201 protein-coding genes, 2 tRNA genes, 2 other RNA genes and 4 pseudogenes (2 of these 209 only partly in view) are annotated in these 230686 nt (G+C 41.9%); 24 read left to right on the top strand and 185 right to left on the bottom strand.

Features of this window, described 5'->3' with window-relative positions; translation table 11 throughout:
• From H8S51_RS07485 to H8S51_RS07210, 57 genes are all read right to left on the bottom strand, one after another.
• Window positions 1-346 carry the start of an ABC transporter ATP-binding protein gene (locus H8S51_RS07485; protein WP_186899472.1) on the bottom strand. It extends 1406 nt beyond the left edge of the window, so the window shows 346 of its 1752 coding nt (coding positions 1-346); it begins with the start codon at window positions 344-346; its stop codon lies off the left edge, out of view.
• Complete coding sequence (locus tag H8S51_RS07480; RefSeq protein ID WP_186899473.1) at window positions 346-2139, bottom strand: ABC transporter ATP-binding protein; 1794 nt, start codon at window positions 2137-2139, stop codon at window positions 346-348. Before H8S51_RS07480 ends, H8S51_RS07485 begins: the two co-directional genes overlap by 1 nt.
• Window positions 2140-2222: 83 nt before the next feature.
• Window positions 2223-3095, bottom strand: a complete 873-nt coding sequence (locus H8S51_RS07475; protein ID WP_241070950.1) for a hypothetical protein — start codon at window positions 3093-3095, stop codon at window positions 2223-2225.
• 113 nt (window positions 3096-3208) lie between these two features.
• Window positions 3209-4234 (bottom strand): helix-turn-helix domain-containing protein, encoded by a 1026-nt coding sequence (locus H8S51_RS07470; protein WP_186899474.1) that lies wholly within the window; start codon window positions 4232-4234, stop codon window positions 3209-3211.
• A 257-nt stretch (window positions 4235-4491) separates the two neighbouring features.
• Complete coding sequence (locus tag H8S51_RS07465; protein ID WP_117918582.1) at window positions 4492-5133, bottom strand: helix-turn-helix domain-containing protein; 642 nt, start codon at window positions 5131-5133, stop codon at window positions 4492-4494.
• A complete protein-coding gene (locus H8S51_RS07460; protein ID WP_117918584.1) occupies window positions 5108-5788 on the bottom strand; it encodes a DUF3990 domain-containing protein in 681 nt (226 codons plus the stop codon). The genes H8S51_RS07465 and H8S51_RS07460 overlap by 26 nt, the downstream gene beginning before the upstream one ends.
• 130 nt (window positions 5789-5918) lie before the next feature.
• Complete coding sequence (locus H8S51_RS07455) at window positions 5919-7622, bottom strand: ABC-ATPase domain-containing protein (protein WP_186899475.1); 1704 nt, start codon at window positions 7620-7622, stop codon at window positions 5919-5921.
• 12 nt (window positions 7623-7634) lie between these two features.
• Window positions 7635-8897, bottom strand: a complete 1263-nt coding sequence (locus H8S51_RS07450; protein WP_118209081.1) for a Wadjet anti-phage system protein JetD domain-containing protein — start codon at window positions 8895-8897, stop codon at window positions 7635-7637.
• Window positions 8898-8903: 6 nt separating this feature from the next.
• Window positions 8904-12260 (bottom strand): ATP-binding protein, encoded by a 3357-nt coding sequence (locus tag H8S51_RS07445; RefSeq protein WP_118590918.1) that lies wholly within the window; start codon window positions 12258-12260, stop codon window positions 8904-8906.
• Entirely contained in the window at window positions 12235-12987 is a 753-nt protein-coding gene (locus tag H8S51_RS07440) for a DUF4194 domain-containing protein (RefSeq protein WP_117918592.1), read from the bottom strand. Before H8S51_RS07440 ends, H8S51_RS07445 begins: the two co-directional genes overlap by 26 nt.
• A complete protein-coding gene (locus tag H8S51_RS07435) occupies window positions 12987-14450 on the bottom strand; it encodes a Wadjet anti-phage system protein JetA family protein (protein ID WP_186899476.1) in 1464 nt (487 codons plus the stop codon). Before H8S51_RS07435 ends, H8S51_RS07440 begins: the two co-directional genes overlap by 1 nt.
• A gap of 111 nt (window positions 14451-14561) precedes the next feature.
• On the bottom strand, window positions 14562-16013 hold the full coding sequence (locus H8S51_RS07430; protein ID WP_186899477.1) for a nicotinate phosphoribosyltransferase: 1452 nt from the start codon (window positions 16011-16013) through the stop codon (window positions 14562-14564).
• 43 nt (window positions 16014-16056) lie between these two features.
• Window positions 16057-17544, bottom strand: a complete 1488-nt coding sequence (locus H8S51_RS07425; protein WP_186899478.1) for an AAA family ATPase — start codon at window positions 17542-17544, stop codon at window positions 16057-16059.
• A gap of 145 nt (window positions 17545-17689) precedes the next feature.
• The gene (locus H8S51_RS18105) at window positions 17690-17818 is read right to left on the bottom strand and encodes a hypothetical protein (protein WP_256451912.1); all 129 of its coding nucleotides are present in this window, start codon (window positions 17816-17818) and stop codon (window positions 17690-17692) included.
• The gene (locus tag H8S51_RS07420; RefSeq protein ID WP_241070949.1) at window positions 17808-19160 is read right to left on the bottom strand and encodes a glycoside hydrolase family 5 protein; all 1353 of its coding nucleotides are present in this window, start codon (window positions 19158-19160) and stop codon (window positions 17808-17810) included. The genes H8S51_RS18105 and H8S51_RS07420 overlap by 11 nt, the downstream gene beginning before the upstream one ends.
• Window positions 19161-19183: 23 nt before the next feature.
• Window positions 19184-20206 (bottom strand): glycoside hydrolase family 130 protein, encoded by a 1023-nt coding sequence (locus tag H8S51_RS07415; RefSeq protein WP_186899480.1) that lies wholly within the window; start codon window positions 20204-20206, stop codon window positions 19184-19186.
• 205 nt (window positions 20207-20411) lie between these two features.
• A complete protein-coding gene (locus H8S51_RS07410; protein ID WP_117918604.1) occupies window positions 20412-21425 on the bottom strand; it encodes a LacI family DNA-binding transcriptional regulator in 1014 nt (337 codons plus the stop codon).
• 22 nt (window positions 21426-21447) lie between these two features.
• Complete coding sequence (locus H8S51_RS07405) at window positions 21448-22092, bottom strand: YesL family protein (protein ID WP_147350137.1); 645 nt, start codon at window positions 22090-22092, stop codon at window positions 21448-21450.
• A 419-nt stretch (window positions 22093-22511) separates the two neighbouring features.
• Entirely contained in the window at window positions 22512-23999 is a 1488-nt protein-coding gene (locus H8S51_RS07400; protein ID WP_186899481.1) for an extracellular solute-binding protein, read from the bottom strand.
• Window positions 24000-24050: 51 nt separating this feature from the next.
• Window positions 24051-25019, bottom strand: a complete 969-nt coding sequence (locus H8S51_RS07395) for a carbohydrate ABC transporter permease (RefSeq protein ID WP_117918610.1) — start codon at window positions 25017-25019, stop codon at window positions 24051-24053.
• A gap of 15 nt (window positions 25020-25034) precedes the next feature.
• Window positions 25035-25943 (bottom strand): carbohydrate ABC transporter permease, encoded by a 909-nt coding sequence (locus H8S51_RS07390; protein ID WP_117918612.1) that lies wholly within the window; start codon window positions 25941-25943, stop codon window positions 25035-25037.
• Entirely contained in the window at window positions 25943-28507 is a 2565-nt protein-coding gene (locus H8S51_RS07385) for a DUF5696 domain-containing protein (RefSeq protein ID WP_118590926.1), read from the bottom strand. Before H8S51_RS07385 ends, H8S51_RS07390 begins: the two co-directional genes overlap by 1 nt.
• Window positions 28508-28534: 27 nt before the next feature.
• Window positions 28535-29155 carry a Yip1 family protein gene (locus H8S51_RS07380; protein ID WP_117918616.1) on the bottom strand — a complete coding sequence of 207 codons (621 nt, stop codon included), beginning with the start codon at window positions 29153-29155 and terminating at the stop codon, window positions 28535-28537.
• A complete protein-coding gene (locus H8S51_RS07375) occupies window positions 29148-30626 on the bottom strand; it encodes an NHL repeat-containing protein (protein WP_117918618.1) in 1479 nt (492 codons plus the stop codon). Before H8S51_RS07375 ends, H8S51_RS07380 begins: the two co-directional genes overlap by 8 nt.
• A 15-nt stretch (window positions 30627-30641) precedes the next feature.
• Window positions 30642-31547, bottom strand: coding sequence for a carbohydrate ABC transporter permease (locus tag H8S51_RS07370; RefSeq protein WP_186899482.1), 906 nt, complete (start codon window positions 31545-31547; stop codon window positions 30642-30644).
• A complete protein-coding gene (locus H8S51_RS07365) occupies window positions 31540-32472 on the bottom strand; it encodes a carbohydrate ABC transporter permease (RefSeq protein ID WP_241070948.1) in 933 nt (310 codons plus the stop codon). The genes H8S51_RS07370 and H8S51_RS07365 overlap by 8 nt, the downstream gene beginning before the upstream one ends.
• A 32-nt stretch (window positions 32473-32504) precedes the next feature.
• A complete protein-coding gene (locus H8S51_RS07360; protein WP_186899483.1) occupies window positions 32505-35474 on the bottom strand; it encodes an extracellular solute-binding protein in 2970 nt (989 codons plus the stop codon).
• Between the two features lie 611 nt (window positions 35475-36085).
• Window positions 36086-36514 (bottom strand): hypothetical protein, encoded by a 429-nt coding sequence (locus H8S51_RS07355; protein WP_118590932.1) that lies wholly within the window; start codon window positions 36512-36514, stop codon window positions 36086-36088.
• Window positions 36504-37823 carry a vWA domain-containing protein gene (locus H8S51_RS07350; RefSeq protein WP_186899484.1) on the bottom strand — a complete coding sequence of 440 codons (1320 nt, stop codon included), beginning with the start codon at window positions 37821-37823 and terminating at the stop codon, window positions 36504-36506. The genes H8S51_RS07355 and H8S51_RS07350 overlap by 11 nt, the downstream gene beginning before the upstream one ends.
• A gap of 53 nt (window positions 37824-37876) precedes the next feature.
• Window positions 37877-38896: a leucine-rich repeat domain-containing protein gene (locus H8S51_RS07345; RefSeq protein ID WP_186899485.1), complete on the bottom strand. Its 1020-nt coding sequence runs from the start codon at window positions 38894-38896 to the stop codon at window positions 37877-37879.
• A gap of 8 nt (window positions 38897-38904) precedes the next feature.
• Complete coding sequence (locus tag H8S51_RS07340) at window positions 38905-39873, bottom strand: GTP-binding protein (RefSeq protein ID WP_186899486.1); 969 nt, start codon at window positions 39871-39873, stop codon at window positions 38905-38907.
• Between the two features lie 135 nt (window positions 39874-40008).
• Window positions 40009-41331, bottom strand: coding sequence for a M14 family metallopeptidase (locus H8S51_RS07335; RefSeq protein WP_186899487.1), 1323 nt, complete (start codon window positions 41329-41331; stop codon window positions 40009-40011).
• A gap of 63 nt (window positions 41332-41394) precedes the next feature.
• The gene (locus H8S51_RS07330) at window positions 41395-43554 is read right to left on the bottom strand and encodes an alpha/beta hydrolase family protein (RefSeq protein ID WP_186899488.1); all 2160 of its coding nucleotides are present in this window, start codon (window positions 43552-43554) and stop codon (window positions 41395-41397) included.
• 3 nt (window positions 43555-43557) lie between these two features.
• Window positions 43558-45480 (bottom strand): GGDEF domain-containing protein, encoded by a 1923-nt coding sequence (locus H8S51_RS07325; RefSeq protein ID WP_186899489.1) that lies wholly within the window; start codon window positions 45478-45480, stop codon window positions 43558-43560.
• A gap of 105 nt (window positions 45481-45585) precedes the next feature.
• A complete protein-coding gene (efp, locus tag H8S51_RS07320; protein WP_015560810.1) occupies window positions 45586-46143 on the bottom strand; it encodes an elongation factor P in 558 nt (185 codons plus the stop codon).
• 126 nt (window positions 46144-46269) lie between these two features.
• Window positions 46270-46716: a ribose 5-phosphate isomerase B gene (gene rpiB / locus H8S51_RS07315; protein ID WP_117918637.1), complete on the bottom strand. Its 447-nt coding sequence runs from the start codon at window positions 46714-46716 to the stop codon at window positions 46270-46272.
• An 82-nt stretch (window positions 46717-46798) separates the two neighbouring features.
• On the bottom strand, window positions 46799-47317 hold the full coding sequence (locus H8S51_RS07310; RefSeq protein WP_117918639.1) for a YqeG family HAD IIIA-type phosphatase: 519 nt from the start codon (window positions 47315-47317) through the stop codon (window positions 46799-46801).
• A gap of 174 nt (window positions 47318-47491) precedes the next feature.
• Window positions 47492-47866: a hypothetical protein gene (locus H8S51_RS07305; protein WP_186899490.1), complete on the bottom strand. Its 375-nt coding sequence runs from the start codon at window positions 47864-47866 to the stop codon at window positions 47492-47494.
• Between the two features lie 89 nt (window positions 47867-47955).
• Window positions 47956-48408: a transcriptional regulator NrdR gene (gene nrdR / locus H8S51_RS07300; RefSeq protein WP_006858655.1), complete on the bottom strand. Its 453-nt coding sequence runs from the start codon at window positions 48406-48408 to the stop codon at window positions 47956-47958.
• Between the two features lie 178 nt (window positions 48409-48586).
• On the bottom strand, window positions 48587-48847 hold the full coding sequence (locus tag H8S51_RS07295; RefSeq protein WP_117918643.1) for a YlmC/YmxH family sporulation protein: 261 nt from the start codon (window positions 48845-48847) through the stop codon (window positions 48587-48589).
• Between the two features lie 64 nt (window positions 48848-48911).
• Window positions 48912-50012, bottom strand: coding sequence for a redox-regulated ATPase YchF (gene ychF / locus H8S51_RS07290; RefSeq protein WP_117918645.1), 1101 nt, complete (start codon window positions 50010-50012; stop codon window positions 48912-48914).
• Between the two features lie 222 nt (window positions 50013-50234).
• Window positions 50235-51455: a hypothetical protein gene (locus H8S51_RS07285; RefSeq protein WP_186899491.1), complete on the bottom strand. Its 1221-nt coding sequence runs from the start codon at window positions 51453-51455 to the stop codon at window positions 50235-50237.
• A 135-nt stretch (window positions 51456-51590) separates the two neighbouring features.
• Window positions 51591-52679, bottom strand: a complete 1089-nt coding sequence (locus H8S51_RS07280) for an HD domain-containing phosphohydrolase (protein WP_117918649.1) — start codon at window positions 52677-52679, stop codon at window positions 51591-51593.
• The gene (locus H8S51_RS07275; RefSeq protein WP_118209105.1) at window positions 52669-53367 is read right to left on the bottom strand and encodes a FapA family protein; all 699 of its coding nucleotides are present in this window, start codon (window positions 53365-53367) and stop codon (window positions 52669-52671) included. Before H8S51_RS07275 ends, H8S51_RS07280 begins: the two co-directional genes overlap by 11 nt.
• Window positions 53368-53493: 126 nt before the next feature.
• Window positions 53494-53853, bottom strand: a complete 360-nt coding sequence (locus H8S51_RS07270) for an Hpt domain-containing protein (protein ID WP_118590951.1) — start codon at window positions 53851-53853, stop codon at window positions 53494-53496.
• 137 nt (window positions 53854-53990) lie between these two features.
• Window positions 53991-54665 carry a thiamine diphosphokinase gene (locus H8S51_RS07265; protein ID WP_186899492.1) on the bottom strand — a complete coding sequence of 225 codons (675 nt, stop codon included), beginning with the start codon at window positions 54663-54665 and terminating at the stop codon, window positions 53991-53993.
• A 14-nt stretch (window positions 54666-54679) separates the two neighbouring features.
• Window positions 54680-55333, bottom strand: coding sequence for a ribulose-phosphate 3-epimerase (rpe, locus tag H8S51_RS07260; protein ID WP_117918655.1), 654 nt, complete (start codon window positions 55331-55333; stop codon window positions 54680-54682).
• A 27-nt stretch (window positions 55334-55360) separates the two neighbouring features.
• Entirely contained in the window at window positions 55361-56239 is an 879-nt protein-coding gene (gene rsgA / locus H8S51_RS07255) for a ribosome small subunit-dependent GTPase A (protein ID WP_186899493.1), read from the bottom strand.
• An 8-nt stretch (window positions 56240-56247) separates the two neighbouring features.
• On the bottom strand, window positions 56248-58356 hold the full coding sequence (gene pknB / locus H8S51_RS07250) for a Stk1 family PASTA domain-containing Ser/Thr kinase (protein ID WP_186899494.1): 2109 nt from the start codon (window positions 58354-58356) through the stop codon (window positions 56248-56250).
• A complete protein-coding gene (locus H8S51_RS07245) occupies window positions 58350-59096 on the bottom strand; it encodes a Stp1/IreP family PP2C-type Ser/Thr phosphatase (protein ID WP_117918661.1) in 747 nt (248 codons plus the stop codon). Before H8S51_RS07245 ends, pknB begins: the two co-directional genes overlap by 7 nt.
• Window positions 59097-59108: 12 nt before the next feature.
• Complete coding sequence (gene rlmN, locus H8S51_RS07240; protein ID WP_186899495.1) at window positions 59109-60158, bottom strand: 23S rRNA (adenine(2503)-C(2))-methyltransferase RlmN; 1050 nt, start codon at window positions 60156-60158, stop codon at window positions 59109-59111.
• 31 nt (window positions 60159-60189) lie between these two features.
• Complete coding sequence (rsmB, locus tag H8S51_RS07235) at window positions 60190-61548, bottom strand: 16S rRNA (cytosine(967)-C(5))-methyltransferase RsmB (protein ID WP_186899496.1); 1359 nt, start codon at window positions 61546-61548, stop codon at window positions 60190-60192.
• Window positions 61541-62251, bottom strand: coding sequence for a zinc metallopeptidase (locus H8S51_RS07230; protein ID WP_186899497.1), 711 nt, complete (start codon window positions 62249-62251; stop codon window positions 61541-61543). The genes rsmB and H8S51_RS07230 overlap by 8 nt, the downstream gene beginning before the upstream one ends.
• 19 nt (window positions 62252-62270) lie before the next feature.
• Complete coding sequence (gene fmt, locus H8S51_RS07225) at window positions 62271-63206, bottom strand: methionyl-tRNA formyltransferase (protein WP_117918669.1); 936 nt, start codon at window positions 63204-63206, stop codon at window positions 62271-62273.
• A 3-nt stretch (window positions 63207-63209) separates the two neighbouring features.
• Window positions 63210-63686 carry a peptide deformylase gene (gene def / locus H8S51_RS07220; RefSeq protein ID WP_186899498.1) on the bottom strand — a complete coding sequence of 159 codons (477 nt, stop codon included), beginning with the start codon at window positions 63684-63686 and terminating at the stop codon, window positions 63210-63212.
• Window positions 63687-63710: 24 nt separating this feature from the next.
• Window positions 63711-65954, bottom strand: a complete 2244-nt coding sequence (priA, locus tag H8S51_RS07215) for a replication restart helicase PriA (protein WP_186899499.1) — start codon at window positions 65952-65954, stop codon at window positions 63711-63713.
• A 1-nt stretch (window position 65955) separates the two neighbouring features.
• Complete coding sequence (locus H8S51_RS07210) at window positions 65956-67524, bottom strand: UDP-N-acetylmuramoyl-L-alanyl-D-glutamate--2,6-diaminopimelate ligase (protein ID WP_117918675.1); 1569 nt, start codon at window positions 67522-67524, stop codon at window positions 65956-65958.
• A gap of 149 nt (window positions 67525-67673) precedes the next feature.
• Here H8S51_RS07210 and H8S51_RS07205 point away from each other — a divergent pair, with 149 nt between their 5' ends.
• The 3 genes from H8S51_RS07205 to H8S51_RS07195 all read left to right on the top strand — a co-directional run bounded on the left by H8S51_RS07205 (window position 67674) and on the right by H8S51_RS07195 (window position 69605).
• Complete coding sequence (locus tag H8S51_RS07205; RefSeq protein ID WP_117918676.1) at window positions 67674-68078, top strand: putative ABC transporter permease; 405 nt, start codon at window positions 67674-67676, stop codon at window positions 68076-68078.
• A gap of 157 nt (window positions 68079-68235) precedes the next feature.
• Window positions 68236-69156 carry an aspartate carbamoyltransferase gene (pyrB, locus tag H8S51_RS07200; protein WP_117918678.1) on the top strand — a complete coding sequence of 307 codons (921 nt, stop codon included), beginning with the start codon at window positions 68236-68238 and terminating at the stop codon, window positions 69154-69156.
• 11 nt (window positions 69157-69167) lie between these two features.
• Window positions 69168-69605, top strand: coding sequence for an aspartate carbamoyltransferase regulatory subunit (locus tag H8S51_RS07195; RefSeq protein ID WP_186899500.1), 438 nt, complete (start codon window positions 69168-69170; stop codon window positions 69603-69605).
• Window positions 69606-69689: 84 nt separating this feature from the next.
• Here the strand turns inward: H8S51_RS07195 and H8S51_RS07190 are convergent, their stop codons facing one another.
• The 16 genes from H8S51_RS07190 to H8S51_RS07115 form a co-directional block, all read right to left on the bottom strand.
• Complete coding sequence (locus H8S51_RS07190) at window positions 69690-70322, bottom strand: DnaJ domain-containing protein (protein ID WP_117918681.1); 633 nt, start codon at window positions 70320-70322, stop codon at window positions 69690-69692.
• Between the two features lie 13 nt (window positions 70323-70335).
• A complete protein-coding gene (locus H8S51_RS07185; RefSeq protein WP_186899501.1) occupies window positions 70336-71199 on the bottom strand; it encodes a DUF5685 family protein in 864 nt (287 codons plus the stop codon).
• A 17-nt stretch (window positions 71200-71216) separates the two neighbouring features.
• A complete protein-coding gene (locus H8S51_RS07180) occupies window positions 71217-71612 on the bottom strand; it encodes a hypothetical protein (protein ID WP_117918685.1) in 396 nt (131 codons plus the stop codon).
• Window positions 71613-71797: 185 nt separating this feature from the next.
• Window positions 71798-72157: RNase P RNA component class A (gene rnpB, locus H8S51_RS07175), an RNA gene on the bottom strand.
• An 89-nt stretch (window positions 72158-72246) separates the two neighbouring features.
• On the bottom strand, window positions 72247-73917 hold the full coding sequence (locus H8S51_RS07170; protein ID WP_186899502.1) for a nucleoside kinase: 1671 nt from the start codon (window positions 73915-73917) through the stop codon (window positions 72247-72249).
• A gap of 78 nt (window positions 73918-73995) precedes the next feature.
• On the bottom strand, window positions 73996-74769 hold the full coding sequence (locus tag H8S51_RS07165) for a tRNA (adenine(22)-N(1))-methyltransferase (RefSeq protein ID WP_186899503.1): 774 nt from the start codon (window positions 74767-74769) through the stop codon (window positions 73996-73998).
• A gap of 1 nt (window position 74770) precedes the next feature.
• Complete coding sequence (gene rpoD / locus H8S51_RS07160; RefSeq protein ID WP_186899504.1) at window positions 74771-75964, bottom strand: RNA polymerase sigma factor RpoD; 1194 nt, start codon at window positions 75962-75964, stop codon at window positions 74771-74773.
• 37 nt (window positions 75965-76001) lie between these two features.
• The gene (gene dnaG, locus H8S51_RS07155; RefSeq protein ID WP_118209118.1) at window positions 76002-77834 is read right to left on the bottom strand and encodes a DNA primase; all 1833 of its coding nucleotides are present in this window, start codon (window positions 77832-77834) and stop codon (window positions 76002-76004) included.
• A 97-nt stretch (window positions 77835-77931) separates the two neighbouring features.
• Window positions 77932-78945, bottom strand: a complete 1014-nt coding sequence (locus H8S51_RS07150) for a deoxyguanosinetriphosphate triphosphohydrolase (protein WP_117918695.1) — start codon at window positions 78943-78945, stop codon at window positions 77932-77934.
• A gap of 131 nt (window positions 78946-79076) precedes the next feature.
• On the bottom strand, window positions 79077-80057 hold the full coding sequence (locus H8S51_RS07145) for a nucleotidyltransferase family protein (RefSeq protein WP_186899505.1): 981 nt from the start codon (window positions 80055-80057) through the stop codon (window positions 79077-79079).
• Between the two features lie 116 nt (window positions 80058-80173).
• Window positions 80174-80683: a fibronectin type III domain-containing protein gene (locus tag H8S51_RS07140; RefSeq protein WP_118209120.1), complete on the bottom strand. Its 510-nt coding sequence runs from the start codon at window positions 80681-80683 to the stop codon at window positions 80174-80176.
• A 266-nt stretch (window positions 80684-80949) separates the two neighbouring features.
• Window positions 80950-81033: transfer RNA gene (locus tag H8S51_RS07135), tRNA-Leu, on the bottom strand.
• Window positions 81034-81060: 27 nt separating this feature from the next.
• Window positions 81061-81145: transfer RNA gene (locus tag H8S51_RS07130), tRNA-Leu, on the bottom strand.
• 144 nt (window positions 81146-81289) lie between these two features.
• A complete protein-coding gene (locus H8S51_RS07125) occupies window positions 81290-83941 on the bottom strand; it encodes a sensor domain-containing phosphodiesterase (RefSeq protein ID WP_186899506.1) in 2652 nt (883 codons plus the stop codon).
• 5 nt (window positions 83942-83946) lie between these two features.
• Window positions 83947-85443 (bottom strand): methyltransferase, encoded by a 1497-nt coding sequence (locus tag H8S51_RS07120; RefSeq protein WP_186899507.1) that lies wholly within the window; start codon window positions 85441-85443, stop codon window positions 83947-83949.
• Window positions 85444-85476: 33 nt separating this feature from the next.
• Complete coding sequence (locus tag H8S51_RS07115; protein ID WP_186899508.1) at window positions 85477-86232, bottom strand: peptidoglycan recognition protein family protein; 756 nt, start codon at window positions 86230-86232, stop codon at window positions 85477-85479.
• Between the two features lie 283 nt (window positions 86233-86515).
• Here H8S51_RS07115 and H8S51_RS07110 point away from each other — a divergent pair, with 283 nt between their 5' ends.
• Window positions 86516-86647: a thioredoxin gene (locus H8S51_RS07110; RefSeq protein ID WP_117918705.1), complete on the top strand. Its 132-nt coding sequence runs from the start codon at window positions 86516-86518 to the stop codon at window positions 86645-86647.
• Between the two features lie 65 nt (window positions 86648-86712).
• Here H8S51_RS07110 and fliB (H8S51_RS07105) read toward each other — a convergent pair whose 3' ends face one another.
• The 11 genes from fliB (H8S51_RS07105) to H8S51_RS07055 all read right to left on the bottom strand — a co-directional run bounded on the left by fliB (H8S51_RS07105) (window position 86713) and on the right by H8S51_RS07055 (window position 95821).
• Complete coding sequence (gene fliB, locus H8S51_RS07105; RefSeq protein WP_186899509.1) at window positions 86713-87786, bottom strand: flagellin lysine-N-methylase; 1074 nt, start codon at window positions 87784-87786, stop codon at window positions 86713-86715.
• A 28-nt stretch (window positions 87787-87814) separates the two neighbouring features.
• Window positions 87815-88063 (bottom strand): phospho-N-acetylmuramoyl-pentapeptide-transferase, encoded by a 249-nt coding sequence (locus H8S51_RS07100; protein ID WP_117918709.1) that lies wholly within the window; start codon window positions 88061-88063, stop codon window positions 87815-87817.
• Between the two features lie 17 nt (window positions 88064-88080).
• Window positions 88081-88599: an anaerobic ribonucleoside-triphosphate reductase activating protein gene (gene nrdG / locus H8S51_RS07095; RefSeq protein WP_117918711.1), complete on the bottom strand. Its 519-nt coding sequence runs from the start codon at window positions 88597-88599 to the stop codon at window positions 88081-88083.
• Between the two features lie 3 nt (window positions 88600-88602).
• Window positions 88603-89706: a GntR family transcriptional regulator gene (locus tag H8S51_RS07090; RefSeq protein ID WP_118209127.1), complete on the bottom strand. Its 1104-nt coding sequence runs from the start codon at window positions 89704-89706 to the stop codon at window positions 88603-88605.
• 23 nt (window positions 89707-89729) lie between these two features.
• Window positions 89730-90380: a ribonuclease H1 domain-containing protein gene (locus H8S51_RS07085; RefSeq protein WP_186899510.1), complete on the bottom strand. Its 651-nt coding sequence runs from the start codon at window positions 90378-90380 to the stop codon at window positions 89730-89732.
• 63 nt (window positions 90381-90443) lie between these two features.
• Window positions 90444-91214: a YdcF family protein gene (locus H8S51_RS07080; protein WP_006858825.1), complete on the bottom strand. Its 771-nt coding sequence runs from the start codon at window positions 91212-91214 to the stop codon at window positions 90444-90446.
• Between the two features lie 11 nt (window positions 91215-91225).
• Window positions 91226-91576, bottom strand: coding sequence for a hypothetical protein (locus H8S51_RS07075; protein ID WP_117918717.1), 351 nt, complete (start codon window positions 91574-91576; stop codon window positions 91226-91228).
• Window positions 91577-91589: 13 nt separating this feature from the next.
• Window positions 91590-92297, bottom strand: coding sequence for a ZIP family metal transporter (locus tag H8S51_RS07070; RefSeq protein ID WP_117918798.1), 708 nt, complete (start codon window positions 92295-92297; stop codon window positions 91590-91592).
• Window positions 92298-92375: 78 nt separating this feature from the next.
• On the bottom strand, window positions 92376-92765 hold the full coding sequence (locus H8S51_RS07065; RefSeq protein WP_117918719.1) for a thioesterase family protein: 390 nt from the start codon (window positions 92763-92765) through the stop codon (window positions 92376-92378).
• Window positions 92766-92876: 111 nt separating this feature from the next.
• Complete coding sequence (gene nrdD, locus H8S51_RS07060; protein ID WP_118488603.1) at window positions 92877-95066, bottom strand: anaerobic ribonucleoside-triphosphate reductase; 2190 nt, start codon at window positions 95064-95066, stop codon at window positions 92877-92879.
• Between the two features lie 275 nt (window positions 95067-95341).
• Window positions 95342-95821 carry a MarR family winged helix-turn-helix transcriptional regulator gene (locus H8S51_RS07055; RefSeq protein ID WP_241070947.1) on the bottom strand — a complete coding sequence of 160 codons (480 nt, stop codon included), beginning with the start codon at window positions 95819-95821 and terminating at the stop codon, window positions 95342-95344.
• Between the two features lie 124 nt (window positions 95822-95945).
• Between H8S51_RS07055 and H8S51_RS07050 the strand changes: the two genes are divergently transcribed.
• Together H8S51_RS07050 and H8S51_RS07045 are read left to right on the top strand one after the other, a co-directional pair.
• On the top strand, window positions 95946-97694 hold the full coding sequence (locus H8S51_RS07050) for an ABC transporter ATP-binding protein (protein WP_186899511.1): 1749 nt from the start codon (window positions 95946-95948) through the stop codon (window positions 97692-97694).
• Entirely contained in the window at window positions 97694-99622 is a 1929-nt protein-coding gene (locus H8S51_RS07045) for an ABC transporter ATP-binding protein (RefSeq protein WP_186899512.1), read from the top strand. Before H8S51_RS07050 ends, H8S51_RS07045 begins: the two co-directional genes overlap by 1 nt.
• A gap of 125 nt (window positions 99623-99747) precedes the next feature.
• Here the strand turns inward: H8S51_RS07045 and H8S51_RS07040 are convergent, their stop codons facing one another.
• The 8 genes and pseudogenes from H8S51_RS07040 to H8S51_RS07010 form a co-directional block, all read right to left on the bottom strand.
• Window positions 99748-100260 carry an HD domain-containing protein gene (locus H8S51_RS07040; protein WP_330414587.1) on the bottom strand — a complete coding sequence of 171 codons (513 nt, stop codon included), beginning with the start codon at window positions 100258-100260 and terminating at the stop codon, window positions 99748-99750.
• A gap of 363 nt (window positions 100261-100623) precedes the next feature.
• The gene (ltrA, locus tag H8S51_RS07035) at window positions 100624-101907 is read right to left on the bottom strand and encodes a group II intron reverse transcriptase/maturase (RefSeq protein ID WP_241070946.1); all 1284 of its coding nucleotides are present in this window, start codon (window positions 101905-101907) and stop codon (window positions 100624-100626) included.
• 551 nt (window positions 101908-102458) lie between these two features.
• On the bottom strand, window positions 102459-103889 hold the full coding sequence (gene gatB / locus H8S51_RS07030) for an Asp-tRNA(Asn)/Glu-tRNA(Gln) amidotransferase subunit GatB (protein ID WP_186900631.1): 1431 nt from the start codon (window positions 103887-103889) through the stop codon (window positions 102459-102461).
• A gap of 21 nt (window positions 103890-103910) precedes the next feature.
• Window positions 103911-105368, bottom strand: a complete 1458-nt coding sequence (gatA, locus tag H8S51_RS07025) for an Asp-tRNA(Asn)/Glu-tRNA(Gln) amidotransferase subunit GatA (RefSeq protein WP_117918800.1) — start codon at window positions 105366-105368, stop codon at window positions 103911-103913.
• 13 nt (window positions 105369-105381) lie between these two features.
• Entirely contained in the window at window positions 105382-105699 is a 318-nt protein-coding gene (gene gatC, locus H8S51_RS18410) for an Asp-tRNA(Asn)/Glu-tRNA(Gln) amidotransferase subunit GatC (RefSeq protein WP_334302678.1), read from the bottom strand.
• Between the two features lie 150 nt (window positions 105700-105849).
• Window positions 105850-106299: pseudogene (locus H8S51_RS18405) on the bottom strand (GNAT family N-acetyltransferase); the annotation flags it as partial.
• Window positions 106300-106421: 122 nt separating this feature from the next.
• The gene (gene aspS, locus H8S51_RS07015) at window positions 106422-107753 is read right to left on the bottom strand and encodes an aspartate--tRNA(Asn) ligase (protein ID WP_186900629.1); all 1332 of its coding nucleotides are present in this window, start codon (window positions 107751-107753) and stop codon (window positions 106422-106424) included.
• 535 nt (window positions 107754-108288) lie between these two features.
• Window positions 108289-110178: an Ig-like domain-containing protein gene (locus tag H8S51_RS07010; RefSeq protein ID WP_241070945.1), complete on the bottom strand. Its 1890-nt coding sequence runs from the start codon at window positions 110176-110178 to the stop codon at window positions 108289-108291.
• A gap of 52 nt (window positions 110179-110230) precedes the next feature.
• On the opposite strand from H8S51_RS07010, the gene H8S51_RS07005 reads away from it, so the two are divergent.
• On the top strand, window positions 110231-110572 hold the full coding sequence (locus H8S51_RS07005) for a transposase (protein ID WP_006855988.1): 342 nt from the start codon (window positions 110231-110233) through the stop codon (window positions 110570-110572).
• A complete protein-coding gene (locus H8S51_RS07000) occupies window positions 110569-111477 on the top strand; it encodes an IS3 family transposase (RefSeq protein ID WP_117922402.1) in 909 nt (302 codons plus the stop codon). The genes H8S51_RS07005 and H8S51_RS07000 overlap by 4 nt, the downstream gene beginning before the upstream one ends.
• A 26-nt stretch (window positions 111478-111503) precedes the next feature.
• On the opposite strand, the gene H8S51_RS06995 is transcribed toward H8S51_RS07000, so the two are convergent.
• From H8S51_RS06995 to H8S51_RS06935, 13 genes and pseudogenes are all read right to left on the bottom strand, one after another.
• Window positions 111504-115250, bottom strand: coding sequence for an alpha-amylase family glycosyl hydrolase (locus tag H8S51_RS06995; protein ID WP_241070944.1), 3747 nt, complete (start codon window positions 115248-115250; stop codon window positions 111504-111506).
• 402 nt (window positions 115251-115652) lie between these two features.
• A complete protein-coding gene (locus tag H8S51_RS06990; RefSeq protein WP_241070943.1) occupies window positions 115653-116159 on the bottom strand; it encodes a low molecular weight protein-tyrosine-phosphatase in 507 nt (168 codons plus the stop codon).
• 331 nt (window positions 116160-116490) lie between these two features.
• Window positions 116491-117267 carry an IS21-like element helper ATPase IstB gene (gene istB / locus H8S51_RS06985; RefSeq protein WP_015520015.1) on the bottom strand — a complete coding sequence of 259 codons (777 nt, stop codon included), beginning with the start codon at window positions 117265-117267 and terminating at the stop codon, window positions 116491-116493.
• Entirely contained in the window at window positions 117264-118820 is a 1557-nt protein-coding gene (istA, locus tag H8S51_RS06980) for an IS21 family transposase (protein ID WP_118375804.1), read from the bottom strand. The genes istB and istA overlap by 4 nt, the downstream gene beginning before the upstream one ends.
• A gap of 91 nt (window positions 118821-118911) precedes the next feature.
• Window positions 118912-119532, bottom strand: coding sequence for a hypothetical protein (locus tag H8S51_RS06975; protein ID WP_186900571.1), 621 nt, complete (start codon window positions 119530-119532; stop codon window positions 118912-118914).
• Window positions 119533-119731: 199 nt separating this feature from the next.
• The gene (locus tag H8S51_RS06970) at window positions 119732-121021 is read right to left on the bottom strand and encodes a hypothetical protein (protein WP_118443621.1); all 1290 of its coding nucleotides are present in this window, start codon (window positions 121019-121021) and stop codon (window positions 119732-119734) included.
• A gap of 111 nt (window positions 121022-121132) precedes the next feature.
• On the bottom strand, window positions 121133-122416 hold the full coding sequence (locus tag H8S51_RS06965) for a site-specific integrase (protein WP_186900570.1): 1284 nt from the start codon (window positions 122414-122416) through the stop codon (window positions 121133-121135).
• Window positions 122416-122625 carry an excisionase gene (locus H8S51_RS06960; RefSeq protein ID WP_129974455.1) on the bottom strand — a complete coding sequence of 70 codons (210 nt, stop codon included), beginning with the start codon at window positions 122623-122625 and terminating at the stop codon, window positions 122416-122418. Before H8S51_RS06960 ends, H8S51_RS06965 begins: the two co-directional genes overlap by 1 nt.
• A gap of 110 nt (window positions 122626-122735) precedes the next feature.
• Window positions 122736-122960: an excisionase gene (locus H8S51_RS06955; protein ID WP_015541248.1), complete on the bottom strand. Its 225-nt coding sequence runs from the start codon at window positions 122958-122960 to the stop codon at window positions 122736-122738.
• Between the two features lie 50 nt (window positions 122961-123010).
• Window positions 123011-123889, bottom strand: a pseudogene (locus tag H8S51_RS06950) (phage major capsid protein).
• A gap of 60 nt (window positions 123890-123949) precedes the next feature.
• Window positions 123950-124189: a hypothetical protein gene (locus H8S51_RS06945; RefSeq protein ID WP_186900569.1), complete on the bottom strand. Its 240-nt coding sequence runs from the start codon at window positions 124187-124189 to the stop codon at window positions 123950-123952.
• A gap of 17 nt (window positions 124190-124206) precedes the next feature.
• Window positions 124207-126516, bottom strand: coding sequence for a phage/plasmid primase, P4 family (locus H8S51_RS06940; RefSeq protein WP_186900568.1), 2310 nt, complete (start codon window positions 126514-126516; stop codon window positions 124207-124209).
• A 36-nt stretch (window positions 126517-126552) separates the two neighbouring features.
• Window positions 126553-126729, bottom strand: a complete 177-nt coding sequence (locus tag H8S51_RS06935; RefSeq protein ID WP_015541244.1) for an excisionase family DNA-binding protein — start codon at window positions 126727-126729, stop codon at window positions 126553-126555.
• Window positions 126730-126871: 142 nt separating this feature from the next.
• Here H8S51_RS06935 and H8S51_RS06930 point away from each other — a divergent pair, with 142 nt between their 5' ends.
• Window positions 126872-127750: a hypothetical protein gene (locus tag H8S51_RS06930; protein ID WP_186900567.1), complete on the top strand. Its 879-nt coding sequence runs from the start codon at window positions 126872-126874 to the stop codon at window positions 127748-127750.
• Window positions 127751-127914: 164 nt separating this feature from the next.
• Here the strand turns inward: H8S51_RS06930 and H8S51_RS06925 are convergent, their stop codons facing one another.
• From H8S51_RS06925 to H8S51_RS06880, 10 genes are all read right to left on the bottom strand, one after another.
• On the bottom strand, window positions 127915-128580 hold the full coding sequence (locus tag H8S51_RS06925) for a hypothetical protein (protein WP_186900566.1): 666 nt from the start codon (window positions 128578-128580) through the stop codon (window positions 127915-127917).
• 531 nt (window positions 128581-129111) lie between these two features.
• On the bottom strand, window positions 129112-129504 hold the full coding sequence (locus H8S51_RS06920) for a TIR domain-containing protein (RefSeq protein ID WP_186900565.1): 393 nt from the start codon (window positions 129502-129504) through the stop codon (window positions 129112-129114).
• 16 nt (window positions 129505-129520) lie between these two features.
• Window positions 129521-129949, bottom strand: a complete 429-nt coding sequence (locus tag H8S51_RS06915) for a RipA family octameric membrane protein (protein WP_186900564.1) — start codon at window positions 129947-129949, stop codon at window positions 129521-129523.
• 44 nt (window positions 129950-129993) lie between these two features.
• Window positions 129994-131217, bottom strand: a complete 1224-nt coding sequence (locus H8S51_RS06910; protein WP_186900563.1) for a DNA-methyltransferase — start codon at window positions 131215-131217, stop codon at window positions 129994-129996.
• Window positions 131218-131221: 4 nt separating this feature from the next.
• A complete protein-coding gene (locus tag H8S51_RS06905; protein ID WP_186900562.1) occupies window positions 131222-131836 on the bottom strand; it encodes an ApaLI family restriction endonuclease in 615 nt (204 codons plus the stop codon).
• Window positions 131837-131880: 44 nt separating this feature from the next.
• Window positions 131881-132087: a helix-turn-helix domain-containing protein gene (locus H8S51_RS06900; RefSeq protein ID WP_118213253.1), complete on the bottom strand. Its 207-nt coding sequence runs from the start codon at window positions 132085-132087 to the stop codon at window positions 131881-131883.
• A gap of 854 nt (window positions 132088-132941) precedes the next feature.
• Window positions 132942-134156, bottom strand: a complete 1215-nt coding sequence (locus tag H8S51_RS06895; RefSeq protein ID WP_186900561.1) for a site-specific integrase — start codon at window positions 134154-134156, stop codon at window positions 132942-132944.
• A gap of 107 nt (window positions 134157-134263) precedes the next feature.
• A complete protein-coding gene (locus H8S51_RS06890) occupies window positions 134264-134461 on the bottom strand; it encodes an excisionase (RefSeq protein ID WP_118489410.1) in 198 nt (65 codons plus the stop codon).
• A gap of 478 nt (window positions 134462-134939) precedes the next feature.
• Window positions 134940-135188 carry a helix-turn-helix domain-containing protein gene (locus tag H8S51_RS06885; RefSeq protein ID WP_117831456.1) on the bottom strand — a complete coding sequence of 83 codons (249 nt, stop codon included), beginning with the start codon at window positions 135186-135188 and terminating at the stop codon, window positions 134940-134942.
• Window positions 135172-135612, bottom strand: a complete 441-nt coding sequence (locus H8S51_RS06880) for a sigma-70 family RNA polymerase sigma factor (RefSeq protein WP_186867622.1) — start codon at window positions 135610-135612, stop codon at window positions 135172-135174. The genes H8S51_RS06885 and H8S51_RS06880 overlap by 17 nt, the downstream gene beginning before the upstream one ends.
• 526 nt (window positions 135613-136138) lie before the next feature.
• Here H8S51_RS06880 and H8S51_RS06875 point away from each other — a divergent pair.
• On the top strand, window positions 136139-136372 hold the full coding sequence (locus H8S51_RS06875; protein WP_330361019.1) for a helix-turn-helix transcriptional regulator: 234 nt from the start codon (window positions 136139-136141) through the stop codon (window positions 136370-136372).
• Window positions 136373-136584: 212 nt separating this feature from the next.
• On the opposite strand, the gene H8S51_RS06870 is transcribed toward H8S51_RS06875, so the two are convergent.
• Window positions 136585-136920: a hypothetical protein gene (locus tag H8S51_RS06870; protein ID WP_186900560.1), complete on the bottom strand. Its 336-nt coding sequence runs from the start codon at window positions 136918-136920 to the stop codon at window positions 136585-136587.
• Window positions 136921-137090: 170 nt separating this feature from the next.
• Here H8S51_RS06870 and H8S51_RS06865 point away from each other — a divergent pair, with 170 nt between their 5' ends.
• Window positions 137091-137348 (top strand): helix-turn-helix domain-containing protein, encoded by a 258-nt coding sequence (locus tag H8S51_RS06865; RefSeq protein WP_186900559.1) that lies wholly within the window; start codon window positions 137091-137093, stop codon window positions 137346-137348.
• Between the two features lie 20 nt (window positions 137349-137368).
• On the opposite strand, the gene H8S51_RS06860 is transcribed toward H8S51_RS06865, so the two are convergent.
• Window positions 137369-137800, bottom strand: a complete 432-nt coding sequence (locus H8S51_RS06860; protein WP_002593578.1) for a winged helix-turn-helix domain-containing protein — start codon at window positions 137798-137800, stop codon at window positions 137369-137371.
• 150 nt (window positions 137801-137950) lie between these two features.
• On the opposite strand from H8S51_RS06860, the gene H8S51_RS06855 reads away from it, so the two are divergent.
• Both H8S51_RS06855 and H8S51_RS06850 read left to right on the top strand, forming a co-directional pair.
• A complete protein-coding gene (locus H8S51_RS06855) occupies window positions 137951-138337 on the top strand; it encodes a BlaI/MecI/CopY family transcriptional regulator (protein ID WP_186900558.1) in 387 nt (128 codons plus the stop codon).
• Window position 138338: 1 nt separating this feature from the next.
• Window positions 138339-140138, top strand: coding sequence for a BlaR1 family beta-lactam sensor/signal transducer (locus H8S51_RS06850; protein ID WP_186900557.1), 1800 nt, complete (start codon window positions 138339-138341; stop codon window positions 140136-140138).
• A gap of 93 nt (window positions 140139-140231) precedes the next feature.
• Here H8S51_RS06850 and H8S51_RS06845 read toward each other — a convergent pair whose 3' ends face one another.
• From H8S51_RS06845 to H8S51_RS06815, 7 genes are all read right to left on the bottom strand, one after another.
• Complete coding sequence (locus tag H8S51_RS06845) at window positions 140232-141272, bottom strand: WD40/YVTN/BNR-like repeat-containing protein (protein WP_186900556.1); 1041 nt, start codon at window positions 141270-141272, stop codon at window positions 140232-140234.
• A 16-nt stretch (window positions 141273-141288) separates the two neighbouring features.
• Window positions 141289-141738: a hypothetical protein gene (locus H8S51_RS06840; RefSeq protein ID WP_186900555.1), complete on the bottom strand. Its 450-nt coding sequence runs from the start codon at window positions 141736-141738 to the stop codon at window positions 141289-141291.
• A 41-nt stretch (window positions 141739-141779) separates the two neighbouring features.
• On the bottom strand, window positions 141780-143030 hold the full coding sequence (locus H8S51_RS06835) for a DUF6070 family protein (protein ID WP_186900554.1): 1251 nt from the start codon (window positions 143028-143030) through the stop codon (window positions 141780-141782).
• Between the two features lie 27 nt (window positions 143031-143057).
• Window positions 143058-144329 carry a DUF6070 family protein gene (locus H8S51_RS06830; RefSeq protein ID WP_186900553.1) on the bottom strand — a complete coding sequence of 424 codons (1272 nt, stop codon included), beginning with the start codon at window positions 144327-144329 and terminating at the stop codon, window positions 143058-143060.
• Entirely contained in the window at window positions 144329-145552 is a 1224-nt protein-coding gene (locus H8S51_RS06825) for a DUF6070 family protein (protein WP_186900552.1), read from the bottom strand. The genes H8S51_RS06830 and H8S51_RS06825 overlap by 1 nt, the downstream gene beginning before the upstream one ends.
• Window positions 145500-147533 (bottom strand): penicillin-binding transpeptidase domain-containing protein, encoded by a 2034-nt coding sequence (locus H8S51_RS06820; protein ID WP_241070941.1) that lies wholly within the window; start codon window positions 147531-147533, stop codon window positions 145500-145502. Before H8S51_RS06820 ends, H8S51_RS06825 begins: the two co-directional genes overlap by 53 nt.
• Before the next feature lie 155 nt (window positions 147534-147688).
• Entirely contained in the window at window positions 147689-148201 is a 513-nt protein-coding gene (locus H8S51_RS06815; RefSeq protein WP_186900551.1) for a hypothetical protein, read from the bottom strand.
• 428 nt (window positions 148202-148629) lie between these two features.
• Between H8S51_RS06815 and H8S51_RS06810 the strand changes: the two genes are divergently transcribed.
• The 3 genes from H8S51_RS06810 to H8S51_RS06800 all read left to right on the top strand — a co-directional run bounded on the left by H8S51_RS06810 (window position 148630) and on the right by H8S51_RS06800 (window position 151342).
• Window positions 148630-148971, top strand: coding sequence for a plasmid mobilization protein (locus H8S51_RS06810; protein WP_117831461.1), 342 nt, complete (start codon window positions 148630-148632; stop codon window positions 148969-148971).
• Window positions 148920-150290 (top strand): relaxase/mobilization nuclease domain-containing protein, encoded by a 1371-nt coding sequence (locus tag H8S51_RS06805; protein WP_186900550.1) that lies wholly within the window; start codon window positions 148920-148922, stop codon window positions 150288-150290. The genes H8S51_RS06810 and H8S51_RS06805 overlap by 52 nt, the downstream gene beginning before the upstream one ends.
• A 62-nt stretch (window positions 150291-150352) precedes the next feature.
• The gene (locus tag H8S51_RS06800) at window positions 150353-151342 is read left to right on the top strand and encodes an Abi family protein (protein WP_117831463.1); all 990 of its coding nucleotides are present in this window, start codon (window positions 150353-150355) and stop codon (window positions 151340-151342) included.
• Between the two features lie 156 nt (window positions 151343-151498).
• Here H8S51_RS06800 and H8S51_RS06795 read toward each other — a convergent pair whose 3' ends face one another.
• Together H8S51_RS06795 and H8S51_RS06790 are read right to left on the bottom strand one after the other, a co-directional pair.
• Window positions 151499-151705, bottom strand: coding sequence for a transposon-transfer assisting family protein (locus tag H8S51_RS06795; protein ID WP_117831464.1), 207 nt, complete (start codon window positions 151703-151705; stop codon window positions 151499-151501).
• A gap of 4 nt (window positions 151706-151709) precedes the next feature.
• A complete protein-coding gene (locus tag H8S51_RS06790; RefSeq protein ID WP_186900549.1) occupies window positions 151710-155765 on the bottom strand; it encodes a YodL domain-containing protein in 4056 nt (1351 codons plus the stop codon).
• A 367-nt stretch (window positions 155766-156132) separates the two neighbouring features.
• Between H8S51_RS06790 and H8S51_RS06785 the strand changes: the two genes are divergently transcribed.
• Complete coding sequence (locus tag H8S51_RS06785) at window positions 156133-157317, top strand: IS630 family transposase (protein WP_241070825.1); 1185 nt, start codon at window positions 156133-156135, stop codon at window positions 157315-157317.
• Window positions 157318-157335: 18 nt separating this feature from the next.
• Window positions 157336-157458 (top strand): annotated as a pseudogene (locus H8S51_RS06780) (IS3 family transposase); the annotation flags it as partial.
• Here H8S51_RS06780 and tnpA read toward each other — a convergent pair.
• From tnpA to H8S51_RS06750, 6 genes and pseudogenes are all read right to left on the bottom strand, one after another.
• A complete protein-coding gene (tnpA, locus tag H8S51_RS06775; RefSeq protein ID WP_408639570.1) occupies window positions 157441-157629 on the bottom strand; it encodes an IS200/IS605 family transposase in 189 nt (62 codons plus the stop codon). The pseudogene H8S51_RS06780 and the gene tnpA overlap by 18 nt on opposite strands.
• Window positions 157630-157759: 130 nt before the next feature.
• Window positions 157760-157969: pseudogene (locus H8S51_RS18400) on the bottom strand (major tail protein); the annotation flags it as partial.
• Window positions 157970-158015: 46 nt separating this feature from the next.
• Window positions 158016-158426, bottom strand: a complete 411-nt coding sequence (locus tag H8S51_RS06765; RefSeq protein WP_186898925.1) for a peptide deformylase — start codon at window positions 158424-158426, stop codon at window positions 158016-158018.
• On the bottom strand, window positions 158426-158767 hold the full coding sequence (locus tag H8S51_RS06760) for an arsenate reductase family protein (RefSeq protein WP_117922196.1): 342 nt from the start codon (window positions 158765-158767) through the stop codon (window positions 158426-158428). The genes H8S51_RS06765 and H8S51_RS06760 overlap by 1 nt, the downstream gene beginning before the upstream one ends.
• 2 nt (window positions 158768-158769) lie before the next feature.
• Window positions 158770-158988, bottom strand: coding sequence for an aspartate dehydrogenase (locus H8S51_RS06755; protein ID WP_186898926.1), 219 nt, complete (start codon window positions 158986-158988; stop codon window positions 158770-158772).
• 1 nt (window position 158989) lies between these two features.
• Entirely contained in the window at window positions 158990-159448 is a 459-nt protein-coding gene (locus H8S51_RS06750) for a YaiI/YqxD family protein (protein ID WP_186898927.1), read from the bottom strand.
• A gap of 460 nt (window positions 159449-159908) precedes the next feature.
• On the opposite strand from H8S51_RS06750, the gene H8S51_RS06745 reads away from it, so the two are divergent.
• A complete protein-coding gene (locus H8S51_RS06745; protein WP_186899081.1) occupies window positions 159909-160208 on the top strand; it encodes a hypothetical protein in 300 nt (99 codons plus the stop codon).
• Window positions 160209-160311: 103 nt separating this feature from the next.
• On the opposite strand, the gene H8S51_RS06740 is transcribed toward H8S51_RS06745, so the two are convergent.
• From H8S51_RS06740 to H8S51_RS06645, 20 genes are all read right to left on the bottom strand, one after another.
• Entirely contained in the window at window positions 160312-160749 is a 438-nt protein-coding gene (locus H8S51_RS06740) for a cupin domain-containing protein (protein WP_186898928.1), read from the bottom strand.
• A 105-nt stretch (window positions 160750-160854) separates the two neighbouring features.
• Complete coding sequence (locus H8S51_RS06735) at window positions 160855-161169, bottom strand: YbjQ family protein (protein ID WP_117922200.1); 315 nt, start codon at window positions 161167-161169, stop codon at window positions 160855-160857.
• A complete protein-coding gene (locus H8S51_RS06730) occupies window positions 161150-161383 on the bottom strand; it encodes a hypothetical protein (protein ID WP_117922201.1) in 234 nt (77 codons plus the stop codon). Before H8S51_RS06730 ends, H8S51_RS06735 begins: the two co-directional genes overlap by 20 nt.
• 59 nt (window positions 161384-161442) lie before the next feature.
• Window positions 161443-162711, bottom strand: a complete 1269-nt coding sequence (gene fliB / locus H8S51_RS06725; protein ID WP_186898929.1) for a flagellin lysine-N-methylase — start codon at window positions 162709-162711, stop codon at window positions 161443-161445.
• A gap of 91 nt (window positions 162712-162802) precedes the next feature.
• Window positions 162803-164359, bottom strand: a complete 1557-nt coding sequence (locus H8S51_RS06720) for an ABC-F family ATP-binding cassette domain-containing protein (RefSeq protein WP_186898930.1) — start codon at window positions 164357-164359, stop codon at window positions 162803-162805.
• A gap of 61 nt (window positions 164360-164420) precedes the next feature.
• Window positions 164421-165770, bottom strand: coding sequence for an MATE family efflux transporter (locus H8S51_RS06715; protein WP_186898931.1), 1350 nt, complete (start codon window positions 165768-165770; stop codon window positions 164421-164423).
• 18 nt (window positions 165771-165788) lie between these two features.
• Window positions 165789-166778, bottom strand: coding sequence for a peptidylprolyl isomerase (locus tag H8S51_RS06710; RefSeq protein ID WP_117922205.1), 990 nt, complete (start codon window positions 166776-166778; stop codon window positions 165789-165791).
• Between the two features lie 26 nt (window positions 166779-166804).
• Window positions 166805-168205 carry an NAD(P)/FAD-dependent oxidoreductase gene (locus H8S51_RS06705; protein ID WP_117922206.1) on the bottom strand — a complete coding sequence of 467 codons (1401 nt, stop codon included), beginning with the start codon at window positions 168203-168205 and terminating at the stop codon, window positions 166805-166807.
• 100 nt (window positions 168206-168305) lie between these two features.
• On the bottom strand, window positions 168306-168563 hold the full coding sequence (locus H8S51_RS06700; RefSeq protein WP_118210459.1) for a glyoxalase: 258 nt from the start codon (window positions 168561-168563) through the stop codon (window positions 168306-168308).
• 42 nt (window positions 168564-168605) lie between these two features.
• Entirely contained in the window at window positions 168606-169232 is a 627-nt protein-coding gene (locus H8S51_RS06695) for a Maf family protein (RefSeq protein WP_117922208.1), read from the bottom strand.
• 67 nt (window positions 169233-169299) lie between these two features.
• Window positions 169300-172968 (bottom strand): helicase-exonuclease AddAB subunit AddA, encoded by a 3669-nt coding sequence (gene addA, locus H8S51_RS06690; RefSeq protein WP_186898932.1) that lies wholly within the window; start codon window positions 172966-172968, stop codon window positions 169300-169302.
• A gap of 1 nt (window position 172969) precedes the next feature.
• Window positions 172970-176542, bottom strand: coding sequence for a PD-(D/E)XK nuclease family protein (locus H8S51_RS06685; protein WP_186898933.1), 3573 nt, complete (start codon window positions 176540-176542; stop codon window positions 172970-172972).
• Window positions 176543-176632: 90 nt separating this feature from the next.
• Window positions 176633-176848, bottom strand: coding sequence for a hypothetical protein (locus H8S51_RS06680; RefSeq protein ID WP_186898934.1), 216 nt, complete (start codon window positions 176846-176848; stop codon window positions 176633-176635).
• A gap of 137 nt (window positions 176849-176985) precedes the next feature.
• A complete protein-coding gene (locus H8S51_RS06675) occupies window positions 176986-178029 on the bottom strand; it encodes an aldose epimerase family protein (protein ID WP_186898935.1) in 1044 nt (347 codons plus the stop codon).
• A 44-nt stretch (window positions 178030-178073) separates the two neighbouring features.
• A complete protein-coding gene (locus tag H8S51_RS06670; protein WP_117922218.1) occupies window positions 178074-178769 on the bottom strand; it encodes an L-ribulose-5-phosphate 4-epimerase in 696 nt (231 codons plus the stop codon).
• Window positions 178763-179710, bottom strand: a complete 948-nt coding sequence (locus tag H8S51_RS06665; RefSeq protein WP_117922219.1) for a transketolase family protein — start codon at window positions 179708-179710, stop codon at window positions 178763-178765. Before H8S51_RS06665 ends, H8S51_RS06670 begins: the two co-directional genes overlap by 7 nt.
• Window positions 179698-180537 (bottom strand): transketolase, encoded by an 840-nt coding sequence (locus H8S51_RS06660; protein ID WP_186898936.1) that lies wholly within the window; start codon window positions 180535-180537, stop codon window positions 179698-179700. The genes H8S51_RS06665 and H8S51_RS06660 overlap by 13 nt, the downstream gene beginning before the upstream one ends.
• Window positions 180538-180867: 330 nt before the next feature.
• Window positions 180868-181521, bottom strand: coding sequence for a fructose-6-phosphate aldolase (gene fsa / locus H8S51_RS06655; protein WP_006858099.1), 654 nt, complete (start codon window positions 181519-181521; stop codon window positions 180868-180870).
• A gap of 186 nt (window positions 181522-181707) precedes the next feature.
• Window positions 181708-183204 (bottom strand): L-arabinose isomerase, encoded by a 1497-nt coding sequence (gene araA / locus H8S51_RS06650; protein WP_186898937.1) that lies wholly within the window; start codon window positions 183202-183204, stop codon window positions 181708-181710.
• A gap of 26 nt (window positions 183205-183230) precedes the next feature.
• On the bottom strand, window positions 183231-184832 hold the full coding sequence (locus tag H8S51_RS06645; RefSeq protein ID WP_186898938.1) for a xylulokinase: 1602 nt from the start codon (window positions 184830-184832) through the stop codon (window positions 183231-183233).
• A gap of 247 nt (window positions 184833-185079) precedes the next feature.
• Between H8S51_RS06645 and H8S51_RS06640 the strand changes: the two genes are divergently transcribed.
• The gene (locus H8S51_RS06640; RefSeq protein ID WP_117922223.1) at window positions 185080-185649 is read left to right on the top strand and encodes a TetR/AcrR family transcriptional regulator C-terminal domain-containing protein; all 570 of its coding nucleotides are present in this window, start codon (window positions 185080-185082) and stop codon (window positions 185647-185649) included.
• A gap of 139 nt (window positions 185650-185788) precedes the next feature.
• Here H8S51_RS06640 and fucO read toward each other — a convergent pair whose 3' ends face one another.
• The 9 genes from fucO to gap all read right to left on the bottom strand — a co-directional run bounded on the left by fucO (window position 185789) and on the right by gap (window position 197432).
• Complete coding sequence (fucO, locus tag H8S51_RS06635) at window positions 185789-186934, bottom strand: lactaldehyde reductase (protein ID WP_118210448.1); 1146 nt, start codon at window positions 186932-186934, stop codon at window positions 185789-185791.
• Between the two features lie 154 nt (window positions 186935-187088).
• On the bottom strand, window positions 187089-188540 hold the full coding sequence (gene purB / locus H8S51_RS06630; protein WP_118210447.1) for an adenylosuccinate lyase: 1452 nt from the start codon (window positions 188538-188540) through the stop codon (window positions 187089-187091).
• Window positions 188541-188565: 25 nt separating this feature from the next.
• The gene (purF, locus tag H8S51_RS06625; RefSeq protein ID WP_117922226.1) at window positions 188566-190029 is read right to left on the bottom strand and encodes an amidophosphoribosyltransferase; all 1464 of its coding nucleotides are present in this window, start codon (window positions 190027-190029) and stop codon (window positions 188566-188568) included.
• A gap of 131 nt (window positions 190030-190160) precedes the next feature.
• Window positions 190161-191039, bottom strand: a complete 879-nt coding sequence (locus H8S51_RS06620; RefSeq protein ID WP_241070940.1) for a phosphoribosylaminoimidazolesuccinocarboxamide synthase — start codon at window positions 191037-191039, stop codon at window positions 190161-190163.
• A gap of 367 nt (window positions 191040-191406) precedes the next feature.
• Entirely contained in the window at window positions 191407-192948 is a 1542-nt protein-coding gene (gene gpmI, locus H8S51_RS06615; protein ID WP_186898940.1) for a 2,3-bisphosphoglycerate-independent phosphoglycerate mutase, read from the bottom strand.
• A 93-nt stretch (window positions 192949-193041) separates the two neighbouring features.
• Window positions 193042-194052 (bottom strand): SGNH/GDSL hydrolase family protein, encoded by a 1011-nt coding sequence (locus H8S51_RS06610; RefSeq protein ID WP_117922229.1) that lies wholly within the window; start codon window positions 194050-194052, stop codon window positions 193042-193044.
• 88 nt (window positions 194053-194140) lie between these two features.
• Complete coding sequence (gene tpiA / locus H8S51_RS06605) at window positions 194141-194890, bottom strand: triose-phosphate isomerase (protein WP_186898941.1); 750 nt, start codon at window positions 194888-194890, stop codon at window positions 194141-194143.
• 201 nt (window positions 194891-195091) lie between these two features.
• Window positions 195092-196315 carry a phosphoglycerate kinase gene (locus tag H8S51_RS06600; protein WP_006858105.1) on the bottom strand — a complete coding sequence of 408 codons (1224 nt, stop codon included), beginning with the start codon at window positions 196313-196315 and terminating at the stop codon, window positions 195092-195094.
• Between the two features lie 100 nt (window positions 196316-196415).
• Window positions 196416-197432, bottom strand: coding sequence for a type I glyceraldehyde-3-phosphate dehydrogenase (gap, locus tag H8S51_RS06595; RefSeq protein WP_015521575.1), 1017 nt, complete (start codon window positions 197430-197432; stop codon window positions 196416-196418).
• Between the two features lie 1282 nt (window positions 197433-198714).
• Between gap and H8S51_RS06590 the strand changes: the two genes are divergently transcribed.
• A complete protein-coding gene (locus H8S51_RS06590) occupies window positions 198715-199518 on the top strand; it encodes a histidinol-phosphatase HisJ family protein (protein WP_186898942.1) in 804 nt (267 codons plus the stop codon).
• A gap of 89 nt (window positions 199519-199607) precedes the next feature.
• Here H8S51_RS06590 and H8S51_RS06585 read toward each other — a convergent pair whose 3' ends face one another.
• The 8 genes from H8S51_RS06585 to H8S51_RS06560 all read right to left on the bottom strand — a co-directional run bounded on the left by H8S51_RS06585 (window position 199608) and on the right by H8S51_RS06560 (window position 208803).
• Entirely contained in the window at window positions 199608-200708 is a 1101-nt protein-coding gene (locus tag H8S51_RS06585; RefSeq protein ID WP_186898943.1) for a DHHW family protein, read from the bottom strand.
• Between the two features lie 8 nt (window positions 200709-200716).
• The gene (locus H8S51_RS06580) at window positions 200717-202117 is read right to left on the bottom strand and encodes an MBOAT family O-acyltransferase (protein ID WP_186898944.1); all 1401 of its coding nucleotides are present in this window, start codon (window positions 202115-202117) and stop codon (window positions 200717-200719) included.
• Complete coding sequence (locus H8S51_RS06575) at window positions 202118-202693, bottom strand: bacteriocin transport accessory protein (protein ID WP_186898945.1); 576 nt, start codon at window positions 202691-202693, stop codon at window positions 202118-202120. It abuts the gene before it with no gap.
• Between the two features lie 97 nt (window positions 202694-202790).
• Window positions 202791-202973: a PD-(D/E)XK nuclease domain-containing protein gene (locus H8S51_RS18230; protein ID WP_330646776.1), complete on the bottom strand. Its 183-nt coding sequence runs from the start codon at window positions 202971-202973 to the stop codon at window positions 202791-202793.
• Window positions 202958-203359 (bottom strand): PD-(D/E)XK nuclease domain-containing protein, encoded by a 402-nt coding sequence (locus H8S51_RS18225; protein ID WP_330646775.1) that lies wholly within the window; start codon window positions 203357-203359, stop codon window positions 202958-202960. Before H8S51_RS18225 ends, H8S51_RS18230 begins: the two co-directional genes overlap by 16 nt.
• Window positions 203356-203643, bottom strand: coding sequence for a P-loop NTPase family protein (locus H8S51_RS18220; protein ID WP_330646774.1), 288 nt, complete (start codon window positions 203641-203643; stop codon window positions 203356-203358). The genes H8S51_RS18225 and H8S51_RS18220 overlap by 4 nt, the downstream gene beginning before the upstream one ends.
• A gap of 136 nt (window positions 203644-203779) precedes the next feature.
• Entirely contained in the window at window positions 203780-204526 is a 747-nt protein-coding gene (locus H8S51_RS06565) for a Fic family protein (RefSeq protein WP_186898946.1), read from the bottom strand.
• Between the two features lie 473 nt (window positions 204527-204999).
• Window positions 205000-208803 (bottom strand): phosphoribosylformylglycinamidine synthase, encoded by a 3804-nt coding sequence (locus H8S51_RS06560; protein WP_186898947.1) that lies wholly within the window; start codon window positions 208801-208803, stop codon window positions 205000-205002.
• Between the two features lie 233 nt (window positions 208804-209036).
• On the opposite strand from H8S51_RS06560, the gene H8S51_RS06555 reads away from it, so the two are divergent.
• A complete protein-coding gene (locus H8S51_RS06555) occupies window positions 209037-209921 on the top strand; it encodes a LysR family transcriptional regulator (RefSeq protein ID WP_117921289.1) in 885 nt (294 codons plus the stop codon).
• A 7-nt stretch (window positions 209922-209928) separates the two neighbouring features.
• Here the strand turns inward: H8S51_RS06555 and H8S51_RS06550 are convergent, their stop codons facing one another.
• The 6 genes from H8S51_RS06550 to xylB form a co-directional block, all read right to left on the bottom strand.
• On the bottom strand, window positions 209929-212382 hold the full coding sequence (locus H8S51_RS06550) for an ATP-dependent DNA helicase (protein ID WP_186899072.1): 2454 nt from the start codon (window positions 212380-212382) through the stop codon (window positions 209929-209931).
• A 121-nt stretch (window positions 212383-212503) separates the two neighbouring features.
• Complete coding sequence (locus H8S51_RS06545; RefSeq protein ID WP_117921290.1) at window positions 212504-212731, bottom strand: HPr family phosphocarrier protein; 228 nt, start codon at window positions 212729-212731, stop codon at window positions 212504-212506.
• 311 nt (window positions 212732-213042) lie between these two features.
• The gene (locus H8S51_RS06540) at window positions 213043-214383 is read right to left on the bottom strand and encodes a C40 family peptidase (protein ID WP_118210636.1); all 1341 of its coding nucleotides are present in this window, start codon (window positions 214381-214383) and stop codon (window positions 213043-213045) included.
• 218 nt (window positions 214384-214601) lie between these two features.
• Window positions 214602-216086: an L-fucose/L-arabinose isomerase family protein gene (locus H8S51_RS06535; RefSeq protein WP_118210658.1), complete on the bottom strand. Its 1485-nt coding sequence runs from the start codon at window positions 216084-216086 to the stop codon at window positions 214602-214604.
• A 49-nt stretch (window positions 216087-216135) separates the two neighbouring features.
• Window positions 216136-216756, bottom strand: a complete 621-nt coding sequence (locus H8S51_RS06530) for a DUF4867 family protein (protein WP_118210637.1) — start codon at window positions 216754-216756, stop codon at window positions 216136-216138.
• 62 nt (window positions 216757-216818) lie between these two features.
• Window positions 216819-218288 (bottom strand): xylulokinase, encoded by a 1470-nt coding sequence (gene xylB / locus H8S51_RS06525; protein WP_118210638.1) that lies wholly within the window; start codon window positions 218286-218288, stop codon window positions 216819-216821.
• A 299-nt stretch (window positions 218289-218587) separates the two neighbouring features.
• On the opposite strand from xylB, the gene H8S51_RS06520 reads away from it, so the two are divergent.
• Entirely contained in the window at window positions 218588-219607 is a 1020-nt protein-coding gene (locus H8S51_RS06520; RefSeq protein ID WP_118210639.1) for a LacI family DNA-binding transcriptional regulator, read from the top strand.
• A gap of 72 nt (window positions 219608-219679) precedes the next feature.
• A complete protein-coding gene (locus H8S51_RS18500) occupies window positions 219680-219814 on the top strand; it encodes a DUF6774 domain-containing protein (protein WP_408639578.1) in 135 nt (44 codons plus the stop codon).
• Here the strand turns inward: H8S51_RS18500 and ssrA are convergent.
• The 10 genes from ssrA to H8S51_RS06470 form a co-directional block, all read right to left on the bottom strand.
• Window positions 219803-220165, bottom strand: a transfer-messenger RNA (tmRNA) gene (gene ssrA, locus H8S51_RS06515). The genes H8S51_RS18500 and ssrA overlap by 12 nt on opposite strands.
• 92 nt (window positions 220166-220257) lie before the next feature.
• The gene (gene smpB / locus H8S51_RS06510; protein ID WP_117921295.1) at window positions 220258-220725 is read right to left on the bottom strand and encodes an SsrA-binding protein SmpB; all 468 of its coding nucleotides are present in this window, start codon (window positions 220723-220725) and stop codon (window positions 220258-220260) included.
• 74 nt (window positions 220726-220799) lie between these two features.
• Window positions 220800-222950, bottom strand: coding sequence for a ribonuclease R (rnr, locus tag H8S51_RS06505; RefSeq protein WP_186898948.1), 2151 nt, complete (start codon window positions 222948-222950; stop codon window positions 220800-220802).
• Window positions 222951-223018: 68 nt separating this feature from the next.
• A complete protein-coding gene (secG, locus tag H8S51_RS06500; RefSeq protein ID WP_117921297.1) occupies window positions 223019-223258 on the bottom strand; it encodes a preprotein translocase subunit SecG in 240 nt (79 codons plus the stop codon).
• 69 nt (window positions 223259-223327) lie between these two features.
• Window positions 223328-224656: a phosphopyruvate hydratase gene (gene eno, locus H8S51_RS06495; protein WP_186898949.1), complete on the bottom strand. Its 1329-nt coding sequence runs from the start codon at window positions 224654-224656 to the stop codon at window positions 223328-223330.
• Between the two features lie 66 nt (window positions 224657-224722).
• Window positions 224723-226285, bottom strand: coding sequence for an ATP-binding protein (locus H8S51_RS06490; protein WP_186898950.1), 1563 nt, complete (start codon window positions 226283-226285; stop codon window positions 224723-224725).
• A gap of 162 nt (window positions 226286-226447) precedes the next feature.
• The gene (locus H8S51_RS06485; protein ID WP_241070939.1) at window positions 226448-227356 is read right to left on the bottom strand and encodes a GDSL-type esterase/lipase family protein; all 909 of its coding nucleotides are present in this window, start codon (window positions 227354-227356) and stop codon (window positions 226448-226450) included.
• 14 nt (window positions 227357-227370) lie between these two features.
• Entirely contained in the window at window positions 227371-228720 is a 1350-nt protein-coding gene (locus tag H8S51_RS06480) for an MBOAT family O-acyltransferase (protein ID WP_241070938.1), read from the bottom strand.
• Window positions 228721-228807: 87 nt separating this feature from the next.
• Window positions 228808-230115 (bottom strand): bifunctional folylpolyglutamate synthase/dihydrofolate synthase, encoded by a 1308-nt coding sequence (locus H8S51_RS06475; RefSeq protein ID WP_118209708.1) that lies wholly within the window; start codon window positions 230113-230115, stop codon window positions 228808-228810.
• A gap of 20 nt (window positions 230116-230135) precedes the next feature.
• Window positions 230136-230686 carry the 3' portion of a DegV family protein gene (locus H8S51_RS06470; RefSeq protein WP_186898952.1) on the bottom strand. The gene runs 289 nt beyond the window's last position, so the window shows 551 of its 840 coding nt (coding positions 290-840); the start codon falls outside the window, past its right edge; its stop codon occupies window positions 230136-230138.

Here is a 230686-nt window from a genome sequence, read left to right as displayed (position 1 = left end):
GCTCATGGAAAAACCGAAGCGGCATCGTCCTTAACTTTTCCGCGATTGAAATCCTGCGGCGTTCACTCTCCTGATAGGTTCCCATATAGGTCAGTGTATACTGCAGATAATGCATCACAAATATGACTGCTAAAATGACGATTCCGATCACCGTGTACAGTAAAATATTTCCACCCTGCCCGCTGTCCCAGGACAATGCTATAAGGAAAGAATCAAGCACACATGCAAGCAGTGCAACCGGAAGCATCAGGCTGACATAAGCCAGAACTGAATAAAGGATTCCTTTACACAGGTCTTTTGCGCCCTGCTTACTCAATGCATATTTGTTTTGAAAATATTTTGTCATTATTTCGTCTCCTTTCCGACTTTCCAATGAACCGAGGTCTGATAATCGTTCCACATGGACGCATATCTGCCGCCTGCAGCCAGCAGTGAATCATGTGTGCCGCGCTCAATGATTTTTCCTCCATCAAACACTAAAATCAGATCCGCATTCTGTATCGTCGAGAGACGGTGTGCGATCATGAGAACCGTTTTTTCTGCTGTCAGTTTTTCAAAAGCAAGCTGTATCTGATGCTCGTTCTCCGCATCTGCAAAGGCAGTCGCCTCATCCAAGACGATGATCGGAGCGTCCTTTAAAATCGCTCTCGCTAATGCGATTCTCTGATTTTCTCCACCGGATAAATAAGTGCCGCCATTTCCCACAACCGTATCAATCCCGTCCGACAGACGGTCAATGATCTCTCTGCACTGGGCAGCTTCCACGGCACACATCACTTCTTCGCGTGTTGCCTCCGGTCTTGCAGCGCGGATATTTTCAAGCAGAGTATCCCCAAATAGTTTTGTGTTCTGGAATACAAACGCGATCTGGTTCATCAGGGTTTTCTTATCCATCTGTCTGACATCAACGCCTCCTACACAGACACTTCCATCCGTCACATCATAAAACCGTGGGATCAGTTTTGCTGCCGTAGATTTACCACTGCCTGATACACCCACAAGCGCAACCGTCTTTCCTTCTGGGATTTCAAATGTGATCTGGTCGAGTGCTTTTTCTTTTGTTTCTGCGTAACAGAATGACACATTTTCAAATGCTACAGAAGCATCTTTCGGCTGCATTGGGTTGGAGGGCTCCGCTAACGGCTGTTCTTTTAACACTTCCTCAATACGTATCACTGCACTTTTTGCAGCCATCAACTGCTCACTGGCAAACATGACACGGTTCATCATCGTTGTGCAGACCGGCGTGAACAGACTGTAAAACAGGAAATCCAAAATAACGTCCTGATATGCAGCCTGACCGCTTACTCCCGTCATAATCATACACGCAACCGGAATCAGCAGGATAAATGTGCCATTTAATGCAACCTGAAAACCGGTCAGAGGGATACGGCATTTTAACGCATACCCGGAAGCATATTTTTCGTACTCCCCGATCGCTGCATGGAAATTTTTAAAGGAATAGACCGTCTGCTGGAACACTTTTACAACCGGGATTCCACGGATATATTCGACGGCTTCCTTATTCATGGTTTCAAGTGCTGTCATGTAACCTTCCATAAAGTTTGCATTGTCGCCACCCATCATCTGCTTTAAAAAGAAAAGACTGATGGCAAGCGGAACCATGCAGCAAAGACCTAACCGCCAGTCAAAAACAAAGATCAGCACGAACACTGCGACCGGCATCACCACTGCCCCGGTAATATCAGGAAGCTGATGTGCCAGAAAATTCTCAGTCAGTCCTGCATTGTCATCAATCACTTTCCTTAGGCGTCCACTGGCATTTGCACTAAAATATCCTAACGGCAGTGTGACGATATGATGCATAGCTGCCTTTTTCATATTTGTTGCAGTGCGGAATGCCGCCAGATGCGAACAGCACAGTGCAATAAAATAAAGTAAAATACTTAAGACCGAAAAACAAACTGCCCACCACGCATAAGTACTGCTATGGAAAGCAAGACTGATATCTCCTTCCATCATCGCATTTAACATGTCACGGACAACAAACCATATACAGACAAACGGGATCATGGACAACACCGTACTCAGTCCCGCAAAGATCATACCTGCGATTGTCAGCCAGTGGCGGTTTCCGGCATATTGAAACATTCTGGATATCTCAGAATTCTTTTTCATGAAAAAATATCCTCCTTATCTAAAAACTGGCAGGAATCCGACACTTTCCTGATTCCTGCCGAAAATGATTCTGCCGTGTTTCTTTACTCAGACAAATTTTCTGTACAGAATAACTGAATGCAGTTCTCGATCATCGTCTGATCATAATCCGTTGAAATACCGGAAGCAAGCCAGTAAGCATAATCTCCGGCATCATACTGACCTAATGCATCCAGATCGCTGCCATAACGTAACTCAATATGATAGGTCGTATCGGAAGTATCCGGCGCGATGCAAAAATAAGTAAACTCTCCGGAATCAGCATCATCGCTCTCATACTCGTACAGACCACGGATCTTTTCCATGCCTACATAGTGATAGGTATGTGCAAACAATTCTTTTCCGTCTTTATCATAACCCTTGATCATCGAAGAATCACCGTCAAATTCCAATGTGTCTACACCCTGTGTGAAAGAACAGTCATAAACTCCATTGCCATCCGTATAGGCTTCCACAGCTTTCTCACCATAAATCTCTCCACTAACCATAGATGCCAGCTTTTCATACGCTGCCTTAGCATTTTCCTCACCAACGAGCTCGCCACAGTTGTCAATCCAGAGTTTTTCATACTCATCTGAAAGGATCACCGGCCAGAGTTCCTGATATGTACCCGTCAGGTCAACAAGAAGCTGCTCTGCTGTTTGACTGTCATCCGCTGTCTCCGTCGCATCTGCAACTTCTTCTGCTGCCGTACTCTCTGATACCTCTGTGTTTTCTGTTGCTATGCTCTCTGATTCCATTGTGCTTTCTGTTGCTGCACTCTCTGATTCCGCTACACTCGCCGAAGTTCCGGCTGCCTCTGTACTCGCATCACCAGTGTCCGCATTTGCCCCGTTACCGGAATTTCCGCATCCGGCTGCCATGGAAAATGCCAATGTTGCTGCCAAAAACAGGTTCATAATTTTTTTCTTTTTCATGATAGATCCTCCTCAAACTGAAAATGCTGCAGTTAGTATTTTCTAACTGCAGCACTCATTCTAAAGGATTCAATTTTGATTTACAATTACTGAACGGTCTTTTTTCTATCCATTCAGACTTTTTTCCGATACTCCCTCGGCGGCATCCCATACTCCGCGCAAAAGGCAGATGTAAACTTATTCGGATTCAGATAACCGATCTGCGCAGCAATCTCCCCCACCGTGAGGCTGCTCTCTTTTAACAGCCGCTCCGCCACCTGCAGGCGGTACCGTTTCATGTAGGCATAGACAGAATCTCCGTAAACGCCCCGGAAACATTTTTTCATGACCGTCGGCGAAATTTCAAACCGCCCGGAAAGCACGTCGATCGTATAATGTTCACTGAAATGTGCCGTGAGAAAAGCATGGATCTGTTTGATCACTTCGATCTGGGTCTCAGAAAAATGTACATGCTCTTCCCTGTCCTCCATGGGGTTTAATTCTGTCAGCACCAAAAGCAGCTCTAAAACTTTTACCCGGATATAACCATGCCGGATTTTTTCAGGGACCGTATACAACTCTGAAAAAATATGTTCTATGGTTGAATTTGCCCGAATGATCGTAAAATCACGCATCCTGGAAAGTTCCCTGATCCGCTCTAAATCTACTGCCAGAAGCTCCAACACATTTTTCATCTCATCTGTGATCATGGAAAAATCAATGGTAACGGTAATACCGTGGTAATGGCTGGTCGGGAATTCCGACTGGTGCGAATTGTCCTGCAGGGAACAAAAAGACAGATCTCCGGCAGACATATAGCAATACTGATGCTCTCCAAACAGACACTCACTCCGTCCCTCCCTGCAATAGTTGATCTCCATCACATCAGAAGCAGGTTCCTGCTGTTTGTTGCAGTACGCCATGTGCATGTCATTGTAGACTAACTCCATGCCGGGAAACACCCGGTACAGCGTGATATCTCCCGTACCACTCTCATTTTCAAGATGAAAACAACTGCTGCTTCCATCGTCTTCGCTCTTTTCATGCACCGAAGCTCCATATAAACCGATGCTGGTAAATCCGTCTGCGGCTGGTGAAATGTCAGACTTGTCCTTATCCTGCTGTAATATATTTTTTGCAAGTTCGTAGGGATTGTTCATCCGAACCTCCTTTGCAGCTTTCGTTTGCCATTAAATAACTGTTTCCAATGCTTTTATTTACAGACTTCCATATGTTCTAAGTATCAGACACATTCAGAACAGATCCAGCATATTATCCAGATATATTTCTTCCCTGACCTTTAACTGATACTCAGGTTTTGTCATATAATAGAGCAGGAACTCTAAGATCAGGGCGCTGCCAAGTCCCCTGCCTTCAATTTTGTTCTCATTTTTTTATACTTCTTAATAGAATCCATTTATATCTCTAACAGTGCCTCATCCCTGCAGCCTAATACCCGTGCCAGCCGGAATACATCGATGGCTTTCGTATGGTTGATATCTCTTTGTCTCTGCTCAAAAAGCTGTATCTGTCTGATAGAAACGCCTGATAATTCTGCCAGTTCGCTCTGCGAAAGCCCTGATGCTTTTCTGAGCCTTTTCAAATTTGTATCAACATAATATTCTTTCCACAATTCATTCAACCGTTCAACAAAATGCATAATATCCATCTCATGATATACCTCATACATATCACATATCTGGCTTGGTTTTATCACATTGTTAATCCTTGCAAATGTTCTGACGGTATACCACTGATAATATGCAAGAGCCCACCCTGTCCAATATTCCGGTGACTTATCTATAAACATCTGATCTTCCTGCTGTAAATATGGAAGACCAACGCTTACCACAACTTCCTTAACTATTTCGCAGCCTGTCTTTCCCGCAATATAGGTTGGATTTCCCTCCTGAAACTGCCGTGAAACATCTGACACCAGAAACATGCTGTAATATTCATCTATGTCCATGTCACATGTATTAACGGCAAAGTCAAACATATCCCCTAATATTCTCTGTGCCAGATTAATATAATCATCTGGATAGGCGCGCATCTCCATTTTCCATGCCCTCCCTCATAATGTCAATGATATACAGCTCATGATACGTAGCATCGGCTCTTTTTCTGACCCTGTATTCTTTCTTTGCCTCCCGTTCTCTTTCTCTCTTTTTAGAATAATAGATCTCACAGGAAACATTTTCTTTATCTATAAATTTGATCTGTCGAAATGCTTTTTCACTCTTGAGGACAATTTGTTCCCCTAATTTTCCAAGTCTCATGGCCTCTGATAATTTTTCCAACGAAATCGTACCCGCCACAAAATCCTGTGCAAAAGAAAAATAGGAATCATCTGCCCGGTATCCCCTGATCACATCATACGCTGATATATCAATCAGAAAATGTTTTTTTACATATTCTTTTGCTTCTTCCGCTATCGTTCCATTTTGCCAATAGGTTCTGTTATCCGCAAGAATCGCAAGCCAGTTTAAAATATTGTATTTTGGGTCATTCAAATTGAGTACATTCAGTCCCGACATATCAAATTCATAGATATTCACATATCCGTCATGATTTTTCGCACATGCCCACTCTCTGGCTAATTCTATATCTTCCGTGCAATAAAATCCTCTGCCGTAGTCGTTATTACGCATGCCTTTTCCATATTCCGGAACTTCTATAATGTTTTCTGAACCATGATATAATCTTAATTTCATGTGAGCACCCTCCAGACCTGTATTCCTCAACGGCTTGTATATAATTATATCGCTATTGCGATACTTTTTCAAGCATGGCTACCTTCAGACCAGTTTCCCTCAATGGTTTGTATATCATGACTGCCTACAGCTACAGTCCCAGCTTCCGGTACCGGTTCACGCACGCAAACACTTCCTGCTTTCTTGGCATTGCAAGTCCGCACGGCAGATAACTGCTCTCGCAGACTGCTGCGATCCCCCTCTTCTGCAAAACATCCCAAAGCGCATCGACCGCCTGTGTCAGTGTATGTTTCCCATCAAAAAAGTGGATCTGCATATATTTTAACATATATCCAAGTGATGCAAGCTGTTCCGTATCCATAAGCTGTTCCACATAGCGGACGTCTATGACTTCCCGGCTGATGGAAATAGAATCCTTTCCCATCGTTCTCATCTTTAAGCGGTTGTCCTCACGAAACATCCGGTCCGGCTTTATTTTTCTGTCAAAATCAGGCTGCTTTGACGGAGCAATGTCCTGTTTTGGAAGCGGGAACTCTGCCGCTGCCTGCTTTGCTGACTCTGTGATCTCAAACGGCTCGTAACGGTTCATCTGGATGATGCAGTCTGCCTTGTGAAAATAAGAACCGGAGCTTCCGGCAACCAGAACCGTCGAGATACCGTATGTTTGATACAGTTCCTCTACCCGGTCAATAAAAGGCACGATCGGCTCTGCATCACGGTTGACCACACGCTGCATCAGCTCGTCACGGATCATAAAGTTCGTTGCACTGGTATCCTCGTCGATCAGAAATGCTTTTGTGCCCGCCTCCATCGCCTCGATTACATTCGCCGCCTGCGACGTGCTTCCGCTGGCATCTTCCGTATAAAAGGATACCGTATCTTTCCCATTCGGCAGGTCATGGATAAACATGGAAATATCCACGTCACGGATGCTTCTTCCATCCTCGGCACGGATTTTCATCGCTGTATCGTCCGTGATGACATACTCCCTGCCATCCCCTGCAATGTGGTTATAGACACCTGTCTCAAGCGCTTTTAACAGTGTTGATTTTCCATGGTAACCACCGCCTACGATCAGCGTGATGCCCTTCTTTATTCCCATTCCGGTCAGTTTTCCGTGGTGTGGCAGCGTCAGCGTGACGGAGAGACTTTCCGGTGACTGAAAACGCACTGCATCCTTCATCGGTCTGCCGGAAACACCGGACTCCCGCGGCAGAATCGCACCGTCTGCCACAAATGCACAAAGTCCCATCGGATCTAACTGCTCCCTGATATATTCCTGATCCTCGGCGAGATCTGCGGCTGTCTCCACCGCTTCTTTTTTCAGTGAACGATAATATAGAGAACCTTTCACACACTCCGGCAGAAAATCAAAGAAAATCTTTTCGAGTTCTCTGGAATTGACCGTTCTTCCATTTGCCGGGAACCCAATCTCCATGCGCAGCACAATATCGCCGTTTTTTACATCCATCTGACAGGCACTGCGCTCTAACACTTCCTGTCCCGGACGGCTGACCGCCATAAGACCGCTCTTTCCGGAACCTTTCGCTTTAAAGGAAACTTTCTCGACCTGGCGCGCAAACTGGCGCAGCAGATAATCCTGCACAGCGATTCTTCTGCAGTCTTTCTGATAAAGATGTTCCGGGAATCCCGCCTGTTTTCCACGGACATGGATGCTTACCTTCGATGGTGCTGCAAACGGATCTCCCTGCACATGGTCAATGGAAAGCACATATCCAGGAAACTCATAAGTCCCCCTTGTGTCCTTATATGCCGGATAACCTTTATGGTCGATACGCTGTAATAAATTTTTTAACTCTGCTGCTGTCTGCATAATTCCCTCCTGCTAAAAAAGCATACTTTCCTGCTCTATCGTACAACCGGTTTTTAAAATATAATCCTTAAGTTCTTTTAATTCTGCCGGAACTTCTGTGTCCCTTACTTTTTGCAAATATTTTTCATCCCGTTTTTCCCCATATTCCTGATATTTGAAAAACGTCTCCCCATCCATTGCAAGCGGTTTCACATCCGGAAAAATTTTCTCTTTTATATTCATAAATATACGGATTCCGCCATAATCTAAGTCACTGGTATGAAAATACTCTGCCCCCTGCTCTCCCAGACACTCCCTGAGATTTTTCAGGAAAAGCCTCTCTTTCGGTGAGAAAAAACCGTGCGAATAGACAAGCAGCGTTCCCTCTTCATATGACATTTCCATAAAATTGGCTTTATTTTCAACCGTTACAATTTTTCGAATCGTCTGCTCAGGCAATAGTTTTGCATATTTTAATGTCTCTGCATTTAAAATCGTACCATAGGCAAACAGGGCGGTATCAATTTTGTTTCCTGCAAGCTCAAACTGCAGCGGACCTTTGACAGAAAGTTCCTGATGGTATGTCTCAATCCCAATTTCCGATAATACTTCGTCATTTCCCATAACTTCTTCGTCAGCATCCACATCCGGGCAAAATTTTCTCGCATCCGAAATAATTTTATCCTGGACTGCTCTCTGAAATGATTTTGAATTTTTCAGGTATTTTTTACTGAATATCCGTCTTGAAACCGGTTCCTCTATCTCATTTAATCCGGCTAACGTGTTAAAATAAATTTCCTTTGTTTCTTCATCTTTGCATATTTTCGGAATTTTTTCACGTTCCAGGTCATTTTCCAGCTCCCCAATACATTGATCGATCCATGGTTTCCAGGTCTGCTGGCGCCCTCTTAATTTCTGTAACTCCTGACGAAGTTTCAAAAATGGTTCAAAATAGCGCTCATATTTTGGCACCCGCCCATCCATTTCATAAAATCTCGGAATATCAGACAAACGATATACGATCTGCTCTAGTTCACTTCCCCTTGTGTACCATCCACTTATCTTCTGCCCTTTTCCATCCTGTAACAGATGACGTGCCTGCAACTCTAAAACCTGCCTGTTCAGCTCTGTTTTTCCGATTTCATCATACAGCGCCTGAACGATTCTGATAGAACGTTTCCCATCATTTTGCCCCTGATTAGGATATTTTCTCCAATCAGTATCGCCATGTTCATAATCATCAAGGATCACCTGAACGATACTGGTTCTTGTCTCTTTTTCCTTCTCCTTCTTCAACCGCTCTTACTCCTCCTCCACAACCAATTGTGAAAAATCCTTTTTCTCAAACTCCTGAATCGAAATGCTCTTCTTATTCGGATTCGCATAAACGAATGTCTTATCTACATTTTCAATGTAATTCTGGATCTTATCGTTCGTTGCACTGATGATCGCCTGAAAACCAAGTCCGCGGATCAGTTCGATACAGCTCGCCACTTTCTCTGCATCCATCTTGGAAAATGCCTCATCTAAAACAACAAGACGGATTGTCGGACGTCTTGTCAGTCTTGCAGACAGATTGATATGGTATGCCTGCGCAAAACTTGCGAGTAGTGCAATGTAAAGCGGGTTCTGTCCCTCACCACCGGAATTTTTCTTGATCATCTTACTAAGACCAATGACAAGACGTTCGTCACCTTCCACGATCTGTTCCATCTCAAATGAAAGATACGTACGGTAATCTGCATACTTCACCATGTTCTGTTTTGCCTCATCAAGTTCCTGCTGCGTGGCATTTTCCGGCGGAATAAAGATATGGATCAGATCACTCATCAACATACCATATTTATTTTCATGCTCCATCGAAAACAGATTCATCTGATGCTCCATTGGCGATGCAAGTGAGGACGGATCGATATCTAAGTCCTCATCCATAAACATATCATAAAATGCGCCGTCGGCTCCCTTATTTCTCGTGATCTTAAACTGATAGCGGTCTTTACCAAAATTCAGGTTGCGGATGATACGGTTTAATTCATCCCTGCGCACATAGGCTTCTTTGATAGCGCTGCGGATCTTGTATACAAAATCCTCCTTAAAATGCTCCACTGCTGCCTTTGCCTGCTCAGCCGCTTTTTTCTGGTATTCTTCCAGTTCATTGCAGGAAAGCTCTGACAGCAGGCTGTCATAATCGTCATTATTCTCTGCGCTCGCTGAGAAATCACGTTTTGGATGATTCTGAAGATAATTCATACGTACATCCACCAGTTTATTTTTCTGTACATCACACTGACCGGACACCTGTTCCATTTCTTCCTGTGTCGATGCTTTCAGGCTGTCATATTTTTTATTTTTCTGCCCGGCAATATAAACCTCAAATGCCTCTTCTTCCGCAGCGGAACCGCGAAGCTCTCTTTTTTTCGTAAGAAGTTCCTCATTTTTTGTAATGAAATCACTGCTGTCTTTTTCAATGGCATCTTCTTTTTTCCGGATCTGGTATTTTAAGTCATCGATCTTATCTTCCAGATCTTTTTGTTTTTCGTGAATCTCTTCTGCCTGTTTCTTTAAGATCTCAACCGTACCGGCACCGATCTCTGCCATTTTCTTTTCTGTTTTTGCCTTTTGTTTTTCCTTTTCTTTCTTCTCCGAAAGATCTGATATCAGGTTCTGGTATTCCTCGACCGTATCATTTAAAAATTCCTGGGCAAGAATATTTTTCGCCTCTGTCTCACGCTCTCTGTATTCTGCTCTGTCCTGCTCTAATTTCTCCAGGCTGGCTGCAAGTTCCTTCTGGCGCTGTTTCTTACTCTTTTCACCAATATATACATGTTTCTTATAATTGTCCGGATTTAAACGGCGTAACTGATAACTCTGGTATAATAAACAGTCTGCCGTCACACCGATCTTGCACTGGCGCAGTTCGTCCACCGAAGTACACTTGATGACATTTCCGAGTAAGAAGTCCACAAATGCCCTCACATATGGCTCTTTTGCTTCTACTTCTTCTGCAAGCGCATTGTCTTTTACGCGCCAATCCTCCTGCATCAGTTTTTCCGTATCCACTAAAGATACACGGAAGAAACGCTTCTCGTCGAGTGTTTCGTATACTTCCATCGCCTGTTTGACATAGGCAGGCTCCACGATCAGCGCAAGTTTGTTCCAGGAAAGATAACCCTCGATCGCATTACGCCATGTTTCATCTTTAATATCAATGAGATCTGCAAAAATACGGACCTGGATATTTTTTCCGGTCTGTTCAGAAAGTTTTCTTGCAATTTCGGATCTCGCAAGTTCTAACTCTCTCGGATATGCTTTTTTACCAAGTTTTAACTCTGTGAGTTCTTTCTCTAACACATCCGCTTCTTTATTCATGGAACGGATCTCCGAGGAAGCCTCCTGCCTGTCCTTTTCTGCCTCTTTCTGCACTTCGACCAGACTTCGTTTCAAACGTTCGATCTCCTCTCCGGTGATCGTGCCTTCTTTGAACTTCTCGATATCCCATAGAATCTGATTCGAAACGATATCTACATCTTCCCAGCCGTTTAATCTTGCACAGATACCGTCCCATTTATTTTTACTTCGCTCCAGAAGGCTTAGGTTTTCTTCCAAACTCTTTAACTGCTCTTCTAATCTTGCATAACCGGTTCCGGCGATCTGCTCATTGATCTCGCCGTATTCTTTTTCATAATTTTCTTTTACCTGAAGCAATTCTGTAAGACTTTCATTCTGCAGTACGACATCCTTTTTCCAGTTTTCCACACGCTGCTGCATTTCCTCTATGGTCTGCTCTAACTGTAAGATCGTCAGTTTGTCCATCCGGTAACGGCAGTTTAACAGTTCTTTTTTCTTCTCCTCCATCACCTGATACTGTGCACTGATCTGCTTTAATTCTTCGATTTCCTGCATCGTGGCTTCGATCTTACGGCACATTCTGCCATAAAGCATCGCCCCCTCCTGCATGTCCTCGATATGGATGTCCTGCTCCATACAGATATATTCTTTTACAAAATCCTCTAACCGGATATTCATTTTAAATGGGATCGCACGCTTAAACAGGCGCGGGAATTTTTCCATATCCAGTCCGCCTAAATAGACATCATAAAGGTTTCTGCGGAATCTCTCATTATTAGAAGTATAAAACATCTCATCTTTGGGAAAATTCTGCTGTAAATAGCTGCGCACTTCACTGATCGTCATTGCGCGGCTCTCTGTCCGGTAATCCCCCGGGATCAGCTCGCCCTTATGCCAGAAAAACAGCCTGTTTATCTCATTGGTAGCGGTCTCCACATCAAACACAACACCGATACATTCTTTTTCTTTTGTGATCGTCTGTTCCATCTCAAGAACGATCGTCGTGGAAAAGTTTTTGTTTCGCTTATACTCTGCCTGATTATTCTCACCAATGTTGATCATGCCGCGCAGATACTCGATCAGGCTTCGGTCAGAATCATCTGCCGCTGCCTTGTTGAAAAATCCACGTCCATCCGTGTTCGCATAAAGCACGATCTGCATCGCATCGATTACGGTGGACTTTCCACTGCCGGAATGTCCGGTAAAAAAATTGATGCTCTCGTTTAACCCTAACACCTTACGGTCAATATAATGCCAGTTATTGAGGCAGATTCTGGTAAAAACTTTATATGCCTGATTCATCTGTTCCATCTTCTGTCTCTCCTTCCTCATCCACATTCATTTCTTCTGGTTCAAGATCACTTTCTTCATCCGTCATATCATTTTCTGAAAGTGCTTCCTCACTGTTCCACTCCAGATTCTCCTGACCGGCTACCTCATCACTTTTTACCTCATCAGAAAAACTGCCGAGCAGCCCGTTTACATCCTCCCGCATCAGCACTAAATTGATGCACGGATAGATCATGATCCTCGTATTTTCAAGCTGTTCTTCGAACACATCCAGAAATTCTACCATCTGATATTTCTTTAAAATAGCAAATGCTTTTTTTATCTCAGTCATGGAGGACGGACCTTTGATCAGACGGAACTCTCCTGCTTTTCCATTCAGTTCTCCAAACGTCGTTATAACATTGACACTGGAGGAAACTGCCGCCATCTTTTCGTCGTAGATCAGTTTTAAAAGCAGCAGGTAAATCGTTGCAAGTTTCGGCAGTTTCTCCCCGATTCCGTCTGTTCCCTCCAGATAAATGATTCCAAGCTCTGTATCCTGGCTGAGTTTTATCCCTGCAACCGCAAAATACTCCGTCAGAAATTCCAAATGCCTGTCGCAAAAATCATACATGCGATCCGGCATCATGCGTCCGTATTTTTTATCATATTTTCGTTCCGGCAGAAATGTCTGGGAGAGCAATGTTCTTATCACTTCCTGCATCCGCTCCACATCCTGCGTATTTAACTCTTCGTAACCTTCAAACATTAATTCTGTTCACTTTCTATTGATTTTTGCTTTGTGCTAAAAGTCATTTTCGGATAACAATAATTGCCATTCTGAATCTGACTATTCTCCACCTGTACCCGGTATCTGCTGTTTTTGCGCATACTGATATCATAGGCAAGGATCAGCTTTTCAAATGACTCATCATCCGCTATATCCATATGTTCTGTTTCTAAAATACCATCTGTCATCTTCTCTTCGATGAACTCTTCGATCTGTTTTGCCGTATAACGGTGTTCAATCTTGTTTAAGCGCAGTACATCTTCCCTGGAAAGCTCTGCATCTTCCTCTTCTTCCTGCAGATCATCCTCAAATTTTCTGCGGCGTCTTCTCTTATAAAGAGGATTATCACTCAAAACATCAAAAGATGACAGATTCATGTGCCCCGCCACTTCTTTTAACATCTCACTCTGTTCACTTTCCGTCTCAGCCGCTCCAAGTCTGTTCAAAAGCAGGATCAGCATACCGTGACGCTCTGTCTCATCACTGAGCAGATAATTTAACCGGCTCACAGTTGCACGGATATACTTGCTGTGTTCTTTGTCCATGTTTGAGATCCGGTGTTCAATGTCATCAAATCCACGCTCGATCTGGTCGATCAGATCCAACACATCTTCCTGTCTGTTTCTTCTCGCATGTAAAAATGGCAGATCCTCTTCTGACCGCTGCGTTTCAAGTACAGAAGACCTGCTTCCCGCATTTTTCTGCTCCATGCGCTGTTTCTGCCGGATGCGCTCCACCCAGACGTCATCCTCCCGCATTTCCTTTAACCAGCGTTTAATGTCCATTTTATAAATATAAAAATTGTCACTCGTCTTTAAAATGTGGTATTTGCGTCTGACAACTTCCTCCACATAGCCCTCTAAATGCTCCTTTAACAGTTCGTCATAAGACTGTTTGTTCAAAAGGCGTTCAAAAAATTTATCCATGTTGTGCAGCATATCCTGCAGTGCCTTATTCAGTTTTCTGGTATTGACAAGTGCTGTCTTTAACATGGCAAGATTCATGCGGTGGTCATTCTTAAAAGAAAAAAGAGTCGCATAAACATTCTGGATATAAAGATCCGTGTCATCTAACGGTTCGTCCGCTAATTTTTCAAATGCCTCGATCATCACTGCCGCATAATCCGGTATGACGATATTGGTAGTCATTGCCTCATAATCTTCAATTTTTCTAAGCCATTTTGCGCGTACCAGCCAGTTTAGGATTCGTCCCGGCAATGCAGTTTCTACATCTTCCTCTGTCTCATTATCCTCTCTCATAAAGGCATAACGACGAGAGGAGCACATGTCACTTAAAATCTGGACACATGCTTCTCTGCTTAAAAAGTAATTGTTGTACTGGTATTCGTCATTGATGGTCAGAAGTGCTTCTATATAGATGTCCCGGTTTACGGACCGGAACAGGCCCCAGAAAGATGCTGGGATGTCGTATATCAATTTCACGTTATTCTTTCCTTACTATCATTTCTTACAATCTCATGATACACTGCTTATCTGTATCTGCACACGTCTTATTTTTGCACAATGCATGCAGCATATCCGTCTGCACACACTTTATCTGGTGCGTGATTCATGCAGCATATCCATCTTCATCTCGTAATATGCCGGGCTCATATCCAGATAATGTTCATGTGGATTTTCAAAACGCTGTTCTTCTTCCCACACTTCGGTATTAAGCTGTTTTTCCACATAAGCTCTGATATCTTCTAAGGTTTCCGGCTCCACGATACGTTTTCCTGCCTTTACGACCTGCTGCTGAAGTTTTTTCGCTGTGCAGTTTTCAAAAGAACGGTTTTTCCATGGTTTTTCCGGATCCGCATAGCGGTATGGCACAGACATATCAACTTTCTCTCCTGCCTTTGTGATCAGATCTGCAACGGAATGTCCTGCTTCATCATAGATACGGTACACATCTTTGAGTCCCGGATTTGTGATCTTCTCCACATTTTCTGAGATCTTGATACGCGGAGCAAATGTACCGTTTTCCTCCACTGCCGAAATCTTATATACGGCACCAAAGACAGGATCTGATTTTGCAGTAATCAGACGTTCACCGACACCAAAACTGTCGATCTTTCCGCCCTGCTGTAAAATGGATGTGATCGTATACTCATCTAAGCTGTTTGAAACAACGATCTTGCAATCCTCTAATCCCACATCATCTAACATCTTACGGATTTTTTTGGAAAGGTATGCAAGGTCACCGCTGTCGATACGGATTCCCTTTAATCTTTTTCCCATCGGCTCTAAAACTTCTTTTGCCACACGGATCGCATTCGGGATACCGGAACCGATGACATCATAAGTATCCACTAAAAGCACTGTCCCATCCGGATAATTCTCTGCATAATGTTTAAATGCCTCAAATTCATCCTTATAATACATCACCCAGCTATGTGCCATGGTCCCGCTGACCGGAATATCAAACATCTGACCGGCAAGCACAGTTGCCGTTCCGACAGCGCCTCCGATATAAGCAGCTCTGGCGCCATAAACTGCAGCATCCATATTATGGGCACGGCGTGCACCAAAATCAGAAACTGCACGTCCCTCTGCCGCACTCACGATACGTCTTGTTTTTGTTGCGATCAGCGACTGATGATTGACCTGTGCAAGCAGTGCTGTCTCAATAAGCTGTGCATCGATTAACGGTGCAACTACCGTAATGACCGGCTCATTCGGGTACATGATCGTTCCTTCCCGGAACGCATAAATATCACCGCTGAATTTAAAATCTTTCAGATAAGTGAGAAAATCTTCGGTAAAAATGTGAAGTGAACGGAAATATGCAATGTCCTCCTCATCAAAATGAAGATTTTCAATGTACTCCAAAATCTGCTCTAATCCTGCAAAGATCGCAAATCCACCGCCGTCCGGATTACTGCGGTAAAATACATCAAATGCAACTCTCGTATCCTTGTCCTGATCGTTAAAATAACCATTTGCCATCGTCATTTCATACAGATCCATCATCATTGTAAGATTTCTTGTTTCACTCTGTTTCATCATAATCCTCCATGCCTGCACCTTGCTGCGCAGGGTGTATTTCCTATCGTTTCAATTCCGATAACAGTTCTCTTTTCCGTTTTCCGATCAGAAGCTGTTCATTATATGTCATATACCGATCACAGGTATGCTCCGCCAAAAACATTGCCGCTTCCGATGACAAGGTCAGTTCTGTCACAAACACAACCATCTCCTCACCATCCTCAAACGCCTGTTCCATAAAATCAAATGCATGCTCTAACGCATCCGATGCATCCTGCTCTGATTCCTCTAATGTCTCTCTTTGGATATCAAATCCTGTCTTCGCCTGCGCAAAACTTTCCTTTGCATCCAGACCTTTATCCGGCATATTTTCTTTCCAGAGAGCAAATATCTGTTCCCATCCGGCTGCCTGTGCCTTCGTACAAAGCTCCGCCTGTTTTTCTGCTTCTACCATTGCCATTTTCTCCTCAAGCAATGCCTGATAACATTCTGCCGGTGCTTCGCCCTCTTTCAGATGTCTTTGATATTCTTTTAAAAATTCATACCAGTTATCCGTGATCTTTTTCTTTTCCTGCACTTTTACAAAAAATGCAGACAGACCATCCAGCAAAAGATTGACCACACTCAGTCTCTCATCGAATGCTGCCGCGTAAATCCTTGCAAATGACTCCGGTCTTATCCTGCCCGCAAGGATATCTGTGATTCCATAGTCATCCCGGTACTTGCGGTACAGTTCAAAATATGCCGCTGCATCTTCCGCCACATCCCCATGATGGATAAACTCACGGATGACACCCTCATCCACCGGCAGATCCATCTCCTCATAAACCTGCATCAGATTGCTCAGATCTTCCCAGCCACGTGCTGTCACAAAGCGGATACCATCCACATCTGCCTCCACGCGGTAAAAATTTTTCTGTCTGAGTTCCAGATAACTTAAAATGGCATTGTGGAGATGTTTTGCCCTCGCATATTCTTTCCACACCTTATAATCAGCCTCAATATTCAGATACCGCACACGGTCTAAGGTGACCATATCAAAATCGCGGACTGACTTGTTGTATTCCGGCGGGTTTCCGGCTGCAACGATCAGCCAGCCTTCCGGGATCGCCTGGTTGCCAAACGTCTTACACTGTAAAAACTGCAGCATCGTCGGCGCCAATGTCTCTGAGACACAGTTAATCTCATCAATAAACAGGATTCCCTCTTTCTGCCCAGTTTTCTTCATCTTGCGGTAAATACTTGCAATGATCTCACTCATGGTATATTCCGTAACAGAATATGTCTTTCCTTCAAAAGACTCCTCTTTTATCATCGGAAGTCCGACTGCACTCTGTCTCGTATGATGAGTGATCGTATATGCGACCAGTCCGATCTTACACTCTGCGGCGATCTGTTCCATGATCTGCGTCTTTCCAATGCCGGGCGGTCCCATCAGAAGGATCGGACGCTGTCTGATTGCAGGGATACGGTACTCTCCCTGTGCGTCTTTCGCAAGATACGCCATCACCGTATGCTTAATTTCTTCTTTTGCCTGTTTTATATTCATTTTCGAAATCTCGTTCCTTTATTTGTTCGCCTACTATCTTAATACATTTTTGTTGTTTTTCCAATCATTTTTGGATTTTATTTCAAAAAAAGACAGGCAAACACAATCTTTACGATTTGCCTGCCTGCTTTTTCATACTATACCCTTATCTTCCTTCGAGATTCTTAAGAATCACATCCATATCATACTCCGGTGCCATCTGCAACCCAACTTTTAACGATGCTCTTACATCGAGAACATTTCTGTTCCTAATCAGCAACACCTTATTCAGCATACTTCATCATTGCATCCACGATCTCCGGGTACCTCCAGGTAACTGTCTTACGGTCAAGCAGTCCAAATAACTCTCCGTCCCCTGTGAATGCATTATTATCCCACCAGTTGCAGCTCATGCCGTAAGCGCGTGCTGCAGCAACATAGTATGCAGTACAATCTACACGGCTCTGCAGGTTTCCGTTTTTGTCACGGGAACCGAACTCTCCGATCATAACCGGTATCTCATTACTGATGTATTTTGCATACAGTTTTTCCATCATCTGATCGATATCATTGGTACTTGTCTTGTCGGAAGCATCAAAATAATCTGTGCTCTCATTTTCCGCTGCAGCCTGCAGTGCAAAATGATATGGAATATAAGCATGCACAGAAACAATGATCTTCCCATCATTTCCGGCAGTATCTGACGGCAATACAAACTTGTCATTTAAGACTCCGTCCGCCGACGCATCATAACCCGGCACCATCAGATAGCGTGTAGCATTATTGCCTCCGGTTTTCCGCACAACATCCACAAAGTTCTGGTTCCATTCATTGATACATTCTACTGCCTCCACACATTCCGCAGCATTCATATCCAGCCACCACTCATGATCAGTATCTTTCAGCCGCGGCTCGTTGATGCTCTCAAAGATCACATGATCATCATAACCTCCAAAGCGGTCGGCAAGCTGCTCCCAGATAGATGTCATGTAGGAAAGAGACTGTTCTAAATGCTCTTTATCCGGATAACAGTATTCGAGATCCGTATCATGATGGATATTTAAGATCACATACATATCGTTATCTATCGCATAATCTAAAACTTCCTGCACACGGTCAAGCCATGCCGCACTGATCGTATATTGATCTCCGGATACATGATTATGCCATGATACCGGCAGACGCAGCGTCTGAAATCCTGCTGCTTTCACTGCATCGATCATCTCTTTTGTTGTCTTTTCACCGCACCATGACCACTCAATACTAAGTTCATCCTCTTTCTGCGCATTTGTAATTGCATCAAATGTATTACCGAGATTCCAGCCGACTTTCATATTCCGCACAAATGCCATTCCGTCTGTATCCGGTATCTCCTTCGGTTCGATCACAACTTCTGGTATTGTCACCCCAGCATCCTCCGTTTCTGTCTCTGAATTATCCTGTTCTGCCGCCACATCTTCTGTTGACGCGTCTTTCACTTCTGTATCTTCTGCGTTTTCATTCTTTTCTGCCGCAACATCAGCAGCACTTCCGGTCTCTGTTACTTTATCCGCCGGATCTCCTGTTCCACAGCCGCTAAGCAGCATACATCCTGCCACGCACAAGGCGGCTAACTTTCCCAATTTATTTAACTTCATAACAATCTCCATTTCAGAGGAACTTATCTTCTTCCGATCTCCGTATCGGATTCCCCTGTTACACTGTGTTCCTTGATATATGTTACAATCTCGTCTGCTGTTGTAAATGCAAGACCGACATAACTGTCCGCAGCACCGTAGTAAATTGCAATTCTTCCGGTTGCAAAGTCGTGGATCGTTGCACATGGGAAGCAGACATTCGGAACAAATCCGCGTTCCTCATACCATTCTTCCGGTGTCAACAGGAAATCCGTACAGCGGTATTTTACGATAGATGGATTTTCTTTATCTAAGATTGCTCCGCCGATCGAGTATACATATCCGTTACAGGTTCCACTGACACCATGATAAAACAGCAGCCAGCTATCTTCCAATTCGATCGGTGCTGCTCCGCCGCCGATCTTTAAAGACTCCCACCATTCATTGCCGCGTCCCATCACATGACGGTGTTTTCCCCAGTAAGTAAGATCTTTGCTCTCACTGATAAAGATATCACCAAACGGTGTATGTCCGCTGTCGGACGGTCTTGACAACATCAGGAAATTTCCATTTACCTTACGCGGGAACAGCACTGCATTCCGGTTAAATGGCAGAAATGGATTTTCAATCCTGGTAAATGTCTTAAAGTCCTTTGTCTTAGCCATTCCGATCGCTGCACCATAAAAATCGCCACACCAGATAATATAATAGGTATCTTCTACTTTTACCAGCCGCGGATCATATGCATATACCGGCATAAAATCGTTTCCGTCTTCATCGACAAAGCGTACTTTATCTTTCTCAAAATCCCAGTGAATACCATCTTCACTTCTTCCTAAATAAACATATGGTATTCCATTTGTCTGCTCCCCGCGGAACACACCGATGAACTTTCCTTCATACGGTATGACAGCACTGTTAAAAATCCTTGCCACCCCTTCTACCGGATTTCTTCCAATGATCGGATTCTCCTTATAACGCCATACCGGCGCGTTCACGATTTTCTCCGGTCTCTCCTGCCACGGCATGTTTGGCACTGCCGGACTGATCATTTTTACATTTCCCATCTTGCTCCTCCATTCTGCACAGACTTTCATTTTATATTTTTATTTTGTCTCTAAAACCTGTGCGATCCTTCTCCATTTTTATTCATAGCGGCATCTGTTTTCTGCCGTTTCTGATTCATTTCATTTATACCCCTGTCAACCGCTTTTTACGGTATCTCTGACTGATTTACGGCTCTGTCGCCGATTAACAGTCATTTCGAAACCGTTACGGCTCCGCCACTCTTCCGGTTGATTCCCGGATCACGATATGACCACTTACCACACGTCTCACAAATGTTTCTCTTTTTTCATTGAGGCGTTCTAATAAAAGTTCTACTCCCTCAGATGCCATCATAGCGATATCCACATCCACAGTCGTGAGTCCCGACGCATTACGCCGGATGAACGGATAATTATCAAAACCTGTGACCGAAATATCCTCCGGCACACGATACCCCATCTTTTCTAACTTTTCGATCAATATACATGCTATCTCATCATTATTGCAGACAAATGCCGTCGGCATATCTTCCGGCAGAACCAGTTCTTTAAATAACCGATCTGCTCCCCTGTCCTCTATCAGATAGTCCTCCCTGTAAGGGATGTTGTAATGATGTAATGCCCTTCTGTATCCCAAATACCGGTCCATGATACTCGTGGTAGCATCAATAGAACCAACATAGGCTATTTTTTTATGTCCAAGTCCAATCAGATACTCTGTCATCTTGTATTCTGCACTGATATTGTCCATACTGACGGAATCCGTCTCCATGGAAAGATCATAGAAATCCATATAGATCATCGGTAGATTAGTCTGTCTGAGTTTTTCCAGATACGATTCATCCAGCTCCCCCATTAAGATCATCCCGTCTAACCGGTTGTCGTCCACGATCTGTGGCAGGATCATCATTTCCTGCATCCGCGTATCAGCCAGTTCAAGCATTGTCGCATAATCATAATTGGTCAGACATTTTGCAACACACTGATACATTTTCACATAAAAAGCATTGCTCGTATCATCTGTATAATAGGAAGGGATAATTACACCAACATTATAATTTTTCCCCTCTTTCAATCCTTTTGCCCCAAGGTTATAACGATATCCAAGCCTGTCGGCTTCTTTTTTTATTTTTTCACGAAGTTCCTCACTGACTCCAGCTTTTCCCGTGAGTGCCTTCGATACGGAAACGATGCTTATTCCCAGCTTTTCCGCAATATCACGCATAGTCACGTTTGCCATCTGAATTCCTCCTAAAAACCGCTTACCGGTAATACCATTTTTCTTCGTCTTCTTTTGTTTCCGGTTTTGCCATATATTTTCTCAAAATCCTCTCCATAAGGAAACTTCCCACATAACAGCATACACCCGGCATAACAAAGATCATCGGAACCGGGATCAATAATGCAGACACTATGCCGGCTGTTACGATCAGTAAAAGTAAAATAGTCGTCGGAAGATGTTTAAAGACCATAAACAATGCTAGTTTAAAGCACGAAAATGCATCCATCGTAAATCTCGACAACACCGGGAACAGATAAAGCACGATCCCTGCGATCACAAACGCAAGTAACAGATATACCATTTCAAGCGCCCCTGCCATGATCGATATCTGCTTTACCGTATAACTGTGATCAAGCCACAACACTGCCGCTAACACAAGAAAGATAACTGTCAGCAGTATCCCCGTTTTTAAATTCTGCCGGTAAGAACGGATAAACTCTTTTGAAACATATCCTTCCTCACACCGCACAGCTTTTACCATTGCATAATACATTGCGATCGTCGATGTTCCGATCGTAACAACCGGAATGCATCCGATCAGCCATAAGACCGACACCAGAAGTATATTTCCAATCTTATTCGTTACCTTAAAAAACTTCGTCTCCGGCCCAAACATACTATTCATACTTTCTGTCCCCTTCCCTGAAAAAAATTCTGCAAGATAAATATCGGTCAGATATTTGTTTTGCACAATTCTTTTCGCCGGAATATTTCAATTCCGATCCGGATTACAAATGGTTAGTTATACCACGCAGCGTTTGGCAGATTGATAAAGGCACAGATTATTTTGTGACTTTGGAAGAAAATTAGAAAATCTTAGTATACCTGTCAACATACAGTGTTGTGCTGCCACGGAAGGCAGCGCAAGTCTTAATGTGCCATGGAAGGCACATTTAAGACGTACACGTCACTCTGCCATAAACTATATCAGGTATACTTAGTTTTTCTTATTCTCGTACATTGGAACAAAATCAGCAGTGACTTTATCAATCTGCCAATCACTCAACATGGCATACCATTTGTCATCCGAATCAGAATCACATATTACTGAATCTTTAATGTATCAATCTCATCCTGTAAGATCTGTTTGTTAGACTCAATCGCCTGTGATACTGTGCTGTCGCCATTTACAACATCACCGTAAAATACTTTGCTGACTGCTCCTTCAGAGTCAATGCTGTTCCAGAGATCACTGTTTGCAAGTGCACCGAGTTTGTTTGCAAGTGCAACCTGATCCTCATCTACGAAACCGGACTCAAACCACTCAGGATCATCACGGTAAGAAATATCATCATGGTACCAGTTCATCATTTCCTCGAATACACAGTAAACAGAAGTTGCATCCTCAACACCAACCGGGATCATGTAGTTGTTTGTGATCATAGCAGGTGTCATGCTTCCATCTCCGCTTGGTCCAACCGGTGCCGGGCAGATTCTCATATCAAAATCATGATTGTCGATCTCCTGGATTAAGATCCATGGCTGTGCAAATGCGAAAGCTACTTTTCCGGAAGAGAAAGCTAAAAGATCGTTGTTCCAGTCATCCTGATAAGGTCTTGCAGATTTATCTACATTGTATAACTGATCGATAAAGTTGAATGCCTCAACTGTCTTAGGATCACTTAAACCTTCTGTGTCGGAATCTGCGATCGTAGCATTGTTCGATGCGCAGAAGCCCTGAACTGTCAGTGTCCATGCGCTGCCGTATCCATATACATCCATGTTGCCGTCACCGTCAGTATCCTGTGTACATGCTTTTGCGTATTCTGCGAATTTATCCCAGGTCCACTCTCCTTTTTCTGCGAGGGATTCCGGAGCCTCTAAACCTAAGGAATCGATCATGGCTGCATTGTATGTCATATACATTGCGCCGGATGGGATCGTGGTTGATTCATGGAATAAATAATCATCATTACCAAGCAGGTTCTGTTTTGTAAATACGGTTCCGTCTGTCATGATATCAGAATCAGCCGGTGCATAATCAGAAATTTTCTGTACATATCCGTTTGCAACCGGTGAGATACCAAACTGAAGATCTGTCAGATAGATATCGCAGTCCGGTGTACCTGCTGTGACAGAGGTATTGATACTGTCGATGATTCCATCCCAGCCAAGATTTACCCATTCGATCTTGCAGTTCCATTTTTCCTCTACGGCACGGACTGCATCCAATTTCATCTGCATGGTCTCCTCATTTGTCCAGGAGCCGCCTGCTGCCTCAATATCATCCAGAGACTGATAATTGCTGTCCCAGTATTCATCCCACCAGAGACCGATCTTTATGGTTCTTCCTCCTAAATCCTTTGCCTCATAACCGCTGTCAGCCACTGCTGCATCAGAGCCTTCCTCAGTATCTGCTGCTGTTTCGCTCTCTGCACTGTTCGTTTCTTCCTTCGCGCCAGCATCTGCTGCGTTACTTCCTGCATCTGCCCCCGTGTTAGCAGTATTTCCGCCGCATGCTGTAAGTGATGCTGCAAGTGCACCTGCCAAAAGTACTGAAACCACCTTGTTTCCAACTGTTTTCCTTCTCATGTGAAAACCTCCTTCTTATAAATAAAAATATATGTTTCCGAAGTTACCATGCTAGCCAACGATACCGCTGCGGCTGGCTCCCTCGATAAAACGCTTCTGTAATAAAATGTAAATAATGACGATCGGTATTACCATTAACACGATTCCGGCATACAGATAAAGCTGTGATACCGCTGTATCTTTGATCTGATCGATAAACTCGATCGATGCCCTTAAAGTAGAAATTCTCATACTCATTAAAAGTTTTGAGTTGATGGAAAATAATTTTGCATAAAATGTATCATTGTACTGCCATACCAGTGAGAAAATGCTGACAGTCAGTACAGACGGCATCGCATTGACTAACATGATACGAAAATACGTGTAAAACGATCCTGCACCATCCACAACCGCTGCTTCTTCAATCTCCTTTGGCAGTCCGCGGAAAAACTGGTTAAAAATATAAATATAAAGTCCTGACCGCAGTCCACAGCCTAATGCTGTCATAATATACATCGGGACTTCCGTGCTTAAAAGATTGATGCCATGTCCTGTCACAAGATGTAATATTCCAAAGATATCAAAGTTACGGAACTGTGTGTATAGCGGAAGCATCAATGTATCATTTGGAATGACGATCGTTAAGATCACACAGCCGAACAATACTTTTTTAAACGGAAACTCATATCTTGCAAATCCATACCCTGCCATGGAACAGATCAGAATCTGGATCAGTGTCAGTGAGATCACATATGCAAATGTTGTCGCAAGTGTTCTCGGATACGTCATTCTTGTAAAAGAAGTGATGTAATTCTGCAGCGTACCCTCTGCCGGAAGCAGCATGACGACCGGATTGTAGAGGTCATTTGCCGTAAAAAATGAATTTGCAATGATCGTGATCAGCGGTCCTAATATAATGTAGGAAATACCGATAATGATGACAACTTTAAGCAGCCCGATCAGAAAACCTTTGATCTGTCTTCCTGCTTTTTTTACCTGAATCTCGTCGAGAGGCTGGTCTTTTAAATTTCTGATATTCATATACTCTGCCACCCCCTAATTATAGTAAAATACTTTCTTTGAAATCAGCTTACATACAATGATCAGCAATGTGATGACGATCACGGAGCTAAGTAAACTCATCGCTACACTCACACCCCAGTCAAAGTTGACAAATGCCATATCATATGCTTTTTCCACAACATCACTGTCTACGAAAGAATCAACGATCGTATACACAACATTTGTGATGATAAGAGGAGATACCATCGGGAAAGTTACTTTCCAGAATGTCTCATATCCTGTTGCACCCTCGATCTTTGCAACCTCATATAACGCTCCCGGCACTGACTGCAATGCTGCAATAAAGATGATGATCTGCACACCGGATGCCTGCACGATATCGAAAATCCTTCCGACTGCCGCTGTGATATAGTCGAGCAATGCGACCGGAAATCCAAGATCCATAAACAGGCTCATAAAATAATCTACATTTACGCCCGATGCAACTGCCGCCTCCGCAGATACTGCTGCAACACCGCCGGTAACTGCCTCCCTTGCCATCTCGATCGCATTATTGATCGCTCCGGCATTCATGATGATAGGCAAAAATAAGATTGCACGGACAAGTGTTCTCCCCTTAAACTTTCCATTACAGATCATCGCGATGAACAGACTGAAAAAGATGATCAACGGAACATCAATGATGATATCCCGGATGGAAGTTGCTAAGATCTGGTTGTAAGTCGGGTCCTGAAACAGTGCATATTTGAAATTATCAAGTCCGGTAAACTTTAACGTATATCCACCGGATTCAAGCATCTCCATTTTGCTTAAACTAAACCGCACTGCCTGGATCAGGCTTTTTACATAAAACCATAAAAATCCGATCAGCCACGGTGTGATAAATGCAAAACCTGTCAGGGCACGTTTCTGCAATAACGATAACTTTTTCTTTTTCTTCATTATGCCTTACCTCCCTTTACCTGATAACTCATTGCATCTACAGCCACACCGCCCTCTGTGATACTCTTATCTGTTTTATTAATGTAAATAGAAACGCCGTTGTCATATTCTGTCTTAACAAGACCGCCATCTGTCACTTCGTGATGAACCATTGCTGCTCCCTGCACCTGTTTTAATGCCCCATTGATCGTCTGGTATGCATTTATGGCATCTTCCATCCAGGTCTGATAACAGGTGGAATACTGGTCTGCCGAGGAAGTATATTTCATAATGCTGGAATCTTCCCAGGAAAATGTAAATCTCGGTGCACATCCATACTCGATATAAGTAAGAAGAAGCGCATCATCAATATCTGCATCCCTAAGGTTCAGTGCCTCCCCGGAGTAATCAATACTTCCATGAATGACCATCTGGTAAAATGGGATCTGCTCATCAATGATATAAAACTGGCTGTATTCTACCGGCGCGTCAATGATGTCGGACACATAACCAAATGTGTATGCGTTGCCGCCCTCTTCCATCAGTGTCTTTTCTGTCGCCGCAAGTTTTCCATATTGTGCTTCCACAATCTGTTTCGCTGCCTGTCTGTCGATCAGTTCTGTTCTCTTTTTGTCAGAGGCAAGAACATTGGAAAGATCCCTTAAACAGATACCGCTGATATCGTAATTTGTGATCTTACCTGTAAATTGATCTACATAACGGTTTAAAAACTTCGGTGAGATCATATAATATGCAAGCTCATCATACCATTCTAAGGTACTTGTCTGACGCATTGTCGCCGGGTTTACGGCTCCGAGTTCTACCACATAACCGGAATAATATTTGGATGCCTCAAGCACATCATTAAAACGTTTCGAAGTATAAGGTACTTTCTGGAATGAAACATTTCCATATAAAGCTCCACCGTTTTCCTCTAAAACATCACTTAAATGTTCAAGTTCTTTTTTACTTCCGACTTTCTTAACCAGTTTGATCTTATCTGCCACATCATGATAGATGCCGCCGTTGAACCAGCCTTCGTAATTCATACGGATCTTTGTGATATCCTCGCCGTAAAACTCCTCTAAGATCTTTTCCGCTTCCTCGTAAGTGGTCATCGCAGAGATTCCTGTGTAAGGAACACCCATCACATGTTTTTTCATCTCCACACCGCCAAGAACATCTAAGTACAATGGAATATCTCCGGTTTCGTTTGTCTCCTTTAAGGTACCCTCTTTGATGAGCTGATCCCGGTAACATTTTGCCATACCGGAATAATCTGCCTTATTTCCGGAAAGGAAGGAATAACATACGGTAAGATTTTCATCGTAAATATTATTTTCAAGTACCGGTACGTCTGCCTGGTTTCCGCTGACACCAAACATATTTAAAAGCTCAATCTCTCTGACGCAGAACTCCGGATAAACATAATTGTAACTGTTGAGTTTTCCGGATACATCTGCATTTACGATCGCAAGTGCATCACCACCTGTGATCCTGCCTAAAAATGCGCTGTCACCGTTTTTCATTCCGAATACCGGAATCCTTGCATCCTCCGTATATTCTGTCACAACGTAACTCTGCACAACCGGATCGATTCCATAGATGTTCTGGCTGTATGCAGCATTTTTACATCCATTATTTAAATTGATCAGTGCTCCTGATCCGTCCGGCACAAACATATAACCATCCGCATCCGTTCCCGCTGCCCCGAAGAATGGCAGAACCCTTATTCTTGAAATTACAGCTCCGCCTTTTTCCTCGATCTCTTTTGTCGGAACAGATACGCTAAGTCCATTGTCTGTCAGGCGGTACTCAAGTGGAATGGTAAAGGAAATATTCTCTTTCTCATCCGTCTCTGCCATATCTACTGCATAGTCATCTGCAGTGTATCCTGCCTGTTCGAATAATTTATTTAATTTTCCCATTCCGACTTTTGAGGACTGCGCCTTTTCATTCAGTTTATATACCCCGTCTTTCAGACGGAACTTTGCTTTTACCGTCCTGGCATCTTTCTTATCCAGCTTATCTAACACCAGTGTCTGCAGACGTTCCTCTGTGATCTGTAACGGCACGATTCCGGTTGCCGAATCAAGATCCGCAAGTGTATATGTATAGCGGATACCATTTTCAATGCTCTCTGCTGTGAACTGTCCTTTTTCGATGCTCATATCATAATTGTTCATCGTAGCACTGTTCCTTGCCGCATTGTAATAGGTAAGTGTTAGTGTTGCGCTCAGTTCTGCCGCATTTACCCCGGAAGCGATCGCATCAGAATCACGTCCCACCGGATTGGAATAAGTAATATTACCGGATTCTTTTTCATAAACCGCGATCTCTGTCGTCTCTGTGTTGGTATAAAGTTTTAACGTATCGTTTTCTGCAACTAAGACCATGCCAGGTACACATGTTTTATCATCTTTTGCTGCCTGAAATTCGCTTCCGCTCTCCACTTCATAGGAAGAAAGATACTGTTTGTACGCATCATATCTGAAATAACGGAATACGACATTTGCGATCACACCCACGGCTATGACCGCTGCCCCTGCGGCTACAACCACTTTCCATTTTATTTTCCGTTTCATAGTAAACTCCATTTCTGCCCCCATTTTCTATATACGCAGCATGATCTCGTTATAGAGACTCTCTACAAATGCGACCACCTGACCGATCAGTGAAAATAAAAGCATTACCACAAAAATAATGATCAGCATTGCAATAAAAGTCAGTATCATGGTTGCAAGTGTTTTTCCCAGTGTATAATTATGTACCGTCATGATACCCACCAGCACCAGGAACAAAAACCATGCGATCCCGACTGCTAAGAGCAGATAATAAAATGCTTCTTCATCTTCTGCCACTACCTGTGAAAACAGGATCGCCGGAATAAATGTAAGTATCATTGGAAGCATTGCGTAACCGCACACTGTAACGATATCCTTAAATCTTCCTTCCCCATCCATCAGACAGGTGATCGACCAGTTTCCGACACAGAATAAAAGGAATAAAAGAAATACTGCACAGATCTCAGCAAGGCTGTTGATCTCCATCGGATTCACATGATTGACCACAAACCCCGCATACTGTCTGTTTGCCGAAAAACAGACTGCAAACAGAAAAACAAACAGAATAGAGAGTCCCACGCTTCCTCTGCCACGGTGTCTGATCTCGTAAAAACCATCGGACGGATGCCCCAGTGTATAAAATGCATACTTTACTTTTTCCTTAAACATGAGACGCCCTCCTCTCTTTCCATTTCTTTTTACCTGTCTTATTCCAAAGTATCAAAAGAATAATAAGGATCAGTGCTCCGGTCAGATAACCTGCCAGGTTTTCCTTTAAGATTTCATTCCGGTAACGCTTATATGCGATGGAATAATACTGTCTGTTGTTTCCGGTCTTAAAGCACTCCATTGCTTTTTTGTTTTCCCCTGCGGCAAGGTAACTTTTTCCGATTCCGACATAGGCAAGCTCAAAGTTGGAATCTAATTTTAAAACTTCCTTCCAGCACTCCACAGCACTTACCTCGTCACCGTCGTAACGGAGACCGACCGCCTGATTGATCAGGGAGCCATAATTTGTTGCTCTGTATTTATCCACAAGGTTTTTTGAACCATCTAATACAATGATCTCATCTCCGATCGTATCGATCGCAGTCGGTGTGTCAAAAGTTCCCTCCTGGCTTCCGATACCGCCAAAAACATAGAGAAGATTGCCTTCGTGGTCGTAGGTGAAGATCCTTCCTCTCGTGGAATCAATGATTGAATAGATTCCCTTATCCCTGACCACGACATCAGTGATGCGGGATGCTCCTGAATAGTCGCCGGTAAGCCGCCATGTAAGATCTCCGGATACCCCGGCAGCCCCTTTCTGGATCACATCCTCACCACTTGGATTTAATCGGCGTACAGACTGTTCTCCCTCTGCGTCCACGTTCGTTGCATAAACGAAACCGTCAGAGTCGATCTCCATTCCGGTAAATTCTGTCGGAATAAAAAGCTGCTGTTTGGCACGCTGTGCTTTTGTGGACAGCTTTCTCCAGATGATCTCTGCTGTTGTGATCTGCACATTGATGGTTCCGGTAAAACCGGTAAAGTTTCCCTCTGCATCAAATGCCATGATTCCCTCAAACTGATTCTGTGCTATGACATAAATTCTGTCTGCATAATCAACAGCCACCTTGAGCGGAGAAAACACATAATTTTCTCCAAGGATATCTGACTGTGGATTTTCAATGATCTGGATCAGATTTCCATCTTTATCTAACTCTACCACACGGTAATTTCCGGTATCTGCAACATACAGATATCCGTTTTCTGAAATATAAACTCCATTCGGAGAGGAAAAAGTATCTTCCTTTCCATCATTTAAGAACCCTTCGATCACCGTCTTTAACCGGAAACCGGCATCTGTCACAACGATCCTGTTATTTCCGGTATCTGCGATATAGACATTTCCGTCTGCATCGGTATTTAAGTCCTGCGGACTGGAAAAATTCCCGCACCCGATGGCATCCCCCGTTACCGTGCCATCCGGCACATAAGCTGCCGGTGTGTATTTGATATCTTCGTAATAGTCGTAATTATAAGTTTCATAAGGCACATTCTCTCCGGCATAAACAGCCGTCCCCCCGATATCGGAAAGAAGTACTGCAACTGCTGCTGCCGCCGCAAATATGCACTTTCGCATTCCTTTTTCTGGCATTTTCTTCTCCCCCTGTTAGTCCTTCATACCGGACGTGGTCATCGTCTCGATGACGTTACTCTGGCATATGATAAAGAACGTGATCGGTATTGCAGCAATGATAAGCTGTACTACCGCACCAGCTCCCTGTCTTGCCGGCCCTCCTGCAACGATCTGATACAGTGCATACTGAAGAGGCTTTAACTGCTCACTTCTTAAAAATCCGCTTCCTGTATTTGCCCATAATGTCTGGAACTGGAAGATCGCAAGTGTCAGCCATGCAGGCTTTACATTCGGCATGATAATGGAAAAGAAGATCCGGAACTCTCCGGCTCCGTCAAGTCTTGCCGATTCGATCAGTGAATCCGGGATCTGCTCCATGAACTGTTTCATCAGGTAAAGTCCGAGTCCATATGCAAATGCCGGTAAGATTACCGCTAAATATGTATTGTTGATCCCCAGCCAGGAAATGATCATGTAGTTCGGGATGGCGGTAACATTGTACGAAAACATCAATGATAATACGACTATCGAGAATAAAAATTTCTTTCCCGGAAAATCATGTTTTGCAAGCGGATATGCTGCCAAAGATGCAAACAGCACATGTCCTACGGTTCCAAGTCCTGTAATGATCAGGGTATTTAACACGTATCTGGTAAAAGGCACCCAGGAACTTGACATCAGTACATACAGATCACTGAAGTTATCCAGTGACGGGTTCCGCACAAAGATCTGCGGCGGATAGCGGAATAATTCATCTAACGGTTTTAATGCATTGTTTAAGATCATTACTAACGGCAGTGCCATGAACACACCACAGATTCCCATGATCACAAACAATATCGTGTTTCCCGCCATGGAACGGTTTAACTGTTTCGTGTGTTTTATTTTCCACCGGGATGGTTTTTTATAGTAATCTTTTTTACGCTTCAAACTATTCACCCACCCTTCTGATTGCTTTTTGTACAAGCTGGTTCGTTCCAACCATCAATGCAAACAGGACAGTTGCGATTGCACATGCATAACCCATCTCATAACGGGTACCACTGCCGTAATCGATCAGATGTGTCACGATCGTCGCACCAGAATAATTCACACTCGGATTTCCTGCAAGATTGATGGAAATATCCGCCACTGCAAATGACTGTGTGATCTGCATAACTGCACCAAACATGAGCTGCGGCCGCATGGACGGGATCGTGATATACCACAATTCCTGCCAGCGGTTTTTGATTCCATCCATCGCTCCCGCCTCATAAAGGCTCTTGTCAACGGTCTGTAAACCTGCGATAAAGGTTAAGAATCCGGTTCCAAGACTCAGCCATAGCTGTACGATAATGAGGATCGGCAGTACGTATTTTTCTGTTTTCATCCACTGGATCGGCTCGTAGAGAAATGACCATTTCATCAGCCATCCATTTAAGTAACCGTAACGGTCACCGGAGATAATGATCGACCATACCATAAAGGCGTTGCCTGAAATCGACGGTGCATAAAAGATCAATGTCAGAAATGCTCTTAGTTTTCCTTTAAACTCATTGATGATCCACGCAAACAGGAAACACATGATATAACTTAACGGTCCTGTTACCACCGCAAAAATGATTGTGTTTTTGAATGCTTTCTTAAAAACATCATCATCCAAAAGCAGTTTGATATAATTTCTCCAGCCGACAAAATTCGGTGTCTCTAACATGTTGAAATCGGTAAAACTGATCCCGATCGAGGCAAGTACCGGCAAAACTGTGAATAAGAAGAAAAGAATAAAATACGGTGCGATCATCACATAGGACATTTTGTATTTTTTCATTTCCAGTTTTGTCTGCTGCCACTTACTCCTTTTTTGCATTTTCTTTGTTTCTCCCATCCCAATCTCCATTCCCTTTGTCCGATATACATTTACTGTTTCGTATCGGACGCGGTTTTCATACCAAACTCCTCGCGTTTACTTGTGATCTCAGCATTGATGTATTCGAGATATTCATAAAGTGCTTCTCTTGGCTGCATCCTCTTATCTTCATCTGCAACTACAACTGTATAGAACGCATTGTTTACATTTCGCCATGTAAAATAGCTTCCCGGAACCTGACGGATTCCTTTTACATTTGCAAACTGGGCTTCTAAGGCTTCATAGTCATCCGTCGGCCACGGAAGATTTGCAAATGCCTCGATGTTTGCTGTCGGATAACGCGCTGCCTCACCCATCAGCCCCTCCATCTCTTCGCCATAAGAAGTCTGTATCTCTGAAGAAAGCCACCATTTCATAAACTCCCAGGAAGCTTCCTTATCCTTTGTTCCGCTCATCATCATACATGCAAGTCCTGTGCTTGCAGAGGTATTATTGATGGTTCCGTCTTCCTCTTTTACACCCGGCAGTGCCGTAAATCCCCATAAACCTTTGATATCCGGTGCTGATACTTCAAGTACGTTGTAAGTCGTATAGTCAGCAATGATGATCGGTGATTCTCCGGTACGGAAACGCTGTTCCACAGAAGTCTCACGGTCTAATTTGTAATCTGTATAGAACTCACAGTATGTCTTAAATGCATTGACCGCCTCATCCGAATCTAATGCAGATGCAGTTGCATCTTCATTGTAAAGCTCTCCATCGTGCTGATATAAAAGACTGGTAAAAGTCAGTTCCGTCGGCAGCATGCCAAGCGACATCTGGTTTTTGGAAAGTTCAGATAATACAACCTTCATATCATCCCATGTCTTTGGTATCTCAATTCCAAGTTCATTCAGAATATCTTTCCGGTAGAACATCATCTCAAATGACTGTGTCTCCGGCAGTGCGTATAATGCCCCATCATACATAAACGACTCCACTGCGCTTTCACGGAAGCGTTTTACCACATCCTTATAATCGGAAAACTGTGTCAGATCCACAACTGCACTTCTGAGTCCGTAGTTGACCGGAAGATCATTTGATGATGCAGTCGTTCCGGTGGAAGATGTCGCTACCGTTCCATTCGTGCCATTTGCTACCTGAAGTGCCACATCCGGTCCCTGTCCGGCTAACGTTGCCTGCAGCAATGTATTCATATCTACAAGCTGTACATTGACATTGATATTTGTCTCCGGTGTAAATGTCTCATCGATCAGTGCCTTAATAACATTCGCCTGGTCACGTCCGCTTCCGATCCACACAGTGATCGTCCGGCTGTCCTCGCCCTCCTCTGCAACATTTCCGATTGCATTGTAATCTACGATAAAAGAATAAAATAATTTCTTAAACTCGTGCACGACACTGGCTGCCACGGAACCCTTATCTTCCGTCACTTTCTGGTCCGGTGAAGTAATATAGATGGCATCTAACTGCAGTGGCTGCTGCTGTGCGTTGGTGATCCAGGTTCCAAGTGCACTGACATTTGTTTTAAATGCCTTCACCATTTTCGTGATCTTTTCTGTATCACGCAGGATCTCATTTAGCTGATCCCTCATGGTAATGATGACTGTCTCCTCGCTTCCGGCAACTCCTAATGTATCAAGTGTATCTAACACCTCATCAAGTTCATCACGGATCACTTTCAGTTCTCCCTCCAGCTCCGGCAGACGTTTTTCTATCTGATAATCACGGTACTCATCCGGTGAAACACCAGTAATTCTTATGATCTTGCGGTATTCACTGTTTAACTCCGTCACAATGCTCTGCACATCGCTGATAACTCCGGCGAAATCTCCAAGTACCACCTGCATGCGCAGTGTGTGATGTCCTTTATCCAGATAAAACCGGTATGCATCTCCTGCATGATCAGAGAGCGTTGTCATTTTCCAGGTACTGTCATAAGTAAAACCATAATGGTTTAATTCCTCAAAAGGTACTTCTCCATCGATCATGATCTTACGGGAAACATAGATTCCTTTAACGAAATTCTGTTTAGAATGTAAAGTGATATTGTAAAAACCATTCTCCTCCACATCAAATTCCCATTCGATCCACTGACCTGTCAGTCTCCAGCTGTTACCACCGATGGAGTTATTTTTCAATACTTTTGCACTGTACGGTGTGATCGCCGGTGAGGATTGGTCCTGTACCGGATAGAGCATTCTGGATGATTTCTTTGTCGCATGTTCTGCCTGAATCTCAATGCACTGTCCACTGGTATCGGCTGCTCCGTCCTTTTGCTGCTGCTCATATACCGTCTGATAATCTAAAAGATTTTCTTCATTCTGTAAGCAGATCGAATGAAGGATCATCGGCTCTCTGCGTGAAACGATAGTGATCTCATGTTTTCCTTTTGTAAGGAAAACTGAAAGCGGCTCCGTCACATACCCATCCTGATCATAAAACCGTGAAAAAAGCCATTCCGGTGCCTCCACCTGCGTAGGCTTTAAATCATTTCCCTGATTGTCTTCATCCCAGATATCTGAGGTATTTACCCAGACTCTGGAAAATTCGATCAGTGAAAGTTCCCGGTACGGAAGCTCGCCGTCAACAAAAAAACTTCGCTGGATGGAAGAACCATTTCCATCTACCGGATAATAAGAGATACCAAATTCATACATTCCCTCATCAGCAATGTCTACCTCATAGGTAAGCATCCCACTCTCTCCGGTATAAACAGAAGTTCCTTCCATCCCCTCGTAATCGGTAAGAACTTCCGGCTCCATACCTGCACAGTCAATGTAATCGGCAGCATTGATCTCGTAAGACGTCTCCGGCTTTTTTACATTCTCAAGCCCTTCCTTATATGCTTCATACCCCTGATATTCCGCCGTATAATTGAGGATCTTTTTATAATCCTCATACGTCTTTGCTCTAATCTCTGCATGCAACGTTACATTCTGCCCTGCACAAAGCCCTCCGGATGTAAAAATCATCACTGCTGCCAGTGCACCCGAAACCCCCTGTTTCAAAAATCCCATTCTCACAGCTATCCCCCTCTTATTTATAAAAAATATTTCTAACCCTCCAAGATAACTTTGTTAGCTTTGATAACTTTTTTAGCTTTGATAACTTTACCCGTTTTATCGTTTATCATTTTTAAGTTATCGTTAACTTAATTTTTATTATACAGTTTGCAATATTATGCGTCAATAATTCAAGATATTTTTATGTAATATGCACATTTTTTCACTTCTTTTTTTGTAGAATATATTTCACTAAATTTTCATATTTTGTTTATATTTACTTAATTTTTAATTTTTTAAGTTATTCCCACGCTGCTTTTCAGGCAATATCCACAGAAACTGTTGTGTGGTAAATAAGTACTACTCTATGTATTTTCGCTTATTTTCGTTATATTTTACATGTTGTCTGACAATTAAATTTAAAAAATTTTATGCATTACAACATATAATTTTTAATTTGTTGACACAGAATTTATTATAACAGTTGTCGTTTTTCTCAAATACTGTAATTTCTGGACTTTTTTTGCATGAATTTTCTGCGAAAATACCTTTTTATCAGATTGTAAAATTTCCTGTCACAAAAAAAACATGCAGCTTCTAAAATTATAAAAACCGCATGCTTTTAATTATTTTTTGTGTCTTTCTTCAAGATTCTTGATTTTATCATCCATACAATTTTTCAATCTAAAATTGTCGATCACCCAGACGATCGGTTCGATATCTGTTCCGTCTAAAATTGCAGCTTTTGCATCCGTTATGATATCCCACCACTGCGGTGTCTCATATTCTTCTGTCACAAACTCTGCCAGTGCCGGATGTTCTGACTGAATATAAAGTCCCATCGTTCCTACCGGTTTTGGTCTGTTCATGCTCTCGGAGATTGACGCAAACATCGGATAACACCAGAAATCCGTGCAGTAAGTTCCGGGAATCGTATACTCTTCCCGGATTCCGGTACCGAAGAACAGAACTTTTCTGCCCTCTGCCACCGCATGTTTTAATTTCTCATACTTATTCTCTATGCCGCTTCCTGTTTCACAATTTTCATGGTGCACTGCGTTTTTCTTTAAATTCTTCCAGCTCAAGTCTTAGCCGGATTGCCCAAGGCGGAACCGCCGCATCATCATAGTCCTCCAAAAATAAAAATGCTGTCTGATAGTCCGGTCTTGCTTTCGGATAAGTCCCCCTGCCATCCGTAAAATACAATAAACCGCCAATATTTTTTAACTCCCCACATTCGATCAGGTCATTGACATAGGAAAATACCGGCCGGAAATCCGTACTGCCGCCTCCTGCAACTGTAAACTTCTGCATCAGTGCCGTAATATCACGTTCACTTTTTAATTCAATATCCGACCGGATCTGGTTATCACATTGGATGACACGTATCCTAGACTGCGAAAAAAAACTGTTTTTCTGTGTCAGTATCGAAAATGTCTCCTTTAAAAACTGTTCCACCAGTGTGCCGCTCGTAGAATAGCTGGTATCAATAGCGATCACAAACTCCCGGATCTTTTTGACTTCCCGGCTCTCAAGCGGCTCCATTAACGGCATATTTCCATACAATTTCAATCCATATGTATAATAATTCAGATCAAACTCATCCTGATTTACACCGATTTCCTCGCGCAGCACGGAAAAACGCTGCAAAAAATCCTTATAACTTCTTCTGCTCTTTTCCGCTGTTGCCTGTGCCAGAAATAAATCTTCGCCGTCCGTCGTCTCGCCGCCGCGCATCTCCTGTTCCATCTTCGTCTGCCTTGCGATCTTGTTCCACTGGTTCTGGTTTCTTACCGCCTGTTCCTGCTTTGCCTGTCCGTCCTCTTTTTTCGGCCAATAACAATGGTCATCCGTGTAAAATTCCTTTTGGAGCAGAATCTTTTGTTCCAGCTCTTCGTTCTCGATCATCCGGTATATCACAGCTGCAGAGATCCCCTGTTTCTGCTCTTTTAATCTGTCATACATCTGTTTTCTCGTCCAGCTTAAAATACGTTTTGTACATTCCGCCTGCATCTGGTCGATCGTATATTCCACTGCGATATCACATGCTAAATTCCATGTCCCTCTGTCCCTGCTTCCTCCGATCCACAAATGCGAAAAAATGCAGTGCAGTACCGTATGCAGATATGCACGGTCTAAATACAGCGCATTCTTTTCAAAAATCCCGATCAGCCATTCCGGTGCTACATAAAGATATGCACCGTCTGTTGCAAATGCCCGCAGATTCGGATCAATTTTTAACTGTAACTGCGACAATGCCAGTTTTAAATACCGCAGTTCCATATATAATTCATGCCGTACAAACTCCATGATCTTTGCCGACATCTCTTCCTGCCATTCTGACTCCGTCTGTATATGTGCCACGTTTTTCTCCTCTGATACAATAAACTATATGCCATGCGAAACATGACGCGCTGTTACCATAACTCATCAAATGTATATCGTTCTTTTTTGGGTTCCGTAAAATATTGACTCTTTAGACGCAAAAGCTCCGCCGTTCCTTCTGCCCACTCCATCCGGGAAGCCTGTTCTAATCCTGCCTTCACTGCCCCCTGCGTGATCCAGCCATTTTCACAGAAAAAAGTGATCATTTCCATATTTTTCTGCTCCACAAGTTTCGGTATCATATATGATTCCTGCTCTTTTAAATATTTTACATAGCGTTCTTTGGCCTCCTCTGTAAGACTGACCGGATACCGTAACCGCAGGCTTAATATGTGAAGCAGTGTGCTTTTCTTTTCTTCTGCACATGCTTTTGGAAAAATGAGGTCATACTGACTTAAGTCCGGGATTCCCTCCTTAAAACACTGCCTTGCCCGGAAGCCTTCTCCCTCAATGCTCCGTCCAAAAATATGAGCCGGTGCGATCTCATCATAGCTCTCATAATATTCCGGATAAAATACCGCCGTCTGTCTGCCCTCTCCCGCAAACGTCACTTCCATATCTGCCGAAATCCGGCTTAAGATCTGTTTTGCCCCACTGCCTTCAAAAACATCACAGCGTATCATCAGAAAATGAAACTTTTTACAGTTCATAAAAGCGTCGCTTCCGATCTCCTCAAGATATTTCCCGATCTCAAGTGTTTCTAATGCATTACAATTATAAAATGCATAATTTCCAATTTTATGCACTGTATCCGGCAGTGTCAGTTTTTTTAATCTTTCCCCGCCAAGTTCCACAAGGCGCATGCTCCAGTCCGCACTATCTGCCGGCATTTTCTGCCATGTTTTTTTCTCCGTGTCATAGATACAGACTGTGTGCTCATACTCCGTTTTCAAATGCGCTGACGTAGCAAAACAATAATCGCCAGTTTCCGTCACTGCATATCCCTCTATCGTATCCGGTATGACGGCTTCTTCTGACTCACCAAAAACGCGCAGAATCTTTATGTTTTCCCCATCTTTTTTTTCCCAGTAAAACTGATAATATGTCTGCATATTACTCCTTATTCCTGTATGTGAAAAATATTTTTTTCACCCTGCTTCTCTTCCAGACAACTGCGTATCGCATCCTCCGACAGTTGTTCTCCTATGACGATAATGACTTCCTGTCCCATCCCGATCGGTGAAACCACCAGATTGTTTTTTGTCGCATTCAGCTCAATCCACTGTTCGTTTTCATTTTTCATAAATCCCTTGATACGAAAAACTTTTCCACAGGATTTGTCTAAGAACAGTTTTTTGGTTACTTCCTGTAATCGTTCTTCTGTCATATGCATATTCATAAAGTAGAGAGACTGAAACGTTTCCTCCTGTGTCAAATCCGGTTTGCGGTAATTTTCCATACGGTAGCCACAGGATACGATCTGCCTGAAGTCCTCATCTGTCATCTGCTCCCAGTCTTTAGAAAAGACCTCCTCAAACTGTCTTTTACACCTAATATTTTTCAATGCTCTGTTTAGATGGGAAACTGCTTTTTTCTGTTCCTCTTCGGTTGTTTCCTGTGTCTTACTTAAAACAATACATCCTGCATCTGCCGCCTGTGATGCCAGCAGAAATTCTGCGCTTTCCGGCAGATTTTCTTCCAGATTCGAATCTAAAACTGTGATCACATTTCCGATTTCATACCATCCGTCTAACGGCTCCTCATGCAGTGTGTCAAAAAACTCGTCCACATCATAGATCCCGGAAGGCTCCACGATCACACGGTCATATCCGCACATGCCCATGGATATCAGTTTCGTCTTAAAACGTCTCCTGTGCGTGTCAGCATCACAGCCGCCCGATATCATCTCAAGTTCACAGTTATCTCCCCTTAGATCACCAAGTAGCATCATATCCACATTGACTGCACCGAAATCGTTTTCCAAAATTCCGATATTCTGTCCCTGTGTGATCAGATAAGAAGCATATTTTCTTAAAAAAGTTGTTTTCCCGGAGCCTAAAAATCCGGTGATCAGATCTATTTTCACCATTGCATTCTCCCCTTTTCCATGTAAATCTCTGCTGGCAGCATGCGCAAAACTTTATATGGGGCTGCGAAGTTACAGTTCACAGGGTAATCTGTGAACTGCAACTTTTTCTGCATCTGCCATTCTTTTCTTCTGATTTTACCGCAGCTGCATCATGCCGCCAACTAAAATTCCTTTATTATCGTGATAAATTCTCTCAAACTGTGTCATCGGAAGCGGATTTTCTCCCATGCCAGCCTCGATCGTATAACCTGGTCTGTCATATTCCTTAATAAACCAGTCTTTATATCCGGCATAACCTGACGCACCAGGTGTTTCTTCCACCGCATATCCGCTCACACGCCCGAAGTAGTCTGCGATCTCTTTTGACCTTGCCGGTTCGTAATCCAGATATTTCCAGTAAATAACCTCACCCTGTGTGTGATATGCCAGGATCAGCAGAAAGTCATTTTCTCTTGTCAGCTCATACACTGCTACACTCTCCGGCGCCGTAAGCGGTGCTTCCCCCACATAGTCCCGCGGTGCAGGTTTGTCATACCCCTGCGAAAACTTGATCTGTTTTGCCATCTCCCATCCTGCCGGAAACTGCAGGTTCAGATCCACCCCCTCAATATTTGCCTTCCATCCGTCCGGGAACGGAATTGCAGGATAGTCCTCCGCGATCAGTCTCGCCCTGCGGTAATAAACACCACTGTTTAACAAACCATTGACTAAATCCACACCATCCGGATTCACAAGCGGCACCATGCATAACTGAAATTCATTATATAGCGTACGCGCATCCACCGATTCCTGTCCCATATCCGTCTGTCCATCATTTTCCGCACCGGCAGCAGATGAAAAAACAATGTTTCCACCTGAAGCGTAAGATGCCGCATATTCCTCCGCAAATGCTAACAGCACCGGGGTTGTAATACTCTCATTTGCATGGTAGGATGCACTGTAAAATACCTGTTTTGCACCAGTTCCGATCCAGATGCTCCAGATATCTTTTCCCATCACACTTTTTCCTATGACACCGGCAGATAAAAACGGATAGCGCACTACAAGACCTTCTACGATCCACCTTGTCAGAACCGAAGTATATTTTACCATCTGCGGAACTAGCGGAAATCCAAGTGGAATCGCTAAAATGGCATCGATCACAAGCTCATCCGGATCAATCAGCGGATTCGCAGTAAGAATCGCTTTCTCCGTTGTCCCATATCTGCGCGCCAGTCCAAAAACCGTATCTCCTTTTTTAATCGTATGCATACGGTATCCGGTCAAATAAGGTTTTAAATTTTCCCATACCACACGGTTTACCGTACAATTATCAGTATCCCCGGTAAAATCTTTCAGTGCCTGACAGGTACGCTCCCCGAAAATTCCGTCGATTCTAGCCGGATATCCCGCTCTGGTCAGTGCGAGCTGTAAATATTCCACCCATACGCCGCGGTCCCCCTGTATTAAAAATTGCATGAACTCCCCTTTGTATCATTCTTTCTGCTATTATATGCAGCTTACAGTAAAAATTTTCTTTCCCTACTTCACAAAAGCAATGTTATCTAAATTTATGGCACCATTTTCTATCCTGTCAAATACAAACCGGATACTTTTGATCTGTTCCCGGTTAAATCCATCTTCCGCCACAAACTGATCTGCTGTGATATGCACGGTCTGAAGCTGTCTTTTATATTCACTTTTTCCTGTGAGATACTGGATTTTGGAAAGTTTTACCGGAAATGCCGGATAAAGGATCACAGAATCACTCACAGAACTGACTGCATGATTTCCATGGATATCCGTCAGAACTACAGAAAAATCCATCGGTTCATCATCTGCTTCTTCCCTTAAATCCATCGCGTCAAAACAGATTCCTCCATCTTCCAGCGCCATCTGTCCATCTGACATGATCTCATAATATGCATCATTCGTATCTTTCCATTTCAGCCGCACGGCATGGTTCTCCCTCTTTCCCATCGCCGATTCAGAATCCGCCAATTCTTCCTCCGTCCACATCGTAAAATGTTCTGCAGATATGCTTCCCCCCGGCGCTGTCTCTAAATCAGAATCCTCCTCGTAGTCGGTAATAAACGAAGCATCTGAAGTCTCATATTGCTGCACATAAAGCGTTTTGGGCAGATATGCCGCATACTTTGCATAATCAGTCAGAAAATCCGCATAAGTATTATTTTCTTTTAAACTCTTATCTAAAAAAACAAGCGATGCGATCTTTAAGATTTCCTGCTGATCTTCCGCTGTAATGAAATTTTTTACATTCAGCCACAGCGAAAACGGTCTTCCGATATCATACCCGCCCCATTCCGTATTAAACTGTCCATGATTTGCCCCGGCAATATAGAGTGAAGATGCAATGTAAGCCCCGTCTTTTGAAAAGGAAACATTTTCATACTGCTCATTTCCAAGGAAAACACTGATATCCTGATCATTTGCTCCCTGTAAAACCAGATAATCAACATCTGAGAGTTCCGTCTCATGTCCTGCAGGCAGATACTGGTTGACCGACGGTGCCACTGCAATAAGTGCCTGGATCGAATAATGATAATCAAATGTAAACATCCCATTGCCCGGATATGCATCATACTCATTGAACAGGTAAGCATCTGCGATCATTTCTCCGCCCCTTGAGTGTCCCATCAGTGCAATATGATTTTCATCGATCTTACCGTATACCGGCAGTGACTCATCTTTATTTTTCTTTAAGATTTCCCCGATATTTTCCAGCAGCAGGACGGCACGCGCATCATTTTCCCCGCTTCTCTCGTTTAAGATATTTTCATCCACTGACACAAATACATAGCCGTGCGATGCTAAGTATTCACCGAGATAATCGTATCCCAGATAAGATTCTGCTGTAATGCTGTGGTTGCCATGCGCCATAAACACAACAGGACAGTTTTCTGCCTCCGCAGGATACCAGATTTTTCCCGCAACCGGCGCACCTTTTCTGGTATGCTTCGTAAAAAAATTCCGGTAGATTCTGTGCCACTTCTTCTCTTTTGCCACATATGGACTTAAATCCACAGTGCCGGTTGCCATATCTGTTTCACCATCCGGACCATAAGTCACACAGACCGGTGTATATTCTCCCTGTGCAATGTAATCCACAAACCCATCCACCTCGCCTGCCTGCGTCGCATAAGTGTTATGATTCCGATACTCCAAAATATAATCATCCACAAATCCCTGCCCGAACAGAAATACCAGAAATACACACCAGATAACACATCCTGCCGCAAAGTGGATTCCGCAAAACAGCGTATGATGGCGTTTTACCAGCCACGCCCAGATGAAGCGTCCCGATAAGAGCAGTAAAATATAAATCAATGCAGCAAAAAAAGTGCTGACCATATGTTCATTGCCAACACTTCCATATACACAGCTACAGACGAATATCAAAGCTCCTGCAATCCCATACAGAATATTTCCAATATTCCTATGCCAGATGCGGTCACCGATACGTGAAAGCAGACATACTATGCCCACAAGCAGCATGTCACTTAATATCACGCCACCGGAAAAAAAATATATCCTGTTGCCAAAATACTCGGTTGCCAGTGCACCACAGAAAAAGCCAGTGATCACCAGCACCACTAATTTCATTCCCCATCCGGTATCTTTCAATTCACACCGGCACGCTCTGCCATATTCGAGCAGTCTGCCGCACAAATTTTTTTTCATCTGTCAACTGTCCCTGCTTACTTTTTTCTCCGTTTTCTCTTCATACATCAGCATCTCAGCCCGTTTGACATAGCTTTCCAGCGCATTTTCCTCGCCAGGTTGTGCAACAACAACACCAATACTTGCACTTAAGGCAAACGGTAGCTGCATTTTTTCCCGCAGCGCACTCAGTTCTGCCCTGATCTTATCTGCTAACAGCATGCCGGCTTCCTCATCTTTTGCACTTTCCAGCACAATAAATTCATCGCCGCCCGTCCGCGCTGTGATCGCATCTGCATCGCAGTGTTTTTGCATAGCCTTTGCAATAGAAACAATCGCAAAGTCACCATATTCATGTCCAAAGGTATCGTTAATATATTTCAAACGATCCAGGTCAACAAACATGACTAACACTGGTATCTTCTTCTCTCTCATAATAGAGAAGTAGCTCTCCGACAGCTTCTGATATCCCATACGGTTATAAAGCCCTGTCATGGAATCTTTGATATACAGATCCGATAAAATCTGGTTCATGTATTCTAATTTTTCTTTTTTATGCAGGTTCTCCATCGCATTCGTCAGCGTTTTTACCACCTGGAACAGATACTGTTTTTCCATCAGATAAACAGCATTTTCAATGACCAGATAACCGACTGTACGATTTCTGAAATGCATCGGAAGGAATAAGAAATCCGTGCCACCCGCCTGTGGTTCAAAAAATGGAAAAATACCTTCAATCTCCATCTGGTCTGTATCAATCATCCTGCCATTTTTATATGCAAATTTCACCTGCATACATTTCGGATAGCCTTCTACATGAAAATCTTCTTCATCAAAAAAACGAAGACTCCGGTGTGCTTTTACCTGCTCCTTATACGCATCCATGTGTGAATCAAGGATCAGATACATTGCGTCACATTTCAGGGAAGGAATACACTGTGGGATACAGTACATCATCTCACGGACCGTATTACATTTGAGCAGTTCGTATTCCAGTGAAAATACCTCATCCTCAAACCGGGCAGTTTCAATTCCGTACATGATCTGCCCTTTGAGATAATTTGCCTGATCCGGCACTTTCGCCGCCTTACAGCCGCAACTGTCCCAGAAAATGCCTTCTGTATCCGTATAATAAAACCTTTCTGAATCTTCCCCTTTCCAGATGCGTAAGAATAAATCTGCACATGCAATTCCAACATTTTCCCGGATATGACCGATCGTTGAAATCCTCGGCTCATAATATGCTGCCTTGTCAAAATTATCAAAACCTGTCACACAGAAATCCTCTGGAATCTGATATCCATGTGCCGCTGCCGCCTCACATACACCGACGGCGATATTGTCATTTCCACAGATGATCGCCTCTGGCAGTGCATCATGCGTTTCAAGCAACCTCTCAAAGCCATTTACCCCACACTGATATTCAAAACTCTCGCAATAAAAATCAGATTCCGAATATACAAGCTGTTTTTCATCCATATATGTCTTTAAGGCAGATATTCTTTTTACATTCTCATAATTATCTTCCGATCCCATGACAAACCAGTATTTTTTACATCCGTGTTTCTCATGGAGATGTCCGATCATCATCCGCATTGCTTTTTCATTATTGATCCCGACATAATAAAAATCTTCGATCTCATTTGCAATGGAAATAACCGGTACACCGGACTCTTTTGCCCGCTGTATCACTTCTTCCCGTACCTTCGGATAAGCAATATTATTCAGATCAAGAATAACACCGTCAAATTCGCACAATTCCGGAAGCCGGTAAATATTATATTCCCCGATATTATATTCATTATCGCAGCTCCATCCACCGGAACTGTTAAAGATATACAGACTCACTTCTTCGCCAGTCTGCCTGATTCTCTGAAGAATACCTGCCGGCCATGCAAAAGTAAACCACCTTTTCCAGCCATCCATGATCAGCGCAATTTTCTTCATGATTCTCTCCTGTCCATCTTAATCCTAAAAGCACTATATTAGACGAAAAACCCCGGAAACAAAATGCTTCCGGGGCCTTTTATGCCAAATCAGCACTCGCACCCATTAAACTCTGGATAAGTACTCACCTGTTCTTGTATCAATCTTGATCACATCATCCTGCTCAACGAATAATGGAACAGATACAGTTGCACCAGTCTCAACAACTGCCGGTTTTGTAGCACCTGTTGCTGTATCACCTTTGAAACCTGGCTCTGTGTCAGTAATTCTTAACTCTACGAACAGAGGCGGCTCTACTGCGAATACGCTTCCGTTGTGAGAGCACATTTTTACCATTTCGTTCTCTTTTACGAATTTTAAGGCATCACCGATATCGTCTTTGGATAAAGCGATCTGGTCATATGTCTCAACATCCATGAAGTAGAATAAATCACCATCTGCATACAGATACTGATAATCTTTTCTGTCAATACGTGCCTGTGGGCATTTCTCTGTAGGACGGAATGTTTTCTCAACAACACCGCCACTCTTAATATTTTTTAACTTAGTTCTAACAAACGCTGCACCTTTACCTGGTTTAACGTGCTGGAATTCAATAATCTGGTAAATGTTCCCCTCTAACTCGATGGTAATACCATTTCTGAAATCTCCTGCTGAAATCATGTAACTTCCTCCTTAAACATACGCCCGAGTTTTGGACTCTCTGATTTTTCTATTTTATAATAAATGCCTGTACATTTCAAGTTTTTTTTCGTTTTGCTCCATCAAATTGACAAAAAAGACTTATATTTATGAATTTCGTTCCTCAATCTCATGGATCATATCAATTCTGGTCTGATGTCTTCCACCTAAAAATTCAGCATCTAAATACGCTTTTACAATATCTTTTGCCAGCTCTGTTCCAACGATTCTTGCACCGAATGCAATAATATTCGCATTATTATGCTCTTTTACAAGTCTTGCCGTTGCACAATCCGAGCATACAGCTGCACGCACGCCTTTTACTTTATTTGCTGCGATTGAAATACCGACACCTGTTCCACAGATCAGCACTCCACAGTCTGCCTCGCCTGCCACAACAGCGCGTCCGACTTTTTCTCCATACTCCGGATAGTTGCAGCTATCTGACGTATCTGTTCCAAAATTAATAACCTCATGTCCTAATTCTTTCAGATAGTCCATAATAACAAATTTTAACTCAGTTGCTGCATGATCATTTCCAATAGCGATTTTCATTGTTCTCCTCATTTCCTTTTATTTATTTGCTCTTATAGAAACATTTTATTCCAAACAATAAATTTGCCCAAAAACATGCAATCTATTGTTTTGCTTTGTTTTTCTTTGCCAGATCCCTTCTGTAAAAAAACAGCACGATTTTTTCCAGATAGCGTTTTAACACGATCTGTATCTCTTCTTTCGGATGAATCGGTTTTACCAGAATGGAACGGATACCGGCACGCTTTGCACCGTATACGTCTGTAAAGATCTGATCCCCGACAAAAATGGTATTGCCGGTATCTGTACCTAACTCTTCCATTGCTTTTTTATAATTTGCCGGATTCGGTTTGCCTGCCTTGTAAATATATGAAACGTTCACTGCATCGTTAAACATTTTCACACGTGGCTCTTTATTATTCGATAAAAGCATACACGAAAATCCCAGTTCCTTTAAATGTGCAAACAGGGCACATGCACGCTCATCTGCCGGTGCTCCATGCCGTACCAGTGTATTGTCAATGTCAAATATCACCCCCCGGTACCCTTTCGCATACAATTGATCAAAATCTATCTCATAGGTTGAATCCAGATATTCATCCGGATAGAACTTTTCCATCATATTTTTCCTCTTTTTCATTTTCAGTTAAGTTCATATCTGCCGCATGATACTGCATACATGCTCATTGATATTTTTTATACGAGATACAGTGTACTATACTTTGAAAAAAATATCCAGTAAAAAAGAGAATCGCTCACCTGCAATCCTCTTTTTATCATCATTTATATTCTATAATTATAATGAAAAATTCTCATTCGGACGGATATATAATAATCCGGTCTGGCTCATGCGCTCTCCAACAAAGAACTGATACTGCTGCAATACCTGATCTTTCTTCATTTCAGAAACAGCCTTCTCAACATCGAGACTTGCAATATCACTCGCCATTCCTTTCAACTCATATTCGGCATCCGGCTGATACTGTTTCGCATACTCCGTGGCACCATGATCCGGTTTGTTATCTCTCTCTCTTTCCGTAACCTCCGCCACTCGGGTGTCTTTTACCACCTCATCTATGGTATTCGGTACCGTCTCCTCCAGAATCTGAGTATTCTTTATGGTATTGTAATCATAAAATCCCGCCTGTATGCGGATACCTGAAATATTCATACCACTACCCCATCTATCTGCATCTTCTACTTGATAAAAAATATATCGGTCTGCCTTTGTAAATACTTTAGCACAATTTTAATGTTCTGTTACTTGTCTAACATCTTTTTCAATTCACTCATAAATGTATTCACGTCTTTGAACTCCCGATATACCGAAGCAAATCTCACATAAGCAACTGCCTCAAGATCCTTTAGCTTATCCATCACAAGCTCTCCGATCAGGCTGCTTGGTATTTCCTTCTCTTCACGGTTAAATATCTCCGTCTCAACCTCATCAACTAACTGATTGATCTGATTTACGGAAATCGGTCTCTTATGACATGCACGCAATACACCTGCCTCGATCTTAGAACGGTCATACTGTTCCCTGTTATTGTCCTTTTTAATAACGATAAGTGGTATGGTCTCTACTTTCTCATAAGTCGTGAAACGCTTCCCACATTCATCGCATAACCGTCTGCGGCGAATCGAATTATTATCGTCTGCCGGTCTCGAATCAATAACTCTTGTATTTTCACTGCTGCAAAACGGACACTTCATAAGCTACCTCCTATGCACAGATCCCCATTTATTAAAAGTATATCCATTGTTTTTGTAATTGTCAACATAATTTTCCCTGTCAGATACGCCTGTTTTTGGTCATTTCAACGAAATTTTTCGAAACGTTTTCGTTTTATTTTGACAATAAAATTCCTATATGTCCTATATGTCCTATATTCTATTGTTGTATTTTCTTACGGACTTCCTTTTCTTCTACCTCAACCAGTATGATATCCGGCCCGATCTTTACGATCTTACACCACGGAATGTGCAGTTCAAATTCTCGTCCCACACATCCAAAAAATTTAGCCGGCCCCGGAATGATGATCGTCCGGATACATCCGTCATGTTCATCAAACTCCAGATCACATACATTTCCAAGGCACTTGCAGTCACAGACATTGATCACTTCTTTTTTCTGAAATTCACAAAAACGCATACAGTCTTCCAAACCAGTTCGTTTAGAAAACCATATGCGTCTTTGCATATTTTTAGACTATATTTTATACATTAAAGCGGAATAAGATCACATCCCCATCTTTGACGACATAATCTTTTCCTTCCATGCCCACGATTCCTTTTTCACGTGCTGCGGAAAGGCTTCCATTATCTAAAAGATCCTGATAGTTTACTACTTCTGCCTTGATAAATCCACGTTCAAAATCGGTGTGAATCTTTCCTGCCGCCTGCGGAGCTTTTGTGCCTTTTTTGATCGTCCATGCACGACACTCATCCTCCCCTGCAGTAAGGAAACTGATTAATCCAAGCAGGCTGTAGCTTGCTGCCACAAGCTTATCGAGACCACTTGACTCTACACCAAGATCCTCAAGATATTCTTTCTTTTCATCCTCGTCGAGTTCTGCCAGTTCCTGCTCTATCTGTGCACAGATAACAAATACTTCTGCCCCTTCTTCTTTTGCCATTTCTCTTACTTTGGCAACATGTGGATTTGAAGCTCCGTCATCTGCAAGATCATCTTCAGATACATTTGCAGCATAAATCGTAGGTTTTGCAGTAAGAAGATTATAGCCCTTAAACCAGATCTGTGCATCCTCATCATCAGGCACTTCAAATGTTCTTGCCATTTTACCTTCTTCAAGATGTGCCTTTACTGCCTCTACAAGTTCAAGTTCTTTTGCAAGAGTTTTATCCATTCTCGCCTGTTTTGCAATTTTCGCAATTCTTCTGTCGAGAATCTCTACATCTGAGAAAATAAGTTCCAGATTGATCGTCTCAATATCCCTTGCCGGATCAACCGATCCATCAACATGAATGATATTCGTGTCTTCAAAGCAACGTACTACATGTACGATCGCATCTACTTCACGGATATTGGCAAGAAACTGGTTTCCAAGTCCCTCTCCTTTGCTTGCGCCCTTTACAAGACCCGCAATATCTACAAACTCGATCGTAGCAGGTGTAACTTTCTTTGTGTGATAGAGTTCACCAAGCTTTACGATTCTCTCATCCGGAACGGATACGATTCCGATATTTGGATCAATCGTTGCAAATGGATAGTTTGCGGAGAGTGCTCCCGCCTTTGTGAGTGAATTAAACAATGTAGACTTTCCGACGTTCGGAAGTCCAACGATTCCTAGTTTCATTTTATCTTATACCTGTCCGAAAATCCTTGATTTGTAGGGATTTTCGCCTTTCTATTGTTTTTTACTACACAAATTACTACACAATTTTTAAGGCTTTCTCTGTAATTTGTTATTGTGTTAGGTCTAATACTATCCCCCTTTATATTTTCAATCCAATACTCAAACCATGCTTTGACTGTCATATCACCACAAGCATTGATTCCACCATGTTCATCCTCGAACCTAGCGTCTGCGTACCAATTTACGGCATTCTTGAAGTTTCGGAAAATATCTTTGAACGGACTTTCCTGTACGCTTGCTGACAAATCCCGCTGTATACAATCCGTCTTTTCTTTGGCATATTCCTACGCCAAGCTCTCTTCCTTTTAAATCTTTGCCCGTAAAATCAACACCTTTCTGCTGTGTAAGCACAAAGAGTTTGATACAGTCTAATATTATATCATAAGTCTTGCAATTTTGTAACCACAAAATTTCACTTTGGTTTTTTCCCAACATATTAATAGTGAAAAATAGTAACAAATTAAGCACCTTCAGAAAGATATATCTCTTTTTTAACTCCGGTGCCTCGTTTAATTCTTTCACACTTACCAGCGTCGGCATCTGAAACATATGTATCTGGTAAAGTTTTCCATCTACATATTGTTCAGCGTCATCTAAATCCGAGTGCTCTAATACGTAGTCAAAATACTCTATCATTTTTTCTACATATTCCCTAAGTTCCACTTTTCCTGCAAAATACATGCCCCGCCAGTAATTACAGTAGATCTCGTCCTCCATATCCAGCGGATTTTCGTTTTCCTTTAATACGTTATTATAAAGCTTTTCGATCACATCCTGTGACCGGCAGAACATATCCTCGCTTAAATCTTCCCTCTCATCCGTACCGCAGATCCAGTTGCCGTAAACATCATATTCCAGTTCTTCCTTTAAACCGTCAAGGTCATATTTATCCCCATCTAATGCCCGTACTTTTGGATCATCATAAACAGCGATTGCACGGTCTGTCTGTTCGATCAGACGTTTCTGAAATTCTACACTCTCGTTTTTTTCACCGTGTCCAAAACCAGCACGCATGTTTACCTGAACCACAACATAATTATAATAGGCAAACAGTATCTTTTTTCGGATTTCCCAGTCTTCTATTTCAAAATACCGGTCAAACGCCTCCCGTTCAATCTCAAAGCATGCAATACTTTTCTTTGCATCTTCTACTTCACTGTAACGGCTGTAAAAACCGCCAAGTATATGTGTGGTCAGAAGATACTTTTCCCAGACTCCTGTTTTCTGATAATATTTCTGAACAACCTGCGCCATACCAATACATATCAGCCTGTCACAATACCCTGACGCATTCATTCTGTCCAGCTGCTTATAAAACTCATCCGCAAGTTCATCATTTAATCTGTCTTCATGTTCGATAAAAGGCCTTGAGTGCTGTCTCATTTAAATATGCTTCCCGCTCCAGGTTTTTCGTATACTTTTCAAAAAAATCGGCTATATTGCTACTTGTAATCACGTTTGCACCTCTTAGGTTCTCTCAACAGATCAGTCTGGGAAACGTGTACTATTGTTTCTTAATTATTCCAGTCCGTCTGCAAATTGTTCAAATTTTGTTCTTACATTGCGGAATGTCTGCATCAGTTTCGGTGAAAACCCCCCACATTCTCCATTTACGATCATATGGAATGCATCTTCCTTTGAAAAGGCATCTTTATAACAACGCTCATTGATCAGTGCATCATATACATCTGCTACTGATACCAACTGTGCAGATACCGGTATCTCTTCTCCTTTTAATCCATCCGGATATCCTTTTCCGTCATAACGTTCATGGTGGGATCTTGCGATCTCATAAGTTACCCTCTGTGTGACCGGATCCCAGTCATCTTTCATGGAATCTAAGATCTCACATCCACGCAATGTATGAGATTTCATATACTCAAATTCATCTTTGGTCAGTTTTCCCGGTTTTAATAAAATGCTGTCCGGAATCGCGATTTTTCCAAGGTCATGCAATGCACTCGCTGACACGATCGTATTGATCATATCCGGTGTCAGTTCATACTCCGGATAATTTTTTGCAAAATCCTCTGCAAGTATCCTCGTATAACCTTTTACCCGCTGGATATGTTCTCCACTCTCTAAATTACGGTACTCAACGATCGTACCAAGCATATCGATGATATCCTGGTTGCGCTTTTCAAGCATCTTCGTCTGCTGCTGCAGTTTATCATATGCCTTGCGTAATACGGCTGTCTGATCTGCCACTTTCTCTTCAAGCTGGTTTTTGTATACATACTGATTTACCATATTCTGTACACGTTTCTGTACCAGTGCTGTTTTATATGGTCTGCCGATAAAATCAGAAACACCGTAATCAAAGCATTTTTTCTCGATCTGCATGCTCGTCTCACCGCTGATTACGATAACCGGTATTTTATCTAAGATTTTTTTACTCTGCATATGCTCTAATACTTCAAATCCATCCATGACCGGCATAATAAGGTCAAGAAGCACTGCATTGATATTTCCTTTTTCTTTCTCAATGACCTCTAATGCTTCTTTGCCGTTCTCGGCTTCTAAAACATCATAATCATCTCTTAATATTTCTTTCAGAAGTTCCCTGTTTATATATGCATCATCTACAATGAGAATTTTATATCTCATATCTGCTCCTCCTCGTATATAAAGCTACACGTTCATCTGTTTTTCGGACCGTAACATTTGTAACTTCATCAGAAAACCATCTTGCACCATTTACATCTATCTTTACACCCTGATATATGGTTCCTTTTACGATCAGCTTCGCATGTTTGCTCTTTTCAATCTCTTCATCCAGATACACATCTTTTTTCTGTATCTCTTTCATTTCAAGTTCCTTTGTGTAAATCGTATCTTCAACCTTCAGATACATCGGATTTACATTCCGCTCCTCCGGCATATATCTTTTCTGAAAATTCTGATAAGCACTTCTTAGCAGCGATAATTCTTTTCCTACTGATTTCATCTGCAATACAAGCTGATTTTTATCATTGATATATTTATCTCCCCTGCCGACATAAACCTCGGTACGTAACCTTACTTTATTACCAAGATCATACACCTCTAAGTTCTGCCCCGCCTGTGTAATGCCTCCGACGATCTTTCCCATTTTTCCGGCACTGATATGTCCTCTGTTTCGCGGATTGTTTCCTTTTCGCAGAATGATATTGGTCACTTCAACCTTTCCATTTCCGAGTTCCTTAATTGCCTCCTCATTGATTCCTGAGATGACACCTTTTTCTTTTAACGCTGAAAGTATCTGTTCTCTTGTAAGTACTGCGTTCTCATCGGTTAACAGTATATATGCTTCCATCTCACAGTATACATCAGACTTGAATACTGTTCCACCGGAAGACTCATCTCGATTCCAAGACGGTGCCCCAGTTCAATCTCATGTTTCTGATCCTGCGTAAAAGTAAGTTCTTCTATATTCAGTAATTTACCCCTCCATTGCCATCTTACGAACGACTTCTACAAGTTTGGTGTACTGCTCTTTCACTTTCAAAAACAGGTCATCTGTTTCCTCTACTGTATCTTTTCCCCGCAGCTGTTCAGTCAGATCTGAACTTGCCTGATACAGTTTGTCAAATCCAAGATTCAGGCAAATTCCTTTTATGGTATGTGCCGCCCGAAATGCCTGGTCTGCATTTTTTTCTTTTAAACCATCCTCCAGCATCTGAAAACTCGGGTCATCTAAAAATTTAATCACAAATTTTTTTAAAATTACTTCACTTCCCAGTCTGTCAAGCACTTCCTCATAGTTCTGTCCTAACTGTTCATAACATTCTTTAATTGTCATGTCCATCCTCTTCTCAAAGTACCTTTTACCTATTATATTTATCTTAAGTATTTTTACAGTAAATGTCTACCATTTTTTTAGTACTTTTTTACCAAAAAGACGGAATCTGTCGTAAAATTTACAGATTCCGTCTTTTTTTATATTTCATATGTCATTGCCGCATCATCCCTCGACTCAATGACGATCAATATCCCTTTTTCAAATGTAATTTCTGCCTGCTTTTCTGTAATCTCATTGCTTACTCCAAGCGAACAGAAACCCTTTAAGCAATAATCATCCAGCGGATATTTAAATCCTGTCAGACAAAGATGTTCCACCTTCGCAGTATACGGGATCAGTGAAACATATTTTCCAAACTGCTCCTCTTTCTTTAAAATCATGCCACAGTCTGTCATGCGGATACGGTTATTTGCATCCAGCAGCTCAATTTTAACGCCCGCTTCCAGACCTATGCCCAAAAGCTCAATATTTCCAAGCACATGGTCTAATCTCGAACCGGTTCCACCTAGTACTGTAATGAACTCTGCCCCCATTGAAATCGCAAGGTGAATTGCAGACTCCGTATCGGTATCATCTTTTACCGGATTTAATTTATGCCAGATAATATCATCTTTCTTCTGAAACCACTCCAAAGTCCCGCTGCTCACTGAATCAAAGTCACCGATAATAATCTGGGGAATGATCTCGTTTCTCCGCAGAAATTCCATTCCTGAATCTGCTGCGATCACCGTTTTTTCAGCAACGCCATTTAAAACTGCTTTCGCAAATGCATCCTCAATTTTTCCACCCGATATGATAAAAAAACGTTTCATACATTCTGCTCCCATCATGCATTTATAATATTTAAGAAGCGGATCGTGTTCTCAGTCACATCTCCGGAGAAAACGGCACTGCCGGCAACAATGATGTTTGCTCCTGCATCCATCAATTCCCCAACGTTTGAAAGATTAACGCCTCCATCTACTTCGATATCTGTCTTTAATCCCTGCTCATCTACGATTTTTCTTAATTCACGGACTTTCTCCACTGTATAAGGAATCAGCTTCTGTCCTCCGAATCCCGGATTTACCGTCATAATAAGAACCATATCCACTTTTTCAAGTACACAGGATATTGCTGACACAGGTGTTGCAGGATTTAACGCAACTCCCGCCAAAAGTCCCTTTTCTTTGATTTTTTCTATCGTGCGGTCAAGGTGTCTGCAGCTCTCTGCATGGACAGTGATCAGATCTGCCCCCGCCTCAGCGAACTCATCAATATAACGTCCCGGTTCTTCGATCATCAGATGGACATCAAAAATACGGTCTGTACATCCTCTGATAGAACGGATAACCGGCATTCCAAATGAAATGCTCGGAACAAACATTCCGTCCATAACATCAATATGCACATACTGTGCTCCCGCCTCATCAAGTTCTCGTATCTGTTCTCCAAGCCGGCTGAAATCAGCAGATAATATAGATGGTGATAAACAATTCATTTCTTCCTCCGTAATTTTGTTGTTTATTTAATATTTCCGGACTGACTTTAATTCCTCATACAGCAATTTATAATTTTCATACCGCAGCAGGCTGATGCTTCCTTCTTCTAATCCCTGCTTGACGCCACAGTCCGGCTCACTGATATGATTACATCCCTTAAATCTGCAGTATGGCTCCCATCTGCCAAACTCCGGATAAAATGCTTTTAAATCTTCCTTTTCCATACCCGGAATATAGAGTGTGGAAAAACCGGGAGTATCCATAATATAAGTATCCCCACCGATCGGTATGATTTCAGAATGCCGTGTTGTATGCCTTCCGCGCTCAATCTTACGGCTGACTTCCCCTGTCTGCATTGTGATATTCGGCTGCAGACGGTTCACAAGTGAAGACTTACCAACCCCGGATGGGCCTGCCACCGCTGCTGTTTTCCCTTTCAGAAGTTCTAACAGTCCATCCACACCCTGTTCCTCTTTTGCACTCGCAAAAAGAGTATGATAACCGCATGCTGTATAGATATCTGCAAACGCATGGAGTTCCTCTTCTGTAACCAGATCTGTTTTGTTAAAGCAGATCGCAACCGATACCTTCTGATATTCCATCATAACAAGGAAACGGTCTAACAGATTAAAATTAGGCTGCGGTTTTGCAGCAGCAAAAATGATCAGTGCAAGATCAATATTTGCAACAGCCGGACGTACCAGTTCATTTTCCCGCGTCAGGATCTTTTCAATATTTCCTTTTTTGTTCTCCTCATCCAACACGGCAATCTCAACATTATCCCCAACCAGAGGCTTGATATTCTGATTTCGGAATATGCCTTTTGCCTTACACTCATAAATTCCGGATTCTGCTACATGAATGTAGTAGAATCCGGAAATTCCTTTGATAATCTTTCCCCGCATAAATACTTTTACTCTTCCTGAAACTGTACATCAATGGTCTGATCTTTTAAATCATTACCGTTTAGATCCAGCCAGGTAACTACAATCTTACCGCTGTCCGAAAGGATACCTGTCTTTGATAAAAGCAATCCTCCGGTACCAAAATCTGCAAGTGTCTTTCCATACCAGGTCTGTAAAACATTGCCCTGATCATCATATAAAACAATGTCTGCCCCGGAAATATTAGATGTATCCGACGGTAGCTGCAGACTGACATTCAATTTATAGGTCTTTGTTGTAATCTGCTGTGCCGGCTCCGGTCCAAGACTGACGGTGATCGTGATGGACGCACCCGGATCAGCCTGTGTTCCTACTGCAAGAGACTGTCCGATTACGATTCCGGCATCCGTGTCACTGTATTTTGTCGTTGTTGAAACATTAAACTGTGATAACATTTCCCGCGCCTGTTCTTCAGACTTATAGCTTGTCGATACATCCGGCACTGTAATCTTCTCAGATCCAAGACTGATCTCAAGTGTGATCGTATCGCCTTCTTTTCCCTGTGTGTCTCCATTTGGTGTCTGGGAAATCACATATCCTTCCGCAACAGAAGAACTATAGGACGTTGTCTTTGTAACATTAAATCCCTTTGCCGTTAATGCCGCACTTGCATCTGTTTCACTCTGTCCGACAACATTTGGTATATCGACCGTATTTTTACTGCTGCCGTCAGCAGCTCCGCTGCTTATGATAACCTCGATCGTTGTATTCTTTTCCACAGTCTTTCCATCTGCCGGATCCTGGCTGATGATCTGTCCTTTTTCTACCGTATCTGACGATGCAGTTCCTGCCTGTCTGATACCGAGTCCTGTTCCGTTCAACTCCTGCTTTGCCTGATCCATAGTCTTTCCGGTCAGGGATGGTACTACCACGCCATCCTTGATCTGGGTACTCTGGCTGTCCCCTGTCTGTGTCTCCGTCTTTGTGGTCTCTGTATTCGAAGAAGTATTCTTACCGGATTTCATACCGCCTGCTAACGTAATACACAGATAAATAATAATGATAATGATCACCACACCTGCTGCGATTCCCATGATCGTGATCGCCTTTTCCATCTTCGGATTGATATCGCCATCCTCATCATCAATATCATCATCGTCATCGTCGTCATCATCAATAACCGGTTCCTGAATCTTGATAGACGCAGGATCCACATAAACATTTGCAGTCTGCTTTTTAATCTGGTTTAAATCATCTGCTCCGATCACTCTGGTTTTATCCTGATTTGCAAGTGGAACCATTACAACAAAATCTTCATTCGGGCTGATCAGTGCTTTTCGCAGATCTGCCAAAAGAGCCGTCATGGAAGAATATCTTCTGTCAGGATTCTTCTGTGTACATTTTAAGATGATCTTTTCCATGCTGATCGGAAGATTCGGCGCATAGACACTTGGCGGCACCATTTCTTCCTGAAGATGCTGGATTGCAACTGCAACCGTCGTATCACCATCAAACGGAACCCGTCCTGTCACCATCTCATACATCACGATACCCAGTGAATAGATATCACTCTTGCCATCCACAAATCCATTTCGCGCCTGTTCCGGAGATGAATAATGCACAGATCCCATCACATCTGAACTGATCGTATTAGATGTCGCTGCCCTCGCAATACCAAAATCCGTTACTTTTACCTTTCCCTCTGTAGAGATCATGATATTCTGCGGTTTGATGTCACGATGAACGATGTTTTTATTGTGTGCAGCTTCTATACCTCTGCCCACCTGGATTGCAATACTGACTGCTTCCTTAAAAGAAAGCTGTCCCTTTTTCTCAATGTATGTCTTTAATGTAATTCCTTCCACATATTCCATCACGATATAATGCAGACCATTCTCACTGCCGACATCGTAAATATTTACAATATTCGGGTGTTCTAACCCTGCAGCTGCCTGTGCCTCGGAACGGAATTTCGTTACAAAATTAATATCCTCGGAAAACTCTGCCTTTAATACTTTAATCGCTACAAATCTTCCCAGTGTAAGATCTTTTGCTTTATATACATCTGACATTCCGCCAGCGCCAACTTTACCTAAAATCTCATAGCGGTCTGCTATGTACATACCCTCTGTCAACATTCTTTCACCTCATCAGAAAATGGTTCTATCAATACAACCGTAATATTATCCTTGCCACCATTTCGATTGGCAGTCTCAACTAGCTTTTCTGCTTTCTCAACAATATCCCTCTGTCCCAGCACAATCTGTCTGATCTCATCATCTTCAATCATATTTGTCAGTCCATCGGAACACATCAAAATCTCATCTCCCGGTTTCAGACTGATCTCAAAGAAATCAGCTATTACCTCCGGCAATACACCAACTGCCCGTGTAATGATATTTTTATCCGGATGATCTTTTGCATCTTCTTTTCTCACTTCACCTAAGCGGACCATTTCCTCAACCAGAGAATGATCCCTTGTAATCTGTGTAATATCTTCCTGATTGATCACATACAATCTGCTGTCTCCAACATTTGCGGCATAAAGTGTATTCCCAATCACCGTTGCTGCGACAATCGTTGTTCCCATTCCATTTTTTGCCGGATCTGCCTGTGCCTCTGTCAAAAGCAGACTGTTTGCCATTGAAACAGCACTCTTCATAATTGCCACCGGCTCGTTCTCTACTGATTTACCAATCAATTCAACCAGTTTTTCTACTGTAAATCTGGAAGCATAATCACCTGCAGCGTGACCACCCATTCCATCCGCTACTAAAAAAAGATTCGGCAGATTTCCCACAGCAGTCTCTGATGTAAACATATAATCCTGATTCATTTCCCGTCGCTGCCCGATGTGCGTCATGGAAAACGTCTTCATCTTCTCTACTTCCTACCTTTCTGCATGACTGATATAACGTTTGCGCAATTGTCCGCATGCACCGTCTATATCCCTGCCCATTTCCCTTCTAATTGTAACTTGAATTGCATTTTTTTCAAGCCTATTTTTAAATTTAAGAATTGCTTCATGATCCGGCTGCACATAAGAACGCTCTTTGATCGGATTGACCGGAATCAGGTTTACATGACAATTCATACCGTGGATCAGCTCCACAAGCCTTCTTACGTCCTCCTCGGTATCATTGACACCGCCAACCAGACTATACTCAAATGTAACGCGCCTTCCGGTCTGTTCAAAATAATACCGGCACGCCTCGATCACCTCATGAATCTCATATTTATTGGCAACCGGCATCAGTTCTAACCTCTTCTCCTGTGAAGATGCATGCAGTGAAAGTGCCAGTGTGATCTGCAGCTTTTTATCTGCCAGTTCTCTCATCTTTGGAACAATGCCGCATGTCGAAACTGTCACGTTCCGCTGGCTGATATTCAGACCGTTTTCATCCGTCAGAAGCTCAATAAATTTGAGCAGGTTGTCAAAATTATCCATTGGTTCTCCAGTTCCCATCACAACAACATTAGAAACTCTCTCCCCGGTATCTCTCGTAATCCGGTAGATCTGATCTAACATTTCTGACGGTGTCAGTCCACGCACCAGACCATCTAACGTCGATGCACAGAACCGGCAGCCCATCCGGCAGCCGACCTGGGAGGAAATGCAGACCGAATTGCCATGCTTATAACGCATCAGGACGCTTTCTATCACATTTCCATCATCTAATGCAAACAGATATTTTCTGGTACCGTCTAATTTTGAAATTTGTACTGCCTCCTGCTTTAAACTGACAAAATGACATTCATTTTTTAGTTTTTCCTGAAGGGATTTTGACAAATTTGTCATTTCATCGAAGGATGATGCCTGCTTTTGATGCATCCACTGATACAGCTGTTTTGCACGGAATGCTTTCTCTCCGATGGATTCCATATATGATTTTAATTCTTCCAGATTCATAGACTTGATATCTGTTTTTTCCTGCTGCATAACTTTCTCTTTCCATTCTCTTTTTCAATAACTATGAGATACGTTTTAATTTCGCGTAGAAAAATCCATCTCCCACCTGCGCTCCCGGATAGATCTGTTCCATATCAAGCAGTTCAAATTCCGGATGTTTTCCCAGAAACCATGCAACGTTCTCCTGATTTTCTCCAGGATTGATCGTGCATGTAGAATAAACCATGATCCCATCTTTTCTGACATAGGAACAGACGGTATCTAAAATCCGGCGCTGAAGTTCTTCTAACTCTTCCTGCTGCCTGCGGCTCATTTTATAACGGATGTCAGTCTTTTTCCGCAGCACACCAAGTCCGGAACATGGAAGATCTGCGATCAGTACATCGGCTGTTTCCCTTGCGCTCTCATCTGACACCGTGGCATCCCAGACCTTTGTTGTCATATTTTTCACCTGATAACGGCTGATATTTTCCTCGATCAGTCCCGTCTTGTATTCCGTCAGATCCCGCGCCTCCACGCTTCCTGTGCCGTTTAACATTTCTGCAAGATGTATACTCTTACCTCCCGGAGCTGCACAGACATCGATCACATGTGCACCTTCCCCCGGTGCCGCAGTCTCCGCCACCATCATGGAACTGATATCCTGTACATAAAAAAGTCCCTCTTTAAATGAAGGAAGTGCCATCAGATGATCAAAACCGGAGATCGCAAAGGCATAATTATATGCCTTTGCATAACCAGATCCATCTGCATGCGGCAGTCCTTTATATTGAAGATCCTCTAACGTCTGGACCGTCACACCTTCCGCTTCTAACTGTTCTTTTAACGCTTCCGGTGTGATCTTTGTCACATTTGTGCGGATCGTAAGCGGTGCTTCTCTCGAAAATGCATCCAATATTGCCTTTGTCTGCTCTGATCCATATGCGCTAAGCCACTCTTCCACGATCCACTCCGGCATGGAATAACGGACACTCAAAGCACAAACCGGCTCTTTTTCTTCATCCGGATACTGGATGGAATCATGGTTTCTTGCAATATTTCTGAGCACACCATTCACAAAACCGCTCAATGTAGAAAATCCGCTTTTTCTTGCCAGTTTTACAGCCTCATTACATGCTGCCGAATCCGGCACAGAATCCATATAGCATATCTGATACACACTAAGTCTTAAAATATTGCGGATGACGGGTTTCATTTTTTTTACTTTCACTTTGGAAAACTGGTCGATCACATAATCAAGCTCTATCATGTGCTGGATCGTTCCCTCAACAAGTCTGGTTAAAAAGGCCCTCTCATATTTTTCCATATACTGATATTTTTCAAGTACTGCACGAAGCACCTGATTGCTGTATGCCCCATGCTCCGTCACTTCGACGAGAACATCTAATGCCAGTCTTCTTGTATTTACGGTATCAGTCATCACGATTACGTCCTCCAAACAAAAGAACCAGTCGAAGCAGCTGTAAAATTGCCGCAGCCGCACTTGCAACATAGGTCAGTGCCGCAGCCTTCAATACTTTTCTGGTATAAGGCAGTTCACTGTCAGATAAAATTCCCTGCTCGCCTAAAATCCGAAGTGCCCGGTGTGAAGCATTAAATTCAACCGGAAGCGTTACAAGCTGGAATAACACTGCAAATGAAAAACATAAGATTCCTAGATTGATAAGCATCGCACCTGTTGACCGGTTAAAAAACAACCCGATCAGAATCAGCGGCCATGCCAGTGTTGAACCAATATTGGCAACCGGAACGATCGCTGTACGGAGTGACAATGGCACATAATTTTTCTGATGCTGGATCGCATGTCCACACTCATGCGCTGCAACTCCGATCGCAGCAACGGAATTACTTCCGTACACGGAATCAGACAGATTCAGTGTCTTTTTCGACGGATTATAATGATCTGTCAGACTTCCTGATATATGACAGACTGTCACGTCATAAATTCCGGCAGAATTTAAGATACGCTCCGCTGCCTGTGCTCCTGTCATACCGCTCATGCTGCGGTACTGTGAATATTTATTAAAAGTACTCTTTACTCTTGCAGATGCGATCAGACAGATCACCGCACCAATTAAAACTAAAACATAAGTCGGATCAAAACCATAATAGTAATAAGGCATACTCATTACCTCCATTCACTTAACCACGTGTAAAATAAGTTCCTGCTTCCACCGTATAACCATTTAAAAATGCTTCCGTGGTCATACGTTTCTTTCCTTCTAACTGTACTTCAAGAAGCTCTAGGACACCATTTCCTGTCTGTACCAGAAAACTTCCCTTTTCCGCTTTTATAATGCAGCCCGGAGCAGCTTTGCCTTCATCCGGAAGTACATTCGCTCTCCATATCTTAAGTGTTTTTCCATCCAGTCTTGTATATGCACTCGGCCACGGATTTAAGCCACGGATCAGACATTCAATCTCTTTTGCACTCTTTTTCCATTCAATACTGCCTAATTCTTTGTGGATCTTTGCCGTATGTGTTGCTTTGCTGTTATCCTGCGGTGTATAAACAGCCGTGCCGTTTTCAATCGCTTCTATGGTCTTTACACAGAGTTTCGCTCCAACTTCTGCAAGACGGTCAAATAAACTTCCACCTGTCTCATCCGGCCGTATCTCAACTTTTTCTTCTAAAATGATATCTCCTGTATCAACGCCTTCGTCCATACGCTGTGTGGACACACCGGTATATGGATCGCCATTTATGACTGCCCATTGGATTGGTGCCGCACCACGGTATTTCGGCAGCAATGACGCATGTACATTTACACAGCCGTATTTTGGCATGTCTAACACTGCCTTTGGTATAATCTGCCCAAAAGCCACTACAATCATGATATCTGCATGAAAAGATTTCAGATATTCGATACATGCACTGTCCCTGACGCGCTCCGGCTGATATACCTCTATGCCATGTGCCAGGGCACACTCTTTCACCGGTGTATATTTTAATGCCTTGCTTCTTCCCACCGCTTTATCCGGCTGTGAGACAACCAGTACCACCTCATGACCGGCTTTTATGATCTCTTCTAATGTCCCCACCGAAAAATCCGGTGTTCCCATAAAAATAACTCGCATATATTATTCCTCCGGATCATCATAAGTTACATCATGTAACGGTCCTTCTACGAGTTCCGTGTACATATGTCCGTCAAGATGATCTAACTCATGGCAGATTGCCCGTGCCATAAGCTCTGTTCCCTCGATCTCGTATTCCTCCATATTTTCATCGAACGCACGCGCCTTCACATAATTTGGTCTTGTAACAGTACCGGCTTTCCCCGGAAGACTTAAGCATCCCTCATCCCCGGTCTGCTCACCGGATTTTTCAAGGATGACCGGATTGATCATAACGACCGGTCCTTCTCCGATATCAATGACTACGATTCTCTTTAACACACCAACCTGTGGGCCTGCAAGACCAACTCCGTTTGCCTCATACATGGTATCAAGCATATCGTCGATCAGTTCTTTGATCTTTGGTGTTATCTCTGTAATTTCCCTGCATTTTTTTGTAAGTACAGGATCTCCCTGTATTCTGATTGTTCTAAGTGCCATTTTTTTATCCTCCATTATACTATTTTAAAATCCGTTGATCGGGTTAAAATCAAATCCTACTGCCACATTCTGATACAGACGGTTATCCTTCATAAAACCTTCCAGTTTATCCTTTAAAAGAACAAGTGTCCTGTACTCTTTTGTTTTTACATAGATCACCTTCCGGTAGACATCGGATATTTTTGCAACCGGTGCATCTGACGGTCCGATCGGATAGATTCCCTCGCTGCTTTCTTTCGCCGCCTGACCGATTCTTTCCATCAACGCCATCGCTGCTTCCCCCGCTGCCATTTCATTTTTCGACGCACATAAAATATAAAGCATATTCCATACGGGTGGATATCGCATCAGTTTGCGGTATTCGATCTCCTGACCGTAAAAAGCCTCATAATTCTGTTCTTTTGCTGTCGTAATACTGTAATGCTCCGGGTCATAAGTCTGTATGATAACACTGCCCGGCACATCACCTCTGCCGGCACGTCCTGCCGCCTGCGTCAGAAGCTGAAAAGTCCGTTCAGCCGCACGGTAATCACTGATATGAAGCGAAAGGTCTGCCGCAAGCACACCCACTAACGTAACCCCGGCAAAATCATGTCCCTTTACGATCATCTGTGTACCGATCAGTATATCAGCCTCGTGATTTGCAAACGCTGACAAAATCTGTTCATACCCTTCTTTGCTCCTCGTGGTATCCATATCCATCCGAAGCACACGTGCCTGTGGGAAACGCGCCTTTACCACCTGTTCTATTTTCTGTGTTCCTGCCTTAAAGCCACTGATATACTTAGAGCCGCAGACCGGACACAGATCCGGCTGTGCCGTCGTATATCCACAATAATGACAGACTAAACGTGTCCTATCACCGCTTCCATGCTGACTCAGAGAAACATCGCAATGCGGACATTTTATCACATGACCGCAGGCTCTGCAAGAGACAAAGCCTGCCATGCCACGCCGGTTGATAAAAAGCATCGTCTGTTCTCCCTTTTTCAGACGGTCCTCCATGAGCTCACTCAGACGGTCACTTAAGATTGACCGGTTGCCCCTTCTTAACTCCTCCCGCAGGTCGATGGTCTCGCACAAAGGCATCGGTCGTTTCTGTACTCTGTGTTTTAATTCTAACAGACAGTATTCATTTTTTTCTGCCTTATAATAACTCTCAAGAGATGGTGTAGCAGAACCAAGCACTACGATCGCGTCTGTCATTTCTGCCCTCTGTATCGCAGTTTCCCTCGCATGATATCTTGGCACTGTCTCGCTCTTATAGGAAGCCTCATGCTCCTCATCTATGATAATGATCCCCAGATCGGGGAACGGTGTAAATAACGCTGAACGCGGGCCGATCATCACTGAAATTTCTCCGTTTTTCGCACGTTCAAACTGGTCATACCGCTCTCCCGCCGAAAGTTTTGAATTTATGATCGATACCTGTGCCCCAAAACGGTTGTAAAAACGTCTCACCGTCTGGTAGGTTAACGCAATCTCCGGTATCAGCACGATCGCCTGTTTTCCCTGTGCGAGCACATGTGCGATCAGCTCCATATAAACTTCCGTCTTTCCGCTTCCGGTGACGCCTTTGATCAGATATGTCCTGCGTTCTCCCGCATCATACTCCGCCGTGATCTTTGAAACGATATTCTGCTGTTCCTCATTCAGTTGTTTTCGTTCCCCACCCGTGTCCAGTCCATCAACCGGATTGCGGTATGCTGTCTTACTGACAACTCTTACGATACCTGCTTCCTCCATTGCACGGATTACAGATGCTGAAACTGTCAATTGCTGCGTTGCCGTCTCCCATTCTAACTCCCGCTCATTTAACAGTGCCATAAGAAGTTTTGCCCTTGCCGTCTTATGCTTTCTCTCACATTCCGCCAGCTCATTTTTTGCCTCAACGGGATGCAGCGCAAGTCTTATTGTTCTCTGTTCTTTTGCTTTCTTTTTTTCCTTGACCGGCAGTACTGTCTTTAGGGCATGGTTCATGGTTCCGCCATAATTTTCCCGCATCCAGCCTGCGAGTGCGATCATCTGTGACTCGATCCGGACACCGTCTTTTACGACCGCGAGTATCTCTTTGATCTTATCTTCCTCATACTCACAGACATCTGTCAGTTCTATTACATATCCCTGCATTTTTCTGGAACCAAATGGAACTGAAACTAACATACCGACTGCGATCGTACTCTTTAGCCTCTCCGGCACCCGGTATTGAAACGTTTTATCTAATTTTCCCTGATAAATATCCACAATGATATTTGCATATTCTGCCATTTCAGTTACTATGCCTTTCTCTTTGTCTGTCCCGCTCTGCTGCCTTTTTTATAAGTTCTTTATCCTCCATCGGATAACGTACCCCGCAGATCTCCTGATAGTCCTCATGCCCTTTTCCTGCAAGAACGATAATATCTCCCTCTCTGGCGTGGTCAAATGCGTATGCCACCGCCAACCGCCGGTCTGCGATGCGTATGTATGCCCCTTCCGTACCCTTCATACCGTTCTCAATATCATCTAAGATCAGCTCCGGATCTTCCCATCTTGGGTTGTCGGATGTCAGAATCGTAAAATCTGCAAGCATTCCTGCCGTCTCACCCATTCTGCCTCTTCTTAATTTTGAACGGTTACCCCCGCAGCCGAAGATCACAATAAGCCTCCCCGGTTTAAATTCACGCAATGTCTGCAGCAGGTTGCGCAGACTCATCTCATTGTGCGCATAATCGATCAAAAACACGAATTCGTCTGATATTTTTGCATTTTCGCATCGTCCCGGAACCGTCTGTCTTTGCAGTGCATCTTTTATCACATTCTGCGCTATCTTAAAATGACGCACCACAAGAATGGCTGCAAGTGCATTTGAAACATTAAAAATTCCTGGCATCTGCAGCAGAAATTCTTCATTGCCATCCGTAAAAAAATGGCTGTATAATCTTCCTTCTTTCATGGAAAACGTAATCTTTTCTGCCACAATATCTGCCTTCTGCCCTAAAACTTCCATATGATTTTCTTTTTGCACAGAAAAAGTCTCTGTCTTACAGGTATGACCAAACAGTATTTTTTCTGTATTCCGGTCATCAAGATTGACAATCCCTGACGCACACTGCCTGAGCAGCCTGCTCTTACAATACAGATACTCTGCAAATGATGCGTGTTCTCCCGGTCCGATATGATCCGGTTCAATATTTAAAAATACCCCTATATCAAAAAAAATCCCTGCCACACGCTGCATCTTGATTCCCTGGGAAGATACTTCCATCACGCAGCACACACATCCATTTTTTACCATCTGCGCCAGTTCTTTTTGCAGATCGCTTGATTCCGGCGTCGTATGACCTGCTTTTTTTATATCTTTTCCATTATCCACCCAAATAGTGCCTATCATACCGGTCTTATATCCTGCTTCTTTTAAGATTCCTGCTATAAGAAATGATGTCGTCGTCTTTCCTTTTGTTCCGGTGATCCCGATCATCTTAAGTTTTTTTGCCGGATAGTCATAAAATGCTGCAGAAATCCGGGCAAGCGCCAATCTGGTATCATGTACCCCGATCACAGCCATGCCATAATTGCGTACCAGCTCATGCACACGCACTTTTCCATGCTCTGTATAAATAAAACATTCCCACCGGACATTTACCATACAGTTTTCATCCACTACCACCGCAAATGCACCTGCATTTACCGCATCCATAATATAATCGTGTCCATCCGTATATTGTCCCTTTATACAGACAAACAGGGACCCCCGCTTTACTCTTCCGGAATGATAACAGATATCCGTAATGATAAGGTCGTGGCTCCCCTTCACGCTTTCGTATGAAATATGTTCGAGTAATTGATTCAGCCGCATTCTCTTTCCTTGGAATACACTTGTTTTATTATATGACAGAACGTCTGTTTTTACAAGTTTTCCGCCTTTATTTTAGAAAAATGTTACATATTTTCCAATACCATGCGGCATACTGATATCATGATTTTATATAAAAGGAACACACGAACATGATTACAAAAAACTTCTTTGTCTGCGGACTGACCGGCTGGTGCATGGAAATTCTTTTTACTTCCACAGGCTCTTTTCTGAAACAGGATAAACGTCTGATCGGGCGGACATCCGTATGGATGTTTCCTATTTATGGAACTGCTGCGGTAATCGCACCACTGTACCGGCATATCAAAAATCTGCCGGCTCTCCTTCGTGGCTGTATCTATTCCGTTGGCATTTTTTCATTTGAATATATCAGCGGCACACTTTTAAAACACCATGGCATGTGTCCCTGGGATTACAGCCAGGCAAAAGCGAATATAGGCGGCGTCATCCGGCTTGATTATGCCCCACTGTGGATGGCTGCCGGATTGTTATTTGAACGCATTCTTATTCACTGTAACACTCCAGGCTCCTCCTGATATTTTTATTTTCAATTACTGATATATAGACTTATCTGCCCAAAAATATCTGAAAACGAGCGCATATTTTGTCAATATAACGTAAATTTTTTTCTTCTTGAAATCAGATAATGATTATTATATGATAGAAAAAATGCTGAATATTAGGAGGATTAATATGCGTCATTTAATGAGCCCATTGGACTTCTCCATCGATGAATTAGACAGGCTTTTAGACCTTGCCAATGATATTGAGAAGTACCCGAACAAATATGCACACGCATGTGAAGGCAAAAAATTAGCCACCTGTTTTTACGAACCAAGTACACGAACCCGATTAAGTTTTGAAGCTGCCATGTTAAATCTTGGCGGTTCTGTTTTAGGTTTCGCCAGTGCTGATTCCAGTTCCGCAGCAAAAGGCGAAAGTGTTTCCGATACAATCCGAGTTATCTCCAGTTACGCAGACATCTGTGCAATGCGTCATCCAAAAGAAGGTGCACCTCTTGTAGCTTCCCAAAAATCCAGAATTCCCGTTATCAATGCCGGTGACGGCGGTCATCAGCATCCAACCCAGACATTAGCCGATCTTCTTACCATCCGCTCCTTAAAAGGACGTCTTGACAATATGACGATCGGACTCTGCGGAGACTTAAAATTTGGCCGTACTGTTCACTCTCTGATCAGTGCCCTGATTCGTTATCCAGGCATTAAATTTGTACTGATCTCACCGGAAGAACTGCGTATTCCAAGTTATATCCGTGAAGATGTCCTGCGTGCAAATAATGTTCCATTTACTGAAGTTGAGCGTTTAGAGGATGCCATCCCACAGCTTGATGTACTTTATATGACAAGAGTCCAGAAAGAACGTTTCTTCAACGAGGAAGATTATGTCCGCTTAAAAGATTTCTATATCCTGACCAAAGCAAAAATGGATCTCGCACCGGAAGATATGATCGTTTTACATCCACTCCCACGTGTCAACGAGATCTCCGTAGAGGTAGATGACGATCCGAGAGCTGTTTATTTCAAACAGGCACAATATGCTGTCTATGTCCGTATGGCTCTGATCTTAACGCTGCTTGAAATTAAGGTTGAATAAGGAGGAGAACAATGTTAAATATCAGTGGAATCCATGAGGGCTTTGTCCTTGATCATATTCAGGCAGGTATGAGCCTGCAGATCTATCATGATTTAAAATTAGACCAGCTTGACTGTCCGGTTGCCATTATCAAAAATGCAAAGAGCAGTAAAATGGGTAAAAAGGATATTTTAAAGGTAGAATGTCCAACTGACGCACTCGACTTCGATATATTAGGTTTTATCGATCACAATATCACGGTCAATGTGATCCAGAATGACCAGATCGTATCCAAAAAAGAACTTTGTCTCCCAAAACAGGTCAAAAATGTGATCAAATGTAAAAATCCACGCTGTATCACTTCGATCGAGCAGGAACTGGATCAGATTTTCATTCTGACCGATCCGGAGAAAGAAATATACCGCTGTAAATACTGTGAGGAGAAATACACAAATCCAAACCGTCGTTAATCTAAAAATACTGCCAGATCATCCATTTATCGATCTGGCAGTATTTTTATGTAATCTTCTGTTTGCCAATATAAGCATATTTCTTTAGAACGGCCGCAGACAGCAGCAGTTACAGAGCATATTCAAAAACAGCATACTAAGACACCAGTTGCCTGCACTCGAATACGGTCTGTCGTAATTGCTTCCCATGTTTGTATACCATGTTCCGCCATACTCTAAATGCTGTAAAAACTGACGGTATTCAAAATTGCTCGGTTCCATCTCCACTGCACGTGTGGCATGCTCCTTTGCAATGATATTATTTCCTGCTCCCTGATTTGCCAGGGCACTGTAATAATACCAGCGTGCATTTCTTTCTGAAAAAGGAATCCCATTTAAAACATTAAGTGCTTCCGCATAACAACGGTTAGCTATGTAATTTGCAGCCGCCTGTATTTTGGGATTTTCAGTGCTCTGGTTATAATGATAGCTCTGTCCGCCCCCATATCCATAACCATTTCCTGAATTATATCCATAGCTGCTTCCCTGCTGCTTTTCCTTCATGATCTGGTCATATGCCTGCTGTACTTCTTTGAATTTTTCCTCAGCCTGCGCCTTGTTCGGATTATTGACATTGGCATCCGGATGATATTTACGGCTTAAGGAACGATATGCTTTTTTTATCTCTTCATCAGAGGCACTCCGTGAAACACCAAGCACCTGATATGGATCCATCATACATCAAACCTCATTATTTATGCTCTTTCTTTTTTGCCTTTTCCTGGGTTCTGCGCTTTTTAATCTGCAGATATTCATACTTCGACCATACACCTGAATACAGAATATTACGCAGAATATCTGCATGCAAAAGAATCGGCAGACGTTCAAATGATTTTGCACATTCTGACATCATACTTGTCAAAAGCAGCCGGCACCAGGTATCAAGATCCTGCGCCTGCTCTTTCTGGACAAATGTGAGCGGATTATAACAGTTTTTCTTTTTATCCCTGTCATAATCTTCATACGCATCCATCAGATAGATAAATTTACCCATGTAAAATCCCATTGTGCGGAGTTCTTCTGCCCATTCATCTTCCTTCCAGCAAAACACTTCTGCAACCATCTCTCCGGTCAGACCGGCAACAAGATCAAGATTTGTCTCCCGGTGTTTTTCGGCATCTCCGATCTTTTTCATGTATTCCTCAATGGCACCTACCTGTCTCGGATATTTTGACATGATACGAGTATAATCCTTATTCAGCATTTTTGCAAATGCCTTCTTTGTATAAGCCCTGTCATCCTTCCAGTCATCAATAAGATTATGATATGCCAGAATCAGATTCATATCCGCAGCATATTTTGTAGCCTCGTTGATCCACGCATTCCGCTTCTGTGACGGATGCAGTGCACAGGTAAACTGTGACTTTTCATCCGGCAGTTCATACAGGCCGGTCAGCAGAACGATCAGAAACGTCATATCATATGCAAGCAGCATCTGTCCCTTGGTTCCACAATTTGATTTAAGCTGTCTGCAAAGTCCGCAGTAATATGCCTGATATGCTTTTTTGCCTTCTTCCGTCAGCTCTTTCTGATTGATATTAATATAACCAAACACAAAGCATTTCTCCTTTGTCAGCTTTTTTTGATAAATTCTGTCTTACATTTCGGACAGGTAATGCAGATCTTTCCTCTTCCCTTCGGCACCCGGACTGTCTGTCTGCACTGAGGGCATTTGAAAAAACGGTAAGTACCACGCTGTGCCCAGCGTTTTTTCATATTGTTTTTCTTTACCACTGCCTTGTATTTTGCATTTAGAAATCTCTGGTTCTCCTCATAACGTTTTGACACATTCCGCGAGAGTATTCTGAAATAAGAATAAATTAACAGTGCCAGTCCCAGCCAGTATAAAATATTCACCCGCAAAAATGTAGATACCAAAAGCAGTACCAGCGCAGCTATGATCTGCACTCTTGAAAGATCATCCACCCCATATCTGCCAATCATAAACTGTCGTAATTTTTCTCTCATCTATAACATTCCTTTCCATCCAGATGCCATCACATTTTTATATTTATGTACGGAAAAACGGTACCCATCTGGCACCGTTTTTTGTCCATGACGCTATGGTAAACCCAATACACACAAACGTCAACATTCCTATTGTCTTTTAAGAAACATTTTAGATTTTGGTTATATTTCCATTACTGATATCTGATTTAAGCAGGACGATAAGCCGGGTTATGTCTAAACTGTGGCAAGCCACAGTCGGAATGATCATCTATCTAGGACGACTGTTACCAGCCGCCTCAAGCAACCTACCTAAAGCTGGCGGGCCACGTCAACGCTTTTGTTCGGTCTTGCTTCGGATGGGGTTTACATATGCCCTCTCTGTTACCAGAGAGACGGTAGTCTCTTACACTGCCCTTCCACCCTTACCCGGTATATACCGGGCGGTATATTTCTGTTGCACTATCCTTAGAGTCGCCTCTACCGGACGTTATCCGGCATCCTGCCCTGTGAAGCCCGGACTTTCCTCACCCCGATAAACGGGCCGCGATCATTTGTCCTACTTAAATCCATCATTTGCCAGCCGGCACATTCTGCCAGCAAGGCACCCGATTAACTATACACTTTTTTTCTTATTTGTGCAAGCCTGTTTTTCTTATACATTAAAACACGAACCACCGATAAATTCACGGATGATAGAATTCTGCCCGATTCCATCCGGGGACATCGGAAGAAAATAATCCAAAAACTTCAAAAGACGTTTTGCCTCAAGATATTCCGGACAGTCCTTGTCAATGGCAAACAGCAATGGTTCTGCATATATCTTTAATACTGCCAGTTCATAGATCAGTGCAGAATTGAACATCACATCTGCCCCTTCCTGAAATGGAAAAATGTTCTTTTCCTCCCCACGGCGCACAGAATCCCACATGGCTATCGTTTCTTTTGCTGAAGTTCCTCTGGTTCTTGCATCACGCACGATACGGCGTATCATTCTTCCATCAGTAGTCGGCAGATAGTTATGCTCATCAATATTTAACTGTGTCAGCGCACTGATATAAATCTTAAATTTGCTCTCTACCGGAAGAGAATAGGACAATTTATCATTCAGTCCGTGAATACCCTCGATAACTAACACGTCATCTTTTCCCAGCTGCATGATCTTATCTTTGTATTCTCTTTTTCCTGTTTTAAAATTAAAGATTGGAAGATTCACTGCCTTTCCTGCCAGAAGTTCATTCATATCATGATTGAAAAGCTCCACATCCAGCGATTCAAGGCACTCAAAATCAAGTTCTCCGTTTTCATCACGCGGACACTTATCACGATCCACATAATAATCATCAAGCGGAAATGGATGCGGTTTTAAGCCTTTTGCCGCAAGCTGTATGGACAGGCGGTGTGAAAAAGTCGTTTTTCCAGATGAAGACGGTCCTGCGATCATGATAAACTTCTTGCCCTCTTCCTTTACGATCATTTCCGCAAGTGCGCCGATACGTTCTTCAAACAGTGCCTCCTGCGTCAAGATCATCTCCTGCGTCTTTCCTGCAGAGATTGCATCATTAAGAGCGCCGATCGTATCGATCTGCTGCAGTTTTCCCCAGTCTCTCGAACGTTTTAATGTATAAAACAATTTATCCGAAGGCACAAATTCCGAAACTTTTTTTGCATCTTCCCCAGGGAACAAAAGTACAAATCCATCCTGGTATGCTGTCACATCGTAATATCTTAAATATCCGGTAGACGGCACCATAAATCCATAAAAATAATCCTTATAATGATCCAGCTCGTAAATATTTACCCTGGAACTGCGCCGGTAACGGAACAGCTTCTCTTTATCTTTCATTCCAAGTTCATGGAATAAAGCTACTGCCTCATCCGTATTCATACTGTATTTTTCGATTGGCAGATCTGCCATCACAAGACGATACATCTCTTTTTTCAGTGATCCGATCATCGCCTCCGTGATCTTACAGCTTTCCCCATCTTTCATCAGTTCACAGTAATATCCCTGACCGATAGCATATCTGACATGTACTCCAATATGCTCTTTGCTCCACAGATTCCACACTGCTTTTTGCATCAGCAGTGTGACACTCCTGCGGTAAGCACGTTTTCCGGTCTTATCAGAAGTTGTAAGAAAAGACAGTTCTCCATCTTTTTCTATGGTTTTCTTTAATTCACGCAGTCTGTTATTATACAATGCAAGCACGATATCATCCTCATACCGGTCCTGATATTCCTGCGCTATACTTAAAAAGCTGATTCCTGTCGGATACGTTTTTTCTTCTTCCCCGATTTTTACAATGATCTGTTCTTCTCCCATATGATTCTCCATTCCCGCCCATTTCTTAAGACAGCACAAATCCAGCATGTAAAAAATGTCATTTTCCACAAGGATGGCTTATGCTTTATAATATGCAAGTGCAGCTTCATTATAACCAAGCGATTCTTTTACTTCTCCGATACGTGCAGTTATTTTCTCTGACTCAGGCTGTTTTAAAAGATTATCCAGAATAGTTTCAAACACCTTGTGTTCTTTCTGCAGATACTGATGCAGTATGGGATTTTTTTCCATAAGTAAGTGTCTTCCGTATAAACATTCGACCTTATATCTGCTTTGATCCTGTCTTTCACAGTTCCCAGCATTTTTTAGTGATGCATCTTTTGCTGTTATATCTGTATTTTTATTTTTCCCTGTCTGATAATGCACACGCATCATTGGATAATATTTGCCATCCTCAAATACCATACGCTCTGCATCGATCATGTATCCGTTTTTCGCAAGGTAATCCCTGACACCGGACAGTTCCGATTGTGGCTGAAGTATCAATTCGTCTGCCGCCTGACAGACAGCTTTTCCTTCTTCTAAAATATGCATCACAAGTCCGCCACCCATCCCTGCAACCAGTATGGAGTCTGCCTCGCCCATTTGTAACGCTGCAACTCCATCCGAAAGCCTGGTCTGTATGTATGCATCCATACCATATAAATGAATATGTTCCTTTGCACGTTCCAGTGGTCCCTTATTAATATCCATTGCGATCGCACATCTGATCTTCTTTTGTTCTAACAGATAAATCGGTACATAACCATGGTCTGTTCCCACATCTGCTAATACCACACCTTCACTGACCAATGAAGCCGCCGTTTTTAATCTGTCTGATATCTTTACCATCTTACTCCAGATAATCCTTTAACTTGCGGCTTCTGCTTGGATAACGCAGTTTACGCAGTGCTTTCGCCTCAATCTGACGAATACGTTCACGGGTAACATTAAACTCTTTTCCAACTTCCTCAAGTGTTCTTGCACGTCCATCCTCAAGACCAAAACGAAGTGTAAGCACCTTCTGTTCACGCTCTGTCAGTGTACCAAGCACTTCTTCTAACTGTTCTTTTAGCAGAGTAAATGCTGCCGCATCTGCCGGAACAGGTACATTATCATCCTGGATAAAGTCTCCAAGGTGGCTGTCCTCCTCCTCACCGATCGGGGTCTCTAAGGAAACCGGCTCCTGGGAAATCTTTAAGATTTCACGCACACGCTCTACCGGCATGTTCATCTCTGCTGCGATTTCTTCCGGGGTAGGTTCACGTCCTAACTCCTGCAGTAACTGTCTGCTCACGCGGATAAGTTTGTTGATCGTCTCTACCATGTGTACCGGGATACGGATCGTACGTGCCTGATCTGCAATAGCTCTTGTGATCGCCTGACGAATCCACCATGTTGCATATGTCGAGAACTTATATCCCTTTCGGTAATCAAACTTTTCAACTGCTTTGATCAGACCAAGATTTCCCTCCTGAATCAGGTCAAGGAATAACATACCACGTCCCACATAACGTTTTGCAATGCTGACTACAAGACGTAAGTTTGCCTCTGCAAGACGTTTTTTTGCTTCCTGATCGCCAAGCTCCATACGCTTAGCCAGCTCGATCTCCTCTTCTGCAGAAAGCAGCGGCACTTTACCGATCTCTTTTAAGTACATACGTACCGGATCTTCAATGGATACACCATCCGGAACAGAAAGATCGATCTTTTCTACCTCAATCTCGTCATCATCATCCACTTCAAGCAGAATATCATCATCTGCATCATCATCTGTGATTCTTAAAACATCGATATTGTTTGCCTCAAGGAAATCAAGAATTTTCTCAAATTTATCGGAATCAAGCTGCATATCAGCAAAGAAATCACTGATTTCCTGATACTCCAACATATTCTTTTTCTTTTTTGCAAGGCTTAAAAGTTCTTTTAATTTTTCCTGAAATTTTTCTCTTGCTGCTTCTGTCTCCGCATTATTTACTGCAGATGCATCCGCTTTCTTTCCGGAAACCTTCGTATTTTCGTTGTTTTCTTTCTTTTTTGTTGCCATTTTGTTTCATCCTCTCAGGTTTTCTACTATTTTGTCCTTAATCAATGGAAATATGCACTTTCTCTAATTCTTCAAGTGCCTTCTTATCCGCCACTGACCGTTGCAGCGCCGCCATATCAGTCGGTGCCATGTTCTTCAAGTGATACTCAATGCTGTTTTGTTTTACCCGGATAATGGTTTCTTTTAACGCTTTCTCAAACGTTTCTTTGGAATATCCACCATTTTCTTTGTCTCCTTCTGTCTCTACACCACGGATCGTGGCATGAAAAAGACCTGCGATCTCGCGCTGTTCTTCTTCATTCTGAAACATACTGACAATTTTTGCCGGGTTGACGGTACCGGTATCCCGATACTGTTCATATAATATTTCCGCCGCTTTATGATAAATCTCTTCTGTAAAATCTTCCGGCGAAATATATTTCTCAATCTTAGGAAATAATCCGGTATGCTCGATGAGCCAGGTCAAAAGCAGTTTCTGTGACTGTATCATACCGCTTTCCTTTTTCTTTTCACCGCCCTGGTCACGCCTGACTTCTGCCCGCTCTCTCACAGGTGATGCACCACCCGCTGCCATACCGATCTTTGCCCCATACTGGTTTACCAGCCTGCGCAGATCTTCTATACCGATCATATACTTCTCTGCTACCGCAGCAATATAATTATCACGCTCTAATTTTTCCCCGAACGTACAAAGTTTTTCTGCAACCGCATTATAAAACTTTGTCTTGCTCTCCGGATCATGCATATCATACTGCTGCTCTAAGATACGTATTTCAAACATAAAACTGTTTTCTGCTGTATCGATCCGCTTCTGATATTCCTCTGCACCAAGTGCTTTGATAAATTCGTCCGGATCTTTGTACGGCTTCATATTGATAACTTTCGTGGTGATCCCAACTTCTTTTAAGATCGGGATTGCACGAAGCGCCGCCTTTACACCTGCTCCATCGCTGTCGTAGGTCAGATAAACATTTTTCGTGTAGCGCTTTAACAGATTTGCATGTCCACTCGTAAGTGCCGTTCCCAAAGAAGCAACCGCATTGTCAAACCCTGCCTGATGCAGGGCGATCACATCCATATAACCTTCACAAAGAAGAAGCTGTGGCTTTTTGGTGCTTCTTGCAAAATTTAATCCGTAAAGATTGCGGCTCTTATCAAAGATCTTTGTCTCCGGAGAATTCAGATATTTCGGCTCACCATCCCCCATGACACGTCCACCAAAACCAATAACCTTATTGTGTACATCCATAATCGGGAACATCGCACGGTTCCAGAACTTATCATACCCGCCGCGCCTCTCATCAATGCTGACTAAACCGGATTCTTTTAAAATATCATCTTCGTATCCTTTTTTGCGGAGATACTGGTAAAGATCATCGCTGTACTGGTCGGAATAACCGAGACCGAATTTCTGCATTGTCTCATCTGACAGCTCACGCTTTCTGAAATAGTTAAGCGCACGCGCACCTCTCTCTCCACGCAGCAGCATATAAAAATATTTTGCTGCTTCTTTATTAATTTCAAGCAGTCTTGCGCGCTTGTCCGCTTCCTGCCTCTGTGCACTGGTGTATTCCTGTTTTGGCAGTTCCACACCGGCGCGGTCGGCTAACGCTTCCATCGCCTCACCAAATGTAAAATTTTCATACTCCATCAGAAATGTAAATACATTTCCACCCGCGCCGCATCCGAAACAATAATACATCTGTTTGTTAGGCGACACGGAAAAGGAGCCTGTTTTTTCATTATGAAACGGGCAGAGTCCGAAATAGGTACTGCCCTTTTTTGAAAGACGCACATATTGGGAAATCACATCAACAATGTCATTCCTGGAACGCACTTCTTCTATGATGTCATCAGAATAATACGGCATCTTTTTCTCCTTTCGTTGTTTATATTCATCTTACATCTGCGAAATTCAACTTCAGTTTCCAACATTTGCGATTTCAATGAATTTCGCAATTGTAACTTTAATATCCATCTACCTGCCAAGCCTGTGGCATGAAGTATTCGCTGAATTTTGTGATGGCGTACTGGTCTGTCATGCCGGAGATGTAATCGCAGATGATACGCTGGTCTGTTTCACCGGCATCACGCATGCGCAGATATTTCTCAGGGAGAAGGTCTACATGTTCCATATAATAGAAGAACAACTGCTCGATCATGGCTTTTGCCTTGGTCTCTTCCCCTTTTGCTACCGGATTTTTATAGACATGGCCGAACATAAATTTGCGCAGTTCGATCATAGCCTGCTCTACTTCCTCCGACATAATGATATCGTCTTTTCCAACACTGTTGCTGATGATGTTATGTATCAGTGTATTTAAACGCTGCCTCGTCGAAAATCCCAGTGTTTTCCGAAGTTCTAACGGTATATTCTCCTCTGTCAGTATCTGCGCCCTTATGGCATCGTCAATATCGTGATTGATATAGGCGATCTTATCCGACAGCCGGACGATCTTTCCTTCTAAAGTATGCGGCATCAGACTCGTCTGATGGTTTAAGATGCCATCCCTTACCTCCCAGGTCAGATTCAGTCCCTTACCGTCTTTTTCCAGCTTCTCAACGATCCTTACACTCTGCTCATTGTGATGGAAACCTTCATCGCACAGTCCATTCAGCACAAACTCACCGGCATGCCCAAACGGCGTATGTCCCAGATCATGCCCTAATGCGATCGCCTCGACAAGATCTTCATTGAGCCGCAGTGCTTTCGCGATCGTGCGGGCATTCTGTGATACCTCTAAGGTATGTGAAAGCCTCGTTCTGTAATGATCTCCTTTGGGTGTCAGAAACACCTGTGTTTTATTCTTCAACCGGCGGAATGCCTTACAGTGTAAAATCCGATCTCTGTCGCGCTGGAATACAGGTCTTATATCACACTGTTCTTCCGGATAATCACGTCCTCTTGAATGTATGCTGAGCGTAGCATACGGACTTAAGTTCTCACATTCCATCCGTTCAATATCTTCCCGTATCGACATGTTGTTCCTCCTCTTTGGATAAACCTGCCACACAGTAATTACAATATATATATTCCGCGTTCTTTTTCGATTTCCTTTTTTTATTTTAAATTAATGACAAAATTTTGCCCTCAACTTTGCCCTCTTTTCCATTAATCATTTTGAAAACGAGATAAATGTTCATATGGAAGGATCAGCCTTCCCCGGTAAAGTCCACACCCATCATTGATCAGGCTGTTATCAATTGCCGAAAACATATTCACATCCAGTTTTGCCAATTCAATCTGCTGCAGTTTCATTCCTCTTTCATATGCCTCATCAAAATAAATACATTCCCCCACCGGAACAGCATCACGTCTTGCACGTTCACTCTCCTGCTTCTTCTCATATCCCAGATGATTCGCCGGTCCGATTTCCGCTATATCATCCATCGCTTTTGTCCTAAGCTGCATTTCCATATAACAATGTGCACTGTTGTCAAAAAAAGTAATATGTAACGACCGGTATCCATCCGGTTCTTCATTCACAATATAATCCCTGTAATACGGCCGTACTTCTTCACTGAGCAGTGGAGAATCACTCAGCTTTATACCGCCTGCCGGTTCTGCCGTAAATCCCCGCTCCTCTAAAAATACCTTAAGCACATTTGCGATCTCATATAAATGTCTGATTTCTTCCTGTTCTCTTTCCTTTTCATCTCCCACATGGCATTTAGGCATGGATATGACAATGCGGTATGCGATCAGATCCCTGAAACAGCTCAGCCGTTCCTTTAATTCATCCACCGGAGGATAGGCATGGTTTTTCAGATAATAATTATAAACATGCTCTACGATATATCCGTTGAATTTTGCTTCCGCACGGATCAGTGATTTGATCCTTCCTTTAAAAGTAAAAGAAAGGTAAGGATATTGTTTCGCCATATACTGATAAAATTCCCGTATTTTCTGCGACTGTGCTGTCAAAAAGTCATTATGCTCTAGCAATTCCATGATCTGCATCAGGAAATTACAGTGTAACCGATCCACCTCACTGTCATTTTCCTCTGCCACACGTTTTAAATCTTCTGTATATTTTTTTAAAATCCGAAATACCGTATCCCCGGAATAAAGATAATCATTTAAAGCAATCATTTTTCCATCCTTTGTTTTCCGCCTTCTGTGCCACATTGGTATCTATTATAAATGATTTCCTCCTAAATGCAAATAGCGCGGCAGTTTTTCTGCCGCGCCACTTATACCTTGCTGTCTTATTTTGTGATCTTTACTGATTTCGCCTCACTCCATGAGCCGTTTACTCTGTTGTCATCCTCGTCCACACGATATGCTCTGACACGCACATAATATTTTTTTCCTTTTGTCAGCTTTTTCAGAGTAACCTTTGTTGTCTTTGCGTTTGCCTTTTTGACTTTCACGCCCTTTTTAAACTTCTTGTCCGTGGAATACTGGATCTCATATCCCTTTGCATTGCTTACTTTGTTATATGTAACCTGTGCTTTCTTTCCTTTCACATTGGAAAGTTTGGAAATTTTGGTTTTTTTGACTGTGGTAATCTTTAAGTTTACCACACCCATATTGTTCACACCGGTGTTTTTCAGTTTTGTCGGATCCCAGCTATCTTTATATGCTTCACTGCCTGCAATTTCAATATAGTAAGTACCGCTCTTTAATGTAACCTCTTTGGAACATGCAGAAGAATAATAATTTTCTGCAATATTCATACGCTCTAATACATTATGGTTCGAACGGTATAACGTCACACCTGTGTTGCTGCTGATACATTCTATGGAAGCAGGATCATGGCAAATGCCAGTACCATTCCAAGAACATACGTTTTTATTTTCTTCATATAGCTTTTCTCCTTTTCCTCTTTATTTCTTCAGTGTAAAGAAACATATACAAATTTTTTTTAGCATAATCTTATCGCATATTCTCTATGAAAAAGGTACTATTTTCACGGTTTTAATTTTTTCAAAAAAAAGAAGCATCGAATCCTCAATGCTTCTTTCACCCTAACATATAAAAATGCAGGAGATGGGACTTGAACCCACACGATATTGCTACCACAGGCACCTGAAGCCTGCGCGTCTGCCAATTCCGCCACTCCTGCAAACCCGTCAATCAAAGAAATCTTTGATGCGGAAGATGGGACTTGAACCCACACGTTCGCAATGAACACAAGATCCTTAGTCTTGCTCGTCTGCCAATTCCGACACTTCCGCGTATCAATCACTCTCTCGCGACGACTCATTTATAATAACAGAGAAAAACAAATATGTCAACAGTTTTTTTGATATTTTTTTAATTTTATTTATTTTTTTAATTTTTGGAACTGTTTTGATTATTTAGATATTGAAAGACAGCCCTTACAGGAACTGTCTCTCAAACATCTCTGCCTTCATCGGTTTTCCAAAATAGAATCCCTGAATCAGTTGAACCTTTGATCCCATCAGCGCATCTAACTGTTCTTTTGTCTCCACGCCCTCTACACAGACATTCACATGAATCGCAGTTGCCAGTTCTCCGACCATTTTTACAAATGCGTTGGAGAAATCATCTTTTCCAATATCAATGATAAAACAGCGGTCGATCTTTATGACATCGATCGGCATCTCCCTGATATGATTTAAAGAAGAATAGCCTGTACCAAAATCATCCAGCGCAACACGTACTCCAAGATGTCTGATATCTGCAAGTATCCGTTTCATCCGGCTCATATCATTGACCGCAAGACTCTCTGTTACTTCTAAGGTAAGGTTCTGCGGTGTGATCCTTGTCTCCTCGATCACATGTGCGATCCGCTCTACGATATCGTTCTGTAAAAGCTGTACAACAGAGAGATTAACATTCACTTTGTACTCCGGATGCCCCATATCATTCCAGTATTTACAATGGATACACGCTTCACGCAAAACAAATTCGCCGATCGGGTTGATCAGTCCTAAATATTCCGCAAGCGGGATAAAATCTGTCGGCGGTATCAATCCAAGTTCCCCTGAATTCCAGCGTATCAGTGCTTCTGCACCGGCACATGGATTTCCTTCTTTTGTGATATTTACGATTGGCTGGAAATATACTTCAAATTCGCTGAATGCATTTCTCGTTGCATTGCGCATATTCTTTTCAAGATCAAGCCGCTTGTAAGAGGTAGACTCAACATTGTCATCATAAAACTCTATACGGTTCTTTCCTGCACACTTTGCAGAATAAAGGGCAATATCTGCTTTTTTGATCAGTTCTTCCACCGTGTCCCCATCTGCCGGGAAACGCACAACTCCCATACTCATCGTACAGTAATAATCTGTTCCTTTTAACATCCACGGTTTTGTAAATAACGATTTGATCTCATCTAAGATCTGCTGAAGCATTGCCATATGATGATGTGCCAGTATGATGATAAACTCATCACCGCCCATACGGTAACAGTTATTCTCCACACCGGGAATCCTCTGCAGGCTGCCGGAAATATTCTTAAGTAAAACATCACCATACTGATGTCCAAGTCCGTCATTGATATGCTTAAAATCATCCAGATCAATATAAAGTAATGCTCCCTCTCCACCAAACTCTTTCGTCTGACGGATATACCGTTCCAGATCCTGTTCACAGCGCATTCTGTTATAAAGCCCTGTCAGGAAATCATTGTTTGCCTGACGCTCAATCTTCTGCTGATATAATTTTTTATCTGTCACATCATAAATCGTACATAAAAGAACTTTTCTTCCGTCAACCCAGTTGATCCTTGTACTGTGCAGATCAAACCAGCGGTTTTCTTCTTTTGAGTAAACTTCCCTGAAATAAAGGCTGTCCTCTGACTGTGCTCCCTGTCTTAAACATTCTTCAATGCCGGCACTGTGTATATCTCCACCAAACGCTTTACGGAAACGCTGGTTTGTATACAGGATGGTATTTTCTTTTGTATCCATCACGTAGATTCCGCATCCCACATTTTCAAGAATCGCCTCCAGTGACGCATACGAACTTGCGAGTGAATTTTTCGCGATACGTTTTACCAGGATCGTCTGTATGATCCTTCTGACATCATTGACAAACTTAATCTCTCCACTGTCCCAGATACGTTCTTTTTCATCCTCACAGAAGCAGACATACATCCCTGTTTTCCCACCAACATCGATTGGCAGGAACAGCCCTGCTTTCATTTTCTGTGCATCAAATAGTCTGCGGAACGACTCAGGCATCTTCGAATCTGCAGAGATCATGTATGGTTTTCCATTAAAAAAAGGCAATTCTGCTTTTGGAATGTTCTGTGAAGCATCCATCCGGGACTCTCTTCCCGCAGAATAATACTCACTGATCATATTAACGGTTGCGCCGTCTATATTTTCCCGGAACAAAACCGCAGCAGAAATCTCAAGATACCCGCATGCCTCCTTTAAAATATCCCGGACAATCCCATCAAAACTGTCCTCCGACTCAAGCATACGCACGATCGCTGTCATCGCCTCATTACGTTTTAATTCCGTCTCCATCTGTTCTTCCGACTCGCGGCTCTTTAAAAAAGCCTCCTGTGCTAAAAGTTCCTCTAATTTGACGGCAAACATCTGCTTTGACAATGTTTCCAAAAACTCGATCGACTTATAATAACGCTCCGGCGTTGTTCTCATCATGTAATCCGGTACATTTTCTCCGGCATCTTCCATTATACCGACCACGATCCAGATCGCAGATACCTCTCCGCTTACCTTTACAGCTACCCCGCACATCCGGATTCCATCTGCACCACAGTCCTCTTCAATCACGCTTTCAATCCTGCTGTTTTGCAGCCGTTCTAACAGCCCGGCATGTCTGTCCATGTCGATCACACTGCCCAGATACTCAAGTTCTTCCTTCGAACCATATGTCTTTGTGACTTCCGTGCGGTCTCTGTCAAGACACATCAGATACAGGTTATTCGCATCACAGAAACGGTCCTGCAGATTCTGCATCAGTGATACATCCAACAGTACCTGTTCTGATCTTAAAGGATCATCTTCCTTCTTCCTACTCAAAAGTGCCATTCCCTTTACCCCTTTATTCCAACGATATACAGACTAAAATGACGTTTCTCTGAAATCACAAACTCCTGTATCAACCTGTATTCTGTATGTAAACGAAGTTGTTTCTTTACAATGCCTTCTTCATTTGAATAAAAAATCATCGTTCCGCCCGGTGCTAAGATTTCTTTTGATTTTTCAAAAAATGAAGCATAAAGTGTATCCATCTCACCGCGTGACTGTTTTCCCCTTACCGGCATATTGGTAATGATCTCATCAAACAGATAATCATGTCTAAAATCAAAATAATCTCTATGGATAAAATTGATCTTTTCACCCGCTAAAGAGGCATTTTCCCTTGCTCCTTCAATCGCCGGTCCAAAAATATCGATCCCATACTTTTCCCTTGCCGGTTCTATAATGTCTCTCTCGATGAGCATTGTCCCCACTCCGCAGAATGGATCTAAGATCTGTGCATTTTCTTTGAGATATGGTCTTGCAAGTGCCACAAGCATTGCTGCCAGTGATGGATGAATGGATGCTGCAACTGCATTTTTCCGGTAGGCAAAACGCCGCATCGGGATCGTGTACAGTTTTAAAAATGGTGCAAATCCTCCATCTTTTTTCTTTATCAGACGAATCTCTATTTCATAATCACCCGTTGAATTGGTCAGCCATCTCGCTGATGCACGCTCTAACTGTATTGCAAATTTTTTCGCAAAAGAAGCTCTTTTGTCGTTCTCCATATCTGCCCGGATCTCTACACGAAAACGAAACGGGGTGTCCTGTTTATGACACTCCTTTAAAAAATCACTGATACCGCTCTGCCAGATCGCATCTGCTAACTTTTCTGCCTGCCCCTCATCCTGCTTTAAACGGATCGGAAACAAAAGTTCACGGTAAGTTCTCAGATTTGCCATAGCACGCACATCCTTTGTATACACTGCCACTCCGAGTGGATGTTTTGCCGTTTTTCTCCTGATATCCGCTGGAAGTTCCCCAATTTCCTTCAAGGTTACATCCGTACGTGTATGCCCGGTCAGCAGCAGCATCTCATGTGGATCTTTAAATCCGGTAAATGCGTGACTTTTGTTATCTTCTGCCTTTTCTAACAGCCTGCCAAGTGCACGAACCTCCTCATCAATATGCTTTTTTTCTTCTATTGCCGGAGTATAAGAGAGAAGTTCTTCCATCCTCTCTTTGAGCCGTTCCTGATATGCCGTAATATCCAAATAGGCAAGTGCCTTTAAATACGCGCTTTTTACAAAAAGAGTCTGCTCCCTTTCATATGCCGTAACTAATGCATCTGCAGCACCTGCCAGCCTCAGTTCCCCAAGGATCATCGCTGCATTTTTACGCACCTTAGGATCTTCTTCCTCTAACAGTTCTAACAGTAATCTGCCATCCCCGTTCAGTGACGCAAACTGTTTTCTGACGGTTTCATCTTTCATCCTGTTACGCAATTCTACAAGGTTTTCGCGGAGATTTTCTCTTTTTTGCAATGCTTCGTAATATTTCTCTATCATACTGCTTCCTTCGACATAATTGATACTCTCATTTTACTGTATTTCCTCTGTTTTTGCAATACCGTTGGTCTCTATGTAATCGACAAGATCCGACTTAAACTGCTCCCATGCAGCCTCATTTTCCACATAATATTTCGGACATGCCTTTCCTGTTACATCATAATGTCTTATCACATCATCCGTAGTCAGATCATAACGTCCCATCAGCCATGTCACCAGATGAACCAGCGATCCATAAGTCGCATCCGTAAATTTTCCCGTATCATCCGGAATACAGCACTCTATGGAAATCGTATCGGCATTTCTCTCATTCGAAGCATATGCGATTTCATTGCATGGAATGCATTGGATGATCTCCCCACTGATCCCGATCACAAAATGACTGCTTGCATGCGTTTCCCCTGATTGCGCCAGTCCTTCAAAATAATCACGGTTCTGCTGCGCCGTTGTTCCCGGATTTGCGGTATAATGCACAACAATCCCATTTATTTTTTCAAGTGCCGTTCCCGGTCTTGAGAATTCATTATAATCTAAAAGCTGCACAGAAAAATCCGGCCGGTCCGCAATATATTTCGTTTCCTCCACAATGATCTCATCCTGTGTCTGTATTGTCCTGTGGGATATGCGCCATACACCATATAAAATCACTCCCACAAACATAACTGCCGTAAAGATCATGACACCGCCTGCAAACATCTGCTGTCTTTTCCGTTTCTTCTGTCTTCTTTTTCGTGCCTCGTATCTTCTTTTTTCCGCTTCACGTCTGCGGCCTGCTTCTCCCTGATCCATAGTCTCCCCTTTTTCTTATGTTAGAAATATTTTGTATAATATTTTTATTTTTCCTGTTTCATTTCTGGAAAAATAATCACTTTTTTAAATCTCAAGTAATATTATACAATTTTATTATGTGAAATCTAGTAAAAATACACACTTGTTATTTTCCTGCTTTTGTACAGTTTTTCGTCCGTCTCATCAGTTTTTGTATATATTGCACAATATGTCGAATTGTTTTTTGTTGATTTTCCCGATACATTATGCTATATTATAGAAAACAAATAAGGAGGTGTGTTGTATGACTTATGCAATCGATCCGGCAATGTCTTTCGTTGAAGTTGTTTCTTTCTATGAGAAATATATCGATGAGACAAAAGCCGCCGGGAAAAAGCCTGTATCTTTCCTGCATTTTCTCACAGGCAGATACTAAAAGCCGGTTGATCAGGCCGTCAGCTTATGAAAGCTGTCAGGTGCCCTGTCACCCGGCTTATTTTTTTACATGATCTGTGCAAGCAGACCTTTTACGGAAAATACGTCTTCAAACAAAAATGATTCTCCTAACATTTCTATATTTTCTTCGGAATGCTCTACTTCTTTTGCATAAACTTTCGTTGTTTCAACACGGTCTGAAAGATCAAATTTCTGTCCGTTTTCCATCCAGACCATGACATCCATATCACGCACCATTAAAAAAGATGCAACTGCAAACTGCGCCTTTTCAAGCAGATTGTTATCATAGAATGCCCTCATAAAATAACGGAAAGTATAATATACCATCAGATGTTCATACTGATACTCGTTTTCCTTTTGTGACTCCATAAAAGCACGGTGCGTCTTTTCATAATTTTCTTCATTATAAAAATTCTTCAGCCTATCTTCCATATCAGACCACGCATCACCAATGGATTCAAGCTCCTCATACTGCGAAAGCCGCTGTAAGAATGCCTCGTAAAGGCTGATCTTTTCCGGTTCTTCCGTTTTTGGCGCTGTCTCAAACAGCTCCTTCTGCATCTGACAGCAATAATCGAGATACATTGCGATGCGCTCTGTTATGGAATGAGTGCGATCCTGAAGCAGACCGATCGCATGTGCTCTTACTGCTTCAAGTTTCTCCGCAAGCTCATCATCCCCCTCCTCCCACTCATACTCATCATAATCTTCCGAAAGAATCTGTTCGTCAAATCCGATCGTTTCCGTATCTGAAAAGACGATACGCCCAACTTCCCCGCAGGAAAGACATAATACTTTTTCTCTCGTTTTCGGATACTCCGTCGTAAATCTCGGATATTCCGTACACACCTCTGACAGAGAATCCTCCCCCAAAGTCAGACATACCTCGCAGAGTCCCTTTTCATTCAGAAGCGGACACCATCCCTCTTCATTTAACACAAAACTGCCATCCTCGCTGATCGATGCACGGATTTTCTCTGCCATCGGTCCTTTCAGATCCTTATAATAATCCAGTGTATCCTCATCAATATCAATTTCCCATCCTCTGCAGCAATTATCCGGACATTTATCAGCAATGCACCGGAACTCTTTATAATATGACGGCACTCTAAACACCATTTTCTTTTCGTTCCTCTCTATGTATTTCTCAATCTTCCCTGAAATGACTGCTTAACATATACCCAATGCACCAGACTCCGCCTGCTAATGAAAGATATATAAATCCTTCAATCGCTGCAGCTGCCAGTCGTCCCAAAGACATGCTTCCTGCCATCTGCGCAAGGATCAGTCCCTTTACCGGACCAGTCAGGATCTTATAACCGCCAACATAGCACCAACCCAGAACACCTAATGCATAACTTAATGCAGCAGCAATCATTTTCCATGAAAACTTCATCTTATTCCCCTTTTCCTTTATTCCATCAGTAATATAATTTCCTGGTTTTTTCTCGTTTCAGGCACATTAATGATTCTCTGGTTCGAAGATCCCCTGAAATTTAAGCCAATATCCTTTTTCCCTAAAATAAAAGGTCCATCCACCATAACATCGATCATTGATAAAAAAGGCTCTGATGCCTCACAATATGCCCTTCCGCCCGGCAAAAAATCCTCATACAGATATCCGCTGTACACCCAGATATTTTTATCCGGCAGTTCTTTTTTTATTCTCTGTAAAAGAGGAAGAAGCCCCTGCTGATTTTCCGGTTCCCCCGGATCTCCTCCAAGCAGTGTCAGTCCTGCAATGTAGGACGGTGCAAGCGCCTGCATGATCTCATCTTCCGTATTTTCTGTAAACGGTTTGCCATAGGAAAAATCCCATGTTTCCTGATTAAAGCACTCTTTGCAGTGATGTCTGCATCCGGACACAAACAAAGACACCCTCACACCTGTACCATTCTCAATGGAACAGGGTTTGATCTGCGCATAGTTCATCTTTTATTCCTCCTTTTTCCGGGATATACAGGATTCCCGGATCACCAGCTTTGGTTTCACAAGGATCTGCTTTTCTGACTCCGGGACACTTCCCTCTTTCAGCAGTCCAAGAAGAAGCTCTGCTGCCATTTCACCTAATTTTTCCTGTGGATGAGCCACCGTGGTGAGCGGTACTTTTCCACTTGACGCAAGATAGGAATCATCATATCCTGTCACTGAAACATCATCCGGCACTTTAAGTCCTTCATCCTCTAATGCCCGGATGACCTCTAGTGCAATCTGGTCATTATACGATACCACACTGTCAAAGAAATGCTCACATCTCATCTTAGCCATATGACACACCTGTTCATATGGATGCGTTTTCCGGTCTTCCGTATAAAACCATACCACTTTATCCGGGTCATACGCAATCCCTGCTTCCTGTAAAGCCTGCACATACCCTTTGTGCCGCTGCTGTCCCTGCGTATCATCCGCTTTAAATATCCCTATGATGTGATGGTGCCCCAGTGAGATCAGATATCTTGTAACCAGATATCCTCCAAGGCAGTCATCTAAAAGGATATGGGGCTTTTCTGCAAGCTGCGCATAACTGCCTTGAATAAATACATATGGAATCCGATATTCATCCAGCGTCTGGTATAAATTAATATGTTTGCAGAAGATCTGACTTTTGCTTGGTTCTATGATCAGCCCATCAATTCCCTTCTGCAATAATTCTTCTAAACATTTTGCTTCCATATTTCTGGAATTTCTTGTATTCTTTAAAAGAATACTATATCCATTTTCCGTAAGGACTTTATCAATTCCCTGGATCACTCTCGGAAAAATATAATCAGACAGATATGTCGTGACCACTGCTATATTTTTCGTTTCACCCGTGCGTCTCGCCATCTCCGAACAAAACGTTCCACGTCCATGTTCCGCATAAATATATCCCTCGTTCTGAAGGATCTGCAGAGCTTTCCGTACAGTCTGTCTGCTTACCTGATATGTCCCGGAAAGTTCATTTTCCGATGGCAGTTTTTCTCCCGGCTTTATTTTTCCTGAAACGATCTGTTTTCTTAAGTCCTCCATCAGATCATAATATTTTAACTTTTTATCCATATATCTGCTCCCGGATTCCGGTTTTATATCTCATTCCCCACTGCCTGCTTTGCTAACATATCTGCTTCCTCATTGCCATCGATACCGGAATGTCCTTTTACCTTTACAAAACGAATCACAATCACATTTTTCACCGATGCCACATAATCACGGTATGCTGCTGTCCCTTTTTTATTGCACTTCCACGCACCGGTTGCCCACATTTCGATTCCCATGTAATCATAATAAATCGTTACTTCCGGCAATCCTAATTCGACCGCTTTTCTGATCGCAGCCATACTGCCACAGATTTCCCCTGCGACATTGCGCATCGCTGCCATCTCTGCATCCTTATCACTCCCCTGCAGCACTTCTTTTATGCCATCATGAATCAGAAAGCCACCATATCCGTAGACATGCGTTGCCACATTGTAAGAACCATCCACAAACGCATAGACAGACGGCATCGCCCCATCTTCCTGCTGCATTGTTTTCTTCATTGCATTTTGCATCTTTGGGGCAGCATCTGCTCCGGTATATGTCGCAGCTTTGGCAAAAGCCACTGCTTCTTCTCTTGTTTTAAAACTCTTATATACTGCTCCAGGAAAGCCGTCCACCATCGCTTTACATTCTGCCCAGCTCTGGTACACTCCCGGTTTTCTTCCTTTTTTTACTGCATAATATTTTCCTGGCATCTTTTCCTCTCTCTGACATTCCACTTTTTATTACTGCACTGTTTTTATAAAAATACTTCCACACTAATCCCAATGACGCAATTCATAATATAAAATGCCATACAGTTCCCTCACATAATAGGTGGGAAAATATACAAAAAATGTATGTGCCGGGGTACTGTAACTTTTCATTCCCAGCCTGGCTGCCATCTGATTCGCCCGATATTCATGAAATTCACTGGTAACCAGTGTCACAGTCATATCAAGTCCACGGTCTTTTAAAATTTCTCCGGTATATTTTAAATTTTCTTCCGTCGTTGTAGATCGTTCTTCTAAAATCAAACGATTTTCACTGATTCCCCGTTTTGTCAGCACTTCATACATGCACTGTGCTTCCGTGATATCTTCACCCGGTCCTCTGCCACCGGACAAAATACATACTGCATCTTTATTTACACTCAGATAATCATATGCAGCATCAATACGTTCCTCTAATATTCTGCTTGGTTTTGTACCTTTTACACTGCATCCTAAAACAACAGCTGTCGTATTTTGCGGCGGAGTGTGTAATGCTGAGTGGATCATCAGAAATGTCTCTGCCAACACTGTCATGATCATTATAAGTACAAGGACAAGCAGGAAAACACATATCCAGTGTGTTTTCCTGCCATTCCACAATATCAAAGCTCTCCTGTTCATACGCCCGAAAAAAATTCCATAACATAACAGGAATAACGAGATCAGAATCCCGGTCGCCGTTCCTATATTAAAAATTCCTTTGCATAACAGCGGCGCGAAGAACCAGAATAATAAAATGCCTCCGACCGCTATAATGACCATCTGTACACCGCGCATGAATTTCCTTTCTACATAAGCTCAAGTTTACAGTTTGCACGCATTTTCAACGGACATTCATAAACATTTTCATTTTTTTCTTTTGCAATGTAGGAAAGCGGACATTTTCTGCAGTCCCCTTTTGTAAAATCGCCTGCTACTTCAAACTTAAGTACTGCCGTCATGGTTCCCTTTTTCTGGTTTTCCTTGCGGATGTGATCCCACGCAAGCACCTGTCCGCATCCCGGACATTTATCAGTTCCTACTGTAACTGCCCTCTTACAGGTCGGACAGCCATAGTATGGTTTACCGCTCTGATCCAGTATCTCTACCACATCTGATGGAAATTGTTTGATCAACTGTTCTCTTAAATCGTTCTGCATATTTATTTGCTCCTTATCCTAATGCGACATCTAATATCATCATGATCAGAAATCCTGCTGCAAATCCAATTGTATTAATATTAGAATGTTCTCCTTCTGATGCTTCCGGAAGAAGTTCTTCCACTACCACATAAATCATTGCCCCTGCTGCAAATGCCAGCAGATATGGCAGCATGTGTGTAATAATTCCGGCTAATATGATCGTAATCCCCGCTGCGATCGGCTCTACCACACCGGACGCCACACCATACCAGAATGCCTTTTTCGTACTGCCTCCTTCACTTTTTAACGGAAGCGATATAATGGCGCCTTCCGGGAAATTCTGGATTGCGATCCCTATGGACAGCGAAAATGCTCCCGCTAACGTAATTGTGCTGTTACCTGATAAAAGTCCTGCAAATACGACTCCTACTGCCATTCCCTCCGGTATATTGTGAAGGGTAACAGCCAGTACCAACATGGTTGTTTTTTTTAGGTGGCTTGGCAGACCTTCCGGCTTTTCCTCATTCATATGAAGATGTGGAATGATCTTATCCATCAGCAGCAAAAACAGAATTCCAAATACAAATCCAACTGCTGCAGGCAGGAAAGCAAATCTTCCCATCGTCTCTGACATGTTAATCGATGGTATCAGCAGCGACCACACAGACGCCGCCACCATGACACCGGATGCAAAGCCAAGCAATGCTTTCTGTACCAGACGGTTCAACCCGTTTTTCATAAAGAAAACACATGCTGCCCCTAATGAAGTTCCCAGAAAAGGAACCAGTAAACCAATAACTAAATTCAATGTTCCCTCCTATCTATTTAACTTGGCGTCCGCCTTATTCTGAAATTTTTCCGCCTGTACGATAAAACGCTCATGCGTTCCTTCCCCGATCTTCCCGGTTTCATCCTCTACTTCCACAGAAAATACAAGGCGTCTTTTATCCACTTCCACCAAAGTGGTATTGCAGGTCACCTTCATTCCCACCGGCGATGCGGCAAGATGTTTTACATTAAGGCTCGTTCCCACAGTCACACATCCTTCTTCGAGTTCATCTGCAACACTTTTCCATGCGGTCTCCTCGATCAGCGCAATCATTGCCGGTGTCGCAAATACTGCTAATGTACCGCTTTTCATCACTGCTGCCGTATTTTCTTTCTCTACTATAATTGTATGCTGTCCTTTGATTCCTGCTTCTAACATTTTATCCTCCAAAGTTAAATTATTATTTTAGTGATTTAGTACCATTACAGTTTATCATAAAAAGAACCGCACATCAATGTTGATATACGGTTCTTTTTCGCAATATGAATTTTATAAATGAAGCACTCTCTCTTTAATTTCCTGTGTTCTGCCCTGATTCCAGAACTGTGTTCCAATGTAGCCGCAGGTTCTGCGCGCCACACTCATCTTATTCTGGTCACGATTGCCACAGTTTGGACACTCCCAGACAAGTTTGCCGTCCTTATCATTGACGATCTTGATCTCTCCGGAATAACCGCATTCCATACAGTAATCGCTCTTGGTATTCAGCTCTGCGTACATAATATTGTCATAAATATACTGCATCACTGCAAGTACAGCGTCAAGATTATTCTGCATATTCGGCACTTCCACATAGCTGATCGCACCTCCCGGAGAAAGCTCCTGGAACTGTGACTCAAACTTCAACTTATCGAATGCACTGATTTCCTCTGTCACATGGACATGATAGCTGTTTGTGATGTAGTTCTTATCCGTCACTCCCGGAATAATGCCAAAACGCTTCTGAAGACATTTCGCGAACTTATAAGTCGTTGATTCCAGTGGTGTTCCGTACAGGCTGAAATCGATATTGTGTTTTTCTTTCCATTCCGTACATGCATCATTTAAACGGCGCATTACTTTTAATGCAAACTCTGTTCCTTCCGGCTCGGTGTGGGAAACCCCCTTCATGTATCTGGTACACTCACAAAGTCCGGCATAGCCAAGAGAAATCGTGGAATAACCGTCATATAAAAGTTTATCGATCGTCTCACCTTTTTTCAGACGTGCCAGTGCACCGTTCTGCCAGAGAATCGGTGCCACATCAGAAGGTGTACCGAGCAGTCTCTTATGACGGATAATCAGAGCCCTGTAACAAAGATCTAACCTTTCATCCAAAAGTTCCCAGAATTTATCCATATCTTTTCCGGAAGAGCATGCGACATCCACGAGATTTAAAGTGACAACTCCCTGGTTAAATCTGCCGTAATACTTCTTACCCGGAACGTAATTTTTTGCATTTGCATAATTTTCTTTTGTGCGGTCAACAGTCAGGAAAGATCTGCATCCCATACAGGTATAACAGTTGCCGTCTTTTAATTTCTTCATGATCTTCTCTGAAATATAATCCGGAACCATTCTCTTTGCAGTACATTCTGCTGCAAGTTTTGTCAGATACCAGTATTTCGTACCTTCGCGGATATTATCTGCCTCTAAGACATAGATCAGTTTCGGGAATGCAGGTGTAATGTACACGCCCTGCTCATTTTTCACTCCAAGGATTCTCTGGTGAAGCATTTCCTCGATCACGGCTGCAAGATCATCACGAAGCTGGCCTTCCGGCACCTCATCAAGATACATAAATACTGTAATAAACGGTGCCTGTCCGTTTGTTGTCATCAGGGTGATCACCTGATACTGGATCATCTGTACGCCACGGTTGATCTCTTCTTTTACACGGATCTCAGCAATTTTTTTCACCTTATCCTCTGTCGGTTCAACTCCGATCGCCTCAAGTTCTGCACGAACCTGTTTACGGTATTTTTCACGGCTGACCTGTACGAACGGTGCCAGATGGGAAAGTGAGATACTCTGTCCACCGTACTGGGAACTTGCGATCTGTGCGATTGCCTGTGTTGCGATATTGCATGCTGTAGAGAAACTCTTCGGACGGTCAATCATTGTTTCGCTGATAACAGTTCCGTTCTGAAGCATATCCTCTAAATTGACCAGACAGCAGTTGTGCATATGCTGTGCAAAATAATCCGCATCATGAAAATGAATGATTCCCTGCTCGTGCGCCTCCACGATATCCGGCGGCAGCAAAAATCTCTTTGTGATATCTTTGCTGACCTCTCCTGCCATATAATCTCTCTGCACGCTGTTTACCGTTGGATTTTTATTTGAATTTTCCTGTTTTACTTCCTCATTATTACACTCTAACAAACTTAAGATCTGTTCATCCGTTGAGTTGGATTTGCGCACCAGTTCCTGTTTGTAACGGTATGTAATATAGTTTCGTGCCACATTAAATGCACGCTGATTCATGATCTGGTTCTCTACCATATCCTGAATCTCTTCTACACTTGGAGAACGTTTCATATTTTCACAGGCAATTTCCACATTTTTTGATATCTCATCAATCTGCTTATCTGTCAGCTTCTCATAATCAATAACGCTGTTGTTCGCCCTGCGGATCGCCGCCTCAATTTTTTTAATATCAAAGGTATCCTCCATACCGCTTCTTTTAATAATTTTCATTTCCGATCAAATCCCTTTCTGTTTCTGACTGATGGCTGCCTGCCATACCCAAACGGCCGCATAACCTACGAGTACTTATTATACAATATATTGTGTCTTTGTCAATGTGTTTGGAACATATATATTTTCCCGCTTTTATGATATCCGGGCAGAATCGATCGTTGCAACCCCAGTAAATACGCGGTCTTTATTCACTATTACCAAATTTAAGGTGATTTCTTCGTCATTTTTTTCACTTGTATATCCTGCATCATCAACCACAATATCTAGTGTTTCTATTTTTTCATGCCACCACAGAAAGAATTCTTCGGACAGGCAATATCCACATCCAGATTCAAAAGCATCCGGTCTAAATATTTCTTAAGATCTTTTACCTCTTCATCACTCAGTCCTTTCTCTAAAAGAGCTTCCATTTCACGCATATCCTGCTCTGACCTCTCTACCATAGTACGTGCTTTATCTGTCAGCACCAGTTTCTTCAGCCTCGCATCATGCTCCACCGTCTCACGGCGCACCAGCCCTTTCCGTTCCATGACTGCAAGCATGTTTGATGCGGTTGCCCGCGATACCGAAAATTCCGTTTCAATATCCTTCTGATAGATATCCTTTCCATCATGATCCCGCAAAAATCCAAGCGTCCAGCGCTGCATTCCCGTAAGTGGTTCTTTTTCATTTTCCTGTTTTTTTGCCTCCATCCGCTTATGGATCTGGTTATGGATCAAACGTATTTTATATCCTATCGTATCTGTATGCATGATTTATCTCCTGCTGAAATAATATTATTTTTTACATTGACATTCTTTTTTTTATGCCTTATAACTATATTGTTAGCACACTAACAAATAAAAATCAATTATTTTTTGAAAAGGATGTGATGTTATGTTAAAAACTCTGGGAGCTCAGATCAAAGAATTTAAGAAAGATTCTTTCCTCACTCCTGTTTTCATGATCTTAGAAGTACTCATGGAAACGATCATCCCACTGATGATGGCATCGATCATCGATAACGGCGTGGAAGCCGGGGATATCCACCATATTTACGTCATGGGCGGATGTATGGTCATTGTCGCGTGTGTTTCCCTGTTTGCAGGAACGATGGGTGGAAAATACGGTGCCCGTGCTTCCGCAGGATTCGCCCGCAACTTACGAAAAGCAATGTACGAAAATATACAGACCTTTTCTTTTTCCAACATTGACAAATTCAGCACCGCAGGTCTTGTCACAAGGCTCACCACCGATGTGACGAATCTGCAGAACGCATATCAGATGCTGCTGCGTATGTGCGTGCGCGCACCGATCTCTTTAGTCTGCGCGATGATCATGGCATTTTTCATCAATGCGAAACTCGCATGCGTTTACCTGATCGCTGTTATCGTACTTGGTGTGATCCTTGCCTTTATTACAATACGGGCACATCATTACTTTATGGAAGTATTTCCAAAGTACGATGACTTAAATGCATCGGTACAGGAAAATGTCTCCGCGATCCGTGTAGTCAAAGCCTATGTCCGTGAGGATTATGAAAAGAAGAAGTTCACACAGGCAAGCAAAAATATTTATAACATGTTTGTCAAAGCAGAGGGCGTACTCGCTTTCAACTCCCCTGTCATGCAGATTGCTGTATATAGCTGTATCATCGCATTAAGCTGGCTGGGGGCAAAAATGATCGTTGCAGGTTCTCTTACCACAGGCGAACTGATGAGTCTTCTTACCTATTGTATGAACATCATGATGAGTCTGATGATGCTCTCAATGGTTTTCGTTATGTTAGCCATGAGTATCGCAAGTGCCGAGCGTATCTGTGAGGTTTTAAATGAAAAAAGTGATATCACAAACCCGGAAAATCCGGTTTACGAAGTAGCCGACGGCAGTGTCACATTTGACCATGTAACATTCCGTTATAACAAGACCTCAGATAAACCGATCCTTGATGATATCAATCTTACCATCCACTCCGGTGAGACCATCGGTGTCATCGGCGGTACAGGAAGTTCTAAATCTTCACTCGTCAACCTGATCAGCCGTCTTTATGACGTTTCGGAAGGTACTGTTCTCGTCGGCGGAAAAGATGTACGTTCCTACGATCTTGACACCCTGCGCGATGAGGTCTCCGTAGTATTGCAGAACAACGTGCTTTTCTCCGGAACCATCTATGAAAACCTCCGCTGGGGCGATAAAAATGCGACTGATGAAGAATGTCGCCACGCATGCCATCTTGCCTGCGCAGATGAATTTATCGACCGCTTCCCGGACGGCTACAACACTTACATTGAACAGGGTGGAACCAACGTATCCGGTGGTCAGAAACAGCGTCTGTGTATTGCAAGAGCCCTGTTAAAGAAACCGAAAATACTTATTTTAGATGACAGTACGAGTGCTGTTGATACCGCAACCGATGCAAAGATCCGCAAGGCTTTTGCCGAAGAGATTCCGGACACAACCAAATTCATCATCGCACAGCGAATCTCCTCCGTCCAGAATGCAGATCGCATCATCGTTTTAGATAACGGTGTTGTAAATGGCTTTGGCACACATGAAGAATTATTAGAATCCAATGATATCTACCGCGATGTCTATGAATCACAGACCAGCGGAAGCGGTGATTTCGATGAAGGAGGTGCTGCATAATGGCAGAAAAAAATACCAAACCGGTTCATGGTCCGGGTGGCAGAGGTCCAAAAGGCCCACGTCCGAAAGTTGAAAATCCCGGCAGACTTTTTATGCGTCTGCTCGCTTACATTATGAAAAATTATACAGTTCACTGTATTCTTGTCGTGATCTGTATTTTCATTACCGTACTTGCCAGTGTACAGGGTACCTGGTTTATGCAGACTCTGATCGACAGCTATATTCTGCCGCTCATCGGTCAGGCAGATCCTGATTTTTCCGGTCTGCTCCACGCTATCATGCGCGTTGCCTTTTTTTACCTGATCGGAGCACTCGCTTCTTATATATATACACGTATCATGGTAAATGTTTCACAGGGTACTTTAAAAAACCTGCGTGATGACATGTTTACCCATATGGAAGAACTTCCGATCCGCTACTTTGACACACATTATCACGGAGATATCATGTCCACCTATACGAACGATATCGATACACTCCGTCAGATGATCAGCCAGAGTATGCCACAGTTTTTGAACAGTATCATCACCATCGTGAGTGTATTTGTCAGCATGCTTCTCTTAAATGTTCCGTTGACAATCGTGACACTTCTTATGATCGGTGTCACACTTTTTGCCACAAAAAAGATCGGTGCACTCAGTGCAAAATACTTTATCGCACAGCAGAAAGATATCGCAACGGTCAACGGTTATATCGAAGAGATGATGAATGGTCAGAAAGTCGTCAAGGTCTTTACCCATGAAGAAGAAAGTATCGAAAACTTTAACAGATTGAATGACCAGCTCTTCCACAGTGCAGACAATGCCAATAAATTTGGTAATATTTTAATGCCTGTCAATGCACAGATCGGTAACATCAGCTATGTACTCTGTGCTTTAGTCGGCGGTGTACTCGCCTTAAACGGCATCGGCGGTTTTACACTCGGAAAACTTGCAAGTTTCCTTACCTATAATAAGAGTTTCAGCCAGCCGGTCAACCAGCTTAGTATGCAGCTCAACAATATCGTCATGGCCCTTGCCGGTTCCGAGCGTATCTTTAAGCTGCTTGATGAAGAACCGGAAACAGACGAAGGTTATGTTACACTCGTCCGCGCCAGAAAAGAAAACGGTCAGATCGTCGAATCAAAAGAACGTACCGGTATGTGGGCATGGAAACACACACATCAGGCTGACGGCAGTGTCGATTATATCGAGCTGAAAGGCGATGTTGTCTTTGATGATGTTGATTTCGGTTATAACCCGGATAAGATCGTGCTCCACAATGTAGACCTCTACGCAACACCTGGTCAGAAGATTGCTTTTGTCGGAAGTACCGGTGCCGGAAAGACTACGATCACGAACCTGATCAACCGTTTCTATGATATTCAGGATGGTAAGATCCGCTACGATGGTATCAATATCAATAAGATTAAAAAAGACGATCTGCGTCATTCCCTCGGCATCGTACTTCAGGACACACACCTGTTCACTGCAACCGTAATGGAAAATATCCGCTATGGAAAACTCGATGCCACAGATGAAGAAGTCATTGCAGCCGCAAAACTTGCCAATGCAGATACCTTTATCCACCAGTTGCCGGACGGTTACAACACACTTTTAACCGGTGACGGTGCAAACTTAAGCCAGGGACAGCGTCAGCTGCTCGCCATCGCACGCGCTGCGATCGCAGATCCGCCGGTACTGATCCTCGATGAGGCAACCAGTTCCATTGATACCAGAACAGAAAAGATCGTTCAGGATGGTATGGATAAACTGATGGCAGGACGTACCACTTTCGTGATCGCCCACCGCCTCTCCACAGTCAAGAACAGTGACTGCATTATCGTATTAGAGCAGGGACGCGTCATCGAACGCGGCAACCATGACAAACTCATGGAAGAAAAAGGAAAATATTATCAGCTTTACACAGGAAATCTTGCGGAGGGCTAGAATATATTTTAAATCGTATAGATATTTTTCTTTCTCTGTATTTTCATAAGTGACCTCAAAAAATGGGCATATATAAAGCCAAAAACTTTATATATGCCCATTTTCATCTCTATTTTTATATTACTCTAAACCACTTTTTCTTTCTTCTTCCATGGTAAAATAACTTTCTCCGGCATGCGTCCTTTCACAGTTTCTGCACCGGAACATATCTTATCCGCACAGCACAAGATCCAGCCTTCCATATATTTGGGCGGAACGATATTTAATGGAAACATATGACATTTTATCATATCTTTTTCTATTTCATTCAGATCCGGGATGTCACGCATGGCATTCTCGCACGCCCTTTCTGCATGATGAAATCCATGCCATTTATGTGACGCATCTTTTTCGTGCCAGTCATAAAGAAAATAATCATGCAGTAACGCTCCACGGATCAGCGAGTGGATATCCACAGGTGCGTTCATTTTCAATGCCAGATAATAGCTGAAATATGCAACCGATACGCTGTGGCGAAATACGCTGGTGTCTCCATGCTGTATATAGCGATGAGACTCTAACAGGCGGGACTGCCTGCAGAGTTCCTCTAAGGTGTCATAAAAGTATTTTTCCTGCTCGTCGGATAAATGATAGGTCATTTTGCTCCTTCTTTCCATGCTATTCTATGAAACAGTATCTGGGCGAAACTCTGCTTTAGGCTGTGAACGTTGTGGGAAATTGACAGCTGAAACGAAAGCACGCTCTCGCTGCGTGTCGCTCGTAGCGGATACTAAATGACCAAAATACGGTCACTAAGTACCGACGGCTCCCCAGCACTTTCTTTTTCATCTGTCAATTTTCCACAACATCGCCAGTTCATGAATGAGTTTCGCAATTAACTTAGTATATGCATGCATAAACAAGATTGTCAAGCTATCGATCGAGTAGGAGGGAAATCTGAGTGATTTCCCGACCTCTCACACCACCGTGCGTACCGTTCGGTACACGGCGGTTCAATCAACTTAACAAGTAACACACCTTTCGGTGTAGTAATCTAACATTGAGACTAATCCAAAACGGGTTAGTCTTTCTTTTGTAACGGCTACATTCATGGCACCGCCTTGACAGCAGTGTGCGATTCTCGCACCATTATAAGCCGTTGAGTACGCTAGTTTCTTATATACCCCTAGCTTTATTAAGTTCTTCGCGCGATTCTGTGGAGTTTTCCAATGTTTCCATATACACATGCGCAATCGAAATCTTATGCTTTGGTCGAGCGTGGCACATAACACCTTCATACTACCTATTTTAAAGTAGTTAATCCACCCTCTGATAAGCTGATTAAGTTTCTCAACCTTATAGCTGTTACTAACGCCCCAGCTACGACAAGTGAGTTCTTTCATTCGCCTCTTGAACTTTGCTACTGATTTTGCATGTGGTTTTGCCTTAAATTGGTGTGCTCTTGAATCAAAGTAGAATCCGAAACCCAGATATTTCAATCCTCTTGGTCTATCTACTTTGCTCTTGGTCATGTTAACTTTGAGTCCTAGTTTCTCTTCAATAAAACGAGATATGTTTCTCATTACACGATTGGCAGACATTTCGCTTCCGACCATAATAATACAGTCATCCGCGTATCGTACAAAGTTAAGCCCTCTCTTTTCCATTTCCTTATCAAGTTCATTCAGCATGATATTTGCCAGTAATGGTGAAAGATTTCCTCCTTGTGGTGTTCCCACAATAGAATCCTCATACTCATCATCAATCATGATTCCACTGACAAGATATTTCCTAATGATAGAGATAACATCTCCATCTTTTATAGTTCTGCCTATGATGGTCATAAGCTTGTCATGGTTTACTGTGTCAAAGAACTTTTCCAAGTCAATGTCTACAATCCAGTCGTTGCCCTCGTTCATCATATCAAGTGCTGTCAGGATTGCCTGTTGTGCACATCTGTTCGGTCTGAATCCATAACTATGATCATGGAACTGCTCCTCATAGATTGGTGTTAAGACCTGTGCAATAGCTTGTTGTATAAATCTGTCTGTTACTGTTGGCACTCCCAGGTTTCTGAAACCGCCATCGGGTTTTGGTATCTCCACTCTCCGTACTGGCTGAGGTTTATACTTTCTTGTCCTCAGCTGCTCCTTAATGATTTCGCCGTTCTTTGCAAGATGTTCCTTAAGTTCTGTGCACTTCATTCCGTCCACTCCCTCTGCACCTTTGTTTCGTACGACCTGCAGATATGCTCTGTTGAGGTTATCGCTAGATAATATCTGCTCCATTAGACTACTTGTGTCCATGCGTTCTTTCCTTTCCGTCTCGCTTGATTTGACCATCTTTTACCCGATTGGTTACGGCAGATGTTATCTCTTCTGCAATACGAGACATACTCAAACTTATTGATTGTTCGCCCCTTTGCTCCATCTCTATTACAGAGACTTCTTCACTACTATGGGCTCGGCTGACTTCTCACAGTTCGTTGTTACTAGGCTAATGAAACCCCTGTGAGACCTCCACGCTTAAGGTGCACGCTCTTTCCTCTCATCTATCCGCCACATTTACTCGTACTTCCAGCAACTTTAGGACTTCATCTCTTTTGGCAGACTTATCCGTATTTCCGAGCCTTATATGTGATTTCTGTCCGTCGGACCAAGAGTTTGCTTACAGCTTCCTTCAGATTCCACCTCACGATGGACACCCTTGCTGTTCTGCTATACACTTCCTCGTTGCCTAGGCGTGTTCGGGACTTTCACCCATTAGAGCGCGCCCATGGCGCGCAAACCAAAAATATGAGGACTTTTTTCAGTCCTCATATTTTTATATACATGATGTTGGTATCAAATATAATACCTTACAGTAACTCTTTTAATATCTGGTTCACAAGCGCCGGGTTTGCCTTTCCTTTCATGGCTTTCATGGTCTGTCCGACTAAGAATCCGATTGCCTTTTCTTTGCCGTTATGGTAATCCTCAACCGACTGTGGATTTTCTGCTAATATTTTCTGTACTGTCTCACGGAGTGCACCCTCGTCGTTGACTGTCTTTAAGCCTTTCTCTTCAACATATTTTTCCGGATCAATGTCATCTTTAAAGATCAGTTCGAATACTTCCTTTGCGACCGTGTTTGTAATGGAACCGGAATCGGCAAGATTGATCAGTTTTGCAAGATTGACCGGTGAAAAACGGATATCCTCCGGATCCATGTTATTTTCTTTTAACAGGCGCATCGTCTCCACCATGATCCAGTTGGACACTTTTTTCGGTTTTCCGCAGAGCTCGGTTGCCGCCTCAAACAGATCCGCAAATTTCTTATGTCCAGTAATGATCTCGGCATCATATTTCGGAAGATCAAATTCTTTCTGGTAACGCTCCAATTTCTCCGTGCGAAGCTCCGGCTGGTTTGCCTTTACTTTTGCGATCCACTCGTCGCTGATCACGATCGGGACAAGATCCGGCTCCGGGAAATAACGGTAATCCTGGGCGTCCTCTTTGGAACGCATTTCATGGGAAGATTCCTTATTGTCATCCCAGCGGCGTGTCTCCTGCACGATCTTCTTTCCGGCTTCAAGCAGTTCAATCTGACGTGCACGCTCTCCCTCGATAGCTCTTACAATCGCTTTAAAGGAGTTTAAGTTTTTCATCTCGGTACGGGTTCCAAACTTCTTTGCGCCTGCCTCACGTACAGACAGGTTGACATCGGCACGCATGGAACCTTCATTTAATTTACAGTCGGAAGCGCCAAGATACTGGATGATCATGCGCAGTTTTTCAAGATAAGCAATAACCTCGTCCGCAGAACGCATATCAGGCTCAGATACGATCTCAATCAGCGGCACACCGGAACGGTTGTAATCAACAATGGAGACATCTTCCCACTCATCATGTACAAGTTTTCCGGCATCCTCCTCCATATGGATCTCATGGATACCAATGATCTTCTTTCCGGCTGCCGTCTCGATCTCAACACCGCCGTTTCTGCAGATTGGCAGATATAGCTGGGAAATCTGATAGTTCTGCGGATTATCCGGATAAAAATAGTTCTTACGGTCAAATTTGCAGTACTGGGTGATGCTGCAGTTTGTGGCAATTCCCACTGCCATCGCATATTCCACCACCTGACGGTTTAATACAGGAAGAGAACCCGGCATACCGGTACACACCGGACAGGTATGTGTATTTGGTGCACCGCCGAATGCTGTGGAACAGCCGCAGAAGATTTTTGTTTTTGTTGCTAACTCAACATGGACCTCAAGTCCAATGACAGTTTCATATATTTTACTCATCTCTATTCCTCCATTTTCGGATTATGCAAGCGGGCTGTGCTCATAGGTTCTTGTCTGTTCAAACGCATATGCCGCACGGATGATCTTTTTCTCTTCAAAGCAGTTTCCAATGAGCTGTAACCCGATCGGCAGACCATTTTTATCTTTGCCGCATGGCAGTGAAATACCAGGTAATCCGGCAAGGTTTACAGAAATCGTATAGATATCTCCTAAATACATCTTGATCGGATCACTTAAGGACTGTCCCAGTTTTGGTGCAGTGGTCGGTGCCGCCGGTCCTAAAATGACATCATATTTTTCAAATGCTTTATCAAATGCCTGTTTGATCAATGCCTTGGTGCGGAGTGCTTTCAGATAATATGCGTCGTAATATCCGCTGCTTAACACAAAGGAACCAAGCATGATACGACGTTTTACCTCCGGTCCGAATCCTTCGGAACGTGATTTTTTGTACATATTATGAAGTCCCTCATACTCTTTGGTACGGTAACCATATTTTACACCATCAAATCTTGCAAGGTTCGAACTTGCCTCTGCACAGGCGATGACATAGTAAGCAGGAATCGCATATTCTACCAGACTTAAGTCAAACTCTTCCACGATGGCGCCCTTTTTCTTTAATTCCTCTGCTGCCTGTAAAACTGCTGCTTTTACTTCCGGATCTAAACCCTCCCCGAAATAATCACGCGGAATACCGATCTTCATTCCTGCAACATCATCCACCAGTGCACTGGTAAAATCGTAATCTTCTCTTTTTACAGAAGTGGAATCCTTCGTGTCATAAGAAGCAATCGTCTCTAAAATCGTTGCACAGTCAGTCACATCTTTCGCAACCGGCCCGATCTGATCTAAAGATGAACCATAGGCGATCAGTCCATAACGTGATACCGTTCCATAGGTCGGTTTGATTCCGGTCACACCACAGAAAGAACTCGGCTGACGGATAGAACCGCCAGTATCTGAACCAAGTGCAAAAACACATTCCTCAGCCGCAACTGCTGCACAGGAACCACCCGAAGAACCTCCCGGCACATGCTCTGTGTTCCACGGATTCTTCGTCTCGCCATAAGCAGATGTCTCTGTCGTACTTCCCATGGCAAACTCATCCATATTGGTCTTTCCTAAAATCACTGCCCCCGCCTTTTCCAGATTTAAAACTGCCTCTGCCGTATAGGTCGGGATAAAGTTATATAATATCTTAGAAGAACAGGTGGTAAGCAAGTCTTTCGTACACATATTATCCTTAATGGCAACCGGAACACCTGCAAGCGGTCCAGTCAAAATGCCGTCATCAATCTGTTTTTGTACTTCTTTTGCACGTTTCAGTGCGCCTTCTTTATCTACCGTCACAAAGCTGTTTACGAGTTTTTCTTTTTTCTCGATGGCATCTAATGCCGCCATAACAGCTTCTTCTACTGAGATTTCTTTTGCTTTTATCTTTTTGCCGAGTTCCACGGCAGTCAAACTCATAATGTTCATATGATCCTCCTGATTAATCTCCAATCGTCTTTGGCACTTTAAATCCACCATCTTTCTGTTCCGGTGCATTAAACAGTGTCTCTTTACTGCCGTCCCCGTTTGTCACTACATCTTCCCGGAATACATTGTTTACCGGAAATACATGTGACATAGGTTCCACTCCTGTGGTATCAAGTTCGTTTAATTTATCAATATAGTTGAGCATTTCTTCCATATCTTTCTTGGCATGCTCTTTTTCTTCCTCATTCAGCTCTAATTTTGCAAGGATTCCGACATACTCGATCGTCTCGTCTGAGATTTCGTTTTTGCGTCCGGTCTTAACTGCCGGAATTTCTTCCTCTTCCTCGATTCCCGGTTCTTCAGCTTCTTCCGGTTCTTCTACGATCACAGGTCCAACCACCAGACCATAATAAGCAACATCCCCGGCTCCAGAATTGTTCCACTCAGCCTGAATCGCTGTTCCTTCATATTTAAGACCACACTTTTCCATCACTTTGGCTGAGTACGGATTTCTGGTATCACATCGCGCCGCGATCCTGCGTGCCCCAACTTCGTTAGTCAAGTATTCTACCACTGCCTCTAATGCTTCTGACATGATTCCTTTATTCCAGTAGTCACAGCTTAAACAATAACCGACTTCCATGGACTGCACTTTTTCATTGACAGCTACGACACCAATGCTGCCGATTGCCTCACCGATCTCTTTTAATTCGATACACCATTCATATTTTTCCGTTTTATCGTATGCAGCGATCCAGCCTTTTAAAATGCCTTTCGTCTCTTCTTCACTCTCATGTGCAGGCCACAGCAGATATCTTGTCACTTCCGGATCCGATGCCCAGTTACGGTACATCGGTTCTGCATCGGAAAGTGTAAATCGTCTTAAAACAAGACGTCTTGTTTCGATTGTTTTTGTTCCCAAATGTTTCACGGCTGTTCTCCTTTTTCATTCATATGATCCCTGTTTGCAAAACTCAATTTACATTCAATTTTGAACCTGATATGGATCTAAAATTATTTTGTTTTGGATTCTTTGCATCTGTTCTAACCTGATTACGGCTCTAATCTGCTTAAATCACGAGGGAATAAAGTAGTTTCACGAACATTGTCCTCACCGACTAATTTCATGGTCAGACGCTCTAATCCGATTCCAAGTCCACCATGTGGCGGCATGCCATGTTTAAATACGGATAAGTACTGTTCCATTCCCTCAGACTCCATACCACGTTTTTCAATTTTCTCCATCAGCCTGTTATAATCGTGGATACGCTGTCCGCCGGTCGTGATCTCAAGTCCCTGATATAAGAGGTCAAAACTTAACGTATACGTCGGATCTGCCGGATCATCCATGGCATAAAACGGACGTTTCTTGGATGGGTAATGCGTAACAAATACAAAATCTGCATCATATTCTTCTTTAAAATACTGTCCGATCAGTGCTTCCTCCTCCGGTTCAAGATCGTATGGATTTCTGATCTGACGGTGATATTTTTCCGCTACTTTTTCTTTTGCCTCATCAAACCGCACGGTCGGGATCTTTTCGACGTTCGGCAGTGTGACGCCTAATAACCGAAGTTCCTCTGCATAATCTTTTTTGAGCAGTGCGATCATATACTGCAAAAATCCGGTCTCCATCGCCATGATATCTTCGAATCCATCAATATATCCCATCTCAAAATCAAGGCTGGTGTACTCGTTCAAGTGACGTTTGGTATTATGTTTTTCTGCACGGAATACCGGCGCCGTCTCAAACACCCGGTCAAATACGCCGACCATCATCTGTTTGTAAAACTGAGGACTCTGCTGTAAAACTGCCGGTCTGTGGAAATATTCCAACCGGAACAGGTTTGCCCCGCCCTCTGCACTTTTTGCACCGATCTTTGGTGTATGGATCTCTGTAAACCCCTGACTGTATAAGAAATCACGAAATCCCCGTACCACACCTTCCTGAATACGGAATTTTGCACGCTCCCTGACATTTCGAAGGGCGATCGCACGGTTGTTTAAATTCGCCTCCAAGGAGGTATTTAATTTCCATTTTGAGATTGCAAGCGGCATCGGTGCAGCCGGTTCGGACAATACCTTGATTTTATCCAGACGGATCTCAAATCCGTGTGGTGCACGTTCCTCCGGTTTTACGGTTCCCTCCAACTCAATCGTTGCTGCCTCTTTTAAATCTTTTAAGTCAAACTGTGTTTTTCCTTCTTCGTAAACACACTGGAGCAGTCCTTCTCTCTTTCTTAAGACGATAAATGCAACTTCACCCATATCACGGATGGTATGCACTGCTCCGTTTACTTTTACACTTTTTCCCTCATAGCTGCCGGTCAGTAAATCACCGATCTCTAAGGTTTCCTTTTTGTTTACACCTGTCATGAATTCCATATTCTGTACACTCCTTTAGATATGATAAGGTGCGGGACGGGAACCTTTTTGAAAAACAAAACTCTGTCTTTCAGATTTTCAACAAATAATAGAATGCACGCTCCGCGAACATTCTATTATCATGAATACAAAAAACCCCGGAAAAGCATATGCTTTTCCGGGGCGAAATCTCTTAGTATCCCGCGGTACCACCCGCATTGAAAAATGATGTCGTTCTCATCATCTTTCCGCTCTCTGTGCTTAACGCGCACCCACGTACTGACCTACTTTCGATCCACTGCCGCTGTTTTTAAGATCAACCGCTCGTGCAAATTCCTGTTCAATCAGTCTGCTCCAGAGTGTTCCCTTGACCTTCTCTTTCAAACAGCGCTCTCAGTCGGTGACGCTGCATTCCTGTCGACGCCCAAAGATCAGAGTCTCTTTCATCGCTTTACTGTTTTAACGTTGTAACATTTATACCACATAGATTTCTTCTTTGCAATATTTTTTTGCAACTTTTTTTGTTTTATGCTGCATTTTTATTGATGCACCAACATTATTTTACAGTAATTTTGCAGGTTGCTTTCTTTCCACTTGCAGTTTTTACAGTAATCGTGGCTGTTCCTTTTTTCAGCGCCTTTACTTTACCATTCTTATCAACTGTTGCCACTTTTTTGTTGGAACTCGTCCAGGTAAGTTTATCTGTTGAGGAAGAAGGTGTCATAGTCGCTTTTAAGGTCAGAGTCCTGCCCTTTGCAACAGTCGCCTTGGTTTTGTTTAATTTTACCTTGGTTGCCGGTACTTTTACCGTCACTTTACAGGTTGCTTTCTTTCCACCTGATGTCTTTGCGGTAATCGTTACAGTACCTTTCTTTACAGCCGTTACAACACCATTTTTATCGACTGTAGCTACTTTCTTGTTAGAACTGCTCCATGTCACTTTGTCCGTTGCTTTCTTATCAAGAGTAGCTTTCAGCTGTTTTGTTGCATTTTGCTTTAATGTCAGTTTCTTTGCACTCAGTTTAATACCTGCTGACTTCTTATTACTCTTTACAACGGTCACTTTACAGGTTGCTTTCTTTCCACTTGTTGTTTTAACTGTAATCGTAGCTGTTCCTGTTTTGACTCCTTTGATCTTACCGCTCTTTGTTACTGTCACTACCTTTTTGTTTGATGTAGACCATGTAAGTTTATCTGTCGTTGTCTTCGGAAATACAGATGCTGTCAGTTTTACGGAACTTCCCTTTTTGATACTCATCGCCGGTGTCAGATATACTTTGGTTGCCGGATCTGTAACCGTGATCTTACAGTTTGCCTTTAAACCATTCTTTGTGGTAGCTGTAATTGTAGCGGTTCCTGCTTTCTTTGCAGTTACTTTTCCGTTTGCATCTACTTTTACAACAGAGGATTTGGAAGATTTCCATTTCACGGATTTATCCGTACAATCCTTCGGAGTGACTGTTGCCTTTAAGGTATATGTTTTTCCTTTTTTCAGGCTGAGTTTTGTCTTGTTTAATTTGATCTTCGCTGCCTGTACCTGATCTCCTACAGTTACTTTACATTCTGATGTAAACATTCCGTCTTTTGTTGTCACGGTAATTGTTGCAGTTCCTTTGGCATTTGCAGTTACATTACCATCTTTGTCAACTGAAGCAACTGTTTTGTCAGAAGTCTTGTATTTTACTGCTGTGTTTGTTGCATTCTGCGGTGCTACTACTACATTTCCAGAAATATTTGCTGTTTTACCTTTCTGTAAGGTGATCTCTGTCTTTTTCAGTGAAACTCCTGTTACTTTGACTGCACGTTCTTCTGCCTTAATCTTATATGCAGGATCAAAACCAGGTTTTAAGTTTTCTTCATCCACAGAAACCTGTTTTACATGACCCTTGTCTGTTAAGATCACACCATTGTATGACGGAACAGTTACCGTCACGCTGTCTCCTGCAGCACTGTAACTATTACCTGCGATCACATCTGCAAGTTCTGCTGCATTAATTCCAAGTTCTGCAACATTTACTGTCACAGACTTGTCTGCTGCACTGTTGTTCATCAAAACAAGCATGATATCCGAATCATCACTTCTGACATAGCCTAAAATTTCTTTATCTGTGCCATATACCGGCTCTACGGAGCCTGTTCTCAATGCACTGTAACTGCTTCTTATTGCAGCAAGTTTTGCATACCATTTTACCAGATTCTCATTTCCTTCGCCCCAGATCATCGCACGGCGGTCATCTGGATCATCTGCACCTACCATACCAAGCTCATCACCATAGTAGATCGTCGGTGCACCTGCATAGGTAAACTGCATTAACGCAACTAAATACTGTTTCTGTTTTGCTGCATCTGAAGTATTCTCGTAAGTCGGGAATGCCTCTGCAATTTCTTTCTGTTTTCTATCGTCATCAATACCATCTAAGTGATGTTGTATAAATAAAGTTGACACCTTATTCTCAAGGAATTCATGTATAATAAAAGAGAATAAGGAGGAACTCTCAATGTCACGAACCCAACGTAAATACGACCAGGAATATAAGATCCAGGCTGTCAAACTTGCCAAAGAAATCGGCGGTGCTAAGGCAGCCAAAGAATTAGGTATCCCAGAAGGAACCATCCACACATGGCTGAAAGCAGTTAGAGCAGGCACATTGGATATTGGCGACGGTGCACATACTCCGGAAAGCGCGATGAGTCTTGCTGAGGAGCTTGCCATGCTCCGCAAACGCGTTAAAGATCAGGACAAAGAAATCCGGCGTCTGAAAGAGGAAAATGAATTTCTCGAGGAAGCAAGCGCTTTTTTCGCAGCCAGCCGTCGGAAGTCAGCAAGAACCAAAGAATGATGTTCATTGCCATAAAAACGAAAGACGGCGTGATTAAGGGAAAACTCTCATTCTATTGCCGGATGCTTGGCGTCAGCCGCCAGGGTTTCTACAAATATCTTGCTATTAAAGATCGCCCTTGGAAATATCAGGATCTTGCTGATGCCATGAGAGTGATCCATGCTGAGGATGAATGCAATGATACCTATGGACGTATTCGCATGTACCAAGCACTGCTCCTTAAGAATCCGACGGGAATCAAGATCCCCAGTGAACGAACCGTTTACAGGGTTATGGATGAAATAGGACTTGTCCATCGGCCAAAGCGCAAGCCAAATGGCATTAGCAAGGCTGATCGGGAAGCACGTAAGTCAGATGATCTTCTGAAGAGAGAGTTCAAGGCTGATAAGCCACTTGAAAAATGCGTAACTGATATCACAGAAATCAAGGCAAAAGATGGAAAACTGTATGTTTCAGCCATCTTCGACTGCTTTGATTCCAGCGTTCTGGGACTGGCAATGGAAACAAACATGAAGGCAACTCTGTGTGAGCATACACTGGATAATGCCTATCTGGCGCATCCTGATCTGCGAGGTGCCATTGTGCACTCCGACAGAGGAAGACAATATACCAGTGAAACCTACCGTCAGGCGCTTTCTAAATATGGCATTATACAAAGCATGAACAGTGATGGTGGCAGGTGCCACGATAATGCTCGATGTGAAAGCATGTGGGCCAGAATGAAAAGCGAGCTTCTCTATGACCGCTACAATACGGAAAGCCTGACCACGGATGAGCTGAGAGTTCTTATTTGGAGATATTTCATCAGTTACTGGAACAACAGGAGGATCTGCTCTGCCAACGGTGGGCTTCCTCCTATGATTAAGCGTCAGAGATACTACCAATCTCTGGGCCTGGCTGCATAGGAAATGATATCTTTGAGATAAATGTGTCAACCAATATTGACAATATCAAAGTAAGATAACAAACGTGTTGTATCATGAGAGTCAACAAGGTTCATCATTGCATAAAATGCTTCTTTCGGATAACGCTCTCTCAAACGCTCTAAAGTATTTAATGCATCTGCGGAATTCCCGCCCTTTGCATAAGCGATCGCTGCTCCACGGAACATATAGTTCATAACGGAATCATACATGTCACCCATCAGATATTTTACCGCATCCGTCCAGATTTCTCCGATGATCACGTTATCACTGTCAAGTGCCTTCACGGATTTACGGAAGTGCTGCCAGGTCTCATCCGATACTTCATTGGCAACATCGAGTCTCCATCCGTCCATTCCTTTTGACAGCCAGTACTGTGTTACACTGTTATCTGCGGTCTTACTTGTCTCATTTTTTCCGATTACTTCTTCTGCCCAGGTACCGGTCTGATATTCGGAACCGTTCGTTGCCTTGATGATCGGCATGGAGTCATAACCCCACCATCCATCATAACCATATACTGGTTTTCCGGCACGAAGTCCTACGGAATCACATACTTCATCGTCATTGTCATCTTTTAAAGTTGTATCGGAAAATACATCAAACCATTCTGTATAGTCATAGTTTGTAATTCCATACTCTGCCGTAAAATATTCTTTTGCCTGTTTTTCTGCTTCCTCTTTGGAAATCTTTTTCTCGCTCATGGCATCGTATACATATGCCCAGTAAGGATAAGCTCCGATCGTATCGGTTCCATCTTCCAGATACTCATAGTAACGGTCAAAATAAACAGAATCATCCGATACATGATTGAATACACCATCCAATACAACATGCATATTATTCGCTTCTGCTACGCTGACCAGTTCCTCAAAATCTCCAAGTGTTCCAAGGATCGGATCAATATTTTTATAGTCGCTTGTATCATATCTGTGGCTGGAAATAGATTCAAATACCGGATTTAAGTAGATCACGGTAACACCAAGTGCTTTTAAGTAATCGATCCGTTTGGTGATTCCTTTTAAGTCTCCACCATAAATCTCATTGCTCCAGTTTCCATCTCCCTTGTATGCATAAGTTGGATATGTATCCGGATGTAATGTGACCTGCTCCGGATTCTCCGGCAAAATATACCAGTCATTCATATATTCATACTGCATCGAACCTCTTGCATCCGAAGTGATGGTATCGTTTGTCACATCGCCATTATAGAAACGATCTGGGAAGATCTGGTAGATCACTGCATTTTTCATCCAGTCCGGTGTCTCATAACCTGACTGATATACGATCTGATCATACGGTAACAGGCTTAATAAATCTGTTGCCATACCGGTTCCGTAATATCCGTCATCATCGCCATACATTACCACTGCCGTCTCATTATATACTGCAAAGAAATACTGGTATTCTCCATGTCTGTCATAGCTTGTAATAACAGACCATCTCTGTTTTCCATCTTCCGCACCCGCTGTTTTTTTCATGGAAAGTGTTTTCTTTTCCACACCTTTTACAACCAGTTTGACTGCAGTAACATCATCTCCGGTATCGATGGAGTAGGTAACTTCCTCCCCGGTTGCCACTGCACCATATACTGATTTGTAGGCAGTGTCCTTAGAATCAAATACCAGTTTTTCCGTTGCAACCTCCTTGTCGGAAGCATCTGAATAATAGATGCCGGATTCCGGATCGTAATAGAATGTCACATCTTTCGTGGTATCTACGGTATATGTTTCCATTTCAACCGTCTCATCATCCGATACGATCTTTGTATCGGAATAAGTACCTGCCTCCATATTTTCCACAGTCGCACTGTAAATTCCGGTCAGTCTGCTGTCAGAAAATTTTGTATCCGATGGAATCCCTGTTCCCTGCAATGACAGGCTTGCCCCGAACTTATAATCGATACTGCATTTTGAATAGTGGCTGAAATCTGAATAGTAAATGGTAACATCCTGTGGTTCCGTCACCGTTACTGCAATATTCGATCCACTTGCAGCACCGCCTGCACCATAGCTTTCTCTCCAGTTACCCATCGCAATCTTGTACTCGTAATTTGCCGCCGGAACATTTTTAAATGTATAGGAATATAACCCCTCTCCCATGTATGTCATTATATTTGATGCTGCATCCCAGCTTTTTCCAGGAAATGTACCCGGTACACAGACCATTCTGCCGGTAAATTTATCTCTGGTATAAGAAAGATAAGTATCTTTTCCAACTGTAACACCAGCGGATGTTTCAATGTCTTTTTTTACACCATCTACTTCGATGTAATATACGATGTCCAATGCATCATCTCCAAGGAAAATCGCATCCGTGGTATATGCATTTGCAACACTTTTATCTGCTGTCATGGTAACCGTCTTTAATGCAGAAGTTCCTTTTTCCTCCACCTCTGATTTTTTACCATAAACAACCTTTACTTTATCTTTTACATTTTCTGCAACAGCCGTGAATGTGGTAGTTCCATCTGCATTGTCGACTGCCTGGTCCGATACCTCTTTTGTGGAAGCAAGTGTAATTGTTCCATCTTTATCCATGTACCAGTTCCAGGTGCCGTCTTTCTGGATATAATATACATCGGTTGGCGTTTCTGCTACAAATTTATCCAACAGTTTGTCGTAAGTATTGTCACCTGTTTTTGTATCATCCGCATTATCTGCATCTACAAACTGAAAGCCTCCGAATGTTCCTTTGACAGTGAGTTTGTAAAATCCATTCTCTTCTGCTGTGAAAAGATCTCCTTTAACACCCCATCCTGTAATCGTTTCCTGACCTTTTGTATCAGTGATAGTCAATTTGTCATTCCAGTGCTGCATTGCCGGCTTTGACCATTTCGTTTCCGGTTTGATATGCATGGTAAGGTAAACAAGTTCCGGCTCTTTTAAGGCTTCTGTGCCTGCTGCATCTAAATACCAGCCCCAGTTACCGTCTTTGCAGATGTAATAGAGATCTGTCGGTGTTTCATCTGTGTATGCTTTCATGGTGCTGACAAATCCCTGACCATTTGTATTCTGGGATGGTGTATCATAATCTAAAAACTGAAATCCGGTAAAATTACCCTGTAAAGTTACACTATAGAAATCACCGCCTTTATCCTGCGTTAAAATCTGTCCGACAGCTTCTCCCCAACCGGTAATTTCCTGATCTGTCTTAACTGCACCGGATACGACAGTATTATCATCTCCCCAAAACTGCAGTGCAGGTGTTTTATACTTTGCAGCACTGTTATCAAAATGCAGTGTCAGGTTCATCGATCCTTCTGCAGCTTTTAATTCCTGCTCTGTTTCCGTTTCTTCTGTTTCCTCGGATAATTCAGTCTCATCTTCCGTTGTTTCTGTTACAGGTGCCTCTGTTTCTGCATCTTGGGTCTCTGCTTCTGTTACTGCTGCTTCTGTTACTGCTGCTTCCGCATCCTCTGTTTCTGCATCTTCGTTCTCTGCTTCTGCATCTTGGGTCTCTGTTTCCGGCTCTTTCGTTTCCTGACTCTGACTTGTACCAGTTTCTTCTTGTACCGCGGTATCTGCTTTCGTCTCTGTTTCCCCGGTTTTTTCTGTCACAGCATTTTTTGTTTCTTCCATACGATCTGCATCGCTGGATTCTTCATGTACCGTTTCTTCTGTCCCCGTTTCAAGCTCCGCCGCCGCTGCAGATATGGCTCCCGGCGTCTCTGGTAACGTTACCAGCATACCTAAAATTAAAAGCCAGCTAAGTGATTTCTTAGCGGCCTTCTGTAAAATCTTTTTGTTTCTCATTTTTCAAAGTCCCCCATTTTCGATTTTCGATCATACCCCAGTTTGCCGGATAAGATCATTAACCGGTCTTATACATGTCCCTCTCCCCCTCTTTCAAATTTTCGTATTTTTTCGTACTTCTATATCTTATATTTATTCGTTGATTTATACAAGTTGTTTTCGTATTTTAATTCTATTTTCGTCTGTTTGACCAATTTTGCAAATTGATTTTTATGAATTATTCGGGTATTGACTTCAGGCGAAAATATGCGAAAATATTTTTTCTGTTACTTTTGGGCAATAAAAAACAGTGTCTCCTGTTCTGACCGATTCCACCCTTTCATTGTCAGATTTTGGTCTGACTGACTTTCGTGGCAGATACGGACAGATATCATCGACACTGTCTTTCTCAATATTTTTTTATCAGATCTGCCCTGTTTCTTTCAAGTATGCGAGCAGTCCCTCACAACCGCAAACAACATCCCGGTAGGTCTCGTCAAACCTGCCGGAATACCATGGATCTGAAATGGATTTTCCTTTTCTTTTGGGATCCGTAGCAAAGTCCAAAAGAAGTTTTATCTTGCCATCGACATCCTGTCCCGTGATGCGTATGGTGTTTTTGATGTTGTTTGCATCTGCACAGAGCAGATAGTCATAATACCCGTAATCTTCTTTTGTTACCTGCCGTGCACGTTTTTTTGAAAAATTTGTGTATGCTGTTTTCCCGATCCCATGCTTCCTCAGCTCCGCCTGCGCCGGCGGATAGATCAGGTTGCCGGTGCCGTTCCAGATTTCTTCGGTGCTTGTGGCAGCGGAAGCGATCTCAAATTGGTCGGCTATACCACGCTTTGATACCATATCTTTTAATATAAATTCGGCCATTGGGGAACGGCAGATGTTGCCGTGGCAGATGAAAAGTATTTTTATCATAGCTTTTATTCTCCTTGAATTGCCCTGGAATGCCCTGTTTTGCAAGGGTTTCCGGGAATTTTGTTGTTGTTTGTATTTTTGCTCTGAAATGTGTGATTGTGGCAAATCAGAGCAGAACCATGCAAGTTGTTACTACCTGTTGGTAGTAGAAATAGTAGTAAAAGGAAAAGGCTTACTACTAAGGATTTTTCTTCTTTAACAATGAAATTATCATCCTTCCCCTAGTTTTAGTCAACAAGTGAATATTACGGTGCGGCGGAGCCGCCTGTCCGGTGTGGCGAGAGCCACCTGTCCGGACTAACGGAGCCACTCCGTTCTCTGTAGTGATAAGTTACTTTGCCATTGCAGGATCTAATCCATATACCTCTCGCATAGAGAGATCTTTGGATGGATCAATGCTTTCAATATCGATTTTATATGAGTCATACGTTATACGATCCATAATGGCATCTGCCAGGGTACTTTCACCGCCACAGATTTGTTGGTACCATTCACTTTCGCGGAACTGCGAGCAAAAGATCGTGGATGATTTCTTGCGTCTTTTGTGTATCAGTTCAAAAAGGTTTCTGGCTTCAGCTTCCGTCAGTTTGAGGAGAAGCCACTCGTCAATGATCAGTACTACTGGCTTGGTGTACTTCTTCAGGACAGTTGAAAAAGTTCCGCTGTCTCTGGCAGCCTGTAAGTCCAGTAATAAATCAGGAAGCCGCACATACCGTACTGTGTAGTAGTGTTTGCAGGCCTCCATGCCAAAAGCACAGGCCATATAAGTTTTACCACTTCCGGTGGCACCTGTAATGAAGATGTTCCTGTATTCTGTAATGTATTCGCAAGTTGCCAGACGGCTGATCAGTGCTTTGTTCAGTTTCCGACCGGACTGGTAATCAATTGCTGCAATGCTGGCATCCGGCTGTTCGAACTCAGCCTGCCGGATCAGTCTTTTCAACCGGTTATTTTTGCGATTGCTGTACTCGATATCAACAAGCATACCGAAGCGGTCCTCGAACGGCACTTCCTTCATTGTAGGATCATCCATCTGGATACGGAATGCATCTGCCATAGCGGTCAGGCGCATTTCGATAAGTTTATCGATTGTACTTTGATTTGTCATGATCGTTTACCTCCATAGTATCTGGCACCTCTTGTGATGCCATGTGGCTTTTCAACAGTCTGAGATTCCTTTGATGCATTCGATATGTCATCTGGTGAGTCTTTCATTGCAGCCAATAGATTTTTGATACTTTTATAGCTGGGTTTAGCAGAATAAGAAAGTGCTTTGGCACAGACCTGTTCCAGTTTTTCAGGCGAATATTTCTCTGCCAGTTTTAACAATCCCATACAGCTTCTATAGGATTGTTGTTCAACCCTGCCGGAGGTAAGTATTGCATCGACAACCTTACTTGTGTTAATTCCAATCGAATCTGCCCATTTGCGGAACCTGTCGCCGTTCCATTCCAGATATTTCTGGTGTTCCTGCGGCATATGTTCCGTCACAGTGGAATACTGGCCGCTCCTTCCGTGAAGTCTCCTATGAGAGGCAATTCGATTGTGATTATAAAATATTTCAACCGTTGTATCTGTTATACGCACATCTACCTTATTTTTGATATACTGATAAGGCACGGAGTAGTACATCTTGTCTACTGCGATGTGATAGTTGAACTGGACAGTGGCTTGTTTCCACTCAGCCAGTTCAAAGGGTGTAGCAGGCAACGGAGCCAGTAACGGCATTTCTTCCCCAAGAAATAAACTGAGCCTGCTGCATTCCTTTTTCTGGAATTTACGAGCATTGTAGGCATTCAGTTTTTCCCGGATAGAATCATTTAATTCTGCAAGCGAGAAAAACTGTTCATTACGAAGGGCTGCAGTTATCCAAGTAGATATCTTTCCTACAGATCCTTCTACATTTGGTTTATCCTTGGGTTTCCGGACTCTGGCCGGAATGATGGCAAGATTATAGTGTTCTGCCATCTCATGGTAAGTTGTGTTTAATGACGTGGTATACCAGTCGCTCTTTTCATGATTCACTGCTGTTGTGCAGTTATCGGAGACAAGCATGGGTGTTACACCGCCAAAGAAATCGAACATCTGGACATGAGCTTTAATCCAGTTGCTTGTTTTCTCATTCATGTATGCTTTTACAAAAGCATACTGGCTGTAAGTCAGTACCCCTACAAAGATCCATGCCTCTGTGATCTCTCCGGTGTCCGGATCAAAGATGTGGGCGGGATCACCTGCCCAGTCAACTTCAATCTGTTCACCAGGCTTTCTCGGGATATGCATGGTAGCCCTGCGTTTCTCTTCATCCTTTTGGATGTAGTAGCAGAACTGGGAATACATGAGCGGCTCTTCGTTGCTCATACGGCACTCCTCACAGTATTCTACCCAGAGAAGCTTTTTGTTGACTCCATTTCGCAGAAGTTCTTTGCGAATGTAGTCAAAGTCAGGCATGCGTTTATTTGTTACTGACTTATCCTTTGGGAACATAAGCTCCTCAAGTGCGCTGTCGGTCATGTCAAAATCCAGCGGCCATGAAATATTTATTTCCGCTGCCTTTTTCAAAACCTTGGCGACTGTGTTCCTGGATACACCGCAGCTCTGTGCGATGTTCCGTTCGCTGAATCCTAAGCTCTGCAAGCGTAGGATTTCACGATACTTGGTCATAATTGTGACCTCCTTTACCTGTATTCACACCAATGGTGTGAATACAGGTAAAGGAAATATATGTAATAGAGCGTTTAAATGTGGCTCTGAATTACCGGAATATGTGGCTCTCATTCTCCGGAATGGTGGCTCCCAAAGTCCGGACAGGTGGCTCAGAGAGCTCCGGAATAATCAACAAGCATATTAGTTCGATGATTTCTTCAATATTGTCTATATTTGTAGTCTTTTCTCCAAAACTAATTAGTTCACACGTTTTACTTTTATCTCTTAATATGCTATCCCAATTTTCAAATTCATTTGTTTTAACATCCTCTATTTGCCGCCCCCTAAGATTTGACTTAAAATCTTCCAATACATCTTTAATATACAAATGCTGTGCCGTTTTTATTATATAATCTCTAAAAGTTGGATATAAATCACAAGAGTAATCATCCCAATATTCCTTACAATAACTTAATAAGAAATCCCATTTCTCATTTTTATTATTATGGACAAATTGAAGATGTCGTAAACCTTTCCTATGAGCATTGGGTATCGGTGCAAAATTCCCAATCGTGTATTTAAGTTCTTCCCATTTAAAAAGATTACTCGCACCCACTCTTTTTGCGATGCTTCCTAGTCTATAAAAATCACGTTTTGAAGCTTTAGGATTGTTCATTATATCAAAAGATACTTTTGTTTCATCAATCCTAATTGTAGATAAAAAATGCATTTTACTTTACTTTTATCTATTTCTAGTAATCTCATAAAAATCATTTTAGATAAAATAGAAGTTTCAACCTCATTATTATTTGAAAACTAAAAATCAAATTTATACTTATAATCTTCCTGTTCTATATATTCTTCAACCAATCTTTCCAAGCATCCCAAGATGCATTCTTCATCTATGTAAGATTTTTGCATATCCGCCCCTATATTCGAAAAAAATCACTATTTAAATCTTCACCTGAATATGAATTACTCCATATATGTTGATTTTTTTCATAGGCATCTTTCACCATTGCGAAAGTGCGAATATCTCTATATTCATATCGTTCCGTTAATTCATATAATAATATTCTCGATAAATTTGTAATATTATATACAACTTTATTATAAGAAAACAAAATTGGCTCGTACTCTGGCAAAATTTGTGCTGTATCCGTACCCAAAAATGCTTTCTGTAAAATCATAAGCATTACCAATAACTCTTTCTTATTATATTTTTTTAGTTCAGAATAATTGTGCATAGAAAACTGAGAGTATGTGTATTTTTGTGTACGCTTTAAAATTCTCACAATTCTCTTTAAAACATTTTCTGTGTTACACTTATACTCATCCCAAACCATATACGCAGCTAACACTTTATTATACACCCCTTTATGAACCTTAACATGTCTCTTTTGTTCTGTTACCAAATCCTTTATCGAAATTTGCAGATGTGGAAATATTGCTATATCAAGCATGTGTTTTTTCAAAAAACGTTTCTTGAAAATGCCATATTTCTTAAATGTTGTTACAGAGTCAGCCAAACTTTCAAACTCTGACATATCCAGTTCCATAATTCCTTGATAAGCATTTATGGCTTTTTCCATTTTATAATCGATTTCCTTAATAATGGTTTTTAATTCAGCTTCTATGTATTCTTTACAACTTTCAGCTTCTACTCCGTTGAATTTCTCCGTTAAATACTTCTCTAATTTACTTTTTGCTTCATAGCTCTCACCAAACTTTTTATTATTAATTTCAGCCTTCAAAACTCTTCTAGCAGCCTTTGGAATTGTTTTCAAATAATCATCCGCTGTTTTTTTCACTTCTAGCTGAAATTCATTATCATAATATTCTATATAATAATCTCTTGCCAATTTAGCATAATCCGTATTTTCAAAGTATCTACAAAATGGAATTTCTGAATAAGTCTTACTAAATTCATTTATATGTTCTATTGCATTGTGCAACTCCTTTTCTCGTTCACAATAATAATCTTGCACATAAAAAAACAGTGCAACAAGCGCACTTCCTAATACGCCGGATGTAACAACCTCTATAAAAGATTGCATTTTCACAACGCTTATGTTGGTATAAATATGCAGTATTTCCTCAATTCTATTTCCTACACGAAACAATTCTTCTTCATCTGCAAAGTGAACATATGCTAATACCAAAAGCATAATAATACTTACACTTGTAGCTAATTCTATATTTCGCTTCTTTATCTTCATGTCATTCCCCACTTTCTCTCTTTCAGTCTTTTTATTATATCGTCACCCTCATCATTTTTCCATAGAAAAAACGCCCCAATAAACCCGGAGCGTTTCTACCGTATAGCAATACTACACTATTTTAAACATTTTCTGTGATACAGCTTTTGTATCATTCTTCTTTTCAATCTCTGCCTGTGCTTTTCTGAATTCTTCCATTCGTTTCAATTCTTCCTCAGCATCATCGAATCCGATATGCGTGTACACATTCATTGTAACCGATATATCCGAATGCCCCATGAGGTACTGCAGCGTCTTTGGATTCATTCCCGATTTTGCCATATTCGAGCAATAGGTATGTCGGCATACATGAGGTGTAATATTTGGCATCTGTACTCGGTAAATGTCATTGTATCTGCCGACCATATGATTAAAGCGGTGTTGCCAATGCATTGCAACAAGTGGCATTCCATTATCATCGTAAAACAGGAATCCGCTATATCCATCTATGGCTTTCTCCACTTTAGGTGCATTTCTGTCCTCAATGATTGCCTGAAACATCTGTGCCACATCCTCTGTAATCGGCAATACTCTTGTTCCGGCATCCGTCTTTGTAGTTTCTATGAGGTATCGCATATCCGATGTTCTCTGCAATTGGTGGTCGATATTTACAGTTCTGTTCTCAAGATCAATGTCCTTTAGTGTCAGTCCACAAAATTCCGATATTCGCATTCCCGTATGAAAGAGTATGTACACCACTTCATAGTATTTACAGTACACCACATCGTCATGCACAAACTTTAGAAACTTTCTCATCTGCTCTTTTGTGACTGCCTCTCTTGTAACTGCGTCATTTACCAACACTCCGGCAAGTTGGAATCCAAATGGATTCTTTACCAGAATATCATCATCCACCGCCATCTGAAAAGCTGGTCGCAACACTCCCCGAATGGTATGAATGGAACTGTAGCTTTTCCCATCTTCCTGCTGCAATTTTATAAGGAACAGCTTTGCATCGGAAGTTTTCACACTCCGTATCGTCTTTTTGCCAAATGCTTCCTTCGCAAGCAATCTCTGCACTGTAACATATCCCTGTTTCGTGCTTTGCCTTACTCCGGTCTTTGTTTTCAAATATCGGTCTACAAGTTCACAGACTGTCATCTGTCCGTCCACGATATTTACAAGTAAATCCAAATCTGTGTTTACCTGTTTTTCCAACTCACGAAGGGAAAGGCATGGCTTTTTGCCCTTTGGAAGTTTGTCCGTAGGCTCCAGTTTCCAACTATATACAAAATGTGGTTTTCCATCAATATGATATTTATATTGATATTTTCCGTCTGCTCTTACACTCTCTCCCGGTCTTAATACTCTACGCTTGGAGTCCCGCCTTGTCTGTCCTCTTCCTGCCTTTGCCATTATACCCGCCTCCTTAGTTCTGGATGGTTATGCAGATACCTTTCAAAGGCTACACGAAGAATCAGCTTGCGTTCTCCGTAGTATGCCAGAAAATCTTCTCCATCCGTATTATTCAATAAATCATAAAATTTTCTCCGGCTCAAAACAAAATATTCAATTGCCTCAGAAGGATTCAAAATATCCTTTTCTGCTAAACTTGGTCTTGCCATAAAAGTACTTCCTTTCTGCCAAAAGTGGCTGTTTTCACAGGTTTTCGGGGGCATACTATATATCACTCTGAACGCTGATAATATCAACTACTTTCGGCAGACAAACGGAATTATATCTCCGAAGAAGCACTGATAAATTTTTCAAACTGCGGGCGGATAATCAGATACCTGTTTCCGCTGAATACAGCAAATCTTCCTCTGTTATCTTCTGCCAGTCTACGCATTTTCTTTGTCCCGATATTAAAATACGATGCTGCTTCTTTGATTGTCAGTGTGTACTTTTCACTCACAGGGACAAGTGTATTTTCCGTAGTATCATGTTTTTCTATTGCCATGTGCAATCCTCCTTCCATACGGGCTGCAGTATTTCCACAGCCCCAACTGCTTAGTCTGCTGCCATCTGAAGTACCTTGACTGCATCCTTACGGATCAACTTTCCATCCAGATACTCACATCCCAGATATCCTACCTGTCCACGCATGGCAAACTTTTCTTTCAGTGTGCGGATAGTCAGCGGAAAACGCTGAACGAGCCAGTAATTGCTGAAATCTCCAAATGCGATTACTTTCTGTCCCTTTCCGATAGACGGCATGGAATCAACAATCTGCACAGGTTTTGAGAAAATCGTTTCATCACTTTCTTTCCACAGATAGTTTCCGGCTGAATCTTTGAGGGTACGGAGTGCCAGAGCCGTTTCGTCATTCATAAGCCATGTACCATGTTTACGGTATTTCTTATCCACGGATAGATACAGTTTGATGATTTCATCATAGCTGATAGCAGAATCACTCTCTGCCGTCACACCCGTTTCTGCTCCGTCAGTGGCGTGCAGAATACCTGTCGGCTAATTTTCCCCTGTTCCGTTGATAAACGCCTGTTCCTCGCTTGTGCCAAAACAACGTGCCATTTTCCCAATTACATAATCCTCTATGGCAAAGGACTGGTCAGAAGCGAACTCCAATCCAAGTCTGACAAGCTCGGACAATCGGTATGCCTGTACTTCAAATCTCTGAAAATCGTCCTCGTTATCCATGCCCTCCAGATTGACCATATCGCCCCATTCAGCCTGACCTTCACAGTCAAATGTCCAAAGACGGCTGTCACTTCTGGTCGCATTCACAACGGTTGCCAGCTGACGGACTACACTTTCTTTCTGTAGTATTGCCGTATATTTTTTATTTGATTCTCCGGGCAGATGGTACGCATTTGTCTTGCTTTCACGGTTGTTATAAAGGCTGTCCGTAACTGCCTGTTTTCCTCTCATTTCGTTCCAAAAATCGTTATAATAAGCTGTACTGTTAATCATAATAAACCTCCTGAAAAATTATTTTTGTGTCATATAACCACTCTGTCTGCAATAATCCACTGCTTCAGAATAGGACAGATAAAACATCTCCAATGACCCGTCAACCACACGGTAATAAGGCTGGTCACAGGATTCGCTTGCCATGATAATGACCGGGCATCTGTCCCTTAAATTGATGACATTCACACATCTGTACTTGTCTGTTGAAAAATCCGATGGCTCAAACCGCATCGGTGGTGCTGCTTTCTGTTTTCCCATGTGTATCTCCTTTTTTCTCAGCAGAAGAAATCTCTGCACAAGAGCCGATATCCAGTTAAAAGTGTAGTCTTTTCTCCGCCATCCCTTGGGCGCCTGCGGACTATCGAGCCGATTGTACGGAGTGCCTGATTGAAATTCCGGCTGTTCTCCGCAAAATATCCATTGTCATTGCACCAGTTTCTGTATGCCTGATACACGGCTGAAGTCCTGCATTCCGCATCATTTTCCTTCTCCAGAAATTCCTCTACGAAAAGTTCCATCTTATCGCTGTCATGCTGATAAGACATGGTGGCATCTTTTACTGCTTTGGGTTGTACCAGTCCTTCCTCCCGTAAGAGGGTGTATCCCTCAATCAGCCAGTTTAAAATTGCACTTACTGCCCCCGGCTTGGAAAATTCCGCTTTCAGATTCTGTTCCCGCTCCCATTCCTCAAAATGTCTGTCAAACGGAATGATCACGATGCGCCCACTTGAAAACAGAGTCATATCTGTGATAGCCGGAAGATAATTTGTATTCACATACAACTTGAACTGTGGTTTGAAATCAAAACTATTCTCATTCAGAAATCTGGCATTCAGTGTATCATTTCCCGTCATACTTTTTATCTGTGCTTCATTCAGTACCAAGCCTCTCCTTGGCTCTGAAATATTGGCAAACCGTACTCCGGCAAGCCTTGCAATATCCTCTGTTGGGTTCTGACTGTTGGCAGACGGCTTTGCAGCAATCGTTTCCGGGCGAACGGTCAAGCCGTAATCTCCCATCACATGGAGCGTGCTTTCCATCAGTGTTCCTTTTCCATTTCTGGTGGTTGCACCATAATAGAAAAACATACATTCATAGCGGGTATCACCCGTCAGACCATATCCAAGACTTTTCTGCATGAACCTTGCTTTCTCCATATCCCCACTCATCACTTCTGAAACAAATCTGGTGAAGCGTGGGTTCTCAGCATTGGGATCATAAGCTGCCCCGGCAATCTTGGTCAGCTTGTCCTGTGCTGTATGCGGATGAAATTCTCCGGTCTGCAAATCCAGTGTTCCGTTCTGGCAGTTCAAGTAATAAATGTTGCGATCAAATTCAGACATAGCAATCGGATACAAGCTCTGAGCATCACTGATATAAGTATTGCGATAATTCCGGCTCTGCCATTTTGCAGAATACTCCAGATAATCTTTTCTTCTGCGTTCATCGGTAATCGTCAGTGCATATCTGACCAGACTATCCGCAAGGGATTTTGCAAGCTCCATTGTTTTCAGTCCACCAATGTCTGGAATCCAACGGGTACCGTCATACACATACCACTTTTTTCTCTCCGGCACATATCTTGCGATATCTTTATACACATCCGCAAATAATCTGCCTGAGCCGTTGTCGTTCCACGGGTATCTGCTGTTATCCGACACGTTCAGTTCTAGCAGCTTCTGCAGCATATCATCAAAATCACTCTCTGCTGATGCCCTTGCATACGGTCTGTAGAAATCCAACGCATGTGCTACTGCTTTTTCCAGTGTTAATGCACCGTAGGTTGAACCACTTTGCACACGATCCCACTTGCTCCGCATCAATCCGGATTTTCTAAACAGCCTGTCCATCTGCTCTGTATCACCGCCACACCAGAATGCAAGAATACTTGCAAGTGCCATATCCGCATCACTGTGGGACTTTTCATCCGAGATTTCGCCATTCCATAAAGCTTTGAATTTTTCGCCCTGTCTGGAATCGGATGCCAGACGAACTACCGAATCATCTGAAAGATAACTTCCCGGAACATCATGCGTCCTGTTCTTTTTCTTAGAAATCGGACGAAGCATATACGTTTCCAGTATTGTGCCAAGTTCAGCACTCCGTTCCTCAATACCACGATTCCGGATTACCTTTCCTGTCAGGGTACAGAATTTTCTCGTCACACCTGCTGCATAGATTTCCAGACCAAGTTTCTGATTATTGATGTAATATCTGGCCGTATCATAAGACAGGTAAGAAGCCTTACATACAATGCGGACTCCTCTGCCGGATGGACTGATTTCTGTATAGGAATCCATTTTCTCCACGATGTCCTCTGCCATCTGTGTCAGCCTTCCACCAGACACACAATGGTCAATATCGACCATACAGAAATCATCAAATGCACCCATTCCAATTCCGTCATACCCATCCATTGCACTGACTGCCAATCGAAAATCCGAAAAGGTCTTTTTATCGGCACTGCTCGCTCTTTTGCCATTGATCTGATACGGCACTTTGGTCATGCGTCCATTTCTTTTTTCATATTTCCACAGACAGAACCATCCATCTTTTTTCAACTGCTCTGGAAGTTTCTCGTACATCCTGTGCTCCTCCTTTCCCGTTTTTTCCCCGGTGCATCATTTTTCTGTGGCTCTTGCCGATAACCACACTTTAAATTCGGAAACCGGAATCAATACCCGCTTGCCGACACGGACGATTGGGAAGTCCGCCTCTCTGGTCAGAGCATATGCTTTGCTCAGGCTGATTCCCATCTGCATCGCCATTTCCTGTACACTCATCGTGACTTTATCCATAGCCATCCTCCTCTCTGCATATCAAACATGAATTGCTCTTGTTTTCTATCACAGTATACTTTATAATGTTACCAAAAGCTATTTTCTATTGGTAAGAAGTCGTACTTGAAATAAGTTCTATCGGTAAGAATGGAGGTAGAATATGAACGAAGATTTCAGCTTAGGAAAAATGAGTGCGGATGCAAGACTGACCGCAACTTTCAAATATTATGAAAAAACAGAACAAGATGGAGAAATCATAATAACTGCCTGTCTGGGGGATGGAGATGTGCCACGGCTCAATCGTGGCTATGGCTTGGACGGAAACGCACTCTGGCTTTCCCTGAACAATCTGTATCAGAGCATCCATGGGAAAGATGACAACACAGCTGCCGATGATATCATTTCATGGTGTCAGCAGTACGCACATCCTTACTACGCATCCGGTGTTATTGCTGAATATAAATGGGATATAGATAAAGATGCAGAATATTGGAATGTGTCTACCAATATTCTTGGAAGTTTTACTTTCGCTGTAAAAAAGATGAGAGATGATTTAGAAAAACTGTACCGTGACACTCTTGTTGTCCTTATGTTCAAAAAATGTCTGGAACAGCTTGATGTTTCTGCAGAACTTGCACAGATCACATGGACAAATGAATTTGCAGATTTTAATTCATTTCCTATGCAGAAACATCTCGGTAAAATATCTGCTTACCTGAATGAAATGAGTGGAGTAACCATGAAGCTCGGATTAGATGAGAATGGAGAATTGAAGGTCATGCCAGATTTTCACTCTGTATTTGATGCTGCCCGATTCGCCCTGTCGCAATATGTATCTATCCCTACGGATTATCCGATTGCTTATGCAGACCGGGTTGGTGTTGCCACCTGTGAGTGCTGTGGTCGCCTATTCATCAAGAACGGAAACCGTCAGAAATACTGTGACAATCCAGAATGTAAAAAGGAACGAAACCGCAGAAAATCCCGCACAGCTTATCACAGGAAAATACAGGAAGAAAATGACAACCTCTGGGCGTGACCACGGCTGTTTTCACACTGGGGCAAGATGTGGCAAGTAATATAGGTTATTTTCTATATAGGCTCTATAAGAATAACCTAAATCCTCTGCCACAAGTTGCCCCAACTGATTTTTCATAGAAAAAGGGCATTGGTCCGCACCGACACCCCAGTGTGATTTTATCCTTATTTCTCATAACGAAATGCTGAATTTCCAGTCAGATTTCTAAGCAAAATCTTCCTTGCTGTCTTATATTCTTTCCCAATAAATCCAAGCCTGAGCAGGAAACATCGGAAAGCGTACTTGTCATTGTCTGTTTCGGTCGGCTTTGATGATACCCTTTTTGCATCTCTTGCCATATCACACAGTCTTGAGATAAATTGCGTATAGGCTGCGATCTCATCGACATCCGTTGTGTATGGAAACCATGTGAAATTTATTTTTTCCTTTGTAATGCCAATTTCTGTGCTGTCCGTCCGAAATGCACGTTGAAAAAGTATCTGCTTATTTGCTATGATCTTCTGTAAATTTTCCAATGCCGTATCCGTATAGATTTCTCTCGGAACTGCTATTGTCAGCTTATCCTGCTGCACTGCAACATCTTCGATTACTTCCGCATCGTCTTGAAAGCCATTCTCTCGTAATTGCCGAATTAAGTATTCCACCATTTTCGATTCTGCTCCCTCTGGGATGTGCAGCACGCCCTCTTTGTCCAGCCTATATCCTGCAATATCGTATGCACAGCTTGGCACCCGCTCATAATGCGATGCTGTTCCGAGTATTTTGCCAATCTCCTGCGCCAATTTTGGTCTTTGCTTTGATTCCAGTGTAAATCTGATTTCGTTTCTCATAATATGTACCTGCCTTTCTTTTTTCGGTAGTACATATATCACTCTGACGGCGCAGAATAGCAAGACAATTCGAATTATATTTCTGCCAAAATGTACACAAAAAAACTGTGCTTTTTATGCTGTTTTTTACACGTTTTTTCTGCGTATTTCGGTACTATCCGGCAAAACAAAATCGGCTAAAGAAGCGGTATTCTATGGGAATTTTCATATAATATGGATTCTATGGGTATCCCCCCTGTTTAATTCTGCGAAAATTCGCACGAAGGGGACCATCGGTCTTCAGGCAGAAAGGGTGTAGAGATTTGGATACCCCTGCCTCAGACGTTAGAAATGGTACTTGAGATTTCTCTCTTCATTCCAGATCTACTTATCATAGCAAGACTTTTAGAAACTCTGCCAATTCTTCTCATCCAAAAACAAAATTCACCACTTTGCAGCATCTACCTTTTACTTTATTTTTCACACTACTTTTCAGGCGTGTATATCTCTTAAGAAGATCATTCCGATTTTGCAATGAAGCTTTTCTTACCTCTATCCCCTTATAGCATTAACAATAGAATCAGTATTCCAGCCAACAATCACATCAGCCGCATCTTTTACAGTTTTTGACGTTCTTTCTGCTCCCCACGGTTCAATAGCAATAATCTTCTTATTCATGCTTTTTGCAAGCTCAATTTCAATATTAATCCATTTGCTATATGTAGAATATACGCCGGCCATAATTAATACGCAACTCGCAGGTTGCATTTGCTTTCTAATAGCTTCTTTAAGTTGATATGCATAAGGTGCATTATGTATAGGGGCATTCTTAGGCACCGAGTAATTTTTATAATCAAAATATGGTTTTGCATTTAGCATATTTACAAGTTTTTCATACGCATCCGAGTAAGCCCATGAGTGGCTGATAAATAAATTGTAAGTCATAAAATCATCATCCTTCCTATTTTTTTATTTTTAATACAAGTATCAATACCATCGCAACAGCATATATAACAATAAAAGCATATGGTAAAGCCTTCTCAAGATTTGTACCATCCATATACTTTTTGTTTGCAGTCAGTCCTTTCCACTCTTCATTGAATGGTTTTACTGGGAGTTTATCTTCAATATCATTAATAACTTTGAATTTTTCAGTATTCAAAACCTTATAGTTTCTGATAAAGAGTAGCCATATAACACAAGTAGAAATTCCCGCTACAAGTATAAGAAGCGTCTTCAAATCCCACGTAACTGAAACTGCCGTCACAATAGCTAAATTTAGGGTTATAAATATGTTATTCATGGCATCCCTACGCTGACTTACGGAATTCGCCATTTCAACACAAGTTTGCCACTGTGACAATATTAATTCAATTTCTGTATCTTTCAATATATCACCACCTTAGAATATGTCAGCTATAGCACTTTTAACTTTTAACACACAGCCGTTTTTCTGCATCTATTTTGATTTATTTTCTCTGATAATTTCTTTATTTGCAAATCATAGCGATCAATAATTAATAAATTATTCGGTACATCATTATAATCAAACACATCTATGTAATCACAATGTGTTCTTATTACAACCATATATGAACATTTTTTCTTTTTAGTTGCTTTTAACAATTTACCAACCGTTTCTGATAAAGTCTCATTTTGGCGCTGAATACGTATCGCTACCGTTCCTTCATCAATATGTTCCTTTAAAAAACCATCAATTCCACTATTTCTCTGTACAGGCACAGCTTCAATACTTTTTATAATTGTCATACATTCTTCATCTAAATTCTGATATGCTTTTTTCCCTTTTTGAAGCAAGAAGGAATCCGTTTTTATTATATTCTCCAATCTTTCGAACGTAAGGTCAACTGCATTATTTTTAATATCAAAACCTAAATATTGTCTATTCAATAATTTGCTTGCAACTAAGGTTGTACCTGATCCCATAAAAGGATCTAATACTACATCATTTTCATCAGTAACCAACTTTATGATCTGTTCCAGAAGAATAATTGGCTTTTGTGTTGGATAACCCACTCTTTCTTTTGCCTTTGGGTTTAAATACGGAATCTCCCATACATCAGATAACGGCACACCTTTCTTAGCCTTTCCCATTACAGCATGCCCCTTCTCATCAACCTTGTACTTTGATTTTCCTTTCTCGTCTCTTATACGGTCTTGCAAAATCTGATCAACATTTGTTGTTTCCGAATAATCCGTATACATTGTGTTAAACTTAAAATCTTTAGTTTTACTATAAAAGAAAATGCTCTGATGATTATTCAACAATCCCTTTTTAGAATTTGACCACCTTTTATATGACCATATAATTTCACTTTGAAAATTGGCAACGCCAAAGATTTCATCTAACACTATTTTCAAATAATGCGATGCATTTCTGTCACAGTGAACAAATATACTTCCTGTTTTTTTCAACACTCTTTTACATTCTTGCAGACGCACCTTAATATATTCAATATATTCATTCATGTTTTTCCATGAATCCACAAATGAATACTCAACACCATCTTTATTAGATAAAGTCTGTGTTTCTTGTGTAAAAAAAGGCGGATCCATATAGATTGCATCTATTGTTTCCGATTCTATATGTCCTAACAATTCATAGCAGTCTCCGCAATATGCGTTATTAAATTCCATTTAATCACTTTCCATTTCTTTCTAATATTGATTTTAAATCTATTCCTGTATCATTTTTTAAATACTCCCAAGCTTCTTCTCCAGAATAATACTCACCACCCAAATCATTATACAAGTCTTTTAATCTTGCCTGTATACGAATAGCTTGCTCACGATTAGGTTCAAAAAACATTATTCTAATGGGAACATATCCAGCCTCACGAATAATTCGAACACGTTTGTGTTCTTTTTTTATATGGTCTCCATCTGTAGTAGCATCTTTCCATTTCAACTCAATAGCTCTATTTCCAATCAAACAGTCAATTTCAACTGTTTTAGGACTTTGATCAATTGTATTAGGCAACTTAACTTTCTCTTGTACCTCTGGATGTGCCAATTTAAAACACTTTATTGCAAGTTCCTCTATCAATGAGCCAGCATATTTATATAAAAACCTACCAACATTTTGTTGAAAATCAATTTGGTATCCTTCTGCACTAGTAAAACCTAGTGCATTATATAACATATAATGCTCGTTATTATCCGATTCCATTTCAACTTTTCTTTCCCTAATTTTTCTTTGTAACTCTTCTCTATATCTTAAAATAATCTCTATTAATCTTTCATCTCTGCCATCCATAGTAGCCTCCTTAATTATAATATCATTGTTACTTATAGTCAACATTACATGTTTTCAAAAAATTCTTCAAAAGAAATATCTAGTGCATTCAAAATCTTTTCCAAACTTTTTATAGAAAGATTTCTTTTACCACTTTCAACTCCCGCAACATATGTCCTATCCAACTCTGCTTTAAATGCCAATTTTTCTTGACTAATGCCTTCTATCTTACGAAGTTCCTTAATTCGATTTCCAACTTTATCGGTTATCATACATCTTGTCCTCCTTTTAAAATTTTCTCACAATGTTACTTATAAGTCTACGGACTATGAGTAACATCGCTTGTAAAAGAGTTAAAACAAGAAAAGCCACAATATTGGCAAACATCATACCAATAATTGTGGCTTTTAACATTTATATTTTATTTACATTGAATTCATTATCACTAGATTTTTTTACCAATTGTCTTTGCATAAACCATTAACTTTTCAAAGTATTCAGTGAAAGCCAATGTTATATCCATACAATCTCTACTCAATGTAAGAAAGTAAAAAAGCTGAGCACAAGTCTCAACTTGGTCCCCATGGTCAAAAAACACTGGGCAACTCTGTTGCATTTAGTATATCCAACCCTCAATAAACATGCAATACTTTTTATAAATTTTCCGCATTTCCATCAATAAAAAATCTACTACATTGCCTGCAAGTAGTTCCTTACTACTAAGGAATCCTCCCAACACCTTTGCCTTTATCCCACTTCCAGCCATGAGCCTTAGTAGTCTAAACCGTAGTAATTCCAATACTTTCCGCCATATTATGCCGTACTCTGCCCCAGTCTGCGAAGGTATGCATTATCATAAAACTGGAGTGCCGTGGCAAACAAATAATATTTTTATCATGCCTTAAAAACTCCTTGAAAATACTGATTTTCCTTGATTTTACACCACTTTCTACGATTTGCTGTGATAGATTGTTTTCTTCGTTTTCGTCGCATATCATGGCATAAATTCATATATCTTGTCATCCAAATTTAGTAAAAATCTTAGTAAAACAGCTTAATTTTCTCATTTTACTAAAGACTTTTTCCACTTAGGTTATCTTTTAGTTGTATCAATTTTCTTAATCTTTTAAGCCATCTTAGCATATTTGCCAAGTTCTTCCTTGGCATCCTCTGCTCCCAGATGCGTATATGTATTCAATGTTACCCCAATGTCTGAATGTCCCATAAGATACTGAAACGTTTTAGGATTCATCCCGCTTTTTGCCATATTGCTGCAGTAGGTATGCCTGCAAACATGCGGCGTGATTTTTGGTAACTGCTCTTTATAGATTCGATTATGCTTAGCCAATGCCCACTCAAAATGCTTTTCCCAATGTAAAGCAACTTCCGGCATATCCTTCTTATCTAAAAACAGAAATCCCTTATATCCATCAATCACAGGTTCTTTCTTGGGCTTTTTACGATTTTCAACAATACGCTTAAAACATTCATACACTTCCTCAGTCATAGGAATGATTCTAGTTCCACTTGACGTTTTGGTATCTTCAATAACATACTTCATATCTCTGGTTCTTTGAAGCTGATGATTTACACTGATTTGCTTTTCTTCAAAATCAATATCGGAAAGTGTCAATCCGCAGAACTCTGAAATACGAAGTCCGGTTTTAAAGAGGATAAACATACCATCATAGTATCGTTTATAATGCTCATCATTCTTAATAAATTCCAAGAACTTTCTTTCTTGTTTTCTGGTTATGGCTTCTCTTGTTACACTATCGTTTACAACTACTGTACATAGTTGAAACTCGAACGGATTTTTACGAATCAAATCATCATCTACAGCCATTTGAAAAGCAGGTCTTACCACTCCACGAACTGAATGAATGGTGCTGTATCCCCTACCATCTGCCTGAAGCTTAATCAACCATGCTTTTGCATCTGATAGTTTTACCTTATCAATCCTTAATGCTCCAAATTCCTCTTTCTTAATAATGTTGATAACAAAATTATAATTCGCAGCTGTATTATGGCGAACCCCAGTCTTCTGAGCAATATACTTTTTTACCAACTCAAGAACTGTCAAATTATCACCATAAGGAGTAATACCATCATTTATATCCCTTAATATGACTTTTTCCTTTTCTCTAAGTGACTGACAAGGTCTTCTTCCTACCGGAAGAGGATCTGTCGATTCCAACTTCCAACTGTAAAGAAATTTCTGTTTTCCAAAGCAGTCTGTATAAACAAATGCATATCTTCCATCCGCTCGCTGGCTTTCTCCGTTTCGTAAAATACGTCCTTTTTTATCACGTCTTTTCTGATTGCGATTTCTTTCACTCAAACGTCTTTGCTCCTTTCTACGAAGAAGCCCTAGCACGACAACCATATTATATCATACCAGGGCGGCATTTACCACTTTAAAGCGATAAAGTTTTGTATTTTTCATTTCTACAAGGAAGTGGTTTGATTAAGAAATTCTTCAAATTTATGCCGATTAATCAACGATTTATTCCCAACCTGCACCGTAAAACAATAATCAGTATCAGTATTTTCAGAAATCAGCATCCTTATCTTCTTTTCACCAATTCCAAAATATTGAACTGCTTCGTCAACCGTCAGCATATACTTCTCCCAGATTGGAACCATCTTGCCCTTTACTCTTTCTTCTATATTATTTATTATGAACACCTCCAAATTTTTAAAATAGGCAGCACTTTATCTGCCAATGACAACCCACACCCCATTGCAGGCTCTCATAGGCAGATAAAAAAGCAATACAGGTGGCAGGTCATTACTCTGCCCACATCGGTCTTGCACCGTCATTCAAATTGACCGGACTGCAAATTTCTTTACAATCCGGAAGTATCATTATTACAGATATGCTTCATCGCCCTGTGTTACTGCCACACATTTTGTCAGATTTTTCTCGCTCCATACCTTTGCTTCAATGTAATGTTTCAACATTTCTTCACGTTCACCCTAAAAAGAGCAGGTACATCTTTGCGAACCTACCTAGTGGCTCCACATATCCTCACGTCCTGTATGCAAATCAATATTCAGTTGTCAAGGTACACGCTGCATACGCAGCAATCAGCGAATGGAAAGGGACAATGCTAACCGCCTGTTATGCAACTTCAAAAGCCAATATCTTTGTGATCAGCTTTGTTTCTAATCTGCGACGCAGAGTTTCATCAATGCAGTAATGTACCTGTCCACTTTCGTCATACAGCTTTCTTGTGGACAATTTGATTATGTAACCTTCATAATGTTTTAACACGGCATTGATTGCACTCACATCGCCCTCTGATGCTGCCTTTATAATATGGAAAGGCAACAAATTTTCTTTGTTTCTGGTTTTAGACATCTTTTTCATCTGCTATTCCTTCCATAATCTTTCTCAAAATTTCCAGTGAGCGTGTTCTGTGTTCATGAATGGTACTGCGAACCAGATTCATTTCTCTTGCAATATCTGCATCGCTCATCTCCATGAAATAGGAAAGTAAAATAACATTCCTTTTTCTTTCCGTAAGTTCTTTTAATGCTTCCGCAATCAAAGTATTTTTTACTTCAATATCATAGCCATGCACTTCAAAATGATGATTTTCTGTTCCGTACTCATCCATAGTAAATAATTTGCTCAGCTCCTTTTCTGACAGTTCAGAGAATGTGACTTCGTGTTTTCTGCGATAGTCCATGTGCTTGTAATAATTGACAGCTTCGCCTTTTAATGCCATCTGGCACAAACGGTCAAACTGATGCCTGACGGTCATTTCATCCTTAGAAGAAGGTTGCCCCATACGAGTTCACCTCCTCCCGTTCCGAATGACAAGGCACTTGCCTTTTTCCCTTCCGGTGTATCTCCCAAATGAAACCGGGGAGATGTTCGGGTGGATTGAAAAATTTTTATAGAAATTTTTCTGTATACAAAAAACGTCCTCGCAGGCACACACCCACAGGACGCTGTTCATATCTGATATTAAATTTTCTCCACACTCTACGAGTGCGTATAATGCACTTTCAACTGTAGCATCTGCCGCATTACTTAAAATGCGACCTATTTACCTGCCCTTTCACGCACTAAACGGTACAGTATTTTCCAAATACAAAAATATCCTTTCAACGGTTCAGAATACATAACTCTCCCAAACACATTCAAAGGATAAAAAAGCATGTGAAAAAACCTTTGAACATTGCGTTTTTTTATATGCAATATCCAAAGTTTCTTATTTCATTAAAGTGTACTATATCCCTCTGTTTTAGTGCGTTATTAGTTCATTTCTTTTTCAAATCGTGAACTATACACTATATACGGAGGTGCATGATATGGCTAAATCTAAGAAAATTGATAAAGACATGGGTTTTCGCCTGAAGAAAGCCAGATTAGACCAAAAGCTGACTTATGATGAGTTATCCGAAAAATCCGGTGTCTCATCAAGATATATCAAAGAGATTGAAAATCATGGCAATGTTCCAAGTCTTGAAAAACTCGGACAACTCATTCGTGCTTTACATATCTCTGCCGATCCGTTTTTTTTATCCGGCAGCTCCAACCGATAATCTGGATTACCAAAGACTGTTGGTTTATCTTTCAGAATGTACGGACGATCAGATCACCACTATTCTTGCACTGGTAGAAGCCTATCTTCGTACATATAAAACCCATGAAACAGAATAGCAGAAAGATTTCGATTTTTTCTGGATTATTTCTGAATTATTCTGAAGAAAAACAGGGGGGTCAGCTTCCTGGTAAGCCATCCACCCTGTTTGAACTATTTTTTGATATGCATAAGCACTTCTTTCACTTTGTTTCTTTCCTTTAAAATCCCCAGTCCGTCAAATATCTGCATTACATCTACCATCCCCTGATAGTAGGCTCTTTGTTCTTCTTGAAAATGAGCGTGATTCACTATATCCATATAATTTTCGAAAAATTCTCTGTGCTCTGCAGAAAGCTCAGCCAACACCGTTTCATATTCCCGATTCGCCTTTTTCAATGCTTTATCTGCATTTTCCGATTCGTTTGTGTGAACAGAATACTCTCGTTCTTCTGCTTCGCTTCTAAGTTCCTCCAATACCTCTGCTACTGTTTCAAATACTTCGTTCATTTTGTATCCACCTTTCCATATAAGTATTGCATTTTGCAGTCAGTATTATCAATCCCAAGATTACATCAAATAAATTTATTTTCTTATACTTCATCTTTAGAAGTATATTATCAACATTATTCCGTAAAATCAATCATGTAGCACTTCATCTTTAGAAAGTTGGTATTTGAATGAAGATTTACTGGAATAAAGAAAAAAATTCCAAAAACCTTATTGGACAACGTGTAAAAGAATTACGAACCGAAAAGCACATATCACAAAAAGCATTAGCTGAACAACTCCAGCTTGCCGGATATGAATTTAGTGATTTGACTGTATTACGCATTGAACAAGGGACACGCTTTGTACCGGATTATGAAGTAGTGGCTCTGGCAGAATTTTTTCATGTATCTTGTGAATATCTCTTGGGTATTAAAAATGAAAAATAAGCAGTGATCTGGACTATAACTTACAGACCACTGCTTAAATTTTTATTGAAGCGATACCCTACTCCCCATACAGTCTGTATGTAAATCGGTTTACTTGGATTATCTTCTATTTTTCCACGCAGGTTGCGGATATGGCTCATGACAATATTATAATCACCAAAATATGGCTCTTTCCAAACAATATTATATATTTTCTCCTTGCTAAATACCATTCCAGCATTTTGCGCTAACAGTAAAAGAATTTCAAATTCCGTAAAAGTAAATTCTATTTCTTTGTTTCCTTTTACCGCCAACCGTCTTTCAGCATTTATTGTTAATCCCTGAAATTCTAAGCATTTTTTTATGTTCTTATTTTCACATATTTTCATTTGCTTATTTTCTAATATGCTTAATATCTCGCTAATAACATCATCTTCACTATTTTCAAATGACAACAGCAACATTTTCCCCATAACTTTCCACCTCCTCAAATCTTACTTATGTAATAATTCAATTATTACATAAGTAAGATTTGCAGTCAACTATTTTTCCAAAATTGACATTTCAACAAATACAGAATATACTATTTTTATTACAGGCGTAAGATTTAAGGAGTGATTTACATGAAGAATTTACCACAAATTTCGGAAGCAGAATTTGAAGTTATGAAAATTGTATGGAAATATGCCCCCATTAACACCAATGAAATAACAGAAAAATTACTACAAACAACAAGCTGGAGTCCCAAAACTATCCAAACGCTCATTAAGCGTCTTGTGACCAAGGGTGTTCTCACTTATGAAAAACAAAGTCGTGTTTTTGTTTACACACCGTTAGTAAAAGAGTGTGAATATATTAGTCAAGAAAGTAATTCTTTCTTGAATCGCTACTATAATGGTGACATTACCTCTATGCTATCTGCATACATAGAAAACGATAAACTGTCTGAAACAGAAATTGAAACACTTCGCTCCCTTCTTTCCAAGAGTTCCAAAAAAGGAGGCGATTAACATGGCTAATTTCATGATACGCTTTTTATTATGCAATGTATTTATCAGCGGTATCGTTGGAATTCTTTTGATAGCCAAATGGGTATTCAGAAACAACTTGTCCAGCCGGATGCAGTATAATCTATGGTTGCTGTTACTCGGACTTTTAGCAGTGCCTTTTATCCCCTTCCGTCTAATTAGTTTTCCGCAAATTTTCTCATGGCTCAGTAGCGTAAGAAACTCTTCCGCTTCTCATGCCGATGTTGGTGCAAATAATGTTATGGATACCGGTTTATCTGGTACTACAAATTGGATGAATGACTTTGCCCTTTCTGTAAATAAAGACACGCCATCCGTTACCGGATACATTTTATTAGGTATATGGATTGTGGGAATGCTTGCGATGATGATATTGGTAATCAAATCTTCTCTTCGTTTACGCACAATAAAGAGATCTGCGCTCCCCCTTCAGAACCCAGAGGTTCGCAGACTGTATAACAAATGCTTGAATGAGATGAAAATAACAAGGAATATTCCTGTGTACAGTACCGCTTTTTTGAAATCACCTATTATCGTAGGATTTTTGAAGCCATGTATTTATCTGCCAATTCATTTAATCTCAGATTATCATGAATCTGATATGAGATATATGCTATTGCATGAACTGCAACACTACAGACATAAGGATGCCATTGCCAATTATCTTATGAACTTTGCCGGAGTGCTTTATTGGTTTAACCCCTTTGTCTGGTTTGCGCTAAGAGAAATGCGTAATGACAGAGAAGTTGCCTGTGACACTTCTGTTCTAAAAATGCTTGAAGAGGACGATTATGAGGATTACGGAAATACGCTGATCAACTTTATAGAAAAGGTCTCCTTTTCTCCTTTTCCTTTTGCCGCCAACCTTAGCGGAAACATGAAACAAATGAAGCGGCGCATTATCAACATTGCCTCTTATGAGAAACCAACGTTTTGCAAGAAATTAAAAGGCATGACTGCTTTTATACTGACCACAGTTCTAATAATGGGACTTACACCTTTTATTTCTACATATGCAGCGGACGAAAGTCGCTACCAATGGAAATCTTACTCAGAAAATATTTCATATGTAGATTTTTCTAAATACTTTGGAAAATACGAAGGAAGCTTTGTTTTATACGATCTTAGAAATGATGTCTGGAGCATACATGATATAGAACATGCTACGCTACGAGTTGCGCCGGATTCCACTTACAAGATATATGATGCTTTATTTGGATTGGAAGAAGGTGTCATTACACCAGAAGATTCCTTTATTGCATGGAATGGAGAAAACTATCCGTTTGAAGCATGGAACGCTGATCAGACCTTACAGTCTGCGATGACATCCTCTGTTAACTGGTATTTCCAATCAATAGACGAACAACTTGCATCCACTAACATTTACAACTATATTCAGCAAATCGGATATGGAAATGAAAATGTGAGTGGCGATCTCTCCACTTATTGGCTGGAATCCTCCTTAAAGATTTCCCCAGTGGAGCAAGTTGAACTTTTGATGAAACTGCAAAACAATAGCTTAGGTTTTTCTTCTGAAAATATCAATGCTGTAAAAGACTCCATCTGCCTTTCCTCTTCCAATACTGGAAAATTCTACGGAAAAACAGGAACCGGACGTGTAGGTGGACAAGATGTGAATGGCTGGTTTATCGGCTATATCGAAATCGTAAATAATACATACTTCTTTGCTACTAATATTGGAGCCGATAACAACGCTACCGGAAGTAATGCTGCTGAAATAACCATGTCTATATTATCTGACATGAATATCTGGACACAATAAAGTATCTCCTGTACAGCTAACTTTCTATTATCATGGAAAAAATTGGGTAAAGGCCAATACCACTGAACCTTTACCCAATTTATAATAATACTACTAATTTTGAGTTACCCCTCTATATTTCCATGTGCCTCCACCATCTTCTGATTCAAATACAATTCCATCGTTATCCCCTTTATCTGTTGTAACCATTATTATCAATGTTGTAGCACCTATTTGAGGCATATTTAAATAATCATAATCCTCTACTGTAAATCCATATTCTTTTGCAGATTCTGGTAATTCAGTAACCGTACTCATTGGCAATTTTATCTCACCAAATGATCTTCCTCCATCTTTTGTAATATATAGTGTAGAATGAGACTGAGATGCACCTGCAAGTCCTGCAATTCCAAAATTATCATCCAAAAACATCACCCCTTCAGCAACGCCTGCTTGATTATCAAAAGGATCTTCGTTAATTCGCTCCCAAGTATCACCGCCATCAGCAGTCCGTTCCATAACGTAAAATCTACTTCCAGCAGCCGCATCTACTACCACTAAACGCCATCCATTCTGTTCATCCAAAAAGAAATACATGGTTCCATTACTTTCATCCATTGTCCAGCTTTCTGCTTTTTTCGCTTTATCTACCTGCTCTGTAATATTTTTTTGATTTGATTCTCCCAGATCAATGCTATCAGGCTTCGTGGTATATTCAACAGATGTATCATTTTCTTGCTCTGCAACTTCTGTATCAGGCAACTGTTTCATATCTACCGTACCATCAAAATTCAAAATAATCTGCTCATCAAATTGTTCTTCTCCTGATAGAATCACTTTTACATAGTTCTCATACCATGTAACTATCCAACAATTACTTGTGATACTTCCACCATCATTTCGCAATTCAAAATCGGCTTGAGCTATCTTATCTTTTTCTTCCATAAGAACTAATCTTCCACTTGCCGAACCAAATGGGAATTTTGGTTCTCCAATTGCTTGAAGTACTAATTCGTGTTTTCCATCTGGCGAAACAGATGTATCGCAAGTTGTCTTCTTGTAATTTGCCGTATACGAGATAAAAAATACAAAAACTATAACCCCTACAAGAATTGAACCTATGATACATAGCATAATTTTCAAAAAATTTTTCATAATTATAAGACCCCTTTTATTGAGCTGTCTGCTTCAACACATCCTCAACTGCTTCAAATGCCTTTTTTGCAAAATTAATCTTTGTATCGCATATTAACTCGCCATTGTCAGTTATTTTTACCTCAGCAATGATACGGTCATTATCTTCTACCTGTTCTGTACTACCACCAATTGTCATCCAAATGATTTCCACATTCTCTGGTGTTATTTCTCCTGAAATTCCTACTGAAAATTGCGTCCCTTCAAAAAAAGCTGATTCTGATTCCGCATATACAACTATCTGATTCTCCTGCCTATAAACCTTTATGGAATTATACCCTTCTTCTGAACAAACAAGCAATTCATTGTTATTTACAGGAATCGAAAGCATTTCTCCTTTCTCATTGTCGTTATTCTTAACGATAAGCATTGTGCATCCTAAAAGTATCAACATCACAACTATAATAATTATTATTTTTTTCCTCATGTTTTTTCCTTCCTTATTTTGTATCTATGCTCCTTACTACATTACCCTTTACAAATACGGTATTGATAGGCAGGTATCTCCTCAATTCCATTATTAAGGATTTCATTTCCCAAATATTGAAAGCTACCATCATCAGCAAACTTTACTATAAGTTCATGGGTTATAACCGCATCATCACAAATGACCATATCACAAACCGCTTCAACTGTTAATGAGATTGTCCCATCCTCATTTTCTTTGATATTGACAAGCTCCGGCAGAGACGTTCCAAAGAAAGTAGGCGCATAATTGAGACACCCAAGTCGTGCCCAATAATATGTCTGGTTTTTCTCATCAAATTCTGCATACTCCCGTATTTGCTCTGCTGTTACTGGAAGATATTCCATGATCAAACTCTCAAATTCTTCTTTTGGTATTCCATTTGGATAATCCTCGGCATCAAACGCCTTGTGATATTTCATGGCAAACAGATATTCATACATTCCATTATAATCCAGTTTTTCCATATGGTCAGTATCCCAATTCGAGCATAAAAGATTATTTCCCTGATACCCCAGACCTTGTACACATTTTTCTGACATTTCCCTTTGTTCCTTAGTCATTGGTTTTATTCTTACCAAACAACTTCCATCAACAATCTCGGTAACTTCCGGTGGTTCTGGAACACATAACTCATACCCAAACCATCCTTTCTCTGTATACTTCCACTCTTTTATCCTTGCATAAGATATATAGGACATTCCGTAGGTATCATTGCTGTTCCATGTAGCACATGCACTTATTAAATACATATCTTTTCCATCAAAAATAAATTTATCTCTGCCAATGCCTCCGTCCGAATGTAACTCATAAAGCACTACCGAACCTTCCTTCTCGTCCTGACAGTTTTTAAGAAAAGCTTCAACTCTTTTATAATTTTCCATTGCTGCATATGCTTTCATCGTTGTAACCGGATATCCTTTTTCTTTTATGCGATCCTGCATTTTATAGATTGTCTTATCATCCAGAACTGGATTGACTGCATCCCCTTTATCTGCCAGAATATAAATATCAGAAATAAGCACTAAAACCTTTTTACACTCATCCTCTGCTTCTTTTCTTTCTGTCTCATTTATTGGAAGGTCATAACCTTTTTCCCACTGTTCTGTAATATCTTCTTTGTTGTTCTCATTTTCTTCCGAAAAATCAACCTCTCTACTATCCATCAACTGACTGTCCAATGTCCTACCTCGTCTTATACATCCACATAATAAACAACTGATCAGCACAATGAACCAAATACGCTTTTTCATAAATATCGTCCTTTCCTTCCAGCCACATTAAGGATTCATTCTTGCTATGACTGGCAATTCCAATTCTTTTTGTTCAATAGAATTGGCTAAATATCTAAAAGTTCCATCTTCAAATGGCTGAACCACAATTCGATTTGTAAATGCGCAGTCGGAATTATAATCTGCCCATACTCCATCTACAATCAGAGTAATCGTTCCATCAGAGTTTTCCGTATAATCAACCACTTCTCCAAACGGTGGATATGGGCTGGCAGAAATCATGTCATATTCATAGCTATTACTTTTTACGTTATATTTACAATATTTTCTTAGTTGTTCCGTGGATACCGGGAAATATGTAGTCATTATTTTCTCGTATTCTTCTGCTGGAATCCCCCCATTGTCCGTTTTTAAATTTTTCCCTGTATAAATTCGATAAATATCCTCAAACATGCAAGGCATCAATATATCTTCCACATTGCTGCTATCCCAGTTTACAACCAGCATATTATAATTTACATAACTAAGACCAGCTATATATTTTTCTGTAAGTTCTCTGCATTTTTCTGGAAGTAACTTTACTCTCCAATATTCTCTCAATCCTGCATGCGCAACTGGATTTTCAAACGTATAAATAAAATATCCTTTTTCAGTAAATTTAATTTCTGACAAATCACTTACCGAAGTTCCAAGTATCTCTGGTTCTCCGCCCTCTCTCCATCGAATACCTACATAGTAACTTTGCAACTTTTCATTTCGATAGACAAATGTCTGTGCGCCAAGCAATCCATCAGCTTGAACCACAAATACTGTTATCAATGTATCCTGACCAATAAGATAACTTTTATAGAAATTTTGCAATTTATCATAATTTTGCATCTCTACATTTTCTTTAACGCATACATATCCACTTTTTCCAAGTATTTTTATAACCTGTTCTCCCTGTTCATTTGTAAAACCATCAATTCCAGAAGCATAGGCAGGTACATCATCTATAATTACAATATCCTTATATACCACCTTCACCAGTTCTGCCGCAGTTAGTGCTTCATTTTGGATATTTTTGCTCTCTTCTTCAGACAGTAAACTTTTTGATTGTGGAATAATCCAATACGGCGAATTATCTTCATTTTCCCTCTCGTAATCAGACTCCTCCTGCCAAAACTCTATATCTGATATCTGTACTGGCTTTTCCCATGTTTCCTCTGCTGATGATTTTCTCACGTTCTTCTCAAAAAAGATTCCTACACTTACAATCATCACCAAGAGGATAACAAAAATGATTCCAAACTTTTTTATAAACCATTTTATATCTTCCATTACTGTCCTCCATATATATCATTCCATTCATCTTCGGTTAAGCGTGGCGTATGCCATGTAATGTTGTTATTTTCTTCCTCTGAAACAATGTAATTTGATACATACTGTACTCTACCATCAGATAACAGTCTGACCGTAACATCATGCATATATACATCAGAATCTCCTGCATACGGATATACTACATGAACATTGAGCGTAATCGTTCCATCCGAATGTTCCGTATACCCAACCACCTCGGAATATGGATATTCTGGATACTCTATCTCATAAAATCCTCTTGGTTTATATTCGTATGTTTGAGTTTGATAATCGTAAATAGTTTTTTTCTGCAATTTATCACTGTCGATATTAAAATATTCCATAATTACATTTTCAAACTCTGTTTTAGGAATATGATAAACTGCACCTATGCCTAAGTTATCATCTGCTACATATGGAAATTTTTCATTATGCAACTTTGGATACAACAAATCAAACATGTCATAGAAATTCAGTTCTCCAAAATCATCCTCATTCCAATCCACTAAAAACATATTATTTAACTCATATCCTATTGGCAAAAGATATTTTTCATTTAATTCCCGACACTTTGCATCCAATGGCAGTATACGAAATGCTACATGCTCTTCTGCAGAACTTAATGTTAATACATACAATTCTTCTGAAAAATAAGTTCCAGAAAACATCAGATATCCATCATCGGTATATCTCCAATAATCGGTTTGATATTCACCCTCATCTTCACTTTTCATAATTCCATCTTTATATCCGTAGTAACATCTTTTCACATGAACCACTCCATTTTCTGTCTGTAAATGATAGACTGAAAATCCTCCCAAACTACTCACTTGGATAATTGTCACTTCTGCTTCTTTCTGGTTCTCTACCGAATCACAAAAATCCATCACACTTTGCATTTGTGTCATATCAACTCGATTTTCACAATCAACCGCTGCATATCCACATTCCCCGAATCTTTTTATGACTTTACATACGGTTTCCATATCCGTTAGTTCATTGTTTTTTGCAGCTTCCACATAAATATCTATCGGAATGTTTATAAAATTGTCATCTATTTTTCTCTCATCGACAATTTCAACAGATTCAGAAGCTACTGGTTCTTCTGTATTCCCTTTACATCCCGAAATTTCCATCAAAAATCCTATACTAATTATCAGACAACCACTTTTCAAGAACCTGACTATCTTTTTTGACAACATAACCACTTCCACCTCTTCCCTTTACATCTTCTACCATACTAATAATCATAATAGGACGATCCATATTTTCATCCGTTGTAAAAACAGAAAACCATCCCAATTCCGTTCCTGTTGTATCTTCTTTTGACGCTTTGATTTCTGCAGTTCCTGTTTTTCCAGCCAATGTAATATCCGTTCTGCATGCTGCATAGCCAGTACCATGAGGATTGTTTATGACTTCTTTTGTATCCTCCAAAACCATCTGTGCTGCATCCTTTGTAAATGCCGCTGTGATCCAAACGTTCGGTATCGCATCTTCCTTATATGTAAGATATGGTTTTATCATATTTCCTTCATTGCAAAATGCAGAATATATACAAGCCATATGCAAAGGATTTACAAGAATCTGACCTTGTCCATACCCACTATCAGCCAACTGTATCTCTTTCTCAATTTTATCTGTGTTAGAAAACTGCGATTTCGCCACTTTAATATCAAACGGAAGTTCTTCATTGAATCCCAATTTTGTCAATGAACTTTCCATATCTCCTTCACCAATTTTTAATGCCGCCTTGGCAAAATAAATATTGTCTGAATATATCAAAGCATTTTTTAAAATAACTGGCTCATAGGCATGAAGCGTCGTTACATGATAAGACCCCCATGATGAATCTTTCTGCCAGCTCAAACCTTCATTTCCATAATCCTCGTTAGGATTAATCGCCCCCGTTGTTAATCCAATAGCAGCTATGATTGGCTTAAACGTAGAGCCTGGACACCAGACCTGTCGAAAACGATTATACATAGGTTTGTTCTCATCTTCATTCAGCGCATTCCACTTTTCACTTGACATGCCCCTAATAAAATCGTTGTTATCATATGAAGGTGTACTGACTAAAGCCAATACTTCTCCCGTATACTGATTCATAGCAACTGAACAGCTCTTATCATCTTTAAATTGTTCATATAATTCTTTTTGCAAATTCGAATCTATCGTTAGTTTTATATCTTTTCCATTTTCTACAATCGTGCTTACTATGATTTTTTTCTTATTGCCATTTGAATCAACAATAGTAATAGAACACCCATTCTGTCCCTTTAATTCTTTTTCAAATAATCCTTCCATTCCACTTTTTCCAATCACACTGTTCGATGTATATCCCTCCCCTGCGTGTTCTTCTAAATCTTCTGCTGTAACGTTTTGAACATATCCCACTAAATGTGCAGCAGCCTCCCCCAGTGGGTATTCCCTTACAGTGATATCTAAAATTTTCACACCTGGAATCTCTAATAATTTCTCCTGTCTGTCTTTCTCTGCCAATGTTTCCTGATCTGGCTCAATCGACATCAGTTTTAATTCATTCACCTTTGGAACTGTTTTTAATGGTACAAATGAATCATCTTTTACCCATTTTGCTGCTAATTTTTTTTCTATATCTTCTGTTTTCATTTCCAATAATTCTGCCAACTGGCTGATAGCATCATTCTTATTCTCTAATTCTCCGGGAACTACGTCTATAGAAGAAGCCACTCCCTCGCCTGCAAGCAAGTGACCATTTCGGTCTATAATCTGCCCTCTCTTAGCACTTGTTGAAGACACTTTTACTTTATCTGTGGAATCCAGTTCTGGAAATATCAAAGAATCATTCCATATCAGCTTATATTTGCCTTTTTCCAGTATAAATGATGCCTTATTTTCAAAAGTTACGTTTCCTGCAACAGTATCCATAGATGTTTCATAACAGATCTCTTTTTGTTCTTTATCATAAGATGTGATATGAACTTTCATATTATCTACATCAATTCCCTCATAAATAGCAGAATTACGTTTTACAAAATCTTCCTGACTGATATTCCCAGATATTCCTGCATCAATCATTTCATACATTTGTTCATATTCTCGATTTGAAATATGAGCCATATATGTTTTAAGAACCTTCTCCGGTGATACATCAGGTACACTTTCATACCATACAAAAAAGGCAACCACAGCTGTAATCAAACATTAATTCACGAGCCATATAATGTATATCCTGCTTTTTTTCTTTTTTTTCGTCATAGCATCTCCTTTTCTTACGGTTGTAAGATTTCAATTCAAAAATTTTTCCCATTGTATTTCAAAAATTTGAATCTATAAATTCTATCAAATTTCCTATGTTAATTATAATAATCATCTGGATCACCATATTTCAAAACTGCCTCCTGCAATTCATCATCACTTAACGTTCTCATGATTAACCAGTTTTCTTCATACATATAATGCGGATATCTAAATCTGGTTCTTACAAATGTATTATTCACATATAAAGCGATATGTTCATCATATTGCTCTACTTTTTCATCAAACTTAAAACTATATATCAACCAATTCCATGCGAGAAACAAAACAAGACAAAGAGTACCGGAAACGGTTACTATCGTCATCATCATTTTGACTACACCATGAAAACTCTTTTTAATCCGCCTTCCTAACAGACATGCCACTGTTATCAATGCTACCTGCCAAAACACGCATAACATCAAAGCAATCATAATTGCTCTCTGCGGTATATAACATCTCCCGTCCCCCAGCAGCAATTTCTCAACTAAAAAGAAGATAATTGTAATCATGCCCATCATACCAAGTACAAGTATCAATATATAGTTCCATATTTTTCTCTGTATTTTCATGCCCCTTCCTCCATTCCATTTTAAAATTTGAAATTGATATCACCTCATATCTTACGCGTGTAAGATTTAAACGTCAAGTCTTTATTTACTTTTTCTAAACTAATAAAACATCCGGCACACCCTCCAGGAGTGCCAAAAACAACCTTAGCAAGCACTGCCTGTGTCATGACACAGGCGAAATCCCCCACACTTTCCTATCGTCTGTGTGGTCGAATTTCCATAGGGAAGTATCCCTAACCCTCTCTCGATTTTTCTTCGGTTATTCTTCATTTTACCGTCGAAATGCATTGACCTTTCTTACCGTTTTTGCTACAATTTGCTATGGGTAATTACACCCAAAATTGAATAAAACACGAAACAGACTGTTGTAAAAATCGAACATTTTACAGCAGTTTTTTTGTACCCAAATTTAGAAAGGACATGGCACAATGGCAAACCGAAACCGCACTAATCCGGTGCAATTTTATCTCAGTAATGATGAACAATACATTCTCAATACCAAGTTCAAAGCATCCGGCATGAAAAGCATGTCAGCCTTTTTACGCAAACTGATTTTATATGGATATGTGTATGATGTCGATTACAGTTATCTGCGAAATTATAATACAGAGCTTGGACGAATCAGCTCAAGTCTGAATCAGATTGCAAAGCGGGTAAACAGTACCGGAAACATCTATCAGGACGATATGAATGAAGTAAAGGAGTTGATGAATAAAGTATGGCATACACAAAAATCCATGCTATCAAAGCAACCGTTGATAAAGCAATAGATTACATCTGCAATCCCGACAAAACAGATGAGCAAATCTATGTTTCATCTTATGCGTGTGCGCCAGAAACAGCAGCGATTGACTTTAAGTACACCCTTGACCATTGCAGGGAGAACAGTCCTAACAAAGCCTATCATCTGATACAGGCTTTTGCTCCGGGAGAAGTCAGTTATGAGGAAGCTCACCGCATTGGAAAAGAACTTGCTGACAAAGTTTTAGAAGGGAAATATTCGTATGTTCTCACCACACACATTGATAAAGGACATATTCATAATCACATCATATTTTGTGCTGCTGATAACATCGAGCATAACAAATATCACGACTGCAAACAGTCGTATTACCACATTCGGAAACTAAGTGATGAACTATGCAAAGAGCATAACCTTTCCATCATCATTCCGGGTGGTGAACGTGGTAAAAAATATAAAGAATGGCAGTCTGAGCAGAATGGCTCTACTTGGAAAACCCAGCTTAGAAGAGACATCAATTTTTGCATCAAGTCAGCTTCCACATACGAAGATTTCTTACTTTTAATGAGAGCCAAAGGATATGAAATTAAAGGGGAATCTTTTGAAGAAAGTGCTGCCAAATACATCTCTTTCCGTCCTCTGGATAAAGAACGTTTTGTCCGTGGCAGTATGAAATCGCTTGGTAAGGAATACACAAAGGAACGTATCCGGGAACGCATCGAAATGAAGCGTGAGCGAAAATCTGTCATTCCGAAAAAAGACTACTCTGCCCGCAGGCTCATTGATACCTCGGATGAAAAATTCCAAAGCAGTCCCGGACTCCAGCAATGGGCAACTATCGAGAATTTGAAGATTGCTGCACAAAGCTATAATGAAGTTGGTTCTCTCTCCGATCTGAAGCATCAGATTACTGTGAAAACCGAAGCGGGAAAATCTGCCAAACAGAGCGTTGTGAAACTGGAACACCGCATGAAAGACCCTGCAGAAATCATCAAATATGCCGAGCAGTACAAAACCAACCGCTCCTATCACATCGCCTACAAAAAGTCAAAGAACCCAGACGCATATTTCCGCCGATACGAAAGCCAGCTCATTCTATATGGCGGTGCACGACGTGTACTTGAGCAGACTGGGATAAACTTAAAAGGATTGAATGTTGATAAGCTAAAAGCAGAATATCAGGAACTGATGAAACAGAAAAATGAACTGACTTCCACCTATAAAGATTGTGAAAAAGAGGTTCAATCATTAAACCGAAAACTGGAAAATTTGAGCCAATACATCGGTCAGACACAGCCCGATTTTACCTCAGAACAGTCTAGGAAAAAGAATAATCCCATCTTGTAGCTTGTTAATGTTAAACCCATGTATTATACTTAATTTATTATTACAAATGTTTAGGAGAGACTATGGCAAATACAGATTATAAATCACCCGATGCTTTAATGCGGCATCTTAGGGATAATGGAATTTCCATCTCAGGGAGTTCACAAAAGCAACAACTAATCAATACCGGATATTTTCACGGATATAAAGGATACCGTTTTTTTGTATCTTCCTCTAACAGACTTCCATTCACTTCATATAATGAGATTAACGCAACCATACAATATGATACAAAATTAAAATCTCTTTTATATGGAAAAATGATGTTTATAGAAACTGCTCTAAAAAATATTGCTTTGAACACCATTATGTCAGAAATTGATTCCAGCAGTATCTATGATATGTACGATAAGGCAATCAGCAGCTACAAGAATGCTCCTGCCGGAACTCGTGAGGATATAAAGAAGAAATACCAGAACAACAAACTAAATCTTCAAGGCTCCATACAAAATGCCATTGCTGCTGCATACCGAAAAGAGAATCCGAAAATCACTCATTTTTATAATAATGTCAATTACAATGAAGTTCCTTTATGGGCAATATTTGAAATTCTCACTATGGGCGATTTTGGATATTTGCTTTCATGCCTGACCATTGATATGCGTGAAAAAGTATCCCGTGCAATCGGCATCAATCTATCAAGTGATACTTACCGGGAATTACTTTATAAATATGTATATGCCTTAAAAGATTTAAGAAATGCCATTGCTCACAACGATGTGGTATATGATACCCGTTTCAAAAAAATGGACCCTTCAAGACCAATGAAACAATGCCTGATTTTAGAAATGGGGATGCCATACATAAATTTCAAAACAATCGGCGATTACATCATCCTTATCTGTTACTACTTAAAATTACTGAAAGTCTCTAAAACAGAGATCAAATCATTCATCCGTGAATTTGAAAAGATTACAAGAGAATACGAATCTTCTGTAAACCCGAATGTTTCAGCTATTTCGATTCATCCTGATTTGTTCTCTCGCTTAAACATCTTAAAAAATTCCATATAATGCTTGCATATTTTACCTGCCTATAGTATATTATAGATAGCAATTGGGGTATGTGTTTGCGGACACATACTTGGAGGAGTCGGAGTGATCCGGCTCCTCTTTAATTTTTAATAAAAAAACGGTAGTCAAAAGGTGCACCTAATGACTACCATATTTTTATTCTGCCGCTTCCAACACTAATCCGGCATATTCTTCATCACCTATGCTTTCCAGTTTTCCTGCCACACGCATCGACAATTCTAAAAGTTCATCATCGTCGATATGTTTCATTGCCTTATGAATGCCCTCTATAACCTTTGCCCTGCTGTCACTATGGAAAATACATATCAAATTGGTTTCTTCAACTGTAAATGGATTATTCATATTCTTACATCTCCCTGTGTGTATTCTTTGATTTTTCCTGCTCTTTGGAATCTTTCTTGCCCTGTGCCACTTCCTTCTGCTTAGCTGCCAGACGCTCCTTTAAGGAAGTACGAACCTGCGGCTTTTCCGCCTGTTCTTTCATTTCTTCCTCACGATTGAATTTCTCCACACCATTGTTGAGCCTGTCATCAATCATGTTATAATTCTGCTCCTCCAACTCCTCGATCTTGGCAAGCGGCTTATATTCTGCCAGCTTAGCAATCAGCTCTTTTGCCTGTCTTTCGCTGTCCTCGTCAATTCCCTCATCAATAGATGTCTGCAAAAAAATCTGTAATGGCTTCACATTACCGCTTTTTATATCATTTGCAATCATTTGAACCTGTGCTTCCCTGTCCGGTACCGAGTCTCTATATTCAAAAGTGTCAATATCATAGGATAACTGATCAAGTTCTGCCGCAAGCGTCTGTATCTTCGTTTCTTTTGTCTCCCGGTCATTGACCTCTTTCTCCGGATATGCCGCAATCAGTTTTTTAAGTGCATCCTGCACTGTGGGAGTATCCCGAAGCTCTGGTGTGTAATTCAGAAAATCCACATCTATGCAATTCCCTCTGACAATATCTGCTTCCTCATCTTCCCATTCTTCTGTACCATCAATGTGCATATTTACACCAATAGAAGGAATCCCATGCATACGGGAAGGATCAATGGCATTGTAAAGTTTCATAGCTTCCTCTATCGTTTCAATGCCCTCATGGTATTCACCCATATTGTGAAATTCTCCACACTCAGCAACCGTAAATGTAATATGGACTGTCTCTGGTTCAATTATAGGCTCTTTTTCCAGTTCAGAAAGCACTTTTTCTTCTGATACAAGTGCGTTTTGTTCCTGCACCAATTCTCTCCCCTGCGTGACAAGCTGATTGTTGATCTGTTCCTGCTGTGCCTTCTCCTGCAGATAGGTTTCCACTTCTGGCAGATAAGTCTCCAATGTTCCGGTTCTGCTCTCTGTAATCGGGTTAATATCTACCTGTATGCCTGCAATATAAATGCTGTCCTCATGTAGCATATTGAAAAAGTCATCTTCTCTGGTTGAGCCTGTGTATTCCACAACTACATCCAAATCCGAATTTTCCTGCTCAATACCTCTGCATCGGCTTCCGGATACCACCACATCAACAATCTGTGCATCCAGTCCATACTCGTCTATCTGCGACTGTACATAGGCATATACCGTTTTTTCTATATCGTCCGCACTCTGTCCGTCCAGACTATGAAACAATTCTTCTGTCTTTGCCCGGAAATCTGCAACCACATCCGGATTGTTCTCCTTAAATTCTGCCTGCTTCGCTTCCAAGTCCGCCTGTTCTACTTCCTCCGCTTTTTCTGAAAGCTCCTCATAATCTACAATCTCGACCTCAGAACCCGCATATACTTCTCCCTGCAAATATTCGTCACGATAATACTGCTCTGTAACCGCTGAAAAGCGTGGTTCCTTCAAGTCTGCGATTACCATATCCATTGCTCTTTGAATCGTAATATCCGGATTATCATAAACACCACCATCGAGTAAATGATACTGCTCATTCAGAATGGAGTAATCGTATCCCTCATCACATTCATGCATAAGGATATAGCGGTCTGCGATATGTACCGCAAGCTCTGTCTGTATTTCGTTCTCCTTACCTTCCAATGTCAGCATAAACTTCGGCAGTTCCGTAAATCCAAAAGAATCAACAAAGTGTGCGCTGTTCTCGCCATCCTCATGCAGTACTACAATATCACTGACCGAAAGAGAGTGTGCCTTATAATCTGCCGGGTGATCAATATTGAACTTTGTATAGATTGCTTCCAATGTTTCCGATTGTGTCTGTCCCTGCAATTCTGCAAGTTCTCCCATATACACGAGCTTATAATTCTCCGGTGATACAGCATCAAAATTGTCCTTGATTATTCCCATACGCTTCAGGCTTTCCGTTCCCTCAAAACGAAACTTATCCAGTTTAGGATCATCATTTAACTGATAAATGCCATATTTATCGGTATTTCCATACAAGAGCTGTGCTTCCCTGTTGGAATCACTCTCTGTAATTTCTTCCTGCATCATCTGGAGCTTTCGTTCATTCAGCCAGTCCCCTTTTTCAATACCGCACATCCCGTCATGTTTCTCAATCTGTTTTCTGTCGGATACAGTAGTCTCTGATCCGTCCGTATGCAGAAGATACACAGGCAGATCATGGTCAAATAGTTCTATTGCCCTTTCCTGTGTCAGAGGAAACATTTCATTCCATGTATAGCCATATTCCTGCATTTCGTATATACTGATCATGCTATCCGGAAGTGCGTCGATTTCTGCCTGTGCATCAATCATTGCTAATGCAACATCCTGATTTCCATCCACTTCCTGTGCATATATATGTTCTGCAAGCTCCCTTGTTTTCTCCACATTCCCCAGCTTGTACGCATAATTTACAATCAAATTTCTTTCATCATCGGAAAAAGTTGGCTGTCCATGCTCCAACCGGTTAATGATATGCTCTGCCTGTTGAATGACAGACAATTCCTCTGCATCCGTCAGACCTGCATTAAAATCGTATTCATAATCCCAAAAGTCCGGCATATTTCCATTTAATTCCTTACTACTGGACGCAAGTAACGTGATTTCCGCTCCCTGTTTTTCCATATATGAAAGGTAATTGCCATCCCATTCTTTTTCATCAAGAAAAGCCATATCTTTGAGCATTTTTCTGACATCATCCCTCAACATATTTGTGATTTTCAAAACCTCCCATTCGCTTTCAAAAATTGAAGCGAACTTAACAACCACATCATCGGCATTGATCGGCTCCATTGCCTTATCATAGACCGCCTTTCTCTCCTTCATATCAATCAGCTCATCTGTATCTGTGTTATAACGCACATCCAGATGATACTCTCCGTACTCTCTGGAATCCTGATTGCCGATTTCCGTTGTCCATGCACCCCTGCTTTCCAAATATGCCTGTATGCTCAACTTGTCATCGTCTGTCATTTCTGACAATGCCTGCATCAGTTCCGGTCTGTCCATGCCATATACATCAAGCAGACTGAACTCTGAAAGGTCAGTATTCTGTATGAGGAGAATACTTTCCTTTGTCTGTTCCTGTGATACTTCCCTGTTCCTTTGTAATTCCTGTAATTGTTCCTCTATCCCGGTAATCAACTCCGAAGCTGTCCTCCGTATCGTATCTATGGAAGCTCTCAGTTCCTTGGTATCTCTGCCACTGCTCCATCCGGCAATATATCCAAAGGAATAATCGGAAGTGTCCACTCCAAAATGCTGACATACTGTATAAGCTATGCTCTCAGCTTCCACTTCTTTGGTATTGCGGTCTTTTTTCATCTGCTCATCCTGCTCCACTTCCTTGCTATGCAGCTTGGAGTGAGCCACCTCATGGATCATGGTCTTTAAGGTCTGGCCCTCGCTCATGTTTTCCTGCACCGCAATCCGCTTTGCTTCCCTGTCATAGTAGCCTTTGGAATCTCCGGCTATCTCCTCCAGTTCAATCGGTACTGGTGAAATGGCTTCTACTGCACGAATCATATCCTGATACCCTTCCACATCTGAAAGAAGCTCCTTTGCCGCAAGTTCCGGTATCGGCTTTCCGTCTGTCTGCGCCACATCAAAAACGGATACTGCCCGGAATGCCGGAATTGTTATCTCGACTTCTTCTTTCTGCGGATTTCCGTCCTTATCAAGTAAAAGTTCTTGTGTGACCGGATCAATCTTGTCCCTCTCCTCTTTGATTTTATAGGGTGCTGGGGCAAGGATACGAATACCCTTTTCCCCCTTCTTAACGTGCCTGTCAAAATTCTTCTGCCAAGCCTTGAATCCGGCCACTAACGTAGCGTCTGGCTTTTGCATCGCAATTAACATAGTATTGTTAAAGCTGTAATTATGGAATTTTGACATGGTATTCAGATAAGTCTTGTACTTCTCGCTTTCAAAAAGCTCCTTGATACCCTGCTCTAGCTTCTCCGTTATTTCCTGTACTTTCTGTTTTTCTGTTTTAGATTCTGCCATAGTATTTCCTCCATCTGCTTATTTTTTGCATGACAAAAGGCAGCCATTATTGACTGCCTTTGCATAACTACGATATTCACTTATAAACCTTTATCATTACTGCCCGTATTCGTTTTGATTTCTGCAATGTACTCCTGTCTCCTTTCTGCACCTGTCACTGTAAATGTTTTTACAAATAAAAAAGACAACCAAGATTTTGTTTCTTAATTGCCTGTTTCTATGCTATTAAATTTTTATTGAACCGATAACCAACTCCCCAAACAGTCTGTATATAGCTTGGCTTGCTAGTATAATATTCTTTTAATAACTCGACTATATTCAGAACCTGTGCTATAATGTCCTTATAAAGATTTTGGAGGGCATTTGCATGGGCAAAAGAGCATCATCAATCGAACTCAGCAATGAAGAAAGAGAATATCTGGAACGTCAGACTCGTGCCAGAACAATTCAGGCTCAAACAGTTACAAGAGCGCGCATTCTATTATTACGTGCGGATTCCGTATCAATAGATGCGATTGCTGATAAAGTGGGGATCAACCGCTGCAGCGTCATGCTTTGCCTGAAAAAGTTTAAAGAAGGAGGCATTGAAAATGCACTCTTTGATGCCCCTGGTCGTGGCAGGAATGCAGAGATTACAGACGAAGAAAAAGCCTGGATCATTAACATTGCATGCCAGAAGCCAATTGATTTTGGATATGCTGCTGAAACATGGACGTATGCAAAGCTAACCTCACATATCAATAAAACTGCTGAAGCAGCTGGATACACAAGACTATCCACCATTCATAAAAGTACAGTACATACAATTCTTGACGAGGCAGATATAAAGCCACATAAAATAACTTATTATTGTGAGAACAGGGATCCTAATTTTGATTCCAAAATGCATAATGTCCTGCTTGTGTATAAGCAGCTTGAAATGCAGTTTGATGAATCTGGAAAGCTCATTATATCTGAAGATACACCTATACATGTGCTGTCTTATGATGAAAAGCCAGGAATACAGGCTATTGCAACAACATCAGATGATTTAATGCCGAACGAAAAGCATCCGACCATCAATAGAGATTACGAATATAAACGTTTGGGGACTCTTTCATTATTAGCTGCAATTGATCTTCAAACAGGAGAAGCGATTCCTCTTGTAAGAGACAAGTACAGCAGCACGGAATACATTGAATTTTTGAAGCTGTTAGATGATAAGTATCCAAAGGGAGACAAGCTTCGCATCGTACTCGATAATCTTAAAGTTCATACATCAGAGGCGACCAGAAAATACCTGGCAACTGTACCGGGAAGATTCGAATTTGTATTCACTCCCAAACATGGATCATGGCTCAATATGGTTGAAAGTTTCTTTAGCAAGATGACTCGTCAGATGCTCAGAGGTATCCGTGTTAAATCTAAGGAGGAACTTACTAATCGTATCTACAGATATTTTGTAGAAATAAACGAAGAGCCGATTGTGTTCCATTGGAAATATAATCTCGATGATATTGATGTATCGGAAGAAATCATTGTTGATACACTGTCTGTCAAAAAGTCGAGTTAATTAAAGGATGAAATACTAGAAGAACTGAAGATAAAACTATGGGATTATGTAAACTGGTATAATCATCACCGTATACATTCCTCCCTAGGGTATCAAACGCCTGTACAATATCGGGAAAATAACCTAAAAAAATTTGTCTGAAAAAGTGTTGACAATCCAAATATCCACATCTTTGTATTTACATAACGTGCTTATTATTTCTCTCACATCATTTCTCACTCTTCCATACAAAATTTTCTTTCTGTATTTCGGAATAAATACAATGTGATATTGGCATTTCCATTTTGTGTGTGATAAACTTTTATTGTCCATATGGACCACCTCCTGTGATTAAGTTTGGCTTGCGACACCATTCTTAATATATCACAGGAGGTTTTTTATTGATATCCTCACCGCTTCCAGCTATTCCATTCTCCCCAGCATAGCTGGGGGATTAGACTTTTCATTTACCTCCATTTACAGCTTGTGCTGTCTTCGCAACAGGAACATATACTGCTTTGTACCAATCGCTATAAGTCGCATCCGTAGTGGTATCTCCGGTTCTTGATTTAACAAGGCCATCTTCTCTTAGATCTGCTGTAAGAGATAATATTTCGGTTCCCGGTTCAATCGTATCCTCTTTGGTTTCCGATTCAATAGAAGGACGAGATTCTGCCCATTGAAATATCCTCATGCAACCATAAATAATAGACAGCATTTTATATCACAATACCATTACAATGATCAATCTCATGCTGAATTATCTGTGCCGTCCAGCCGGAATATTTCCCATGCTGCTTTTTAAAGCTCTGATCAAGGTAATCCACCTCAATCTCCTGATATCTGGTGCAAGGACGAGCACCTTCCAGAGACAGGCATCCTTCCTCTGTCTGAAATGCTTCGGATTTCTTTGTGATTACCGGATTAATCATTGCAAATTGAAATGGTCCTGCTGCCACAACAATAATATTCTTCTTAACACCTATCATGTTTGCAGCCATGCCTACGCAATGGTCAAGATTGGCTCTAAGTGTATCAATCAGATCTGTTACCACCTGCTTATCTGCCTCTGTTGCATCCACCGACTTCTGTGCAAGAAACAATGGGTCTTTTACTATTTTCTTTACCATTAGTTCCATCCTTTCCAGATATCCGGCTGATAACCTAATGTCGACTGCTTTCCATTCCTTACTGCCGGAGTTTTAATTACCTGCGGATTCTCAAGCACTTTTTCCAGCTTATCTTCGTCCGTAGTATATTTAATAAGTGCAAGCAAATCCTTGTCTTTGCCATCCCAGTTGATCATATTCTCCAGACCACCATTTACCTGTGCAACAGAGTTAAATTCACCTTTGCTCATTCCTTTTTCTTTCATGTCAATGAACTGATACTTGATGCCACGCTCCTTAAAAAAACGCTCAGCCTTCTTAGTATCATTACATTTCTTAGTGCCAAATATCTGTATATTCATAATCAGTATTCCTTTACTATCTCTTCATCTATTCCATACATAGCCTTAAAACTTTCAAGGTCTGCCGGACTTTTTATCAGCATAACCTCTTCAATCTTACCTGTTTGTATATCCTTAAAACCTGCAACCTGCTCGCCATTACAAATGCTGGCTTTGATTACAGGCTTCTTATTTTCCTTGTCATAAGACTGAACCACACTTTTCTTCTTAAATAGTCTCATCCTACTCACCTTCTCTCGCCTGTGCCATCAGCACAAGCTTCTCAAATGACTGTGCAAATCGTTCATCATCTTCACTTGTCCGCTTCTTCTGTTTCTTAATATGATTCTTGGAAGAACCTCGTCTGGCTTTCTTATTAAGGTGTCTTTCCATAAGCATCCGGTCAATATTCTCATCTGTGTACCATTTGCCAGACTGATGAATTGCATAGGCACCTTTACCAAGAGCCATTGCTGCAACACCATAGTCCTGAGAAACAACAATATCTCCTCTGTGACAAATGCTTATCAGCTTATAGTCAACAGCATCTGCCCCTGCACCAACTACAATCACTTCACTGTAATCGTAATACAGCACGTGATTGGTATCGCACAGCAATGTGGCTGGAATATTATGTTTTTCAGCTATATCTTCTACTATGTCCACTACCGGACATGCATCTGCATCTACAAATATCTGCATATTACCTCAAATCCTATGGTTTGACTTATTGTTTTCGTCACGATAGACAAAAACAACCTGATTACCTTCTAAATACTGCTGGTATTGTTTTGCACACTTGGTGATGATGGCAATAGCCTGTTTCTTAGTCATAAGCATTAAGTTCCTTATATCTAAATGGTATTTTGGCAAATTTAAAAGGAAGGTTCGTCTGCCGTAGCAGATGACACCTTCCTTTAATGACTGATTTTTCTGTTGTCCGCCAACTGATCGGCACCCGAAGTCCGATAAGCAAACTGGTTTTTCCGTTGCCAGCCAACTGTCCGGCACCCGAAGTCCGGAAAGAATTTCGGATTTTATGTGTCAGTCCACATGATAGGCATATAGCCCATCTACTAACTATAGTATACACAGACGAAGCAAATTATGCAACGAGTTTATAAAGATTTAATCAGAAATTTTCTGAAAGAAGGTGAGAACATTGAATATAAAAAAAGTGGATGACAAGCCTATGGTCATTCTCACAAAGGAGAAAGCCAAGATTCATTCTCATGAGCCAAAAGGAACGAGGATAAAGGGCAGTAACATCTATACAGTAGAACGTGGTCCTAAGATTGCTGGAGCAAAAGCAGCAGAAACAACGGGTAAGAAATCATACAGGAAGAGTACAGTCCATCAGGCAATCATTATTTTTCAGATAATCACGCATCATTTTTCCCATTGCTGCTTTTTACGGGCTGTCTTTTCTTCTTGCCATAAAAATAACCTCCAAACTGAGTAATTTTATCTTACATCAGTTTGAAGGTTTACACAAACTTTTGGACGCTCCCGCCGGACGTTTCTTTATCTACGGGCTTATTTTACAGCCCCTTTTTTCTATTATTTTATTTCAGTTTATCGTATACTTCATCAGATACCGGTTCGCACCATTCGTTTTTGCAGTTTTCTCCAGGAACTTCCACTGCAATATGGGAAAACCAGCTATCTTTTTTCGCTCCATGCCAGTGCTTTACCTCTGCAGGAATAGTGATCACCGTACCCGGTGTCAGGCTGACCGGCTCTTTTCCCTCTTCCTGGTACCATCCCTCACCTGCTGTACAGATCAAAAGCTGTCCGCCACCTTTTGCCGCATGATGAATATGCCAGTTATTGCGGCAACCCGGCTCAAACGTAACATTTGCCATAAATACTGCACAGTTCTTTGGATCTGTCAGTGGATTCAGATAAGAATTACCGATAAAATACTGTGCAAATCCTGTATTCTCCGCTCCTGTTCCAAATACGTTCTGTTTTTCAAATTCTTCTTTACTTGTAGTCTTCATAATAAAATTACTCCTTTCCGTCGACGAATTTTATCACTTGCTTCCCCACCGGAAGTACTTATAAATTCTACAACCTGAAGTGGACTACAAGTCAAGAATTTTTTACTAATTTACAAATTTTACAGCCGTACCATATGCAATAACTTCCGCGGCTCCCTGCATAACTGCAGAAGATGCATAGCGGATATTTACAACCGCATCCGCACCAAGACTTTCTGCTTCTTCCACCATACGTTTAGTGGCAAGGGCTCTTGCCTCATTCATCATTTCATTGTATGCCTTTAATTCCCCACCAACTAATGTTTTGAAACTCTGTGTAATATCTTTTCCAATATTCTTGCTCTGGATCGTGCTTCCCTTTACCAGACCGAGCATTTCTAAATTTTTGCCGCTGATATAATCAGTATTTACTAAGATCATCTTCTTCTCCACTCCTTATCTCATTCACACGTTCTACAGTTACCGCAAATGCTACTCCTGCCAATGCCAGCGGAATGATTATCATAAGTATTTTTACTATGACTGCAATATCCGGGATCAGCACAAATGCGGCAGCAATTGCAACGTAATACACGATCAGAATAATCGCAATAATAATCGGAGCTATCATTTTACTGCAATGTTCTTTCTTCATAACTCCAGCCTCCTTTGTGTATTATCTGAATAATACAATAATACATTTAACAGCAGATGTCAACCACAAATCAACGCAAAATATCCCCAGTCCCAGATGATATCCTCAAAGCTGTTTTCCAGATATTCATAAATATCCTCTTCCTCATATCCCATCACGCGGGAAATCACAACGATATACTCACGTAGATTCTCATAAGCAAGAGCTTCCTGTGAAATAGATTTACCATTCGAAAACTTATTTTCCATGCCAAGCAGCCAGTACAAAAAAACTGCATGCCGGATCGTGGCATATTCCATGGCGATCCACTGCACCTGCACGACCATCTCTTCTATATTGCCATCCGGTTTTAAACTGTCCGCATATAATTCCATCAAAAGAAATCGGCGCATCAGAGGCTGGTATTTCAAAAAAAGTACTTCAAACTCCTGCCATTCTTTTACAACCTCCTCCTTGATTCCCTGTTCCGACAACTGTTCTGCAAGCTGTGCCACTGGCTCTAAGTATTTTTCATACAGCCCTTCCCTGCGGTAATTTTCTGCAAGATCAAGGAATAATTCGTTGCGCTCCTCAATGGAATACTGCGGGTTCTGCTCAATGTCATCGATAGTCTTTGAAAGTTCTTCGAGAAATCCATCCGGATACGATTTTACCGCATCATTTACCGGCTCCTTTTCCACCCGTTCGTATAGATCAAGCAGTACATAAAAAATCTTCATCAGATCATGTTCCGGCGTATGTGCATCATCTTCCATCAGCTTCATCAGAAATGCACGTAAGTTCACAAGCGGAGCAAGTTCCCGGTAGGCAGATGCATCCATTTCCCCGGAAAAAGAAATATGATCTCTTTTCCATAACAGATCAACGACCGCCGGACAGGACGGCATCAGGGAATATTCCGTAACATCTTCATTAAATGTATGAAGCTCCCTTGGAAAAATCTGACAAGTCTGTGAAAGTATCTCATCCCCATAGGCAAGGACTAATCTGCACAATTTTTTTTCATTTAAAAACGGACAGTTTTTCTCTTCATTTAACCCTATAACTCTGCTTCCATCCTTTTTTATCACATACTCACTCAGTTGCAGCTTTTTTTCCTTTGTGTTCAGATCCTGTCTTTTCTGCACGCAGCTTTCTCTGTTTCCGCCATTGCTGCAATCAGCCACATTCTGCCTGATCAGGCTTTCCTCATACATCCCGTCCGGTATACATGTATGTTTCCACTTTTTAAAAGTAACATCATCCACCCCGATCTTCCACTCCCTGCAGCATGTAAAGCTGCACTGATCTGCAATACAGGTAAACTCCTTATAATAATCTGGCTGCATTTTCCACATCTCCCTTCTTAAAATATAAAATGCCATTTTCAGAAAGTGTTTTATTGTTATGAATCACCTTCTGAAAACGGCATCTGAATTATTATAAAATCTTTGTCGTCCACTTCGAGCAGTCCCACACTGCATTTACCACATCCTGATAGAAATCAGGTTCATGACAGATCAAAAGTACTGCCCCGCGGTATTCGTTTAAAGCACGTTTTAATTCATCTTTTGCATCCACATCCAGATGGTTTGTCGGCTCGTCTAAAAGCAGGATATTAGTCATGCGGTTCATCAATTTGCACAAACGTACCTTTGCCTGCTCACCACCGCTTAGCACACGCACCTGACTTTCGATATGCTTTGTCGTCAACCCGCATTTTGCCAGTGCTGCACGCACTTCATACTGTGAAAATGCCGGAAATTCCTCCCAGATCTCTTCGATACAGGTATTTTTATTTTCACCCTTGATCTCCTGCTCAAAATAGCCGATCTCTAGATTTTCACCCAGTGTAACTTCCCCGGAAAGTGCCGGAACAAGTCCTAAAATACTGCGCAGCAACGTAGTCTTTCCGATACCGTTTGCACCGACCAATGCGATTTTCTGACCACGTTCCATAGAGATATTAAGCGGCTTTGATAACGGCTCATCGTAACCGATAACAAGATCTTTTGTCTCAAAAATATATTTTCCCGGTGTCCGTCCGAGTTTAAAATCAAACTCAGGCTTCGGACGCTCTGCGGCAAGCTCAATCACGTCCATCTTATCCAGTTTTTTCTGGCGTGACATTGCCATATTTCTCGTAGCCACACGTGCTTTGTTGCGCGCCACAAAATCTTTTAATTCACTGATCTCCTGCTGCTGTTTGCGGTATGCAGCCTCAAGCTGTGATTTTTTAACTGCATAGACTTCCTGAAATTTATCGTAGTTTCCTACATAACGGTCAAGTCTCTGATTTTCCATATGATAAATAATATTTACTACATCATTCAAAAACGGAATATCATGTGAGATCAGGATAAATGCGTTTTCATATTCCTGCAGATAGCGCGTCAGCCACGCAATATGCTCTGCATCCAGATAGTTTGTCGGCTCATCTAAAAGAAGGATATCCGGTTTCTCTAAAAGCAGTTTCGCAAGCAGGACCTTCATACGCTGTCCACCACTTAAATCCGAGACATCATGGTCAAGACCTAATTCCAATAATCCAAGTGCCCTCGCAACTTCTTCCACTTTGCTGTCAATGACATAAAAATCATGCATCGTCAGCATATCCTGGATCACACCAAGTTCCTCCATCATCGCATCCATCTGATCCGGATTGGCACTGCCTAACTGATCGCAGATCTCATTCATACGTTCTTCCTGTTCAAACAGCCATGCAAATGCTGACTTTAAAACACTCTCGATCGTCATTCCCTTCTGCAGCGTGGAATTCTGATCCAGATAACCGGTGCGCACATTTTTTGCCCACTCAACCTTTCCCTCATCCGGCATCAGCTTTCCGGTAACAATATTCATAAATGTGGACTTTCCCTCGCCATTGGCTCCGACCAATCCGATATGTTCCCCCGCAAGCAGACGGAACGAAACATCCTCAAAAATGGCACGGTCTCCAAAGCCATGGGTCAGATGTTCAACATTTAATATACTCATATTTTTCTCCATTTCTATTGTTATAATAATGATGTCAAGGTTCAGAAAACGTCTTTACCACTTACTGTATGTTTACATTCAGCATCTCTTCTGTCTTATGGTATACATGACGGTATGCCGGGAACAAAAATGCATCTGCAAAAATCCATGCGACAGGGCTTGCAAAACATGCTGCCGGGAATCCGAACATCGGCACTAATGCAAATCCGACAAGTGTTCTTGCCACCATCTCGCATACACCTGCAAGGATCGCAAATTTACTGTATCCCATTCCCTGTATCAGGAAACGGACGATATTAACAAATGCGAGTGGAATATAAAATGCGCTGTTGATAAATAAAAACAGGTATACATTCTCAATGACTTCCACCTCAGCACGTTCCACGAAGAACAGCGCAAGATTCCTTCCGGTCAGTGCGAGCACGCCAAATGCAATGACTGCATACCCGATTCCAAGCATGGAACACGCCTTTAATCCCTTTGAGATACGGTCCATTTTCTTTGCACCGACATTCTGTCCGCCATAAGTCGCCATCGTTGATCCCATTGCATCAAACGGACAGCAGAAAAACATACCGATCTTGCTTCCTGCAGTCATGGATGCAACCGCATTAGATCCGAGGGTATTTACCGCACTCTGTAAAATAACACTTCCGATTGCCGTAATCGAATACTGCAGTCCCATCGGCACGCCCATACCACAGAGTGTTTTCATATAAGAACTGTTCCATCTGCGTTCATCCGCATCCGGATGCAGTATCTCAAACTTCTTCCAGCTATAGATCAGGCATCCGATTCCTGATACTGCCTGTGAGATCACTGTTGCAAGCGATGCACCTGCCACACCCAGATGAAGATTTATAATAAAAACAAGGTCCAGTACAATATTCATCACAGATGAGATCACCAAAAACACAACCGGCGTCTTACTGTCTCCCATGGAACGGATGATCGCTGAAATAAGGTTGTACAGATACGTTGCCGGTATTCCCGCAAAAATGATCACAATGTACAGGTATGCCCCATCGATAATGTTGTCCGGTGTACGCATCAACTCTAAGATAGGACGGCAGAATACTACCGTAACTATCGTCATAACAACTGCAAAAACTGCAGATAAATAAACAGCATTGACCATAAATGCACGTAATCCTTTGTAATCACCGGCACCAAATTTATGTGCCAGGGGAATCGCAAAACCATTGCAGACACCCATGCAGAATCCGATGATCAAAAAGTTTAATGATCCGGTAGAACCTACTGCTGCAAGCGCATCCACACCAAGAAATCTTCCGACGATCAGTGTATCTACCAGATTATAAAACTGCTGAAACAGATATCCAAACAAAAGTGGAATGGAGAAACCTAAAATCAGCTTCATCGGAGAACCATTCGTCATATCTTTTGTCATATTTCATCCTCTTTTCCCTTATATTTCCCCACAATGTTTTTCAAAAATCTCAAAGAAACTGTCTGTCTGTATACCATCTGTGGTATCTAATGTGAGCGCATCCCACATATCTTTATTGATACTGGAATCTAAACCTGCCACAAACTGGTTATAAACATCATCAAATGCCTCTTTTTCTCTTTTTTCCACGATATTTGACTTGTTTGCTTCTGTCAGTTCTTCGTTGTATTTATTCAGACATTTGATAAAGTAAAAACCTTTGTCTGTTGCAATCTTAGACGAAGTCTGGCCGTTATCGAGATTAAATGCAACCTCTTCCACCTCTTTTGGAAGCTCATCCCGCGCAACCGTGGTCTGTATGGAAGACAGTTCATTATAATTATTTGCCACAGATGCAAAATCATCCCCACGCTCTAACTTTGCAGCTACATCATTTGCCTTTGTACTGTCCGCAACAAAGATCTGCATGATCTCGATCACACGCGCCTCGTCATCACTTACTTCCTCATTCACACTATTCGTCAGTGAATTGTAGAGTTTTTGGGCTAATGCGTAATGCTGGTAATATTCGCTGATATCACTCTCTGTCACATCAAGGTAAGTGCCTTCCTCCTGGGATAATGATGCATAATACTCTGCTGCAGCCTCTGATATTGCAGAAAGCTCATCCTCTGAAAGTGCAACTTCCCTTGACTGTGCAAGCAGATCCATACTGACCACCTGCGTAAGTTCTTCCATTGTGATCGCTTTTATATACTTTACGAGGGAATCATCCCCAAAATCATGTTTCCAGAGATCCACCCCATACGCTGTTCCGTAGATATTCTGGTAGTTGGTCATATACACCCTTGCTTCTTTTAAACTGCAGACAGTTCCTTCGATCCTGAATACCTGACGGTCATTTAATATATTTGAAACCACAATATTTTTATTGCCAATGCGGCATCCGCTCAATAACAGTGACACACCGCACAGTACAGCCGCAACCCTTGTAAATTTTCTCTTCATCCTGTTTACCCGATTTTATGAAATCCTTACTGTTCCATTAATTTTAAGATACTTCTTGCAACGGAAATTCCGTTTGCGGATGCCTGCTGCAATCCTCTTGTCACAGATGCACCGTCGCCGATCGCACGCAGTCCTTTCACGCTTGTCTCAAAATCAGAGTTGACCACTACCTTATTGGAATAAAATTTCACTTCCACACCGTAAAGCAGTGTCTCATCACTTGCAATACCCGGGGTTACCTTATCAAGAGCCATTAACATTTCCTCAATATCGACCATGATACGATGTGGGAATACTAAAGAAAGATCGCCCGGTACCGCATCTTTTAAAGTCGGGATCAGGTTATTCCTGCAGAGACGTTCCTCTGTTGTTCTTCTTCCTCTCTTGAAATCGCCAAACGTCTGCACTAAGATTTTTCCATCACAGAGCATATTAGAAAGCTGTGCGATCTGTTTTCCATATTCAATCGGTGTCTTAAACGGTTTGGTAAAGTTTTTGGAAACGAGAATCGCAAAGTTGGTATTGTTTGTCTTTAAATCCTTGGACTTATATGCATGACCATTTACCACAGCAAGCCCGTTATCGTAATACTCTGTTGCAACCTCGCCGGATGGATTGGTACAGAATGTACGTACTTTATCATCAAATGTCGGGGTATGGTAAACCAGTTTTGCCTCATAGAGGTTCTGGTTTAAAAACTCCATGACCTCATCACGAACCTCAACACGCACACCAATATCTACCGTACCTACCTTTGTTTCAATACCATGCTGTTCGCAGATATGTGAAAACCAGTCTGCTCCTTCACGTCCAACCGCGGAAATAACCTCTGAAGCTGCATATTCTTCATCTTTTTCAGTAATGATTCCTTTGACCTCATTATCCTCAATGATAATATCCTTGACCATGGTATTAAATTCCATCTCAACACCCTGCTCTAACAGATGCTCCTGCAGTCTGGAATAAATCTTATAGCCCTCTTCTGTTCCAAGATGGCGGATCGGACATTCGATGAGTTTTAAGTTTGCGTTGATCGCTTTTCTGCGGATCTCACGGATCTCTTTTTCTTTGTCCACGCCGTAAACTTTTGTATCTGCACCGAATTTTAAATAAATATCATCGGATTCTTTTAATAATTCTACCGTTTTATCATAACCTAAAATTTCCGGCAGATTTCCGCCTACATCCGGAGAAAGTGACAGTTTACCGTCAGAAAATGCACCGGCACCGGCAAATCCGGTCGTGATGGAACAAGGCTTACAGCCAACGCAGACTTTCGTCTTACGCTTCGGACATTCTCTTCTTTCGATCGGTCTGCCTTTCTCGATCATTAAAATTTTAAGATCCTTTTTTGCATGGATCAGTTCATATGCGCAAAAGATACCGGATGGTCCGGCTCCTATAATAATTACATCGTATTGTTTCATTATTTTTCCTCTCTTACTTTCTTTCTGTCGTTGTTCTTCTGTACTCTTGCATTTAACACCACTGTTCACGTATACTGCGTGGTCAACAGTGCTTTTCCCCTTACGCTTCCACGATCAGGTATCTGCCATCCGGAATTGAAAACACTTCCTCAGCCTCTGCTAAATCTTCATTGCTCATTCCTGCAATGTCAGCACCCTCATCTTCAAAATAAGCACGGACTTCTTTGATATTTTTACAGACAACTGCCATGCAGTCCTCTAAAAACTCTTCTGCTTCTTCCGGCGTTTCTGCAACTTTTTCTTTCAAAAGCTGTAACTGATTTTCCAAAAAATACTGTACTACCACTTCATCGTACATAATGATCCTCCATTTTCATGTGTAAAATTTTTCACTGCCGGCTTACCATGTATATGGGTCAATTCCAAGCCGGTCAAGTTCTCTGTAGATTGCTGCGACCGGAAGTCCTACCACATTATTATAGTCGCCGTCGATTTTGTCAATATAAATTGCAAATTTTCCCTGGATTCCGTATGCTCCAGCCTTATCCGACGGCTCTCCTGTCGCAATATAACGCAAAATTTCACTTTTCTTTAACTCTCTGACAAAAACGTCAGTCTTTTCGTAAAAAATATGTTCCCCTGCCCTGCCTGACTGATCAATAAATACAAAAGCAACGCCGGTATATACCGAATGACTCTTTCCTGACAATAAAGAAAGCATACGGTATGCATCTTCGTCATCTTTTGGTTTTCCTAAAATTTCACTGCCCGCGGCAACAATGGTATCTGCACCGATGACTAAAGTATCCTGCGGCGTCATTAAATTCTGGTGCTCATTACCATACGTTTTCAACATGGATGCAACTTCTCTTGCCTTTCCGGCTGCAAGTTCCATAACAACATCTTTCGGTTCTTTCTTTGTAATGATCTCTTCTCCCTTTGCCGGACAGATCTCGAAGTTAAGGCCGATCTGTTCTAAAAGTTCACGGCGTCTCGGTGACGCGGACGCTAAAATGATCTGTGACATGTTTTTTCTTCCTCGTCTTTCTATAAGTATCTTTTCTGCTTCCCTGACTTTATGCAGAATTTAATTTTCACACCGGGATCACTTTTCCAAGCCGGAAAGAATACAAAAGTCTTTCCTTTACTTTAAGTGGATTCCCCTGATCATCCGTTTCATTTTCATACACGCGGTTTAATGCTTCTCCATACAGTTTTAGCTGTGCCGCATAGCGTTCTGACAGTTCTTTTTCTGTATCTACACGGTCTGTTTTATAATCCAATAGGACAATACCATCTTTTTCGATCCAGAATACATCAATGATTCCCTGGATCAATGTCAGTTCTTCTGATACTTTTTCCAGAACTGTTGTATGTTCTGCAAAACCAAAAGCCTCTAACTGATCATCTGAAAATCCCATGACAAATGGTTTCTCACGATACAGTTTTCCACTTTTTTCCGCTTCACCCATCCGCTTTCCAACACCTGAATTTACAAAGTATTCCACCTGTGGAATACGGATAAGTCCTTTCATTTCCGGTGTGATCTGCTCATTCTCCAACATACCTGCAACCTGTTCTTTCGCAGACATGCCGGATGAAAACTGATAACACTCCATAATGCGGTGCATTGCCGTACCGCGCAGTGCTCCAAGATTGACCTCCTCGCTTTCCTGCTCTATTTTTCTTGCAAATGCAGGCACATATGGCACAACCTTTTCCGATTTAAAAACAGGGACGGACTCTTCTTCTTTTTCAAATGCCTCCCGCATGGCGCGATGCTTTAACTCTGACACGGAATATTTATTTTTCCTGAGTACATCATTTTCATATGCATAATGTCTGTGAAAACGCTCCGAAAACTGCTGCACCTTTTTTTCATCAGCCTGCGCAGCCTTTTCCATACAGGCAGACCGGTTCCAGTCATCTTTGATCTGCATTTTCAATTCTTCCTGCACCAGTTCTGCCGCCGCGATCAGGCGTATCTGATATTTATCCTTATAAGATGCAACTGCGGGTAAGATCCAGTCTAAATAACCTGCCGCACTCTCACGCCCCAGATAGGATAAAAGCTCCTCCGGAAACGCTTTTGCATAAGCGATTGTCTCTTCTGCTTTTTTGAGGCTTCCGGTTATGATCAGTTTTTCTTTCGCCCTTGTAAGTGCCACATAAAGAACACGCAGCTCCTCACCTAAGTTTTCCATATCAATCTGCTTTGCGATCGCACGCTTTGCGATCGTCACGGATTTTACACGTTTTTTTCCATCCATATAGTCTAAACCGATACCAAGTTCCGGGTGTAAGACCAGACGGCTTCTCGTATCCTGCCGGTTAAAATTTTTTCCCATTCCGGCAACAAATACGACCGGAAATTCGAGTCCTTTGCTTTTATGGATACTCATAATGCGCACCACGTTTTCATTTTCTCCGATCAGATCCGCCTCACCGAAATCCACATCATATTTCTGCAGTTCATCAATATAGCGCACAAAATGAAACAGCCCCTTGTAACTGGTATTTTCATAGGCGATTGCCTTTTCCACAAGCATCAGAAGATTGGCACGGCGCCTGTCTCCGGCAGGCATGGCAGTGGCATAATCCCCATACCCTGTCTCTTTTAGCAGCAATTCAATTAATTCATGAATCGGTGTATCCGGCACAAGCCGGCGCAGTTTTTCGTAAGTAGTATAAAACCGGTACAGCTTTTCCTCCGAAGCATCCCGGTTCTGCCCCGGCTGCTCCTCTTCTTCCTGTTTTAAACGCTCACATTCTTCCAAAACACATTCATAAAACCGTACTTCATTGTCTTTCAAACGCAGTTTTGCAAGTTCTTCATCCGAAAGTCCCCCGATCGGTGAACGAAGCACTGCCGTAAGTGGAATATCCTGTCTCGGATTATCTAAAATACGCAGCATGGAAAGTACTGTCTGCACCTCCACAGTGCTGAAATATCCTGTTGAGGAAACCGTATGCGCCGGAATACCCGCATCATTTAACACAGCCGCAAAACGGTCTGCATACCCGCTTAAGCTGCGCAGCAGAATGACCATATCCGAATACTGCACCGGGCGCAGTTCTCCGGTCGCTTTATCGGTCACAAGCTGCGTTTCCATAAGCTCTTTGATCCGCTTTGCGATCATCCTTGCTTCTAACAGCTTCTTATCATCTGCTGCCGAATCCTCTAACAGTTCATCATCCCCGTCTACCAGTAAGATCTCTGGCGTAAACATATCCGGTTCTTCTTTATAAGAAGCTCCCGGATAAAGAGCTGCATCCGCATCATATTCCACATTTCCAAGATCACGCTTCATGATACGGTAAAAAATATCATTGGAAAATTCAAGTACCTCGTTTCTGCTCCGGAAATTTTTATGCAGGTCAATGCGCTGCATCTTTGCATCCGAAAGACTGTAAGTATCATATTTTCCCATAAAAAGTTCCGGTCTTGCCAGACGGAAACGATAGATACTCTGCTTGACATCCCCGACCATAAAAAGGTTGTACTCGCCACGTTCTTCCCTAGAAATTGCCCGCAGGATCGTCTCCTGCACCTCATTGCTGTCCTGATACTCGTCGATCATGATCTCTTTGAAATTATCCCGGAACTCCTCCGCGGTCTTTTTGACCTTTCCGGTCTCTTCATCCACAAATATGTTTAGCGCAAAATGCTCTAAATCATGGAAATCCACCAGATTTTTACGTCGTTTTTCCGCTGTAAATGCCTCATCAAATTCCAATGTCAGACGGACTAATTCAGCCGCCATCGGTGCTGTTTTTTTCATCTGCTCCGCCATGATCTCCGGTGATGTAAAGAAATACTGGCGGTTTATTTTTTTGACCGCATCTTTTCCCATATCACGAAGTTTTTTGACAAGTTCTAATTTTTCTTCATTCCCTTCAAATCCACGGGAAGATGCTAACCTGTCATAAGATAAATTGCGGTAGTTCTGATAAAATGCTGCAAAACTCTCACTCTCTGCAATCTCCTGATATTTTTTCAGGTCACTCTCTAATGCTTTCGCATACATATCAGGTCCGTCATCATCCTGGGTCAGTTCATAACCACGCTTTGCAAGTGCGACAAGATCATTTGTTACCAGTTTTAAATTCTGAAGAAAAGACTGCATAAAGGATGCACTTTCCAAAGATGCCGCATCCTCTGTATCATACCCTTCTGCCGCCGCAAGGAGCCATTTTTTCGGCCACGGATAGCTTCTCGAAAACTCATAAAGCTGTAAGATCATGCCGGAGAGTGCCGCATCATTTCTGCCGGACGCATATCCATCCACAAATGCTAAAAATTCCGGTGTGCTCACCTCATAATTTTTCAACAGAACCTTTGCGAGTACATCCTCTTTTAACAGCTTTAACTCACCTTCATCCCCGATCCTGAAATTCGGTTCAAGATCGATCTCATGAAAATGATTGCGGATCACATACAGACAAAAGCTGTCAATCGTGGTGATCTGGGCATTGTGCAAAAGAGAAAGCTGACGCTGCAGATGCTCATCATCCGGCTGATCTTTTAAGGCATTTTCCAGTGCATTTCCGATTCGCTCGCGCATCTCCGCAGCTGCCGCATTGGTAAATGTCACGATCAAAAGGCGGTCAATATCTACCGGACGCTCTTTGTCTGTAATGATCTTTATGATCCTTTCCACAAGCACTGCTGTCTTGCCTGAGCCTGCTGCCGCGGAAACTAATATATTTCTGTCTCTCAGTTCAATGACCTTTTTCTGGTCATCCGTCCATGTCATTCCCATGTTAATCTTCTACCTCTTCCCGGATATGTGCAAGGATCTCCTCACTGCTGTCAAACTTTTCAAACTGCTGATAGGAAAATCCCGGCATCCGCACATCAAATCCACAGATCGTGTGGTATGGACAATAATCACATCCGCTTCTGTCACCTAACAGATATGGCTTTACTGACACATTTCCTGCAAAGATTTCTTTTCCTACATGCTCGATCTTCTTGCGCACATAGTCAGACATCAGTCCAAATTCATAGGCGCTCGCCGTCTTAGAAGCTGCCTTTAAGGAACCATCTGCCTTTAATGCCACCGGGATCACTGACGATGTGCCTGTAAAATCCGTATCCATCGCGCCGTAAATTTCCGGGTCTTCATTGACCAGACCGCCTACTTTCAACTGTTCTAAGATACTCCGCCTGATCTCCTCTTCAGACTCCCCTCCATCTGAATCCACCATTGGGTCTGTAATGTGATAGTAAAAAATTCCAGCCGGTTCTGTGTCTTTCCCCTTATATATTTTCTTAGTGAGCTCTAATGCCACGTTCATATAGACGACGAGCTGTAGCTGCAGTCCATAATAAAAATTCAACAGTGAAAAACTTGTATTGCCGGATTTATAATCAATGATCTTTACATAAACTTTGTCATCCGTCTCATAAGTATCAATACGGTCGATCCTGCCGCGCAGACGCATTTTCTCATCCTCACCTAATTGAAACTGCACCGCATCTAACCGTTCGGCGCGTGAAAATGATACTTCAAACCCGCTCGGCACAAATTTCCCTTTCCGTACCTGTAACATCAATGCCCATATCGTCCGTTTTGCCGTTGTCTCCATCCGTTTTAACAGATAGCTGTTTCTTGCATCCTCAAACACATCCCCGATCCCGCTTCCTGCGATCGCATCTTCCATACTCTGGGAAAGCAGGGCATCCTGTGCTTCTTGTGGAATATCAAACCACGTATATTCGGACATCTCGATCCCTTTTGCAAAACGCTCTAACACATCATGATAAATATTTCCCATGTCCACGCTTGCAAACTGCTGCAGTTCACGTTCTCTTAATCTAAGACCATAGCTTAGATAATGTGCAAATGCACAGGCTGCAAACTGCTCAAGTCTTGTCACGCTGTTATCTAACGTATTTCCATACAGAGCCTTCGTGACAGCCTTGCTGATCGCATCATCCTGATGCACACCAAACGCTGCATCAAAAAGCTGCAATGCCTTCTCTCTGTCTCCCTCATCCGATAAATACCATGCCAGAAGTGCCGTCCATGCTTCTTCATCTTCCACCGGCTTGTTTAATCCTTCCATCAGAAACGGCAGGGCACTCTCTGCAGTCAGAACGCCCTCTAACGTCTCCTCCTCGGATGGTTCTTCCACCACAAGCTGAGGGAATAATTTTAAGAGTGTTCCGATCAGATAAGAACGGCGCAGTGCTTTTCCATCCGAATTAACACGGCAGAATGTCACATAAAGCCGTTCGGACGGTTTTGTCATGTTTAAGTACAGGTAAAACTTCTGGATAAATACTTTTTCCCTTGCCCCCGGTGCCAGTTCCAGATGATATTCTGCCATCTTCTCACGCTCAAACTGTGAGATAATACCACCCTGATTTCCTGCTTTCGGAACAACTCCGTCATTGACACCGACAAAAAATAAAATCTTTATATGATTTAATCTTGTCCGCTCAATGTCTCCGACCGTTACAGTATCATTTCCCGGCGGGATAATACCAACCTTTGCCGCCTCAAATCCGGCATCTAAGATATCACTGTATTCCCGGATCGTCATCGTCTCATCGCCCAGCAGGGATGTCACTTTATCAAGCAGATCCATCACAATTTTATAGATCTGGTCGTATTCTTTTGCCCTCGCCTGATTCCCATTTTTCTCAAAAAACTCTCCGCGTTCTTTTAGAAGCTGCTCCATGTCAAGATGCCGGATCAGGCTGTATAATGCAAATGTCTGTGTACTGACGGTGTTTTCCTTTCCCCGAAAAGCCATAAGAAGCGGTTTAAAGTTCTCATAAACCGCCTCGCGGATCTCATTTAACCGCTCCATATCTTCTAATGTTCCATCCGGCATCACAAATGTCCATGGCTTGCTCCAGCGGGATGCCCCACGGATTCCGCGCGCAAGCACATAGTTTTCCAGACGGTCGATCTCCTGTTCCGTAAGTCTGTGAATTGTCTGCTCTTTACATTGTGCAGACTTTTCACCGGTTTCTCCATCCAATTCCAGTTCCATGGTTGACAGTTTCCCCTGTGGTATTATTTTTTCAGCAAGACCGCATCTTAAAAACCGGAAAACGCTTTCATACGAAAAATCATATTCGATCATCTCTAAAATTGCACGGATGCACTCAATAAACGGATGAAACAGGATATTTTTTGTCTGATCGATAAAGTATGGAATATGGTACTGTTCAAAGATTTCCGGCACATAATTGCCATATTGCTGCACATCTCCTGTGACCACCGCAATATCACGGTAACGGTACCCCTGCTCCCTTGTCAGGCGCACGATCTCGCAGGCGGCAAATTTTAATTCTTCCCTTGGATTCTTCAGGGATGTGATACGGATATCCGGTGTCTCTTCCAACTGGCTGTCTGTTAATTTTTCATGGTTTTTATTGCTTTTCATTGCTTTTTCCGACACTTTATATCTGTAACTTCCTGCTCCCGGACGGAATAGATTCTGCTCCATGAAATAAAGATCCGGTGCACCGGCATAACGTCTCTTTTCTCCAGTTGGAAGCACGATCGGCTCCTCGACCGGAACTTTACATAATTCTGCCACTTTAAGCAGGGATGCCACCGTTTTTTTACTCATGGCAAAAAGTTCATGCACACCTCTGCACTGATAAAAATCTTCCCTGACATCCATTGTGACAGAGACACTGACCTTCTTTGCCAGTACGAGCAGTTTTTCCATCAGACGGTTCTGGATCGGCGTAAAACCCGTAAACTCGTCTAATACGATCACACTGCCGCAAAGCAGCTTAGACTCTTCTGCCACATCATAGAGAAGCTCTAACACTTCCTCTGCTGTGATATATCTGCCTTTCAAATACTCCGTAAATCCCTGATACATGGTAAGGACATCCTGCATTTTTAAGCGCAGTCCCTCTCCAAGCGGCTCTTTTTCCAGAAATTCTGCTAACGCATCCGGGCGTATATTATACTGCATCAGTTCTGAGATCAGGGATTTTACCTCACCGACATATCCCATCTTATTCATATTTGCACCAAGCACGTTAAGTTCTGCTTTTTTCTGTTCTGCTACCTTGCGCAGGACGAGATTTTTGCCAGTCTCTTCCAGCACGACCACATTTTGTTTTCCAAGGTCGTCAAATACGCGGTATGCCAGTCTCGCAAAGCTGAGCACATCCACGTTCATGATCGCGTGCTGTTTTTGTCTTTCAACCAGTTCCCGCTGTGTCTGCATTGTAAACTGCTCCGGCACTATGATCAAAAACTGCTGCTCTTTATTCTCTTTTGCCTGTTTCAGCACGGAATCATACAGAAAATCTGACTTTCCGCTGCCAGAATTGCCAAATATAAATTGTAGGGACATACATTTTACTCCTGAAAATTCATTCTGTAAAATATTGTATCATACATTAATTCTTTTGAAAAATGTTATCTTTCACCAGCAGATCATGGCTCATGCATCATTGCCTTTCATCATAAACTCTGCCAACGTATTAAATTGCGTATCATCCATGACTTTATCTGCTTCAATGATCTCTTTTAACAGATCCGATGTGGAAATATACTGATTCAGGTATGCTTCCATACGGTGTACCGTAATCTCCGCTGTATATAAATATATTTTCTTTTTTGTTGTCTGTTTAATACTTTTTCTCTTTTGCGATTTCATATATTTCTCAACATTCCCAGTTTTTAAGTTATGTTTATTGTACCATATCGTCAAAACAGTGAAAAGATTCTTATTAAAAATACAAAAATGGTGTCACATTTCAAACTCAGATGTGACACCATTTTATGAAATATTTCTTATTTTACAGAAAAGCAGTACTTTGTCTGTGAATGATATGTTTCTCCTACCTTCAGAACCGGTGTTTTAAAATTTGGTTCATTTACTGCATTTGGGAAATACTGTGTTTCTAAACAGAATGCATGACGTGAATCATAGGATGCACCGCCTTTTCCTGTCTGTTTCCCAATGAAATTTCCAGCATACAACTGGATACCGACACAGTCCGTATAGACATCCATGCAGATACCGGATTCCTCTGATCTTGCGCGGGCTGCAAGCTGCATTGTCCCATCAGCCTTATCTAAGACAAAATTATGGTCATAGCCGCCGACAAACTTAAGCTGTTCAAAGTCTGCGCTGATATCCTGACCGATCTTTTTCATCTTACGGAAATCCATCGGTGTTCCGGCAACCTTTTCCACATCACCGGTCGGGATTGCCTCTCCATCTTTTACCGGAGTATAATAGGAAGCTAAAATTTCAAGTTCCTGATCTTCCATGCTGCCGGAATCATGACCATTCAGATTAAAATAAGCGTGATTTGTAAAGTTTGCAACCGTATTCTGATCCGCAACTGCCTCATATGTGATTGCAAGTGCATTGTCCTCCGTTACTGCATAAGTAACTTTCGCAGTCATATTTCCCGGAAAATCCTGTTCTAAGTCCTTACTCAGATAGGAAAACGTGATCTCATTTTCCTTCTGCTGTTCCACACTCCAGATGACAGCGTTAAAACCGTTTTTTCCACTGTGCAGGTTATTTCCGTTGTCATTTTTTTCAAGCGGATACTCTTTGCCATCTAAAACAACTTTTGCTCCGCCGATACGATTTGCATTACGACCGATCACTGCTCCAAAATAACACGTATGTTCCTGATACTCCTCTGGTGTATCATACCCTAACACTACATCCCGTTTTGCACCGTTTTGATCCGGCACAAGCACAGATATGATCGTTGCCCCAAGATCTGTCACAGAAACTTCCATACCATTTTCATTTTTCAACAGATATTTCGTAACAACTTTTCCTTCTTTTGTCTTTCCAAACTCGACACTGTTCATGCTATTTTAATCCTCATTTCCTGACAGCTTTATTTCTGTCATTTTTAATTCTGACCGTAGTATGCATTTGCGCCATGTTTGCGGTAAAAATGCTTTTCTTTGATACAATCCGGTGCCGGAAGTACTTTCGGATTCAAAAGTTCTGTATTCTTTGCCATCTTCGCAACTTCCTCTAACACAACTGCATTGTGTACTGCCTCTGCCGCATCTTTTCCCCAGGTAAACGGTCCATGATTCTTGCAGAGTACCGCCGGCGTATACATCGGTTTGATGCCTCTTGTCTCAAAGGTCTCGATAATGACTAACCCAGTGTTTTTCTCGTAAGCTTCCTCGATCTCCTCCGGTGTAAGATTTCTTGCGCACGGAATCGGGCCAAAAAAGTAATCTGCGTGCGTGGTTCCATAGAGAGGAATGTCTCTTCCTGCCTGCGCCCATGCCACAGCCTCCGGAGAATGTGTGTGCACGATTCCACCGATCTCCTCATATTTTTTATAAAGTTCAATATGCGTTGCCGTATCGGATGACGGTTTGTATCTTCCCTCGATCTTATTGCCATTTAAATCCATGACAACCATATCATCCGGAGATAATGCATCATAATCCACACCACTTGGCTTGATCACGAAATATCCGCTTTCCCTGTCGATTCCGCTGACATTTCCCCATGTATAGGTGATCAGTCCGCGGCGCGGCAGTTCCATATTCGCCTCATAGACCTGTTTTTTTAATTCCTCTAACATGCTTTCTGTTCCTCCATAATACGTTTTGCAATGCCCTCTGCATCCAGTTCATATTTATGAAGCAGTTCTTTCGCAGGACCTGACTCTCCGAATACATCATTTACACCGATCCTCGTTATCTTAGTAGGACATTTTTCACCGAGCAGCTCTGCAACTGCACTGCCAAGTCCTCCAATGATAGAGTGTTCTTCCACCGTATACACACGTCCTGTCTGTTTTGCTGCTTTTAAGACCAGTTCTTCATCTAATGGTTTGATCGTATGGATATTGATGACCTGTGCATCAATACCATTCTCTGCCAGAGTTTCTGCTGCTTTTAATGTTTCTGATACGCAAAGCCCTGTCGCAAAGATCGTAATGTCTTTTCCTTTGCGGAGTTCCACACCTTTACCGATCTCAAACTTATATTCCGGATTGTCATTGATGACCGGAACTGCCAGACGTCCAAAACGCATATAAACAGGACCTACATATTCATAAGCCGCACGTACAGCAGCCTTTGCTTCCACGTCATCACTTGGATTGATAATGACCATGCCGGGAATCTCACGCATCAGACCGATATCCTCGTTACACTGATGTGTCGCTCCATCCTCACCTACTGAGATACCTGCATGTGTTGCACCGATCTTTACATTCAGATGCGGATAACCAATGGAGTTGCGCACCTGCTCATAGGCACGTCCTGCCGCAAACATGGCAAATGTGCTGACAAACGGCACTTTTCCACATGTAGAAAGTCCTGCTGCAATACCTGTCATATTTGCTTCTGCGATACCACAGTCAATGTGACGCTCTGGAAATGCTTTTTTAAAAATACCTGTCTTGGTAGCTGCAGCGAGATCAGCATCAAGTACAACCAGATTTTCTTTTTCTTTTCCAAGTTCAGCTAATGCGTTACCATAACTTTCTCTGGTCGCAATCATCTTTACTTCTGACATAATGCTTCACCCGCCTTTCCTAATTCTTCCATTGCAATCGCATATTCCTCATCGTTAGGTGCCTTTCCATGCCAGCCTACCTGACCTTCCATGTAAGAAACACCCTTACCTTTTAAGGTGTGTGCAATGATCGCTGTCGGCATGCCTTTGGTTTCCTTTGCCTCTTTAAATGCTTCTGCAAGCTGTGCAAAATCATTTCCGTCTGCAACATGGATCACATGAAAATTGAAAGCCTCAAACTTTTTGTCAATTGGGTCCGGTGAACATACCTCATCAAGTGTTCCGTCAATCTGCATGTTATTATTATCAACGATCACTACCAGATTATCGAGTTTGCGGTGTCCGGCAAACATAGCTGCTTCCCATACCTGTCCTTCCTCAATCTCTCCGTCACCTAAAAGTGTGTAAACACGGTAATCTTTGTTGTCCATTTTCCCTGCAAGCGCCATTCCGACCGCGCAGGAGATTCCCTGCCCTAAAGAACCGGAAGACATATCCACACCCGGGATATGTTTCATATCCGGATGTCCCTGTAAATAGGAGCCTGTATGGCGCAGCGTCTCTAAATCTTTCACCGGAAAATATCCGCGGTTTGCCAGAGTGGAATAAAGTCCCGGTGCCGTATGTCCCTTCGATAAGACAAAACGGTCACGATCCTCTTTCTTCGGATCTTTCGGATCAATATTCATCTCTTCAAAATATAAATATGTAAAAATCTCTGTCGCTGAAAGCGATCCCCCCGGATGCCCGGATTTCGCAGCATGTGTCGCAGTTACAATGCCCTTGCGCACCTCGACTGCTGTCTGCTTTAATTCATCGATAGTCATTGATACCCTCCTGTAATTTTTTCATATACTCTGCGAAACTCATCTTGAATTATTTATACGTTGGAAGTATGGACAGATTTAATGAAGGCACGCTCTCGCTGCCTGTCGCTCGCAGCGGATACTAAGCGAGTAAAATACACCCGCTAAGTACCGGCGGCTCCCCAGCACCTTCTTATAAATCTGTCCATACTTCCAACTGCCTTGAGTCATCAATGAGTTTCGCGGTGATTTGTATTAGTCACCGAATACAGCAAAGCCGTCTATATATATTTCAAAATTTTTTACTCTCCGAAGACGTCAGAGCGGTTTCTATAGTCTTTTTGTAAAACCTTAGTCACCAAAAACCGCTCTATAGTCCTTCTGGAATTTTTCGATTCCGGCATCAGTCAACGGATGTTTTGTCATCTGGACGATTACGTTGTATGGTACAGTTGCGATATGTGCACCTGCCAATGCGCAGTCAGTTACGTGGATCGGGTTACGGATGGATGCTGCGATGATCTCTGTCTCAAGTCCATAGTTATCGAAGATCTGAACGATATCCTGGATCAGGTCGATGCCTGCCGTGCTGATATCATCTAATCTTCCAAGGAACGGAGAAACATAGGTTGCACCTGCTCTTGCTGCAAGGAGTGCCTGGTTTGCTGTAAAGATCAGTGTTACATTGGTTTTAATTCCCTCTGCTGAAAGAACTTTTACAGCTTTTAATCCTTCTACTGTCATCGGAATTTTTACAACCATGTTCGGATGGATTGCTGCGATCTCACGTCCCTCTTTGATCATACCTTCCGCATCAACTGTTGTAGCTTTTACTTCGCCGCTGATCGGTCCGTCTACGATTGATGTGATCTCTTTGATTACTTCATTGAAATCTCTTCCCTCTTTTGCGATCAAAGACGGGTTGGTGGTAACACCACAGATCACTCCCATATCATTTGCTTTACGGATATCCTCTACGTTTGCTGTGTCAATAAAAAATTTCATAATACACTTCTCCTTCTTTGTGTGCACGTGCACGTATTTTGTTTTCTATATGATAGTCTCTTTTATATAAAAATTCAACCGTATTTTAATGTTTTCATGATTTTGCACAACTTTTTTGCGTGCATGTGCACACTTTTCACAAAACAATTTTTTCATCATAAATATACACATGCATGTTATTGTTGTTTAACGGTAAAACAGTTCCCCAATCTGCAGATCACGTTTAAAATCACGGATCTTCGTATCTTTGTCAATATAAACAGCTTCAATTCCCATTGCATTTGCCCAGTCACCCATCTGCTCTGCAGTCAGATCGTAAGTAAATGCCGTATGATGTGCGCCGCCTGCAAGAATCCATGCCTCTGCACCGGTATAAAGATCCGGCTGTGGTGTCCAGAAATTAGTTGCTACAGGAAGTTTCGGCATTGGTTTTTCCACTTTTTTGCAGTCCACATCATTGATGATCAGACGGAAACGGTTGCCAAGATCGATCAGGGAAGTTGCAATACCTTTTCCTTCTTTGGATGTAAATACCAGTCTTGCAGGATCTTCTCTGTCACCCATGGAAAGCGGCTGACATTTGATACTGATCGGACCATCAGCGATTGACGGACAGATCTCTAACATATGTGCCTCTAAGATACCCTCTTTGCCTTTGACAAAGTTGTAAGTGTAATCCTCTAACATAGAAGTTCCCTTTGCATCTTTTTTGCCCTCGGTCATGATCTTCATCAGACGTACCATTGCAGCAACTTTCCAGTCCCCCTCCGCACCAAAACCATAACCTTTTTCCATCAGCCTCTGGATTGCAAGTCCCGGAAGCTGTTTTAAGGCACCAAGATCACCAAAGTGGGTTACGATCGCCTGATAATTCTTTTCGTCTAAGAAACGCTCAAAACCAAGTTCGATCTGTGCCTGAACGGCAACATGACGTCGAAATTCTTCCGGATCGCGTCCTTCTAACAAAATGTCATATTTATCGTAATATTCATCGACCAATACATTGGTATCGGATTCAGATACTGCTGCAACGGACTCTGCGATCTCATTGACCGGATATGCATCGACTTCCCAGCCAAATTTCAACTGTGCTTCCACTTTATCGCCTTCAGTTACCGCAACATTTCTCATATTGTCAGCAACACGCATCACACGGATATGGCTGCTCTCGATCACGCCGACTGCCGTGCGCATCCAGGAAGCGATTTTTTCCTGTACTGCCGGATCAGACCAGTGTCCGACAACTACTTTACGTTCAATTCTCATACGGGTTACGATATGACCGTACTCTCTGTCACCATGTGCAGACTGGTTTTCATTCATGAAATCCATATCGATGGTATCATACGGGATTTCTTCATTGAACTGGGTATGTAAATGTAATAACGGCTTTCTGTATTCCTGTAATCCTAAGATCCAGGATTTTGCCGGCGAAAATGTGTGCATCCACGTGATCACACCTGCACATTCCTCATCCATATTTGCCTCGTTAAAAGTCTTTCGGATCAGTTCATTTGTGATCAGTGTCGGTTTCCAGACAACCTCATAAGGAAGTACCCCGGATTCATTTAATTTTGCAACAATGATCTTTGCATGCTCTGCCACGTGTTCTAAGCACTCATCCCCATATAGATCCTGTGATCCGGTACAAAACCAGAATTTGTAATTTTTTGTTTTTAACATGTGTAAATATCCTCCTGATATAATTTTTATAAGATCGGCATCGTCTCTACGGCTGCCTTTTCCGCTTCCAGTGTCTTTTTATAACTTTCAATATAAGCATCGAATCCTGCCACATCCAAAGGATCTGGTTCCATAACAGTTCCTGTTTCCCCGTTAAAGATCCGATCAGATAAGTACTGCTCTAATGTTTCACCCTCTTTTTTGTGAACCATGTAAGATGCAAGCAGTGCCATGCCCCATGGACCACCCTCACCTGCAGTCTCCATAACCGCTACCGGTGCATCCATAGCCGCTGCAAGGATTCCCTGTCCGACTCCTTTTGTCTTAAACAGTCCTCCATGACCGTAAATACGGTCTACTTTTACTTTTTCCTCTTTTAACAGAATATCAAGACCGATCTTTAAAGTGGCAAGTGATGCATAAAGATTGCTTTTCATAAAGTTTGCCAGTGTAAAATGTGCGTCCGGTCTGCGCACGAAAAGCGGACGTCCTTCATTCAGACCGGTTACCGGTTCGCCGGAAAAATAATTGTAGGAAATCAGACCTCCGCAGTCTTTATCTCCCTCTAATGCTTTCCGGTAAAGTGTTCCAAACAATTCGTTCATGTCCGGTTTTAATCCGAATGCTTCAGCAAATTCTTTAAAAAGTCCAACCCATGCATTCAGATCCGATGTACAGTTGTTGCAGTGAACCATTGCAACAGTGTCTCCAGATGGCGTAGTCACCATATCCAGTTCCTCATGCACATTCTTTAAATCTTCCTCAAGAACGACCATCGCAAACACGGATGTTCCGGCAGATACATTTCCTGTGCGGACTGCAACGGAATTTGTCGCAACCATACCGGTTCCTGCATCTCCCTCCGGCGGGCAGAGCGGAATGCCTGCGGAAAGATTGCCGCTCTTATCCAACAGTTTTGCTCCCTCAGCAGACAACGTTCCTGCTGCCTCCCCTGCAACTAAAACTTTCGGCAGGATCTCACGCAGTTTCCACGGATATCCTTTTGGTGCGACAAGTGCGTCAAATTTATCGATCATTGTCTGATTGTAATCTCTTGTCTTTGCGTCGATCGGGAACATACCGGATGCCTCTCCGACACCAAGTACTTTCTCTCCGGTCAGTTTCCAGTGAATGTATCCGGCTAAGGTTGTAAAATACGAAATGTTTCCTACATGTTCTTCCCCGTTTAAGATCGCCTGATATAAATGTGCGATGCTCCAGCGCTGTGGAATATTAAAGGAAAACTCCTTTGTAAGTGCTGCCGCAGCCTCCCCCGTGATCGTATTGCGCCAGGTGCGGAACGGTACAAGTAACTCCCCGTCTTTGTCAAATGCCATATAGCCATGCATCATTCCGGAAAATCCGATCGCTGCGAGTGATTTGATCACTGTATCGTATTTTTCCTTTACATCCTCTGTTAATTTGCCATAACAGTCGGTAAGTCCCGTCCAGATATCGTCCAGACTGTATGTCCAGATTCCTTCCTCTAAACGGTTTTCCCAGTCATGTGCACCGGATGCGACCGGCTCCCCTGCCTCATTCACGAGAACCGCCTTGATCCTGGTTGAACCGAATTCAATCCCCAGTACCGCTTTTCCGGCTTCAATCGTCTGCTTTGCGTTACTCATTATCCCTTCTCCTTTCAGATATAAACCACTTCTTCTATACTTTCAGCATACAACTTGTATGCATGTGTTAACAAGTTGTTTTTTCTTAAAATACCACTTTATAAAATCTCTATAAATTCGCTTTGTTCCTGACCATGTATGGTATAATGTATTAAGCTATGAGCAGTGCCAGATAAGAAGGAACACTGCGGAATAAAATACAGACCAGCACGAACTAATCACAACGTAAAAAGAAAGAGATTTTCCCATGCCATCAGAACATAAAACAAATGAAACCATCAAATACAAACTTGCCACCGCAATGAAAGAATGCATGAAATCCGCCTCCGTAGAGAAGATCACCGTCACGGAGATTGTGGAGACCTGCGGCGTGACACGCCAGACCTTTTACCGGAATTTTAAGGATAAGTATGACCTTATCAACTGGTATTTTGATAAAATTTTACTGGAATCTTTCGAACATATGGGTGAAGGGAAAACTGTGTATGAAGGACTGGTAAATAAATTTCATTATATCCAGCAGGAAAAGCTCTTTTTTAAAGCAGCTTTTAAAAATGACGATCAGAATTGTCTGAGAGATCATGATTTTCAACTGATCTGTGCATTTTACGCCGAACAGCTTGAGACGCGCATGGCGTGCAGACTTTCCCGTCAGCTGCAGTTTCAGTTAGAAATGTACTGCCAGGGTTCCATTTATATGACCGTACAGTGGGTGCTTGGCTATCGCAAATGTTCTGCCGAAGAACTCGCACATGCCCTTGCATCTGCCATGCCGGAAGAACTGCAGACTGTATTTCATAAATACGGGTTGGTTTGATGCAGGAAAATGTTACATTCATAAACATTTCTGTTACAAAAAAACCTTCCAGGCAAGACAATTATGCCTGAAAGGTTTTCTTTTACTTATGACAATATACGAATCATAAAGCGTACATTCTATGATTTCACCGCTGCAATTACATCAGTTTGCGGAAAAGATTCTTAAGATCTTCCACACTGGCATCTTTCGGGTTACCCGGAGCACATGCATCTGCATGAGCAGATTCTGCAAGAAAATCAAGATCTTCTTCTTTTAATGCCTCAAGTTTTGTCGGGATTCCCACATCAACAGAGAGTTTCTGTACGGCATCAACTGCTGCTTTACGATATTCCTCCACAGACATATCGTCCACACCTTTGACTCCCATTGCACGGGCGATCTCACGGTATTTTTCTCCGGTACAGTCAGCGTTGTATTCCATAACGATCGGAAGCATCATCGCACATGCAACACCATGTGGTGTATCATAAACAGCACCTAAGGTATGAGCCATGGAATGAGCGATTCCAAGACCTACGTTAGAGAAGCCCATTCCGGCAATGTACTGTCCAAGTGCCATTCCCTCACGTCCCTCTTTCTTATTATCCACTGCATCACGCAGAGATCTTGAAATGATCTCGATTGCTTTCAGATGGAACATATCTGTCATTTCCCATGCAGCCTTAGTTGTATATCCCTCGATTGCATGTGTCAGGGCATCCATACCGGTGGAAGCTGTCAGTCCTTTTGGCATGGAGGACATCATATCCGGATCAACGATTGCGATCACCGGCATGTCGTGCGGATCAACACAGACAAATTTTCTCTTTCTCTCCACATCCGTGATAACGTAGTTGATTGTAACTTCTGCTGCTGTACCAGCGGTTGTAGGTACTGCAATGATCGGTACACATGGTTTTTTCGTAGGAGCAACGCCTTCAAGACTTCTGACATCCTCAAATTCCGGGTTCGCGATAATGATTCCGATCGCTTTGGAAGTATCCATGGAAGAGCCGCCTCCGATCGCGATCAGATAATCAGCACCTGCTTTCTTAAATGCCTCTACACCATGCTGTACGTTCTGGATCGTAGGATTTGCTTTGATATCAGAATAGATCTCATAAGCAAGTCCGTTTTTATCCAGAATATCTGTTACTTTTTTTGTGACACCAAATTTGATCAGGTCAGGATCTGAGCATACAAACGCTTTTTTGAATGCACGCGCTTTTGCCTCTGTTGCGATCTCTTCGATTGCTCCTGCTCCGTGATAAGATGTTTCGTTTAACATAATTCTGTTTGCCATAATAATCTTCTCCTTTTCCAATACTTATGATACTTTGATTGTAACAGGACGAAATCTTATTTGTAAGTGACAAAACAGTGAAATTGTAACAAAAAAAATAAAAATCCCGCCGGAACTTCCAGCAGGATTTTCATTTACTTATTTTCTGATTGGATTATACATTGATCTCAGCTTTTACTCCAAGCTCTGCTGTATTGGCATCTAAGATCGGTTTTACCACATTTGCGATAAACTTATCTACCTGGATCGGTGCACGTCCCACATATTTTGCCGGATCCATCGTTGACTGAAGTTCCTCTAATGTCAGGTTAAACTCTGGATCTGCTGCGATCAGTTCAAGCAGATTGTTGTCTTTTCCTTCTTCTTTGACAGTCTTGCCCGCCTGCATGGATAAAGTACGGATCTTCTCATGCAGCTCCTGACGGTTGCCGCCATTTTTTACAGCATCCATCATAATGTTTTCTGTTGCCATAAATGGAAGCTCTGCCATTAAATGTTTGGTGATGACTTTATCATATACGACTAATCCATCTACTACATTTAAGCACAGGTCTAAGATACCATCGATCGCAAGGAATCCTTCCGGAATGGAAAGTCTCTTGTTTGCGGAATCATCTAAGGTACGCTCAAACCACTGTGTTGCAGAGGTGATCGCCGGGTTTAATGCATCGATCATGACATAACGTGATAAAGATGCAATACGCTCAGAACGCATCGGGTTGCGTTTATATGCCATAGCGGAAGATCCGATCTGGTTCTTTTCAAACGGTTCTTCTACTTCTTTTAAGTGCTGTAACAGGCGGATATCATTTGACATCTTATGCGCACTTGCCGCAATGCCTGCAAGAATATTTGCAACTCTGGTATCTACTTTTCTGGAGTAAGTCTGTCCGGAAACTGCGTAACATTCTTTAAATCCCATCTTTGCAGCGATCATCGGATCGATCTTATCGATCGTCTCCTGATCTCCGTCAAACAGTTCTAAGAAACTTGCCTGTGTTCCGGTTGTTCCTTTTGAACCAAGCAGTTTCAAAGATCCCATGACATACTCAAGATCCTCAAGATCCATGATAAATTCCTGTGCCCACAGTGTCGCACGTTTTCCAACGGTCGTCGGCTGTGCAGGCTGGAAATGGGTAAATGCAAGTGTCGGCAGATTTTTATAGGTATCTGCAAATTTTGCAAGTTCTGCAATAACATTGACCAGTTTTTTATGAACTAATTCCAATGCTTCACGCATTAAAATAATATCTGTATTGTCTCCAACATAACAGGAAGTTGCTCCAAGATGGATGATTCCTGCCGCTTTCGGGCACTGCTGTCCGTATGCATATACATGACTCATAACATCATGGCGAACCAGTTTCTCACGCTCTCTTGCGACATCATAGTTAATGTCCTCGGCATGTGCCTTTAACTCGTCGATCTGCTCCTGTGTAATGACCGGCTTTCCATTCTCGGAAAGTCCTAACTCCATCTCTGTCTCAGCTAATGCGATCCATAATTTTCTCCATGTACGGAATTTTTTATCCTGTGAAAAAATATACTGCATCTCCTTGCTGGCATAACGCTCAGATAATGGACTTGTATATCTGTCTGTACTCATTTCTATTCTCCTTAATAGTGTTTAATTATCTCTCAAAATCTCCGCGGATGTCTTCTTTCGGCGGCTCCATCGGATAAGTACCGGTAAAGCATCCCTTACAGATGTTTAATCCGCCAACCATCTCCTCTAAACGCTCAATCCCAAGGTAACCAAGGGAATCTGCACCGATGATCTTACGGATATCTTCGATGGAACGGTTGTATGCGATCAACTGTTCCCGCTCCGGAATATCCGTTCCAAAATAGCACGGCCATAAAAATGGTGGTGAACTGATCCTTACATGTACTTCTGTCGCTCCTGCGTCACGCAGCATCTTTACGATACGGTCTGACGTTGTACCACGGACAATGGAATCATCGATCATGATGATACGTTTTCCATCTACCGCTTCTTTTAAAACATTTAATTTTACACGCACGCTTGACTCTCTGCTGCTCTGTTTCGGCTTGATGAAAGTTCTTCCGACATATCCGTTTTTCACAAATGCGGTGCCATATGGGATTCCCGACTGCAGGGAATAACCGAGTGCTGCCGCATTTCCGGATTCCGGAACACCGACAACAAGATCAGCATCCACCGGTGAATCCATGGCAAGGAAACGTCCTGCCTTAATTCTGGATGCATAAACGCTCACACCGTCAATGTGGCTGTCCGGTCTTGCAAAATAAATATATTCAAAAATACAGCGTGCTTCTTTTTCTTTTGGCAGTGCTAAGGAAAGATCCGACTGGATACCGCCCTCCGGTGTGATCGTAACGATCTCACCAGGCAATACATCACGGACATACTCTGCACCGATCGTATCTAATGCACACGTCTCGGATGCTAAAATATAGGCATTGTCACGTTTTCCGATACAAAGCGGTTTAAAACCATACGGATCACGCGCTCCGACTAATTTTCTCGGACTCATCACAACTAACGCAAATGCACCCTTTATCTTCTGGCATGCACGTCCCACTGCCTCTTCCACACTGTTTGAATTTAAACGCTCACGGGCAATGTGATAGGCGATGACCTCAGAGTCGATCGTCGTCTGGAAAATTGCTCCGGTATACTCTAAATCCTTACGCAGTTCCATTGCATTGATCAGGTTTCCATTGTGGGCAAGCGCGAGTGTTCCCTTAACGTAATTAAGAACCAATGGCTGTGCATTCTCGCGGGTAGAAGCTCCTGCCGTCGAATAACGGACATGTCCGACACCGATATCGCCATGCATAGGCTCTAAATTATCCTGCGTAAATACCTCATTGACCAATCCCATCCCTTTGTATGAGGTTACTTTTCCCTTTGGACCGTTTGTTTCACTGACTGCAATACCACAGCTCTCCTGTCCACGGTGCTGCAATGCAAAAAGACCATAATAAATCGTGGATGCAACGTCTCCGCCATCAAAGTCGTACATTCCGAATACACCACATTCCTCATGCAGTCCGCTGTCGCCATTTGTCTGCCATGGTGTATCTTTCACAAATCCATTGTTGTCCATAAAATCCTCCTTGTTTTGCGAAGCAAAATCCGAGCCCCACAGCGAGGAGAGGATTTTCCTCCTTGTTTTTCGAAGAAAAATGCAATTTTACCATGTAAAATTTGCCCACTGGTGTTCAGAGGATTTTTCCACTATGCAAATTTCTTGCCTGTCAGAAGCTCATATGCCTCTTTGTATTTATTCACTGTCTTTTCGATGACATCATCCGGTAACAGGTAATCACTGTCCGGGTTGGCTTTTAACCAGTCTCTTACAAACTGTTTGTCAAAGGACGGCTGTCCCTGTCCCGGTTTGTAACCCTCTAATGGCCAGAATCTGGAGCTGTCCGGTGTAAGCATCTCATCACCTAATACAACATTGCCATTCTCATCTAAACCAAATTCAAACTTGGTATCTGCAATGATGATACCTTTTGTCAGTGCATATTCGGCACATTTTTTATATAAAGCAATCGTATAATCTTTGATCTGTTCTGCGTAGGAAGCACCTTTTCCCGGATACTCTTTCTCTAAGATCTCCCTGCAGCGCTCAAATGAGATATTCTCATCATGCAGACCGATCTCAGCTTTTGTACTCGGTGTAAAGATCGGCTCAGGCAGCTTATCAGACTCTTTTAATCCCTCCGGCAGCTTGATACCACATACGGTACCGTTTTCTTTGTAGCTCTCCCAGCCGCTGCCTGTAATATATCCACGCACGATGCACTCGATCGGAAGCATCTCTAATTTTTTACACATCATACTGTTGCCGTCAAATCTCTCCTCATGGAAAAACTCCGGCATATCTTTCACATCAACAGAAATCATATGATTTGGAACGATATCTTTTGTCAGATCAAACCAGAATTTAGACATCTGAGTCAGAATCGCACCCTTTTTTGTGACTTTATTCTTCAAAATATGATCAAAAGCAGAAATTCTGTCTGTCGCTACAATGATCAGGCTGTCGCCGTTATCATATACTTCACGTACTTTTCCCTCTTTAACTGGCTGAAATACTTTGCTACTCATCCTCTTTGTCCTCTTTTCCGGTGTTATGAACACCATATCATTTTCTGATGTTACCCAAAAATTATAATACATAGTCTTTTGGAAAGTCAATGACTTTGCCCATATGCACCCGGATCTGCGATATAGAAAATTGTGTTCTTTTTATTAGTATTTTTGTATAATTTTTATTATATTATAAGTAATACTTATATTTTTATTTATATACTCTTATTCTCACAAAAAGAGGCAGCCACACCTTCTGATCATAGACCAGTTTTTGCGACTGCCTTCTTATTATAAATGATACATTTTTAAAGTTTTAACTGCTTTACTGCCACAACTGTGACACCTCTTTTTGTCTTTCTATATGACTTTCACATCTTTTTTATTATTTTTTGATCAGTAAAGATTTTCCGGTCATTTCTGCCGGCTGCTCCATTCCCATCAGCTCGATCATAGTCGGGATGATATCTGCAAGACATCCATCCTCTTTTAAGGTGTAGGAAGGATCTGCATTTACCAGGATAAATGGAACCGGGTTGGTTGTATGGGAAGTTAACGGCTCGCCTGTCTCATAGTTTACAAGCTGCTCTGCATTACCATGATCTGCGCAGATGAACATCTGTCCGTCTACTTCTTTTAATGCCTCAACTGCTTTTCCTACGCAGGTATCGACTGTCTCAACTGCTTTGATTGCTGCGTCTAAGATTCCGGTATGACCAACCATATCCGGGTTTGCAAAGTTGATGATGATGACATCATATTTTTCAGAACGGATCGCATCGCATAATTTATCGCAGACTTCCGGTGCACTCATCTCCGGCTGTAAATCATAGGTAGCTACTTTCGGGGATTTTACAAGGATACGGTCCTCACCTTTGTTTGGTTCCTCCACACCACCGTTGAAGAAGAATGTAACATGCGCATACTTCTCTGTCTCTGCGATTCTTGCCTGAGTCATATTGTGTGCTGCTAAATACTCACCAAACGTATTTTTCAGTTCTACTTTCTTAAATGCAACTTCTTTGTTCGGGATCGTCACATCATACTCAGTAAAGCAGATATATTTTACGTTCTTTCTTGCGCCACGGTCAAATCCGTCAAAATCATCCATACAGAATGTTCTTGTGATCTCACGCGCACGGTCAGGACGGAAGTTAAAGAAAATAACAGTATCGTTGTCTTTGATTGTTGCGATCGGTTTGCCGTTCTCTGTAATTGCAGTTGGAACGAAGAACTCATCTGTCACATCTTTTGCATAAGATGCTTCCATAGCTGCTACTGCGCTCTCAGCAGTTTCTCCTTCACCTGTGGTCAGCACTTTGTATGCTTTCTCCACACGATCCCATCTGTTATCACGGTCCATTGCATAGTAACGTCCGGAAATGGATGCGATCTTACCAACACCGATCTCTTTCATCTTAGCCTCTAACTCCTCGATGAACTCTTTACCGGAAGTCGGAGCTGTGTCACGTCCGTCTAAGAAGCAGTGAACATATACGTTCTTTACGCCTTCTTTTTTTGCCATTTCAAGAAGTCCAAACAGATGTGTGATATGGCTGTGTACACCACCATTGGATAATAATCCATATAAATGAAGGTCAGAACCGTTTTTCTTTACATTTTCCATACCATCTAATAATGCCTGATTTTTAAAGAAATCACCATCGCTGATCTCTTTTGTGATCCTTGTCAGCTCCTGGTATACGATTCTTCCGGCACCCATATTTAAATGTCCTACCTCAGAGTTACCCATCTGTCCGTCAGGAAGACCAACTGCAAGACCACTTGCATTTCCTTTTACAAACGGATAGTCTTTCATAAGTCCGTCGATCACCGGTGTTTTTGCCTGTGCTACGGCGTTTCCTTCTGTTTTTTCATTCAGACCAAATCCGTCTAAGATCATTAATACGGTAGGTTTCTTACTCATGTTTTGTTTCCTCACTTTCTATTCTCTTTCCATTTATCAAAAGTATACGATTCTCCTAATCCAGAACCATTATACTGATAACCTCATTTGTTTTCAATAGTTTTTCTGGCTTAACTGTTTTTCCAGTTTCTTTGCTTTTGCCTGACATTCAACTTCTGTGACAAGGTCTTCACCTGCATCTTTATTGAGCTGTCCTAATATATAGGAATAAATCGCCCAGTTGGTATATGAATCATAATGAATTCCGTCTCCCTTTGTTCCAAACCCAAGTTTCGCCAAATACCGGTAGCAGTCGATATATGTAGCATTCTCAACCTTCTTAATGCGGTTATTAAATGATTCAATCCTCTGATTATTACATCTTGCCGGAGCACCTGTATTTGTCGGATTCACAGACAACAGATAAAGTTTTGAACTGTCCGGCCATCTGCGATATTTGTTCAGATAGGAACGGATTGATGTCAAGTCATTGACTCCTAATCCACAGATCACAACCCAGTTTTTGATTTCCGTATGCTGTCTCTGCAGCGACTGTACTTTCGGAAATGCCGTATCAGCAAGCCATGCATATCCCATTCCCGGACAGGACACCACAAAAAAATTGGGGATATCTTCGATTTTACACTCTTCATTCATCAGATAAAACCTGGAATCTCCCACAAATATATATCCGGTTTCATATTCATAGGAATCTTCGTCTGACTCATCTTCTTCCAGATCATTTTTTATCGTTTTATCCTCTCTGACTGTATTATATGTATCATCTGCCGTATTCTTTGTTGACTCTGTTTTTATACTATCATCAGCATCCTTTTCTTCATCATCTTTTTCATTGTCTGTCGATGAATTTTCAGAATTACCTGTTATATTCTCAGTTTTCGATTCACTGTTTAACTCACCATATTGTATAGATGTCTCAGTTTCCTGTAAAACATCTTCTAATGAAATATTTTGCCCGTCAGAACTCTGTGCTCTCGCATTTGCATTATTTTCTTTATATTCAAAATCCGCGCTTTCTGCCTGATTCCATTCTCTTGCAGTTACATTCCACCCGCCGATCAGTATCAGAACGCAGATCAGTATCCATATTATTTTCTTTTTCATATATTTCACTTTTTCCACACATATCAAGTGAAAAGGGGATTCTTTCTGTTTTCACTCCCAGATAGAATCCCCTTAACCTGATTATGATTTATTTGTAGTTTACAATTTTACCGAAATCAGCTTTTAAGGAAGCTCCTCCAACTAAACCACCATCGATATCTGGCTGTGCAAACAATTCTGCTGCATTACCTGCATTTACAGATCCGCCGTACTGGATACGTACTTTCTCTGCTGTGTCAGCGCCGTATACTTCTTTGATACAGTCACGGATTGCCTTGCAGACTTCCTCAGCCTGCTCTGTGGTTGCTGTTTTTCCTGTTCCGATAGCCCAGATCGGCTCATAAGCGATTACCATAGAAGCTACCTGCTCTGCAGTAACATCTTTTAAGTCAGATTTGATCTGCATACGGATCCAGTCTAAAGTGATTCCCATCTCTCTCTGCTCTAATGTCTCGCCGCAGCAAAGAATTGGTGTTAAGTTATGCTCAAAAGCTTTTTTCACTTTTTTGTTTAACATGCAGTCGCACTCTTTGAAGTAATCACGTCTCTCGGAATGACCGATGATAACGTATTTTACACCAGCATCTACTAACATCTCAGGAGCGATCTCTCCGGTGTAAGCACCTTTCTCCTCATAGTACATGTTCTCGGCACCTACTGCTACGTTGGTTCCTTTTAAAGCCTCAACAACAGGTACGATGTCGATTGCTGGTACACAGTAAACAACTTCTACATCATCGCTTACTACTAATGGTTTTAATTCCTCTACTAATTTAACAGCCTGGCTTGGAGTCATGTTCATTTTCCAGTTACCGGCTACGATCTTCTTTCTTGCCATGATTTTATCCTCTTTTTCCCATTTTTAAAGTTTGTTGACATATCATCTGTTACCATACCAAGGCATTATGGCAGCTTTTTATTTCGGCTGCCTATACCTAAGGCGTTATTGCAGCCAGATTTATGCTATGACAATCTTCTATTTATCGTCGGCTGCCATAACTAAGGTGTCATGGCAGCCAACTTTACACTGCAACTATTTTTACTTATCATCGGCTGCCATGACACCTGGTAATTCCTTACCCTCTAAGAACTCAAGGGAAGCGCCACCACCGGTAGAGATATGGCTCATCTTGTCGCCGAATCCTAACTGGTTAACAGCTGCTGCAGAATCACCACCACCGATGATTGTTGTAGCATCTGTATCAGCAAGTGCTTTTGCAACTGCAATCGTACCAGCTGCTAATGTCGGGTTCTCAAATACACCCATCGGTCCGTTCCATACAACAGTCTTTGCTGTCTTAACTGCATCAGCATATAACTCCTGAGTCTTTGGTCCGATATCGCATCCCTCTCTGTCAGCCGGCATATCTTTTACGTCACATACAGTAACTTCTACCGGAGCATCGATCGGGTTCGGGAAATCTGCGATGGTTACAGCATCTACCGGAAGGAGTAATTTCTTTCCAAGTTTTTCTGCTTTTGCCATCATCTCTTTACAGTAATCGATCTTTGTATCATCTACTAAAGATTTACCGATCTCATATCCCTGTGCTTTTAAGAAAGTATATGCCATACCACCACCAATGATTAATGTATCGCATTTTTCCAGTAAGTTGGAGATAACGTTTAATTTATCTGCAACTTTTGCACCACCAAGGATCGCTACGAAAGGTCTTACCGGATTTTCAACAGCGTTTCCAAGGAAATCGATCTCTTTCTGCATTAAGTAACCAACTACGTTAGAACCACCCTTTGCAGTGATGAATTTTGTAACGCCTGCAACAGAAGCATGTGCTCTGTGGGAGGAACCGAATGCGTCGCATACATAATCGTCTGCAAGATCAGCTAACTCTTTGCTGAACTCTTCGCCGTTCTTTGTCTCCTCAGCACCACGGAAACGTGTATTCTGTAATAATACAACATCTCCTTCGTTCATTTCAGCAACTGCTTTTGTAGCTGCCTCACCTGTTACATTGTAATCAGATACGAAGTTTACTTTTTTGCCAAGTTTCTCAGAAAGTTTCTCAGCTACCGGAGCTAAAGACTCGCCTTCGTTTGGTCCGTTTTTTACTTTTCCAAGATGTGAACAGAGAATTACTTTTCCACCATCGTTGATTAATTTCTGGATGGTAGGAAGAGCTGCGTTGATACGAGTCTCATCTGTGATTTTTCCTTCTTTTAACGGAACGTTGAAATCACATCTTACAAGTACTCTTCTTCCCTTTACATTAATGTCGTCTACTGATTTTTTGTTTAATGACATAAAATATGTCCTCCTTTTATATAATTGAGGTATAAAAACAGGCCCGGTCCAATAGGACCGGACCTGCTAAAAGTCGCATATAGTTATCGTAACCCGTCGATTATGCTAACTCACTGAAGTATTTGATTGTACGAACCATCTGAGATGTGTAAGAGTTCTCGTTGTCATACCATGAAACAACCTGAACTTCGTACTGGTCATCAGATACCTGGTTAACCATTGTCTGAGTTGCATCGAATAATGAACCAAATCTCATTCCTACGATATCGGAAGAAACGATCTCATCCTCGTTGTAACCGAAAGACTCGTTAGCTGCTGCTTTCATAGCTGCATTGATGTCTTCTTTTGTTACGCCAGCTTTCTTAACAACTGCTGTTAAGATTGTTGTAGAACCTGTTGGGGTTGGTACACGCTGAGCAGATCCGATTAATTTACCGTTTAACTCTGGGATAACAAGACCGATTGCTTTTGCAGCACCTGTGCTGTTAGGAACGATGTTAACTGCTGCTGCACGTGATCTTCTTAAATCACCTTTTCTCTGAGGTCCGTCAAGAGTCATCTGATCACCTGTGTAAGCATGGATTGTTACCATGATACCAGACTGGATCGGAGCATATTTGTTTAATGCATCTGCCATTGGTGCTAAGCAGTTTGTTGTACAGGAAGCTGCTGAAATGATTGTATCAGAAGCTTTTAATGTCTCGTGGTTTGTATTATAAACGATAGTAGGAAGGTCATTTCCTGCTGGAGCAGAGATAACAACTTTTCTAGCACCTGCATTGATGTGAGCCTGTGCTTTTTCTTTGCTTGTATAGAAACCGGAGCACTCTAATACAACGTCAACTTTTAAATCTCCCCATGGGCAGTTGTTTGCATCTGGGAATGCGTAGATTTTGATCTCTTTACCGCAAACGATGATAGAATCATCTGTTGAAGATACTTCATCAGCATGCTCATATTTACCCTGAGATGAATCATATTTTAACAAGTGTGCTAACATTTTAGGACTTGTTAAATCGTTGATTGCTACTACTTCATATCCTTCTGCTCCAAACATCTGTCTGAAAGCAAGACGACCAATACGGCCAAAACCATTGATTGCTACTCTTACTGCCATTTTTAATTCCTCCTAGAATTTGTAAATGTGATAACTTGATGGGACTTATGCCCGTCCCAAGCTTCCTTTATTTTAACCAATTTCTTTTGAAAGTTCAAGCCTTTTTCTCGACTTTATTCTGTGTTTGTTAAATTTTTCACTATATGCAATTTTCCGGTCGTTTTTTCATGAATTTTATACAAAATATACAAATATGACTTCTTTTCTTTTGTGGGATAGGCTATACTATATCATAAGCTACTTACCAAATGTTGGTTTGTTTATGAAATAAATCGCCCGTCCCAATGGTGTGTCGCAGGTCTGTGAGTAGCATCTTGCGCAAAGCCGGAGTTAATTTTGGTTCCATTGTACGAAAATAAGAAAAGTCTAAGTGTGTCTGAGTTAGATTTTCTCGGAGTGACGTGACCGGCGTTCAACGAGCCATCCGTGGCTCGTGAAGCCTTGTTCTGCCATCCGTGGCAGAACATCACTGTGTATCTACAGACACACTAAGATTTTCTAATTTTCTCCCAAAGTCACAAAATCAGCTCAGGCTTTGCGCAAGATGCCAGCCTCCAGGTTATGAAACACCATTTGGGTGGGCGGTTCATCTCAAAATGGGGGCGCGGGTGTGAATTTTTGATATTCGCACGAATGGAAATATGCTTAAAATCCTAATGTGCAATATCACTGATATTCAGCCTGATGACTTGTCTGAAGTTTCATCTGCTATGTTGCATTACATTAATCATTTCGTAAATTAACAGACTAATAATGCAGATTATTATTCCAAGTATGTATGTTTAAAAGCATAGATATAACAGATTGCGTCGAGATTTTTCAACCTTTTTGAAATGAATGTCACAAAAATTTACGCACCCCCAAGGTTGTAAAATGAGTTTCCCGGCTAAGGGTGGTTCACAACCTTGCGGCTGGCAAATCGCATCAAGCCAGGACTCGTTTTGTGACTTTGGGAGAAAATTAGAAAGTCTTTGTATGCCTGTTCACAATACAGTGTTGTGCTGCCATGGACGGCAGCACAAGTCCTAATGTGCCCGGACGGCACATTTAGGACGCACACGTCACTCCGCCTCAACCTGAATCAGGCATACTTAGACTTTCTTATTTTCGGACAACGGAACAAAACAGTCCCGGCTTGATGCAATTTGCCAATCGTAACTCCCCAGAACCACCCTACACAAGGAAACTCATATCACCCACAAACCAGCATTTGTGATATGCGTAATTGCGCAAATAAGATTTCACATTATGTGCCAGCCCGGCACAGGAAAGAGGATTTAATATGTTATGGGATACGCATATGCACAGCCAGTTTTCCGGCGACAGCCACACACCGCAGGAAGACATGATCGCTGCTGCAAGACAAAAAAATTTAAAAGGAATCTGTTTTACAGACCATCTTGACATTGACTATCCGGACGAACCGGAGACATTTTTGCTGGATCTGCCGAATTATGTCTCTTCCGTGGATGCAATGCAGGAGAAATATAAGGAAGTTCTTCCAGTTCGACTCGGCATTGAACTTGGGTTACAGCCGCATCTTGCCTGCATACATGCTGACATCCTGTCACAATACCCGTTTGATTTTGTGATCGGTTCCTCACACGTCATGCACGGCGTTGATCCTTATTATCCGGCTTATTGGGAAAATCACACGGAGGAGGAAGGCTATCAGGAATATTTTGAATCCATTCTGGAAAATATCGCAGTTTTCGATGGTTTTGACGTCTATGGTCACATCGACTACGTGGTAAGATACGGTCCAAATAAAAATGCCAGTTATTCCTATCAGAAATATGCCGACATCATCGACGAAATCTTAAAAGCTCTTATTTTCAAAGGCAAAGGGATTGAGATCAACACCGGCGGTTTCAAATACGGACTCGGTCATCCGAACCCGACAGAGGACATCATTAAGCGCTATCATGAACTCGGCGGGGAGATCATCACGATCGGTGCTGACGCACATCAGCCGGAGCATGTTGCTTTTGATTTTAAAAAAGTTCCTTCTATATTAAAAGATGCCGGCTTTACGCATTATGCGGTATTCCGAAAAAGGAAACCGGAATTTATCCCGATTCCCTGATTGAAGTCGCTGATAGGAATGCCGGAGGCAAATAGTGCATTCAGGTTTATTGATTGGTAAATTGCACAAGACCGCACCCCAGCCTCCTGTCATTTTAAAGTCTCACTGTGATTTAACACCGACGTACTATATAAAAACAGCACATCCTGATCTTTAAAATTAATATAGTTTCCAATCCGCTCCACGGGCAGATACCGGATATCCACCAGTGTGATCTTCGCATAATCTTCTGCCAGGAGTTGGGCGATGCTGCTTCCAAAGGAATCCCGGAACATGACCAGTTCCCGGTCTGTTTTCGCATTCGGATTTTCAATCGATATCAGGGATTTCGATCCTCCCAGAAAAATCTCATACATATCATTCCCCGTTGTTTTTTCCATGTCGTAAATCTTATTTTCCGCTCGGTTTTCATAATCATACACGATACAGTTTTCAAGCACGTCATTATCCAGATAATACAGTGTATCAGGCTGTCCATGAAGTGCGAGCTGTCCATAATAGACACCGTAAAATGGATTTTCCAGTTCTTTTATTTCGTATTCTGACGCCGGATTTACCCCCATTGCCCCAGCGAGGTGCCGTGCCACATCCGTGATCTGTTCCTGCCGCCAGTGTGCATCTGTGCGGTAATAGTCCGAAAGTTCAAGATCCCCAAATATGTCAATATACTGTGCATATTTCGTCCCATCTCTCATCTGCGCCGTCAGCATATCATAATCCATGGACGGATAACCATTTTCATCTGCCAGAAAATAACTTTTATCCGGCACGATCGCCAGATAGATATCTGTGTCTGTATCCGAAAGGTAACGATCATAGACTTCCCCAAAACGCGTGGCTGCATACTGCAGTGAATCCGCATGAAGAGGATATTCCATTTTGGCAATATAGCCATCTTTGCTATAAAGTCCATGCTGGTCTCTCTGCCCCAGCACATACATGGAAAACGCTGTCTTTAATGCACGAAACTGCTCCCGTAACGGAAACTGGTCTTTTGCATACGACTCAAATCCACTCATAAAAGTACCATCTTTCATGTTTTCCACATTTATTTTCGGAAACTGTGCAAGTTTTCTGCGCTCTGAGATAGAAACCGTATCATCACTTTTCGCAATATTTCCTATTAAGAATCCAAACAGGATCAGTGCCGTCACTCCAACAGTGATCCTGTCTTTTCGCTTTGTTCCCATAATCGCCCTCAAAATCTGAAATATAAAAACGGATTGAATGAACCATCTACCAGAAATGCCACACAAAGAAGCAGTAACATTACCAGCAGGAGAATTTCTGCAATGTCAAGCGTCTGCTTTAAGCCTTTCTTTTTCTGCAATCTTCCATATAATCTCGCAGGAAGCGGCGTCGCCCCGATCACCGCAGTCAGGATGATCACTGCATAACTTTTCAGATAATACAGGTTCTCTGTCGTAACCGGTTTTATCTGTCCCCCGCCAAACATAGATACGATGCAATCCCAAAAATCCGCCACGGAGGATGCATCAAAAAGTACAAACCCGATCAGCACAAAAAACAGCACATACAGGTGTCCGATGATCTTATGTTTCTTCAAATAAGGCAAAAGCCACGTTTTCTCAATGAGCAAAAGCACCGCATACATCAGTCCCCACAGGATAAAATTCCATGCCGCCCCATGCCAGAATCCGGTTGCCATCCACACAAGAAAAATATTGAAGATCCACCGCACAGGTTTTACATGACTGCCACCAAGCGGGATGTAAAGATAATCCCGGAACCACGCGCCAAGTGACATATGCCATCTGCGCCAGAATTCAGTAATGCTCGCAGAACAATAAGGATAGCGGAAGTTTTCCGGAAAATCAAATCCAAAAACGGCTCCCAGCCCGACCGCCATATCGCTGTACCCGGAAAAATCAAAGTAAATCTGAAGCATAAATGCTATCGCATACATCCAGAAAAATAAAACCGATTTTTCCTCCGAAGCCTGAAAATGACCAATCAGCTCCCCGAGCACATTTGCGATCAGTATCTTTTTTGACAGCCCGGTCACAAATCTTCGAATTCCATATGCACACTTTTCCACGCTGTGCATACGGTTTTCAAGCTGACTTCTGATATCCGAATAGCGCACGATCGGCCCCGCAACGAGCTGCGGAAACATTGCAACATAAGCAGCAAACGTAAGCAGATTTTTCTGTGCCGGGACATCTCCCCGGTATACATCTACCGTATAGCTGATGACCTGAAATGTATAAAAACTGATGCCAAGCGGCATTGCAATGCTAAGCAGTGGAATTTTCTGCCCTGTCAGCACATTGAGATTCTGTATGAAAAAATCGGCATATTTGCAATAGATGAGCGGAAAAATTTCCAATAAAACAGCGGCAGCCAAAAGAATTTTTGACTGCCGTTTATTCTGACATGTACCGATCAGACGGGCAGACAGATAACCAGCCAGGATGACTGCTGCCATCACCGGCAGGTATTTCGGTTCTCCCCATCCATAAAAGATCAGACTCCCCAAAAGAAGCACTGTATTTTTCATCCGCCCCGGAGCCAGAAAATACACCAGCACCATACACGGAAGAAAATAAATCAAAAACGTGATACTTGAAAATAACATTTATACGATCCCGTCCTCACTGATGACTTTCGTGTTTTCATAAGTCTGCGTGAGTTTGTCTTTAAACGTGTTTACCAGTTCTTCATTTCCAAAAACAGATACCAGATAATCATCCACCGAAATTACAACCAGCTTGTCCGGAAATCCACACATCCACTGTCTGCCCATCACATTTTCCTTGAGGTCTGCCGCTACGCTCTTTACATCATCTGCATTTTTCAGATGATAGGCACCGCAGGTAAATGTGTTCGCATTCATCATGTGCATGATGGAAGCCGCATTATCGATCTTTTCCGCATCCGCCGCCGGAAAGCCAAGCATGCGGTCTAATTCATCCGCATCCGTGATTCCAAATGTTCCCGGCGCATCCTCCGTCATATTTTCTTCACTCATATCTCCGCCTGCAATGGCAAATTTATCATCTTCTTCGTAGCTGTTCCAGACTGTGGTAAGAAGTTCTTTGGCATCTTTGATCTCTGCCTTTCCAGCTGCATCTGGACTGTCTGTTTTATTTCCACAGGCAGCAAGTGACATTGCAAGAAAAATTGAAAGGAATAAGGTAATATATTTTTTCATGTTCATCTCCATTTTGTTTTATTTGGTTTTATTTTTCTCATCGTATCATGTTTTATACCGGATGGAAAGAGAATATTCCATTTTCTTTCATATCTTCTCACGATCCGATCAACACATTTTTTCCTTCAAATGCAAATCCATAATGTCTGATCTTCTCTTTTGGTATTCCCCGTGCCAACAGTTCGGCATCATAATTTTTTTCTTTGATCTGCACTAGTGCTGCCTGTATTGTTTCTTCAAGTTTCTGCTCTTTTTTATTATTTTTTACCTTAAACTCCAATATAATTGCCTGTATTTTTGTTTTTTCCCGCTCTTTCTACTCATCATGACATCATATCTGCCAAAGCCGCTTTCCCGGTTCGGCCTGATTTCATAGATATCTGTCTGGTCTGCTATCAGTCCAAGCACAAATCCATGATAAAATCTTTCTGGTTCCTGATTTCCAGCGTCTTCCCTTCCGACATCAAAATAACTAAACGTTGCAAGCGTAATCTTATTCATACAATAATTCATTGCATCCACATCCTCAACCTTTAAATAACCACTTGCTACCAGAAGACTCCATACCGCGCTTTCATCCTGTGCAAGATGGCTGAACACGATCTGTTCATCAAAATTAACTTCAATCGTCTTTCCGTTTAAAAGACTTTCCATCTGTATCTTCATATCTGCCGATGCTCATTCTCTGTAAAACATTCCTGTTCATTTAGATAGCGGTTTTGTCTATAAACATCCACAATAATATTTTTTATCTTTTGAACAGCACCTTTGTAATTGTTCTGTTTTACATCCGCAAAGCTGACAAAAATAACCCGATATGTTCCCTGCCGTATGCGGTATTTTTCACTTTCCCACCACTGCCTTATAAAATCTGTTTTATCAATATAAAAATAATGGTTCTTTCTTAAAGATACAAAATCCTGCTTTCCAATACTGATGATTCTGCTCATATTTTACCTATACTTTCCTGTTTATCGTGTAATTATCTTTACACGTTTTTGACGTTCTCTGCTGCCTGATCATATTGTATCTATCTTTTGATCAGTTTGAAAGGATTTTCATTTTCTGTAAGTTTTCTTAAAATGATCAATAATCAATTCGGAAATAATCAAGATACGCTTTATATCTGTCCTGTGCCGTAAGACAGGTATCTGTCAGATATCCTTTTTCATTGTCCCATTCTTTCAGCCCCCGATAGTAGAACATTTTTAAATCATCTTCGATAATAAATGGAACAATATTATATTTCAGACACTCTTTAAACATGATCAGTCTGCCGACACGTCCGTTGCCATCCTGAAACGGATAAATTCTTTCAAACTTCACATGAAAATCCAAAATATCTTCCAAAGACTTTTCTTCTTTCGCATTATATTCTGCCAGCAATTTTTTTATCTTACCGGATACCTGCTCCGGTAATGTAGTCTTCATACCCCCGACCTCATTTGGCATCTTTTTATAATCTCCAACAGCAAACCAGTCTTTTCTGGAATCACTGGTTCCATTTTTTAAAGTCAGATGGAGCAGCTTTAACAATTTCTCTGTCAATACCATACAGGCATCATCAATTATCATATCAATGCACCGAAAATGGTTTGCAGTTTCAATCACGTCATCCACGTTAAGAACTTCATTTTCAACACCGATGGTATTGGTTTCAAAAATATATCTTGTCTGATCGTGCGTCAGACGGCTTCCTTCCATATGATTTGAATTATAGGTTAAATCGATCTGTGTTTTATGATAGATACCGCCTTGATACTTATCTGTTTTTTCTTCTCTCAGAATATCTAACAGTGTTTTGGACTGCTGTTTTTCCTGATTTCTTCGCACTCTGTTTTCCTCCGTTCACTTTCTAGATTATTTAATTATAGCACATTACCGGTGGCAAATTCATTTTTGTCTATAAAAACGCAGAAAATCATATAAAAACACCCCTGAATAAAAAATGACACATTTATCCATGTACCCATATTCTTTATACTAGTATGATAGAAGCGGACATATAGATTCAAGAATGGAGGGTGTATTTTTATGAAAACCTACGAACGACCACAAGTATTTTGTCAGGAAGATTTATGCGAAGGCTGTCCGGCAGACAACGGTTCTTTCTGCACACTGACCAAGGAATATACAACCGGTGATAAAGACTACCGTCCTACCTGGGAACGCAATGGCGAGAGTCCGGATAAAATAACATGGATAAAAAGACCTCCCAGAAAGAATTTTTTCTTTTCCTTTCTGGAAGGTCTTTTAAAATTGTCAAAGAAAGATAAATATCTCTTCCCTTTTCTATATATTGTCTCTTATTTAAAATATGCTACACCGGACTCAAAGATTTTAAGATCCTGCTCTCCGTAAATGTTCATTGCAACACTTCTGTCACGTCTCTCAGAATGAGCCATTTTACCAAGCACACGTCCATCCGGACTTGTGATACCCTCGATGGAACAGTAAGAACCGTTGACATTCCACTCTTCATCCATGGTCGGAACACCTGCTTCATTGACATACTGGGTTGCAACCTGACCGTTTGCAAACAGTTTATCTAACCATTCTTTTGGTGCAACAAAACGTCCCTCTCCGTGGGATGCCGGGTTGCAGTATACTTTTCCAAGTTCCGCCTGTGCTAACCACGGGGACTTGTCTGTAACAACTTTTGTATATACCATTTTACTGATATGACGTCCGATCGTATTGTAGGTCAGTGTCGGGGAATCTGCTGCCTGTGGGCGGATCTCACCGTAAGGTACCAGTCCTAATTTGATCAGTGCCTGGAATCCGTTACAGATACCAAGAGCTAAACCATCCCTCTCATTTAAGAGTTTCATAACAGCCTCTGTCATCTTTGCATTGCGGAATGCAGTTGCAAAGAATTTTGCAGATCCTTCCGGTTCATCACCGGCGGAGAATCCACCCGGGAACATGATGATCTGTGCCTGATCGATTGCCTTTGTAAATTCGTCTACGGACTCACGGATATCGCTTGCATTTAGGTTCTTAAATACCTTAACGATCGTATCCGCACCCGCACGCTCAAAGGCTTTTGCACTGTCGTACTCGCAGTTTGTTCCCGGAAATACCGGAATAAATACGGTTGGTTTTGCCACTTTATTTTTGCATACATAAACAGAATCTACATGGTAGAGATCTGTTTTTACTTCTTCTTTATCCTCAGTTGCACGGGTTGGGAATACTTTTTCCAAAGTGCCTGTCCATGCATTTAATGCCTCATCGATCGCAAGTTTCATATCGCCACAGATAAATGCTGCATCCCCGTTGACAGAACCTGCTCTCTTTACATTTGCAGATAAACCTGCATTCTGCAGTGCCTCGTAGATTTCTGCTGTCTTACCTGCAGGAACCTCTGCTACGATGTTACCAAAACCCGGAGCAAACAGTGTATCTGTCGTCACATCTGCATCCACAGTTACGCCAAGTTTATTACCAAATGCCATCTTTGCCAGTGCTGCTGCAAGACCTTTTCCGTCAAGTGCATATGCAGAAACAATAGCACCTTTCTGGATCAGTGTGTGGATCACATCATAAAGTTTCATAACCTGTGCATAAACCGGCACATCATATTCATCTTTATCGATCGTAAAGTATAACAGTTCATTTCCAGCGGTTTTTAACTCCGGTGTGATGATATCCTGCTCTTTTGCAACATCCACTGCAAAAGAAACCAGTGTCGGCGGTACATCAATATCATTGAACGTTCCGGACATGGAATCTTTTCCGCCGATGGAAGGAAGTCCAAATCCGATCTGTGCATTGTAAGCTCCAAGAAGTGCTGCAAACGGCTGACTCCAGCGCTTCGGATCTTCGTTCATTCTGCGGAAATATTCCTGGAATGTAAAACGGATCTTCTTATAATCACCACCTGCAGTCACGATTCTCGACAAAGATTCTAACACCGCATAGATTGCACCGTGATATGGACTCCAGCTTGCTAAATATGGATCAAAACCATAAGCCATCATGGTTACGGTATCGCATTTTCCATTGGCTACCGGAAGTTTCGCTACCATAGACTGTGTCTCTGTGAGCTGGTATTTTCCACCAAACGGCATATAAACACTTCCTGCACCGATGGAACCGTCAAACATCTCCACAAGACCTTTCTGTGAGCAGACATTTAAGTCAGCAAGTTCTGCAAGCCATGCTGCTTTCATATCGTTCTTTGCAACAGCGTCTGCAACTTTTGGTGTAGAAATCTTATTTAAGTAATTATCCTCCGGTACTGGCATATCAACTGCAACATTGGTCTCCTGATGGGCACCGTTGGTGTCTAAGAATGCACGGGAAATATTTACGATCTCTTTTCCTCTCCACTCTAAAACAAGTCTCGGCTCCTCGGTAACAACAGCAACTTCAACAGCCTCTAAATTTTCCTCTGCTGCATAGCCTAAGAAAGTCTTGACATCAGAAGGTGATACCACAACTGCCATACGCTCCTGTGATTCGGAGATTGCAAGCTCAGTTCCGTCTAATCCTGCATATTTTTTCGGCACTTTGTCAAGCTGTACACGAAGTCCATCTGCAAGTTCTCCGATTGCAACAGAAACACCGCCCGCACCGAAATCGTTACATTTTTTGATGATATGTGCTACTTCCTCGCGGCGGAATAAACGCTGGATCTTACGTTCTGTCGGCGGGTTACCTTTCTGTACTTCAGCACCACAGACTGCTGTGGACTCTGTATTGTGTGCTTTTGAAGAACCTGTGGCACCACCGATACCATCACGTCCGGTTCTTCCTCCAAGTAAGATAATGATATCGCCCGGATCAGAAGTCAGTCTCTGTACGGCACGTCTTGGCGCAGCACCCATAACAGCACCGATCTCCATACGTTTTGCAACATAGTTCGGATGATAAACTTCTTTGACATATCCGGTTGCAAGACCGATCTGGTTACCATAGGAACTGTATCCGTGTGCAGCCTCTCTCACTAATTTTTTCTGCGGAAGTTTTCCGGAAATCGTCTCTGAAACAGGAACGGTCGGATCTGCAGCACCGGTCACACGCATTGCCTGATATACATAGGTACGTCCTGACAACGGATCACGGATCGCACCACCGAGACAGGTAGCAGCACCACCAAATGGCTCGATCTCTGTTGGATGGTTATGTGTCTCATTCTTAAAGTTAACAAGCCATTCTTCTGTTTTTCCATCTACTTCGACTGGAACAACAATAGAACATGCATTGATCTCATCGGACTCTTCCTGATCCTGTAATTTTCCTTCTTTTTTCAGACGTTTCATTGCCATTAACGCAAGATCCATCAGGCATACAAACTTATCACTGCGTCCTGCATACAGGTTTTTATGAGTATTTAAGTAATCCTCATAAGTCGCCTTCATCGGTGCACAGTAATATCCATCATCAAATGCCACATTTTTAAGCTCTGTGGAGAATGTAGTATGACGGCAGTGATCTGACCAGTAGGTATCAAGCACGCGGATCTCTGTCATGGATGGATCACGGTTTTCGTCATTCTTAAAATAGTTCTGGATATGTAAAAAGTCTTTGAATGTCATCGCAAGATTCAAAGAATCATATAATGCCTTTAACTCAGTCTCCGGCATCCCGCGGAAACCGTCAAAGATCTTAACATCCTCCGGCTCCGGGAAACTCTGCACTAAAGTCTCAGGTTTTTCTAAGCCTGTCTCTCTTGAATCGACCGGGTTGATGCAGTGTTTTTTGATCGCTGCAAACTCTTCGTCACTGATTGATCCCTCGATCGCATAAGTCACTGCGGTGCGGATGATCGGCTCTTCCTCTTCATTTAATAATTTCACGCACTGTTCTGCGGAATCTGCTCTCTGGTCAAACTGTCCCGGTAAGAACTCTACGGAAAATGTTCTCGCTCCGTTTAAATCAAATTCTTCCTCGTAAATATCATCTACCGGCGGTTCAGAAAAAACGGTTACCAGGGCTTTCTTATAAGTTTCCCCGGAAATATTTTCAATATCATAACGGATCAGTTCACGAACCTTCGTCACACCACTGATTCCAAGATAACTTTTGATTTCAGACTGCAATTCTTTTGCCCGGACTGCATATTCCGGTTTCTTCTCAACATATACACGTTTTACACTGCTCATGTGGTAACCTCCATTCTCAGTTTCCATTTATCTTTTCAAAGTATAACATAGGTTCTAAAATAAGCATAATTAATATATTTAATCTTATTTATTAATTATATTAATATTTTCAGATACTCTCATTATCAGTTTCCATTGACATATTTATAAGCCTGTCTTATAATCATAGTAATTATGTTTGTTAATGTATTTCATTCAAAGGATATGCGGCCAGCCCGCAGAAAGAGGACTTCATGGATATCAATTACGAATTATACAAAGTGTTTTATTATGTAGCAACATCTTTAAGCTTTTCTGAGGCAAGCAAACAGCTTTTTATTTCGCAGTCTGCTGTCAGCCAGTCGATCAAAACTCTTGAGAAAAAGTTAGATCAGCCGCTTTTCATCCGCAGTACCAAAAAGGTGCAGCTAACCCCTGCCGGAAAAGTTTTATTAAAACATATTGAACCTGCAATGAACTTAATCCAGCGCGGCGAGAGCCAGCTTTTAGATTCCGGCAGTCTTGGACTCGGTCAGCTTCATATTGGCGCAAGTGACACGATCTGTCGTTACTTTTTAGTTCCTTATTTAAAACAGTTCCACAAAAAATTCCCAAATGTACCGATCAAAGTTACGAATGCAACATCTTTAAGCTGTGTTGATCTCCTCGATCAGGGAAAAGTCGATCTGATCGTAACCAATTTTCCAAACTCGAATCTGAATCACTCTTATATTCAGAAAACCGTATGTAATTTTACTGACGTATTCATTGCGAATCCAGCATATTTTAATCTGAAACAGCAGGAGATCCCATTTGAAGAATTAAAACAATATCCAATTCTCATGCTCGACCGCAAGAGTACAACAAGTCAGTTTCTGCATAACCTGTTTTTACAGCATCAGCTTGAACTGATCCCGCAGATTGAACTTAGCAGTAACGATCTTTTAATCGACCTTGCACGCATCGGTCTTGGTATCGCTTTCATACCAGACTATTGTTTAAACCGTGAATCAAAAGATCTGTTCATCGTAAAAACAAAAGAAAAACTTCCATCAAGACAGATGGTTGCAGCTATCAATCCAACGCTTCCTGTTTCACAGTCTACAGAAGAGTTTTTAAATCTTTTGCCTACGATCTGATTCCCATTTAGGAACGGTTCCAGAATTTTTTTAAATACTGTTCGACTGTATCTACCCTGCATATTGTCTGCTGTTCCCATTCTCTTGGGAACAGTGCACGATACTCACTCTGCAAAAAGCGTTCATCTAAAAGTTCAATGACTCCGACATCTTCCACTGTCCTTATCACTCTTCCTGCTGCCTGAAGCACCTTGTTCATCCCAGGATAACGATAAGCATAATCAAAACCGGCGCCAAGTCTTTTTTCAAAATATCCCATCAGGATTTCTCTCTCATTGCTGATCTGTGGAAGTCCTGTACCGACAACGATTGCACCGATCAACTGTTCATTTTTCAGATCGATCCCCTCACCGAAAATACCTCCCATTACGCAAAATGCAGCTAACGATCCATTCCGTTTTTCAGATACTTCTTCTGAAAAAGCCTGCAAAAAAGATTCTCTCTCTTCTTCCTTCATTCCGGGCTGCTGGATCAATGTTTCGATCTCACAAGATGGATCTGCCTGATTTTCATCCTGGAAAATATCATAAACCTGCTCCATCATTTTATAGGAAGGGAAAAACACCATGTAATTTCCTTTTTTGGCATCGACTGTCCTCTTTATATAGGATGCGATCCGTTCAAACTCTGCTACACTCCGCCTTGTATACTTACTGCTCACATCATTTCCAAGCAACAGCAGTTTCTGTTCTTCCCGGAATGCCGTCTTCGCATAAACTGCATAATTATCCGTTTCTGTCGAAAGCAGACTCTTATAATATCCCACCGGGAGCAGTGTCGCAGAAAAGAAAATCGTCGCATTTCCCTTATTGATCCGCTCCTGAAGATTTTTGGATGGGTCCACACAATATAATTTTAGTTTAAAACGCCCATCCTGCTCATGTTCCGCATATATGACATAATGGTCATCCAATAACTCATAAATATTCAAAAAGTTACGCAGATTTAAATAAAACTCACTCAGATCTTTCCGTTCCGGAAACTCCGACGATTTCTGCAGAAATTCGTCAAGATCTGATGCCACATTCATGAAGTCAAATGCAAGATTTCCAATTGATTCATAGATCATGTATTTTTCACATTCGCGTTTATATGCCAGTAATACACGGTTACACTTTTCAAGTTCCCGTACCAGTTTTGCCTGACCATATTTCTTTAAAATCTTTTTTGCCGAAAGAAAATCTTCCTTATATATAATGGCACTGTACATTTCCCTGCTGCGCTCAACCAGATTATGAGCCTCATCCACCAGAAAAATATAATCCCCTGTTGTTCCATCTGCAAAAAAACGTTTTAAATAAACATTGGGATCAAATACATAATTATAATCACAAATAATGTCATCTACCCAGGTTGCCGTATCAAGACACATTTCAAACGGACAGACATTGTATTCTTTTGCCTGCTCTAATATCACTTCTCTCGTGATCACGTCTTCTTTTTGCAGCAGAGAAAAAACTGCATCATTTACTCTGTCATAATGTCCTTTTGCATAAGGACAGTTAATGGGATTGCACTCCATTTCTTCACACAGGCACAGTTTTTCCTTTGCCGTGATCGTAAGCACCTTTGCCTGATATCCGTTTTTGCGCAGAAGTTCAAACGCTTCTCTCGCTACTGTTCCCGTGATTGTTTTTGCCGTCAGATAAAATATCTTATCTGCCAGATCCTCGCCCACTGCCTTGACTGCAGGAAACACCGTTGATATCGTCTTTCCGGCTCCGGTCGGTGCCTGGATAAAAAGATTCTTTTTTCTTTTTATCGTACGATATACACCAGCCACCAGCTCCCTCTGCCCATCCCTGTAAGGAAATGGAAACTGCAGTGGTTTAATAGATGCCTGACGCAGCTTTTTCCATGCAAACTGAAAATCAGCCCATTTTTTGTATTCATCTATCAGCTTCTCAAACCAGTCTGCAAGCTCCTCAAATGTATAATCATAATGAAAATACCGGATATCTTCCGTATCTAAATTGCAATACGTCATCTGCACTGAAATAGCAGACAGATCGTGCTGCAATGCATAGATATAAGCATAACACATTGCCTGCGCACGGTGCACACCGATCGCATCCTCTAAAAGATCAAGTTTCATATACATGCCCTTGATCTCATCAATCGTGACTTTGCAGTCTATCGGCATCGTCCTATGGTTAAAATTGTCTGCAAATGTAATTTCCTCCGTTGCACTCTCAATTAAAATTCCATCCGCACGTCCCTCGATCACAAGCTGATATTTGTCTTCCTCTATTGCAATTTTAAGTGGAACCTCGGCATGATAATTACTGCCCTTGCGTTTTTGAATCTTCCTGTGGATTCTTCCCCCTGCAAGCATCGCCTCTGCTGAAGCGCCCCGTCCATGACGATTATCAATGTCCCCCTCCCGCAGAATAAATTCCACCAGATCACGAACTGATATTTTTATGACACCTTTTTCATTCTTTTCAATCTTTGTACTCATATATGGATTATAGCACAAAAAGACTGATTCCACATACCTTTCCAGATATATGTAATCAGTCTTTTCATCTATCCCTTTATCTTCTGTTATACATCAATACCTGATGGGCATGACCTCTGCTTTAAGCTATTGCGTATTTTCCTACGACCTGCTCAAAGCGGGCATCTCTACCGCCATATTTGATGGTAAGCTCTTTGCACACACCCAGATAAAGCATTCCAAGCAAAGATTTTGCATCAATTACTGCTCTGCTGTAACATACATCAATTTCAAAATCGCATTTTCCGGCAGCCTTTACAAAATCCTTTACTTCCTCCGTGTCAGATAATTTGATTTTTCTTTCAACCATTCGACTCATTCCTTCCTACATCGAAAACCAAAAACATTGTTTTTTCTTATCAGCTTGCTGATTATTGCACATTTTTTTTCATTTGTCAATTTTAGGAAACTATTTTTTTATTTTTAGTTTCTAAGCATAATGACAATAATGGATTTTATTTTTCTCCCGTTTGACAAAATATTAACATAGCTTTTGTTTTCTGTCGCAAAATGTATATTTATACTTGTGCAAAAATACATGAATGTGCCTTATTTTTCACCTTTGTTTTAGAATTCTTCACAATCTTTCAATCGGTTGCGCACCCAGATTTTTCCAATATCTTAAAAGATCCTTCTTATCGACAAAATTTCACGATAATTGACAGGCGACGTGTATTTGATTCCCGAACTTGGAGAACTTGCATGAAGCAATGTGTTATTTCCGGCATAAATTCCCACATGTCCGCTGTAACATACAATATCCCCCGGCTGTATCGCATCCAGGCTGACACCGTATCCGACACTGCGCAGTGCACTTGAAGAATGTGGAAGACTGATTCCAAATGCTGCATATACGCTCATCACAAACCCGGAACAGTCTGCTCCGTTCGTCAGACTACTGCCACCGTAGACATATGGGTTACCTACAAACTGTGCCGCATAATTAACAACCGCCTGTCCATTGGAAACTTTTTGTGGCTTTGTAGCTGTATTACCGCCTGACTGACTGTTATTTTTTCCCTGATCACTGCTTCCCTGTGCAGTATCATCGTTTTTTTGCGCATGTTGCGCATTTTGTGACTGCTGCTGTGTTTTTTCTGAACTTTGCTGCTGTGCTGCTGTTTTTACCGCTTCCTGCTGTGCCTTTCTTGCTGCCTCTGCTGCCTTTCTTTCTTCCTCCGCACGCGCCTTCCTTGCCGCTTCCGCCGCAGCCGCTGCCGCCTGGCGCTCCGCTTCCTCGCGCTCTAATCTCTCTTTTTCTTCCTCCTTCGACTCTGCCACACGAAATTCTGTCCGGATCGTCACATACTCTCCCGAAACGTATCCCAATCCTTCCTCCGTCGACACACGGTACCATCCGTACTCATCCAACGCATCATAGACGACCACGTCCTCACCCTCCGGCAGCATGGTAAGCACAGATGACTCTGTTCCCGGCTCGGTGCGCACAAACAACGTCGTTGTTGTTACCGTCGCATAGCGCGTGCTGACGCCTCGCGCCAGATCCTCATCTCCAACTTTTACATATTCCGCCTTCACATAGGCATTTTCCACCGAACCGGAGCTGACCAGATACCATTCCTCTCCTGCCTCATCCGTCACCGTCTCTAACACCGTCGCTGCACTGTTATTATAAAGTTTTCCGAGTGCCTCGCTTTCCACAGACGGCTCTGCGCGTAAATTCACATAATTTAACACGGACGCAATACCGATGTCGGCATATTCCGATGTGGTCTGTGGTATTTCATGCTCTTCAATGTCTGCATTTCCATTATTTTCTGCACTGTCCGTATGTTTTTTTTCATTTTCCGGTACCTCCAGCCGCATGCGTTTTTCATTCACTGCGCACAGATCCCATGACACATCTGCATACACCACACTTCCATGCCCCGCTGCAAGCACTCCTGCCAGTAAAAATGCTACGATCTTGTTTCTGTTTTTCATTATGTAGAAATCCTCCATTTACAGATATTTACTTTTTATTAAGTAAATATTACATTTTTGTTTCATTTTGATGTATCTGCATTGTAACAGAGGATAACGCGCGATTCTACAAGTAGATATTTCCAGTTTCGGGGTTCTACAATCTGCCATTCAAAAAATAAAACCCACGCATCCAAAACGGTATGTTACGTTTTGAATGCGTGGGTTTTCAGGTAATATATTAATTTATGTGTATTTTATGCAAATGGATTCTCTGTCGGGTATGGCAGGGATGCTGGCTGGTTATAGTTAATATCTTCCATTGGAACTCCAAGATATTTAAATACCTCAAACAGCGCTTTTCCGTAATGTCCGAATGCAACAGCACCGTGATGCGGATAATTTTTCTCGATCAGCACATGACGGTAGAATCTTCCCATCTCAGGGATTGCAAATACACCGATGGAACCAAAAGAACGTGTTGCAACCGGAAGTACCTCTCCCTGTGCCACATATGCACGGATCTTGTTGTCGGAAGTAGACTGCAGACGGTAGAATGTGATATCACCAGGTGCAATATCTCCCTCTAAGGTTCCATTTGTTACCTCGATCGGAAGGCTTCTTGCCATGATCATCTGATATTTCATCTCACAGCTTGCAAGTTTCTTAGAGCATGTATTTCCACAATGGAATCCCATAAAGGTGTCAGTATGTTTATAATCAAATTTACCTTTGATAGACTCTTCATACATATCTTTCGGTACAGAGTTATTGATGTCAAGTAAAGTAACAGCATCCTGGCTCACGCAGGTTCCGATAAACTCACTCAATGTTCCGTAGATATCTACCTCGCAGGAAACCGGGATTCCACGTCCTGTCAGACGGCTGTTTACATAACATGGTACAAATCCAAACTGTGTCTGGAATGCTGGCCAGCATTTGCCGGCGATAGCAACATATTTACGGTAACCTCTGTGTTCTTCCACCCAGTCAGTCAGTGTCAGTTCATACTGTGCAAGTTTAGCAAGGATCTCCGGTTTTTTATTTCCAGCTCCCAGTTCTTTTTCCATATCTGCAACAACTGCCGGGATACGCTCATCTCCTGCATGTTTATTAAATGCCTCAAACAAATCCAGTTCGGAATTTTCCTCAATTTCAACGCCAAGATTATATAACTGCTGGATCGGTGCATTACATGCAAGGAAGTTTAATGGTCTTGGTCCGAAAGAAATGATCTTTAATTCTGATAATCCGATGACAGTTCTTGCGATCGGCAGAAAATCATGGATCATGTCTGCACAATCTGCAGCATCTCCGACCGGATACTCCGGGATGTATGCATGTACATTTCTTAATTTTAAGTTATAGCTTGCATTTAACATACCACAGTATGCATCTCCACGTCCCTGGATCAGGTTATCCTGTGTCTCCTCTGCTGCTGCGACAAACATCTTTGGTCCCTCGAAATGTTTTGCAAGCAGTGTCTCGGAAATCTCTGGTCCGAAGTTGCCAAGATATACGCAGAGTGCATTACATCCTGCTTTCTTAATGTCCTCTAATGCCTGTACCATGTGGATCTCGCTCTCCACGATACAGATCGGGCACTCATAAATGTCTGCTGCACTGTATTTTTCAGTGTAAGCCTTTACTAATGCCTCTCTTCTGTTTACCGATAATGACTCTGGGAAGCAGTCACGGCTGACTGCCACGATACCAACTTTTACTTCTGGAATGTTATTCATTTTGTTTTCCTCCGCTTTCTTTTTCTGTACATACTTATTAAATAAAAATTTATTCTCTGACATTTAAGTTCTTGCCGATGAGTCCGATATGACTTCCCTCCGGCAGACCGCCCTCGGCATGACCGATCAGCCATTTATTCTTAGCTGCAAGAAGTGCATCCTCTCCGTCAGCATGTGTCTCATCTAACGGATAATTGGTGCCTTTTGGCAGAATAACTGCCACCTGAAATCCTGCATCGTCCACATGACATGGCGCATAATGTAATGTGGTTGCATACACCTCCACGGCTGTTCCTGCCGGAATCCGGAATGCCTCCATCTTTGCAGTCTCATAAGTAAAATCATCGGTCACATCTGCCTCTGATCCCAATATTAATACTGCGTCGGTTGCTGCAAGATTGATCTCTGAGCTGCGGTGATATTCCACTGCATTCAAAAGCTCATTATGTCCATTACAATATCCGATCTGGATCGGAAGTTCTCCGTAAAAGACTTTCTCGATTTCCTTTGCCACCGGTAATGCTTCTAATTCTGCGATTGACGGCTCATAAACTACATCAGATGGAACCGGTGTCTTTTTCATTGCTTCTGTCAATGCTGAAAAATCAATATTCCGGATCACTTTTCCGTATTTTCGGAAACGCGCATCCGTAACCTCATAAATCTGCATGCCCTTATTCCTCTTTTCTTATCATTCTATTTCATTTGTTTTATACACTTTATATCTGACCGTCAGATGATCTTGTCAAACAGGTCTTTGCACGCCGGATAAATATTTTTAAACTGCTGGTAACGTGCCTCATATTTTGCAGCAAGCTCCGGCTCCGGTTCTACCGTATCAACGACCTTTACGATTGCAGCCGCAGCAGATTCCACATCTTTGTACTCACCACATGCAACAGCAGCGAGCATTGCCCCTCCAAGGGATGGTCCTTCTTCTGTCTCAAGCACATCCACTTTGATATTCAATACATTTGCGATGATCTTCTTCCACAAAGGACTCTTTGCACCGCCTCCGCAGATCTTTGTACGCTCGATCGGAATGCCAAGTGTTTTTGCAACTTCAAAAGAATCACGAAGTGCAAACGCAACACCCTCTAACACTGCCTGTGTCATATCCGCTCTTGTCGTATCCATCGTCATGCCAATAAAAGTAGCTCTCGCATTCGGATTGTTGTACGGGGAACGCTCTCCCATCAGATATGGCAGATAATATACATGGTTCTCACCTAACTTTTTGATCGATTCCTGCTCTTTTTTGTAATCTTTCGTTCCGATGATCTCATCCATCCACCATTTATTGCAGGATGCAGCAGATAACATACATCCCATCAGATGATAAGCACCGTTTGCATCACAGAATGCATGAAGTGCATTGTATTTATCTACACCAAATTTAGCAGAAGAAATAAAGATTGTTCCACTTGTTCCCAGTGAAATATTGCATCTGCCATCCCCAACGGTTCCGGTCGCAACTGCAGCAGCCGCATTATCTCCGGCACCTGCTGCCACTTTTACTTTTTCCGATAGACCAAGCTCTTTTGCAATCTCCGGCAAGATCGTTCCAACACATTCATAACTCTCATATAACTTCGGCAGCATATCTGTCGTAATACCACAGATCTTGCACATTTCCTTCGACCAGCAACGGTTCTTTACATCTAAAAGCAGCATACCGGATGCATCGGAAACATCTGTACAGTGCTCTCCAGTCAGCTTATATGCAAGATAATCTTTCGGCAGCATAATCTTTTTGATCCTTGCAAAATTCTCCGGTTCTTTATTTTTTACCCACAAAATCTTTGGTGCAGTAAAACCGGTAAATGAAATATTCGCCGTATACTTTGACAATGTATCTTTTCCTATCTCATTGTTTAAATAATCACATTCCTCTGTCGTTCTGCCATCGTTCCACAAGATTGCCGGCCGGATCACCTCATCCTTGTCATCAAGAATGACCAGTCCATGCATCTGACCCCCAAAACTGATTCCAGCAACTTCTTCTTTTGGAAAACCTTCCAAAAGTTCTTTTAACCCCTGCATCGTCTCTTTGTACCAGTCCTGTGGCTTCTGTTCTGACCAACCGGGATTTGGAAAATAAAGAGGATATTCTCTTGATACGATATTTTTCACATTTCCGGCTGCATCCATCAAAAGCAGCTTCACGGAAGATGTTCCAAGATCAATTCCTATGTACAGCATACCGTTCTCCTTTTTATCAATCATATCATTATGTGCTCGTGCACGTTTTATTTATCATACATCCTGTATGGTCATTTTGCAATATACTTTTTGTACATTTTTTCTAATTCATTTTTGTTTACATTTACTTATGCAGTCACTTTTATACATAGTTTTATGCCGGCAGTGCTCCTTTCACTTTAATATATGCTTCTTTTTATATACCCGTTTCTGTGCACATGCACACAAGTTGACAACCTGTCTGTTTTTATGTTATCTTTATCTATATGAATTGATTGAAACGAAAAAGGGGTTTTTATATGGCTACCATGAAAGAAATTGCAGAACTATCCGGTGTTTCACGCGGCACTGTGGATCGTGTATTAAATCACCGCGGCATTGTCAATGCTGAGACAGAACGGAAAGTTTTAGAAATCGCAAAACTCTTAGACTATCAGCCAAACAAGGCTGGCATTGCGCTTGCTGCACAAAAGAAAAAAATAAAGATCGGTGTCCTGCTTTTTGGCGCTGAAAATCCGTTTTTTGACGAAGTCATGGATGGTCTCCACAAAAAACTCGAAGAGCTTTCTATCTACGGATGCGCTGTAATTGAACGCCGCATTTCTTTTGATCTGCAGATCCAGCTTGCGACGATTGACGATCTGGTAAAAGAAGATATTCACGGACTGATTCTCTCTCCCTATAATGACCCTGTCATACAGGAAAAAATAGATGCCCTCTGGGAGAATGGCATCCCCTGCATCACGATCAACACCGATATGCCGGATTCGAAACGCATCGCATATGTCGGCAGTGACTATCACAAATGTGGGCAGACTGCTGCAGGATTATTACATCTTTTTTCCGGGGATTATGCAAGTGTCGGAATCGTAACCGGCTCGCACAATGTACTCTGCCATGAAGAGCGTATCAGTGGTTTTACCTCGCATCTCCATGCAAAGCATCCGAATATCCGGATTGTGGATGTTGTAGAGAACAATGATGATGATTACCAGAGTTATGCGGTAGTTTCTGATCTTTTAGACCGCCATCCGGATCTGTCCGCACTCTATTTTACGGCAGCCGGTGTTTACGGCGGATGTCGTGCGGTTTTAAATGCCACCCTGCAGCGTCCTCTTAAAATCATTACATTTGATGCCGTCCCATCAACCTGTGAAATGATACAAAACGGCATAATCTCTGCAACGATCTGCCAGCAGCCGGACGAACAGGGTGCTTTATCACTCTCTCTTCTTATGGATTATCTGCTGACCGGGAAACTGCCGGAAAACCGTTGTATCTATATGGATCTGAGTATAAAAATAGCTGAAAATCTTTAAGCCACAGGGCTACTTTGTTATCTCATTTTAAAATTCAAAGATTCTTTCAACCATTGCCTGCCAGCTTGCTGACTGCCGGATGATGATCTTGCTATCCTCGCTGCTGATCTGGTTGTGTTCAGTGACATGCTGGCAAATATCGCTGCAAGAAATGCAACACGAATTAAAAAAAGTGCCGCAAATACGGCACTTTACGAGTGGACCTGACGGGAGTCGAACCCGTGTCCAAAAACCAATCCCCTGTCCTTCTACGAGTGTATCCTATGTTTTGACATTCCCTCCGCCAGACCTGCGTAGGCACAGTTCCGGTTTTAGTAGCTTCATCATACGCCCACAGACTCAAAGCTTTGTCTGTGTCGTTTCTCACATAGTCGAAGCCTGAATCCTAAAGTGTGAGTGCTCTAGGTCAGACTGCTGCCATCATGGGCAGCAAGTTGCAGCTGTTAGGCTGCAACCGCTAAATTATCTTCAGCGTTTAATTTTAATTTTGGAATTTGACGCATCCCGTGCGACTCGCTTCTCCAGCTTCATGATCCCTGTCGAAACCATTACAAGCCCATAAATATATATTTCAGATGCAGTCTTTCTTACACAAAATATTATTTTCTGTGTACAAAAAATACATCATCCATTCTTTTTTATAAATTACTTTAATACAGATTCTTTACTTTGAAATCACGCTCTGCCTCACGCCGCATATCCTTCTTGGCAATATCCTGACGTTTATCATACTGTTTCTTACCTTTTGCAAGCGCAATATCGACTTTTACAAGGCTCCCCTTAAAGTATACCTCAACCGGCACTAAAGTATAACCCTTTTCTGCAATCTTTCCGACCAGCTTGCGGATTTCTGCCTTATGCATCAAGAGTTTCTTCGGACGCAGAGGATCACGGTTGAAGATGTTCCCCTTTTCATAAGGACTGACATGCATGCCATAAATAATGACCTCACCATTCTCGATACGGATAAACGCTTCTTTGATGCTGCATTTTCCCATACGCATGGACTTTACCTCTGTACCATGCAGTTCAATACCCGCCTCATAACGTTCTTCTAAGAAAAAGTCATGGTAAGCCTTCTTATTATTTGCGATCAGTTTTTTTTCTGTCTTTGCCATCATGACCTTCCTTTCTTATCCAATACCCAGCTTGTATAGTATACCCCGAAATGAGGGGGAACGCAAGATGATTTTTATTCTTTCCCCGCTTCCCGCTCATCCTGCCGTACCACACGAAAATCAATTGTGCGTAAAATCCTGTCAGTTCCTGTCACCATAACATGAACACGTTGTCCAAGTTTATAGCGGATATTCGTCACCTCTCCAACCAGTTCGTAGGTACTCTCATTATAATGGAAATAGTCATCCACCAGCGTTGTTACATGCACCAGTCCTTCCACCGTATTCGGCAGCTCCACATAAAATCCCCACTCAGTCACTCCGGAGATCACACCTTCGAACACCTCACCGATACGCTCTGACATATATTCCACTTTTTTCAGTTTATCTGTCTCACGCTCAGCTTCATCCGCACGGCGTTCCATCTCACTCGAATGTTTTGCAACTTCCGGAAGAATTTTGTCATAATGCTCGATTTTCTTTGCATTCATCCTTCCACGCAGATTGTCCTTGATAATACGATGTATCTGCAGATCCGGATATCTGCGGATCGGGGATGTAAAATGACAGTAATATGGAGTTGCCAGTCCAAAATGCCCCGTGCTCATAGTGGTATACTTTGCCTGTTTCATGGAACGAAGTGTCAGACGGCTGATCAATGCTTCCTCCGGGGTACCATCGATCTTTTGCAGAAGTTTTTGCAGTTCTTTCGGATGTACTTCATCCTGACCGATGTGGATGGAATAGCCAAAATTATTAATAAATGTCGATAACTTCTTGATTTTCTCGGTATCCGGATTATCATGTGTACGGTATACAAATGGCAGTTCCTGCCAGAAATAATCCTGTGCCACTGTCTCATTGGCGATCAGCATAAAATCTTCAATGATCTTTGTTGCAACATTTCTCTCATAAGGCTTGATCTCAATCGGCTTTCCTTTTTCATCAAGCACGATTTTTGTCTCTGGAAAATCAAAATCGATCGATCCGCGTTTCATACGTTTTTTACGCAAAATAGCAGCCAGTTCCCGCATCAGTTCAAACATTGGAACCAAATTCTCATACTCTCTGATCTCATTTTCGTCATGATCTTCGAGAATCTTTTTTACACTGGTATAACTCATGCGGCGGTCCACTTTGATCACAGACTCTGCGATCGTGTGGTCGATCACATTTCCTTTCGGATCGATCGTCATCACACAGCTTAACGTCAGACGGTTTTCCCCTGCATTCAAAGAACAGATTCCATTTGACAGCTTATGTGGCAGCATCGGGATCACCCGGTCAACTAAATAAACAGATGTACCGCGGGATAATGCCTCCACATCCAGAGCACTATGCTCCTGTACATAATTTGATACATCAGCGATATGCACGCCAAGTTTATAGTTGTCTCCCTCTTTTGTCAATGTAATCGCATCATCAAGATCCTTCGCATCTTCCCCATCGATTGTTACAGTCTGCCATTCCCTGAAATCCATGCGTCCCGCCATATCAGCAGTACTGACTTCATTTGAGACATTTTCCACCTGATGCATGATCTTCTCTGAAAACTCGACCGGCAGATCATACGCTTTTACGATCGACATGATATCCGTTCCAGGATCATTGATATGACCGATGATCTCAACCACTTTTCCTTCCGGTTTTCTTCCCTCTTTGCCGTAATCCGTGATCTCAACTACAACTTTATGCCCGCTGACAGCTCCCTTGGAACGTTCCTGCGGAATAAAAATATCAGAACCGAACTTCGGATTATCCGGCACCGCAAATCCAAATGTCTTACTCTTTTCATAAGTACATACGATCCGGGTTGTACCACGTGATATGATCTTTGTGATCGTACCTTCCCTTCGTCTGCCGGTATTTTCTGAAGTGATCGCCACCTGTACCGTATCCATATGGAATGCACCGTGTACCTGCGACTCTGGGATAAAGATATCTTCCTCTTCCCCCTCGATACCGACAAATCCAAACCCTCTCGCATGCGCAGTAAATGTACCGGTCAGATATTTCCCTTCTGATTTGATGTATTTGCCCTTGGAAGTCACTTCGATCCTGCCATCCATCACAAGCGCATCTAAGACTTCCTGCAGTTCACTGCGCTGTGATTTCGGCACTGATAGAACGACTGCCATCTCCTTCGCCTTCATCGGTACATAAAATTCATCACAGATAAACTGATAAATTGTCTTTTTCCGTTCTTCTAAAATTGTTTTCTCCATAAACCCCTGTCCTTTTTCCTATGAATCAAAAAAATGACTGCCGCACCTGCGACAGCCATCGATTCATCTTAAAAAATACTCATATTTAATACCGCTGCAATCACGATAAATAAGATAACAAAAAGTCTTGTCAGCTTTACTAACATACCTTCCATGGAACGTCCCTTGTTCTTGCCCCAGTATGTGTCTGCTGCACCTGCGATTGCTCCAAGTCCTGCGGATTTACTTTCCTGCATTAAGATGATAACTGTCAATGCTACACTGATTATAATAAAAACTACAGTCAAAATTGTTTTTACAACTGCCACGATCGTTCCCTCCTAGGTTACAAACTCACAACTTTAGTCATTGTAACATAGACGTTTTGTTTTTTCAACCTATTTTTTCATAATTTCTTTCGGTTCAAACACCGCATCTTCTGCCAGTTCCTCCTCGATCCGCAAAAGCTGGTTATATTTGCTGGTACGCTCCGCGCGGCATGGTGCACCTGTTTTGATCTGTCCGGCATTGACCGCAACTGCAAGATCTGCGATAAATGCATCTTCTGTTTCACCTGAACGATGCGAGATTACCGTATGATATCCTGCAGATTTTGCCATCTCGATCGCATTTAATGCCTCTGTCACAGTTCCGATCTGATTTACCTTGACAAGAACCGCGTTCGCTGCACCAAGTTTGATTCCGCACTGTATCCGTTTCGGATTCGTCACAAACAGATCATCTCCGACAAGCTGCACCTTATCGCCAAGTCTTTCTGTCAGCTTCTGCCAGCCTTCCCAGTCATCCTCAAACAGACCATCTTCGATGGAAACAATCGGGAACTGCCCCATAAGCTCCTCATACATGGCGATCATCTCCTCCGAACTTCTGACAATCTCCTGCTCCTCCCCCTTTTCTTCTGACTCTCCAGGGAAAACATAAACGCCACGTGCTTCGTCATACAATTCACTCGCCGCAGCATCCATCGCATAGACAACATCTCTGCCCACCTGGTAACCAGCCATCTCCACTGCCTTCGAAAGATAAGAAAATGCCTCTTTTGTATCCTCAAAATCAGGTGCAAATCCTCCCTCATCTCCAACTGCCGTACTCATACCGTTTTCATTCAGTATCTGGTGCAGGAAATGATACACTTCTGCTCCCATCTTAAGTGCCTGTGAAAAACCACGTGCCCCCACCGGCATGATCATAAACTCCTGAAAATCAAGCGTATTTTTTGCATGGACGCCACCATTGATCACGTTCATCATTGGAACCGGAAGTGTTTTGGCATTGGTTCCTCCAAGATAACGGTATAACGGCATATCAAGAGCCTTCGCAGCCGTTTTAGCACAGGCAAGTGATACTCCAAGAATTGCGTTTGCCCCCAGATTTCCCTTATTATCGGTTCCATCAAGTTCCACCATCGCACGGTCTAACTTTGCCTGCTCTAATACATTCATCCCAAGCAGCATTTCCCTGATTTTCGTGTTTACGTGATCTACAACCTTCTGCACACCAAGACCGAAGTAATCTTTATCCCCGTCACGCAGTTCGATTGCTTCAAATCTTCCGGTACTTGCACCGGAAGGAACAGATTCTCTTGCGGTAGTTTTTTTACCAGTCGTCTCTGTCTCGGCAGTCACCTCAACCTCCACTGTCGGATTTCCTCTTGAATCCAGAATCTGTCTTGCATGTACATCTGTAATGTTAATTTTTAATGACATAAAAAATTCCCCTTTCACACATTCTTTTTCCGTAGTATGTGTAATCAGGGAATCTTTTATAACTTTTTATGACAAAATAAATTTCTGTAGTGTCGCATACAAGAGTTTCGGATCGATCGGTTTTGCCAGATGCTCATTCATCCCGGCTTCCCTCGTCTGTTTTCTGTCCTCCTCACCGGCATTTGCCGTCATCGCGATGATTGGAAGGTCTTTTACATCTTCTCTGTCTAAAGCACGGAGCTCTCTGGCTGCCCCGATTCCATCTAAAACCGGCATCCGGATATCCATCAGTACTGCATCAAAATAATATTCCGGGAAATTTTCCACAAGTTCCACTGCCTTTCTGCCATTTTCTGCCGTAACGACTTCAAACTGTTTCTTTTCCAAAAGTCCCTTTGCCACAATGACATTGAGCGGATGATCCTCAACAAGCAGTATTCTCTTTCCCGCAAAACTGATATCCTCTGTTTTTTCTTTCCGCTCTTTTTTCCGACGGTCAAAATCAAGTTTTACGGTCACGGTAAACACAGTACCTTCTCCTTCCGTACTCTGTACGGTAATATCACCATCCATCATCCTTGCATAATTGTGCGCAATAGAAAGTCCCAGTCCGCTTCCTCCATAAACACTTGTATTTTCTTCATGCTGCTGTGTAAAAATATCAAATACCTTTGGCAGAAAATCCTTTGCAATACCAATTCCGTTATCAGAGACAACTGTTGTAAGCTGTACTCTTTCATTCACTTCCTGCTCTGTAACAGCTACATCAACACTTCCACCTTCCGGTGTAAATTTTACCGCATTGTTGATCAGATTTATCATGATCTGTTCTAACCTTGTGGCATCTCCGATATATACTTCCGATATTTTCCGTTCTCTGTCAAAAGAATAGCCAACACCTGCCATAAGTGCCTGTGTTTTCGCTAACATATTGACATTATCCCAGAACTTATCCCCGGAAAATGCCCGGACAGCCAGCTTCATATTTCCACTCTCGATCCGTGACATATCGAGGATATCATTCAGCAATGCCAGAAGATATCTGGATGCCGAATCAAGTTTTTCCGTGTAATCAAGCACCTGGTTTCTGTCATCAATTGACGACCGGATCATGGAATTTAAACCAATAATCGCATTCATAGGTGTCCGGATCTCATGACTCATTCCAGCCAGAAAATTTGTTTTTGCTTCATTCGCAGCCTCCGCCATCGCCAGCGCTTTTGCAAGCTGTTCCTGCTTTTCTTTTTCTTCTTTCACAATATCCTCAACATCGGACAGCATTAAAAGAAGTATACCGGTCTGTTCATTCTCGTCCATCTGTCCGCTGTATTCATCCACCGTATAAATTTCATCATAACCAAATGTCATGATACATTCTAATATCTGCTTTAATTTACTCTCTCTGGTCACATCATGATTATAGATAAACGCCATGATCTCACCGTTTCCGGGTTTCTGTAAAAGATTTACCTCCACTCTTACCCATACATATCTCCCGTTATAAAACTGGGCAACATATTCCTCAGAAAGGCTGTTGATTCCTTCCCTAAAAGAAGCAAGCAGCCCCTCCGGCGATAATCTCTGATTCTGTTCTTCTGTCAGATATACTTTTTTTGCATATGCAGACATCCTTGAACGGAAATGCCAGCAAAAAAGACAGGCATACCATGGCAATATTTAAGACGCAGAGCACAACTCTGTTCTCATAATCTACCTGGGACCTGCATTCTGCCAGCACATCCGCTTTCAAAAATTTATTCAATTTTTCCTTATGATTTTCATACAACTTTATCACTCTGTTTCAATTCCTTTTGTCTTTAAGAAATCTACCCAGATATTATATTTTGATCCATACAGATGCAGATTATCAAACGTAAGCTCCTGCTTTAATCCGCCCTGATCATCACATACTACTTCATTGACATCAATATAAAACACACGGACACCATCTGCAAGCTGCTGTATGCGCTGATTTCTCGCATCAATACCCGGATTATTAAAAATCGGGTCTGAATCGGATTTTTTGCTGGTCACATGCATGATCGCCTGCACATAAATGATCGCATCCGGCTGCAGGGTTTTGAATTTTTCGACTGTATTCTGATACTCATTCATAAACCCGTCAAGCGTTCCGCGTCCCATTTCATTAATACCAATCTGAAAATACACTTTTTTATACTGTTTAGCCTTTAATGCTTCCTCTAATGTTACCTTTTGCCCATTGACATTACAGAATGCATCTTTCCACAGATCATAGATATTCATGCCTACGGTCGCATAAAAATCTGCATGATCCAATCCGCCATAATCATGCAGACCTACCGTTCTCGAATCGCCAATAAAAACTGCATCATCAAAATAACTGTCATCCACCTGTATAAACTTCTTTTGTTCTAGAACCGCCGTCTCAGTATCCTGCTCCACAGTTTCCGTCCGCTGTATGGTCTCCTCTTGTTCTGTCACTTCTGTAGCCGCAACATTCTCTTCCTGCTGCGGTCTGTATTCGTCCGGCGTTTCCTTACTCCAAGGATAAATTTTATCATGAATTCCATCTAACACCAATACAAAATATGGAGTTTTTTTAATATTGATGGAATAATTTTTATAGATCCCGTCTTTTTTTAAATAACCGATCAGTGAAAGGATCACCCATCCGACGATCAAAAAGACTGCGACCTGACATTTCATTATTTTCTTCACACTAATCACCAGTCCTAAAAATTAAAATACAAAAATGGATTATTTGTAGAAACAGCCATATAATAAAGGCTTAAAACCAATACCACGATCACCGACAAACTTCCCAGCCACTTTTTCTCGACCACTTTGTAGAAAGCTGCCGGATATGGAGTAGAAAAAATAATCCCGATCAGAAACAGTGGTCCGTAATCCATCAGATACTTTATAAAATCCATCTGCTTTATTGCCTCTCCCACGCCAAAAAACGGGAACATTCTTGCATAATAAATTCCAAGCTGTCCTACATCCGCAATAGCAAATGCAACCCAGGTAAGCGGCACTACAAGTACCAGATATATATGGGAAAGTATTTTACTCTTCTCCAGAAACTGTAATAAAAACACTTTTTCTATAGCAAGCAGTACGAGCAGAGACGCTCCCCAGATCAGGAAATGTCCTTCTGCACCATGCCAGATGGCAGTCAGACTCCATACCACAAATAAATTAAATATCGTACGCGCCTTTCCTTTCCTGTTGCCAACTAACGGAATATAGACATATTCCTTAAACCAGCGTCCCAGCGTAATATGCCATCTTCTCCAGAATTCTGATACCGATTTTGAAATATAAGGATGTTTAAAGTTTTTGGGAAATTCAAATCCCAGCATCTGCCCAAGTCCCAATGCCATCAAAGAATATCCTGAAAAATCAAAATACAGCTCTAGGGAGTATGCAAACGCCCCCATCCATGCTAATGGCGTTGAAATACTTTCAAAACCGATTGACTGTATATTATTCCACAAAAGCCCGATACGGTCTGCAACGATCACTTTTGCTCCAAGTCCCAGTATCAGTGTTTTTAATCCTGATTCAAACTGTTCTATAGTAACAGTCCTGCTGCATAAAGCCATACGGACTTCTGAATAATTGATGATCGGTCCGGCGATCAGCTGCGGAAACATCATCAGATACGTTCCGAGACGGATAAATGATTTTTCAACCGGCACTTTTCCCCGGTAAACATCGATGATATAGGCGGCGATCTGAAACGTATAAAAACTGATGCCAAGCGGCAGTTTATCCATGAGTCCACTATACTTAAAAAGGAACAGAACACCAAAATCATAGCACAGTGCCATGATCAACAGAATCAGTTGTTTTTTTCCTCTTCCCTCATAAGTATCCCGGTACATGAATCTTCCCAGAATATAATTGATCACCACAGAGGCAAGCAAAAGCACTACATATTCTGCCTCACCTGTTGTATAAAATAAAATGCTCCCTGCAAACAACACCGCATTTTTCCATTTTTTCGGTGTCACATAATATATCAGTAAAAAAAACGGTAAAAACCGGAATAAAAATTCAAAACTGCTAAATACCATCTTATCGGCTCTTTCTAATCCACATTATTTTTTTAACAACAACTATTATAGCCAAAAAAATGTCTGATAATCACCTATTAAGCAAAGTTAGTAAATTTGTAAATTTTTTGTTATTTTTGTCACATCTCGGAAATATTTTTTGATCTCCCCAACAAAATACAAAGATCCGAATGCAATCGTTTTATGTGCCGCATCCAGACGATCCGGCATCAGTTCATCAAAAGATCTTAATAGACCCGCCTCACAGATTCCCTTTTTTCTGATTTTCTCCGATAACTCCTTCGCAGCAAGTGCTCTCTCTGACTCGACTGTTACCGTCTTAAAATCAAGAGCAAGTGGAAGTAATTCTTCAATCATCTCCTCATAATCCTTGTCTGCCATAACTCCCATGATAAAATGAAACTTCTCTTCCGGAAACAAGGTACGAAGACTTTTTGCCAGTGCTGCCACTCCGTTGCTATTATGTGCACCATCCACCATGAAAAACGGATCTTTGCCAAGAATCTCCATCCGGCCTTCCCATCTTGTCTTTCTGATTCCTTCCCTGATATAATATTCTGCTTTTTCTTCTGAAATTCCCCTGTTTTTCAAAAAAATTTCTGCTGCCTGAATCGCTGCAAGTGCATTTTCATACTGATGCACACCAAGCATTGACATCTCAAGATCTTTATAATTTTTACAGGAAAAATATTGTCTGCCATTTTCATAGCGGCAGTCTGTCACATCATGGATATCCGCGATCCTTATCTCTGTAATTTTCTCTTTTTCTGCCGTTTCAAGCAGGATCTGCATCGCTTCCTGCTTCTGGCTTTCTAATACCAGTTTTGTACCCTTTTTTATAATACCTGCTTTCTCCGCCGCAATTTTATCTAAAGTATCGCCTAAAATCGCCATGTGATCATATCCGATCTTCGTGATAACCGTAACCTCCGGTACACCGATTGCATTCGTCGAGTCTAATCTTCCTCCAAGTCCGGTCTCTATCACAGCTGCCTGACACTGTTCTTCCTTATAATAAAGCAGTGCTATCGCAAGACAGTAATCAAACATAGTCAAAGCTGCCCCAAACTCTTCCCCCAGCAGCATATTCCCAAGTCGTGTCACTTTCTCATGGGATATCATCTGTCCATCCACACAGATCCGTTCCCTGAAATCAACCAGATGTGGTGATGTGAACATCCCTGTACGGATTCCTGCTTCCTTTAAAATTGAGCACAAAAAAGCAGAGACGGAACCTTTTCCGTTCGTCCCCGCTATATGGATCACACTCATATTCTGCTGTGGTCTGCCTAACTTTTCAAGCATCAGTGCAGATATCTCTGCCCCCGGACGGTTGCCAAACCGTCTCTGATGTTCAATCTGGTCTAATACTTCCTCATATGTCAGTTCTTTCATAATACTGTCCTTTTTCTATATTAAACTGCGATAATGACACCGCCGTCATTGGCATACATCGTGCTGACGCCCGCCGTATCCGTAATAATGATTTTTTTGAACTTTGCCAACTTTTCTAATTTTTCTTTTACTGCTCTGGCACGTTCCGGACAATTACAGTGTGAGATCGCAAGCACTCTGTTCTCACAGTTTTTTGTCTTTGCAATCACATTCTGAATCATCTTATCCAGTGCTTTGTTCATGCCACGCGCCTGGCCAAGCTGACAGATCGATCCCTCCTCGGTAGATCCCATCACCGGCTTGATATTTAATGTATTTGCAATAAATGTCTTAAGATTTGTCAGGCGCCCATTCTTGCGCAGAGTCTCTAATGTTTCAAGCACGAAAAAGGTATTCATGGAGCTGATATATTTTTCTGTCGTCTCAACAACTTCCTCGAAACTCATACCTGCCTCTTCACACTCCTGTACTTTCATGCCGATCAATGTTTCGCCTATGGAAGCAGAGCGGGAATTAAATACATAGATCTTCTTCTCGCCCGGATGCTCCTCTTCAAACAGATTTTTTCCAA

This window comes from Roseburia rectibacter, assembly GCF_014287515.2.
Classification (GTDB): Bacteria; Bacillota; Clostridia; order Lachnospirales; family Lachnospiraceae; genus Roseburia; species Roseburia rectibacter.
Note: the sequence above shows the minus strand (reverse complement) of the source record. Positions and strands in the feature narration are given on the sequence as shown.

What these genes read in the sequence shown, in the direction of transcription:
- H8S51_RS07480 (WP_186899473.1), bottom strand. Translation starts at nt 2,139, where the DNA reads ATGAAAAAGAATTCTGAGATATCCAGAATGTTTCAATATGCCGGAAAC.
- H8S51_RS07475 (WP_241070950.1), bottom strand. Translation starts at nt 3,095, where the DNA reads ATGAAAAAGAAAAAAATTATGAACCTGTTTTTGGCAGCAACATTGGCA.
- H8S51_RS07470 (WP_186899474.1), bottom strand. Translation starts at nt 4,234, where the DNA reads ATGAACAATCCCTACGAACTTGCAAAAAATATATTACAGCAGGATAAG.
- H8S51_RS07465 (WP_117918582.1), bottom strand. Translation starts at nt 5,133, where the DNA reads ATGGAGATGCGCGCCTATCCAGATGATTATATTAATCTGGCACAGAGA.
- H8S51_RS07460 (WP_117918584.1), bottom strand. Translation starts at nt 5,788, where the DNA reads ATGAAATTAAGATTATATCATGGTTCAGAAAACATTATAGAAGTTCCG.
- H8S51_RS07455 (WP_186899475.1), bottom strand. Translation starts at nt 7,622, where the DNA reads ATGCAGACAGCAGCAGAGTTAAAAAATTTATTACAGCGTATCGACCAT.
- H8S51_RS07445 (WP_118590918.1), bottom strand. Translation starts at nt 12,260, where the DNA reads ATGGAACAGATGAATCAGGCATATAAAGTTTTTACCAGAATCTGCCTC.
- H8S51_RS07440 (WP_117918592.1), bottom strand. Translation starts at nt 12,987, where the DNA reads ATGTTTGAAGGTTACGAAGAGTTAAATACGCAGGATGTGGAGCGGATG.
- H8S51_RS07430 (WP_186899477.1), bottom strand. Translation starts at nt 16,013, where the DNA reads ATGAAACAGAGTGAAACAAGAAATCTTACAATGATGATGGATCTGTAT.
- H8S51_RS07425 (WP_186899478.1), bottom strand. Translation starts at nt 17,544, where the DNA reads ATGAATATAAAACAGGCAAAAGAAGAAATTAAGCATACGGTGATGGCG.
- H8S51_RS18105 (WP_256451912.1), bottom strand. Translation starts at nt 17,818, where the DNA reads ATGCTGAATAAGGTGTTGCTGATTAGGAACAGAAATGTTCTCGATGTA.
- H8S51_RS07420 (WP_241070949.1), bottom strand. Translation starts at nt 19,160, where the DNA reads ATGAAGTTAAATAAATTGGGAAAGTTAGCCGCCTTGTGCGTGGCAGGA.
- H8S51_RS07415 (WP_186899480.1), bottom strand. Translation starts at nt 20,206, where the DNA reads ATGGGAAATGTAAAAATGATCAGTCCGGCAGTGCCAAACATGCCGTGG.
- H8S51_RS07410 (WP_117918604.1), bottom strand. Translation starts at nt 21,425, where the DNA reads ATGGCAAACGTGACTATGCGTGATATTGCGGAAAAGCTGGGAATAAGC.
- H8S51_RS07405 (WP_147350137.1), bottom strand. Translation starts at nt 22,092, where the DNA reads ATGAATAGTATGTTTGGGCCGGAGACGAAGTTTTTTAAGGTAACGAAT.
- H8S51_RS07400 (WP_186899481.1), bottom strand. Translation starts at nt 23,999, where the DNA reads ATGAGAAGGAAAACAGTTGGAAACAAGGTGGTTTCAGTACTTTTGGCA.
- H8S51_RS07395 (WP_117918610.1), bottom strand. Translation starts at nt 25,019, where the DNA reads ATGAATATCAGAAATTTAAAAGACCAGCCTCTCGACGAGATTCAGGTA.
- H8S51_RS07390 (WP_117918612.1), bottom strand. Translation starts at nt 25,943, where the DNA reads ATGAAGAAAAAGAAAAAGTTATCGTTATTGCAGAAACGTGCCCTGACA.
- H8S51_RS07385 (WP_118590926.1), bottom strand. Translation starts at nt 28,507, where the DNA reads ATGAAACGGAAAATAAAATGGAAAGTGGTTGTAGCCGCAGGGGCAGCG.
- H8S51_RS07380 (WP_117918616.1), bottom strand. Translation starts at nt 29,155, where the DNA reads ATGTTTAAGGAAAAAGTAAAGTATGCATTTTATACACTGGGGCATCCG.
- H8S51_RS07375 (WP_117918618.1), bottom strand. Translation starts at nt 30,626, where the DNA reads ATGCCAGAAAAAGGAATGCGAAAGTGCATATTTGCGGCGGCAGCAGCA.
- H8S51_RS07365 (WP_241070948.1), bottom strand. Translation starts at nt 32,472, where the DNA reads ATGGGAGAAACAAAGAAAATGCAAAAAAGGAGTAAGTGGCAGCAGACA.
- H8S51_RS07360 (WP_186899483.1), bottom strand. Translation starts at nt 35,474, where the DNA reads ATGGGATTTTTGAAACAGGGGGTTTCGGGTGCACTGGCAGCAGTGATG.
- H8S51_RS07345 (WP_186899485.1), bottom strand. Translation starts at nt 38,896, where the DNA reads ATGCAGACATATTATCAGTTTTACTGGGAAAAAAAAGATGGGGAAAAC.
- H8S51_RS07340 (WP_186899486.1), bottom strand. Translation starts at nt 39,873, where the DNA reads ATGGTGAAAATAGATCTGATCACCGGATTTTTAGGCTCCGGGAAAACA.
- H8S51_RS07335 (WP_186899487.1), bottom strand. Translation starts at nt 41,331, where the DNA reads ATGCAATTTTTAATACAGGGGGACCGCGGCGTATGGGTGGAATATTTA.
- H8S51_RS07330 (WP_186899488.1), bottom strand. Translation starts at nt 43,554, where the DNA reads ATGAAAAAAAATTTGTGCGGCAGACTGCTCGAATATGGCAGAGCGTGC.
- H8S51_RS07325 (WP_186899489.1), bottom strand. Translation starts at nt 45,480, where the DNA reads ATGAAGAAAATTGCGCTGATCATGGATGGCTGGAAAAGGTGGTTTACT.
- efp (WP_015560810.1), bottom strand. Translation starts at nt 46,143, where the DNA reads ATGATTTCAGCAGGAGATTTCAGAAATGGTATTACCATCGAGTTAGAG.
- rpiB (WP_117918637.1), bottom strand. Translation starts at nt 46,716, where the DNA reads ATGAAAATCGCTATTGGAAATGATCATGCAGCAACTGAGTTAAAATTT.
- H8S51_RS07310 (WP_117918639.1), bottom strand. Translation starts at nt 47,317, where the DNA reads ATGATGGAAAAGTTCTATCCGGATGAATATCTGGATTCAACCTATGAG.
- H8S51_RS07305 (WP_186899490.1), bottom strand. Translation starts at nt 47,866, where the DNA reads ATGAATATTTCAGGTATCCGCATACAGGCGGGATTTTATGATTACAAT.
- nrdR (WP_006858655.1), bottom strand. Translation starts at nt 48,408, where the DNA reads ATGAAGTGTCCGTTTTGCAGCAGTGAAAATACAAGAGTTATTGATTCG.
- H8S51_RS07295 (WP_117918643.1), bottom strand. Translation starts at nt 48,847, where the DNA reads ATGCGTTTTTGTGAATTTCAGAAAAAAGAAGTGATCAATGTCTGTGAC.
- ychF (WP_117918645.1), bottom strand. Translation starts at nt 50,012, where the DNA reads ATGAAACTAGGAATCGTTGGACTTCCGAACGTCGGAAAGTCTACATTG.
- H8S51_RS07285 (WP_186899491.1), bottom strand. Translation starts at nt 51,455, where the DNA reads ATGAGACAGCACTCAAGGCCTTTTATCGAACATGAAGACAGATTAAAT.
- H8S51_RS07280 (WP_117918649.1), bottom strand. Translation starts at nt 52,679, where the DNA reads ATGAGATATAAAATTCTCATTGTAGATGATGCATATATAAACAGGGAA.
- H8S51_RS07275 (WP_118209105.1), bottom strand. Translation starts at nt 53,367, where the DNA reads ATGGAAGCATATATACTGTTAACCGATGAGAACGCAGTACTTACAAGA.
- H8S51_RS07270 (WP_118590951.1), bottom strand. Translation starts at nt 53,853, where the DNA reads ATGACAATTAAAGAATGTTATGAACAGTTAGGACAGAACTATGAGGAA.
- H8S51_RS07265 (WP_186899492.1), bottom strand. Translation starts at nt 54,665, where the DNA reads ATGAAACGTTTTTTTATCATATCGGGTGGAAAAATTGAGGATGCATTT.
- rpe (WP_117918655.1), bottom strand. Translation starts at nt 55,333, where the DNA reads ATGAATTGTTTATCACCATCTATATTATCTGCTGATTTCAGCCGGCTT.
- rsgA (WP_186899493.1), bottom strand. Translation starts at nt 56,239, where the DNA reads ATGCGGGGAAAGATTATCAAAGGAATTTCCGGATTCTACTACATTCAT.
- pknB (WP_186899494.1), bottom strand. Translation starts at nt 58,356, where the DNA reads ATGTTGACAGAGGGTATGTACATAGCAGACCGCTATGAGATTTTAGGT.
- H8S51_RS07245 (WP_117918661.1), bottom strand. Translation starts at nt 59,096, where the DNA reads ATGAAGACGTTTTCCATGACGCACATCGGGCAGCGACGGGAAATGAAT.
- rlmN (WP_186899495.1), bottom strand. Translation starts at nt 60,158, where the DNA reads ATGCAGCAGGAAAAAACAGATATCAAGTCTATGAATCTGGAAGAATTA.
- rsmB (WP_186899496.1), bottom strand. Translation starts at nt 61,548, where the DNA reads ATGACTGATACCGTAAATACAAGAAGACTGGCATTAGATGTTCTCGTC.
- H8S51_RS07230 (WP_186899497.1), bottom strand. Translation starts at nt 62,251, where the DNA reads ATGCCTTATTACTATTATGGTTTTGATCCGACTTATGTTTTAGTTTTA.
- fmt (WP_117918669.1), bottom strand. Translation starts at nt 63,206, where the DNA reads ATGCGAGTTATTTTTATGGGAACACCGGATTTTTCGGTGGGGACATTA.
- def (WP_186899498.1), bottom strand. Translation starts at nt 63,686, where the DNA reads ATGGCACTTAGAACAATCAGAATACAGGGAGATCCTGTACTTACAAAA.
- priA (WP_186899499.1), bottom strand. Translation starts at nt 65,954, where the DNA reads ATGGCAGAATATGCAAATATCATTGTGGATATTTATCAGGGAAAATTA.
- H8S51_RS07210 (WP_117918675.1), bottom strand. Translation starts at nt 67,524, where the DNA reads ATGCGGCTGAATCAATTACTCGAACATATTTCATACGAAAGCGTGAAG.
- H8S51_RS07205 (WP_117918676.1), top strand. Translation starts at nt 67,674, where the DNA reads ATGATTACAAAAAACTTCTTTGTCTGCGGACTGACCGGCTGGTGCATG.
- pyrB (WP_117918678.1), top strand. Translation starts at nt 68,236, where the DNA reads ATGCGTCATTTAATGAGCCCATTGGACTTCTCCATCGATGAATTAGAC.
- H8S51_RS07195 (WP_186899500.1), top strand. Translation starts at nt 69,168, where the DNA reads ATGTTAAATATCAGTGGAATCCATGAGGGCTTTGTCCTTGATCATATT.
- H8S51_RS07190 (WP_117918681.1), bottom strand. Translation starts at nt 70,322, where the DNA reads ATGATGGATCCATATCAGGTGCTTGGTGTTTCACGGAGTGCCTCTGAT.
- H8S51_RS07180 (WP_117918685.1), bottom strand. Translation starts at nt 71,612, where the DNA reads ATGAGAGAAAAATTACGACAGTTTATGATTGGCAGATATGGGGTGGAT.
- H8S51_RS07170 (WP_186899502.1), bottom strand. Translation starts at nt 73,917, where the DNA reads ATGGGAGAAGAACAGATCATTGTAAAAATCGGGGAAGAAGAAAAAACG.
- H8S51_RS07165 (WP_186899503.1), bottom strand. Translation starts at nt 74,769, where the DNA reads ATGGTAAAGATATCAGACAGATTAAAAACGGCGGCTTCATTGGTCAGT.
- rpoD (WP_186899504.1), bottom strand. Translation starts at nt 75,964, where the DNA reads ATGGCAACAAAAAAGAAAGAAAACAACGAAAATACGAAGGTTTCCGGA.
- dnaG (WP_118209118.1), bottom strand. Translation starts at nt 77,834, where the DNA reads ATGCCGTATTATTCTGATGACATCATAGAAGAAGTGCGTTCCAGGAAT.
- H8S51_RS07150 (WP_117918695.1), bottom strand. Translation starts at nt 78,945, where the DNA reads ATGTCGATACGGGAAGATATTGAACGGATGGAATGTGAGAACTTAAGT.
- H8S51_RS07145 (WP_186899505.1), bottom strand. Translation starts at nt 80,057, where the DNA reads ATGATTGCTTTAAATGATTATCTTTATTCCGGGGATACGGTATTTCGG.
- H8S51_RS07125 (WP_186899506.1), bottom strand. Translation starts at nt 83,941, where the DNA reads ATGGCACTTTTGAGTAGGAAGAAGGAAGATGATCCTTTAAGATCAGAA.
- H8S51_RS07120 (WP_186899507.1), bottom strand. Translation starts at nt 85,443, where the DNA reads ATGATAGAGAAATATTACGAAGCATTGCAAAAAAGAGAAAATCTCCGC.
- H8S51_RS07115 (WP_186899508.1), bottom strand. Translation starts at nt 86,232, where the DNA reads ATGGATCAGGGAGAAGCAGGCCGCAGACGTGAAGCGGAAAAAAGAAGA.
- H8S51_RS07110 (WP_117918705.1), top strand. Translation starts at nt 86,516, where the DNA reads ATGACTTATGCAATCGATCCGGCAATGTCTTTCGTTGAAGTTGTTTCT.
- fliB (WP_186899509.1), bottom strand. Translation starts at nt 87,786, where the DNA reads ATGGTGTTTAGAGTGCCGTCATATTATAAAGAGTTCCGGTGCATTGCT.
- H8S51_RS07100 (WP_117918709.1), bottom strand. Translation starts at nt 88,063, where the DNA reads ATGAAGTTTTCATGGAAAATGATTGCTGCTGCATTAAGTTATGCATTA.
- nrdG (WP_117918711.1), bottom strand. Translation starts at nt 88,599, where the DNA reads ATGAACTATGCGCAGATCAAACCCTGTTCCATTGAGAATGGTACAGGT.
- H8S51_RS07090 (WP_118209127.1), bottom strand. Translation starts at nt 89,706, where the DNA reads ATGGATAAAAAGTTAAAATATTATGATCTGATGGAGGACTTAAGAAAA.
- H8S51_RS07085 (WP_186899510.1), bottom strand. Translation starts at nt 90,380, where the DNA reads ATGCCAGGAAAATATTATGCAGTAAAAAAAGGAAGAAAACCGGGAGTG.
- H8S51_RS07080 (WP_006858825.1), bottom strand. Translation starts at nt 91,214, where the DNA reads ATGCGCGGTGTACAGATGGTCATTATAGCGGTCGGAGGCATTTTATTA.
- H8S51_RS07075 (WP_117918717.1), bottom strand. Translation starts at nt 91,576, where the DNA reads ATGCAGAACGATTTAAGAGAACAGTTGATCAAACAATTTCCATCAGAT.
- H8S51_RS07070 (WP_117918798.1), bottom strand. Translation starts at nt 92,297, where the DNA reads ATGAAAAACGGGTTGAACCGTCTGGTACAGAAAGCATTGCTTGGCTTT.
- H8S51_RS07065 (WP_117918719.1), bottom strand. Translation starts at nt 92,765, where the DNA reads ATGTTAGAAGCAGGAATCAAAGGACAGCATACAATTATAGTAGAGAAA.
- nrdD (WP_118488603.1), bottom strand. Translation starts at nt 95,066, where the DNA reads ATGAAAATTATTAAAAGAAGCGGTATGGAGGATACCTTTGATATTAAA.
- H8S51_RS07055 (WP_241070947.1), bottom strand. Translation starts at nt 95,821, where the DNA reads ATGCATACAGATACGATAGGATATAAAATACGTTTGATCCATAACCAG.
- H8S51_RS07050 (WP_186899511.1), top strand. Translation starts at nt 95,946, where the DNA reads ATGTTAAAAACTCTGGGAGCTCAGATCAAAGAATTTAAGAAAGATTCT.
- H8S51_RS07045 (WP_186899512.1), top strand. Translation starts at nt 97,694, where the DNA reads ATGGCAGAAAAAAATACCAAACCGGTTCATGGTCCGGGTGGCAGAGGT.
- H8S51_RS07040 (WP_330414587.1), bottom strand. Translation starts at nt 100,260, where the DNA reads ATGACCTATCATTTATCCGACGAGCAGGAAAAATACTTTTATGACACC.
- ltrA (WP_241070946.1), bottom strand. Translation starts at nt 101,907, where the DNA reads ATGGACACAAGTAGTCTAATGGAGCAGATATTATCTAGCGATAACCTC.
- gatB (WP_186900631.1), bottom strand. Translation starts at nt 103,889, where the DNA reads ATGAGTAAAATATATGAAACTGTCATTGGACTTGAGGTCCATGTTGAG.
- gatA (WP_117918800.1), bottom strand. Translation starts at nt 105,368, where the DNA reads ATGAACATTATGAGTTTGACTGCCGTGGAACTCGGCAAAAAGATAAAA.
- aspS (WP_186900629.1), bottom strand. Translation starts at nt 107,753, where the DNA reads ATGGAATTCATGACAGGTGTAAACAAAAAGGAAACCTTAGAGATCGGT.
- H8S51_RS07005 (WP_006855988.1), top strand. Translation starts at nt 110,231, where the DNA reads ATGTCACGAACCCAACGTAAATACGACCAGGAATATAAGATCCAGGCT.
- H8S51_RS07000 (WP_117922402.1), top strand. Translation starts at nt 110,569, where the DNA reads ATGATGTTCATTGCCATAAAAACGAAAGACGGCGTGATTAAGGGAAAA.
- H8S51_RS06995 (WP_241070944.1), bottom strand. Translation starts at nt 115,250, where the DNA reads ATGAGAAACAAAAAGATTTTACAGAAGGCCGCTAAGAAATCACTTAGC.
- H8S51_RS06990 (WP_241070943.1), bottom strand. Translation starts at nt 116,159, where the DNA reads ATGATAAAAATACTTTTCATCTGCCACGGCAACATCTGCCGTTCCCCA.
- istB (WP_015520015.1), bottom strand. Translation starts at nt 117,267, where the DNA reads ATGACAAATCAAAGTACAATCGATAAACTTATCGAAATGCGCCTGACC.
- istA (WP_118375804.1), bottom strand. Translation starts at nt 118,820, where the DNA reads ATGACCAAGTATCGTGAAATCCTACGCTTGCAGAGCTTAGGATTCAGC.
- H8S51_RS06975 (WP_186900571.1), bottom strand. Translation starts at nt 119,532, where the DNA reads ATGCATTTTTTATCTACAATTAGGATTGATGAAACAAAAGTATCTTTT.
- H8S51_RS06970 (WP_118443621.1), bottom strand. Translation starts at nt 121,021, where the DNA reads ATGAAGATAAAGAAGCGAAATATAGAATTAGCTACAAGTGTAAGTATT.
- H8S51_RS06965 (WP_186900570.1), bottom strand. Translation starts at nt 122,416, where the DNA reads ATGGCAAAGGCAGGAAGAGGACAGACAAGGCGGGACTCCAAGCGTAGA.
- H8S51_RS06960 (WP_129974455.1), bottom strand. Translation starts at nt 122,625, where the DNA reads ATGGCAAGACCAAGTTTAGCAGAAAAGGATATTTTGAATCCTTCTGAG.
- H8S51_RS06955 (WP_015541248.1), bottom strand. Translation starts at nt 122,960, where the DNA reads ATGGCAATAGAAAAACATGATACTACGGAAAATACACTTGTCCCTGTG.
- H8S51_RS06945 (WP_186900569.1), bottom strand. Translation starts at nt 124,189, where the DNA reads ATGGGAAAACAGAAAGCAGCACCACCGATGCGGTTTGAGCCATCGGAT.
- H8S51_RS06940 (WP_186900568.1), bottom strand. Translation starts at nt 126,516, where the DNA reads ATGTACGAGAAACTTCCAGAGCAGTTGAAAAAAGATGGATGGTTCTGT.
- H8S51_RS06935 (WP_015541244.1), bottom strand. Translation starts at nt 126,729, where the DNA reads ATGGATAAAGTCACGATGAGTGTACAGGAAATGGCGATGCAGATGGGA.
- H8S51_RS06930 (WP_186900567.1), top strand. Translation starts at nt 126,872, where the DNA reads ATGAACGAAGATTTCAGCTTAGGAAAAATGAGTGCGGATGCAAGACTG.
- H8S51_RS06925 (WP_186900566.1), bottom strand. Translation starts at nt 128,580, where the DNA reads ATGAGAAACGAAATCAGATTTACACTGGAATCAAAGCAAAGACCAAAA.
- H8S51_RS06920 (WP_186900565.1), bottom strand. Translation starts at nt 129,504, where the DNA reads ATGACTTACAATTTATTTATCAGCCACTCATGGGCTTACTCGGATGCG.
- H8S51_RS06910 (WP_186900563.1), bottom strand. Translation starts at nt 131,217, where the DNA reads ATGGAATTTAATAACGCATATTGCGGAGACTGCTATGAATTGTTAGGA.
- H8S51_RS06905 (WP_186900562.1), bottom strand. Translation starts at nt 131,836, where the DNA reads ATGGATGGCAGAGATGAAAGATTAATAGAGATTATTTTAAGATATAGA.
- H8S51_RS06900 (WP_118213253.1), bottom strand. Translation starts at nt 132,087, where the DNA reads ATGATAACCGATAAAGTTGGAAATCGAATTAAGGAACTTCGTAAGATA.
- H8S51_RS06890 (WP_118489410.1), bottom strand. Translation starts at nt 134,461, where the DNA reads ATGGTTCCAATCTGGGAGAAGTATATGCTGACGGTTGACGAAGCAGTT.
- H8S51_RS06885 (WP_117831456.1), bottom strand. Translation starts at nt 135,188, where the DNA reads ATGAAAAAGATGTCTAAAACCAGAAACAAAGAAAATTTGTTGCCTTTC.
- H8S51_RS06880 (WP_186867622.1), bottom strand. Translation starts at nt 135,612, where the DNA reads ATGGGGCAACCTTCTTCTAAGGATGAAATGACCGTCAGGCATCAGTTT.
- H8S51_RS06875 (WP_330361019.1), top strand. Translation starts at nt 136,139, where the DNA reads ATGGCTAAATCTAAGAAAATTGATAAAGACATGGGTTTTCGCCTGAAG.
- H8S51_RS06870 (WP_186900560.1), bottom strand. Translation starts at nt 136,920, where the DNA reads ATGAACGAAGTATTTGAAACAGTAGCAGAGGTATTGGAGGAACTTAGA.
- H8S51_RS06865 (WP_186900559.1), top strand. Translation starts at nt 137,091, where the DNA reads ATGAAGATTTACTGGAATAAAGAAAAAAATTCCAAAAACCTTATTGGA.
- H8S51_RS06860 (WP_002593578.1), bottom strand. Translation starts at nt 137,800, where the DNA reads ATGGGGAAAATGTTGCTGTTGTCATTTGAAAATAGTGAAGATGATGTT.
- H8S51_RS06855 (WP_186900558.1), top strand. Translation starts at nt 137,951, where the DNA reads ATGAAGAATTTACCACAAATTTCGGAAGCAGAATTTGAAGTTATGAAA.
- H8S51_RS06850 (WP_186900557.1), top strand. Translation starts at nt 138,339, where the DNA reads ATGGCTAATTTCATGATACGCTTTTTATTATGCAATGTATTTATCAGC.
- H8S51_RS06845 (WP_186900556.1), bottom strand. Translation starts at nt 141,272, where the DNA reads ATGAAAAATTTTTTGAAAATTATGCTATGTATCATAGGTTCAATTCTT.
- H8S51_RS06840 (WP_186900555.1), bottom strand. Translation starts at nt 141,738, where the DNA reads ATGAGGAAAAAAATAATAATTATTATAGTTGTGATGTTGATACTTTTA.
- H8S51_RS06835 (WP_186900554.1), bottom strand. Translation starts at nt 143,030, where the DNA reads ATGAAAAAGCGTATTTGGTTCATTGTGCTGATCAGTTGTTTATTATGT.
- H8S51_RS06830 (WP_186900553.1), bottom strand. Translation starts at nt 144,329, where the DNA reads ATGGAAGATATAAAATGGTTTATAAAAAAGTTTGGAATCATTTTTGTT.
- H8S51_RS06825 (WP_186900552.1), bottom strand. Translation starts at nt 145,552, where the DNA reads ATGTTGTCAAAAAAGATAGTCAGGTTCTTGAAAAGTGGTTGTCTGATA.
- H8S51_RS06815 (WP_186900551.1), bottom strand. Translation starts at nt 148,201, where the DNA reads ATGAAAATACAGAGAAAAATATGGAACTATATATTGATACTTGTACTT.
- H8S51_RS06810 (WP_117831461.1), top strand. Translation starts at nt 148,630, where the DNA reads ATGGCAAACCGAAACCGCACTAATCCGGTGCAATTTTATCTCAGTAAT.
- H8S51_RS06805 (WP_186900550.1), top strand. Translation starts at nt 148,920, where the DNA reads ATGGCATACACAAAAATCCATGCTATCAAAGCAACCGTTGATAAAGCA.
- H8S51_RS06800 (WP_117831463.1), top strand. Translation starts at nt 150,353, where the DNA reads ATGGCAAATACAGATTATAAATCACCCGATGCTTTAATGCGGCATCTT.
- H8S51_RS06795 (WP_117831464.1), bottom strand. Translation starts at nt 151,705, where the DNA reads ATGAATAATCCATTTACAGTTGAAGAAACCAATTTGATATGTATTTTC.
- H8S51_RS06790 (WP_186900549.1), bottom strand. Translation starts at nt 155,765, where the DNA reads ATGGCAGAATCTAAAACAGAAAAACAGAAAGTACAGGAAATAACGGAG.
- H8S51_RS06785 (WP_241070825.1), top strand. Translation starts at nt 156,133, where the DNA reads ATGGGCAAAAGAGCATCATCAATCGAACTCAGCAATGAAGAAAGAGAA.
- tnpA (WP_408639570.1), bottom strand. Translation starts at nt 157,629, where the DNA reads ATGGACAATAAAAGTTTATCACACACAAAATGGAAATGCCAATATCAC.
- H8S51_RS06765 (WP_186898925.1), bottom strand. Translation starts at nt 158,426, where the DNA reads ATGGTAAAGAAAATAGTAAAAGACCCATTGTTTCTTGCACAGAAGTCG.
- H8S51_RS06760 (WP_117922196.1), bottom strand. Translation starts at nt 158,767, where the DNA reads ATGAATATACAGATATTTGGCACTAAGAAATGTAATGATACTAAGAAG.
- H8S51_RS06755 (WP_186898926.1), bottom strand. Translation starts at nt 158,988, where the DNA reads ATGAGACTATTTAAGAAGAAAAGTGTGGTTCAGTCTTATGACAAGGAA.
- H8S51_RS06750 (WP_186898927.1), bottom strand. Translation starts at nt 159,448, where the DNA reads ATGCAGATATTTGTAGATGCAGATGCATGTCCGGTAGTGGACATAGTA.
- H8S51_RS06740 (WP_186898928.1), bottom strand. Translation starts at nt 160,749, where the DNA reads ATGAAGACTACAAGTAAAGAAGAATTTGAAAAACAGAACGTATTTGGA.
- H8S51_RS06735 (WP_117922200.1), bottom strand. Translation starts at nt 161,169, where the DNA reads ATGATCTTAGTAAATACTGATTATATCAGCGGCAAAAATTTAGAAATG.
- H8S51_RS06730 (WP_117922201.1), bottom strand. Translation starts at nt 161,383, where the DNA reads ATGAAGAAAGAACATTGCAGTAAAATGATAGCTCCGATTATTATTGCG.
- fliB (WP_186898929.1), bottom strand. Translation starts at nt 162,711, where the DNA reads ATGCAGCCAGATTATTATAAGGAGTTTACCTGTATTGCAGATCAGTGC.
- H8S51_RS06720 (WP_186898930.1), bottom strand. Translation starts at nt 164,359, where the DNA reads ATGAGTATATTAAATGTTGAACATCTGACCCATGGCTTTGGAGACCGT.
- H8S51_RS06715 (WP_186898931.1), bottom strand. Translation starts at nt 165,770, where the DNA reads ATGACAAAAGATATGACGAATGGTTCTCCGATGAAGCTGATTTTAGGT.
- H8S51_RS06710 (WP_117922205.1), bottom strand. Translation starts at nt 166,778, where the DNA reads ATGAAGAGAAAATTTACAAGGGTTGCGGCTGTACTGTGCGGTGTGTCA.
- H8S51_RS06705 (WP_117922206.1), bottom strand. Translation starts at nt 168,205, where the DNA reads ATGAAACAATACGATGTAATTATTATAGGAGCCGGACCATCCGGTATC.
- H8S51_RS06700 (WP_118210459.1), bottom strand. Translation starts at nt 168,563, where the DNA reads ATGTACGATGAAGTGGTAGTACAGTATTTTTTGGAAAATCAGTTACAG.
- H8S51_RS06695 (WP_117922208.1), bottom strand. Translation starts at nt 169,232, where the DNA reads ATGTCACAGATCATTTTAGCGTCCGCGTCACCGAGACGCCGTGAACTT.
- addA (WP_186898932.1), bottom strand. Translation starts at nt 172,968, where the DNA reads ATGGGAATGACATGGACGGATGACCAGAAAAAGGTCATTGAACTGAGA.
- H8S51_RS06685 (WP_186898933.1), bottom strand. Translation starts at nt 176,542, where the DNA reads ATGTCCCTACAATTTATATTTGGCAATTCTGGCAGCGGAAAGTCAGAT.
- H8S51_RS06680 (WP_186898934.1), bottom strand. Translation starts at nt 176,848, where the DNA reads ATGAAATCGCAAAAGAGAAAAAGTATTAAACAGACAACAAAAAAGAAA.
- H8S51_RS06675 (WP_186898935.1), bottom strand. Translation starts at nt 178,029, where the DNA reads ATGAACAGTGTCGAGTTTGGAAAGACAAAAGAAGGAAAAGTTGTTACG.
- H8S51_RS06670 (WP_117922218.1), bottom strand. Translation starts at nt 178,769, where the DNA reads ATGTTAGAGGAATTAAAAAAACAGGTCTATGAGGCGAATATGGAACTG.
- H8S51_RS06665 (WP_117922219.1), bottom strand. Translation starts at nt 179,710, where the DNA reads ATGTCAGAAGTAAAGATGATTGCGACCAGAGAAAGTTATGGTAACGCA.
- H8S51_RS06660 (WP_186898936.1), bottom strand. Translation starts at nt 180,537, where the DNA reads ATGACTATCGATGAATTAAAGCAGACAGCAGTCGAGGTGCGCAAGGGC.
- fsa (WP_006858099.1), bottom strand. Translation starts at nt 181,521, where the DNA reads ATGAAATTTTTTATTGACACAGCAAACGTAGAGGATATCCGTAAAGCA.
- araA (WP_186898937.1), bottom strand. Translation starts at nt 183,204, where the DNA reads ATGTTAAAAACAAAAAATTACAAATTCTGGTTTTGTACCGGATCACAG.
- H8S51_RS06645 (WP_186898938.1), bottom strand. Translation starts at nt 184,832, where the DNA reads ATGAGTAACGCAAAGCAGACGATTGAAGCCGGAAAAGCGGTACTGGGG.
- H8S51_RS06640 (WP_117922223.1), top strand. Translation starts at nt 185,080, where the DNA reads ATGCCATCAGAACATAAAACAAATGAAACCATCAAATACAAACTTGCC.
- fucO (WP_118210448.1), bottom strand. Translation starts at nt 186,934, where the DNA reads ATGGCAAACAGAATTATGTTAAACGAAACATCTTATCACGGAGCAGGA.
- purB (WP_118210447.1), bottom strand. Translation starts at nt 188,540, where the DNA reads ATGAGTACAGACAGATATACAAGTCCATTATCTGAGCGTTATGCCAGC.
- purF (WP_117922226.1), bottom strand. Translation starts at nt 190,029, where the DNA reads ATGGACAACAATGGATTTGTGAAAGATACACCATGGCAGACAAATGGC.
- H8S51_RS06620 (WP_241070940.1), bottom strand. Translation starts at nt 191,039, where the DNA reads ATGAGTAGCAAAGTATTTCAGCCAGTTAAAGAGGGAAAAGTACGTGAA.
- gpmI (WP_186898940.1), bottom strand. Translation starts at nt 192,948, where the DNA reads ATGAGTAAGAAACCTACCGTATTAATGATCTTAGACGGATTTGGTCTG.
- H8S51_RS06610 (WP_117922229.1), bottom strand. Translation starts at nt 194,052, where the DNA reads ATGAAAAAGAAAATAATATGGATACTGATCTGCGTTCTGATACTGATC.
- tpiA (WP_186898941.1), bottom strand. Translation starts at nt 194,890, where the DNA reads ATGGCAAGAAAGAAGATCGTAGCCGGTAACTGGAAAATGAACATGACT.
- H8S51_RS06600 (WP_006858105.1), bottom strand. Translation starts at nt 196,315, where the DNA reads ATGTCATTAAACAAAAAATCAGTAGACGACATTAATGTAAAGGGAAGA.
- gap (WP_015521575.1), bottom strand. Translation starts at nt 197,432, where the DNA reads ATGGCAGTAAGAGTAGCAATCAATGGTTTTGGCCGTATTGGTCGTCTT.
- H8S51_RS06590 (WP_186898942.1), top strand. Translation starts at nt 198,715, where the DNA reads ATGTTATGGGATACGCATATGCACAGCCAGTTTTCCGGCGACAGCCAC.
- H8S51_RS06585 (WP_186898943.1), bottom strand. Translation starts at nt 200,708, where the DNA reads ATGGGAACAAAGCGAAAAGACAGGATCACTGTTGGAGTGACGGCACTG.
- H8S51_RS06580 (WP_186898944.1), bottom strand. Translation starts at nt 202,117, where the DNA reads ATGTTATTTTCAAGTATCACGTTTTTGATTTATTTTCTTCCGTGTATG.
- H8S51_RS06575 (WP_186898945.1), bottom strand. Translation starts at nt 202,693, where the DNA reads ATGAAAAAATATATTACCTTATTCCTTTCAATTTTTCTTGCAATGTCA.
- H8S51_RS18225 (WP_330646775.1), bottom strand. Translation starts at nt 203,359, where the DNA reads ATGAAGATACAGATGGAAAGTCTTTTAAACGGAAAGACGATTGAAGTT.
- H8S51_RS18220 (WP_330646774.1), bottom strand. Translation starts at nt 203,643, where the DNA reads ATGAGCAGAATCATCAGTATTGGAAAGCAGGATTTTGTATCTTTAAGA.
- H8S51_RS06560 (WP_186898947.1), bottom strand. Translation starts at nt 208,803, where the DNA reads ATGAGCAGTGTAAAACGTGTATATGTTGAGAAGAAACCGGAATATGCA.
- H8S51_RS06555 (WP_117921289.1), top strand. Translation starts at nt 209,037, where the DNA reads ATGGATATCAATTACGAATTATACAAAGTGTTTTATTATGTAGCAACA.
- H8S51_RS06550 (WP_186899072.1), bottom strand. Translation starts at nt 212,382, where the DNA reads ATGAGTACAAAGATTGAAAAGAATGAAAAAGGTGTCATAAAAATATCA.
- H8S51_RS06545 (WP_117921290.1), bottom strand. Translation starts at nt 212,731, where the DNA reads ATGGTTGAAAGAAAAATCAAATTATCTGACACGGAGGAAGTAAAGGAT.
- H8S51_RS06540 (WP_118210636.1), bottom strand. Translation starts at nt 214,383, where the DNA reads ATGGAGGATTTCTACATAATGAAAAACAGAAACAAGATCGTAGCATTT.
- H8S51_RS06535 (WP_118210658.1), bottom strand. Translation starts at nt 216,086, where the DNA reads ATGAATAACATTCCAGAAGTAAAAGTTGGTATCGTGGCAGTCAGCCGT.
- H8S51_RS06530 (WP_118210637.1), bottom strand. Translation starts at nt 216,756, where the DNA reads ATGCAGATTTATGAGGTTACGGATGCGCGTTTCCGAAAATACGGAAAA.
- xylB (WP_118210638.1), bottom strand. Translation starts at nt 218,288, where the DNA reads ATGCTGTACATAGGAATTGATCTTGGAACATCTTCCGTGAAGCTGCTT.
- H8S51_RS06520 (WP_118210639.1), top strand. Translation starts at nt 218,588, where the DNA reads ATGGCTACCATGAAAGAAATTGCAGAACTATCCGGTGTTTCACGCGGC.
- smpB (WP_117921295.1), bottom strand. Translation starts at nt 220,725, where the DNA reads ATGGCAAAGACAGAAAAAAAACTGATCGCAAATAATAAGAAGGCTTAC.
- rnr (WP_186898948.1), bottom strand. Translation starts at nt 222,950, where the DNA reads ATGGAGAAAACAATTTTAGAAGAACGGAAAAAGACAATTTATCAGTTT.
- eno (WP_186898949.1), bottom strand. Translation starts at nt 224,656, where the DNA reads ATGTCATTAAAAATTAACATTACAGATGTACATGCAAGACAGATTCTG.
- H8S51_RS06490 (WP_186898950.1), bottom strand. Translation starts at nt 226,285, where the DNA reads ATGTCTGCATATGCAAAAAAAGTATATCTGACAGAAGAACAGAATCAG.
- H8S51_RS06480 (WP_241070938.1), bottom strand. Translation starts at nt 228,720, where the DNA reads ATGGTATTTAGCAGTTTTGAATTTTTATTCCGGTTTTTACCGTTTTTT.
- H8S51_RS06475 (WP_118209708.1), bottom strand. Translation starts at nt 230,115, where the DNA reads ATGAAAGAACTGACATATGAGGAAGTATTAGACCAGATTGAACATCAG.